Source organism: Roseococcus suduntuyensis, from assembly GCF_014196305.1.
Classification (GTDB): domain Bacteria; phylum Pseudomonadota; class Alphaproteobacteria; order Acetobacterales; family Acetobacteraceae; genus Roseococcus; species Roseococcus suduntuyensis.
Genome location: NZ_JACIDJ010000002.1, coordinates 1 through 224,382, shown reverse-complemented (window position 1 = coordinate 224,382; position 224,382 = coordinate 1). Strand labels below are relative to the sequence as shown.

The 224,382-nt window shown below is 70.3% G+C and carries 205 protein-coding genes and 1 tRNA gene (1 of these 206 only partly in view); 85 read left to right on the top strand and 121 right to left on the bottom strand.

What is annotated here, in order from left to right:
- Positions 1-1,062: the 3' portion of an LLM class flavin-dependent oxidoreductase gene (locus tag GGQ83_RS07510; protein ID WP_184383167.1), read on the top strand. 132 nt of this gene lie to the left of the window's left edge; the window shows 1,062 of its 1,194 coding nt (coding positions 133-1,194); its start codon lies off the left edge, out of view; the stop codon is at positions 1,060-1,062.
- 13 nt (positions 1,063-1,075) lie between these two features.
- Here the strand turns inward: GGQ83_RS07510 and GGQ83_RS07505 are convergent, their stop codons facing one another.
- The 6 genes from GGQ83_RS07505 to glpK all read right to left on the bottom strand — a co-directional run bounded on the left by GGQ83_RS07505 (position 1,076) and on the right by glpK (position 7,903).
- Positions 1,076-2,530 carry a sensor histidine kinase gene (locus tag GGQ83_RS07505; RefSeq protein WP_184383166.1) on the bottom strand — a complete coding sequence of 485 codons (1,455 nt, stop codon included), beginning with the start codon at positions 2,528-2,530 and terminating at the stop codon, positions 1,076-1,078.
- A complete protein-coding gene (locus tag GGQ83_RS07500) occupies positions 2,527-2,814 on the bottom strand; it encodes a circadian clock KaiB family protein (protein ID WP_184383165.1) in 288 nt (95 codons plus the stop codon). Before GGQ83_RS07500 ends, GGQ83_RS07505 begins: the two co-directional genes overlap by 4 nt.
- Positions 2,811-4,505, bottom strand: a complete 1,695-nt coding sequence (gene kaiC, locus GGQ83_RS07495) for a circadian clock protein KaiC (RefSeq protein ID WP_184383164.1) — start codon at positions 4,503-4,505, stop codon at positions 2,811-2,813. The genes GGQ83_RS07500 and kaiC overlap by 4 nt, the downstream gene beginning before the upstream one ends.
- A 172-nt stretch (positions 4,506-4,677) precedes the next feature.
- A complete protein-coding gene (locus GGQ83_RS07490) occupies positions 4,678-4,998 on the bottom strand; it encodes an AtuA-related protein (RefSeq protein ID WP_184383163.1) in 321 nt (106 codons plus the stop codon).
- Positions 4,995-6,461 (bottom strand): acyclic terpene utilization AtuA family protein, encoded by a 1,467-nt coding sequence (locus GGQ83_RS07485; RefSeq protein WP_242534923.1) that lies wholly within the window; start codon positions 6,459-6,461, stop codon positions 4,995-4,997. The genes GGQ83_RS07490 and GGQ83_RS07485 overlap by 4 nt, the downstream gene beginning before the upstream one ends.
- Entirely contained in the window at positions 6,422-7,903 is a 1,482-nt protein-coding gene (gene glpK, locus GGQ83_RS07480) for a glycerol kinase GlpK (protein ID WP_184383162.1), read from the bottom strand. The genes GGQ83_RS07485 and glpK overlap by 40 nt, the downstream gene beginning before the upstream one ends.
- A 138-nt stretch (positions 7,904-8,041) precedes the next feature.
- Here glpK and GGQ83_RS07475 point away from each other — a divergent pair, with 138 nt between their 5' ends.
- Together GGQ83_RS07475 and GGQ83_RS07470 are read left to right on the top strand one after the other, a co-directional pair.
- Complete coding sequence (locus GGQ83_RS07475) at positions 8,042-8,497, top strand: peptidase S1 (RefSeq protein WP_184383161.1); 456 nt, start codon at positions 8,042-8,044, stop codon at positions 8,495-8,497.
- 89 nt (positions 8,498-8,586) lie between these two features.
- On the top strand, positions 8,587-9,759 hold the full coding sequence (locus tag GGQ83_RS07470; RefSeq protein WP_184383636.1) for a M20 aminoacylase family protein: 1,173 nt from the start codon (positions 8,587-8,589) through the stop codon (positions 9,757-9,759).
- Here the strand turns inward: GGQ83_RS07470 and GGQ83_RS07465 are convergent.
- The 5 genes from GGQ83_RS07465 to GGQ83_RS07445 form a co-directional block, all read right to left on the bottom strand.
- Positions 9,756-10,952, bottom strand: coding sequence for a PQQ-dependent sugar dehydrogenase (locus GGQ83_RS07465; protein ID WP_184383160.1), 1,197 nt, complete (start codon positions 10,950-10,952; stop codon positions 9,756-9,758). The two genes, GGQ83_RS07470 and GGQ83_RS07465, sit on opposite strands and share 4 nt — an antisense overlap.
- Before the next feature lie 87 nt (positions 10,953-11,039).
- Entirely contained in the window at positions 11,040-12,230 is a 1,191-nt protein-coding gene (gene metC, locus GGQ83_RS07460) for a cystathionine beta-lyase (RefSeq protein WP_184383159.1), read from the bottom strand.
- Positions 12,230-13,069, bottom strand: coding sequence for a sulfurtransferase (locus GGQ83_RS07455; RefSeq protein ID WP_184383158.1), 840 nt, complete (start codon positions 13,067-13,069; stop codon positions 12,230-12,232). The genes metC and GGQ83_RS07455 overlap by 1 nt, the downstream gene beginning before the upstream one ends.
- A gap of 1 nt (position 13,070) precedes the next feature.
- The gene (locus tag GGQ83_RS07450; protein ID WP_184383157.1) at positions 13,071-13,790 is read right to left on the bottom strand and encodes an alanyl-tRNA editing protein; all 720 of its coding nucleotides are present in this window, start codon (positions 13,788-13,790) and stop codon (positions 13,071-13,073) included.
- The gene (locus tag GGQ83_RS07445; protein ID WP_184383156.1) at positions 13,787-14,431 is read right to left on the bottom strand and encodes an NUDIX domain-containing protein; all 645 of its coding nucleotides are present in this window, start codon (positions 14,429-14,431) and stop codon (positions 13,787-13,789) included. The genes GGQ83_RS07450 and GGQ83_RS07445 overlap by 4 nt, the downstream gene beginning before the upstream one ends.
- Positions 14,432-14,560: 129 nt before the next feature.
- On the opposite strand from GGQ83_RS07445, the gene GGQ83_RS07440 reads away from it, so the two are divergent.
- The 5 genes from GGQ83_RS07440 to GGQ83_RS07420 all read left to right on the top strand — a co-directional run bounded on the left by GGQ83_RS07440 (position 14,561) and on the right by GGQ83_RS07420 (position 19,128).
- Complete coding sequence (locus tag GGQ83_RS07440) at positions 14,561-15,460, top strand: DMT family transporter (RefSeq protein ID WP_184383155.1); 900 nt, start codon at positions 14,561-14,563, stop codon at positions 15,458-15,460.
- Positions 15,457-16,935: an ArnT family glycosyltransferase gene (locus tag GGQ83_RS07435; RefSeq protein WP_184383154.1), complete on the top strand. Its 1,479-nt coding sequence runs from the start codon at positions 15,457-15,459 to the stop codon at positions 16,933-16,935. The genes GGQ83_RS07440 and GGQ83_RS07435 overlap by 4 nt, the downstream gene beginning before the upstream one ends.
- Positions 16,935-17,729: a YdcF family protein gene (locus tag GGQ83_RS07430; protein WP_184383153.1), complete on the top strand. Its 795-nt coding sequence runs from the start codon at positions 16,935-16,937 to the stop codon at positions 17,727-17,729. Before GGQ83_RS07435 ends, GGQ83_RS07430 begins: the two co-directional genes overlap by 1 nt.
- Positions 17,730-17,797: 68 nt before the next feature.
- A complete protein-coding gene (locus tag GGQ83_RS07425; RefSeq protein WP_184383152.1) occupies positions 17,798-18,424 on the top strand; it encodes a MarC family protein in 627 nt (208 codons plus the stop codon).
- Between the two features lie 89 nt (positions 18,425-18,513).
- Positions 18,514-19,128 carry a MarC family protein gene (locus GGQ83_RS07420; protein ID WP_184383151.1) on the top strand — a complete coding sequence of 205 codons (615 nt, stop codon included), beginning with the start codon at positions 18,514-18,516 and terminating at the stop codon, positions 19,126-19,128.
- On the opposite strand, the gene GGQ83_RS07415 is transcribed toward GGQ83_RS07420, so the two are convergent.
- The 8 genes from GGQ83_RS07415 to GGQ83_RS07380 form a co-directional block, all read right to left on the bottom strand.
- The gene (locus GGQ83_RS07415) at positions 19,123-19,998 is read right to left on the bottom strand and encodes a glycosyltransferase family 2 protein (RefSeq protein WP_184383150.1); all 876 of its coding nucleotides are present in this window, start codon (positions 19,996-19,998) and stop codon (positions 19,123-19,125) included. The genes GGQ83_RS07420 and GGQ83_RS07415 overlap by 6 nt on opposite strands.
- On the bottom strand, positions 19,995-20,870 hold the full coding sequence (locus GGQ83_RS07410; RefSeq protein ID WP_184383149.1) for a glycosyltransferase family 2 protein: 876 nt from the start codon (positions 20,868-20,870) through the stop codon (positions 19,995-19,997). Before GGQ83_RS07410 ends, GGQ83_RS07415 begins: the two co-directional genes overlap by 4 nt.
- Positions 20,867-21,970, bottom strand: a complete 1,104-nt coding sequence (locus GGQ83_RS07405; RefSeq protein WP_184383148.1) for a glycosyltransferase — start codon at positions 21,968-21,970, stop codon at positions 20,867-20,869. Before GGQ83_RS07405 ends, GGQ83_RS07410 begins: the two co-directional genes overlap by 4 nt.
- On the bottom strand, positions 21,967-23,019 hold the full coding sequence (locus GGQ83_RS07400; protein ID WP_184383147.1) for a glycosyltransferase family 4 protein: 1,053 nt from the start codon (positions 23,017-23,019) through the stop codon (positions 21,967-21,969). The genes GGQ83_RS07405 and GGQ83_RS07400 overlap by 4 nt, the downstream gene beginning before the upstream one ends.
- Positions 23,016-24,539, bottom strand: a complete 1,524-nt coding sequence (locus tag GGQ83_RS07395) for a flippase (RefSeq protein WP_184383146.1) — start codon at positions 24,537-24,539, stop codon at positions 23,016-23,018. The genes GGQ83_RS07400 and GGQ83_RS07395 overlap by 4 nt, the downstream gene beginning before the upstream one ends.
- A gap of 38 nt (positions 24,540-24,577) precedes the next feature.
- Positions 24,578-25,315: a sugar transferase gene (locus GGQ83_RS07390; protein WP_184383145.1), complete on the bottom strand. Its 738-nt coding sequence runs from the start codon at positions 25,313-25,315 to the stop codon at positions 24,578-24,580.
- 433 nt (positions 25,316-25,748) lie between these two features.
- Positions 25,749-26,756, bottom strand: coding sequence for a glycosyltransferase family 2 protein (locus GGQ83_RS07385; protein ID WP_184383144.1), 1,008 nt, complete (start codon positions 26,754-26,756; stop codon positions 25,749-25,751).
- Positions 26,757-26,803: 47 nt separating this feature from the next.
- Complete coding sequence (locus GGQ83_RS07380; protein ID WP_184383143.1) at positions 26,804-27,694, bottom strand: polysaccharide deacetylase family protein; 891 nt, start codon at positions 27,692-27,694, stop codon at positions 26,804-26,806.
- 80 nt (positions 27,695-27,774) lie between these two features.
- Between GGQ83_RS07380 and GGQ83_RS07375 the strand changes: the two genes are divergently transcribed.
- The 5 genes from GGQ83_RS07375 to GGQ83_RS07355 are packed head-to-tail and all read left to right on the top strand — an operon-like array spanning position 27,775 to position 32,032.
- Positions 27,775-28,710: a dihydrodipicolinate synthase family protein gene (locus tag GGQ83_RS07375; protein ID WP_184383142.1), complete on the top strand. Its 936-nt coding sequence runs from the start codon at positions 27,775-27,777 to the stop codon at positions 28,708-28,710.
- Positions 28,707-29,444, top strand: a complete 738-nt coding sequence (locus tag GGQ83_RS07370) for an SDR family NAD(P)-dependent oxidoreductase (protein WP_184383141.1) — start codon at positions 28,707-28,709, stop codon at positions 29,442-29,444. Before GGQ83_RS07375 ends, GGQ83_RS07370 begins: the two co-directional genes overlap by 4 nt.
- Complete coding sequence (locus tag GGQ83_RS07365; protein WP_184383140.1) at positions 29,441-30,340, top strand: dihydrodipicolinate synthase family protein; 900 nt, start codon at positions 29,441-29,443, stop codon at positions 30,338-30,340. The genes GGQ83_RS07370 and GGQ83_RS07365 overlap by 4 nt, the downstream gene beginning before the upstream one ends.
- A gap of 55 nt (positions 30,341-30,395) precedes the next feature.
- Positions 30,396-30,863 carry a transcription elongation factor GreB gene (greB, locus tag GGQ83_RS07360; protein WP_207017983.1) on the top strand — a complete coding sequence of 156 codons (468 nt, stop codon included), beginning with the start codon at positions 30,396-30,398 and terminating at the stop codon, positions 30,861-30,863.
- On the top strand, positions 30,860-32,032 hold the full coding sequence (locus GGQ83_RS07355) for an MFS transporter (RefSeq protein ID WP_184383138.1): 1,173 nt from the start codon (positions 30,860-30,862) through the stop codon (positions 32,030-32,032). Before greB ends, GGQ83_RS07355 begins: the two co-directional genes overlap by 4 nt.
- Here the strand turns inward: GGQ83_RS07355 and GGQ83_RS07350 are convergent.
- Complete coding sequence (locus GGQ83_RS07350; RefSeq protein ID WP_184383137.1) at positions 31,977-32,819, bottom strand: alpha/beta fold hydrolase; 843 nt, start codon at positions 32,817-32,819, stop codon at positions 31,977-31,979. The two genes, GGQ83_RS07355 and GGQ83_RS07350, sit on opposite strands and share 56 nt — an antisense overlap.
- A complete protein-coding gene (locus GGQ83_RS07345) occupies positions 32,816-33,685 on the bottom strand; it encodes a DMT family transporter (RefSeq protein ID WP_207017985.1) in 870 nt (289 codons plus the stop codon). Before GGQ83_RS07345 ends, GGQ83_RS07350 begins: the two co-directional genes overlap by 4 nt.
- 107 nt (positions 33,686-33,792) lie before the next feature.
- Here GGQ83_RS07345 and GGQ83_RS07340 point away from each other — a divergent pair, with 107 nt between their 5' ends.
- Positions 33,793-36,138: a xanthine dehydrogenase family protein molybdopterin-binding subunit gene (locus tag GGQ83_RS07340; protein WP_184383136.1), complete on the top strand. Its 2,346-nt coding sequence runs from the start codon at positions 33,793-33,795 to the stop codon at positions 36,136-36,138.
- A 27-nt stretch (positions 36,139-36,165) separates the two neighbouring features.
- On the opposite strand, the gene GGQ83_RS07335 is transcribed toward GGQ83_RS07340, so the two are convergent.
- Positions 36,166-37,026, bottom strand: coding sequence for an isocitrate lyase/PEP mutase family protein (locus GGQ83_RS07335; RefSeq protein WP_184383135.1), 861 nt, complete (start codon positions 37,024-37,026; stop codon positions 36,166-36,168).
- Positions 37,027-37,187: 161 nt separating this feature from the next.
- On the opposite strand from GGQ83_RS07335, the gene GGQ83_RS07330 reads away from it, so the two are divergent.
- Positions 37,188-38,291 carry an alpha-hydroxy acid oxidase gene (locus tag GGQ83_RS07330; RefSeq protein WP_184383134.1) on the top strand — a complete coding sequence of 368 codons (1,104 nt, stop codon included), beginning with the start codon at positions 37,188-37,190 and terminating at the stop codon, positions 38,289-38,291.
- A gap of 66 nt (positions 38,292-38,357) precedes the next feature.
- On the opposite strand, the gene GGQ83_RS07325 is transcribed toward GGQ83_RS07330, so the two are convergent.
- The 4 genes from GGQ83_RS07325 to dctP (GGQ83_RS07310) form a co-directional block, all read right to left on the bottom strand.
- Positions 38,358-40,487: an acetate--CoA ligase family protein gene (locus tag GGQ83_RS07325; RefSeq protein WP_184383133.1), complete on the bottom strand. Its 2,130-nt coding sequence runs from the start codon at positions 40,485-40,487 to the stop codon at positions 38,358-38,360.
- 123 nt (positions 40,488-40,610) lie between these two features.
- Positions 40,611-41,897: a TRAP transporter large permease gene (locus tag GGQ83_RS07320; protein ID WP_184383132.1), complete on the bottom strand. Its 1,287-nt coding sequence runs from the start codon at positions 41,895-41,897 to the stop codon at positions 40,611-40,613.
- Positions 41,894-42,373 (bottom strand): TRAP transporter small permease, encoded by a 480-nt coding sequence (locus GGQ83_RS07315; protein ID WP_184383131.1) that lies wholly within the window; start codon positions 42,371-42,373, stop codon positions 41,894-41,896. Before GGQ83_RS07315 ends, GGQ83_RS07320 begins: the two co-directional genes overlap by 4 nt.
- Positions 42,373-43,398 (bottom strand): TRAP transporter substrate-binding protein DctP, encoded by a 1,026-nt coding sequence (gene dctP / locus GGQ83_RS07310; protein WP_184383130.1) that lies wholly within the window; start codon positions 43,396-43,398, stop codon positions 42,373-42,375. The genes GGQ83_RS07315 and dctP (GGQ83_RS07310) overlap by 1 nt, the downstream gene beginning before the upstream one ends.
- Positions 43,399-43,504: 106 nt before the next feature.
- Between dctP (GGQ83_RS07310) and GGQ83_RS07305 the strand changes: the two genes are divergently transcribed.
- Both GGQ83_RS07305 and GGQ83_RS07300 read left to right on the top strand, forming a co-directional pair.
- Positions 43,505-44,194, top strand: coding sequence for an SDR family NAD(P)-dependent oxidoreductase (locus tag GGQ83_RS07305; RefSeq protein WP_242534924.1), 690 nt, complete (start codon positions 43,505-43,507; stop codon positions 44,192-44,194).
- Positions 44,194-45,735, top strand: coding sequence for an acyl-CoA synthetase (locus GGQ83_RS07300; protein WP_184383128.1), 1,542 nt, complete (start codon positions 44,194-44,196; stop codon positions 45,733-45,735). Before GGQ83_RS07305 ends, GGQ83_RS07300 begins: the two co-directional genes overlap by 1 nt.
- Before the next feature lie 12 nt (positions 45,736-45,747).
- Here the strand turns inward: GGQ83_RS07300 and GGQ83_RS07295 are convergent, their stop codons facing one another.
- From GGQ83_RS07295 to GGQ83_RS07270, 6 genes are all read right to left on the bottom strand, one after another.
- On the bottom strand, positions 45,748-46,929 hold the full coding sequence (locus tag GGQ83_RS07295) for a PAS domain-containing sensor histidine kinase (RefSeq protein WP_184383127.1): 1,182 nt from the start codon (positions 46,927-46,929) through the stop codon (positions 45,748-45,750).
- A complete protein-coding gene (locus GGQ83_RS07290; protein ID WP_184383126.1) occupies positions 46,913-47,758 on the bottom strand; it encodes an alpha/beta fold hydrolase in 846 nt (281 codons plus the stop codon). The genes GGQ83_RS07295 and GGQ83_RS07290 overlap by 17 nt, the downstream gene beginning before the upstream one ends.
- 248 nt (positions 47,759-48,006) lie before the next feature.
- Positions 48,007-50,106, bottom strand: a complete 2,100-nt coding sequence (locus tag GGQ83_RS07285) for a hypothetical protein (protein ID WP_184383125.1) — start codon at positions 50,104-50,106, stop codon at positions 48,007-48,009.
- Positions 50,103-52,796: a DUF4159 domain-containing protein gene (locus GGQ83_RS07280; RefSeq protein WP_221223469.1), complete on the bottom strand. Its 2,694-nt coding sequence runs from the start codon at positions 52,794-52,796 to the stop codon at positions 50,103-50,105. The genes GGQ83_RS07285 and GGQ83_RS07280 overlap by 4 nt, the downstream gene beginning before the upstream one ends.
- Positions 52,793-53,665, bottom strand: coding sequence for a DUF58 domain-containing protein (locus GGQ83_RS07275; protein ID WP_242534925.1), 873 nt, complete (start codon positions 53,663-53,665; stop codon positions 52,793-52,795). Before GGQ83_RS07275 ends, GGQ83_RS07280 begins: the two co-directional genes overlap by 4 nt.
- Complete coding sequence (locus GGQ83_RS07270; RefSeq protein WP_184383124.1) at positions 53,658-54,653, bottom strand: AAA family ATPase; 996 nt, start codon at positions 54,651-54,653, stop codon at positions 53,658-53,660. Before GGQ83_RS07270 ends, GGQ83_RS07275 begins: the two co-directional genes overlap by 8 nt.
- Positions 54,654-54,879: 226 nt before the next feature.
- Here GGQ83_RS07270 and GGQ83_RS07265 point away from each other — a divergent pair, with 226 nt between their 5' ends.
- From GGQ83_RS07265 to GGQ83_RS07245, 5 genes are read left to right on the top strand one after another with little or no spacing between them, the layout of a single operon-like run.
- Positions 54,880-55,434 (top strand): DUF1285 domain-containing protein, encoded by a 555-nt coding sequence (locus tag GGQ83_RS07265; protein ID WP_340643614.1) that lies wholly within the window; start codon positions 54,880-54,882, stop codon positions 55,432-55,434.
- On the top strand, positions 55,431-56,018 hold the full coding sequence (locus GGQ83_RS07260; RefSeq protein ID WP_311727518.1) for an NUDIX hydrolase: 588 nt from the start codon (positions 55,431-55,433) through the stop codon (positions 56,016-56,018). The genes GGQ83_RS07265 and GGQ83_RS07260 overlap by 4 nt, the downstream gene beginning before the upstream one ends.
- Before the next feature lie 39 nt (positions 56,019-56,057).
- Positions 56,058-56,309 (top strand): hypothetical protein, encoded by a 252-nt coding sequence (locus GGQ83_RS07255; RefSeq protein ID WP_184383122.1) that lies wholly within the window; start codon positions 56,058-56,060, stop codon positions 56,307-56,309.
- A gap of 4 nt (positions 56,310-56,313) precedes the next feature.
- Positions 56,314-57,483 (top strand): CCA tRNA nucleotidyltransferase, encoded by a 1,170-nt coding sequence (locus tag GGQ83_RS07250; protein WP_311727517.1) that lies wholly within the window; start codon positions 56,314-56,316, stop codon positions 57,481-57,483.
- A gap of 9 nt (positions 57,484-57,492) precedes the next feature.
- Positions 57,493-59,253 carry an ABC transporter ATP-binding protein gene (locus GGQ83_RS07245; RefSeq protein WP_184383120.1) on the top strand — a complete coding sequence of 587 codons (1,761 nt, stop codon included), beginning with the start codon at positions 57,493-57,495 and terminating at the stop codon, positions 59,251-59,253.
- A gap of 57 nt (positions 59,254-59,310) precedes the next feature.
- Here GGQ83_RS07245 and GGQ83_RS07240 read toward each other — a convergent pair whose 3' ends face one another.
- From GGQ83_RS07240 to GGQ83_RS07230, 3 genes are read right to left on the bottom strand one after another with little or no spacing between them, the layout of a single operon-like run.
- The gene (locus GGQ83_RS07240; RefSeq protein ID WP_184383119.1) at positions 59,311-59,652 is read right to left on the bottom strand and encodes a DMT family transporter; all 342 of its coding nucleotides are present in this window, start codon (positions 59,650-59,652) and stop codon (positions 59,311-59,313) included.
- The gene (locus GGQ83_RS07235; RefSeq protein WP_184383118.1) at positions 59,649-60,608 is read right to left on the bottom strand and encodes a glycosyltransferase family 2 protein; all 960 of its coding nucleotides are present in this window, start codon (positions 60,606-60,608) and stop codon (positions 59,649-59,651) included. Before GGQ83_RS07235 ends, GGQ83_RS07240 begins: the two co-directional genes overlap by 4 nt.
- On the bottom strand, positions 60,605-61,348 hold the full coding sequence (locus GGQ83_RS07230; protein ID WP_311727513.1) for a class I SAM-dependent methyltransferase: 744 nt from the start codon (positions 61,346-61,348) through the stop codon (positions 60,605-60,607). Before GGQ83_RS07230 ends, GGQ83_RS07235 begins: the two co-directional genes overlap by 4 nt.
- 188 nt (positions 61,349-61,536) lie before the next feature.
- Here GGQ83_RS07230 and GGQ83_RS07225 point away from each other — a divergent pair, with 188 nt between their 5' ends.
- The 3 genes from GGQ83_RS07225 to GGQ83_RS07215 are packed head-to-tail and all read left to right on the top strand — an operon-like array spanning position 61,537 to position 64,233.
- Positions 61,537-62,478, top strand: a complete 942-nt coding sequence (locus GGQ83_RS07225) for a DMT family transporter (protein WP_242534927.1) — start codon at positions 61,537-61,539, stop codon at positions 62,476-62,478.
- Positions 62,462-63,355 carry a DMT family transporter gene (locus GGQ83_RS07220; protein ID WP_184383117.1) on the top strand — a complete coding sequence of 298 codons (894 nt, stop codon included), beginning with the start codon at positions 62,462-62,464 and terminating at the stop codon, positions 63,353-63,355. The genes GGQ83_RS07225 and GGQ83_RS07220 overlap by 17 nt, the downstream gene beginning before the upstream one ends.
- Positions 63,352-64,233: an MBL fold metallo-hydrolase gene (locus GGQ83_RS07215; protein ID WP_184383116.1), complete on the top strand. Its 882-nt coding sequence runs from the start codon at positions 63,352-63,354 to the stop codon at positions 64,231-64,233. Before GGQ83_RS07220 ends, GGQ83_RS07215 begins: the two co-directional genes overlap by 4 nt.
- On the opposite strand, the gene GGQ83_RS07210 is transcribed toward GGQ83_RS07215, so the two are convergent.
- The 5 genes from GGQ83_RS07210 to GGQ83_RS07195 are packed head-to-tail and all read right to left on the bottom strand — an operon-like array spanning position 64,216 to position 69,807.
- A complete protein-coding gene (locus GGQ83_RS07210) occupies positions 64,216-64,911 on the bottom strand; it encodes an NUDIX hydrolase (protein ID WP_242534928.1) in 696 nt (231 codons plus the stop codon). The genes GGQ83_RS07215 and GGQ83_RS07210 overlap by 18 nt on opposite strands.
- A complete protein-coding gene (locus GGQ83_RS20105; protein WP_242534929.1) occupies positions 64,904-65,716 on the bottom strand; it encodes a nitroreductase family protein in 813 nt (270 codons plus the stop codon). Before GGQ83_RS20105 ends, GGQ83_RS07210 begins: the two co-directional genes overlap by 8 nt.
- 2 nt (positions 65,717-65,718) lie before the next feature.
- Positions 65,719-67,749 carry an acetate--CoA ligase family protein gene (locus GGQ83_RS07205; RefSeq protein ID WP_184383114.1) on the bottom strand — a complete coding sequence of 677 codons (2,031 nt, stop codon included), beginning with the start codon at positions 67,747-67,749 and terminating at the stop codon, positions 65,719-65,721.
- Complete coding sequence (locus GGQ83_RS20290; RefSeq protein WP_184383113.1) at positions 67,746-68,897, bottom strand: acyl-CoA dehydrogenase family protein; 1,152 nt, start codon at positions 68,895-68,897, stop codon at positions 67,746-67,748. Before GGQ83_RS20290 ends, GGQ83_RS07205 begins: the two co-directional genes overlap by 4 nt.
- Before the next feature lies 1 nt (position 68,898).
- Positions 68,899-69,807: an SDR family NAD(P)-dependent oxidoreductase gene (locus tag GGQ83_RS07195; protein ID WP_184383112.1), complete on the bottom strand. Its 909-nt coding sequence runs from the start codon at positions 69,805-69,807 to the stop codon at positions 68,899-68,901.
- A 143-nt stretch (positions 69,808-69,950) separates the two neighbouring features.
- On the opposite strand from GGQ83_RS07195, the gene GGQ83_RS07190 reads away from it, so the two are divergent.
- Complete coding sequence (locus tag GGQ83_RS07190; protein ID WP_184383111.1) at positions 69,951-70,772, top strand: sulfite exporter TauE/SafE family protein; 822 nt, start codon at positions 69,951-69,953, stop codon at positions 70,770-70,772.
- Here GGQ83_RS07190 and GGQ83_RS07185 read toward each other — a convergent pair whose 3' ends face one another.
- The 8 genes from GGQ83_RS07185 to GGQ83_RS07150 are packed head-to-tail and all read right to left on the bottom strand — an operon-like array spanning position 70,773 to position 77,142.
- Positions 70,773-71,141 (bottom strand): HesB/IscA family protein, encoded by a 369-nt coding sequence (locus GGQ83_RS07185; RefSeq protein WP_184383110.1) that lies wholly within the window; start codon positions 71,139-71,141, stop codon positions 70,773-70,775.
- A 16-nt stretch (positions 71,142-71,157) separates the two neighbouring features.
- Complete coding sequence (locus GGQ83_RS07180) at positions 71,158-71,538, bottom strand: SUF system Fe-S cluster assembly protein (RefSeq protein WP_184383109.1); 381 nt, start codon at positions 71,536-71,538, stop codon at positions 71,158-71,160.
- Positions 71,510-71,977 (bottom strand): Fe-S cluster assembly sulfur transfer protein SufU, encoded by a 468-nt coding sequence (gene sufU / locus GGQ83_RS07175; protein WP_184383108.1) that lies wholly within the window; start codon positions 71,975-71,977, stop codon positions 71,510-71,512. The genes GGQ83_RS07180 and sufU overlap by 29 nt, the downstream gene beginning before the upstream one ends.
- Entirely contained in the window at positions 71,974-73,218 is a 1,245-nt protein-coding gene (locus tag GGQ83_RS07170; RefSeq protein ID WP_184383107.1) for an aminotransferase class V-fold PLP-dependent enzyme, read from the bottom strand. The genes sufU and GGQ83_RS07170 overlap by 4 nt, the downstream gene beginning before the upstream one ends.
- Positions 73,218-74,492 (bottom strand): Fe-S cluster assembly protein SufD, encoded by a 1,275-nt coding sequence (gene sufD / locus GGQ83_RS07165; RefSeq protein ID WP_184383106.1) that lies wholly within the window; start codon positions 74,490-74,492, stop codon positions 73,218-73,220. The genes GGQ83_RS07170 and sufD overlap by 1 nt, the downstream gene beginning before the upstream one ends.
- The gene (gene sufC / locus GGQ83_RS07160; protein ID WP_184383105.1) at positions 74,489-75,229 is read right to left on the bottom strand and encodes a Fe-S cluster assembly ATPase SufC; all 741 of its coding nucleotides are present in this window, start codon (positions 75,227-75,229) and stop codon (positions 74,489-74,491) included. Before sufC ends, sufD begins: the two co-directional genes overlap by 4 nt.
- Before the next feature lie 2 nt (positions 75,230-75,231).
- Positions 75,232-76,686: a Fe-S cluster assembly protein SufB gene (gene sufB, locus GGQ83_RS07155; protein WP_184383104.1), complete on the bottom strand. Its 1,455-nt coding sequence runs from the start codon at positions 76,684-76,686 to the stop codon at positions 75,232-75,234.
- Between the two features lie 9 nt (positions 76,687-76,695).
- On the bottom strand, positions 76,696-77,142 hold the full coding sequence (locus GGQ83_RS07150) for an SUF system Fe-S cluster assembly regulator (protein ID WP_184383103.1): 447 nt from the start codon (positions 77,140-77,142) through the stop codon (positions 76,696-76,698).
- A 152-nt stretch (positions 77,143-77,294) separates the two neighbouring features.
- Here GGQ83_RS07150 and GGQ83_RS07145 point away from each other — a divergent pair, with 152 nt between their 5' ends.
- The gene (locus tag GGQ83_RS07145; RefSeq protein ID WP_184383102.1) at positions 77,295-78,176 is read left to right on the top strand and encodes an alpha/beta fold hydrolase; all 882 of its coding nucleotides are present in this window, start codon (positions 77,295-77,297) and stop codon (positions 78,174-78,176) included.
- Between the two features lie 238 nt (positions 78,177-78,414).
- Here the strand turns inward: GGQ83_RS07145 and GGQ83_RS07140 are convergent, their stop codons facing one another.
- A complete protein-coding gene (locus GGQ83_RS07140) occupies positions 78,415-79,038 on the bottom strand; it encodes a DsbA family oxidoreductase (RefSeq protein ID WP_184383101.1) in 624 nt (207 codons plus the stop codon).
- Positions 79,039-79,147: 109 nt separating this feature from the next.
- Here GGQ83_RS07140 and GGQ83_RS20285 point away from each other — a divergent pair, with 109 nt between their 5' ends.
- Positions 79,148-80,095: a Gfo/Idh/MocA family protein gene (locus GGQ83_RS20285; RefSeq protein WP_184383100.1), complete on the top strand. Its 948-nt coding sequence runs from the start codon at positions 79,148-79,150 to the stop codon at positions 80,093-80,095.
- 6 nt (positions 80,096-80,101) lie between these two features.
- Here GGQ83_RS20285 and GGQ83_RS07130 read toward each other — a convergent pair whose 3' ends face one another.
- From GGQ83_RS07130 to GGQ83_RS07085, 10 genes are all read right to left on the bottom strand, one after another.
- Positions 80,102-81,760: a Na/Pi cotransporter family protein gene (locus tag GGQ83_RS07130; protein ID WP_184383099.1), complete on the bottom strand. Its 1,659-nt coding sequence runs from the start codon at positions 81,758-81,760 to the stop codon at positions 80,102-80,104.
- A 55-nt stretch (positions 81,761-81,815) separates the two neighbouring features.
- Positions 81,816-82,958, bottom strand: a complete 1,143-nt coding sequence (locus GGQ83_RS07125) for a benzoate/H(+) symporter BenE family transporter (RefSeq protein WP_184383098.1) — start codon at positions 82,956-82,958, stop codon at positions 81,816-81,818.
- Positions 82,958-85,234 (bottom strand): penicillin acylase family protein, encoded by a 2,277-nt coding sequence (locus GGQ83_RS07120; protein WP_184383097.1) that lies wholly within the window; start codon positions 85,232-85,234, stop codon positions 82,958-82,960. Before GGQ83_RS07120 ends, GGQ83_RS07125 begins: the two co-directional genes overlap by 1 nt.
- A 4-nt stretch (positions 85,235-85,238) precedes the next feature.
- The gene (locus GGQ83_RS07115; RefSeq protein WP_184383096.1) at positions 85,239-86,213 is read right to left on the bottom strand and encodes a Bug family tripartite tricarboxylate transporter substrate binding protein; all 975 of its coding nucleotides are present in this window, start codon (positions 86,211-86,213) and stop codon (positions 85,239-85,241) included.
- Positions 86,214-86,217: 4 nt separating this feature from the next.
- On the bottom strand, positions 86,218-86,607 hold the full coding sequence (locus GGQ83_RS07110; RefSeq protein ID WP_184383095.1) for a cupin domain-containing protein: 390 nt from the start codon (positions 86,605-86,607) through the stop codon (positions 86,218-86,220).
- A gap of 55 nt (positions 86,608-86,662) precedes the next feature.
- Positions 86,663-87,871: a M20/M25/M40 family metallo-hydrolase gene (locus tag GGQ83_RS07105; protein WP_184383094.1), complete on the bottom strand. Its 1,209-nt coding sequence runs from the start codon at positions 87,869-87,871 to the stop codon at positions 86,663-86,665.
- Entirely contained in the window at positions 87,868-89,259 is a 1,392-nt protein-coding gene (locus tag GGQ83_RS07100; protein WP_184383093.1) for an amidohydrolase family protein, read from the bottom strand. The genes GGQ83_RS07105 and GGQ83_RS07100 overlap by 4 nt, the downstream gene beginning before the upstream one ends.
- Before the next feature lie 3 nt (positions 89,260-89,262).
- Entirely contained in the window at positions 89,263-90,228 is a 966-nt protein-coding gene (locus GGQ83_RS07095) for a D-2-hydroxyacid dehydrogenase (RefSeq protein WP_184383092.1), read from the bottom strand.
- The gene (locus GGQ83_RS07090) at positions 90,225-91,256 is read right to left on the bottom strand and encodes an alpha/beta hydrolase (RefSeq protein WP_184383091.1); all 1,032 of its coding nucleotides are present in this window, start codon (positions 91,254-91,256) and stop codon (positions 90,225-90,227) included. Before GGQ83_RS07090 ends, GGQ83_RS07095 begins: the two co-directional genes overlap by 4 nt.
- 61 nt (positions 91,257-91,317) lie before the next feature.
- Positions 91,318-92,379 (bottom strand): trypsin-like peptidase domain-containing protein, encoded by a 1,062-nt coding sequence (locus GGQ83_RS07085; RefSeq protein WP_242534930.1) that lies wholly within the window; start codon positions 92,377-92,379, stop codon positions 91,318-91,320.
- Positions 92,380-92,465: 86 nt separating this feature from the next.
- Between GGQ83_RS07085 and GGQ83_RS07080 the strand changes: the two genes are divergently transcribed.
- Genes GGQ83_RS07080 through GGQ83_RS07070 form a run of 3 tightly spaced genes read left to right on the top strand, consistent with a single transcriptional unit; the run spans position 92,466 to position 95,406 of the window.
- Positions 92,466-94,823 (top strand): heavy metal translocating P-type ATPase, encoded by a 2,358-nt coding sequence (locus tag GGQ83_RS07080; RefSeq protein WP_311727497.1) that lies wholly within the window; start codon positions 92,466-92,468, stop codon positions 94,821-94,823.
- Positions 94,820-95,203, top strand: coding sequence for a MerR family transcriptional regulator (locus tag GGQ83_RS07075; protein ID WP_184383089.1), 384 nt, complete (start codon positions 94,820-94,822; stop codon positions 95,201-95,203). The genes GGQ83_RS07080 and GGQ83_RS07075 overlap by 4 nt, the downstream gene beginning before the upstream one ends.
- Positions 95,204-95,205: 2 nt before the next feature.
- Positions 95,206-95,406: a heavy-metal-associated domain-containing protein gene (locus GGQ83_RS07070; protein ID WP_184383088.1), complete on the top strand. Its 201-nt coding sequence runs from the start codon at positions 95,206-95,208 to the stop codon at positions 95,404-95,406.
- Between the two features lie 97 nt (positions 95,407-95,503).
- Here GGQ83_RS07070 and GGQ83_RS07065 read toward each other — a convergent pair whose 3' ends face one another.
- Entirely contained in the window at positions 95,504-97,135 is a 1,632-nt protein-coding gene (locus tag GGQ83_RS07065) for an AMP-binding protein (protein WP_340643612.1), read from the bottom strand.
- A gap of 29 nt (positions 97,136-97,164) precedes the next feature.
- Here GGQ83_RS07065 and GGQ83_RS07060 point away from each other — a divergent pair, with 29 nt between their 5' ends.
- Positions 97,165-97,356, top strand: a complete 192-nt coding sequence (locus GGQ83_RS07060) for a hypothetical protein (RefSeq protein ID WP_184383086.1) — start codon at positions 97,165-97,167, stop codon at positions 97,354-97,356.
- Positions 97,357-97,386: 30 nt separating this feature from the next.
- On the opposite strand, the gene GGQ83_RS07055 is transcribed toward GGQ83_RS07060, so the two are convergent.
- Entirely contained in the window at positions 97,387-98,709 is a 1,323-nt protein-coding gene (locus GGQ83_RS07055; RefSeq protein ID WP_184383085.1) for an aspartate aminotransferase family protein, read from the bottom strand.
- A gap of 128 nt (positions 98,710-98,837) precedes the next feature.
- On the opposite strand from GGQ83_RS07055, the gene GGQ83_RS07050 reads away from it, so the two are divergent.
- Positions 98,838-100,355, top strand: a complete 1,518-nt coding sequence (locus GGQ83_RS07050; RefSeq protein ID WP_184383084.1) for a L,D-transpeptidase family protein — start codon at positions 98,838-98,840, stop codon at positions 100,353-100,355.
- Between the two features lie 2 nt (positions 100,356-100,357).
- Positions 100,358-100,954, top strand: coding sequence for a DUF882 domain-containing protein (locus tag GGQ83_RS07045; RefSeq protein WP_184383083.1), 597 nt, complete (start codon positions 100,358-100,360; stop codon positions 100,952-100,954).
- Here GGQ83_RS07045 and glgX read toward each other — a convergent pair.
- From glgX to GGQ83_RS07015, 6 genes are all read right to left on the bottom strand, one after another.
- The gene (gene glgX / locus GGQ83_RS07040) at positions 100,940-104,881 is read right to left on the bottom strand and encodes a glycogen debranching protein GlgX (protein ID WP_184383082.1); all 3,942 of its coding nucleotides are present in this window, start codon (positions 104,879-104,881) and stop codon (positions 100,940-100,942) included. The genes GGQ83_RS07045 and glgX overlap by 15 nt on opposite strands.
- Positions 104,874-106,301, bottom strand: a complete 1,428-nt coding sequence (gene glgA / locus GGQ83_RS07035) for a glycogen synthase GlgA (RefSeq protein ID WP_184383628.1) — start codon at positions 106,299-106,301, stop codon at positions 104,874-104,876. Before glgA ends, glgX begins: the two co-directional genes overlap by 8 nt.
- Positions 106,302-106,363: 62 nt before the next feature.
- Entirely contained in the window at positions 106,364-107,629 is a 1,266-nt protein-coding gene (gene glgC / locus GGQ83_RS07030; RefSeq protein WP_184383081.1) for a glucose-1-phosphate adenylyltransferase, read from the bottom strand.
- Positions 107,622-109,850, bottom strand: coding sequence for a 1,4-alpha-glucan branching protein GlgB (gene glgB / locus GGQ83_RS07025; protein WP_184383080.1), 2,229 nt, complete (start codon positions 109,848-109,850; stop codon positions 107,622-107,624). Before glgB ends, glgC begins: the two co-directional genes overlap by 8 nt.
- An 11-nt stretch (positions 109,851-109,861) precedes the next feature.
- Positions 109,862-112,324: a glycogen/starch/alpha-glucan phosphorylase gene (locus GGQ83_RS07020; protein ID WP_311727491.1), complete on the bottom strand. Its 2,463-nt coding sequence runs from the start codon at positions 112,322-112,324 to the stop codon at positions 109,862-109,864.
- Positions 112,325-112,405: 81 nt separating this feature from the next.
- A complete protein-coding gene (locus GGQ83_RS07015) occupies positions 112,406-113,326 on the bottom strand; it encodes a PfkB family carbohydrate kinase (protein ID WP_184383078.1) in 921 nt (306 codons plus the stop codon).
- A gap of 118 nt (positions 113,327-113,444) precedes the next feature.
- On the opposite strand from GGQ83_RS07015, the gene GGQ83_RS07010 reads away from it, so the two are divergent.
- Positions 113,445-114,383 (top strand): alpha/beta hydrolase, encoded by a 939-nt coding sequence (locus GGQ83_RS07010; protein WP_184383077.1) that lies wholly within the window; start codon positions 113,445-113,447, stop codon positions 114,381-114,383.
- A gap of 20 nt (positions 114,384-114,403) precedes the next feature.
- Positions 114,404-115,192, top strand: a complete 789-nt coding sequence (locus GGQ83_RS07005) for an SDR family NAD(P)-dependent oxidoreductase (RefSeq protein ID WP_184383076.1) — start codon at positions 114,404-114,406, stop codon at positions 115,190-115,192.
- On the opposite strand, the gene GGQ83_RS07000 is transcribed toward GGQ83_RS07005, so the two are convergent.
- Positions 115,184-115,918 carry a tRNA1(Val) (adenine(37)-N6)-methyltransferase gene (locus tag GGQ83_RS07000; RefSeq protein ID WP_184383075.1) on the bottom strand — a complete coding sequence of 245 codons (735 nt, stop codon included), beginning with the start codon at positions 115,916-115,918 and terminating at the stop codon, positions 115,184-115,186. The two genes, GGQ83_RS07005 and GGQ83_RS07000, sit on opposite strands and share 9 nt — an antisense overlap.
- Positions 115,905-116,102, bottom strand: a complete 198-nt coding sequence (locus GGQ83_RS06995) for a putative signal transducing protein (protein WP_184383681.1) — start codon at positions 116,100-116,102, stop codon at positions 115,905-115,907. The genes GGQ83_RS07000 and GGQ83_RS06995 overlap by 14 nt, the downstream gene beginning before the upstream one ends.
- A 199-nt stretch (positions 116,103-116,301) precedes the next feature.
- Between GGQ83_RS06995 and GGQ83_RS06990 the strand changes: the two genes are divergently transcribed.
- On the top strand, positions 116,302-117,318 hold the full coding sequence (locus tag GGQ83_RS06990) for a polyprenyl synthetase family protein (RefSeq protein WP_311727794.1): 1,017 nt from the start codon (positions 116,302-116,304) through the stop codon (positions 117,316-117,318).
- 225 nt (positions 117,319-117,543) lie between these two features.
- Here GGQ83_RS06990 and GGQ83_RS06985 read toward each other — a convergent pair whose 3' ends face one another.
- Together GGQ83_RS06985 and GGQ83_RS06980 are read right to left on the bottom strand one after the other, a co-directional pair.
- Positions 117,544-118,224 (bottom strand): DJ-1/PfpI family protein, encoded by a 681-nt coding sequence (locus GGQ83_RS06985; protein WP_184383073.1) that lies wholly within the window; start codon positions 118,222-118,224, stop codon positions 117,544-117,546.
- Between the two features lie 66 nt (positions 118,225-118,290).
- Positions 118,291-118,950, bottom strand: coding sequence for a DsbA family oxidoreductase (locus GGQ83_RS06980; protein ID WP_184383072.1), 660 nt, complete (start codon positions 118,948-118,950; stop codon positions 118,291-118,293).
- A gap of 43 nt (positions 118,951-118,993) precedes the next feature.
- On the opposite strand from GGQ83_RS06980, the gene GGQ83_RS06975 reads away from it, so the two are divergent.
- Together GGQ83_RS06975 and GGQ83_RS06970 are read left to right on the top strand one after the other, a co-directional pair.
- Positions 118,994-120,049, top strand: coding sequence for an AI-2E family transporter (locus tag GGQ83_RS06975; protein WP_184383071.1), 1,056 nt, complete (start codon positions 118,994-118,996; stop codon positions 120,047-120,049).
- A gap of 74 nt (positions 120,050-120,123) precedes the next feature.
- Positions 120,124-121,122 (top strand): Bug family tripartite tricarboxylate transporter substrate binding protein, encoded by a 999-nt coding sequence (locus GGQ83_RS06970; RefSeq protein ID WP_184383070.1) that lies wholly within the window; start codon positions 120,124-120,126, stop codon positions 121,120-121,122.
- A gap of 117 nt (positions 121,123-121,239) precedes the next feature.
- Here GGQ83_RS06970 and GGQ83_RS06965 read toward each other — a convergent pair whose 3' ends face one another.
- A complete protein-coding gene (locus GGQ83_RS06965; RefSeq protein WP_184383069.1) occupies positions 121,240-122,424 on the bottom strand; it encodes an acetyl-CoA acetyltransferase in 1,185 nt (394 codons plus the stop codon).
- A gap of 245 nt (positions 122,425-122,669) precedes the next feature.
- Positions 122,670-123,806, bottom strand: coding sequence for a bifunctional 2-C-methyl-D-erythritol 4-phosphate cytidylyltransferase/2-C-methyl-D-erythritol 2,4-cyclodiphosphate synthase (locus tag GGQ83_RS06960; RefSeq protein WP_184383068.1), 1,137 nt, complete (start codon positions 123,804-123,806; stop codon positions 122,670-122,672).
- A gap of 116 nt (positions 123,807-123,922) precedes the next feature.
- Between GGQ83_RS06960 and dusB the strand changes: the two genes are divergently transcribed.
- The 13 genes from dusB to GGQ83_RS06895 all read left to right on the top strand — a co-directional run bounded on the left by dusB (position 123,923) and on the right by GGQ83_RS06895 (position 138,340).
- Positions 123,923-124,984 carry a tRNA dihydrouridine synthase DusB gene (gene dusB, locus GGQ83_RS06955; RefSeq protein ID WP_184383626.1) on the top strand — a complete coding sequence of 354 codons (1,062 nt, stop codon included), beginning with the start codon at positions 123,923-123,925 and terminating at the stop codon, positions 124,982-124,984.
- 17 nt (positions 124,985-125,001) lie between these two features.
- Positions 125,002-126,114 (top strand): two-component system sensor histidine kinase NtrB, encoded by a 1,113-nt coding sequence (locus tag GGQ83_RS06950; protein WP_242534932.1) that lies wholly within the window; start codon positions 125,002-125,004, stop codon positions 126,112-126,114.
- Complete coding sequence (gene ntrC, locus GGQ83_RS06945; RefSeq protein ID WP_184383067.1) at positions 126,111-127,553, top strand: nitrogen regulation protein NR(I); 1,443 nt, start codon at positions 126,111-126,113, stop codon at positions 127,551-127,553. The genes GGQ83_RS06950 and ntrC overlap by 4 nt, the downstream gene beginning before the upstream one ends.
- Positions 127,553-129,850, top strand: a complete 2,298-nt coding sequence (locus GGQ83_RS06940; RefSeq protein WP_184383066.1) for a sensor histidine kinase NtrY-like — start codon at positions 127,553-127,555, stop codon at positions 129,848-129,850. Before ntrC ends, GGQ83_RS06940 begins: the two co-directional genes overlap by 1 nt.
- Positions 129,840-131,234, top strand: a complete 1,395-nt coding sequence (gene ntrX, locus GGQ83_RS06935; RefSeq protein WP_184383065.1) for a nitrogen assimilation response regulator NtrX — start codon at positions 129,840-129,842, stop codon at positions 131,232-131,234. Before GGQ83_RS06940 ends, ntrX begins: the two co-directional genes overlap by 11 nt.
- Before the next feature lie 30 nt (positions 131,235-131,264).
- The gene (locus GGQ83_RS06930; RefSeq protein ID WP_184383064.1) at positions 131,265-132,137 is read left to right on the top strand and encodes a D-amino-acid transaminase; all 873 of its coding nucleotides are present in this window, start codon (positions 131,265-131,267) and stop codon (positions 132,135-132,137) included.
- Complete coding sequence (locus GGQ83_RS06925; protein WP_184383063.1) at positions 132,134-132,805, top strand: HAD family hydrolase; 672 nt, start codon at positions 132,134-132,136, stop codon at positions 132,803-132,805. Before GGQ83_RS06930 ends, GGQ83_RS06925 begins: the two co-directional genes overlap by 4 nt.
- A gap of 46 nt (positions 132,806-132,851) precedes the next feature.
- A complete protein-coding gene (gene hfq / locus GGQ83_RS06920; protein ID WP_184383625.1) occupies positions 132,852-133,178 on the top strand; it encodes an RNA chaperone Hfq in 327 nt (108 codons plus the stop codon).
- Positions 133,179-133,272: 94 nt separating this feature from the next.
- Positions 133,273-134,490, top strand: coding sequence for a GTPase HflX (hflX, locus tag GGQ83_RS06915; protein WP_184383062.1), 1,218 nt, complete (start codon positions 133,273-133,275; stop codon positions 134,488-134,490).
- The gene (locus GGQ83_RS06910; protein WP_184383061.1) at positions 134,487-135,311 is read left to right on the top strand and encodes an inositol monophosphatase family protein; all 825 of its coding nucleotides are present in this window, start codon (positions 134,487-134,489) and stop codon (positions 135,309-135,311) included. The genes hflX and GGQ83_RS06910 overlap by 4 nt, the downstream gene beginning before the upstream one ends.
- Before the next feature lie 122 nt (positions 135,312-135,433).
- Positions 135,434-136,753: a citrate synthase gene (locus GGQ83_RS06905; RefSeq protein ID WP_184383060.1), complete on the top strand. Its 1,320-nt coding sequence runs from the start codon at positions 135,434-135,436 to the stop codon at positions 136,751-136,753.
- Positions 136,754-136,759: 6 nt separating this feature from the next.
- Complete coding sequence (locus tag GGQ83_RS06900) at positions 136,760-137,647, top strand: S-methyl-5'-thioadenosine phosphorylase (protein WP_184383059.1); 888 nt, start codon at positions 136,760-136,762, stop codon at positions 137,645-137,647.
- A 3-nt stretch (positions 137,648-137,650) separates the two neighbouring features.
- Positions 137,651-138,340 (top strand): TIGR04282 family arsenosugar biosynthesis glycosyltransferase, encoded by a 690-nt coding sequence (locus GGQ83_RS06895; RefSeq protein WP_184383058.1) that lies wholly within the window; start codon positions 137,651-137,653, stop codon positions 138,338-138,340.
- Here GGQ83_RS06895 and GGQ83_RS06890 read toward each other — a convergent pair whose 3' ends face one another.
- From GGQ83_RS06890 to dctP (GGQ83_RS06865), 6 genes are all read right to left on the bottom strand, one after another.
- Complete coding sequence (locus GGQ83_RS06890) at positions 138,341-138,508, bottom strand: hypothetical protein (RefSeq protein ID WP_184383057.1); 168 nt, start codon at positions 138,506-138,508, stop codon at positions 138,341-138,343.
- Between the two features lie 71 nt (positions 138,509-138,579).
- Positions 138,580-139,815 carry an ABC transporter substrate-binding protein gene (locus GGQ83_RS06885; protein ID WP_184383056.1) on the bottom strand — a complete coding sequence of 412 codons (1,236 nt, stop codon included), beginning with the start codon at positions 139,813-139,815 and terminating at the stop codon, positions 138,580-138,582.
- Positions 139,816-139,883: 68 nt separating this feature from the next.
- Positions 139,884-141,161, bottom strand: a complete 1,278-nt coding sequence (locus GGQ83_RS06880; protein WP_184383055.1) for a TRAP transporter large permease — start codon at positions 141,159-141,161, stop codon at positions 139,884-139,886.
- Positions 141,158-141,760: a TRAP transporter small permease gene (locus tag GGQ83_RS06875; protein ID WP_242534933.1), complete on the bottom strand. Its 603-nt coding sequence runs from the start codon at positions 141,758-141,760 to the stop codon at positions 141,158-141,160. The genes GGQ83_RS06880 and GGQ83_RS06875 overlap by 4 nt, the downstream gene beginning before the upstream one ends.
- 74 nt (positions 141,761-141,834) lie before the next feature.
- Complete coding sequence (gene dctP / locus GGQ83_RS06870) at positions 141,835-142,800, bottom strand: TRAP transporter substrate-binding protein DctP (protein WP_242534934.1); 966 nt, start codon at positions 142,798-142,800, stop codon at positions 141,835-141,837.
- A gap of 148 nt (positions 142,801-142,948) precedes the next feature.
- Entirely contained in the window at positions 142,949-143,914 is a 966-nt protein-coding gene (gene dctP / locus GGQ83_RS06865) for a TRAP transporter substrate-binding protein DctP (protein WP_242534935.1), read from the bottom strand.
- 165 nt (positions 143,915-144,079) lie between these two features.
- Between dctP (GGQ83_RS06865) and GGQ83_RS06860 the strand changes: the two genes are divergently transcribed.
- Entirely contained in the window at positions 144,080-145,558 is a 1,479-nt protein-coding gene (locus GGQ83_RS06860; RefSeq protein WP_184383052.1) for an N-acyl-D-amino-acid deacylase family protein, read from the top strand.
- Between the two features lie 13 nt (positions 145,559-145,571).
- Entirely contained in the window at positions 145,572-145,997 is a 426-nt protein-coding gene (locus GGQ83_RS06855) for a hypothetical protein (protein ID WP_184383051.1), read from the top strand.
- Here the strand turns inward: GGQ83_RS06855 and queC are convergent.
- The 3 genes from queC to GGQ83_RS06840 are packed head-to-tail and all read right to left on the bottom strand — an operon-like array spanning position 145,963 to position 148,090.
- On the bottom strand, positions 145,963-146,667 hold the full coding sequence (queC, locus tag GGQ83_RS06850; RefSeq protein WP_184383050.1) for a 7-cyano-7-deazaguanine synthase QueC: 705 nt from the start codon (positions 146,665-146,667) through the stop codon (positions 145,963-145,965). The two genes, GGQ83_RS06855 and queC, sit on opposite strands and share 35 nt — an antisense overlap.
- The gene (gene queG, locus GGQ83_RS06845; RefSeq protein WP_184383049.1) at positions 146,664-147,692 is read right to left on the bottom strand and encodes a tRNA epoxyqueuosine(34) reductase QueG; all 1,029 of its coding nucleotides are present in this window, start codon (positions 147,690-147,692) and stop codon (positions 146,664-146,666) included. The genes queC and queG overlap by 4 nt, the downstream gene beginning before the upstream one ends.
- Complete coding sequence (locus GGQ83_RS06840) at positions 147,689-148,090, bottom strand: RidA family protein (protein WP_184383048.1); 402 nt, start codon at positions 148,088-148,090, stop codon at positions 147,689-147,691. The genes queG and GGQ83_RS06840 overlap by 4 nt, the downstream gene beginning before the upstream one ends.
- Positions 148,091-148,190: 100 nt before the next feature.
- On the opposite strand from GGQ83_RS06840, the gene GGQ83_RS06835 reads away from it, so the two are divergent.
- A complete protein-coding gene (locus GGQ83_RS06835; protein WP_184383047.1) occupies positions 148,191-149,417 on the top strand; it encodes a flavin-dependent oxidoreductase in 1,227 nt (408 codons plus the stop codon).
- Positions 149,414-150,163, top strand: a complete 750-nt coding sequence (locus tag GGQ83_RS06830; RefSeq protein WP_184383046.1) for an enoyl-CoA hydratase — start codon at positions 149,414-149,416, stop codon at positions 150,161-150,163. Before GGQ83_RS06835 ends, GGQ83_RS06830 begins: the two co-directional genes overlap by 4 nt.
- A 108-nt stretch (positions 150,164-150,271) precedes the next feature.
- Here GGQ83_RS06830 and GGQ83_RS06825 read toward each other — a convergent pair whose 3' ends face one another.
- Positions 150,272-151,894, bottom strand: coding sequence for a thiamine pyrophosphate-binding protein (locus GGQ83_RS06825; RefSeq protein WP_184383045.1), 1,623 nt, complete (start codon positions 151,892-151,894; stop codon positions 150,272-150,274).
- Positions 151,895-152,052: 158 nt separating this feature from the next.
- Here GGQ83_RS06825 and GGQ83_RS06820 point away from each other — a divergent pair, with 158 nt between their 5' ends.
- Positions 152,053-153,546: a circularly permuted type 2 ATP-grasp protein gene (locus GGQ83_RS06820; protein WP_184383044.1), complete on the top strand. Its 1,494-nt coding sequence runs from the start codon at positions 152,053-152,055 to the stop codon at positions 153,544-153,546.
- Entirely contained in the window at positions 153,540-154,469 is a 930-nt protein-coding gene (locus GGQ83_RS06815) for an alpha-E domain-containing protein (protein WP_184383043.1), read from the top strand. The genes GGQ83_RS06820 and GGQ83_RS06815 overlap by 7 nt, the downstream gene beginning before the upstream one ends.
- Before the next feature lie 13 nt (positions 154,470-154,482).
- Here GGQ83_RS06815 and GGQ83_RS06810 read toward each other — a convergent pair whose 3' ends face one another.
- Positions 154,483-155,229 carry an SDR family NAD(P)-dependent oxidoreductase gene (locus GGQ83_RS06810; protein ID WP_184383042.1) on the bottom strand — a complete coding sequence of 249 codons (747 nt, stop codon included), beginning with the start codon at positions 155,227-155,229 and terminating at the stop codon, positions 154,483-154,485.
- A 69-nt stretch (positions 155,230-155,298) separates the two neighbouring features.
- Positions 155,299-155,772, bottom strand: a complete 474-nt coding sequence (locus tag GGQ83_RS06805; RefSeq protein ID WP_184383041.1) for a hypothetical protein — start codon at positions 155,770-155,772, stop codon at positions 155,299-155,301.
- A gap of 95 nt (positions 155,773-155,867) precedes the next feature.
- Between GGQ83_RS06805 and GGQ83_RS06800 the strand changes: the two genes are divergently transcribed.
- From GGQ83_RS06800 to GGQ83_RS06790, 3 genes are read left to right on the top strand one after another with little or no spacing between them, the layout of a single operon-like run.
- The gene (locus tag GGQ83_RS06800) at positions 155,868-156,452 is read left to right on the top strand and encodes a nitroreductase family protein (protein ID WP_184383040.1); all 585 of its coding nucleotides are present in this window, start codon (positions 155,868-155,870) and stop codon (positions 156,450-156,452) included.
- Positions 156,449-157,402, top strand: a complete 954-nt coding sequence (locus GGQ83_RS06795) for an alpha/beta hydrolase (protein WP_207017990.1) — start codon at positions 156,449-156,451, stop codon at positions 157,400-157,402. The genes GGQ83_RS06800 and GGQ83_RS06795 overlap by 4 nt, the downstream gene beginning before the upstream one ends.
- 13 nt (positions 157,403-157,415) lie before the next feature.
- Positions 157,416-157,745, top strand: a complete 330-nt coding sequence (locus tag GGQ83_RS06790) for an antibiotic biosynthesis monooxygenase family protein (protein ID WP_184383038.1) — start codon at positions 157,416-157,418, stop codon at positions 157,743-157,745.
- Positions 157,746-157,751: 6 nt separating this feature from the next.
- Here the strand turns inward: GGQ83_RS06790 and GGQ83_RS06785 are convergent, their stop codons facing one another.
- Genes GGQ83_RS06785 through GGQ83_RS06755 form a run of 7 tightly spaced genes read right to left on the bottom strand, consistent with a single transcriptional unit; the run spans position 157,752 to position 166,997 of the window.
- A complete protein-coding gene (locus GGQ83_RS06785) occupies positions 157,752-159,617 on the bottom strand; it encodes a hypothetical protein (protein WP_184383037.1) in 1,866 nt (621 codons plus the stop codon).
- A 5-nt stretch (positions 159,618-159,622) separates the two neighbouring features.
- The gene (locus GGQ83_RS06780; RefSeq protein WP_184383036.1) at positions 159,623-160,807 is read right to left on the bottom strand and encodes a hypothetical protein; all 1,185 of its coding nucleotides are present in this window, start codon (positions 160,805-160,807) and stop codon (positions 159,623-159,625) included.
- Entirely contained in the window at positions 160,800-161,468 is a 669-nt protein-coding gene (locus GGQ83_RS06775; protein ID WP_184383035.1) for an ABC transporter ATP-binding protein, read from the bottom strand. Before GGQ83_RS06775 ends, GGQ83_RS06780 begins: the two co-directional genes overlap by 8 nt.
- Entirely contained in the window at positions 161,465-163,087 is a 1,623-nt protein-coding gene (locus GGQ83_RS20280) for an ABC transporter permease (RefSeq protein WP_184383034.1), read from the bottom strand. The genes GGQ83_RS06775 and GGQ83_RS20280 overlap by 4 nt, the downstream gene beginning before the upstream one ends.
- Positions 163,088-163,127: 40 nt before the next feature.
- Positions 163,128-164,624: an FkbM family methyltransferase gene (locus tag GGQ83_RS06765; RefSeq protein ID WP_184383033.1), complete on the bottom strand. Its 1,497-nt coding sequence runs from the start codon at positions 164,622-164,624 to the stop codon at positions 163,128-163,130.
- Positions 164,625-164,674: 50 nt separating this feature from the next.
- The gene (locus GGQ83_RS06760) at positions 164,675-165,646 is read right to left on the bottom strand and encodes a class I SAM-dependent methyltransferase (RefSeq protein WP_184383032.1); all 972 of its coding nucleotides are present in this window, start codon (positions 165,644-165,646) and stop codon (positions 164,675-164,677) included.
- A gap of 16 nt (positions 165,647-165,662) precedes the next feature.
- Entirely contained in the window at positions 165,663-166,997 is a 1,335-nt protein-coding gene (locus GGQ83_RS06755) for a glycosyltransferase family protein (RefSeq protein WP_184383031.1), read from the bottom strand.
- Between the two features lie 315 nt (positions 166,998-167,312).
- On the opposite strand from GGQ83_RS06755, the gene GGQ83_RS06750 reads away from it, so the two are divergent.
- A complete protein-coding gene (locus tag GGQ83_RS06750) occupies positions 167,313-168,569 on the top strand; it encodes a glycosyltransferase family 4 protein (RefSeq protein WP_184383030.1) in 1,257 nt (418 codons plus the stop codon).
- Between the two features lie 304 nt (positions 168,570-168,873).
- Here GGQ83_RS06750 and GGQ83_RS06745 read toward each other — a convergent pair whose 3' ends face one another.
- The 9 genes from GGQ83_RS06745 to pehA all read right to left on the bottom strand — a co-directional run bounded on the left by GGQ83_RS06745 (position 168,874) and on the right by pehA (position 179,992).
- On the bottom strand, positions 168,874-169,836 hold the full coding sequence (locus tag GGQ83_RS06745) for an isocitrate lyase/PEP mutase family protein (protein WP_184383029.1): 963 nt from the start codon (positions 169,834-169,836) through the stop codon (positions 168,874-168,876).
- Positions 169,837-169,949: 113 nt separating this feature from the next.
- Positions 169,950-171,377, bottom strand: a complete 1,428-nt coding sequence (locus GGQ83_RS06740) for an alkaline phosphatase family protein (RefSeq protein ID WP_184383028.1) — start codon at positions 171,375-171,377, stop codon at positions 169,950-169,952.
- Between the two features lie 24 nt (positions 171,378-171,401).
- Entirely contained in the window at positions 171,402-172,280 is an 879-nt protein-coding gene (locus GGQ83_RS06735; RefSeq protein ID WP_207017999.1) for an ABC transporter permease, read from the bottom strand.
- A gap of 3 nt (positions 172,281-172,283) precedes the next feature.
- Positions 172,284-173,219, bottom strand: coding sequence for an ABC transporter permease (locus GGQ83_RS06730; RefSeq protein WP_184383027.1), 936 nt, complete (start codon positions 173,217-173,219; stop codon positions 172,284-172,286).
- Entirely contained in the window at positions 173,220-174,224 is a 1,005-nt protein-coding gene (locus GGQ83_RS06725) for an ABC transporter ATP-binding protein (protein ID WP_184383026.1), read from the bottom strand.
- Positions 174,221-175,201 (bottom strand): ABC transporter ATP-binding protein, encoded by a 981-nt coding sequence (locus GGQ83_RS06720; RefSeq protein ID WP_184383025.1) that lies wholly within the window; start codon positions 175,199-175,201, stop codon positions 174,221-174,223. The genes GGQ83_RS06725 and GGQ83_RS06720 overlap by 4 nt, the downstream gene beginning before the upstream one ends.
- Positions 175,198-176,796 carry an ABC transporter substrate-binding protein gene (locus GGQ83_RS06715; protein WP_184383024.1) on the bottom strand — a complete coding sequence of 533 codons (1,599 nt, stop codon included), beginning with the start codon at positions 176,794-176,796 and terminating at the stop codon, positions 175,198-175,200. The genes GGQ83_RS06720 and GGQ83_RS06715 overlap by 4 nt, the downstream gene beginning before the upstream one ends.
- A 2-nt stretch (positions 176,797-176,798) precedes the next feature.
- Positions 176,799-178,409, bottom strand: a complete 1,611-nt coding sequence (locus GGQ83_RS06710; protein ID WP_184383023.1) for an ABC transporter substrate-binding protein — start codon at positions 178,407-178,409, stop codon at positions 176,799-176,801.
- A gap of 17 nt (positions 178,410-178,426) precedes the next feature.
- On the bottom strand, positions 178,427-179,992 hold the full coding sequence (pehA, locus tag GGQ83_RS06705) for a phosphoric/sulfuric ester hydrolase PehA (protein WP_184383022.1): 1,566 nt from the start codon (positions 179,990-179,992) through the stop codon (positions 178,427-178,429).
- 414 nt (positions 179,993-180,406) lie between these two features.
- Here pehA and GGQ83_RS06700 point away from each other — a divergent pair, with 414 nt between their 5' ends.
- The 6 genes from GGQ83_RS06700 (at position 180,407) to GGQ83_RS06675 (ending at position 187,063) form a co-directional block, all read left to right on the top strand.
- Complete coding sequence (locus GGQ83_RS06700; RefSeq protein WP_207018001.1) at positions 180,407-181,552, top strand: alpha/beta hydrolase family protein; 1,146 nt, start codon at positions 180,407-180,409, stop codon at positions 181,550-181,552.
- A 168-nt stretch (positions 181,553-181,720) separates the two neighbouring features.
- A complete protein-coding gene (locus GGQ83_RS06695) occupies positions 181,721-182,692 on the top strand; it encodes an ABC transporter ATP-binding protein (RefSeq protein ID WP_184383020.1) in 972 nt (323 codons plus the stop codon).
- Positions 182,689-183,726: an ABC transporter ATP-binding protein gene (locus tag GGQ83_RS06690; protein ID WP_184383019.1), complete on the top strand. Its 1,038-nt coding sequence runs from the start codon at positions 182,689-182,691 to the stop codon at positions 183,724-183,726. The genes GGQ83_RS06695 and GGQ83_RS06690 overlap by 4 nt, the downstream gene beginning before the upstream one ends.
- Positions 183,723-185,249, top strand: coding sequence for an ABC transporter substrate-binding protein (locus tag GGQ83_RS06685; RefSeq protein WP_184383018.1), 1,527 nt, complete (start codon positions 183,723-183,725; stop codon positions 185,247-185,249). The genes GGQ83_RS06690 and GGQ83_RS06685 overlap by 4 nt, the downstream gene beginning before the upstream one ends.
- Positions 185,250-185,252: 3 nt before the next feature.
- Positions 185,253-186,200 (top strand): ABC transporter permease, encoded by a 948-nt coding sequence (locus tag GGQ83_RS06680; protein ID WP_184383017.1) that lies wholly within the window; start codon positions 185,253-185,255, stop codon positions 186,198-186,200.
- Positions 186,197-187,063, top strand: a complete 867-nt coding sequence (locus GGQ83_RS06675; RefSeq protein ID WP_184383016.1) for an ABC transporter permease — start codon at positions 186,197-186,199, stop codon at positions 187,061-187,063. Before GGQ83_RS06680 ends, GGQ83_RS06675 begins: the two co-directional genes overlap by 4 nt.
- 5 nt (positions 187,064-187,068) lie before the next feature.
- Here GGQ83_RS06675 and GGQ83_RS20275 read toward each other — a convergent pair whose 3' ends face one another.
- From GGQ83_RS20275 to rlmB, 7 genes are all read right to left on the bottom strand, one after another.
- Positions 187,069-188,715: a dipeptide ABC transporter ATP-binding protein gene (locus tag GGQ83_RS20275; RefSeq protein WP_184383015.1), complete on the bottom strand. Its 1,647-nt coding sequence runs from the start codon at positions 188,713-188,715 to the stop codon at positions 187,069-187,071.
- Positions 188,712-189,557, bottom strand: a complete 846-nt coding sequence (locus GGQ83_RS06665) for an ABC transporter permease (RefSeq protein ID WP_184383014.1) — start codon at positions 189,555-189,557, stop codon at positions 188,712-188,714. The genes GGQ83_RS20275 and GGQ83_RS06665 overlap by 4 nt, the downstream gene beginning before the upstream one ends.
- Positions 189,554-190,615: an ABC transporter permease gene (locus GGQ83_RS06660; RefSeq protein ID WP_311727461.1), complete on the bottom strand. Its 1,062-nt coding sequence runs from the start codon at positions 190,613-190,615 to the stop codon at positions 189,554-189,556. Before GGQ83_RS06660 ends, GGQ83_RS06665 begins: the two co-directional genes overlap by 4 nt.
- Complete coding sequence (locus tag GGQ83_RS06655; RefSeq protein WP_184383013.1) at positions 190,608-192,215, bottom strand: ABC transporter substrate-binding protein; 1,608 nt, start codon at positions 192,213-192,215, stop codon at positions 190,608-190,610. The genes GGQ83_RS06660 and GGQ83_RS06655 overlap by 8 nt, the downstream gene beginning before the upstream one ends.
- A 99-nt stretch (positions 192,216-192,314) precedes the next feature.
- Positions 192,315-192,542, bottom strand: a complete 228-nt coding sequence (locus tag GGQ83_RS06650) for a hypothetical protein (RefSeq protein WP_184383012.1) — start codon at positions 192,540-192,542, stop codon at positions 192,315-192,317.
- Positions 192,543-192,648: 106 nt separating this feature from the next.
- Complete coding sequence (locus GGQ83_RS06645) at positions 192,649-193,413, bottom strand: 2-keto-4-pentenoate hydratase (RefSeq protein WP_184383011.1); 765 nt, start codon at positions 193,411-193,413, stop codon at positions 192,649-192,651.
- Between the two features lie 4 nt (positions 193,414-193,417).
- Entirely contained in the window at positions 193,418-194,206 is a 789-nt protein-coding gene (gene rlmB / locus GGQ83_RS06640) for a 23S rRNA (guanosine(2251)-2'-O)-methyltransferase RlmB (protein ID WP_184383010.1), read from the bottom strand.
- 67 nt (positions 194,207-194,273) lie between these two features.
- Between rlmB and GGQ83_RS06635 the strand changes: the two genes are divergently transcribed.
- Together GGQ83_RS06635 and GGQ83_RS06630 are read left to right on the top strand one after the other, a co-directional pair.
- Positions 194,274-194,345, top strand: a tRNA-Thr gene (locus tag GGQ83_RS06635).
- Positions 194,346-194,460: 115 nt separating this feature from the next.
- Positions 194,461-195,021: an EF-hand domain-containing protein gene (locus GGQ83_RS06630; RefSeq protein ID WP_184383009.1), complete on the top strand. Its 561-nt coding sequence runs from the start codon at positions 194,461-194,463 to the stop codon at positions 195,019-195,021.
- 5 nt (positions 195,022-195,026) lie between these two features.
- On the opposite strand, the gene GGQ83_RS06625 is transcribed toward GGQ83_RS06630, so the two are convergent.
- From GGQ83_RS06625 to phnG, 8 genes are read right to left on the bottom strand one after another with little or no spacing between them, the layout of a single operon-like run.
- A complete protein-coding gene (locus GGQ83_RS06625) occupies positions 195,027-195,704 on the bottom strand; it encodes a DUF1045 domain-containing protein (protein ID WP_184383621.1) in 678 nt (225 codons plus the stop codon).
- Positions 195,705-195,706: 2 nt separating this feature from the next.
- Positions 195,707-196,870: an alpha-D-ribose 1-methylphosphonate 5-triphosphate diphosphatase gene (locus GGQ83_RS06620; RefSeq protein ID WP_184383008.1), complete on the bottom strand. Its 1,164-nt coding sequence runs from the start codon at positions 196,868-196,870 to the stop codon at positions 195,707-195,709.
- Between the two features lie 37 nt (positions 196,871-196,907).
- Positions 196,908-197,609 (bottom strand): phosphonate C-P lyase system protein PhnL, encoded by a 702-nt coding sequence (gene phnL / locus GGQ83_RS06615; RefSeq protein WP_184383007.1) that lies wholly within the window; start codon positions 197,607-197,609, stop codon positions 196,908-196,910.
- A complete protein-coding gene (phnK, locus tag GGQ83_RS06610) occupies positions 197,606-198,376 on the bottom strand; it encodes a phosphonate C-P lyase system protein PhnK (RefSeq protein ID WP_184383006.1) in 771 nt (256 codons plus the stop codon). The genes phnL and phnK overlap by 4 nt, the downstream gene beginning before the upstream one ends.
- Positions 198,373-199,233, bottom strand: a complete 861-nt coding sequence (locus GGQ83_RS06605) for an alpha-D-ribose 1-methylphosphonate 5-phosphate C-P-lyase PhnJ (protein WP_184383005.1) — start codon at positions 199,231-199,233, stop codon at positions 198,373-198,375. The genes phnK and GGQ83_RS06605 overlap by 4 nt, the downstream gene beginning before the upstream one ends.
- Before the next feature lie 14 nt (positions 199,234-199,247).
- Positions 199,248-200,345: a carbon-phosphorus lyase complex subunit PhnI gene (locus GGQ83_RS06600; RefSeq protein WP_184383004.1), complete on the bottom strand. Its 1,098-nt coding sequence runs from the start codon at positions 200,343-200,345 to the stop codon at positions 199,248-199,250.
- Entirely contained in the window at positions 200,345-200,917 is a 573-nt protein-coding gene (gene phnH, locus GGQ83_RS06595) for a phosphonate C-P lyase system protein PhnH (protein WP_184383003.1), read from the bottom strand. Before phnH ends, GGQ83_RS06600 begins: the two co-directional genes overlap by 1 nt.
- A gap of 10 nt (positions 200,918-200,927) precedes the next feature.
- Complete coding sequence (phnG, locus tag GGQ83_RS06590; protein WP_242534937.1) at positions 200,928-201,362, bottom strand: phosphonate C-P lyase system protein PhnG; 435 nt, start codon at positions 201,360-201,362, stop codon at positions 200,928-200,930.
- 79 nt (positions 201,363-201,441) lie between these two features.
- On the opposite strand from phnG, the gene phnF reads away from it, so the two are divergent.
- Both phnF and GGQ83_RS06580 read left to right on the top strand, forming a co-directional pair.
- Positions 201,442-202,179: a phosphonate metabolism transcriptional regulator PhnF gene (phnF, locus tag GGQ83_RS06585; protein WP_184383002.1), complete on the top strand. Its 738-nt coding sequence runs from the start codon at positions 201,442-201,444 to the stop codon at positions 202,177-202,179.
- Positions 202,176-203,300: an alpha-D-ribose 1-methylphosphonate 5-triphosphate diphosphatase gene (locus GGQ83_RS06580; protein WP_184383001.1), complete on the top strand. Its 1,125-nt coding sequence runs from the start codon at positions 202,176-202,178 to the stop codon at positions 203,298-203,300. The genes phnF and GGQ83_RS06580 overlap by 4 nt, the downstream gene beginning before the upstream one ends.
- Positions 203,301-203,304: 4 nt before the next feature.
- Here the strand turns inward: GGQ83_RS06580 and GGQ83_RS06575 are convergent, their stop codons facing one another.
- The 5 genes from GGQ83_RS06575 to GGQ83_RS06555 form a co-directional block, all read right to left on the bottom strand.
- Positions 203,305-204,510, bottom strand: a complete 1,206-nt coding sequence (locus GGQ83_RS06575) for a glycosyltransferase family 2 protein (RefSeq protein ID WP_184383000.1) — start codon at positions 204,508-204,510, stop codon at positions 203,305-203,307.
- A 134-nt stretch (positions 204,511-204,644) separates the two neighbouring features.
- Positions 204,645-205,634: a KpsF/GutQ family sugar-phosphate isomerase gene (locus GGQ83_RS06570; RefSeq protein ID WP_184382999.1), complete on the bottom strand. Its 990-nt coding sequence runs from the start codon at positions 205,632-205,634 to the stop codon at positions 204,645-204,647.
- Entirely contained in the window at positions 205,631-206,368 is a 738-nt protein-coding gene (locus GGQ83_RS06565; protein ID WP_184382998.1) for a 3-deoxy-manno-octulosonate cytidylyltransferase, read from the bottom strand. Before GGQ83_RS06565 ends, GGQ83_RS06570 begins: the two co-directional genes overlap by 4 nt.
- A complete protein-coding gene (kdsA, locus tag GGQ83_RS06560; protein WP_184382997.1) occupies positions 206,365-207,201 on the bottom strand; it encodes a 3-deoxy-8-phosphooctulonate synthase in 837 nt (278 codons plus the stop codon). Before kdsA ends, GGQ83_RS06565 begins: the two co-directional genes overlap by 4 nt.
- A 144-nt stretch (positions 207,202-207,345) precedes the next feature.
- Positions 207,346-208,665, bottom strand: coding sequence for a UDP-glucose dehydrogenase family protein (locus GGQ83_RS06555; protein ID WP_184382996.1), 1,320 nt, complete (start codon positions 208,663-208,665; stop codon positions 207,346-207,348).
- A 204-nt stretch (positions 208,666-208,869) separates the two neighbouring features.
- Here GGQ83_RS06555 and GGQ83_RS06550 point away from each other — a divergent pair, with 204 nt between their 5' ends.
- The 13 genes from GGQ83_RS06550 (at position 208,870) to GGQ83_RS06490 (ending at position 224,133) form a co-directional block, all read left to right on the top strand.
- Positions 208,870-209,868, top strand: a complete 999-nt coding sequence (locus GGQ83_RS06550) for an NAD-dependent epimerase/dehydratase family protein (protein WP_184382995.1) — start codon at positions 208,870-208,872, stop codon at positions 209,866-209,868.
- Between the two features lie 60 nt (positions 209,869-209,928).
- On the top strand, positions 209,929-210,849 hold the full coding sequence (gene cysD, locus GGQ83_RS06545) for a sulfate adenylyltransferase subunit CysD (RefSeq protein WP_184382994.1): 921 nt from the start codon (positions 209,929-209,931) through the stop codon (positions 210,847-210,849).
- Between the two features lies 1 nt (position 210,850).
- Entirely contained in the window at positions 210,851-212,710 is a 1,860-nt protein-coding gene (cysN, locus tag GGQ83_RS06540; protein WP_184382993.1) for a sulfate adenylyltransferase subunit CysN, read from the top strand.
- Positions 212,711-212,959: 249 nt separating this feature from the next.
- The gene (locus tag GGQ83_RS06535; protein WP_184382992.1) at positions 212,960-214,429 is read left to right on the top strand and encodes a hypothetical protein; all 1,470 of its coding nucleotides are present in this window, start codon (positions 212,960-212,962) and stop codon (positions 214,427-214,429) included.
- 161 nt (positions 214,430-214,590) lie between these two features.
- Positions 214,591-214,689 (top strand): helix-turn-helix domain-containing protein, encoded by a 99-nt coding sequence (locus tag GGQ83_RS20390; RefSeq protein ID WP_207018003.1) that lies wholly within the window; start codon positions 214,591-214,593, stop codon positions 214,687-214,689.
- Positions 214,690-214,714: 25 nt separating this feature from the next.
- Complete coding sequence (locus GGQ83_RS06525; protein WP_184382991.1) at positions 214,715-216,418, top strand: DUF1800 family protein; 1,704 nt, start codon at positions 214,715-214,717, stop codon at positions 216,416-216,418.
- A complete protein-coding gene (locus GGQ83_RS06520; RefSeq protein WP_184382990.1) occupies positions 216,415-217,611 on the top strand; it encodes a DUF1501 domain-containing protein in 1,197 nt (398 codons plus the stop codon). The genes GGQ83_RS06525 and GGQ83_RS06520 overlap by 4 nt, the downstream gene beginning before the upstream one ends.
- Before the next feature lie 64 nt (positions 217,612-217,675).
- Positions 217,676-218,851 (top strand): hypothetical protein, encoded by a 1,176-nt coding sequence (locus tag GGQ83_RS06515; protein ID WP_184382989.1) that lies wholly within the window; start codon positions 217,676-217,678, stop codon positions 218,849-218,851.
- Positions 218,848-219,942: a hypothetical protein gene (locus tag GGQ83_RS06510; RefSeq protein WP_184382988.1), complete on the top strand. Its 1,095-nt coding sequence runs from the start codon at positions 218,848-218,850 to the stop codon at positions 219,940-219,942. Before GGQ83_RS06515 ends, GGQ83_RS06510 begins: the two co-directional genes overlap by 4 nt.
- A 276-nt stretch (positions 219,943-220,218) precedes the next feature.
- On the top strand, positions 220,219-221,082 hold the full coding sequence (locus GGQ83_RS06505) for a hypothetical protein (RefSeq protein WP_184382987.1): 864 nt from the start codon (positions 220,219-220,221) through the stop codon (positions 221,080-221,082).
- 73 nt (positions 221,083-221,155) lie between these two features.
- Complete coding sequence (locus tag GGQ83_RS06500) at positions 221,156-222,724, top strand: beta/alpha barrel domain-containing protein (RefSeq protein WP_184382986.1); 1,569 nt, start codon at positions 221,156-221,158, stop codon at positions 222,722-222,724.
- 6 nt (positions 222,725-222,730) lie between these two features.
- Complete coding sequence (locus tag GGQ83_RS06495) at positions 222,731-223,444, top strand: HAD family hydrolase (RefSeq protein ID WP_184382985.1); 714 nt, start codon at positions 222,731-222,733, stop codon at positions 223,442-223,444.
- Positions 223,438-224,133, top strand: coding sequence for an acylneuraminate cytidylyltransferase family protein (locus GGQ83_RS06490; protein ID WP_184382984.1), 696 nt, complete (start codon positions 223,438-223,440; stop codon positions 224,131-224,133). Before GGQ83_RS06495 ends, GGQ83_RS06490 begins: the two co-directional genes overlap by 7 nt.
- Positions 224,134-224,382 lie beyond the last annotated feature (249 nt).

Genomic DNA, 224,382 nt, shown 5'->3' with positions numbered 1-224,382 from the left:
TGGGTGGGCGAGCATCACTCCGCCGGCTGGGAAACCATCGCGAGCCCGGAACTGATGATCGCGGCCGCGGCCGAACGCACCAAGCACATCCGCCTCGGCTCCGGCGTCACCTCGCTGCCCTACCACCACCCCTTCCTGGTGGCGCAGCGCTTCGTCCAACTCGACCACATGACGCGCGGCCGCACCATGCTGGGCTGCGGGCCGGGCGCGCTGGTCAGCGACGCCTACATGATGGGCATCGAGGCGAAGACGCAGCGGCCGCGCATGGAGGAATCGCTCGCCGCCATCATGGCGCTGCTGGCCTGCGAGGGGCCGGTCACCATGAAGACCGACTGGTTCGAGCTGCGCGAGGCCAGGCTGCACCTCGCACCCTACACCTCCCCGCGCTTTCCCATCGCGGTCGCCTCCTCCACCACGCCCGCCGGCGCGCTGGCGGCGGCGAAGCATGGCCTGGGCCTGATCTCATTGGGCGCCGGGCTGCCCGGCGGCCCGCAGAAGCTGGCCGAGCAGTGGCGCATGGCCGAGGCCGAGGCCGCGAAGCATGGCCAGACAATGGACCGCCGCAACTGGCGCCTCGTGGTCAACATGCACTGCGCCGATGACGACGAGCGCGCCTTCGCCGATGTGCGGGTCGGCGAACGCCTGGAGACCGAGACCTATTTCGGCGAGACCCTCGGCCGCCCGCCCACGCGCAGCGAGGACCCGCTGCGTGACGGGCTGAAGGCCGGCACCACACTGGTGGGCTCGCCCGACACCGTGGCCCAGGGCATCCAGCGCCTGCTCGACTTCAGCGATGGCGGGGCAGGGACCATCCTGTTCCGCGCCCATGAATGGGCCGACCGGCGCCAGACCCTGCACAGCTTCGAGCTGTTCGCCCGCTGGGTCATGCCGCGCTTCCAGGGATCGCTGCGCATGCCCGCCGAGAGCCGGCAATGGTGCACCGACAACCGCGAGGGCATCTTCGCGCCCAACCTCCAGGCGCTGAAGCAGGCCTTCGTGGATGCGGGGCAGTCGGTGCCGGAGATGGACCGTCTCAAGCTGCGGGAGCGATCGCCGGGCTGAACGCCCGCCCGCCCTATTCGTGCAGATCCTCGAGCGGCAGGGAGATACGGCAGACCAGCCCCTCCGGGGCGAAATCCACCTCCGCCCCGCCCGAGGGCGTATATTGCAGGCTGCGCGTGATCACCGTCTGGCCGAAGCCCCGGTGGGTGGGCGGCGTGACGGGCGGGCCGCCGCTTTCGCGCCACTCCACGATGAAGCGCTCCTCCTCCGCCCGGCCGCGGACGGAAAGCTTCCCCCCGGGCACCGACAGGGAGCCATACTTCGTGGCATTGGTGGCGAGTTCGTGAATGACCAGGCCGAGCGCGATGGCCGCGCGCGGCGCCAGTGACTTGCCGAGGTCCTGGATGGTGAAGCGCCCCGCCGCGCCCGCCGTGTAGGGCGCCAGCTCGCTGCGGACCACATCGCCGATGGTGAGGTTGGTCCAGGAATTCTCGGCCAGCAGGCTGTGCGTCGCGGCCAAGGCATGGATGCGACCGGTGAAGGCCTGCTGGAAGCCCTCCAGCGTGTCCTCGTGGTGCAGCGTGCGGCTCGCGATGGAGAGCACCAGGGCCAGGGTGTTCTTCACCCGGTGGTCCAGCTCGCGCATCATCAGCAATTGCTGCTTTTCGGCGGCCTTGCGCTGCGACAGGTCCACCATGGTGATGACGCAGCCATTGATCATGTCATGGCCCACCTGCAGGGGGGCCGCGCTGACCAGGTAGTCCTTCACCTTCGGTGCCTTGGGCGCATGCGCCTCCACCCCCTGCACCGAGGCGCCGTCCACCACCATCCGCACGATGTCCTCGGCCTGGAGCAGGCCGGTGGCATCGGGGAAGATGAGGGGAATGGCGTCCGCGAAGGGCAGGCCCAGAAGATCGCCGCCGAAGGAGAGCTCGGCCGCCGCATTGGCGTGGGTGATCACGCCCTCGCGGTCGCAGACGACCACCGCCTCGTTGGCGGAGGCGATCACCGCATGCGCCGCGCGCTCGCTCTGCTCGGCCGCTTCCGCGCGCACGCGCTCGGACACGTCGGTGAAGGTGATGGCGAAGCCATGGGTGGTGGAGAGGCGCAGGGGCGTGGCGGTCAGGATGTAGTGGACCTGCTCGCCCAGCCGGTCGAAGCCCACCTCCTCCGAGGCCACGCCGAGGGCGGCGCGCGGCATGATCCGCTCCACCGCCGCGGCCACCTCTTCGGGCGCGATGTCGGTGAAGCGGCTGCCTTGCACGGAATTCTGTGTGAAGCCCAGGACCGAGGTCAGCCGCGCATTGGCGTAGAGGATGCGCCCCGTGCCGTCGATGGCGGCGGCACCCACATGCATCGCCTCCATGAAGACGTGATAGGCCTCGGCACCGCCACCGATGTCGAAGACCTGCGAGACGTTCTGCTGTTCCACCACCAGCGCGTCCACATCCCCGTCGCGGATGGCACGCAGGGTCTCTTCCGCCTCGGCGAGGCGCCGGCGAAGCTCGGCCACTTCGTCGAGGTTCATTCGCCCTGCACCTTCAGCGCCACCAGCACCTTCTCCACGTCGGAGAGGTCGCCGATCACCTTGCGGATGGGCACCGGCAATTCCCGCACCAGGGTCGGGATGGCGACGATGCTGTGCTCCTTCGCGAGCTTCGGGTTCTGCCGCAGGTCAATGACCTCGATCTCGTATTGTCCGGCCAGGGGGCCCGCCACGATCGCCTTGAGGTTGGCGATGGCCGCGATGGATTTCGGGGTCTGGCCGGCCACGTAGAGGGTCAGCTTCCTGGGTTGCGGCGTGTCGTTCATGTCGTCTTCCCGTCGCCGCGGCGACTCATCTGCATGACGGCGGCATCATCCGCCGCCCGTCGCTGGTATTCGGTCTCGGCGGAAGCGGCGCTCGCCATCTCCGCCTCATATCCCGCAAGCTCGGCCTGCAGGGCCTCGATCTGCGCGGCCGCCTTGCGGCGGCGGATGTCGATCTGGATGCGCGCGCGCTCCAACTGAGCCGCACGCTCGGCCGCGGCGCGGCGCGTGCGTGCCTCTTCGGCACGGCGCGTGGAGCCGGTGACGGCGCCGCCCTCGCCCAGATAGGGTGGCAGCAGCTGGATGCCCTGGTCGTTCATCACGAATTCGCGCACCTGGTTCGAATGCGCGGTTCCCCGCGCCTTGAGCAGATAGAGTTCCCGGTTGAACTCCCCACCGACCTCTCGGTTGAGCATCAGCACCCAGCCATCCATCAGGGAGGACAGCCCGACATCCGTGGCGTAGTCGCCGCCCTGGGTGTGCATCAGGTGGGTGAAGACGCCGGTGATGCCGCTGCTCTTGAGGAAGTCCACCATCCGCAGGAGCATGGACTGCACCTCCAACGGGTCGCCGCTTTCCATGAAGGCGGAGATGGGGTCCAGCACCACCAGCTGCGGCCGGAATTTCTGCACCTCGCGCAGCATGATCGCGAGGTGCATCTCCAGGCTGTAGAAGGTGGGCCGCGCGGAGATGAAGCGGATGAGGCCCTGTGCGAGGAAGGGCTCCAGGTCGAGCCCGATGGAGCGCATGTTGCGGACGATCTGCCGCTCCGCCTCCTCGAAGGAGAAGTAGATCGCGCGTTCGCCGCGCGCGGCGGCGGCATGCAGGAAGCTGGCCGCCAGGGAGGATTTCCCCGCCCCCGCCACGCCCGAGACCAGGATGGAGGAGGCGCGGTGGAACCCCCCGCCCTGGATCATCGCATCCAGGTCCACGACGCCCGAGGCGATCCGTTCCTCGAAGACCTGGTGGTTCAGGCCAAGGGAGCCGACCGGCAGCACCGAGAACCCGTCGCGGTCGATCAGGAAGGGGTATTCATTCGTCCCATGCGCGGTGCCGCGATACTTCACGATCCGCATGCGCCGTGTGGAGATCTGGTTGTGCACGCGATGGTCCAGCAGGATCACGCAATCCGAGACGTATTCCTCCAGCCCCTGCCGCGTCAGCGTGCCATCGCCGCGCTCGGCGGTGATGACGGTGGTCAGCCCGCGGTCCTTCAGCCAGTCGAACAGGCGCCGCAGCTCCGCCCGCAGCACCGCCTGGTTCGTGAAGGCGGAAAACAGGCTCTCGATGGTGTCGAGGACGACACGCCTGGCCCCCACCGCGTCAATGGCCAGCTCCAGCCGCAGGAAGAGGCCTTCGAGATCATAGTCGCCGATTTCCGCGAGCTCCGCGGGGTTGATGGCGATGTGCTCCATCGCCAGCTTTTCCTCGGCGATGAGGCGGTCCATGTCGAAGCCCAGCGAGGCCACGTTGGCGATGATGTCGGCCGGCCGTTCCTCGAAGGAGACGAAGACGCCGGGCTCATCGTAGTCGCGCGCGCCATGCACCAGGAAGGTGGTGGCGAAGAGCGTCTTGCCGCAGCCGGCGGAGCCGCAGACGATGGAGGGGCGACCCGTCGGCAGGCCGCCCAGGGTCAGGTCGTCAAATCCCTCGATGCCCGTCAGGGATTTGGGAAGGCTGGGCGGGGCGTGCATCAAGATTTCCATCCGTGATGGAGCATTGAACAAGGGCCGTGCGGGCGCGGTCGGGCCACGGGAAGGGCGGCCTGGGCGGGGCCATCGCCCCACTCGCAATCTCGCAGGGCGGCCTCTTGCCGCAACCTCATGGCGGGATTGGGGCGGGCCCGGGATGGCAGGCCCGGCCGCTTCATGCCGGAAGGCGAATGGTCAGCTCCAGCAGGCGGAAGCTGTGCGTCTTGCCGTGGCCGTCGAGGTTCAGGCTGCCATTGACGCCGCCCTCCAGCACCTCCTCCACCACGAAGTTGAAGGCGTGCAGGTTGGGCAGGTCATGGCGCGTGCAGTGGGTGGCCCCGCGGTGGCGGAACAGGTCCAGCACGCGCGCCTCCGTCACCTGCGCCGCGATCAGCTCGTAATGCGCGGGGTCGTAGGGGATCAGCGACATGTTCAGCCGGTTGCCCTTGTCGCCCGCGCGGCTGTGCGCGAGCGCGTGCAGCGCAACCTCCTTCATGCCGCGATCTCCCTTGCCGCCATGTCGCGGGCCGTGAGCGTGGTGACACGGGTGGGCACGCGCTCCCGCAGGACGAGGTGGCTGCGGGTGAGGATGCGCGGCGTCACGCGCCACCTGGCGCCGCCGGTGCCGGCGGTGCCGCAGCAGAGCATGGCCAGCACTTCGCGCGCGGCCTGGTCGGCGTCGTCACGGGTGCGCGCCTCGACGGCCAGGCGAATGCGGATGTCCTGCGGTTCGGGGCCGTTGTAGCCGCGCCAGAGGCTGCCCCCGTCATCATCATGCACGGAGGCGACGCCGATCAGGTCCACCCGCGCCCGCACATCGAGGCCACGCCGCTTCATCCGTTCCAGCAGCACATCGGCCGTGGCACGGGCGCGGGCCAGCGCGTTGGGTCCGGCGACCGAGACCTCGCCCTCGCCCAGCCAACTTCCCTCGAAGCTCGCCGTCACTTTCAGCGTGTCGGGGCGGGGCGCGCCGCGCAGCCCATGGACCGCCACACGGTCCGGCCCCACCTGTTCGAGACGGCATTGCGTGATGTCCAGCACCACGTCGGGGGTGATATAGTGGGCCGGGTCGTGCAGTTCATAGAGCAGCTGCTCCTTCACCGTGCGAAGGTCCACGATGCCGCCCGTGCCCTCGGGCTTGGTGATGACGAGGCCACCGCCCTCCGTCACCTCCGCGATGGGAAAGCCGATATTGGCGGGGTCGGGGATGTCCTTGAAGCCCGGGTCCCAGAAGACCCCGCCCGTGACCTGGCTGCCGCATTCCAGCAGATGGCCGGTGGCCGCACCCAGGGCCAGGCGCTCCCAATCATCGAAGCGCCAGCCGAAATGGTGGGCGAGGGGGGCGATGGCCAGCGCCGGGTCGCTGGTGCGCCCGGCCACGACCACATCGGCGCCCTGGGCCAGCGCCTCCACCAGCGGCTCGGCGCCGATATAGGCGTTGGCGGCGATGAGCGACCAGGCACCCATGTCCAGCCCGGCATCGGCCTCGTGCACGGGCAGTTGGCCGCCGGCGACCAGCGGCGTCACGTCATCGCCCTCCACAAGCCCGATCCGCAAATCAGGCAGCCCCTTGGCCAGGGCGAGCCTTGCCACCGCCAGAGCGGCGGCGGGCGGGTTGGCGGCCCCCCAATTGCCCAGCAGCGGGATGCGATGGGCATGGGCGTCCACCAGGATGGGGTCCAGCAGCCGCTCCAGCATGGGCTCGTAGCCGCGGGCGGGGTTGGCGCGCTTCTCGAGATGGGCGAGTGCCACCGTCCGTTCGCCCAGCGTCTCGAAGAACATGGCGGACGGGCCGCCGCGCGCGATCAGGCTGCGCAGCACGGGGATGGGGGCGTCCACGCGGTCGCCCGAAAAGCCCGCGCCATTGCCGAGGTGGAAGGTGTTCATCAGGCGCAGTTCGGCACCGCCCGCGCGCGCGGTCAACCGGCCGAGCGCACCCGCCGCACCGCGTCCTGCCATTCGGCATGGCGCCGGCTGGCCTCCTCGCGCGCCATGCCGGGCTGGAAGCGGCGGTCGAGCCGCCAATGGGTGGCGGCACCGCCGGGCGGGGCCAGCAACCCGGCCTGCACCCCGGCCAGATAGGCGGCGCCCAGCGCGGTGGTCTCCTGCACCACGGGCCGGTCCACCGGGGCGCCCAGGATGTCGGCCAGGAATTGCATGGTCCAGTCGCTGGCCGCCATGCCGCCATCCACGCGCAGCACTGTGCGGCCCATCTCGGGCCAGTCGCGACGCATGGCGTCCAGCAAGTCGGCGGTTTGCAGGGCCACGGATTCCAGGGCGGCACGGCAGATCTCGGCGCGGCCCGAGGCGCGGGTCAGCCCCAGGATGGCACCCCGCGCCGCCGCGTCCCACCAGGGGGCGCCGAGGCCCGTGAAGGCGGGCACCAGCGTCACGCGCTCGGCCGGGTTGGCCTGGGCGGCGAATTCGCCCGCCTCCCGAGCCTCGCGGATGATGCCGAGGCCATCGCGCAGCCATTGCACGGCGGCCCCGGCCACGAAGATGGAGCCCTCCAGCGCGTAGTGCCGCCTGCCACCGAGCTGCCAGGCGATGGTGGTCAGCAGCCGGTTCGTCGAGGGCACCGGCGCCTCGCCCGTCACCAGCAGGGCGAAGCAGCCCGTGCCATAGGTGGACTTGATCATCCCCGGTGCGAAGCAGGCCTGGCCCAGCGTGGCCGCCTGCTGGTCCCCCGCCATGCCGAGGATGGGAATGGAGCCGCCCAGCAGCGTGGTCTCGCCGAAGGGGGCGGCGTTGTCGCGCACCTCCGGCAGCAGGGCAGCGGGAATGCGGAACAGCTCCAGCAGCTCCGTGTCCCAGGTGCCCGTGCGGATGTCCAGCAACAGGGTGCGCGCGGCGTTGCTCGCGTCGGTGGCGTGGACGCGGCCTTCGGTCAGGCGGAACAGCAGCCAGGAATCGATGGTGCCGAAGCAGAGCTCGCCGCGCTCCGCGGCCGCCCGGGCGCCCGCGATATTGTCCAGCATCCAGCCGAGCTTGGTGGCCGCGAAATAGGGGTCCAGCAGCAGGCCCGTGCGGGCGGTGACAAGCGCCTCATGGCCCGCCGCGCGCAGCGCCTCGCAGGTGGGGGCGGTGCGGCGGTCTTGCCAGACGATGGCGCGGCCGACCGGTCGGCCCGTCCGCCGCTCCCACAGCACCGTGGTCTCGCGCTGGTTGGTGATGCCGATTCCCGCGACGTTGGCGGCTGTGCCGCCCGCGCGCGCCAGCGCCTCGCGCAGCACGGCCAGGCTGTGGGTGAAGATCTCCTCCGCGTCGTGCTCCACCCAGCCGGGGGTGGGAAAGTGCTGCGGCAGGGGAATTTGGGCCGTGGCGCGGGGCTCCAGCGCCGAGTCGAACGCGATGGCGCGGGTGGAGGTGGTGCCCTGGTCGAGCGCGAGCAGAAGCGTCATGGCGCCAAGTATGCGCCCCTCGCGTCCAGGCGGAAGCCCCGGTCCGGGGGTCACCTTGCCGTGTCATGAGACAGCACGCTATGGTTGCAACCCCGGAAACACCAGACAGAAGGCTATGCGCCAATGCGCGTTTCTCACATGGTCCTGGGCGCTGCCGCCCTGGGCGTCGCCGCACTTGCCGCCCCCGTCCTGGCGCAGAACTTCAACCTGCCTCCTGCCTTCGGCACGCTGAACCTGACGGCCGGCTTCATGCCCGACCCGCAACATGTCGATTTGGTGGCGGGCGGCAACATCCCGGCCGGCCGCCTCGGGCGCGATTGCGCGGGCAGCATCGCCGATGCTCCGGACGTGCGGCTGAACTACACGGCGGGTGGCTTCCCGCTTTACATCTTCGCCAATTCCAGCCGCGACACGACGCTGGTGGTGAACCTGCCGGACGGGTCCTGGGTCTGCAACGATGACTTCATCGGCCTCGACCCCGGCATCGTGCTGCAGCGCCCCGCCTCGGGCCAGTACGACATCTGGGTCGGCGTCTTCGAGGGCGGCACGGCGCCCGCGCGCCTGGGCGTTTCGGAAATCCCGCCCCGGCGCTGAGCCCGCCAGGGGAGTGACGAATAGGGGGCGCCGGGCGATGCTCGGCGCCCCTTCTCATGTCCCCCTTCCTTGTGTCCGAGGTGCCGCCCATGCCCATCATCAACCGCATCGCCGATTTCCACGCCGAGATGACCGCCTGGCGGCAGGACATCCACGCCCACCCCGAACTGAGCTACGAGGAGCACCGCACCAGCGAGATCGTGGCCACCAAGCTCGCGGAATGGGGCATCGAGGTGCATCGCGGCCTGGGTGCGACGGGTGTCGTGGGCGTTCTGCGCAGCGGCAGCGGCGGGCGCGCCATCGGGTTGCGCGCCGACATGGACGCCCTGCCCATGCCGGAGGAGACGGGGCTGCCCTATGCCTCGACCGCGCCCGGCAAGATGCACGCCTGCGGCCATGACGGGCACACGACCATGCTGCTGGGCGCGGCCAAGTATCTCGCGGAGACGCGCAATTTCGACGGCACCGTGGTCTTCATCTTCCAGCCGGCGGAAGAGGGTGGGGCAGGGGCCAAGCGCATGCTGGACGATGGCCTGCTGGACCGCTTCCCCTTCGACACCGTCTATGGCGTCCACAACGCCTCCAACCTGCCGCTGGGCGAGGCGGCGGTGGTGGCCGGCCCCGTGCTGGCCGCGGCGGACGGCGTGACGATCCATGTGCGCGGGCGGGGCGGCCACGCCGCGCGGCCGCATATCGGCATTGATCCGGTGCTGGTGGGGGCGCAGATCGTGGTGAACCTGCAGGCCCTGGTGGCGCGCCGCGTGGACCCGCTGGACAGCGCGGTGATCAGCCTCTGCCAGTTCCACGCCGGCACCGCCAGCAACGTCATCCCGGACACGGCCGAAATCCGTGGCACCGTGCGCACGCTGAAGGCCGAGACGCGGGCGGAGATGGAGCGCCTCATCACCCAGATCGCGACCGGGGTGGGGGCCATGCACGATGCCGAGGTGACGGTCACCTACCGCCGCGGCTACCCGCCCACCGTGAACCACGCGAACGAGGCCGAACGCGCGGCCAAGGCCGTGGGCCAGGTGCTGGGCGGCGAGCGCGTCATCCGCAACCGCCCGCCCGCCATGGGTGCGGAGGATTTCGCCTATTTCCTGCTGGAGCGCCCCGGCTGCTTCGTCCATCTCGGCCAGCGCGATGGGGAGCGCGGCAAGCGCCCCGCCCACACCACCACCTACGACTTCAACGACGACCTGCTGCCGATCGGGGCGAGCTTCTTCTCGCGCCTGGTGGAGCAGGAACTGCCGCGGGGTTAGCCCCGCGACACGCGCAGAACCTCGCCATCCTCGTGCTCGGTCAGCAGCCAGACCGAGCCGTCGCGATGGACGCGCACGTCCCGGATGCGGCGGTCGAGGTCCCGCAGCATCCATTCCTCGCCGACGACCCGTCCATTCGCCATGCGGGTCCGAACCAGGGCGCGGGCCGCGAGGCCGCCATGCAAAAGCGCCCCGCGCCATTCGGGGAACATGTCGCCGCGATACACCACCAACCCCGACGGGCCCACGGTGCGCTCGAAGATGTGGAAGGCGCTCTCCATGCCCTCGCGGCGCGTGCCTTCGCCCAGCGGCGCGCCGGAATAGTCTCGCCCGCCCGTGAGATAGGGCCATCCATAGTTCCGACCGGCCCGGATGAGATGGATCTCATCGCCCCGCAGCGGCCCGTGGTCATTGACCCAGAGCTGGTGCGATTCCGGGTCGAAGGCCATGCCCTGCACGTTCCGCAGGCCGATGGCGTAGATGTGATGGTCCTTGTCGGATTCATTGAGGAAGGGGTTGCCGGGCGCCGGCTTGCCATCGGTGGTCATGCGGATGATGGAGCCCGCATGGTCCTTCGCGTCCTGGGCGCGGTTCATGTTCCGCCGGTCGCCGATGGAGAGCAGCAGGCTGCCGTCGCGCGGGTCGAAGGCGAGGCGCCCGCCGAAATGCAGGCCGCTGCCATCGGGGTTGTTCATCATGAAGATGTTCCGCGCATCCTCAAGGCGCGGGTTGTCGCCCTCGGTCAGACGCGCGCGCGTGACGGCGGTGCCCGCACCCTGTTCCGTCCAGCGCGAATGGCTGAGGAAGATGGTGCGGTTCTGGTTGAAGTCCGGGTGCAGGGCGATGTCGAACATCCCGCCCTGGCTGCGATCGGTGGGACCCGGATAGCGATAGACCTCGGGCGCGCCTTCCAGCGGATCGGAGAGCGAACCGCCACGCCGGCCCATGCGCAGCGCGCCCGAGTTGCGTTCCGTCACCAGGAAGCGGTCGCCCTCCAGGAAGGCGAGGCCCCAGGGGTGCTCCACTTGGGCGATACGCTCCACCTGGACCTCGCCCACCTCCGTGCGGAGCGTGCGGCGTTCGGCACGGGCCGATGGGGCGAGGAACGCGGCCATCAGCCCCCCTCCGAGCAGCGCGCGGCCCAGCGGGCGGCGGGCGATGGGAAGGGTCGTGCGGGCGTTCGAATGGCGCATGCGGCGGCCTCCTTCGCGAAGGGTTAAGCCGCGGTAACGCCACCTCCAGGAATGGGTTGCGCCCGGGCGGGACCCAGGCGCCGCTTCTCAACCCAGCGCGTGCAGGCCCTGCGCCAGGTCCGCCTTCAGGTCGGCTACGTCCTCCAGGCCGATATGGATCCGCACCGTCTGCCCGCCGAAATCGCCGGTGCCGGCGCTGCGGGTGATGAAGCCGGTGGTGGGGATGGCCAGGCTCTCATACCCGCCCCAGCTCGCGCCGATCCCGAACAGGGACAGCCCGTCCACGAAGCGCATCATGTCCTCATGGGAATAGCGCGCATCCAGCACGATGCCGAAGAGCGAGCAGGCCCCGGTGAAGTCCCGCATGAACAGCGCGTGCTGCGGGTGCGAGGGGAGCGCGGGGTGCAGCACCTTCTGGATCTGCGGCTGCTGCTCCAGCCAGGAGGCGATCTCCAGCGCCGCCGCCGCCTGGGTCTTGAGCCGCACTGCCATGGTCCGCACGCCGCGCAGGGCCAGCCAGCAATCGTCGGGGCTCGCGTAATGGCCCATGGCGGAGGCGGCGGAGCGCACCGCGACATGGTCCTCCTCGGTGTTGACCGTGACGCTGCCCAGCAGGATGTCGCTGTGCCCGCCCACATACTTGGTCAGCGCCTGGATGGAGACATCCACCCCATGCGCGAAGGGCTGGAAGGTGTGGATGCCCCAGGTGTTGTCCATCATCACCTTCGCACCCGCCGCGTGGGCGGCGCGGGAGATGGCCGGGATGTCCTGCACCTCGAAGGTGTGGCTGCCGGGGCTTTCCGTATAGACCACCTTGGTGTTGGGGCGGATGAGGGCGCGCATGCCCGCCTCGTCCACGCAAGGATCGTAGAAGGTCGTCTCGATGCCCCAGCCCTTCATGAGGCCGGTGGCGAGGTTGCGCGCTGGGCCATAGACGCTGTCGGGCATCAGGCAATGGTCGCCCGCCTTGAGATAGGCCAGCAGCGGAACGGCCACGGCGGCGAGGCCCGTGCCCACGATGGTGCAGCGGCTGCCGCCCTCGATCTCCGCGATCACGTCTTCCAGCGCGTAGTGGGTGGGGCCCCCCTGCGTGCCATAGGTCATGTGCTGGTCGTAGCGCTTGGCCGCGGCCGCCATGCGCGAGGCCGCATCGGGGAACAGCACGGTGGAGCCGCGGTGCACCGCCGGGTTCACGAAGCCATGGATGCGCACGCCCGCGCGCCCGGCATGGCTCATGCGGGTGGAGAAGCCGTGGCGGCGGCGATGGTCGTCGGGCATCAGGAAGAGACCTTTTCTGTTTCGGGACGGCTGGCCCATTCGGTCCAGGAGCCGTCATAGACGGCGGGTTCGGGCAGGCCCGCGCGCACGGCGCCGAGCGCCAGCACGCAGGCGGTGACGCCGGTGCCGCAGCTCGTCACCAGGGGCTTGCCGCCATCGGCGCCGGCGGCGGCGAAGCGGGCCCGCAACGCGTCGGGCGGCAGCATCGTGCCATCGGCGGCGAGCAGCTCGTTGAAGGGCAGGTTGGCCGCGCCCGGCATGTGGCCGGAGGGCAGGCCCGCGCGGGGCTCGGGCGCGGTGCCGGCGAAGCGGCCGGCGGCGCGGGCATCCAGCACCAGCGCCGAGCCATCTTCGAGCAGACGCTTCACATCGCCGATGCCGGCCACGCGGCGAGCCATGAAGTCGGCCACATAGGTGGCGGGGGCGGGCGTGGCGGGGGCGCCGGAGGCGGTGGCACGGCCCTCGCGCAGCCATTTGGGCAGGCCGCCATCCAGCACCGCCACCTTGTCGTGGCCGAAGAGGCGCATCAGCCACCAGCCGCGCGGCGAGGACTGCATCCCCTTCTGGTCGTAGAACACCACGCGCGCGGCGCGGGTGACACCCATGGCACCCAGCAGCTTCTCGAAGCGGGCGGCGGTCGGGATCATGTGCGGCAGCGGGTTCTCGGTGTCCGCCACCTCGTCCATGTCAAAGAAATGGGCGCCGGGGATATGGGCTTCCGCGAACTTGGTGCGGCCGTCGAAGGGCTCGTTCGGCAGGTATTTCGTGATGTCGAAGACCACCAGGTCCGGCTGGCCCAGATGGGCCGCCAGCCATTCCATGTTGACGATCGCGTCCATGTCAGTTCTCCACCAGGGCGAGGCTGATGCGTCGGTTCTGCCGGCCCTTGTTTTCCAGTTTCAGGACTTCGAGGCGCCCGATCTCGGCCGTGTTCCGCACATGCGTGCCCCCGCAGGGCTGGAGGTCCACCGGTGCCGCCTGGGGGCCGATCCGCACGAGGCGGATGCGCCCCGCCCCGCGCGGCGGCTGGACCGAAAGGGTGCGGACCAGGCCTGGATTGGCCGCCAGCTCCTCTTCCGTGATCCATTCCTCGGAGATGGCATGGTCCTCGGCCACCAGGGCGTTCAGCCGCTCGGTCAGCCACTCCTTCGTGGGCGGCTCGGCCAGGTCGAAGTCGAGGCGGGATTTTTCCGCACCCACCTGGCCGCCGGTGACGCCGGCGCCCGGGATCAGGCTGCACAGCAGGTGCATGGCGCTGTGCATCCGCATGTGCCGGTGCCGGCGCGGCCAGTCCAGCACCAGCGTGACCTGGGTGCCGGGGGCGGGCAGGGGGGCGCCGTCGGCCAGCTTGTGCAAGATGGCGCCGCCCTCGCCCTTCACGGCTTCCGTGATGGCGGCATCGCCTCCATCCCAGCACAGCTTGCCGCTGTCGCCCGGCTGGCCGCCGGCGCGGGGGTAGAAGATGCTGCGGTCCAGCACCAAGCCTTCCGGCCCGGCTGAGACGACGCGCGCCGCCGCCTCCTGGGCATAGGCGTTGTGGCGGAACAGGGCTTCGGTCATGCGGTGGTCCAGTCCTGGCGCAGCCGCGCGCGGTGCTGGCGCAGCCAGTGCAGGCACAGCGCGGCGGTGGCGTTGGTGATGGTGTTGGCGTCCAGCCGGGCCAGCGCCTCCTCGGCGGTCAGCACCAGCAGGCGGATGTCCTCGCCCTCGGCCGCCAGCCCATGCGTGGCGCCCGCGCCAGGCTCGGGCAGGCGGGCGCGGCCGCAATAGAGGTGCATCATCTCGTCGCAGCCGCCCTGCATCAGGAAATAGCGGCCGATCTTCTCGATGCGGTCGGGGTCGAGGCCCGCCTCCTCCTGGGTTTCGCGCCGGGCGGCCTCGGCCGGGTCCTCGCCCGCCTCCAGCAGACCGGCCACGCATTCCGTCTCGATCGGCGGATAGCCCGCGGCCAGGATGGGCAGGCGGAACTGCTCGATCAGCGCGACCCGGTCCGCCCAGGGGTCATAGGGCAGCAGGGCCACACCCTGGCCGCGCCGCCACAACTCCCAGATCAATTCGCGCGAGGGCGTGCCATCGAAGCGCGTATAGGTGAACACCACCCGTTGCAGCGGGAAGCGCCCCGACCAGACAAGCTCATCCGTGCGGACATCGAGGCCGGGATGGGCGGGAATGGGCGGGGCCTTGGGCGGTCGGGCGGTCATGCGGCGCAAAGCCTAGATCACTTCGGCGGGCGCCGAAATGCGGCGGGTGCGGAAATGCGGGCGCGCACCACGGCTTCGCCCGAATCGGGGCCTATCCAAACCGTCCCGCCAGGTTCACACCCGAAAGCCATGACGCCCGATCCCTCCCTCGCGCTCCGCGCCGCGCGCCGCCGCGCCATCATGGCCATCCTGGCCGCGGCGCTGCTCTTCGCCGTGGCGGCGGCCTTCGTGAAGACGCTGGGCGGCACCATTCCGCTGGCGCAACTCGTGCTCTTCCGCAGCCTTTTCGCCCTGCCGGTGTTGCTGCCCATGTTGCCGGCGGCGGGCGGGTGGAAGGTGCTCCGCACGCGCCACCCCTTCGGCCATGCCGCGCGTGTCTTCTGGGGGCTGCTCGGCATGATCACCGCCTTCTATGGCTACACCACCTTGCCGCTCGCCAATGTCACGGCGCTGGGCTTCACCATGCCTTTGTTTCTCACGCTGCTGGCCGTGCCACTGCTGGGTGAGCGCGTGGGCTGGCGGCGGGGCCTTGCCGTGCTGGTGGGGTTCCTGGGCGTTCTGTTCATGGTCAGCCCCGGCGACACCGACGCCGCCGACCTCTGGCCCAGCCTGGTCGTGCTGTTCGGCGCCTTCGCCTGGGCCATGGCCATGATCAGCATCCGCCGGTTGGGTGAGAAGGGGGAGCCGGGTGTGGCCATCGTGCTGTGGTTCGCCATTGGCTGTTCCATCCTGGCGCTGGCCGCCAGCATTCCGGTCTGGGTCTGGCCCAGCGCGACCCAATGGGCGTTCCTGCTGGGCATCGGCATCGCGTCCGCCTTCGCGCAGCTGCTGATGACCGAGGCCTACCGCAAGGGCGAACCCACCCTGGTCGCCCCCTTCGAATATTCCGGCATCGTCTGGACCACCCTGCTCGGCGCCGTCATCTGGGCCGAGGCGCCCGATGGCTGGGACGCGGTTGGCATCCTGATCCTGGTGGGTTCGGGCCTCTACATCTGGCGGCGCGAAGTCCAGTTGGGGATCAAGCGATGAGCCGCCGCCTCGCATGGGTCCTGGCGCTGCTGGCCATCCCGCCGCTGGTGCTGGGGCTGCGCTGGTTCTCCTTCCTGCCCTCCGTGATGGACTGGGACGAGAGCCTGTATCTCCTGCAGGCGCGGGAATGGGCGCGGGGCGTCTGGCCGCTTTCGGGCGTGTGGGACATGCACCCGGTGGGCGCGCCGGCCATGATCCTGTTCGCCTTCACGATCCTGGGCGAGAGCATCACCACCGTCCGCCTACTGGGCGCCATCTGCGTCATGGCCACCTGCTACGCGCTGATCGCCCTGGTGCGCGCGGCCGGCGGGCCGCGCGCGCTCGGGCTGGGGGCGGCCCTTCTCTATGCGGGCCACAGCGTGCTGGTGGGCGGGCTGACCACCAACACCGAGATCCTCTTCGCGCCCATGGTCGTGGCCGCTCTCGCGCTGGCCTTGTGGCGGGGGCCGGAATGGCCGCGGCTGCTGGGGATGGGGGTGCTGATCGGCCTTGCACTCACCATCAAGCCGGTGGTGACGCCCGAGGGCTGCCTCGCCTTCGCGCTGCTGGCCTGGCCCACCCTCCAGGCGCGGCGCTGGGGGCGGCTCTTCGCCATGGCGGGCGCCTATCTCGTCCTCTGCCTGCTGCCCACGCTGCTGGTGGCGGGCGCCTATGCCCTGCGCGGCGAATTCGCCGACTGGCTGGAAAGTTCCATCCTCGCGCCCTTCCAGTATGCGTCCGAAGGCGCACCGGCCGAGGTGGTGCGCCACCGCGTCAGCCTGATCCTGCTGGAGATGCATTGGCTCTTCGTGCTGCCCATCCCGGCCCTGCTGCTGCTGCGCCACCTCTCCCCCGTGCTGCGGCACCTGACCTTGTTCGGCCTCGCCTGGCTCGCGGTCGCGGTGCTGGCGGTGGCGGTGCCGGGCCACTACTTCGACCACTACTTCCTGATCCTGCTGCCGCCGCTCGTGCTGCTCTCGGCGGTCGGCATCTTCGGCGCCGCGGCCTATGCGGCGCCGGTGCGGGGGCAATGGCTGGCGGGCGGCGTGGTGGTGGCCATGGTGCTGAACCCCTTCCTCGTGGACCTGAGGAAGCGGATCATGCCGGGCTTCCACCTGGGCCAGCCCGATGCCCCCACGCGGATCGCGGACGCCATCCGCGCCGAGATGCGCCCCGGCGACGTGGTCTTCGTCGCCAACTCCCAGCCGGTGATCTATTTCCTGACGGGTTCGCCCCTGCCCACGCGCTTTCCCTTCCCGGCCCACCTGACCGGGCCTTTCGGGGATCTGGTGGGGGTGAACATGGACGCCGAGCTGGCCCGCGTGCTGGCCTCCCGCCCGCGCTTCATCGTGCAGGACATCCAGCACTGGTATGGCGTGCGCCCGGAGGCGCGGGCCTTGATCGCGGCCTCGCTCGATGCGGAGTATGAGCCCATGGCCCCCTTCAGCAACCCGCAAGGCCCGGTCATGATCCATCGCCTGCGGGAGGGCGATTGATGGAAGACTTCCTCTTCACCGTCTCGAAGCTGTTCTGGCTCTTCGCGCGGCCCAACACCTTCGCCCTGTTCCTGGTCTGCCTGGGGGTCGGGTTGCTCATCGCCCGGCGGCGCTTCGGGCGTTGGCCGGCCCTGCTGGGCCTTGGCTGGTATGTCGCGGTGTTGCTGACGCCGCTCGCCGCCTGGATCACCCTGCCGCTGGAAAACCGTTTCCCCCGCCCCGAATTGCCCACGCGGGTGGATGGCGTGGTCATCCTGGGCGGCGCGGTGGAACAGGCGCTGACCGAGGCGCGCGGTATTCCCGCACTCAATGGCGCGGCCGAACGCATGACCGAGGCCGTGGCGCTCGCCCGGCTGCGGCCCGAGGCGCGCATCGTCTTCACCGGCGGCTCGGCCGCCCTCGCCCCCGGGCAGATGAGCGAGGCCGATGTGGCGCGCGCCCTCTTCGCCTCGCTCGGCCTGGAGGGGGAGCGCGTGATCTTCGAGGGCCGTTCGCGCAACACCTGGGAAAATGCCGAACTCACCCACGCCCAGGTGAACCCCACCCCGGGCGAGACCTGGCTGCTGGTCACCTCGGCCAGCCACATGCCGCGCTCCATGGGCACCTTCCGCCGGGCGGGGTGGGACATCACCGCCTGGCCCGTGAATTATTCCACCCGTCCGGGTGGGGCGGGCTGGTTCGACCCGCCCTTTTCCTTCCGCCTGGGCCAGGCCGAATGGGCCGCGCGCGAATATGTGGGCCTGCTGGCCTATTGGCTGCTGGGGCGCACCAGCGCGTTGTTTCCGGCGCCCTGAACAACTCCAGGTGACGGCGGGCAGCCGAGCGTCCATGCTGGCTTCCGCGTCAGCATGAGGCCGGACTGATGTTCCATCCCTTCGTCACCGACTTCTTCAGCGATTTCGTCACGCTGCTGGTCGTGCTGAACCCGGTGGCGAAACTGCCCATCTTCCTCGCCCAGACCGCGGCGCTGGACAGCAAGACGCGCAACCGCGTGGCGATGTGGGCCATCGTCATCTCCTTCGGCGTGCTGATGTTCTTCCTGGTGGCGGGGCAGTTCCTGTTGCAGGGCCTGGGGGTGGGGCTGACGGCCTTCCGCATGGCGGGCTCCCTGGTGCTGCTGCTCTTCGCCCTGTCCATGATCTTCGACAACGCGCACCCGCCGCCACCGGGTGCCACCGACACGACACCCCTGGAACGCGCGATCTTCCCCATCGCCATGCCCGCCCTCGCGGGCCCGGGGACCATGCTGACGATCGTGGTGCTGACCGACAATGACCGCTTCGACTGGGTTCACCAGGTGGACACCGCCATGGCCCTGGTCCTGGCACTGGCGATCTGCTTCATCGTGATGCGCTTCGCGACGCTGCTGGTGCAGGTGCTGCGCCGCGCCGGCATCAGCATCCTCTCGCGCGTCATGGGGCTGATCCTGGCCGCGCTGGCGGTGGAGGGCATGCTGGCCTCGACCCGCAGCTTCATCCACAGCCTGTGATTTGAGAGGCCTGGGCTGCCAACGAATCGGCTCGTTTTGTGTTCTACTGGTGAAATGTGCCCCGCTATGCAATTCGCCCCAGGCTGCTGATGACGACCAACTTCCTCACGGACTTCATCACCCTGCTCGTCGTGCTGAACCCGCTGGGCAAGCTGCCGATCTTCCTGGCCACGACGGTGGGGCTGGAGCGCGCGGTGCGAAACCGCGTGGCCTTCCATGCCGTGCTGATCTCCTTCGGCATCCTGATCTTCTTCCTGGTGGCGGGGCAGGTGCTGTTGCAGGCGCTGGGCGTGGGGCTGAACACCTTCCGGCTGGCGGGTTCGCTGGTGCTGCTGCTCTTTGCCCTGTCCATGATCTTCGACACGGTGCAGACACCGCCGCCCACCCAGCCCGATGTCTCGCCGACCGAGCGCGCGGTGTTTCCGCTGGCCATGCCCTCCATCGCCGGGCCGGGCACGATGCTGACCGTGGTGGTGCTGACCGACAAGGACCGCTTCCACTGGGCCGAGCAGGGCAGCACCGCGCTGGCGCTGATCCTGGTCCTGGCGCTGGTCTATCTGGTGATGCGCTTCGCCACGCCGCTGGTGCAGTTCCTGCGGCGGGCGGGCATCAGCATCCTCTCGCGCGTCATGGGGCTGATCCTGGCGGCGGTGGCGATGGAGGGGATGGTCGTCTCCGTCCTCGCCATCCTGCGCCAGCTATAGTTCCAGGATACGCTCCGGCGCGGCGCGGCCGCGCAGCAGGTCCCATACGCCGCGCATGTTCCCGCGGAAGCGGCCCCAGCGGTCCACCTCGGGCTCCGGCCGCGCGCTGCGGAGCAGGTTGATCAGGCAATGCCGCGCCGCCGAGGGGATGGCGTGGTTCCAGGGAAAGCTGCCCTTCCGCGCCAAATAGATGGGGTTCACCACCTGGCTGTACCCCAGCCGCACCCCGGGCACGCGCCCCGATTTGGCGCCCAGATGCACCCCCCTGGCGCCAGACAGGCGCAGGATGGTCCCATGCGGCAGCAGCCGGCGCGTGAGGTCGATGTCCTCATACCAGGCATAAAGCGGCAGGCGTTCGTCGAAGCGCAGCCCGTGTTCGCGCATGGGGGCGAGCCGCACCGCCATGTTGCAGCCATAGCCGTTGAAATGCGGCTGCACGGCGAGGGCATCATCGGGCGGCGTGTCGGCCGCCAGGATGGCCCGGCCCTCCGCCACGGTGAGGCCCGGCCCCTTGGCGCCATCGGCGATGACGGTGCCGGTCGCGACCGCGCAGCCCGGATTCGCCGCCATCACCCCCTCCAGCACCGCGAGCCATTCGGGCGCGGGCAGGAAGTCATCGTCGAGATAGAGCAGCAGGTCGCAATCCGGCACCGCATCCAGGATGCGGTTGCGCTGGCGCGGCAGGCCGCCGGGGTTCTGCGCCAGGAACTCCACGCCGGGGAAGCGGGTGGGCAGATCCCCCACATCCTCGGGGGTGACGTGGCAGACCAGCACGCGGTCGGGCGCGCGGGTCTGATGGTCCAGTTCGGCCAGCACCTCGCCCAGGATGGCAGGGCGGCCGCGCGTCGCGATACCGATCGCGATCTTCACGGTGTGGGTTCCATGGGCGCGGGCTCCAGCGAGGCAGGCCAGGGCAGGGGCCGGGCCAGCATGCCCTGGGCGCGGCCGAGCAGGCTCGCCATGTAGTAGCGCGCGTGCAGAAGGCGCCCGCGCGCCAGCGACACCAGCGCACCGCCCAGCGGCCGGTAGAGGAAGGCGGCCCGCACCGGCAGCGGCACCGGATGGCGCCGCAGCGCGAAGCCAAGGCCGAGGCCGTAGCGCTGTGCCCGCGCCACCGCCTCGGGCGACAGGCGCTTGTCGGGATGGATCACGCGCAGATCGAGATCGTAGCGGGCCTCCATGCCCGCGGCCAGGGCGCGGCAGACCAGGTCATTGCCCTCCGCGCTGCCGAAGCGGGCGCCGGGACCCATGGATTCGTCGAAGCCGCCCAGGCGAAGGGCGGCGTCGCGCCGGAGCCAGAGGTTGAACTCGATCACGCTGGTCCAGACATTGGCGAGCGTGATGGGCCCCGCCCTGTCATTCCAGCGGCCGGAGCCGAGCCTACCCTCCGGCGCCCCCGCCGGCCCGGTCAGGGCGGCCAACGCCGGGTCCATGTCGAAAGCGGCTCGCACGCGGGCCAGGGTGCCGGGCGGCATCAGGCAGTCATCATCGGGGAAGACCACGAGGTCGCCCCGCGCATGGCGCAGCCCGAGGTTGCGCCCCGCATTGGCGTGCGGACGGGGGGCACGAAGGTGGCGCAGCGGCAGTCGCGACGCCCATTCGGCCACCAGCGGACCCAACCGCGCATCCTGGTTCTGGTCCACCAGGATCACCTCGAAGGTGACCTCCTGCACGGCCAGGCTGTCGAACAGCGCGCCGATCTCCTCCACCCGCCCCAGCGTGGCCACCACCAGCGAGATCATGCCAGCGCCCCCGCCACGGCCGCGCGCAGCCCCGCGCGGAATTGCGGGATGCCGAAGCGCTCGGCATTGGCGCGGCAGGCCTGGGGCGTGAAGCGGGCCTCCTCGGCCACGAAGGCGCGGATGGCGGCGATGAGGCTTTCCGCCGTTTGCTCCGCGAAGGTGCGGCCGGTGGCCTCGGTCACGATGTCGCGCGCGCCGCCACGGCCGAAGACGATCAGCGGCGCGCCGCAGGCCTGGGCCTCGACCATGCCGATGCCGAAATCCTCCTCGGCGGGGAAGACGAAGGCGCTGGCGGATTGCAGCAGGGAGATCAGCTCCGCCTGGGGCACGCGGCCGCGGATGGCGATGTTGGGCGCACCCGCCGCCGCGGCGCGCACCAGCGGCGCCGATGGCCCATCACCCGCGATGACGAGCTGAAATTCCGGCATGGCGCGGAAGGCCTCCGCCACCAGTTCGATGCGCTTGTAGGCCACCTGCCGCCCGGCCACGACGAAATGCGGGCGGGGGCCGGTGGCCAGCGGAAAGCCCTCGATGTCCACCGGCGGATGCAGGACCTGCGCCTCCCGCCGCCAGACCTTCGCGATGCGCTGCCGGATGTAGCTGGAATTGGCGAGGATCAGGTCCGGGCGTGCCGCGCTCGCCTGGTCCCACATCCGCATCCGGTGCAGCAGCCAGCGCGTGTAGACGGACTTCACCCCGCGCGTCAGGCCCGATTGCTCCAGGTATTGCCCCTGCAAGTCCCAGGCATAGCGCATGGGCGAGTGCACATAGCTGACATGGGTGGTGCCCGGCCCCGTGATCACGCCCTTGGCGACCGCGTGGGAGGAGGACAGCACCAGGTCATAGCCGCGCAGGTCGAACTGCTCGACGGCGAGGGGCATGAGTTGGAGGTAGTTGCGGAAGCGCTTCCGTGCGAGCGGCATGCGCTGAAGAAAGCTGGTGCGCGGGGTCTTGCCTTGCAGGAAGCCGCGTTCGCCCTCGGGCAGGAAATCCACCAGGGCGAAGAGGTCGGCCTCGGGGTAGCAGGCGATCATCTGCTCCAGCACGCGCTCGCTGCCGGCGTAGTTGTCCAGCCATTCGTGGATGATGGCGGTCTTCATGTGGTGACGAACCCCAGCAGCCGACGTGCGGCCGCTTCCCAGGAAAAATCCGCGGCACGCGCGCGGCCGGCGGCGATGAAGGACTGGCGCCGCGTGGCGTCGGTGGCGAGGGTGGCGATGGCTTCACCCAAAGCGTCCGGCGTGTCGGGGTCGAACCAGAGGGCCGCCTCGCCGCAGACCTCCGGCACCGCGCCCGCGCGGGCGGCGATGACGGGGCAGCCGCACCACATGGCCTCCAGCGGCGGCAGGCCGAAGCCCTCGTAGCGCGAGGGGAAGAGCAGGGTCAGCGCGTTCTCATACAGCGCGCGCAATTCGGCATCGGAGACACGGCCCAGAGCGCGCACCTCGCCGCCGGCATCGGCCTCGCCGGTGCGGAAGACGGCGGCGTCCTTGGCGCCGGCCACGGCCAGAACGAGGCCCTGTGCCGCCATGGCGCGGCGCACGATGCCGAGGTTCTTGTGCGCGGCCCCCGTGCCGATGACGAGCGCGTAGCGGCCCGGTTCCAGCCCATGCCGGGTCAGCACGCCGGTGTCCGCGGCCTCGCGGAGGATATGTTCGCCTCCCTCCAGCGTGACGCCGATGTCCGCGCGCGGAATGTCCAGCGCCGCCGCGATCCGCCCTGCCGAGAATTCCGACACGCTGAGGATACGCGCCCCGCGCCGCGCCAGCCCGCGCTGCATGACGCGATACCAGAGGCGGAACTTCCACCCATAGCTCTCGGGCGTGTCGAAGACGCCGGCGTCATGGATCACCACCGCCTGGCGCCGCCCGGCCAGCAGGGGGCCGGTGTTGCCCAGGTTCAGCAGCAGGCCTTCGGCGGCACGGGGCAGGGCCCATTGTTCCCAGGCTTGTCCGCCGCGGCTGCCGGCGGTGCGGGGCGCCAGATGCCGGAAGGCCTCCAGCCCACTCGCCCCGGGCGGGGCCAGCAGCGTCATCGGCGGGGCTTCGCCACGCGCGGCCAGGGCATCGAGGGCGGCCGTGATCTCGCGCGCATAGCGCTGCACGCCGGTCAGGCCTTGGGTGAGGAAACGTCCGTTCAGCGTGATCATGGGCGGAGCACCTGTCGCACCGCCCAGGGACGGCGCAGAAGGGGGGCGAGGGCGCGGCGCTCCTCGGCCGGCAGGCGCGCGACGGCCAGCGCCAGTGCAACGGCGAAGCCCAACCCCGCCACCAGGGCGGACCACGGCCCCTCGGGCGTCAGCGCGGTGGCGGCCAGCGCGACCGCGGCCGCCACCAGGGCCGGCAGCAGCGCGCGGGGTGCCTTGGCGGCGGCCGGGTAGAGCCGGGCCGCGAAGAACAGCTTGCCCCCCGCATCGGCCGCGGCCCGCAGCGCCCAGGCCAGCGCCGCGCCCTGGATGCCGAAGGCCAGCAGCAGCGCGGCGGAGAGCGGCAGGAAGACCACGATCTGCGCCAGCATGAACTTGGCTGTCACGTCCGGTCTTCCGATCGCGTCCAGCAGCGCCCCGGGGGCGTAGGCGAGGCAGGAGAAGAAGATGCCGCCCGCCAGGATACGCAGCACCATGGCACTCTCCGCCGCGAAGCCCGCGCCGAGCCAGAGCCGCAGGGCCGTTTCGGCGAAGCCGGCCAGGATCAGGCAGGGCGGCAGGGTCAGCAGCATGATCATCAGCGCGCCGCGCCGCAGCAGGCCGGCCGTGGCCTCAGGCAGCAGCCGGAAGGCAGAGGCCATGGCCGGCAACAATGCCTGCGCCACCGCCACGGGGATGATCCACATGCGCAGGACAAGGTCGAGCGGCGTCGCGTAATAGGCCACCGCCGCCAGCGTCAGCACCGCGCCCACCAGGAAGCGGTCGGCATAGATCAGCGCCTGGTTCATCATGGAGGAGGCGGTCATCCAGCCGCCGATCCGCAGCAGCGGCAGCACCAGCAAGGGCGAGCCGAGGGAGAGGCGCGGCAGCAGCCCCCGGCACAGCCACGCATAGGAAAGCGTGTTGGCCAAGCGGCAGGCCACCAGCGCCAGCATCACGCCGACGAGGCTCTGCCACACCATCAGCACCAGCACCGGCCCCAGGTAATACATCGCCGCCACGGGAATGGTGACGAGGTTGGCCGCCCGGAAGCGCTGGTGCGCCGCCAGCACGCCCCAGAGCGCCGCATTCACCACCACGAGGGGCGCGGCCACTGCCAGAATGCGGAAGGCGGCCAGCGCCTCGGCCTGCAGGGATTCGGGCACGTTCAGCGCGGAGCCCATCAGCCATGGCAGGGCGGCCCAGAGGGCGGCGGCCCCAAGGGCCGCGAAGCCCGCCAGCGCCGCCATGGCGGTGCCGACCAGCCGGCCCGTCTCGGCCTCTTCATGGGGGCTGTCGGCCGTCATGCGTTCGGAGAGCGCCCGGGTCAGGGCCGGGCCCACGCCCAGGTCGAAGATGCCGAAGACGCCGACCAGCGCGAGGGCCAGGGTAAACAGGCCCCAGCGTTCCAGCCCCATCTGGCCCACCAGCACGGGCGTGAGCACCAGGGCCAGCAGAAGGGGAAGGCCGCGGCCCAGCCCGTTCCAGACCATGCCGGACAAAAGCCGGCCCGCCCCGGCGCGGTCGCGCGCGGTGTCACTCATCACACTGGAACCCGGAGGTGGCGGGGGTGAAGCTTAGCTCAGCAGGCGCCGCGGCGCGACAGCACGGCGAGCGGGGTCCGCAACAGGATGCGGATGTCATTCCACAGCGAGGGGCTGGCCACATAGGCCACGTCCAGCGCCACGCGCTGCGCGTAGCTGGTGTCCGACCGGCCAGAGACCTGCCACAGGCCCGTGATACCGGGGCGCACGCTGATGTAGTGCGCGGCGGCCGCGCCGTAGAACTGGTCCAGCTCCGACTGGATGACGGGGCGGGGGCCCACCAGGCTCATCTCGCCGCGCAGCACGTTGAGGAGCTGGGGCAGCTCGTCGAGCGAGGTGGCGCGGAGGAAGCGGCCGACGGCCGTCACGCGCGGGTCCTGGCGCAGCTTTCGGGTGGCGTCCCATTCGGCCCGCGCCTCGGGGTCGCTGGCCAGCAGGGCGTCGAGCCGCGCCTGGCTGTCCACCACCATGGAGCGGAACTTGAGGCAGCCAAAACCCTCGCCACCCCGGCCCACGCGGCGGTGGGCATAGAAGGCGGGTCCGCCATCGCCGCGCACCAGCCAAGCCAGCACGAGCATGAGGGGGGCGAGCAGCAGCAGCAGCGTCCCCGCGCCCAGGACGTCGAGCGTGCGCTTGAGAAAGGGGCGCGCCCCGCTGCGCCAGGCGGCATGCGGGGGGGCCAGCACCATGGAGGGTGCAGAATAGCCGGCGCCCATCACGCTCTCGCGCGAGGAGGGGTCGCGTTGCAGGGACGAGAATGCGTCCAGGCCGGGCATATCGAACCTTCCGTAACTGGGCCGGGGGTGGCCCGTCAGGGTTGCCGTGGCGGTGGAAGGGACCGTCCCTTCCTGACCACGCTGCCGTTATCCGGTTGATCGCAGGCGGCTTTTGGACCCGCCCAAGGCAATATTGTGGCGCGTTCGAAATCCATGCCCAGGGCGCCAAAGAAGCCCGAGAGGCTTCCGGATCAGTCCATTGCGGATTGATATTTCACAGCAGCGGCGTCCCCGAATTCACTGATTGGAAAGGTTTCGCAGGCGTGCTTCGAGGAGGCACTGGCGGGACGCTGAGCCGCGTGCGGCATGGCTGATCTGTCCCAGGTGAAGGTCAACCATGCGGCACGGCGTTGCGCCCGGCGAAAATCTGAAATTGCAAGCGCGACATCGGGACGCAATCAAGGCAGCGCCGCCACAATTGCGGCGCGCCGTCTCAGCCCGCCTGCTGTCCCGCGAGGGGGCGCTCCGTCGGCACCATGCCGGAGCGCAGATGGCGCTCCACGATGTAGAGGGGCCGGCGTTTCGTCTCGTTGAAGATGCGGCCGAGATATTCGCCGATGATGCCCAGCATCATCATCTGCACGCCGCCCATGAACAGCACCACGGCCATCAGGCTTGGATAGCCCGCCACCTCGTTGCCGAAGACCAGCGTGCGGACCAGGAGCTGCACGATGTAGAGCCCCGCCAGCACCGCCACCGCCAGCCCCACATAGGAGGCAAGCTTGAGCGGCCCGAGGGTGAAGCTGGTGATGCCTTCCAGCGAGAGGTTCCACAGCTTCCACCAGTTCCATTTGGTGGTGCCCGCCGCGCGAGGCGCGCGGGCGTAGGGCACAGCCACGGCGGGGAAACCCACCCAGGCGAAGAGGCCCTTCATGAAGCGGTGCTGCTCCCGCAACTGCAGCAGCGCGTCCAGCGCGCGGCGGGACATGAAGCGGAAATCGCCGGTGTCGGGGGGCAGGGCCACGCGGCCGCCGACCCGCTGCATCAGGCGGTAGAAGCCGGCGGCGGTGGCCCGCTTCAGCCAGCCCTCGCCATGGCGGGCGCTGCGCTGGGCATAGGCCACGTCGAAGCCGCGGCGCCAGGCGGCCAGAAGTTCCGGGATGACCTCGGGCGGGTCCTGGAGGTCGGCGTCGATCACGACCACGCCCTCGTTGCCGCGCGCGTGGTCGAGCCCCGCGGTCAGCGCGATCTCCTTGCCGAAATTGCGCGAGAGGTTGACCACGGCCACGCGCGGGTCGGTCGCGGCCAGGTCCAGCATCAGCCCGAGCGTGGCATCGCGCGAGCCGTCATTCACATAGACCACCTCCCAGGGCAGGTCCTGGGCGGACAGCACGGCGCCGAGGCGGCGGTGGAATTCGGGCAGCACCTCCTGCTCATTGTAGCAGGGCACCACCACGGACAGCGCCGGGCGCGGGGGGTCCAGGGGCAGGGCGTCGGGCATGGTGGCAAGCCTCGCCGCCCTTCATGGTTTTTCCGCGGCAGAAACCGTTACCCGTTGTTCGCGCGGGCCAGCCAATGCGCCGCGATGTCCCGCCGCCGCGCCACCCAGATGCCGGGGGTGCGCGCCACATGGGCCAGCACCGCCTCCAGCCCCGCCATGCGCCCGGGCCGGCCGATGATGCGCAGATGCAGGCCGATGGAGAGCATCTTGGGCGCCCGCGCGCCCTCGGCCAGCAGCCAGTCCACGGCGCCGATGCAGTACCGGGAAAAGTCCTCGGCCTGGACGAAGCCGCCGCCGGGCGAGAAGCGCATGTCATTGGTGTCGAAGGCATAGGGCAGGATGACGTGGCCGGGCGCGTGAAGGCGCGGCAGGTCGTCGTCATAGGCGTCGCTGTCGTAGAGGAAGCCCCCCTCCTCGCGCAGCAGCCGCCGCGTGTTGGGGGAGGAGGCCGAGCGCGTGTGCCAGCCCACCGGCCGTTCCCCGGTCGCGTCGCGGATGGCGCCGACGGTGGCGGCGATGACCTCGCGCTCGGTCGCTTCGTCCATGTTGGCGTGGCTTTCCCAGCGCCAGCCATGGGCGCTGATCTCATGCCCGGCCGCGTGCGGGGCGGCGGCCAGATGCGGGTTCGCGGCCACGGCGCGGCCGCAGGAGGAGAAGGTCGCCTTCACCCCATGCCGGTCGAAGGCATCCAGGATTCGCCAGAGCCCCGCCCGCGCGCCGTAGGCGTAGTGGGTCTCCATGCAGGGGTCGGGCACGCCCACCACCTCCTCGCGGATTTCGTGCACGCTTTCATTGCGCGCATCGCCGCTGGCGAGGCTGAGCTCCGCCCCTTCCTCCACATTCACCACGAAGGAGAGGGCAAGCCGCGCGCCGCCCGGCCATTTCGGGTCGGGGGAGTGGTTCGCATGGCCGACAAGATCACGGCTTGTCGGGGGCATTCCGCCAGGCAGGGGCATGGGACATCCTTCGCAGGGGAGACGGACGGGTTTAGGTTCGCGCACAGAACAGGAGAAGTCCCATGCTCACCGCCCAGGCCCAAGGCGTCTGCGTCATTTGCCCCACCCCCTTCCTGCCGGATGGCACGCTGGACGAACGCAGCGCCGCCAGCATGACCGAGGCCTATGTGGCCGCCGGCGCCACGGGCCTCACCATCCTGGGCATCATGGGCGAGGCGCCCAAGCTGGATGCGGAGGAATCGCTGCGGCTGGTGCGCATCGTGCTGAAGCATGCGGCGGGCTTGCCGGTGATCGTGGGCGTCTCGGCGCCGGGCTACGCGCCCATGCGCGCGCTGGCGCGGGGCTCCATGGACGCGGGGGCGGCCGGCGTGATGATCGCGCCCCCCATGGGCCTGCGCGGCGATGAGGCCATCATCTCCTGGATGCAGGGCGCCTCCGAAGCCGTCGCCCCCGCGCCCTGGTGCCTGCAGGATTTCCCGCAGCTCACCAATGTGCTGATGACGGCCAAGATGATCGCCACCCTGGCGAAGGCGGACCCGCGCCTCGTCATGCTCAAGGCCGAGGATTGGCCGGGCCTCGACAAGATCAGCGCGCTGGTTTCCATGATGAAGGCGGGCGAGATGCCCCGCATCGCCATCTATGGCGGCAATGGCGGCCAATACCTGCCCGAGGAAACCCTGCGCGGCGCCGATGGCATGATGACCGGCTACGCCTTCCCCGAGATGCTGGTGCGGGTGCGCAACCTGCTGCTGGACGGCAAGCGCGACGAGGCCATGGACGCCTTCGAGGCGCACCTGCCGCTGATCCGCACCGAGTTGCAGCCCGGCCTCGGCCTTGCCGTGCGGAAATACATCCTGGCGCGGCGTGGCATCATCGCGCACCCGACCGTGCGCGCGCCGGGGCCGAAGCTCTCCGACGCCACGCGGGCGGAGGTGGACTACCAGCTGGCGCGCCTCGCGCGGCGCGATCCCACCGCGCTGAAGCTCGCCGCCGAATGAGCGAGCTGGCCGGGCGCATCGCCCTCGTGACGGGCGCGCAGCAGGGCATCGGCGCTGCCATCGCCCGCGCGCTGGCCGCGGCGGGGGCCGATGTGGCGGTGAACTGGCTCGATGCCGAGCCGCTGGACCTCGCCGCCGAAATCCGTGCCATGGGGCGGCGCTGCGCGCTGCTCCAGGGCAGCGTGGCGACCGTGCCGGAGGTGCGGGCGCTGCATGCGGCGGCCGTGGAGGCGCTGGGTGTGCCGGACATCCTGGTGAACAATGCCGGCATCTTCCCGCGCTGCGATTTTCTTCGGTTGGAAGAGGATGAGTGGGATGCCGTGCTGGGCATCAACCTGAAGGCCGGGGCGTTCCTGACCCAGGCCTTCGCCCGCGCGCTGGCGGGGCGGCCGGGGGCGGTGGTGAACCTCTCCTCCTCGGCCGTGCGGGGTGATCCGCGCGGAGTGCATTACACCGCCAGCAAGAACGGCGTTGTGGGGCTGACGCGGGCCACGGCGCTGGCGCTGGCGCCCGCCATCCGCGTGAACGCCATCGCGCCGGGGCTCACCGACACCGCCCAGCCGCGCTTCGGCATGACGGAGGCCGAGATCGCGGAGCGCAGCGCCACCTTCCCTGTGGGCCGCATCGGCCGCCCGGAGGAGATCGCGGAGCTGGCGGTCTTCCTGGCCAGCCCGAAGGCGGGCTTCATCACCGGGCAGGTCTATCACATCAACGGGGGCATGTACCTCGCATGAGCCGCTTTGCCGGGGTCTTCCCCTATCTGGTCTCGCCCATCGGCGCCGATGGCGCGGTGATGGAGGCCCCGCTGCGCGAACTGGTCGAGCACCTGATCGGTGCCGGCGTGCATGGGCTGACGCCGCTCGGCTCCACAGGCGAGTTTGCCTATCTCGGTCACGCCCAGCGGCACGAGATCGTCCGCATCGTGGTGGAGCAGGCGCGCGGCCGGGTGCCGGTGGTGGCAGGGGTTGCGGCCACCACCACGGCCGATGCGGTGGCCCAGGCGCGCGACTACGAAAGGCTGGGCGCGGACGGTATCCTGGGCGTGATGGAGGCCTATTTCCCCATCCCGGAAGCGGGCGTGGTCAGCTATTTCACCGCGCTGGCCGACGCCACCGGGCTGCCCCTCGTTCTCTATACCAACCCGAATTTCCAGCGCAGCGACCTCTCGCTGCCGGCCATCACGAAGCTCTCCCACCATCCGCGCATCGTGGCCATCAAGGATGCCAGCACGAACACGGGCCGGCTGCTCTCCATCATGAATGCGGTGGAAGGGCGGATGGACGTGTTCAGCGCCTCGGCCCACATCCCGGCCGCGGTGATGCTGATCGGCGGCGTGGGCTGGATGGCGGGCCCGGCCTGCGTGATCCCGCGCGAGAGCGTGCGCCTCTACGAACTCTGCCGCGCCGGCAACTGGGCCGAGGCCTTGCCGCTGCAACGCCGCCTCTGGCGCTTCAACGAGCTGTTCGCCCAATACGCCCTGGCCGCCTGCATCAAGGGTGCGTTGCAAATCCAGGGCTTCGCGGTGGGTGACCCGCTGCCGCCCCAGGCCCCGCTGAGCGAGGCCGGCCGCGCCGCCGTGGCCGAGGCACTGTCTTCCCTTGGGTCTTCCCTCGGGTCCTCCCTTGGCTGACGAGGACGAAGACGAGGAAGGCCCGCCCGGCCTTCCCCCCGGCACCCCCTTTTACATGACGCCCGCGGGCCACGCGGCGCTGACGCGCGAACTGCATGAGCTGTGGCATGGGGAACGCCCCAAGGTGGTCGAGGTCGTCTCCTGGGCCGCGGGCCTGGGCGACCGCAGCGAGAACGCCGACTACCAGTATGGCAAGCGCCGCCTGCGCCAGATCGACAGCCGCGTGCGCTTCCTCCGCCGTCGGCTGGAGCGCGCCGAGGTGGTGGATGCCGCGAAACAGACACGGCGCGACAAGATCTTCTTCGGCGCCACCGTCACCTATGCCCGGATGGACGACAGCGAGGTGACGGTCACCATCGTGGGCATGGAGGAGGCGGATGCGACGCAGGGCCGAATCTCCTGGGTTTCGCCCGTGGCGCGTGCCCTGTTGGGCAAGACGGTGGGCGATGTCGTCAAGCTCCGCACCCCCGCTGGCCCCGAGGAGATCGAGGTGGTCGCCATCGCCTACCCTGCCGCGCCATGAGCAAGGCTTTCGTCATCGCCATCCTGGGCACCACCCAGACGCTCGCCTGGGCCGGCAGCTACTACATCCCGGCCATCCTGGCGGGGCGGATGGCGGATGAGCTGGGGGTGAACGCCTCCACCATCTTTGTCGCCTTCTCCTGCGCCCTGCTGCTGACGGCCTTCCTGGGGCCGCGCGTGGGCCGGGCCATTGACCAGCATGGCGGGCGCGCGGTGCTGATGGCTGCCAACCTGGTGCTCGCCACGGGGCTTGGGGTGCTGGCCATGGCGCAGGGGCCGGTGCTGATGTTCCTGGGCTTCGCCGTGCTGGGCATCGGCATGGCGATGGGCCTCTATGATGCGGGCTTCGCCGCGTTGGCGCGTATCTATGGGCGCGATGCGCGGGGGGCCATCACGGGCATCACCCTGATCGCGGGCTTCGCGAGCACGGTGGGCTGGCCCGTCACGGCCTGGATGCAGGCGGAATTCGGCTGGCGCGGCGCCTGCGCGGGATGGGCGCTGGTCATGCTGCTGCTGGCCCTGCCGCTCAACGCGCTGCTGCCGCGTGGCACGGTGCGCGCGCCCGAGGCGCAGCCCGCGCCCCCCCCCGACGCCGAGACGGCGCGCCGCACCCGCCGCGCGGCTTGGCTGATGGCCTTCATCTTCGTCTCGGGCGGGTTTTCCGCGTCAGCGCTGGCCGCGCATCTGCCGGGGCTGCTGGTGGCGGCGGGTGCCACGCCCGCCGCCGCCATCGCCGCCGGCGCGCTGATGGGGCCGGCCCAGGTGGCCGCGCGGGTTTTCGAATTCACGCTGCTGCGGCGGGCGCACCCGCTGCTCTCGGCGCGGATCGCGCTGACCACGCATCCGCTGGGCGCCGTGCTGCTGCTGATCTTCGGCGGGCCGCTGGCCGCGCCCTTCGTGCTGCTGCACGGGGCGGGGAACGGCATCCAGACCATCGTGCGCGGCACATTGCCGCTCGCGATCTTCGGGGCGGCCGGCTATGGCGCGCGGCAGGGGCTGGTGGTGGCGCCGGCCCGCTTCATGGGGGCGCTGGCGCCGGCGCTGTTCGGCTTCGTGGTCGAGGGCTATGGCGCCCATGCGCTGTGGCTGACCATCGCCCTGTCGGTGATGGCCTTCATTGCGCTGTTCTTCCTTCACGTCGCGCCAGAATCGAAAGAAGTGCGGCGTTGAATTCTTCCGCCGCCTCATAGGCCACCCAATGGCCGGCGGCGGGGATGACGGCCTCGAGCATGGAGGGGTCCCGCGCGCGGATCACGTCCAGCCTGGCGGCCACGTTCGGGTAAGCCACCGCGTCGAACTCGCCCCAGATGCCGTTGAGCGGCGCGCTCACCCGCTCCAGCGCATCCTTCAGGGATGTGCCCGAGGCGAAGCCCCGGCTGCGGAGGCGGGCGTGGTTGGTGTGCCAGTCCTGGATGGCGAGCGCGGTGGCGTCGATCTTCGCCGGGTCATGGAACATGAGGCGCTTCAGGTTCTCGCGGTTGGCCTCGACCCGCGCCACGCCCTGCTTGTCCCGCACCTTCAGCAATTCCAGCGGCGGGCGCGCGAGGCCGAGCGAGGCCGCCCCCACCAGCGTCAGCGTGCGGATATGCTCCCCCTCCAGCGCCGCCAGCTGCCCGCTGACATTGGCGCCGAAGGAAAAGCCCGTCAGGTGGTAGCGCCGCTCGGGCCCCAGCAACTGCGCCAGCCCATCGCGCAGCGGCAGCGCGGCCGATTGCGGCGTGGCCTCGCCGGGGGGCATGGCGCTCTCGCCCAGTCCCGGGATGTCGGCCGCCAGCACGCGGTAGTGGCGCGAGAGCGGCCCCACATTGCGCGCCCAATGCCGCCAGCTGCCCGAGCCGCCATGCAGCAGCACCAGCGGCGTGCCCTCGCCCCAGCTGCGCCAGACCACATGGCCATCGCCGCAGGGGGTTTCGTGGCGGATCGCGGCGCGGTCGAGTTCGATGATGTCGGGCGTCATGCGGGGGTACTCCGTCCGCGCCGCGCCTCGACGCGCGCGATCCAGCTGGTGGAGAGGAAGATCACGGCGGCACCGGCCAGCGTGGTCGTGGTCGGAATTTCCGAGAAGGCCAGGTAGCCGAGGCATGCGGCCCAGATCAGGTCCAGGAACTTCACCGGCTGCGCGGCGGAGATGTCGGCGATGCGATAGGCCATGGTCAGCATCCAGTGGCCCAGGCTGCCCAGGGCGCCGCAGAGCAGCACGATGCCCCATTGCGCGAGGCTCGGCCATTCCCAGAGCCACAGCGCCACGGGCAACGTGAACACGGCCACCGTCAGCGACTGCCAGGCGACGATCACCTGGGGCGTGTCATGCCGCGTCAGCGCCTTGGCGATGAGGAAGGACGCGGCAAACAGGGGTGCGGAGGCCAGCATCAGCAGGGCATGGTGCCCGCCCGTGCCGGTGAAGCTGGGTGCGACCACCACCAGCACCCCCAGGAAGCCCAGCAGGGCGGCCGCCCAGCGCTGCCAGAACATGCGCTCCTTCAGGAACAACACCGCGCCCAGCATGATGAAGATGGGCCCGGTGAAGCCGATGGCGGTCAGCGTCGCGAAGGGGATGTGCGGCAGGGCCGAGAACCAGAAGAACAGCGCCGCCGTATGCGCCACCCCTCGCCAGAGCTGCCCCGCCATGGCCCGCGGCACATAGGCGGCGAGGCCCGCCTGGATGATCCAGGGGATCATCACCACCAGCCCCGCGCCGTAGCGCAGGAACTGCACCTGGAAGGGGGGAAGCTCGCTCGCCAGCACGCGAAGGTTCAGGTTCAGCAGGGCGAAGGTGAAGCCCGCCCCCGCCGCCAGGATCATGCCGTTGAGGGTGGGCGTCATGCGGGAAGGGGCGGCGGAACCATGGTGTTGAGCGTGGCGCGACGGGCGGCCTTGCGGAAGCCCCCGTGGTGCCTACCATCTGTGTGACCCTTGCATGGATGACAGCGATGCCGGACACCAACCTGCCCTTCGACCCGACGCGCCTGAAATTCGGCATCGGCCAGCCCGTGCCGCGGCAGGAAGACCCGAAGCTGCTTCAAGGGCAGGGGCGCTACACCGATGACGTGGCGCTGCCGGGCCAGCTTTACGCCTGGGTGTTCCGCAGCCCCTATGCGCATGCCAAGGTGCTTTCGCTGGATGTGAGTGCCGCGCGCGAGGCGCCGGGCGTGCAGGCCGTGATCACGGCCGAAGACCTTGCGGACTACGGCGCCATGACCTGCGCCATGCCGCTGAAGAATGCCGATGGCTCGCCCTTGCGGACCACCCACCGGCCCGCGCTGGCCTCCGACCGGCTGCGCTTCGTGGGCGACCCCATCGCGGTGGTGGTGGCCGAGACCCGGGCCCAGGCGCGCGATGCCTCCGAGCTGATCATGCTGGACGTGGACATGCTGCCGGCGGTGACGGAGGCCTCGGCCGCCGCCGCGCCGGATGCGCCCCTGCTCTACGACGACATCCCCGGCAACAGCGTATTGGACTTCGCCTTCGGCGATGCCGCCAAGGTGGCCGAGGCCTTCGCCGCCGCCGCGCATGTGCAGAAGCTCTCCATCCGCAACAGCCGCATCGTGGTGGCGGCGATGGAGCCGCGCAGCGCCATCGGCGAATATGATGCCAATGAGGGCCGCTTCATCCTGCATGTGGGCTGCCAGGGCGTCTTCGGACTGCGCAACCAGTTGGCCGATGACATCCTGAAGCTGCCGCGCGAGAAGGTGCGCGTGCTGACGGGCAATGTGGGCGGCAGCTTCGGTATGAAGGCCAATGCCTATCCTGAATACCTGCCGCTGCTGCACGCCGCGAAGCAGCTGGGCCGGCCGGTGAAGTGGACCGATGACCGCAGCGGCGCCTTCCAGTCCGACCAGCATGGCCGCGACCACGAGGTGGTGGCGGAGCTGGCGCTGGACGCGGAGGGCAGGTTCCTGGCCGTGCGGCTGACCAGCTACGCGAATATGGGCGCCTATCTCTCGACCGTGGCCCCGCTGATGGGCACGGGCAACTTCGTGAAGAACGTGCAGTCCAACTACACCATGCCGCTGATCGAGGTGCGGACGAAGAGCCTGCTGACCAACACCACCCCCGTCTCGGCCTATCGCGGCGCGGGGCGGCCCGAGGGCAACTACTTCATGGAACGGCTGATCGAGGAGGCCGCGCGCGAGATGGGCAAGGACGCCGTCGCGATCCGCCGCCTGAACCACATCCGTCCCGACCAGTTCCCCTACGCCGCGCCCACCGGCAGCGTCTATGACGGGGGCGAGTTCTCCGCGATCCTGGAGGACGCGCTGCGCGCCGCCGACCACGCCAATTTCGAGACCCGTCGCGCCGAATCCAAGGCGCGCGGCAAGCTGCGTGGCATCGGCGTGGGCAATTTCCTTGAATGCACGGCGCCACCCATGAAGGAGCAGGGCGGCATCCGCTTCGAGAAGGATGGCACCGTCACCATCATCACCGGCACGCTGGACTATGGGCAGGGCCATTGGTCGGCCTTCGCCCAGGTGCTGCACCAGAAGCTGGGCGTGCCCTTTGAGGCCATCCGTCTCAAGCAGGGCGACAGCGACGAGTTGGTGGCGGGCGGCGGCACGGGCGGGTCCAAGTCGCTGATGGCCTCGGGCGCCGCCATCGTCGAGGCCTCGGCGCTGGTCGTGGAGAAGGGGCGCGTCGCCGCCGCGCATGTGCTGGAAACGGCGCCGGCCGATATCGAGTTCGAATGGGGCCGCTTCGTGGTGGCCGGCACCGACCGCGCCATCGGCATCATGGAACTGGCCGAAAAGCTGCGCGAAAGCCACAGCCTGCCCAGCGAGGTGCCGTCCAGCCTGGACGTGACGCATGTCTTCGACCAGGCGCCCCAGGCCTACCCGAACGGCTGCCATGTCTGCGAGCTGGAGGTGGACCCCGACACCGGCCACGTCACCTTCCTAAACTATGTGGCGGTGAACGACTTCGGCGTGATCGTGAACCCGCTGCTGGTGGCGGGCCAGGCGCATGGCGGCATCGTCCAGGGCATCGGCCAGGCGCTGCATGAGCGCGTGGCCTATAGCGAGGAAGGCCAGCTTCTCTCGGCCAGCTTCATGGATTACGGACTGCCGCGCGCCGATGACCTGCCGGCCTTCCAGCTTTCCTCGCGCGAGGTGCCCTGCACCACCAACCCGCTGGGCGCCAAGGGCTGCGGCGAGGCGGGCTGCGCCGGCAGCCTGCCGGCCGTGATGAACGCGCTGGTGGAGGCGCTGCGGCCCGTGGGGGTGAACCACCTGGACATGCCCGCCACGCCGGAGGTGATCTGGCGGGCCATCCACAAGGTGTAGCCGCGCGGCCGGCTCACGCGCCGGGCATCAGCCGAGGAAGCGCCGCGCCTTCTCGGCGTAGTCCGCCTCGCGCATCGCTGCCTCGCGCAGTGTCTTGGGCGCCGTGCCGCCCACCTGCGCGGGCGGTGTCCCTTCGCGCAGCGCCTTCAGCGTGGCGTGGATGGCCTGGATCGCCGCCTGGAAGGGCAGATGCCCCTGCAATGCGATCCGCACGCCGCGGCTGGCCAGGTAGTTTCGGTCGCTGATCTCGTCCGACAGCGTGCCCAGAACCAGCGGCAGCTTCGCCTCGGCCGCCAGCGCGTCCAGCTCCGCGCGCTTGGTCACACCCGTGAGGAAGATGCCATCCGTGCCCGTGTGGTTGTAGGCGCGCACCCGCGCCAGCGCATCTTCCAGCCCTGTGATGGAAACGGCCCCCGTCCGCGCGAAGATGACGAGCGAGGCATCATCACGCGCCGCCACCGCCGCGCGCATCTTGGCCACACCCTCGTCGAGGGGAATCAGCACGGGCTTCTCCGTACCGAAGGGGCGGGGCAGGGCGGTGTCCTCGATGGAGAGCGCGGCGACCCCCGCCACTTCCAGCTCCTCCACCGTGCGCATCACGTTCAGCGCGTTGCCGTAGCCATGGTCCGCATCCACCACCAGCGGCAGGCGGTTGGCCGCGCGGTTGATGCGCCGCGCCTGTTCCGCGAATTCGGTCAGCGTCAGCAGGATGATGTCGGGCGCGCCCAGCACGGCGAGGCTGCCCGTGCTGCCGGCGAACATGCCGAGTTCATAGCCCAGATCCTCGGCGATCCGCGCCGCCACCGGCTCATGCACCGAGGCGGGGTGGACGCAGTCATGCCCCTCCAGCACAGCCCTCGCCGCCGCGCGCCGCTCACTCCACCGCATCGCATGTCTCCTGACCTTGTTCGGACATAGTGCGCCGCCCAGAGCAGATCGCACATGGCTGGAATCAGCCATTGCATGAATCTGCCCGCAGTGATGCGGCCAGAGCGGTTTTCACTCCTGTGAAAACCGCTCTAGCCTCGCCTGGAAACGGGAGGTGCTCCATGAGCGAGAGGCTGAATTCCAACGAATTGGATGGCGGCAGGTATCTGGTCCTGCATGAGTTCGTGAAGGCGGCGAAGCAGAAGCTTAACGCGAACATCTGGGACTACCTGATCGGCGGCACCGAAACGGAGACCACGCTGGCCCGCAACCGCATGGCCATTGACACGGTGGCGCTTCGGCCGCGCGTGCTCAACGATGTTTCGAAGGTGGACACGGGCGTGGATTTCTTCGGCCACCGGATTCGCCTGCCGGTCTTCCTCGCCCCCGTGGGCTCGCTGGAAAGCTTCGAACCCGGCGGCGGCGCCAGCGTGGCGAAGGGCGCCGGCGATTACGGTGTGCCCTACATGCTCAGCAGCGTGAGCAAGCCCGGCATGGAGGAGACGGCCGCCGCCGGGCGCGGCCCGCGCGTCTTCCAGCTCTATGTCCGTGGCGGCGATGACTTCGTGGACGACCACGCGAAGCGGGCCATCGCCGCCGGCTACGACGCCTTCTGCATGACGGTGGACACCGCCCATTACAGCCGCCGCGAACGCGACATGGCCAAGCGCTTCGTGAAGACCTGGCGCGCGGCCAACACCGGCATGGACCACCAGGCGGCGCTGTCCTGGCGCGAGGTCGCGCGCTTCAAGGAGAAGCACAGGATCCCGCTGATCCTGAAGGGCATCGGCACCGGCGAGGACGCGGCCATCGCCTGCGAGCATGGGGTGGACGTGATCTACGTCTCGAACCATGGCGGGCGGCAGCTGGATGGCGGGCGCGGCTCGCTCGACATCCTGCCCGAGGTGGTGGAGGCCGTGGCCGGCCGCGCCAAGATCATGGTGGATGGCAGCTTCAGCCGCGGCACCGACCTGGTGAAGGCCGTGGCGCTGGGTGCCGACTGGGTGGGGCTGGGGCGCCTCTACCTCTACGGGCTGGCGGCGGAGGGCGCCTCGGGCGTGGCCCGTGTGCTGGAAATCCTGGAGGACGAGACCACCAAGGCGCTGGGTCTGACCGGCGTCAACAGCTTCGGCGAATTGACGCGCAAGCATGTGCATATCGGCGCGCCGCCGGTGGTGTTCCCGAACGTCCACAGTGCCTTCCCGCTGCTGCGCGAAGGGTACTGAAACCTTGCTGCGCGGCTGATTCACGGCCCCGGTGAAACCCACCGGGGCCGATCAGACGCGATGGCTTCAGCCGTTCAGCTTCATCAACCCGTCCACCGCCACGCAGCCATCCGGGCGGCAGACCAGCGGGTTGATCTCGGCTTCCTCCAGCCGATCTCCGGCCGCGGCGGCGAAGGCCGAGAAGCGGGCGATGGCGTCGGCCACCGCCTGCACATCCACCTTCGCCGCGCCACGGAACCCGTCCAGCAACGGCCAGGCCTTGAGCCGCTTGAGCATGGCCAGTGCCCCCTCGGGCGAGACGGGCGCCACTTCCAGCGCCACATCCTTCCACAGCTCGGCCTGCACGCCGCCCAGGCCCACCAGCACCATCACGCCGAACTGCGGGTCACGCCGTGCGCCGAGGATGAGCTCGACGCCCCGCGCCTCCATCCGCTGCACCAGCACGCCATCCACGCGCGCGCCCGGCGCATGCTTCGCCGCACCCTCCTTGATGCGCGCGAAGGCCGCGGTGACGGCGCCGGCGTCGCCCAGGTTCAGTTGGACGCCACCCACCTCGGTCTTGTGGGCGATGTCGGGGCTGTCCACCTTCAGCACCACCGGATAGCCGAGGCTCTGCGCGGCTGTCGCGGCGTCCTCGGCGTTGGCGGCGCGCAATTCGCGCACCACGGGCAGGCCTGCCTCGGCGAAGGCGGTCTTGGCGGCGGCCTCCATCAGCGTCTGTTCGCCGGCCGGCAGCTTCGCGGCGGCGGCGCTGGCAGCGGCATCAGGCGTCGCGGGCGCGGGCTTCGGGTCATGGTGGTGGAACCACAGCCTGAGCGCATTCATCATCCGCCGCATCGAGCGGAAGAGCACCAGGTTGGGCGAGACATCCGCGGCCTCGGCGCCCGGCCCCTCCAGGCTTTCAGGCACCCAGGCGATGCAGATGGGCTTGCCGGTCGCGGCCGCCATCGGCTCCATCGTCTTCATCCGGGCCGGCGTCGCCCCGGGGGCGGGGTTGTGATAGACCACGGGGAAGACGACGGTGGCGTACTGGTCGTCGTTCAGCATCGCCAGCATGCAATCCTCGAAATATTTGGGATTGGTGGCGACCTGCGCGGTCATGTCGCAGGGGTTCCGGGGGCTGCCGAAGTCGGGCAGCGTGGCGCGGAAGATGGCCTCGGTCTGCGGCGCCGGCTGGGGCAAGGCGAGGCCCGCGAACTCGGCATGGTCGGCGGCCATGATGCCGGCGCCGCCCGAGGGAGTCAGGATGCCCACGCCGCGCGCCTTGGGCGCGCCGGCCTTGGCGAAGAAGCCCGCTGTCTCCAGCAGCGCGTCGAAATCCTCGACCTCCAGCATGCCGGCGCGCTCGAAGCCGGCACTCCAGGCGGCCGTGCTGCCGGCCAGGCTGCCCGTGTGCGACATGGCGGCCTTCGCGCCGATCTCGCCGCGACCGAGCTTCAGCACCACGATGGGCTTGCCGGCCTGGCGCGCCAACTCGCCCAGTTCGAACAGGCGCCGCGCATCGCGCAGCCCTTCCACCGCCAGCGCGATGGAGCGGCATTCGGGCATGGACAGCTGGAAGGCCACGAGGTCGCACACATCGAGGTCGGTGGCATTGCCGGCGGTGGCCATGTGGCACATCGCGAAGCCGCGCTCGGCCGCCTGCATCAGCGCATAGCCGAGCGCGCCCGACTGGCTGACCACGCCGACACCGCCCGCGGGCGCCGTCATCTTGAAGTAGTCGGGCATGAAGGTGGCGCCCGCGCGCTGCGTGTGGTCGCAGAAGCCCAGGCAATTGGCGCCGAGCAGCGGGAAACCCAGGGCGCGCGCGGTGTCGCGCAGCTCCTGTTCCTCGACCGCGCGCTCGGGCAGGTCCGTCTCGCCATAGCCGGAGGCGTAGAGCACCGCACCGCCGCCGCCCTTCTTCGCCAGCGCCTGCACGGCGGCCATCACGCCGGTGCGGGGGAGGGCGATGACGGCCGAATCGGGTGCGCCCGGAAGCTCGTTCACCGAGGCGTAGCAGGGGCGGCCATGCAGCTCCTGCCCCGCGTATTTCGGGTTCACGCACCACACCGGCCCGTCGAAATTCGCCATGTTCTGCACGGTGCGCGCGCCGAAGCCCGTGGCCTCGCCGGAAACGCCGATCACGGCCAGGCTGCGGGGGGCGAGAAGGCGCTTCAGACTGCGCGGGTCGCGCAGGGCTTCGGTGGCCGGCATTGCGGTTTCCTCAACTGCTGTTGCCCGTATTCCGAAGCGAAATCATGCGCTCGGCAACCCCCCGGCGCGCCTGTCGAGCGGCCGTTTCACGCCTTGGGCGATTCCGCCTAGGGCGACCCGTCGCTAAAGCATTCCCATGCTGCGCGGCAGCCACAGCGCGATGCCCGGCAGCGCGATGACCAGCGCCAGCGCCGCCAGCATGGCCAGCACCATCCAGCTCACCCAAGGGATGGTGGTCTGCATGGAGACGCCCGCGATGCGGCAGCTCACCATCATGTTCACCGCCATGGGCGGCGTGAACTGCCCGATCGCGATCTTCATGGTGAGGATGACGCCGAACCAGGTGGGGTCCCAGCCGAAATGTTGCGCGATGGGCAGCAGCAGCGGCAGCAGGATGAGGAAGATGGAAATCCCGTCCAGGAACATCCCCACCACGATCACCAGCACCACCAGCAGCGCGAGCGTGCCGTATTCGCCCAGGCCCAGCCCCAGGATGGCCCCCACCACCGGCTGCACCATGCCGAGGGTGGAGGTGGCCCAGGCGAAGACCGTGGCCAGCGCCACCACCATCAGGATGACGGCGGAGATCTCGCCCGCCTCCACCAGGATTTCGTAGAGGTCGCGCAGCGTGAGGCTGCGATAGATCACGAAGCCCACGAACAGCCCGTAGAACACGGCCATGACCGCGGCCTCGGTCGGCGTGAAGGCGCCGATGCGCATGCCGCCCAGGATGACCACGGGCGCCATCAGCCCCCAGAAGGCCTCGCGGAAGGCGCGCCACACGGAAAGCCCGCCCCGGTCGGGATTGCGCCCGCCGAAGTCGCGCCACCAGGAGATCAGCAGGATGGGCACCAGGATTGCGACGCCCGCCAGAAGGCCGGGAAACAGCCCCGCCATGAAGATGGCCGGCACCGAGACGCCCGGCACCATCACCGCATAGATGATGAAGGCGATGGAGGGCGGGATCAGGATGTCCACCGCCGCCGCCGCCCCCACCACGCTCGCGATGAAGGGGCGCGGATAGCCGTCGCGCACCATGCCATCGGTCATCACCTTGCCCACCGCCGCCGCCGTGGCGGGGCCGGAGCCCGAGATGCCCCCCATCACCATCGCCACCAGCACCGAGACGGACGCGAGTGCCCCGCGCCCCGCCCCCACCAGCGTGGTGGCGAAGCGCACCAGCCGCAGCGCCACCCCCGCGCGGTCGAAGACGCAGCCCACCAGGATGAACATGGGCAGGGCGATCAGCGGGTATTTCGCGATGCCGGCATAGACGTTGGTGGGCATGGCCATCATCGCCTGGTCGGACAGCACGATGGCGGCGGCGCCGGCGAGGCCCAAGGCCACCCCGATCGGCACGCCCCCCAGCAGCATGACCAGGAAGGCCGCGAAGAGAATGCCGCCCGTCACGCCGCCTCACCCCGCAGCAGCCGCCAGATGCGCCCGGCCGCGCGCCCCATCACCAGCAGCGACAGCAGCGGCAGCCACACCGAATACAGCCATTGCGGATGTCCGAGCCCGGGCGAGAGCGCCTCGAAGCGATACTCGTCCCAGGCCATCAGCCCGCCATACCAGGCGAGCAGCGCGAAGCAGAAGAACAGCAGCGCCATGCCCGTGACCTCGGCCCAGCGCTGTCCGCGCGGCGAGAGCTTGCCCGTCAGCCAGTCAATGCGGATGTGCCGGCCGGTGGCGGTGGCCAGCGCCGTGCCCACCAGTGCCACGATCACGATCAGCGCCACCGAATATTCCTCGGTGAAGGCGAGCGAGACGTCGGTCAGATAGCGCGTGACCACATTGGCCAGCGTGATCAGCGCCATGGCCCCCATGCCCGCCGCCAGCAGCACCCGCTCCAGCGAGAGCGGCAGGCGGGTGCGCGGTTCCTCCATCAGGACAGCGCGCGGATGGCGGCCTCGGCCTTCTGCACCAGCCCGGTGCCGATGCGGCTGGCCCAGCGCTCATGCACAGGCCGCAGCGCCTGGGCGAAGGCGCGCTTCTCCTCCGCGCTCAGCACCGTCACCTCCACGTTGCGGCGGCGCAACTCCTGGAGTGCGGCGTCATCCGTGCCCGGAATGCCCAAGCCCGCGCGCGCCAGGCGGATGTTGTTCGCCGCCGCCTCCCGCGCGCAGTCGCGCAACAGCGCCTGATCCTCGGCGTTGAAGCTGTTCCAGACGGATTTGGAGACGCCGAAGATCAGCGCGTCGTTCACGTAGTTCCAGATGGTCATGTGGCGCTGCGCCAGCGTGTCCATGCGGAAGGCGAGGAAGAGGTTGACCGGGTTCTCCTGCCCATCCACCGCGCCGGAACTCAGCGCGGGCTGGAGGTCCGCGAAGGACATCTGCAGCGGGTTGGCGCCCATCCCTGTGAAGATGTCGTTGAAGATGGCGCCGGCGGCGAAGCGGATCTTCAAACCGCGCAGATCGGCCGGCGTGCGGATGGCGCGGCGCGAATTGCTGATCTCGCGGAAGCCGTTCTCGCCGAAAGCCAGGCCCACCACGTCGCGCCCATCCATCACCTGCATGATGTCGCGGCCCACCTCGCCATTGATCAGCGCGTCGAAGGCGCGGTGGTCGGGCATCAGGAAGGGAAGCTGGAAGACGCCCGCCTCGCGCACCTGGGGGGCGATGTTGATGGTGCTGAACACGCACATGTCGATCACGCCCTGGCGCATGGCCAGCAATTCGCGCGTCTGGTCCCCGCCCACGAGCTGGCTGCCGGGATAGACGCGGACATTGATGCGCCCGCCGCTGCGCTGCGTCACCAGTTCGGCCCACTGGAAGGCGCCCTCGGCGAAGGGGATGGGCCGGTTGCCCACCACCGAGAGCTTATATTCGGGCCGGTAGGTCTGCGCCGTGGCGATGGCGGGGGCGGCCAAGCCGGCCGAGGCCAGCAGCAGGCTGCGACGTGTGGTCATTCGGGCGGTCCCTCCAGGACGAGTGCGGCTTGCGCCGTCTGTGTCCCCGCAGAATGATGAACCCAAGGGCGCCCGGCAAGCGCCCATGTATGGGAAGGGATGGATCATGGCGGGTCTGGTCGCGGTGACGGGTGGCGCCTCGGGCATCGGGGCGGCGGTGGCGGAGGCGGTGCGGGAAGCGGGCGGTCAGTCCGCCGTGGCCGACCTGAACGCAGGCGCGAGGGCAACCCGCCTGGACGTGACCGATGACGCCGCGGTCGCCGCCTGGATGGAAGGGCTCGCGGGGCTCACGGGCCTCGTCTGCGCCGCCGGCATCTCGGCCAATACGCCAAGCCTAACGGCAGCCCCCGCAAGCTTCCGGCGCGTGTTGGAGGTGAACGTCACGGGCAGCTTCCTTGCGGCCCAGGCGGCGGCGCGGCGGATGGAGAAGGGGGGCTCCATCGTCTTCATCGCCTCGGTCTCGGGGTTGGTCGGCATGGCGGACCGCGTGGCCTATTCGGCCTCCAAGGCCGCCGTCATCAACATGGCGGCCGCCATGGCGGTGGACCTGGCCCCACGCGGCATCCGGGTGAACGCCATCTGCCCCGGCCCCGTCGAGACGCCCATGGTGCGCGAACTGCACGACGCTGCGACCCGAGCGGCCTGGCACGCCCGTGTGCCGCTGCGCCGCTATGCCGAACCAGGCGAGATCGCGCAGATGGCCCTCTTCCTGCTCGACCCCGCGCGCAGCGGCTATGTCACGGGCCAGGCCATCGCGGTGGATGGGGGCTTCTCCACGGCGGGGCTGATGCCGTGATGCTCGCGGCCAATCTGGGGCGGCTGCTGACCTGGACGGCGCGGCGTCTGCCGGCCGCACCCGCGCTGCGTTGGCGTGACCAAGTCTGGTCCTGGGCGGAAATGGACGGGCGCGTGGATCGCCTGGCAGCCGCCCTGCGCGGCCTTGGCGTGGCACCCGGCGACCGCGTGCTGGTCCATTCGCGCAATTCCAACGTGATGTTCGAGACGGTCTGGGCCTGCTGGAAGGCCGGCGCCGTCTTCGTCCCCACCAATGTCCGCCTGACGCCGGCCGAGGCCGCCTATCTCGGTGCCGCTTCGGGCGCGGTGGCCATGCTGCGGGACCACGGCTTCGCGGCACATGCCGATGCGGTGCGCGAAGCCAGCCCCGCCTGCCGCCTGGTGCTGGCCGTGGGCGATGCGCGGGCGGATGAGCACGAGGTGGAGGCGCTGATCGCCGCCACCCCACGCCCGGCCGCCGACCATGAGGCCGATGTGGACGCTGGCCATCCCGCCTGGTTCTTCTTCACCTCGGGCACCACCGGAAGGCCAAAGGCCGCGGTGTTGACCCATGGGCAGATGGGCTTCGTGGTGAACAACCACCTGGCCGACCTGATGCCCGGCCTGACCGAGCGGGATGTCTCGCTGGTGGTGGCGCCACTGAGCCATGGCGCGGGCATCCATGCGCTGGCGCAGGTGGCTCGCGGCGCCTGTTCCATCCTGCTGCCCGGCGAGCGGATGGACGCGGGCGAGGCCTGGCGGCTCATCGCGGAACACCGCGTCACCAACATGTTCACCGTGCCCACCATCCTGAACATGCTGGCCGCACACCCGGACGCGGCGCCGCACGCGCTGCGCCACGTCATCTACGCGGGTGCACCCATGTATCGCGCCGACCAGAAGCGCGCTCTGGAGCGGCTGGGCCCCTGCCTCGTGCAGTATTTCGGCATGGGCGAGGTGACGGGCAACATCACCGTGCTGCGCCCGGACCAGCACAGCCTCGATGATGCCGACCCGCGCGCGGGAAGCTGTGGCGTGCCGCGCACGGGGATGGACCTCGCGGTCGTGAACGCCCAAGGGTGGCGCCTGCCGCCGGGCGGGACGGGCGAGATCTGCGTGCGCGGCCCCGCCGTTTTCGCGGGCTATCACGACAACCCAGAGGCCAACGCGGCGGCCTTCCTTGATGGCTGGTTCCACACCGGCGACCTGGGGCACCTCGACGCCCAGGGCTTCCTTTTCATCACCGGCCGGGCGTCCGACATGTTCATCTCGGGCGGATCCAACGTCTATCCGCGCGAGGTGGAGGAGGCGCTGCTGACCCACCCCGATGTGCTGGAATGCGCCGTGGTGGGCGTGCCCGACGCGAAATGGGGCGAGGTGGGCGTGGCCTGCGTGGTGCCGCGCGGCGCGGCACCCGACCCGGCGGCGTTGCTGGCCCATCTCGCGCCCCTGCTGGCGCGCTACAAGCATCCGCACCGCTTCGTCTTCTGGGAGGAATTGCCGAAATCCGCCTATGGGAAGGTGCCGAAGTCGTTGCTACGGGCGAGGCTTGTGGGGGAATAGGCTCTCAGCCCTCTACGAAAGGAGCATTTCCTCCGCGGGCAGGTCGGGCGCGGCAAAGTGCAGGCAGATCACGCTCTCGCCCGCCGGCTCGGCGCGCAGCCGTATCGAGCCGCCGGCAAGCCGCAGCACCCGCTCGGCAAAGGCCATGCCGAGGCCCGCGCCCTCCAGGCCGCGATGCAGCACTTCCGGCGCCTCCAGTGGCGCGAGCAGGGCATGCAGCGCCTGTTCCGATTGCGACAGCGCGCTGCCCCCGAAGGTGATCGTCCCGCCGCCATCATGCGCCTCGATCCCGACCAGCAGCGTCGTCTCCGCCACGGCGCGCTGCGCGATGTCGCGGATGACGCCGCCCACCGCCTCGGCCGCGGCCTCGTTGGCGGTCACCATGGGGTCTTCCGGCCCATCGGACAGGCGCAGCGTCACGGCACGGCCGCCCAGCACCTCGCTGGCGATGCCCACGCCGCCCTGGACAAGTTCCCGCAGCCGCCGGGTGCGAAGCACGGGCGCGCGCCCCAGCGCATCGAGCCCGCCATAGCGTGTCGCATCCTCCAGCAGCCAGACCAGATGCCGCGCGGCCCCGCTCACTTCCGCCAGGTATTCGGCGCGCATGTCCTCATTGGGTACCAGGCCCGGCGTGGTCAGCAACTCCGCATAGCCGATGATCACATGGATGGGGCTGCGGAATTCATGGTTCATCGCCGAAAGGAAGCGGGACTTCGCCTCGCTGGCGGCATCGGCCAGGGCTCGCGCGCGGCGTGCCTCGGCCGCCGCCTGCTCCGCCTCCTCGCGCGCCGTCCACAACTCCCGCTCATAGCGCTGATAGGTCGTCGCGTCGAAGACGCTGGTCCGCACCCAGGGCGCGCCACCCCGCGCGTCCCGTTTCAGCCGCGAGGTCACCAGCACCGGCAGGCGGGTTCCGTCGGCGCGCAGCATCTCGAGCGCGATGCCGCCCGCCTGGCCGCTCAGCCGCAGCATCACCTTGTGCCGCGCCTCGTGCAGCATGCGCGCGGGCAGGGTGAGCAGGTCCTGGAAGCGCCGCGTCCCGACCACCGCCTCCGGCGTCACCCCCAGCCAATCCGCCAGGGTCCGGTTGATCCGGACGATCACGCCATCGGCCTCGCGATAGGAGACGTAGCCGCAGGGCGCGTCCTCGTAGAGTTCTTCGCTGCTCTCGGTGAATTCAGGATGCTCCGGCATGGGCGTCCACGGATGGCAGGCCCCGCACGAAGTCGAGGATGGCCGCCGCGGTCTCGCCGGGCGCGCTCAGATGCGGGCAATGGCCGGTTGCCTTCAGCAGCACGTAGCGGCTGTCGGGCACCTGGCGATGGACATATTCGCCCACACGCACCGGCGCGATGATGTCTTCCGAACATTGCAGCACCAGAACCGGCACGCGGATGCGGGGCAGGGCCGGGCGCAGGTCGGTGCTGAAGGTGAGGCGCGCGAAGCGCCGGGCCATGCGGCTGTCCATCCGGCAGACGCTGGCCGCCAGCTCCTCCGCCAATTCCGGTTGGTCCCCATTGGCCATGATGAGGGGCGACATGGTCGCCGCCCAGCCGGCCTGGTCGACCTCCAGCAGCGCGAGGAGGCTTTCGATGTCCTCGGCCGTGAAGCCGCCATCATAGGGGCCGTCCTTCATGTAGAAGGGCGAGGGGCCGACCATGGCCAGGCCGTGGAAGGCCGCGGGCGCGCGGATGGCGGCGAGCGCGCCGATCATCGCGCTGACCGAATGCCCGACCAGCACGACGGGTTCCGGTCCCAGCGCCGCGCGGATGTCCAGCAGGTCGTCCACATAGCCGTTGAGCGTGGAATATCGCTCCTCGTCATAGGCCGCCTGGGAGCCGCCACAGCCCACGAGGTCAAAGGTGGCCGTCCGGTAGTGCGGGCTGAAACGGGAGGTGATGTGCCGCCACATGCCATGGTCGCAGCCATAGCCATGGGCGAAGAGCAGGGTGGGCCGACCCGTGCCGGCAAGTTCGACATTGTGCCGCGCCAATACTGCCGGCGCGTCTTCCTTTACGGACATCCAGCGGAAGCTCCTTACGCCGGACTTTCGGGGATGGTCTGGCGAACTTCGTGATGGTTAACTGAAAAAAATGTAATGATTAATGGCTTCACCATGATAGACCTGATGGCGGGAACAGGAAAGCAAGGGCACCACCACGCACCTCGTGCAGCTTGTCCTGTATTTGTATTCCCACCAACTTGCTGCTGTGCGGCCGTATCTATGCGTAACTCCAGGATACGGTGCCAAAATTCGCCCTGTCCGCACCGCTACCGTGCCTCCCGCCGCCACCCCATCACCGCCACCCCCAGCAACAGCGCCAGCGCCAGCCAGGGCGGCAGCAGCGGCATGGCGGCGATGCCCGTCACCGTGTGGTCCTCGCGCTGGCGCAAGCCGATCCAGCCGGACCCCGCCGCATCCCGACTGGCCGCCACCCGGCGGATGTCCGGAATGGCCGGCCCGCCGCCCACATAGCGCGCGGCCCCGCCGGTGGCCGAGACCACGGGCCGCATCAGCGCCGGCTCGGCGCGCAGATCGGCGAATTCCGGCGGGTTGGCGGGCATGGCGGCGGCGAAGGCCTGGCGCCGTCCGTCACTGACCTGCCACAGCCCGGGCTGGTCGGCCGGGGCCTCGCCCATGGCGCGGCCGCTGCCCGCATCGCCCGAGAGGGTGAGGCGGCGGGTCGTGCCGTCCGGGGCGGTGATCGTCACCTCGGGCGGCGCCGTCCCCTCCACGCTGCGGCGCTGGACCAGGAGGCGGCCTTCCTCGATGCGGGCGGTCAGCGCCTCCTCCTCCAGCTCCGGCTCGCGCATCAGCCAATGGGCCACGCGGCGCAGCAATTCCTGCTGCGGCCCGCCGCCATCATAGCCGCGCGACCAGAGCCAGATGTGGTCCGACAGCATCAGCGCCACGCGCCCCTGGCCCACCCGGTCCAGCACCAGCAGGGGCGCGCCCTGGGCGCCCTCCATCACGGTGGTGCCGGCCCGCGCCTCGGTGCGGATGGTGCGATACCAGCGGCCCCAGGCGGCCTCAGTGCCCTCGTCGGGGTTGGCGCCGGTCAGCCCCTCGGTCACGGGATGGCGCGCGCCGGGGGGCGTCACGCGTGGGCGGAAGGGCTGCTCCGAGATGGCCTGGGCCGGGCTGAGCGGCCGCGCCGGCAGCACCGCGCCCAAGGGCGTGTTGGCGAGGCTGGTGCCGCCCACATATTCGGGCCCCACCGACAGCAGCAGCGCGCCCCCCTGGCGCACATACTCCGCGATGTTGCGCATGTAGCTGGGCGGCAGGATGCCGCGATTGGCGAAGCGGTCGAAGATGACCAGGTCGAATTCGCGCAGCTTCACCTGGAACAGCTCGCGCACCGGGAAGGCGATCAGCGCCAACTCGTTCAGCGGCGTCAGGTCATCCTTCTCGGGCGGGCGGAGGATGGTGAAATGCACCAGGTCCACGCCCGGATCGGCCTTCAGCAGACGCCGCCAGGTGCGCTGGCCGGCATGGGGCTCGCCGCTCACCAGCAGCACGCGAAGCCGGTCGCGCACGCCATTGATGGTGACGACGACGCGGTTGTTCACGTCGCTCACCTCATCGGGCCTCGCCTCGGCCATGATGTCGATGACCGAGGGGCCGGCGCGCTCGATGGGCAGCGAGATGCGGTGCTCCTGCCCCACGGGCACGCTCTGCGTCACCGGGGCCTCGCCGTCGCGCCGGAGCGTGATGCGCGCGCTGCCCTCGGGGCGCGGGTCGCCGAGGTCCTCCACGATGAGGCGCAGTTCCACCTCGCGGCCCACGATGCCGAAGCCCGGCGCCTCGATCAGGCGGATTCGGCGGTCCACCTCGCCCGCGCGGCCGGGCATCAGGACATGGACCGGGACGCCATCACCGGCCGACCAGTTGGCCTCGGTGGGCGCATCGTGCACCTGCCCGTCCGAGAGCATGATGACGCCCGCGAGCCGGGCCGCGGGCACATCGGCCAGCGCCCGGTCCAGCGCCGCGAAGCCGCGCGTGCCCTGGGTGCCGCCCTCCTCGATCTCGGCCACCCGCAGCTCCACGTCGCGCAGCCGGGCGATGCGCGCCTCGATTGCGGCGCGCGCGGTCTCCAGCGCGTCGGGCCGCCCGCGCACCGCCGCCATGCTGGCCGAACGGTCCAGCAGCAGCAGGGCGATGTCGGGCCGCGTCTCGCGCGTCTGCTCCACGAGGCGCGGCCCCGAGAGGGCCGCGATCAACAGCGCGAAGGCCGCGGCCCGCCACCACACGCCACGTGCCCCGCGCCAGAAGGCCGGCACCAGCACCAGCAGGGCGAGTGCGGCCAGCGCCCCGATCAGCCAGAGCGGCAGGACGGGGGCGAGGTCGAAGGTCAGCGCGGTACCCGTCAATTGCCGAGCCTTTCCAGGATGGCGGGCACATGGACCTGGTCGCCCTTGTAGTTGCCCGTCAGCGCGTAGATCACGAGGTTGGCCCCGAACCGGTAGGCCAGGGTGCGCTGCCGCGCGCCCCCCGGCACGGCCGCATGGATGTTCTGCCCGCCCGCATCCACCGCCCAGGCGCCGGCCCAGTCATGCCCGCCGATCACCACGGGACTCACGCTGTCATTGGCGCGGTCCTGCTCGCGGCTGACCCAGACGGTGCCGCCGGTGAAGCGGCCGGGCAGGTCGGCCAGCAGATAGAAGGCGCGGCGCAGCACATGGTCTTCCGGCACCGGGGCCAGCGGCGGGATGGCGAGGCCCTGCGTGACGCGCCGCAGCGCCGCCCGCGCGCCAGGGGCGAAGCCTTCGCCCGACCCCTCGTCGCGCGTGTCGAAGAGGATGATGCCGCCCTGGCGCATGAAGGTGTTCAGCGCCTCGATGGCGGTGGCGTCGAGCGCCGCGGCATCCGGCCGCACGGTGAAATAGAGCAGGGGGAAGAAGCTGAGGTCGTCGCGCCCCGGCACCACGCCCACCGGCTCGGCCAGGGCGGCGGCGGTGCGGCGGTTCACGAAATCCGACAGGCCGGCGAGACCTTGGTGCATGATCTGGTCCGTGCCCGCATCGCCGGTGACGACATAGGCCAGGCGCGTGACCAGCGCGTGCTGGCCCTCCTCGGTCGGCTGGGCCTGGCCGGCGCCGGGCAGCAGCAGCGCCAGCGCGAGCCCCGCCGCCCGCACGGGCCCCAGCAGCCCGCGCAGCCGCAGCGAGGCCAGCAGGTCCACCATCAGCAGCACCAGCGCCGCGGCGAGCAGCCATGGGCCGAGATCCTGCTCGGGCGGAATGCCCGCGATGGAGCGCAACGAGGTGCCGGCCGGTGGCGCGGCATGCAGCACGGGGGCGGGCAGGGTGGCGCCGAGGTTCAGCGCGCGGCGGAACCCTTCAGGCCCCTGGGTGCCATACCAGCCGGGCGGGTGCCGGGCGGAGGGCATGGGGTCCTCGCCGGGGGCGAGAGGCTGGGCGCCGGGGGGCGGGGCGGCGAGGCGCCCGAAACCGTCCAGCGCCTCCAACGGCGCCAGCATGCCCTCGCCCTCCTGCCCGGAGACGCCGGCCGAAAGCGCCACCAGCCGCCGCAGCATCTGCACGAAGAGGCCCGAGAGCGGCAGGTCTGACCATTCGGCGGTGGCGGTGACGTGGAACAGCACGATGCGCCCCTCGCCGCGCGATTCCGCCGTGACCAGCGGCGTGCCATCCGCCAGCCGCGCCCAGATGCGCTCGGCGAGCCGCGCCGAGGGCTCGGCCAGGACCTGGCGCGAGATGCTGACCTCGGCCGGCACGGGCAGGCCGGCGAAGGGCGAGCCTTCCGGGAAGGCGGCCAGGCGCTGTGGTTGTTCCCAGGACAGGGCGCCGCCCAATTGCCGCTCGGCGCGCAGTGGCACGGGCAGCAGCGGGTCCGGACGTTCGGCCAGCCGCGCCCCGGCGAAGCGGATCAGCGTGCCGCCCTCGTTCACGAAGCGCGTCAGCGCATCCAGCTCGGCGCCCGGTGCGATGGGGCGATCGGCCAGGATCAGCACGGAGAGGGGGCGGGCCAGCAGGCGCTCAGCCGTGTCGCGGCGCAGTTCGGCATAAGGAGCGAGGGCGCGTTCCAGGTAGAAGAGATCGCCGATCAAGGGTGTGTCGGCCGTCTCCTCCGCGCCGGGCAGCAAGCCCACGGGGCGGCGGCGGAAGCGTTCGTCCAGCAGGACCACGGCACCCGGCCCCGCTTCGCCCGTCAGGTCCAGGCGGAAGACGCGGTTGCGGATTTCGGTGGGCAGTTCCAGCACGGCCTCGCCCTCGGTGGCGCCGGCGGCGAGGCGGAACTCGGCCTGGGCCAGGGCGCGCCCGTCCTGGCCGCGGGCGATGACCTGTGCCTCGCTGGGCGCGCCCACGGGGGATTGGCGCAGGGTGACGCGCAGGCTGTCGCCCTCGGTGCGGGGCGGGCTGAGCAGGCGCACGGGCCGTCCATCGGCGCGGGCCAGGGTCAGGGGGCCGAGGGTGGCGAGGCGCGCCATCAGCGCGTCGGCAGCCGGGTTTGCGCGGTGGGACAGCCCGTCGGACAGATAGATCGGCGTCACCGCCCCCGGCGCCTGGGCGCGCCAGGCATCGAGCGCGGCCAGCGCCGCCGCCCGGTCCGGCGCCCAGGCGCGCGGCCGCAGCGCGGCAAGGCGTGGCGCCAAATCTTCGGCCGGCATGGGGCCGATCACGCGCGGCGGCTGCGCGCCCTCGCCGGGGGTGGTGGCGAGCAGGGCGGTGGGCCTTCCCTCGCGCCCCGCCCGGTCCAGCTCGGATTGCGCGATGGCGATGCGCAGCGGCCAGTCGGGGCCCGACGCCCAGCCGTCATCCACCACCAGCAGCAGCGTGCCGGTGCCCTGCGCCGCCCCGCCCGGCCCCCAGACCGGCCGCGCAAGGCCAAGAATGAGCAGCGCGGCGGCCAGCAGTCGCAGCAGCAGCACCCACCAGGGGGTGCGGGCGGGCGTTTCCTCGGTCAGCGGGAGGTCGCGAAGCAGGAGGGCGGCGGGGAAGGCCTGCCGGCGCGGCTGCGGCGGTGTCACGCGCAGCAGCCACCACAATATCGGCAGGGCGGGCAGGGCCAGCAGCAGCCAGGGCGCGGCGAAGCTGATCATGGCGCGGACCCCATGGCCTGCCACAGCGCCAGCAGCGCCGCCTGGGGCGGGTGGTCGGTGCGGTGGGTGAGGAACCCCCAATCCGCGGCACGCGCCATGGCGGCCAGCGCGGCACGGTGGGCGGCGAGGCGTTCGGCGTAGAGGACGCGCACCGTCTCCACGCGCGGGACCACCAGCGGCGCCTCACCCTCCAGCCCCTCGAAGACCACGCGGCCGTGATAGGGCAGGGTCTCCTCGGCGGGGTCCAGCACCTGCACCATCTGCCCGCGCAAGGGCCGGGCGGCGAAGGAGGAGAGTGTCGCCTGCACCTGCGGCAGCGGCTGCAGGAAGTCACTGAACATGACGAGGCGCGCATGGCGCGGCAGGGTCGCGTCGGCCTCGGGCGCGCCGACGCCTGGGCGCAGCAGCGCCGCCGCCAGGGCGGGCAGCGCGGCCCTTCCCATGAAGGCACGGCCCTGGCCGGGCAGCAGCCGCACCCGCTCGCCGCCGCGCAGCAGCAGCGAAGCGAGCGCCAGCAGCAGCAGATCCGCGCGATGCGCCTTGGGGTGCAGCCGCTTGTCGGAGCGCCATTCCATCGAGGCCGTGGGGTCGCGCCAGAGCAGCACCGTCTGCGCGGCCTCCCACTCCGTCTCGCGCACATAGAGCCGGTCTGAGCGCGCACTCTGCCGCCAATCCACGCGCGAGGCCGCATCACCCGCCGTATAGGGGCGGAACTGCCAGAAGGCATCGCCATGGCCGGCACGGCGACGTCCGTGGACACCCTGCATCACGGTGCTGGCCACGCGGTCGGCCTCGACCACCAACGCGGGCAGGCGGGCGGCCGCCGCCTCGGCGGCGGCGGCGGAGAGGCGGGGCGCCGCCTCAGCCAATGGAGGCCTTCAGGGCGCCGATGACCTCGGAAAGCTTCACGCCATCGGCCCGCGCCGAGAAGGAGAGCGCCATGCGGTGCCGCAGCACGGGTTCGGCCAGCGCCAGCACATCCTCCACGCTGGGCGAGAGGCGGCCATCCAGCACGGCGCGCGCGCGCGTCGCCAGCATCAGCGCCTGTGCGGCGCGGGGGCCGGGCCCCCAGGCCAGGTTCTCGCGCACCTCGCGCAGCCCGTCCTCGCTGGGGCGGGCGCCGCGCACCAGTTTCAGGATGGCGTCCACCACCTGCTCGCCCACCGGAATGCGGCGGATGAGGGCTTGGGCGGCCACCAGCTCGGCCCCGGTCAGCACCGGCTGGGCCTTGTCTTCCGCCGCACCGGTGGTGGCGAGCAGCATGGCGCGTTCGGCGGCCTCGTCGGGGTAGACGACCTCCACCTCCAGCAGGAAGCGGTCGAGCTGCGCCTCGGGCAGGGGATAGGTGCCCTCTTGCTCGATCGGGTTCTGGGTGGCCAGCACATGGAAGGGTTCGGGCAGCGGCAGCACGCGGCCGCCGATCGCGACCTTCCGCTCCTGCATGGCCTGCAGCAGGGCGGATTGCGTGCGCGGGCTGGCGCGGTTGATCTCGTCCGCCATGAGAAGCTGGCAGAAGATGGGGCCGGGCAGGAAGCGGAAGGCGCGGCGCCCTTCGGCATCCTCTTCCAGCACCTCGCTGCCCAGGATGTCGGCGGGCATGAGGTCAGGGGTGAACTGCACCCGCCGCTCGCCCAGGCCCATGACGGTGCCCAGCGTCTCGACGAGCTTCGTCTTGCCGAGTCCCGGCACGCCCACCAGCAGCACATGCCCGCCCGAGAGAAGGGTGATCAGCGTCTGCTCGACCACATCCTCCTGCCCGAAGATGACCCGGCCCACGGATTCCCGGGCCTTTTGCAGCCGGGCGCCGAGGGCTTCGATCTCGGCCAGCAGGGAATCTGCGTCGGACACTTCACCCATGCGGTTACGGTTCCCATATTGCTGTTCAGGAGAGATTGGGGGCGCGGTGCCTTGGCGCCACCCCTTTTCCCTTCCTTCGCGACGATGACCACTCATGCTTTGCACGTCAGGGAAGCCTATGCCGCCGGAACGTCGGAACAAAGCTCCGAATGGAGGCACACGGGAGGGAACGGTTCCGGAATGGGCCCGTGGACCGACCCAGTGCAAACCCTCCCAGGGCGCGACGCTGACGGGCGCGGGAAGCCCGCCACCCCGCCCCAAGCATGATTGCGGCGACCTGGACATGCGGATCGCCCGCGACGGGACCTGGTTCTACAAGGGCAGTCCCATCGGCCGTAAGGAACTGGTCTGCCTCTTCGCCTCGGTGCTCAAGCGTGAACCCGATGGCTCCTATCTCCTCGAAACCCCGGTCGAACGCGGCCGCATCACCGTCGAGGACGCCCCCTTCGTCGCCGTCGAGATGGTCTGGCGCCATTGCGATTGCGGCACCGGCCTCGCCCCCCAGCAATGCCTCACCTTCCGCACCAATTGCGACGAGGTGGTGACCGCGGGCCGCAAGCACCCCATCCGCATCCAGCTCGACCGCCGCACGCGCGAACCCCGCCCCTACGTCACCATCCGCCCGGGGCTGGAGGCCAAGATCAACCGCGCCGTGTTCTATGAGATGGTGGCGCTGGCCGTGACCGAGCGCATGGACGGGCGCGAGATCATGGGCGTCTGGAGCGAAGGGGTCTTCTTCCCCATTGACGAGGTCACCGCCCTCGACATGGCCGCGGAGTGAGCCCAGGCGAACTGCGCGACCGCCTCGCCCGTCCCCGAGTGTTCGAGGCGGCGCCCGCCATCCCCGCCATGGAAGAGCCCGGCCCCGCCACGCGGCTTTGCGCCGTGCTGGTGCCGCTGGTGCTGCATGACCACGGCCCTTCCGTGCTGCTGACGCGTCGGGCGGCGCATCTCTCCTCCCATCCCGGCCAGGTGAGCTTTCCCGGCGGCCGCATCGAGCCCGGCGAGACGCCCGAGCAGGCCGCCCTGCGCGAGGCGATGGAGGAGGTGGGGCTCGACCCCCGCTGGCCCGAGCTGACGGGCCGCATGCCCGTGCAGCGCACCCTCACGGGGTTCGAGATCACCCCGGTCATTGGCCTGCTGCGGCCGGGCTTCTCCCTCCAGCCCGATCCGGGCGAGGTGGCGCTGGCCTTCGAATTGCCGCTGGCCACCGTGCTCGACCCCAACGCCCCGCGCCGCGAACGCGCGGAATGGAAAGGACAGTTGCGCGAATACTGGGTCTGGCCACATGAGCAGGAGTTCATCTGGGGCGCCACCGCAACCATACTCGTTGAGCTCGCGCGGGGCTTGAGGGGGCAGGGCTGAGCGCCGCCCGCGCGTCATTATCTCCAGGGGTTTCCATTCATGGGCGTCGTTTTCGGACTGATCCTTTTCCTGCTGCCCTTCGGCATCTACGCGCTCTGGTGGTACCTCGCGGGGCAGCAGGAGGGCATCACCCCGCCGCCCTTGGTGCTGGGGCTGGCGGGCATCGCGGTGGTGATGACGGTGGGGCTTGCCTTCTATTATGGCCTGTCGCGCAGCATTGACCGCGACGAGGATTACGTGCCCGCCCGCATCGAGGGCAGCACCCCGCCCCCGGTGCAGCGCCAGCGCTGAGCCCGTGCCTGCCCCCGCCTTCCTGGCCGACCCCGCGCCGCGCGCCATCTTCGCGGCCCTGCCGGGGGCGCGCGCGGTGGGCGGCTGCGTGCGCGACCATCTGGCCGGGCTGCCGGTGCATGACATCGACATGGCCGCGCCCTTCCCGCCGGAGGAGATTGCCCGCCGCCTCGCCGCCGCGGGCTTGCGCGTCTTCGAGACGGGGCTCGCGCATGGCACCGTCACCGCCGTCCTGGACCGCGCGCCCATCGAGGTGACCTCGCTGCGGCGCGATGTCGTGACCGATGGCCGCCACGCCGAGGTGGCCTGGACCACCGACTGGGATGAGGACGCGGCCCGGCGTGACTTCACCATCAACGCCATGTCCGTGGAGGGCGATGGCACGCTGCACGACCCCTTCGGCGGCGTGGCCGACCTCGCCGCGCGGCGGGTGCGCTTCGTGGGCGATGCGGCCACGCGGCTGGCGGAGGACTACCTCCGCGCGCTGCGCTTCTTCCGCTTCCAGGCGCGCTATGGCGGCGAGGTGCCCGATGCGGAGGCGCTGGCCGCCATCCGCGCCGCCGTGCCGGGACTGGCCCGCCTTTCGGCCGAACGGGTCTGGAGCGAGATCAAGCGCCTGCTGGCCGCGCCCGACCCGCGCGCGGCCCTCACGCTGATGGCGGAAAGCGGCGTGCTGCCTGCCATCCTGCCCGAGGCCGGCGCGCCCGCGCGGCTCGATGCCGCCGTGGCGCGGGGCGAGGGTGATGTGCTGCTGCGCCTGGCCCTGCTGCTGCCAGTGGGCACGGACATCGCGGCCCTGGCGCGCCGGCTGAAATTCTCGGGCGAGGAGGCGGCGCGGCTGCGCGCCCTGCACGCCATCGGGACGGTGCCCGCCGACCCCACCGACCCCCGCGCCTGCCGGCGCTTCGCGGCCGAGGTGACGGCGCGCGGCCATGCCCGACCCGGTGAGGTGGCCCTGGTGGCCGCCGCGCAGGGGCGCGATGAGCTTTCCCCCCTGTTCGACCTCGGCCCGGGGCCGGACTTCCCGCTCCAGGGGCGGGACGCCCTGGCCTTGGGCGTGCCGCCCGGTCCGCGCGTGGGCGCCCTTCTGGCCACGACCCGCGCCTGGTGGCTGGAAGGCGGCGCCGAGGCCGGGCGCGAGGCTTGCCTGGACCACCTGCGCGGCTTGCTTTAGCCGGGGGCCATGCCTGCAACCCCCTTGGCCGAAACCGCCTCGCTGCCCCTCATCCGTCGCCTCTGGCGCGAACACCTGGTCCATGAGCGGCGGCGCTTCTTCCTGGCCATGCTGTTCACCCTGGGGCTGGCGGCGAGCACGGCGATCTATCCCATCATCATCCAGCAGGCCTTTGACCTGTTCACCGCGGGGCGGACCGAGGCGCTGGTCTGGCTGCCCCTGGTCATCATCCTGGCCACCTCGCTACGCGCGGCCTTCATGTATCTCCAGCAGGTCAACCTGCACGGGGCGGCGCTGGGCACCATCGAGCACATTCAGAACGGGCTGTTCGGCGCGCTGACCCGCGCGGACTACGCCACCATCGCCGCCGAGGCCCCGGCGCGCCAGGCCATGCGCTTCACCACCGACGCCGCCGCCATCCGCGAGGCCATCGCGCGCAGCCTGAACGGGGCGGGGGATGCGCTGACCATTGTGGGGCTGGTGGCCTCGATGCTGTGGCTCGATTGGCAATTGGCGCTGATGGCGGCGCTTCTTTATCCCATCGCGGCCTGGCCCATCGCGGTCATCGGCAAGCGGGTGCGGCGGGCGGCGCGGGGCATGCAGGACCGGGCGGGCGACACCTCCGCCCTGCTGAACGAGAGTTTCGCGGCCGCCCGCGTGGTCCGCACCTACCGGCTGGAGGCGCAGGAGGAGGGCCGGGCCCGCCAGGCCTTCGCCGCCCTGCGCGAGAGCCTGCTGCGGATCGTTCGCGCCCGCGCACGGGTGGACCCCATCCTGGAGGTGCTGGGCGGGCTGACCGTGGCGCTCGTGCTGCTGGTGGTGGGTTGGCGGGTGACGACGGGTCAGGGAACCATCGGCGAGTTCACGGGCTTCGTGGCGGCGGTGCTGATCGCGGCGCGGCCGGTGCGCGCCCTGGGCAGCCTGAACGCCGCGCTTCAGGAGGGGTTGGCCGGGCTGAACCGCGTCTTCGGCGTGATGGACACGCCGCGCCGCGTGACCGACGCCCTTGCCGCGCAACCGCTGCCCGCCGGCCGCGGGGCGCTGCGCTTCGAGGGGGTGGGCTTCCACTACCCGGGCAGCGAGATCCCGGCCATCGAGCGGCTCGATTTCGTGGCGGAGCCTGGGCAGACGGTGGCGCTGGTCGGGCCGTCCGGGGCGGGGAAGTCCACCGCCATCGCCCTGCTGCCGCGGCTGCATGACGCGACGGCCGGGCGCATCCTGCTGGATGGCGCGGATGTGCGGGAGGTGACGCTGGCCTCGCTGCGCGACGCCATCGCCTTCGTGGGGCAGGAGGCGGTGATCTTCGACGACACGGCCCTGGCCAACATCGCCTGCGGTCGTCCTGGCGCCACCCGCGCGGAGGTCGAGGAAGCCGCCCGCGCCGCCCAGGCCCATGCCTTCCTGGAAGCGCTGCCGCAAGGCTACGACACGGTGCTGGGGCCGGGCGGGGGCAGGCTCTCGGGCGGGCAGCGCCAGCGCGTGAGCCTCGCCCGCGCCCTGCTGCGCGACCCGCGCGTGCTGCTGCTGGACGAGGCCACCAGCGCACTGGACGCAGAGAACGAGGCCGCGGTGCAGGAGGCCCTGGCCCGGCTGCGCCAGGGGCGGACCACTCTGGTGATCGCGCACCGGCTGGCCACCGTGCAGAACGCAGATCGCATCGTCGTCGTGGACCAGGGGCGTGATGTGGAACAGGGCACCCATGCGGAGCTGATGGCGGCGGGCGGGCTCTATGCCCGGCTGGTGCGGACCCAGGCCTTCACGGCCGAATGAACCCAGGCGCCCGGCCGATTCACGGCGTCGGCAGAACGCCGCCGCCGATCGGACGCGTCACGCCGTCGCCAGCAGCACCACCCCTGTCGCGATGAGGAAGACGGCGGCCAGCTTCTGCGCCCCCAGCGGTTCCTGGAAGAAATACCAGCCGATGGCGGCGATCACGACATAGCTCGCCGCCGTGCACGGCAGCGCCACGCTCATCGGGATGCGGCGCAGCGCCAGGATGTAGAGCAGGGCGCCGGCGCCATAGAAGCCGATGCCCAGGATGGTCTGCCAGCGCAGCAATTGCAGAAGGAAGGACATCTGCGCCGCCGCGTCGGCGCCCGCCTTCAACAACACCTGCCCCACCAGCGAGGAGGTGATGGCCGCGGCCAGGGCCGCCCAGTAGATGCTCATTCGGCGCGAACCGGCGCGCGTGCCTGGATGACCTCGCGCACCACCCCCTGCGGCTTGCCATTGGCCGAGAGGAAGGCCCGGCCGACATATTCGCCGAGCAGACCCAGCATCATGAACTGTGCGCCGGAAACGAGCAGGATGAGCACCATGGTCGAGGCCCAGCCGGAGGGCGTGTAGAAGAACAGGGCCTCGATCACCACCACCAGCGCCAGCAGGAAGCCCAGCGCGCCCATGGCGACACCCGCCATGGTGGCGAAGCGCAGCGGCAGGATGGAGAAGTTGGTGGCGAGGTTCAGCCAGAGCCGGATCAGGCGGCGCATGGTGTAGTTGGACCGGCCCTCGGCGCGCGGGTAATGCGCCACCTCGATGGAGGCGATGCGCTGCGTCACCTGCATTATGAGGCCGTCAATGTAGGGGTAGGGGCCGGTGTATTTCACGACCTCCTGCGCCACCAGGGCGCTCATGCAGCGGAAGGAGGAGAGGTAGAGGCCCTTGGGCTTGTCCAGCAGCGAATCCGCGACCTTGTTGGCGAACTTGGAACCCAGGTTGCGCCAGCCCTCATGCTCCTTCTTGGCGTAGCGCGTGTACACCACGTCCCAGCCGCCCAGTCGCGCGTGGTCGTAGAGGCGGATCACCTCCTCCGGCGGGTTCTGGAGGTCGTCATCCATGTTGATGATGTAGGCGCCGCGGGCATGGCGCAGCCCGGTCAGCACCGCGTTGTGCTCGCCGAAATTGCGCGCGTGCTCGATGTAGGTCAGCGGCACGGTGGCCGTCTCGGCCAGGCGCCGGCACACATCGCCGCTGTCATCGGGGCTGCCATCATTCACCAGGACGATCTCGATGCCGCCCGCGGGCTTCAGGGCGGAGAGGGCCTCCACCAGCTTCCCCACCGTGGCGGCGCCACGATAGACGGGAACGACGATGGAAAGCCCCACGGGGTATTGGGTCTCGGTCATGAAACGGGTCCGGGCTTGCGGGCTGTGGCGAGGATGGACCCCCCGGCGGGAAAGCGCAGACCCGCGCGAAGCATCGCGGATTCCAACGCGCAGATGCCGTGGAGGCTGCGATCGAGCCAGGGGGGAAAGGGCTTCACGTCGGAGGCGGCGTGGTCGTCGCGCTTCACCAGGCGCCGTTGCAGCAACATCAGCGGCAGCAGCAGGCTGTTCCAGTGGCGGGGTGAAATCTCGGCGAGGCCGGCGGCGGCGAGCTTGCCCGCCACCTCGCCCCGCGCATAGCGGCGCGCATTGTGGACCCGCGCGTCATGTGCCGAGCGGAGCCATCCATGCGCGGGAAGGTTCAGAACCAACAGGCCGCCTGGCCGAAGCACGCGGGCGAACTCGGCCAGGGCCGTGCTTTCGTCCACGGCCGCATGGGAGAGCACGTCCAGACTCACCACCGCATCGAAGCTGGCATCGGGGAAGGGCAGGGCGTTGACCGTGCCGGCTGCGACCGCGGCACCGGCCTTGGTGGCGGCGCGGCGGGCGGCGTCGGGAGCGTATTCCACGCCGAAGAGGGGCGCGCCCGGGCGGGCGGCGCGCAGCCTGGCCAGCAGGCCGCCGGTGCCGCAGCCGGCGTCCAGGATGCGCGCATCGGCGGGCAGCGCCGCCAGCGCGGCCAGGGCATGGCCGTGCAGGCTGCGATACCACCACATGCGGTCCTCGACCGCATCCATCAGCGCGTATTCGGTTTGCTCCACCTTGCCCTTCTGTGCCCTGATCGTGGCGAACACCAGCCCCCATGATGGCGGGGGCAGGGCGGCGTCTGTCACTGATGGACAGCGGGCGGCTCAGGGGCGAAGACTGCACCGGACGTGCGGGACGGAGAAGATGGCGCTGCGACAGAAGGGGGCCCGGGTCCCGAAGCGCGTCATACGGGACGCCGCACTTGCGTAACGATCCCATTCCGGGCCGTTCCACCAGCGGCGAGGCCGCGGTGCGCGGCATCGCGCTGGCGGCGCTGGGCTACTTCATCATCACCGGGGCCGATGCGGCGGTGAAATACGCCCTGCCCGAGGTCGGCGTGGCCGGCGCCATGCTCTGGCGCGGGGTGGTGGGGGCGCTGGCCGTCGCTGTCATCGCGCGCGGGCGTGGGCTTTGGCCGCGCAACACGCGCCTGGTGCTGGGGCGGTCCTTTCTGCACTGCTCGGTCTCGGCGCTGTGGTATGTGGTGTGGCTGGCGGGGCTGGGCCTCGCGGATTCCTACGCCGTGGCCGCCGCCGCGCCCCTGCTGATGACGCTGCTGGCCATTCCCATGCTGGGCGAGGCGGTGGGCTGGCGGCGCTGGATCTCCTGCCTGCTGGGTTTCTCGGGCGTGCTGTTCATGCTCCAGCCCGGCGGCGACCTGTGGCGGTGGGAGGTGGCGCTTCTGCTGGTCGCGGTGGTGGGGGTCGCGGTCAGTCGCATCTGGACCCGGACGCTGGCCAGCACGGATACGGCGGCCACCATCGCCTTGTGGCTGATGCTGATGCACATCCCGCTCGGCCTCGCCCTGCTGCCGGTGACGGCGCTGTGGCCGGAGGGGCGACCGCCCAACCTGTTTCCCTCCTGGCCGATGTTCTTCCTGCTGCTGTTCTTCGGCGTGTCCAATGCCATCGCGCACCTGCTCTTCGCCCGCGCCTTCGCGCTGACGCGGGTGGCCTCGCTCGCGCCGCTGGAATACACCCCGCTGCTCTGGGGCCTGGTGCTGGGCTTCGTGATCTTCGCGGAGGTTCCGGCCTGGACCACCCTGGCGGGCGCCGCCGTGGTCATCGCCGCCGGCATCTACAACCTGCACCGCGAGCGCGTGCGCCGCGCCGAGGAAAGGGCGAGACATGGCGCTGCGTCATGATGCGAGGCGCGGGGCGCTGCTCATGCTGGGGGCCACCGCGCTGTTCACCCTGATGGGGGCGCTGGTGAAGCTGGTGGGCGACCGCATCCACTTCCTGGAGATCATGTTCTTCCGCAGCGTGCTGGCCCTGCCGGTGGTGCTGCTGATCGTGGCGCGGATGGGCCATGGGGTGCGGCTGCGCACCCAGCGCCTGCCGCAGCATGTGGGCCGCGCCCTGACGGGCACCATGGCGATGAGCTGCGCCTTCTTCTCGCTGACCGTGCTGCCGCTGGCCGAGCAGACGGCACTGACCTTCACCACGCCGCTCTTCGTCACCCTGCTGGCCATCCCCTTTCTGGGCGAGCGGGTGGGCATCCATCGGTTCAGCGCCGTGTTGCTGGGCTTCGGCGGCATCCTGGTCATCGCGCTGGGGCAGGGGGCCTTCCAGGGCCGCATCGATCCCTGGATCGCGCTGGGCATGTCCATCGCGGTGATGCATGGCGTCTTCTCGGCCATGACGACGCTGCTGGTGCGCAGCCTGTCCGCCACCGAAAGCTCCACCACCATCGTCATCTGGCAGTCCATTCTCATGACGTGCTTCACCGGGCTCGCCCTGCCCTTCGTCTGGGTGACGCCCACGCCCTGGGAATTCCTGCTGCTGATGGGGGTTGGGCTGGTGGGTGGCATCGCGCAGGTGATGCTGACGGAGGCCTATGCCTCGGCGCAGGTCTCCTCGCTGGGGGCCTATTCCTACACGGGCATCCTCTGGGCGGTGCTGCTGGGCTGGATCTTCTTCGGCGACACACCGGGCATCGCGACCTTCCTGGGCGCCGGATTGATCGTGCTCGCCGCCCTCTACATCATGCAGCGAGAAATGCGCCGAGGAGTGAAGCGTTGAACGTCCCCTTCCTGCGAGACGACCCCCTCGAATACGGTGGGGTGGAACACATCGCCCCCGGCGTGCGGCGGGTGCTGTGCAACAACCCCTCGGCCTTCACCTTCCGCGGCACCAACACCTACCTGATCGGTGGCGGCAAGTCGGTCGCGGTGCTGGACCCGGGGCCGGAGGATGCCGCGCACCTCCAGGCCATCCTGGCCGCCACCAGCGGCGAGACCATCACCCATGTCATCGTCTCCCACACCCACCGGGACCATTCGCCGGGTGCGCGCGCGCTGCAAGCCGCGACGGGCGCGCCGAGCTATGCCCATGGCCCCCACGCCACGCCCCCGCATGATGGGCAGGAGGGCGGAGACCATGCCTTCATGCCCGATGTGCGCGTGCCCGATGGTGGCAGCATCGAGGGCGCGGATTGGCGCCTGACCGCGCTGTTCACGCCCGGTCATTGCGGCAACCATCTTTGCTTTGCCCTCGACGGCACCGGCATCCTGTTCAGCGCCGACCATGTCATGTCCTGGTCCACCAGCGTGGTCAGCCCGCCCGATGGCGACATGCGCGCCTATCGCGACAGCCTGGCGAAGCTGCGCGCGCGCGAGGGGCAGGACCGGCTCTACCTCCCCGGCCATGGCCCGAAGCTGCCCGACCCCATGCCCTTCCTCGATGCGCTGAACCTCCACCGGCAGAAGCGCGAGGCGCGCGTCGTGGCGGCCCTGCGCGAGCACGGCCCGGCGACGGCGGAGACGCTGATCGGCCCCGTCTATGGCCCGCTCGACCCGCGCCTCGTGCGCGCGGCGGGGCGGAGCCTGCTGGCGCAGCTCATCATGCTGGAAGGCGAGGGCGCGGCCATCCGCGAGGGTGAGCTATGGCGCCTCGCTTGAGGGCCATTTGCGTTCCGCGGAAAAGCGGTCGCGGCCCTTGATGGCCATCAGCGCGCGGGCGTCGCGCGCTGGCTGGTCCATGCCGAGCCAGGCCTGGAATTCCTCCAGGATCATGGCCGTGATCCGCATCACGGGCTGGCCCGCGAGGCCGGTGAGCGGGAAGAAGCGCAGCTCCTCCAGCTCACCCGAGCCGCGGAGTTCGCCATGCGCGGCGCTGGCGGGTGCCACCAGGAAGCGTGCATGAAAGCGGATGGGCCGGCCGGCCGGCGTGATGGCGCGGCTGAGATAGTCCATGCAGCTCAGATCAGGCGCGACGCGCCCGCCGCGCATCTCGCCCAGCACCAGCGCGGTTTCCTCGTGCAGCTCGCGGGCGGCGGCCACGGCCAGCGCGCGGGCGAGGCTGGCCTGCGAGGAGAGCCGCAACATGGCGAGCGTGGGCGCGCGCAACTCGCTAAGCGCCGGTGCCTTGTAGTCGGTGCGATCCACCCGCCCGCCGGGAAAGACCAGCACGCCCGGCATGAAGCGCAGCGCGTGGTGGCGGCGGCCCATCAGCACCTCGGGGCCGGAGGGACCGTCGCGCCACAAGACGAGGCTGGCCGCATGGCGGGGATGGACGCGGCGGCGCGTGACGCCCGCCGCATCGGCGCTGCCGGGATTGTCGGCCGTGGGTTCAGTCAAGGGCGAAGCCGCGCGAGCGCAGCCAGGCGCGGAAGCCCGCGCGTTCCGGCACCGAGAGCTGGCGGGCCACGTTCTCGGTCCAGCTGCAGCCCTCCGGCGCCGGGCCGTGGATTTCCGGGTAGCGCGGCTTGGCGCGTTCGCGCCTTGCGTCATAGGCGGAGAGGGCCTGCGCCTCGCCGGACGCATCATAGCGTTCGCGGTGGATGGTGACGGAGGGCGGCAGGCGGGCGGAGGGCTCGTTGCGCGCCTCGGGCACGCCCAGCGTCAGGCCGGCGATGGGGAAGACGCCCTTGGGCAGGCCGAGCAGCGGGCCGACCTTCTCCATGTGGTTCCGCACATAGGAGATGGGGCAGGTGCCCAGGCCCGCCGCATCGGCCGCCGCGATGGTCATGCCCATGGCGAGCGCGGCATCCACCGTCGCGTTCAGCACGGTGTCCAGGTTGTCATTGGCATGTTCGCGTCCCGCGCGCTCGCAGATGTCGCGGCCACGGCGCACATCGGCGCAGAAGACGAGGAAGACCGGCGCCTGCTTGATCCAGGGCATGGTGCCGATCCAGTCCGCGATGGCCGCGATCTTCGCCGCATCGCGCAGCACGACCACTGACCATTGCTGCATGTCGCTCTTGGACGGCGCGGAGGAAGCGGCGGCCAGCACCGTGTCCAGCAGCGAGTCGGGCACGGGTTGGGCCGCGTAGCGGCGCGTCACGCGGCGGTCGAGGATGGCGCCGAGCGCGTCCGGGATGTCGGCCGGGGGATTGAAGGGGAGGTGGCCGTAGCGGGCCTCGATCAGCGTCTTCGGGTCCATGCTTAGCTCCTCACGATCCAGGCATCGGCGACGGTGACGCCACTCTCGTGCACCATCAGCGGATTGATCTCCGCCTCCGCGATGCCGTCCAGCGCGGCCAGGCGGGAGACGGCGACGATGGCCTGCGCCAGCGCCTCCACATCGCCGCGCGGCAAACCACGCCAGCCCTCGATCACGCGCAGCGCCCGCACCTCGGCGATCATGCCGCGCGCCTCGTCGAGGTGCAGCGGTGCCAGGCGGAGCGCCACGTCGCGGTGCAGTTCGGCCAGCACCCCGCCGGCGCCCAGCAGCACCACGGGCCCCACCTCCGGGTCGCGGCGGAAGCCCAGGATGACCTCGGCCAGCCCCTTGGCCATGGGCTGCGCCAGGAAGCCCGTGATCCGCGCCTGCGGTGCCGCCTTCTCCACGCGCGCGCGCATGTTGATCATGGCCGAACGCAGCGCTGCCTCGTCGGCGATGTTGAGCGCGACGCCGCCCACCTCGGTCTTGTGCGCCAGGTCGGGCGAGAGGATCTTCAGCGCCACCGGATAGCGCAGCCCTTCGGGCGGTGTGTCGGTGAAGCGGGCGTATTCGGTGGCGAGACCAAGGGCCGCGAAGACATCGCGCGCATCGGCCTCGTCCGGCCGTTCGGACAATGCCACTTCGGGCGCGGCCATGTGCGGGGCCGCGAGCGGTGCCCGCCAGTCGAGGAAGGCGCGCATCGCGTCCGCGAGGCTTTCCGGCGTGCGGAAGGCAGGAATGCCGGCCTCGGCCAGCAGCCGCAGCGAGGCATCGGCCTGGGGCACGAGAAAGGCGGCCACGGGCTTCGCATCGCCCACCGCGTCCCGCCCGCGCACGATGCCGGCCACGGCATCATGCGGCCGGAACTGCGCGGAGGAGCCGATGACGGGCACCACCACATCCGTGTCCCGCGCGGCGGCGAGCGCCACGATGGCGGCCTCCACCCGGTCGGGCTTGGTGCCGGCCAGCGTCATGTCCAGCAGGCGGCCATGTGGGTGCATGTCCACCGCATGCAGCTTGGCCGTGGCGTGTGCGTCGGGGATGCGCGCCTCGATGCCGGCCACGCCCAGCGCGTCCACCGCCATGGCGCCGCCGCCGCCCGTCGTGGTCATCACCGAGACGGCGCGGTGCGTGGACACATGCGGCTTGCGCCCCAGGACCAGCGCGGGAAGCTCCAGAAAGCTCTCCAGCATGGTGGCGCGCAGGATGCCATGAGCACGGAAGAAGGCCTCGGCCGCCATGTCGCTGCCGGCCAGGGCGCCAGTGTGGCTGGTGGCCAGCTCCGCCCCATAGGGCGAGCGGCCGAGCTTGTAGGCGATGATGGGTTTTCCCGCGCGGTGCGCTTTCCAGGCGGCGTGCGCGTAGTGCTGCGGCTGGCGGATGGCCTCCAGGAAGAGCATCACCCCGTCCACGCCGGGCTCGTCCACCAGCATGGCGGCGATTTCGCCGGCGGTCAGGTCGGCCTCGTTGCCGGTGGCGATGAGGTGCGAGAAGCCCATGCCCCGCGCCGCGCCGCGCCCCATGATGGCGCCGAGCATGGAACCCGACTGGCTGACCAAGGCGAGGCGCCCGGCGGGCAGCGTCTCGGCCTCCAGCGCCGCGTTCACGCTGGCGGCGATGCGGGCGGGGATGTTGATGATGCCCATGGAGTTGGGGCCGAGCAGGCGCAGCCCCGCGGCCTTTGCCGCGTCCAGGCAGCGGTCCTGCAGGGCCTGGCCTTCCGGGCCTGCTTCCGCGAAGCCATCGGCCAGGATGCAGGCCACCTTCGCGCCCTTGGCGGCGACGGCGGCAATCTGCGCTTCCACCTGCTGCGTGCCGAGCAGGATATAGGCGAAGTCGATCTCGCCGGGGATGTCTTCCACGCGCGCGAAGGCGGGTTCGCCTAGGATCTCGCTGGCGCGAGGATTCACTGGGAAAAGCTCGCCCTGATAGCCGTGGCGGCGCAGGTAGATCTGCGCCCGCGCCGTCAGGCGGGCGGGGTCGCCGGAGGCGCCCACCAGCGCGATCCGGCGAGGCTCCAGCAGTTCCTTCACTTCGGGGGCCTTTGGGAAAAGGTCTGCCCGAACACACCCTCGGCGATGCGGTTCTTCATCACCTCCAGGCTGCCGCCCGCGATCATCCAGCCGCGGGTGCGGCGCACGCAGTATTCGATCAGCAAATCCTTCGAATAGCCGGTGCCGCCCATCACCTGCATGGATTCATTGGAGGCCATCCAACCCGCCTGGTTGCAGGCATATTTGGCGATGGCCACCTCCTGCGCGTCCGGAAGGCCGCGCCCCGCATTCACCGCCGCGCGGTAGAGCAGCAGCCGCGCGGCATCGAGCGCCACGCGCATCTCGGCGAACTTCCAGTGCAGGCCCTGGAATTCCATCAGCGGTCGGCCGAACTGCTTGCGCGTCATGGCGTGGTCGCGCGCCGCGGTGAAGCAGTATTCGCCCAGCGCCAGCGCGCGCGTCGTATTGCCCACGCGCTCCACATTGAAGCCGCCGATCTGCTTCTTGAAGCCGCCGGGGCCCAGCAGCACCATCTCAGGCGGGATGTAGACATTGTCGAAGTAGAGGGCGCACCACTCCTCGTCATTCATGTAGAGGCTGGGCTGGCCGAGGCTGAACCCTTCCATGCCGCGCTCGACGAGAACGCTGCCGATGCCACCCACGCCAGGCCCGAAGCGGCAATAGATGACGAAGACATTGGCCTCCGCGCTGTTCGTGGTGAAGACCTTCTGGCCGTTCAGCCGGAAGCCCTCGCCATCAGGCGTGCAATGCGTCTTGAGGTCGGTGAGTGCCGAACCCGCGTCGGGCTCGGTCATGCCCACGGCCGCCACCGCTTCACCGGCCAGCAGGGGCTTGAAGAACCGCTCCTTCTGGTAGGGGCTCGCATATTCCGCGAAGGTGCGGAAGGCGCCGAAATTGCCGGCCTGCAGCACATCCGCGCTGCGCGGGCAGACCTGCGCGATCTGCTCCATGGCGAGCACCGCGTCGAAGACGGTGCCGCCGGCCCCGCCATCCTCCTCGGGCAGCATGATGCCGAACAAGCCTTGTTCGGCCATCAGCTTCGCGACATCCCACGGAAAGCCCACCGTGTGGGCGCGTTCCACCGCGCCCTTGGCGAGGTGGCGCTCGGCGAAGCCGCGCACCACCTCCTGGAAGGCCTTCTGCTCCTCGTTGAGCTCGAAGTTCACGTCACACGGGGTCCCAGCTGAACACGTCGCCCGAGCGCTCCATCGGCACGAAGTTCGCACGGAAGGCGGGCAGCGCGACTTCCGCGATCTTCTCGGGCGTCCAGCCGCTTTCGCTGTGGACCGAGCGGATGGGGCGGTTCTGGCTGAACAGGAACAGTTCATGCATGCGCGGGGCGAAGATCTGGCCCGTCACTTCCTTCGCCGCGTCCGAGGCCAGGAACACCGCCAGCGGCGCGTTCTTCTCCGGGCCCATCCGCATGATGCGCTCCACGCGCGCCTTCTGCTCCGGCGTCTCCGCGGGGATGGAGCTGGTCATGCGCGACCAGGCAAAGGGGGCGAGGCAGTTCGAGCGGACATTGTAGCGCTTCATGTCCAGCGCGATGGACTTCGACAGCGCCACGATGCCGAGCTTGGCCGCCGAATAATTGGCCTGGCCGAAATTGCCGATCAGCCCCGAGGTCGAGGTGATGTGGACGAAGCTGCCGCTTTCCTGCTTGCGGAAATGCTCGGCCGCGGCGCGGCTCATGAAGAAGCTGCCGTTCAGGTGGACGTTGATGACCGACAGCCACTCCTCCGGCGTCATCCGGTGGAAGATCTGGTCGCGCAGGATGCCGGCGTTGTTCACCACGATGTCCACGCGGCCAAAGGCATCAATGGCGGTCTGGACGATCTTCTTCGCGTTCTCCCATTCGGAGACGCTGTCGGTGTTGATGACGGCCTGGCCGCCCTTCTGCTCGATGATGGCCTTGGTCTGCTCGGCCGGGCTGGTCGAGAAGCCCTCGCCGCCCAGCGAGGCGCCGATGTCGTTGATGACGACCTTCGCACCCGCTTCGGCCATGGCGACCGCGATCTCGCGCCCGATACCCCCGCCGGAGCCCGTGACGATCGCAACCTTGTCCTTGAGCATCATATGGCCATTCCTCCTGCCTGTGTTCGCGCGGAGGCTAGAACGCCATGCGCCACGCGGGAAGGTGGGGGCCGCGCCTTGCGCTATGCGACGGGTGTCGGGAAGGTTACAGGACCGGCGCGAACACAACCTGCCGGGGGCGCGCGATGTATGATGTGGGGTGGCTGTTGGCGCTTGCGGCGGCCATGGTGGCGACGGGCGTCGTCTCCGGCACGCTGGCGGGGCTGTTGGGCGTGGGCGGCGGCATCGTCATCGTGCCGCTGCTGTTCAACGTCTTTCCCTTCTTCGACATACCGGACGCCATCCAGATGAAGCTGGCGGTGGGCACCTCGCTCGCCACCATCATCCCCACCTCCATCGTCTCGGCGCGCAAGCACCGCGCCACGGGAGCGATGGACGAGACGCTGCTGCGCTCCATCTGGCTGCCGATGATGCTGGGTGTCGCCATCGGCACGGCACTTGCCGTGCATGTGCGCGGCGAGGGACTGACGGCCGTATTCGCCATGGTTGCCCTGCTGGTGGCACTGAACATGGGCTTCACGGGGGTGGATTTCCGCGTGGCCGACAAGATGCCTGAAGGCCCGCCGCGCGCCGCGCTGGGCATGGGCATCGGCAGCGTGAGCGCGATGATGGGAATTGGCGGCGGCACGCTGGGCGTGCCCATCCTGTCCATGTTCGGCCACCCCATTCGCGCGGCGGTGGCCACTTCCAGCGTCTTCGGCCTGATCATCTCGGTGCCAGCCACCATCGGCTTCATCTGGGGCGGCTGGAATGATCCGAACCTGCCGCCCTGGTCGCTCGGCTATGTCAGCCTGATCGGCTTCGCGCTGATCGTGCCCAGCTCCATCATCGCCACGCCATGGGGCGTGAAGCTGGCCCACACCATCAAGCCGCTGTGGCTGAAGCGGGCCTTCGGGCTGTTCCTGGCGATCACCAGCCTCAGGATGTTCTACAGCCTCTTCACCTGATCAGACGTGGAAGCTCTCGCCGCAGCCGCAGCGGCCCTTCTCGTTCGGGTTCACGAAGACGAAGCCGGCGCTCATCGGCTTCACCTCGTAGTCCATGGTGGTGCCGAGGAGGTAGAGGGTGGCCTTGCGGTCCACCAGGATGGTGATGCCCTTGTCGGTCACGCGCTCATCGCCCGGTCCCTGGCTTTCCACGAAGCTCAGGTCATAGGCCATGCCGGAGCAGCCCTTCGTCTTCACGCCGATGCGCAGCAGCTTGCCGGCTTCCGCCTTGTCGTAGAGGCGGCGCAGGCGCTCGGCAGCCGCCTCCGAGAGGGACATCAGGGGCGGCAATTCCCGCTTCATGCGCGGGGCTTCGGTGGTGGTGCTCATGACGGCACTCCCTTCATCAGAACATGTTCAGCGCGAGGCGCGCATCCTCGCTCATCCGCGACTGGTCCCAGGGCGGGTCCCACACGATCTCGACCTGGCAATCGGTGACGCCGGGCATCTGGCGGATGGCCTCGTCGGCCATGGATGGCAACTCCTGCGCCGAGGGGCAGGAGGGGGTGGTGAGCGTCATCTCCACCTTCACGCGCCCGCCCTCCTCCAGCTCGATCGCGTAGACGAGGCCGAGCTCGTAGATATCCACCGGGATCTCGGGGTCGAAGACGGTCTTCAGCGCCTCGATGACGCCTTCTTCCGTCACGGCCGGCAGGGTTTCGCCCTCCGGGGTCCAGCTTCCGTGGCTGGCGGCCTGGTCATTCACTGCTCGCCTCCTTCGATCCATCCAGCGCGGCGTCGAGCGCGTGCCACGCGAGCGTGGCGCACTTCACCCGGCTGGGAAATTCATGCACGCCCGACAGGGCGGACAGCCGTTCCAACGCCGGTGTGCTGCCATCGCGCACACCGGTTTTCGCCATCTCGCGCAGGCGGGCGGCCATGGCGCGGGCCTCGCCCGTCGTCAGGCCTGGCACCAGCTCCGTCAGCAGCGAGGCGCTGGCCTGGCTGATGGCGCAACCCCGGCCCAGGAAGCTGGCCTTGCTGATATGGCCATCCTCCAGCGCCAGGAACAGCTCCACCCGGTCGCCGCACATCGGGTTGTCGCCGCGGGCGGAGGCGTCGAACACCTCCATCCGGAAATGGTTCCGGGGCTTGCGGCCATGGTCGAGGATGACCTCCTGGTAGAGGTCCCGCAATTCCTCGAACCCGGCCGCCTGCGCCGTCATGCGAAGAACTTCCGCGCGGCGACCAGCGCCTCGGCGAGCGCGTCGATTTCCTCGGGCGTGGTGTAGAGGCCGAAGGAGGCACGGGAGGTGCCACCCTCCAGCCCGAAGCGCGCATGCAGTGGCTCGGCGCAATGGCGCCCGGCCCGCACGCAGATGCCGCGCCGGTCCAGGAAGGTGGACAGGTCATGCGGGTGCGCCACGTCCAGCGAGAAGGCGAAGACGCCGCCCCGGTCCTGCGCCGCGCCCAGCAGCGTCAACCCCGGCACCTGGGCGAGGGTGGCGGAGGCATGCTCGACCAGCGCGCGCTCATGCGCCTCGATGGCCTCCATGCCGATCGCGTTCACGTACTCGATGGCCGCCAGCAGACCCGCCGCTTCGATGATGGCGGGCGTGCCGGGTTCGAATCGCGCGGGCGGCGCGGCCCAGGTGGAGTGTTCGAGCGTGACGGTCTCGATCATGTCGCCGCCGCCCTGGAAGGGGGGCATGGCGTCGAGCAATTCGCGCTTGCCATAGAGCACACCGATCCCCGTGGGCCCGTAGAGCTTGTGGCCGGTGAAGGCGTAGAAATCGGCGTCGATGGCGCGCACATCCACGGCGCGATGCACCGCGGCCTGGCTGCCGTCGAACATCACCCGCGCCCCGGCCTCATGCGCCATCCGCGCGATGCGCGCAGCGGGCGTCACGGTGCCCAGCACGTTGGACATGTGCGTGACGGAAACGAGCCCCACATCGCCCTGCGCGAGGTGCCGGGCGTAGTCGTCCAGGTCCAGTTCCCCCGCATCGGTCACGCGGATGAAGCGCAGCCCGATGCCCAGGCCCGCATCGCGCAGCATCTGCCAGGGCACCAGGTTCGCGTGGTGCTCCATCTCCGAGACCAGCACCACCTGCCCACGCTTCAGCAGCGCGCGGCCGAAGCTGTGGGCGACGAGGTTGAAGGCCTCGGTGGAGTTGCGGGTGAAGACGATTTCCTCGGGCGTCGCAGCACCCAGGAAACGCTGCGCCGCCTCGCGCGCCGCCTCGAAATTGGCGGTGGCGACCTCGCTCAGGTGATAGGCGCCGCGATGGACATTGGCATAGGCCGTCTCCATGCAGCGCGTCATCGCCTCGATCACGGCGCGCGGCTTCTGGGCCGAGGCGCCGCTGTCGAGAAACACCAGTGGCCTGCCGCGCACCTGCGTGCCCAGGATCGGGAAATCCTGGCGAATGCGCGCCACGTCCAGCCGGGCGGGGATGGCGTCCATCACACCGCTTCTTTCTGCCACCAGCCGGAGATGGCCTCGGACAGCGCTTCCTGGGCCAGGGGGTTGGTCACGCCCTCAATGGCCTCGGTCAGGAAGGCCTCAACCAGCATGGCGCGCGCGGTGTCAGCCGGGATGCCGCGGGCACGCAGATAGAAGAGCTGCGCCTCGTCCAGCGCGCCCACCGTGGCGCCATGGCTGCACTTCACGTCGTCGGCGTAGATTTCCAGCTGCGGCTTGGCGTTGATCTCGGCATCGTCCGAGAGCAGCAGCGCCTGGTTCATCTGGTAACCATCGGTGCGCTGCGCCGCCTGGCGCACCAGGATCTTGCCCTGGAAGACGCCGCGCGAACGCCCGGCCAGCACGGTCTTGTAGGTCTGCCGGCTGGCGCAGTCGGGGGCGGCGTGGTCGAGGAAGGTGGTGGTGTCCGCGTGCTGGCCCTCGGCCACCAGCTGCGCGCCATTCATGTGGCAGGCGGCCTTGGGGCCCTGCAGCGCCACATGGATCTCGTTGCGCACCAAGCGCCCGCCGGCATTGAGCGTGAAGTTGTCATAGGTGCCGCCCGCCTGCACCGTGGCCAGCACGGTGGAGAGCTGGAACCCCGCGCGGCCCTCACGCTGGATGCGGATGTGGCTGAGCGTGGCACCCTCCGCCACCGCGATCTCATAGACCGGGTTGTGCAGGTAGGTGGCCTCGGCCTCGCCGATGCTGGTGTCGATCAGCGTGAGCCTGGCGCCCTCGCCGAGGCGGATCAGGTGGCGCGGATGGAAGGCGATGGCGCGGCCGGCATGGGTCGCGAAGGAGAGCAGTTCCATCTCCCCCGCATCCACGCCCGCCGGCACGTCCAGCACCAGCCCATCCTCGAAGAGCATGGTGTTCAGGGCCACGATCGGCAGGGTCTGCGCCAGCGCGCCCAACCGGCCTTGGGTGGCGTCGAGCGCCTCGGCCAGGGGTGCGGCACCCGCCGACAATTGCGACAGCGCGGGCGCGAAGCGGCCATCCACGAAGACGGCGCGATGCGCGGCGCGCGCGGGCGGCAGGGCAGGGGCCTCGTCGGCCAGCGTCAGCGCCTCGGTGAAGCCGAGCTGCGCGAGCACGCCCAGATCCGTGTAGTGCCAGGCCTCGATGCGCCGGCCGGGCAGGCCCTGGGCGCGGAAGCTCTCGGCCGCTTCGGCGCGCAGCTTCGCCACCCAGGGCGTGCGCCCGCCAGGCAGGCGTTCGCGCAGCCCCTCGAAGCGGCCGAGGAAGGCCGCCGCACCGGTCACCATGGTGTTCATGCCGCCACCTTCGCGTAGCCCTCCGCCTCCAGCTCCAGGGCGAGTTCGGGGCCACCGGTCTTCACGATGCGCCCGCCCATCAGCACATGCACGCGGTCGGGCGTGATGTGGTCCAACAGGCGCTGGTAGTGGGTGATGACGAGCGCCGAGAAATCCGGGCCGCGCATGGCGTTCACGCCATCGGCCACGATCTTGAGCGCGTCGATGTCCAGGCCGCTGTCCGTCTCGTCGAGGATGGCGAGCTTGGGCTCCAGCAGCGCCATCTGCAGCACCTCGTTGCGCTTCTTCTCGCCGCCGGAGAAGCCCACGTTCACATTGCGCTTGAGCATGTCCTCGCTCATCTGCAGCGCCTTGATCTTGGCGCGCGAGAGCTTGAGGAACTGCATGGCGTCCACCTCCGCCTCGCCGCGGGCACGACGGAGGGCGTTCAGCGCGGTGCGGAGGAAGTTGGCGTTGCCCACGCCGGGCAGTTCCACCGGATACTGGAAGGCCAGGAAGACGCCGGCGGCCGCGCGTTCCTCAGGCTCCATCGCCAACAGGTCAATGCCGTTGAAGGTGGCGCTGCCGCCCGTGATCTCATAGCCCTCGCGCCCCGAGAGCACATAGGACAGGGTGGACTTGCCCGAGCCGTTCGGGCCCATGATGGCATGCACCTCGCCCGCCGGCACCTCCAGCGTGATGCCCTTCAGGATCTGCTTGCCGTCGATTTCGGCGGTCAGGTTCTCGATCTTCAACATGGTCAGCCAACGCTCCCTTCGAGCGAAATCGCGAGCAGCTTCTGCGCTTCCACCGCGAATTCCATGGGCAGTTCCTTCAGCACCTCGCGGCAGAAGCCGTTCACGATGAGGCCCACCGCCTCTTCCTGGTTCAGCCCGCGGGCACGGCAGTAGAACAGCTGATCCTCGGCGATGCGGCTGGTGGTGGCCTCATGCTCGATCTTCGCCGTGGCGCAGCGGTTCTCGATGTAGGGCACAGTGTGGGCGCCGCACTGGTCGCCGATGAGCAGCGAGTCGCACTGCGTGAAGTTGCGGGCACCCGTCGCCTTGGGGCTGATCTTCACCAGGCCCCGATAGGTGTTCTGCCCGCGCCCCGCGCTGATGCCCTTGGAGACGATGGTGGACTTCGTGTTCTTGCCGATGTGCCACATCTTCGTGCCGGTGTCGGCCTGCTGGCGGTTATTGGTGATGGCGACCGAGTAGAACTCGCCCACGCTGTCATCGCCCTGCAGGATGCAGGAGGGATACTTCCAGGTGATGGCCGAGCCCGTCTCCACCTGCGTCCACGAAATCTTGGACCGCGCGCCACGGCAGGCGCCGCGCTTGGTCACGAAGTTGTAGATGCCGCCCTTGCCCTCGGCGTCGCCGGGGTACCAGTTCTGCACGGTGGAATACTTGATGGTGGCATCGTCCATCGCCACCAGCTCGACCACCGCCGCGTGCATCTGGTTCTCGTCGCGTTGCGGCGCCGTGCAGCCTTCCAGGTAGCTGACATGGCTGCCGGCTTCCGCGATGATCAGCGTGCGCTCGAACTGGCCGGTGTTCTGGGCATTGATGCGGAAATAGGTGGACAGCTCCATCGGGCAGCGCACGCCCTTGGGGATGTAGACGAAGCTGCCATCGGTGAAGACCGCGCTGTTCAGGCAGGCGAAGTAGTTGTCGCCCTGCGGCACCACGCTGCCGAGGTATTGCTTCACCAGCTCCGGGTGCGTGTGCACCGCCTCGCTGATCGAGCAGAAGATGATGCCCTCCTTGCCCAGCCGCTCCTTGTAGGAGGTGGCGACGGAGACGCTGTCGAACACCGCATCCACCGCGATGCCCTGCAACCGCTCCTGCTCGCGCAGCGGGATGCCCAGCTTCTCGTAGGTGCGCAGCAGTTCCGGGTCCACCTCGTCGAGCGACTTCGGCACCACCTTGTTCTTGGGCGCGGCGTAGTAGTAGGCGTCCTGGTAGTCGAACTTGGGGTAGGAGACGGCGGCCCAGTCGGGCTCCTCCATCTTCAGCCACATGGCATAGGCCTTCAGCCGCCATTCCAGCAGCCATTCCGGCTCACCCTTCTTGGCGGAGATGAAGCGGACGATGTCCTCGTTCAGCCCCTTGGGGGCGAACTCCATCTCGATCTTGGTCTCGAAGCCGAACTTGTAGCCGCCTTCCTGGGCGGACTGGACGGTCTCGATGGTCTCTGCGACGGCGGGCATGGGGTGCTCCTACTCGGCAGCCAGGCGGAAATCGGCCTCGGCGGGGGACAACGCGTGCCCCGCCAGCTCGGCCACGGAAATCTTCTCGAGCGCATCGCGGATCGCAGTGTTCACCGGGTCCCAACGGCCGCGCACGGGGCAGAGATGCTCGCTCTCGCAAAGCCCCGACCCGCCATCCACGCAGGCGGTCAGCGCGATGGGGCCGTCGAAGGCCACGATCACTTCGGTCAGCTTGATTTCAGGCAGGGGCTTGGACAGGCGGTAGCCGCCGCGCGCGCCGCGCAGCCCTTCCACCACCCCGGCCTGGGCCAGGGTCTTCAACACCTTGGCCACCGTGGGTTCAGGAAGGCCGGTGCGGTGCGCGAGGCCCGGGGCGCTTTGCAAGGCGGTGGCTTCCTCGCCCATGCGGGCCAGGACCACGACCGCGTAATCCGTCAGTCTGGAGAGCCTGAGCACGGCGGTATCCTTCTGCTCGAGCTTAAATAGGACCAAACCAGTCCCATTTCCAGGGGGGTTCACGCGCAACCCTGCATATTTCATCGGCAGTGTCGCGTCTGGACCTCTCCTTAGGCCCGCCGCATCCTCGCTGGCAACAGCAGGAGAAGCCCATGCCCCATGTCATGACCGATGATGGTGTCGCGCTCCATTACGTCGAGGCCGGAAGCGGCACCCCCATCGTCTTCGTCCATGAATTCGCCGGCGATGCGCGCAGCTGGGAACCGCAGATCCGCTACTTTTCGCGCCGCTACCGCTGCATCGCCTACCACGCGCGCGGCTATCCGCCCTCGGACGTGCCGACCGATCCGCGCGCCTATTCGCAGGACCGCGCCACCGACGACATCGCGGCCGTGATCCAGGGGCTGGGCCTTGGCCCCGCGCATGTGGTGGGCCTCTCCATGGGTGCCTTCGCGGCGCTGCACCTTGGCCTGCGCCACCCGCACCTGGCCCGCAGCCTGACCGCGGCCGGGGTGGGCTATGGCGCCTCGCCCGACAAGCGCGCACAGTTCCAGGCCGAGATCGATGCCTCGGTGGCGAAGCTGCGCGCCGGCGGCATGGCCGAGTTCGGCCGCATCTACGCCCATGGCCCGACGCGCCTCATCTTCGAGGAAAAGGACCCGCGCGGCTTCGCCGAGTTCGAGGCACAGATGTGCGAACATTCCACCGAGGGCTCCGCGCTGACCATGCTGGGCTGCCAGCGCGAACGCCCCTCGCTGTTCGACCTGGAAGCCGGCTTCCGCAGGATGACGGTGCCCACCTTCATCATCGCCGGCGACGAGGACGACCCCACCCTGGAGCCCGCCCTCTACCTCAAGCGCACCATCTCCACCTCGGCGCTGCTGGTCATGCCCAAATGCGGGCATACGATGAACCTGGAAGACCCTGGCGCCTTCAACAGCGCGCTGCAGGACTTCATCACGACCGTGGACGCCAATGCCTGGCGCCCCCGCATCCCCGCCAGCATCAGCGGCGGGATCATCGCGCAGCGGTAGCGAAGGGGGACTGGCACTCGGGGGGACGCCGTCCCCCCGAACCCCCCTGCCAGGGGCCCAGGCCCCTGGGACGCCGTTTCATGGGGTTGGAGAGGGAGGGGCGTCGCGGGTGAGACCTTGTCACGCGCGCACCAGGCCCCTCCCTCTCCAACCCCATCACACTGAGAGGTTTCCAAAGGCCCCCGGCCTTTGGCGGGAGGGTCCGGGAGGGCAGCGCCCTCCCGGGACACAGCGCCCCCTACGCCACCCGCTGGGTGAAGACGTCCGCCATCCGGTCGGCCGGCCAAGCGCCGCTGAACATCACGCGGCCGTCCAGGGCGAAGCTCGGCACGCCGGAGATGCCGATGCGGCGGAATTGGGCGTCTTCGGCGCGGACCTCCGCGTCCTCGGCGCCGGAGGCGAGGAATTCGGCCGCGCCTTCGAGGCCGACGCCCGTGGCCAGGGCGACGAGGGTGGCGTCGTCGCCGATGTCCTGCCCGTCGTGGAAATAGGCCTGGAACAGGGCCTCGACCATGGCGTCCTGGCGCGGCCCGGCCGCCCGGCGGATCAGGCGGTGGGCCTTGATGGTGTTGGGGGTGCGGAGCATGCGGTCATGGCGGAATTCGAGGCCCACGGCGCGCCCGGCCTCGGCCACGCGTGCATCGGCCTCCCGCGAGCGTTCGAGGCTGCCGAACTTGGCCGCGCGGTAGCTGGCGCGCTCGACGCCCTCGAAGGGCATGTCGGGGTTGAGCTGGTAGGGGCGCCAATACACGGCGAACCCCCCGCCGAGCTGGGCCAGCGCGGCTTCCAACTGCCGCTTGCCGATCCAGCACCAGGGGCAGATCGCGTCCGAGATCACGTCGATGCGGCGGGCCTGTTCCATGAAACGCTTCCCCGTTGCGGCGGCGCCCCGATTGCGCCATTGCCGGTCCGTCGTTGTTCTGCGGGCTGGATCGTGCCCGCGCAAGCCGGAATAGGCGAGGATCTCCCCCATGCAGCTTTCCATCATCGGCCTTGGCATCATGGGCGAGCGCCTGTTGCGCGCGGCGCTGGACCATGGCGGCACGCGCGTCGTGGGCGTTTGGGACCCTTCGCCCGCGGCGGCCGCGCGGCTTGCGTCCATCACGGGGGACGTCGCCATGCTGGAGAGCGCGGAGGCGGCGATCGGGGCGGCGGACGCGGTCTATGTCGCCTCGCCGCCCGCCTCGCACATCGCCCTTGGGCAGGCGGTGCTGGGGGCGGGGCGTTCCCTCTTCCTGGAGAAGCCGCTGGCCTCCGACGTGGCGGCGGCGCGCGCCTTCGTGTCGGCGGCTTCGGGGCAGCGGGCGGCGGTGAACTTCCCCATGGCCTCCTCGCCGGCCGTGGCGCAGCTGCGCGCCTGGTTGCCGGAGGTGGGCGAGATCCGGTCCATCTCCATCAAGGTCGCCTTCGCCGCCTGGCCGCGTGCCTGGCAGGCGGCCGCCGCCTCCTGGCTCGCGCTGCGCGCCGAGGGCGGCTTCACGCGCGAAGTGGTCTCGCATTTCCTCTTCCTCGCGCAGCGCCTGGGCGGTGGGCTGCGGCTGGAGCAGGCGCACGCCGAATTCCCCGGCGGCGAGGCCTGCGAGACGGCCATCACCGCGCGCCTGATGGCTGGGGACGTGCCGGTGACGCTGGAAGGTTCGGTCGGCACCGTGGCGGCGGAGGACCACAATCTTTTCGTCGTCACGGGCACCAAGGGTGCGCTGCGCCTGCGCGACTGGTCCTTCGCCGAGCGCCAGGGCGCCGATGGCGGCTGGCACGCGGCACCCGACGCCCTGCCCAACCCGCAGATGCGGCCGCTGACCCTGTCGCGCCAGCTCGACAAGCTGGCCGCGCTGACGCGGGGCGAGGGTGTGGACCTCGCCACGCTGGAGGAGGCGCTGGCGGTGCAGGAGGTGGTGGAGGCGATCCTGGCGGCGTAGCCCGCCTCAATTGCCGGGCAGCAGGCGGCTGGGCAACAGCACGCCATGCTGCTCCAGCACCGGGTGCGCCACGCTGGCCAGATGGGCCGAGACGCGGCGCAGGTCGCGCACGCAGTCCAGCACGAAGCTTGGCGCCGCGCCGCCCGCGCTGGCCGGCGCGCCACCTGCCGCGACCACCCGTGCGGCCGCCGCGCGTTCGGTTTCGCGCAGCCTCTCCTTGGCCGCGACCAGCCGCCGTGCCGCGTCGAGATCATCCGAAAGGAAGACCGTGACCGCCAGCGTCAGTTGCGCGCCCAGCGCGGCATGGACGTTGTCCAGCATGCCCTGGCCCTCGCGCGCCAGTTCCAGCGCCCGGCGCTGGCGCTTGGCGGCGTGCTGCGCCAGGTCGCGCGCCAGCACATCGGCCGCCTGCTCCAGGGCGATCACGAAGCCCTGGATGCGCCGGGCGCGGCCGGCTTCCTCGTCGCTCAGCGCCTCGGCGGGCAGCGCCGCGAGGTAGGCGTGGATGGCGCGGTGCAGCCCGTCCACCGTGTCGTCCATGCGCGCGACGGGTTTTCCTGCCCCCCGGTCCTCGGTGGCGAAGCCATGGGCGGAGGCGGCCAGCATGTCCTTCAGCACATCGGCCACCCGCAGCGCCTCGCGCGTCGCGTGGGCCAGCGCGACGGAGGGGGTGCCGAGCGCCCCGCGGTCGAGGTAGCGGGGTGCCGCGGGGTCGGCCTCGGGCGGGGGCGGGGGCAGCAGCCGCGCCAGCAGCCAGGCTTGCGGGCGCAGCAGGGGCAGCGCCGCCAGCGCCGTCATCAGGTTGAAGGCGAGGTGTGCGTTGGCGACCAGCCGCACCGGGTCGGGGTCCAGCGCCGCCATCAGTGCGGTGAAGCTTGGCAGCAAGGCCAATGCCACGGCGCAGCCCAGGGCCCGGTTCATCAGGTTGCCCAGCGGCAGGCGCAGCCGCGGCGGCCCCCCCGTGCCGCCCTGCGCCTGCAGCAGCGGGTTCAGCGCCGTGCCGAGATTGGCGCCGAGCACCATGGCCACCGCCGCCTCGGGTTGCAGGCTGCCGCCGCCCGCCAGCGCCGCGACGAAGAGCACGCCGGCCACCGAGGAATGCGCCGCCCAGGCCAGGATGGCCGCCATCAGCACCAGGAACAGGGGCATGTCCGCCAGCACCGCCAGCACCTCGCGCAGCCCCGCCGAGCGTTCGACGGGGGCGAGTGTGGCGCCCAGCAGCGCCAGCGCCAGCAGCATCAGCCCCAGCCCGATGGCGACCCGCGCGAGGTCGCGCGTGCGGGTGCGGCCCGCGCGCCGGAAGGCGACGACGCCCGCCAGGATCAGGAGCGGCGACAGCCAGGCCATGTCGAAGGAGAGGGCCTGCACCAGCAGCGCCGTGCCCAGGTTGGCTCCCAGCATGGCCGCCAGCGCCGGCGCCAGGCCCACCAGCCCGGCGGCGGCGAAGGAGCCCACCATCAGCGCGGTGGCGGTGCTGCTTTGCAAGATGGCGGTCACGCCGAGCCCCGCCAGCACCGCCCGCCAGGGCCGGCCCAGCGCGGCGCCCAGGATGGACTGCAGCCGCCCGCCATAGGCGCGCTGGATGCCGGACTGCACCATGTGCAGCCCCCAGAGGAGAAGGGCTGCCTCGCCGGCGAGCTGAAGGAGGAAGCGGAATTCGTTCACGGTGGTGAACGAGGCTTACGCCATTCCGGTTGAAGATGACAGTTTGATGACAGGCTTAATCTCGCGGCCGCAACAGCCACCACAGCGCACCGCCCGCCACCAGCCCCCAGAAGGCAGCGCCCACGCCCCCCACGGTCAACCCCGAGGCGCTGACCACGAAGGTGGTGATGGCCGGCACCCGGGCTGACTCGCGCGCCAGCGCGGTGGCCAGCGCGCCGGCCAGCGAACCCAGCAGGGCCAACCCCGCCACGGCCTGGATGAGCAACGGCGGGGCCGCCGCCACGATCACCGCCGCCATGCCGGACAGCACGGCGAAGCCCAGGTAGCCCCCGCTTGCCACCGCGCCGGCCACCCAGCGGCGACGCGCATCGGGGTGGGATTCCGGCCCCGCGCAGAGGGCAGCCGTGATGGCGGCGAGGTTCACCAGCTGCCCGCCCGCGAAGCCGCCCGCGAAGCTGCCCAGCCCCGTGGCCACGAAGATGGGACGCACCGCCGGCCGATACCCGTTGGCGTGCAGCACCGCGAGGCCCGGCAGGTTCTGTGACGCCATCGTGACCAGGAAGAGCGGCAGCGCGATGCCGGCCAGCGTGCCCCATTCCAGCCGTGGCGCCACGAATTCCAGCACGGGTGGCGTGAAGCCCGAGGCCCCCGGCAGGCCCGGCCCCAGCAGCAGCACCGCCACCGCGACCAGCACCGCGACCGGCACGGCCCAGAGCCGGTTGAGCCGCAGCATCACCGCCCAGGCCAGCACCACCGGCAGGGCGAGCCAGGGGATTTCCCCCACCGCCCGCACCGGCGCGAGGCAGAGGTCCAGCAGCACGCCGGCCAGCATCGCCGCCGCCAGCGGGGCGGGAATGCGCTCCACGGCCTGGGCGAAGGGTCGCCACAGCCCCGCCATCACCACCAGCGCCGAAGCCACCAGGAAGGCGCCCACCGCGGCCGGAAACCCGCCCTCCGGCATGGCCGAGCCCGCCAGCAGCGCCGCCCCCGGCGTGGACCAGGCGATGCTGATGGGCAAGCGCCACCAGACCGAGAAGGCCAGCCCCAGCCCCCCCATCAGCAGGCACAGCACCACCAGGCCGGAGGCCGCCTGGGCCGGCGTCGCCCCCATGGCGGCGAAGCCCGCCAACACGACGGCGAAGGAGGAGGAGAAGCCGACAAAGGAAGCCAGCAGCCCCAGCGTGACCGGTTGCAGCATCAGGGTGTCAGGCGCAGGTGGCCGGTGGTGGTGGTGGGCTCGCGCGTCAGGCGCAGGGTCTCGCCCGCCTGCCAGCGTTCCAGCAGGTCACCCCAATGGCGCGAGAGCGGGTGGCCCGATTGCCCGGTGCCGATGATGACCTCGGTGGCGTCGGCGTCCGACAGGTCCACCGCGATCCGCAACCCCGCGCCATGCACGGCCGCGAAGGGGTCGGACCCGGCCATGCGGAAGCTCTGGCGCTGCACCGTATGGCCATCGCCGCCCACGGGCGCGGCCAGGCCCGTCAGCCGGTTCAGCACGGGCACGAAGCGCAGCAGCGGGTGGTCGAACCGGGCCTGATGCGCTTGGCCCCAGCGCCATTGCGCGGGCTCGGGGCCGAAGCGGGCCACGAGGTCACGCACCGCCTCCGCCATGGCCAGCGCCGCCATGGCCCGGCAATCCCCGCCGCACCACCATTCGCCGCGCGGGTCCGTCAGCAGGAAGCGCAGGAATTCCGCGCTGGTGGGGGCATCGGGCGCGCCCGCCTGGGCCACCGCGAGGCGCGGCATGTGCTGCGAGAAGGCCGCCCAGATCAGCGGTTCCGGCCGGGCAGGGTCCATGTCGCCATCCCAGCCCGCCAGCAGGGCCTGCGCCGCACCTACCGCACCCGAGCCGCGGGGCAGGGTGTTCAGGAAGGGCAGGGCCTCGCGCGCCGGCAGGGAGAGCGTGTCCATCTGTACCGCCGCGAAGCCCGCCAGCGTGAAGCGTGCGCCGGGCGAGAGCAGTTCATGGATGCGGCGGAAGCGCCAGTCGCCATACCAGTCGCGGCCGAGGAAGGCGGGGTGGCCCTCCGGGCTGACGCGGTTGTTGGCGTTGACCAGCAGGCCGCTGCCCGGGCTCTCCACATGCGGCAGCTCGTCGAAGGGGATGAAGCCCTGCCAGGGCGCGGTGCCGGGGAAGGCGCCATCGCCCTCGGTGCGGAGGGGCGTGCGGCCGGTGAGATACATGGCGATGCCGCCATCGCGCGCCGCCACCATCAGGTTCTGCGGCGGCGAGGTGATGCGCGCGGCGGCATCACGTGCGCCGGCGAGGTCCCTGGCCATGGCCAAGCGCCGCAGTCCATCCGCCGCCGTGTCGCCAGGCTCCAGGTTCGCCATTCGCACCGCCAGCACCTGGCCATCGGTGCGCGGCGTCTCGTCCAGGTCGGAGAGCACGGGGCCGTTCCCGGTCTCGCGCACCTCGAAGGTGACGGGTTCGCGCCCGCGCACGCGGATGGTCTCGGTCCGCACCACGCGGGCGGCGGATTCCGGCTCGATATAGACGTCCTGCGTGTCGGAATGGGTGGTGGTGAAGCCCCAGGCGAGGTCGTTCGTGCGGCCGAACACCAGGAAGGGCACGCCGGGCGAGGTGGCGCCGGCGCGCAGGCCGCCATCGGCAAGCTCCACGCGCACCAGGTACCACAGCACGGGCGCGCCATAGCCCAGATGCGGGTCCGCTGCGAGCAAGGGCGCCGTGCCGCCCGCGCGCGGCCCCGCCACCGCCCAGGCATTGGAGGCCGAGTTGGGCAGTGGCGCGTCCTCGCCAAAGACCGGGATCGCGGCCAGCACGCGGTCGAGCTGCGGCAGCGCCGCGAGATCAGGCCGCCCCGCGCTGCCATCCAGCGGCCAGAGGTCCCACAGCCGCTCCGCCGGCAGGAGGGTGGCGAGGCGCGCGCGCTCCATCTCCACGCGGAAATTGTTGGAAAGCCAGAGGCCCATCACCTTGGCCCAGAGCAGGGAATGCCGCGGTTCCCAGGGCTCCGGCGCGCCGAGCAGCAGGAATTCCGGCGCGGCGAAGCGGCCGCGCGCCGCGATCCAGGCGTTCACGCCGGCGGCGTAGGCCTCCAGCATGTGGCGCGTCGCGGGTTCCAGCCCCGCGAGGTCCGCCTCGGCCCGCTGCGCGAGGCCCAGCACGCGCGAGAAGCGGTCGAGCCGCAGCGCGGCGCCACCCGCGATCTCGGAAAGCCGCCCCTCCGCCCCGCGCCGCATCGTCTCCATCTGGAAGAGGCGGTCGCGGGCATGGAGGTAGCCCAGCGCCATGGTCGCGTCGCGCTCGGTGGCGGCACGGATGCGCGGGATGCCATGCGCGTCGAAGCTGACCTCGACCGGCGCGGAAAGGCCGGGCAGGGCGAGGCTTTCGTCACGCGGCGGCAGCGTCCACCAGACGAGGCCCAGCGCCAGCGCCGGCACCGCCAGCACCAGCAGCAACAGGCCCAGCAGCGCGCCGCGCCAGAGGGAAGGGCGGCGGCGCCGCCTCATGGTCTCATTCGGGCTCGATCCCGGCCGAGCGGATCATCTCGCCCCAGGCGGCGATCTGCGCCACGATGAAGCGGCCGAGCTCCTCGGGCGTGGAGGTGAGGCCCTCGAAGCGCGCCTGCGCCAGGCGCTCGCGATACTCGGGCTTGGCGCCCAGCCGCTGCATGGCCGAACCGAGCGTGGCCGTCACCTCGGGCGGCAGGCGGGCGGGGCCCAGCAGGGCCGCCCAACTCAGCATCTCGAAGCCGGTCATGCCGCCTTCGGCGAGCGTGGGCACGTCGGGGGCAAGGCGCGAACGCTGGCTGGAGGTCACGCCCAGCGCGCGCAGCCGTCCTTCGGTGACATGCGCGATGGAGGGGGCGAAATCCACCACCATGCAGTTCACGCGGTTGGTCAGCAGATCGGTCAGCGCGGGCGGCACGGAGCGGTAGGGGACATGCGTCATCTCCACCCCCGCATGCTTGGCCACGGCCGCACCGCCCACGATGCCCGAGCCATTGCCCGAGGCGTAGGTGATGCGCCCCGGATTGGCGCGCACATGGGCGATGAATTCCGACAGGGTGCGGGCCGGGATGTCGGGGTGCACCACCAGCCAGAAGGCGTAGTTGCCCAGGCGCGAGATGGGGGTGAAGTCCGCGATCGGGTCATAGTCCAGCCGGCGCAGCAGCCAGGGATTGGCGGCGTGCGGCGTGTTGGTGGTCACCAAAAGGGTATGCCCGTCAGGCTGGGCGCGGGCCACGGCCATGGCGGCGATGGTGCCATTGGCGCCGGCGCGGTTCTCCACGGTGATGGTGGCGCCATCCATCTCGGCCGAGAGCATCTGGGCCAGGATGCGCGTGACGGCATCCGTGCCCGAGCCGGCACCGAAGGGCACGACCAGCGTGATGGGGCGCGAAGGCCGCCAGCCGCCTTGGGCGATGGCGGGTGCAGACAGCGCAGGCAGGGCGAGCGAGGCGCCCAGCAACGTGCGGCGTTGGAACATGACGTTATCCTCCATGGGTATTCCGGCGGACCACCTTGTCGGGGTTCTCGCCATAGGGTGGTGCGTAGATGACCAGCACGCGCACCGGCGTGTCGCCAATCACCTGGAACAGGTGCTCGGCATCGGCGGGGAAGAAGCAGGCATCGCCCGGCCCCATCTCGCCCTCCTCGCCATTGCAGGCGACGCGGGCGCGGCCTTCCAGCAGGTAGCAGATCTGCTCCAGGCCCGGATGGGCATGCGGCAGGGCCGAGCCGCCGGGTTGCAAGGTGCCGTGCAGCATTTCCACCTGCCGCGCGCCCACCGTCTCGGGGCCGATCAGCCGGTGGTTGACGGTGCCGTGGTGGTTGGCGGGCGAATAGGGCGTGACGTCGCCCATGCGGACGATGAGGGTCATGCCGCCCCCGATCGCCGGAGGGCGCGAGCCTGGAGGCGTGAATCGGTGGCGAACATCATGCCACCTCCATTTCCGCCACCGCCAGGATGGTGGCGAGGCTCGCGCGCATGCCGCGCAGCGATCCCTCGATCTCCACGTCGATCCATTCCTCCAGCGAATGCGCGCGACCCCCGCGCCCGCCGGAGCCGATACGAAGCGCCGGGATGCCCAGGCTCATCGGGATGTTCGCGTCGGTCGAAGACCATTCGAAGGAAGGGCTGTAGCCCTCCGCCGCCACCGCCGCCGCCGCCAGCCGCGCGATAGGCGCGCCATTGGGCGTGTGGCCCGCGGGCCGGTCGCCCACGGGGGTGATCTCCACGCGGATGGTGCCCTCGCGCGCCATGTTCTCGGCAGCGACCGCGCCTTCGACGCCGGCCAGGAAGCCGCGTTCCAGCTTGGCGAGTTCGTCGGCGGAGGCGGAGCGGAGATCCACCTCCATCGTCACCGTCTCCGGGATGGCGTTGATGGAGGTGCCGCCCGAGACCACGCTGACGCAATGCGTCGTGACCGGTTCGCGCGGCACGCGGATGGCGGCCAGGCTGCGTGCGGCCTCGGCCATGGCATACATCGGGTTCACCATGCCGAAGGCGGCATAGCTGTGCCCGCCGGGGCCACGGAAGGTCACCCGGAAGCGGCGCGAGCCGATGCCGCCGGTGACGATGCGCTCCACCTCCGGGCTGTCCACCGTGAGGAATCCGCGGATGCGCTCGCGCCTGGGGTGGGTGGCGAAGAGGTGCCGGATGCCGCGCAGGTCGCCCAGCCCTTCCTCGCCCACATCGCCCACGAACAGGATGTCGTGCCGCGTGCGGATGCCCGCCGCGTCCATGGCGCGCAGGAAGGCGAGGTTCACCGCCAGGCTGCGCGTGTCGTCGCCCACGCCCGGGGCAAACAGCTTCGTGCCCTCGCGCCGCACCCGCACATCGGTGCCGGCGGGGAAGACCGTGTCGAGATGCGCCGCCACCACCAGGATGTCGCCATTTCCGAAGCCGCGGCGCAGGCCCATGACGTTGCCGACCTCGTCCTGCGCCACCTCTTCCAGCCCATGGGCGCGCAGCATGTCGAGATAGGCGGCCGCACGCTTCTCCTCCGCGAAGGGCGGGGCGGGGATCTCCGTCAGCGTGATGATGTCCTGCACCGTGCGGTCATGCTCGGCGCGCAGCACGTCGCAGGCGGCCTGGTAGGCGGCGTGGCCGCGGATGGAGGCGATGGTCTCGTCGGTGGTCACGCGAATTCCCTTTGTGAAGCAAGTGCCGCGGGGATGGCCCCGCGGCGTGCGGCCTCGGCCCAGACGCGCTCGATGGCGGCCGCGCCCCGGCGGATAATGGCGTCCGCATCGCCGCGCACCAGGGCGCCGCCGTGCACCCGGATGTCGCCGGCGGTGACGACGGTATGGACATCGCTGCCGCGCCCATTGGTCAGCAGCGCGCGCAGCGGGTTCCACACCGGCTGGTAGCGCGCGGCGGAGAGGTCGAACATCACCACATCCGCGCGCGAGCCAGGCGTCAGGCGCCCCAGGTCCGGACGCCCCAGCGCGTCGGCGCTGTCGCGCGTCGTGGCCGTCAGCAGCCGTTCGGCGCTGCCGGCACCCGGGTTGGTGGATTGCGTCTTGGCGAGCAGGGCGGCGGCGCGCAGCTCATCCACCATGTCGAGCGTCACGCCATCCGTGCCGATGCCCAGCCGCACGCCGGAATCGAGGAAGCGCGAAATGGGCACCCCCTTGCCGGAACGCGCGAAGCCCAGCGGGCAGCAGGCGATGGTGGCATCGGCGTCCCGCACCATCGCGATCTCCTCGTCGGTGGCGAGGAAACAATGGCCGAGGATCACGCCCGGGCGCAGCAGGCCGCAATCGCGCAGGTGTTCCACGCTGCCCTTGCCATGGGCGGCGCGCACGGCGGCCACCTCCAGCGGGTTCTGCGCGCAATGGACGGAGACGATGGCGCCGAGTTCCCGCGCCGCGCGGTCCACCCGGCGCAGCAGCTCGGGCGAGTTGCTGTCCGGCCCATGCGGCCCGAAGCCCACCGAGGCAAGGCCGTCCGGCCCCTGGTGCCACTTCGCATGCAGCTTCATCACGAAGTCGAAGCTGGCGTCGGAGGCATCTTCACCTTGCCAGACGGGCGTGCCCTCGGGTCCCATGGCGAGGTTGGGCACGGTGAAGGTGTAGGGGCAGGACCAGGTGCGCAGGCCCAGCGCCGTCGCACGCGGCACGAACTCGTGTTGCTGCGGACGCCAGATGTCGAGCATGGCGGTCGTGCCCGTCATCAGGCATTCCAGCAGCGCCATCTCCACCGCGTCGCCGATGGCCTCCGGCTCCATGATCTCGGCCACCAGGTCGCCCAGCGGCATCAGCAGCGAGAAGAGGATGTGCCCAGGCAGGCTGCCCGGCTGGATGTCGTCCGCGAGGCCACGGAACAGCGGCGCCGAGAAGGCGTGGTTGTGCAGGTTGATCAGCCCCGGCGTCAGCAGGCCCTGGGGCAGGGCGATGCGCTCCGCGTCCAGGCTCGGGGCCTCGTTGAGGATGGCCGCGATGCGACCATTCTCGATGACGAAATGCGGGTGCTCCCGCAGCCCGGTCTCGGCGCACCAGGACCAGCGCGGCGAGAGCACCAGCGCCATGGCTCAGGCCACCTGGTTCACGAGCGTCGTCTCGCCGCGCTGGAGGCGGCTGATGTTTTCCATCATCAGGTCCAGCACGTTGATCTCATAGGCGCAGGTCTCGCCGCCGGTGTGCGGCGTCAGGTAGCAATTGGGCAGCGTCCAGAGGGGGGATTCCTCGGGCAGCGGCTCGGCCATCATCACGTCCAGCGCGGCGCCCCGGATGGCGTTGGATTGCAGCGCCGTGATCAGCGCGGGTTCATCCACCACCGCGCCGCGCGCGCAGTTGACGAGGTAGGCGCCGGGCTTCATGGCGGCCAGGGCATCGGCGCCGATCAGGCCGCGCGTGGCGTCCGTCAGCGGGCAGACCAGCACCACGAAATCCGCGCGGGGCAGCAGCGAGGGCAGGGCGGAGGTCGCGTGCACCTCATCGGCGCCCGCCGTGCCGCTGGCCGGATTCTGCCGCACGCCGATGACGTGCATGTCGAAGGCCTTGAGCAGCTTGATCAGCCGCGCGCCGATGCGCCCCGTGCCGACCACGATCGCAGTCTTGCCGGCCAGCTCGTCCTCGCGCTGCGCGAAGTCGCCCTTCATGCCGGAGAAGAACTTCTTGTGCTGGTCGTCGCGCGCGACAAACAGCTTGCGCGTGATGCCCAGCATCAACCCCACCGCGTGCTCGCTGACCGCGTTGGCGTTGGCGCCGGCGGCCGAGGCGAGGCGGATGCCATGCTGCGCGAAAACCGCGCGATCATACTGGTCCGTGCCGGCCGAGAGCGACTGCACGAACTTCAGCCGGGGCGAGAGCGCGGGCAGGGTGTTGCGCCAGAGGCCACTGACCACCAGCACATCCGCCTCGCCGATCCGCGCTTCCAGCTCGGCGAGCGACCGCACCTCGAAATGCGGGAAGGGCGCGCCCCGCTCGGCGAAACGCTCGGCGCAGCGGTAGGCCACATGGGCGAAGCAGATGGTGGGGTTGGTCGGAAATGTCACGCGGATGCCTCTTCGAGAAAGACCTGGACGGCCTGGAACAGAGCGCCCCGGTTGCGCTCCATGAGCATGGTGTGGGTGCCCTCGCCCAGCAGCACCATCCGCCGCCCGGGCGAGGATGTCAGCAACGGCAGAATGGTGAAGGCCATCGAGGGCGGCGTGTCGCGGTCCCATTCGCCCACCACCAGCAGGGTGGGCGCGGTGACGCGGCCGGGCTCCCAGAAGGGGCGGCCCGCCTGCCAGTATTCGCGGCTGTCCTGCAGCACGCCATTGGGCGCGCGAAGCGCGGATGGGGTGCGGCGCAGGCCCTCGGGGTCCGTGGCCCAGGTGACGCCGGCCCAATGTTCGAACCAGCCGCCGGGAATGAGGTTGGCGCGCGCCGCCTGCGGCACGCCGTTCAGCCAGCGTTCGCGCGCCTGCGCCTGGGTGACGAGGCGATAGGCGCCCGGCTGGTCACCGGCCGGGCTCGCGCCCTCGCGCAGCCAGACGGGGGCGTAGAGCACCAGGCGCTCCACCAGCGTGGGGTTGTCGGCGGCGAAGCGGCCCATCAGCGCCGTGCCCCAGGACCAGCCCATGTGGATCAGGCGGGGCACGCCGCGCCGCTCGCGGATGAAGGCGGCGGCGGCGGCGATGTCGGCCACCGCGGTCTCGCCGCGCACCAAGGGCGGGTTGGCTTCGGGCGGCTGGGCCATCTCGGGCGGGCGGGTGCTGCGGCCATAGCCGCGCAGGTCGAGGCACCACACGTCGAAGCCGCGGCCGGCCATGTAGTCCATCCAGGACAGGCCCCCCAGCGGCAGGTCGAAGGAGGTGTGCGCCGGGTAGGTCGCGCCATGCACGAACAGCACGGTGCGGGCGGGCGAGAAGCTGGTGAGGTTCTCCGGCCGCTTGTTGCGCAGGAACAGCTCGATCCCCGCATCGCCGGAGGGGACCATGAACTCCTCGCTCACCAGCGCGGCCTGGGCCGAGGCGGGGCTGGGCAGCAGGAGCGGCGCGGCGAGCATGGGCGCGGCCAGCACGGCACGGCGTTGCATGGAAACCTCCTCGGTTCGTTGGGCCGCAGACTAGCCAAGCCCGCCCGGTTCCGCGAGGGGCCTACCTCTCGCAGCGTATGAAGAGTGTGGAGCGGTGCGCGACATCCCCCACATCGGCCGTGGACAGGTCGCGCCCCCGGCTTTCCGCGAGCAGGGGCGTGATGCCGGCGCGGCGCGCGAATTCCAGCGCGGTGCGCCCCTGCACCGCGAAATTGATGTTCTGCGCGATGTCGCCCGTGCTCTGCGCCAGGCGCTGGGCGTTGAGCTTGGAGACGACGACACCCACCACATGCCCCTGCATGTCCAGCAACGGCCCGCCGGAATTGCCGGGCTGGACCTCCGCGCTGATCTGGAACTGGTTGGGGTTGTCGCGCAGGCCGCGCAGCCCGTTCACCTCGCCACGCGTCAGCTTGGGCTCGGAACTGAGCAGGCCGGCGAGCGGGAAGCCATAGGCCACCACCCCCTCGCCCCGTCGCAGGGCCGGCGCCTCGCGGAAGGGCAGGGCAGGCCCCACCAGCCCGGGCACGTTCAGGATGGCAAGGTCGAGCGCCGCATCGGCCCGCGCCGGCGGGGCGGCGGCCAGCCAATGGCCGGAGGGCGTGTTGAGGATGATGCGGTTGCATCCATCAATCACATGCTGGTTCGTCATCACCCGGCCCTCGGCGATGAGGAAGCCCGAGCCGGTGGAGACGCGCTGGGCGCGGCGGTTGGGCTCGGCGCGCGGCACCTGGGGGCTGGCCGGGCCGGCCATGCGGGGCGCGGGCGGCGGGGCGGCCGCGGCCAGGCGCTGAAGGTCCAGGTTGCGGTTCACGCAGATGTCCTGGTCGCGCAGCACCGCCTCGCGCCCGTCCTGGGCCACGAGTCGCAGGTCGAAGCGGCAGCCGGCATCGGCGCTGGGCGTCACGCGGAAGCCTCCGCCATCGGGCAGGGGCCGGTCGGGACGCAGCAGGTTGGGCCCCCAGTCGCCCGCCCCGCCGCGCGGGCTGCGGACGGCGTGCAGGGCGGTCGCGGGCAGGCCCGAGCGGTTCACCACCCGGAATTCCTGCGGCTGCGCCGCATTCTGGGCGAGTGAGGGGAGGGCGAGGGTCGCCCCCAGCAACAGGGTGGCCATGAATGCGCGCATGCCAGCCATGTGCCGTCCTGCTTGCGCTGGCGCAAGGTCATCATCGCCTTGACCCTGCCATGGTGTCAGGCACCACCTGTTGGAACATGATGGATCACGCCGCCACCCTTCCCCGAACCACCCTCGCCCTTTCGGGGCTGAGCTGCGCCAGCTGCGTGCGCCGCGCGGAGGCCGCGCTGGCCGCCGTGCCCGGCGTGGCCGAGGCGCGGGTGAACCTGGCCGATGAAAGCGCCACCGTCATCGGCACCGCCGACCTGGCGGCGCTGGAGGCCGCGCTGCGCCGTGCCGGCTATGGGCTGCGGGAGCAGGTGCTGGAGCTGGGCATCACGGGCATGAGCTGCGCCTCCTGCGTGGGCCGGGTCGAGCGGGCCTTGCGGGCCGTGCCGGGGGTGATCGAGGCCGGGGTGAACCTCGCCACCGAGCGCGCCACGCTGCGCGTCATGACCGGCACCGAGACGGCGGCGCTGGAGGCGGCCCTCACCCGCGCCGGCTACACCCTGGCCGAGACGGAGCAGCGCCGCACCTTCCCCCGCGAGGATATGGCGCTGGGCGCCGCCTTCCTCCTGGCCCTGCCCTTCATGGCCGGGATGCTGGGCATGGCGCTGGGCCAGGGCATGGCCTGGATGCCGGGCGGCTGGTGGCAGCTGGCGCTGGCCACGCCGCTGCAATTCGGCCTGGGGCTGCGCTTCTACCGGGCGGGCTGGGCCGCGCTGCGGGCCGGCACCGGCAACATGGACCTGCTGGTGGCCATCGGCACCAGCGCGGCCTTCGGGCTCTCGCTCTGGATGCTGCTGCTGGGGCATGACCATCTCTATTTCGAGGCCGCTGCCCTCATCATCTTCTTCGTGCTGCTGGGCAAGCGGCTGGAGGCACGGGCCAAGCGCTCCACCGCCGGCGCCATCCGTGCCCTGCTGGACCTGCGCCCCCGCGCCGCCCGCCGCATCGAGAATGGCGAGGAGCGCGAGGTGCCCGCCGCCCTGCTGCGCGTGGACGACCGCGTGGCGCTGCGCCCCGGCGAGCGCGTGCCAGCCGATGGCGTGATCGAGCGCGGCGAGGCCGGGCTGGACGAGGCCGCCATCACCGGCGAGAGCCGCCCCGTGCCCAAGCATCCGGGCGATGGCCTCATCACCGGGACGGTGGTACTGGACGGGCACCTCACCTTGCGCGTCACGGCCATAGGCGAGGAGACGGTGCTGGCGCGCGTCGCCGCGCTGGTCGCCGCGGCCCAGGCCAGCCGGGCGCCCATCCAGAAGCTGGTGGACCGCGTCTCGGCCGTCTTCGTGCCGGTGGTGATGGGGCTGTCCTTCCTCACGCTGCTGGCCTGGCTGGCGCTCGGCGCGGGGGGCGAGGAGGCTATCCTCCACGCCGTCGCCGTGCTGGTCATCGCCTGCCCCTGCGCGCTGGGCCTCGCGACGCCGGCCGCCATCATGGCGGGCACGGGGGCGGCCGCGCGGGCGGGCATCCTGCTGCGCGATGCCGATGCCATCGAGCGCGGCCACGCCGCGACCCTCGTCGCCTTCGACAAGACGGGCACGCTGACCGAGGGCCGGCCCGTGTTGGCCGCGATCCATGCCGCGGACCCCGAGGCGCTGGCGCTGGCCGCGGCCCTCCAGGCCGGCAGCGAACACCCGCTGGCCCGCGCCGTGCTGGCCGCCCATGGTGGCGCGACCACCCCCGTCGAGGAATTCCGCGCCCTGCCCGGACGAGGCGTGCGCGGCGTGGTGGCTGGCCGCGCCCTGCAACTGGGCGGCCCGCGCCTGCTGGCCGAGAGCGGCGCCGCCGCCGCCTTCACCACCGAGGCCGCCGGGCACGAGGCCGAAGGCCGCACCCTGGCATGGCTGGTCGAGGGTGAGCGCGTGCTTGGCCTGCTGGCCTTCGAGGATGCGGTGAAGCCCGGCGCGGCCGAGGCCGTGGCGCGGCTCGGCGCCATGGGGGTCCGGGTGGCCATGCTCTCCGGTGATTCGCCTGCGGCGGCGCAGGCGGTCGCGTCCCGTCTCGGCATCACCGAGGTCGAGGCCGGGTTGCTGCCCGGCGACAAATCCGCCCGCATCGCGGGCTGGCAGGCCCAGGGGCTCAAGGTCGCGATGGTGGGCGACGGGGTGAATGATGCGCCGGCCCTGGCCGCGGCCGATCTGGGCATCGCCATGGGCAGCGGCACGGATGCGGCCATCGCGGCCGCCGGGGTCACGCTGCTGCGCGGCGACCCCCGCCTCGTGCCCGCCGCGCTGGAGGTGGCGCGCGCCACGCGGCGCAAGATCCGGCAGAACCTGTTCTGGGCCTTCGTCTACAATTCGGCCGGGCTGCCGCTGGCGGCGTTCGGATTTCTGTCGCCCGCATTGGCGGGGGCGGCCATGGCGGCCTCCTCCGTCTCGGTGCTGGGCAATGCGCTGCTGCTCTCCCGCTGGACGTGGAGAGAAGCCAAGGAGAGGGGGACCCTGGAATGAACATCGGCGAGGCGGCGGCCGCGAGCGGCGTCAGCGCCAAAATGATCCGCCACTACGAAACGCTGGGCCTGGTGCGGCCCGAGCGGCGGATGAACAACTACCGCGCCTATTCCGAACAGGATGTGTCGGTGCTGCGCTTCATCCGGCATGCACGGGAGCTGGCCTTCCCGCTTGCGGAGGTGAAGCGGCTGCTGGCGCTGTGGCAGGACAGCGGGCGCAAAAGTGCCGAGGTGCAGCGCATCGCGCTGTCCCATGTCGAGGCGCTGGAGGAGAAGGCGCGCTCGCTCCAGGCCGTCGCGGCCTCGCTGCGGCATCTCGCGCGGGCATGCCAGGGCAATACGCGGCCCGAATGCCCCATCATCGAACATCTGGAGAGCTGAGCATGGCCACCATGGAACTGACGGTGCAGGGCCTGACCTGCGGCCATTGCGTGCGCGCCGTGACCGAGGCCATCCAGGCGCGCGACCCCGCGGCCCAGGTGGCGGTGACGCTGGAGGGCGGGCTTGTGCGCGCCGAGACGGTGCTGGACCGCCTGGCGATGGTCGCCGCCATCGAGGGCGAGGGCTACAAGGTCATCAACTAGAGCGGGATGCGTTGAGGTGGAATCACCGAAAACGCTGAATCCCGTTCTAAACCAAGGTTGGAGCAGGCGGCGTGAACGCATGTGAACGCAGCATGCTCTAGACAGCCCGGGCACGCCCCTCCCAGAAGGGCGCGCGCAGCTTGCGCTTCAGCAGCTTGCCGTTGGGGTCGCGCGGCATGGCCTCCACCGCCTCGTAGCTGCGGGGCACCTTGAACCCGGCCAAAACCCCGCGCAGCCCCTCCTGCAAGGCGGCAGCGTCCAGCGTCGCCCCGGCTTCGAGCTGCACCACGGCGTGCAGCCTCTCCCCATATTCCTCGTCCGGCACGCCGAAGACGGCGCAATCCAGCACGGCCGGCTGGCGCAGCAGCGCGGCCTCGATCTCGGCCGGGTAGATGTTCACGCCGCCCGAGATCACCATGTCCGAGGCGCGGTCGGCCACGTAGAGGTAGCCGTCGGCGTCCAGCCAGCCCATGTCGCCGAGGGTGAAGAGGCCCTCATGCTCCACGGCCGCCCGGGCGCCCGGGTTGTTGTGGTAGGTCCAGTCCGGATAGGCGTGGTTGCGCGCATAGATGCGGCCCACCACGCCGGGCGGGCAGTCACGGCCCTCCTCGTCCAGGATGCGCAGCGTGACATCGGCCACAGGGCGGCCCGCCGTGCCGGGGCGGGCCAGGCTGTCCCCCGCGCGGCAGGCGGTCAGCATGCCGGTCTCCGTGCTGGCATAGGTCTCGGTGATGATGGGGCCAAACCATTCGATCATGGCGCGCTTGACCTCGGGCGCGCAGGGGGCGCCGGTGGAGGCCACGACCTTCAGCGAGGACATGTCGTAGCGCGCCCGCACCTCGGGCGGCAGGCGCAGCAGACGCACATACATCACCGGCACGAGGTAGACGGTGGTGATGCGGTGGCGCGCGATCAGCGCCAGGGTTTCCTCCGCGTCGAAGCGCGGGGCCAGCACCAGCAGTTCGCCGAAGGCCAGGGCGTTCTGCGCGATCACGGTGGGGCCGGCATGGTAGAGCGGTGCGGAGACCAGCACGCGGCTGCCCTCGGCCACCCCCAGTGTCTCCTCCACCACCCGGCGCATCCGCGCCTGGCGGGCCGGCAGTTCACCGAGCGGGATGGGCAGGCGCCGCACGCCCTTGGGCCGGCCCGTGGTGCCGGAGGTGTAGCCCATCTGCCCGCGCGGACTGGCGGGGGGGCCGGCATAGGGGGGCTGGGCGGCGAGCCAGGTCTCATAATCCAGCGCGCCCTCCGCCGTCCCCACCGCCAGGACCGGCAGGTCGGGCGGGAGGATCTCGCGCAGGGCGGGCAGCAGCGCCGCGTCCGCGATCAGCGCCTTGGCGCCGCTGTCGGCCAGGATGAAGGCGATCTCGGGCGGGGTCAGGTGCCAGTTCAGCGCGGCGTAATAGGTGCCGCCGATCCTGCAGGCGAGGATCACATCCGCCCAGACCGGCCCGTTGCGCAGCAGCACCGCCACGGCGTCATTTTCCTTGAGGCCGAGCCCCCGCAACCCCCCGGCCAGCGCGGCCCCGCGCCGGTCCAGCGCCTCGCCCGGGATGCACTGCCGCTCGAAGATCAGGGCGCTGGTCATGGCGGGGCGTCTCCGGGGTGACTTATGATTTATGGCTGGGATGGCGGGGTGTGAGACCGGCCAAGTAACTGACGAAGCAGGCAGAAACACTTCGCCCTTGTCAAGCTTGAGCCTGCCGCGCCACCCTTTGCGTACGCCCATGGCGGCGCGCCACTCCACCCCCGAGGAGCATGGTCATGGTCAAAGGCGACATCGCGGGTCAGGCCACGGAAAAGGCAGCGAAAAAACCTCCACCGGCGCCGCGCGCACTGTCATCCGCCCGTGTGGACGAGGAGGTGCAGGGTGGCGAGTTCTGGGTGCTGATGCGTGCGGCAGGGATCCTGATCGGCCTGGTGGTGGTGGTCGGCTGGATCATCGGTTGATGTGGCAATGATCAACCGAAAGTTGCGACACTAACGCAGCACTTGCCCCCGCGCCGCCAGGAATTCCCGCACCGCCTCGACCAGCGCATCCAGGTCCGCGTCCGACAGCGGCAATGACAGGCTGATCATCCCCCGTCGCGCCACATAGATGCCGGCCGCCAGCATATCCAGGAAGAACAGTTCCCGCCGCTGCTCCTCCTCCGGCGTGGCGGTATAGGGCGCGGTGATGGCGCCGGCGCGGAAATGCACCGTCATCATGCTGCCCGCGCCGGTGAACTGCATGGGCAGGCCGGCCTCGGCGCAGGCGGCGTTGAGGCGCGCGCGCAGGGTCTCGCCGCGGGCGAACAGCGCCTCAGCCGCCTCGCCGGTAAAGATCTCTCCCAGCGCCACCCGCCCCGCCGCCATGGACCAGACATTGTTGTTGAAGGTGCCGGCATGGGGCAGGGCATTGGCGCGATGGCCGTTGAACACGTCCATGATGTCGGCGCGGCCGCCGAAGGCGCCCACATTGAAGCCGCCGGCGATGTATTTGCCCAGCGTGGTCATGTCGGGGGTGATGCCGTGTCGCCCCTGCATGCCGCCGGGCCCATGGCGGCTGGTCATCACCTCGTCGAAGATGAGCACCGCACCCGTCTCCGCGCAGGCCTCGCGCAGCGCGGCCAGGAATTCGCGGCTCGCCGGGATGCAGCCGCCCGAACCCAGCATGGGCTCGACCAGGACGGCCGCCAGCGCATCGCCCGCCGCGCGGATGGCGGCGGCCGCGCCCTCTGGGTCGTTGTAGTCCATGAAGCGCGTGGGCACCGGCAGGTTCACCGGGCTGCGTTCCTTAGCGAAGGTCAGCACGCCGCCGTGATAGGCGCCGCGCGCAACCATCATGTCGGTCCGGCCGGTGAAGGCGCGGGCGGTGGCCAGCGCCATGATGTTGGCCTCGGTGCCCGAATTGGTGAAGCGCACCCGTTCGATCGCGGGGAAGCGGGCGCAGACCAGTCCCGCGAAGGCGGCCTCGTCCCGTCCCGCCGCGGCCAGGTTGATGCCGCGCGCCATGGCGGCCTGGGCGGCGGCGAGGATGCTGCCCTCGCTGTGGCCGAACAGCCCGGCCGTGTATTCGCCCAGGAAGTCCCGGTACTCCAGCCCGTCCGCATCCCACAGCCGCGCACCCTCACCGCGCGCCATGCTGATGGGGAAGGGGGTCCAGAACAGCACCGAGCGCGTGCTGCCCCCGGGCATCACGGCCTGGGCGGCTTGGTGCGCTTCGGCGCTGGCGGGCCGCGCCTTGGCATAGAGGGCGCGGGCCTCGGCCAGGGCGGCGTCGAGGTCGCTGTTGCGGCGTTCGGGGGCGTCGAGCGGGCTCATGGAGGAAGGCTCGCCCGGCGCCGCCCCCCGGTCAACCGGCGAATTTCCTTGGGTGCGCGGGCGCTTGCCGCGTGCGACGGGCAGTCCGCGCTTGGCGGGGGCGGCGGGGGGGGTGTAAGACCACCCGCATGGAACGTCGCCTCTTGCTGGGTGGCCTGGCCGCGCTGATCGCCGGTCCCGCCGCCGCCACCAATCGGCCCGTCATGGCCCCCATTGCGCCGCCCGAGGGCACACGCACGCTCGCCGCCTCGCCCGAGGCGCTGCGCCGGCTGGGCGAGAGGCTGCTCCGCCTCGACGAGGACGGGCTGAACCCCGGCTGGTATGGGCTCGACGCCGTCCGCGCGCAGGACCCCTACGCCGTCGCCAATGCCGCCGCCGGCGCGCTGACCGACCTGGTGCAGGGGCGGGTCACGCAATTGCCGGGCCGTGTGGATCTGCGCCGCAGCGCCGACCCGGCCGCGCTCGCCACCTGGTTCGAACGGATCGCCGCCGCCGAGGAACCCGCCGCCGTCATTGACGCCGCGGCCCACCGGGCGCCGGGCACCCTGCCGCTCAAATCCGCGCTGGCCGCGGCGCGGCTGCGGGCCGAGACGGGCTGGGGCAGCGTGCCGCGCGGCAATGGCCGCGTGCTGGAGACGGGCCGGTCGGACTCGGTCCGGGTGCCCGCCCTGCGCGCCCGCCTCGCCGCGACCGACCCCGTTTTCGCCGCCGATCCGGGCGATGGCGATCTCTTCGATGCGAAGCTCGCCGACGCCGTGCGCCGCTTCCAGGCCCAGGCGGGGCTGGAGGCCGATGGCCGGGTGGGCGGCGGGACCATGGCCGCGCTGAACCGCACCCCGCAGGAGCTTGTGGACCAGCTTCGCGTGGCACTCGACATGCGCCGCGCCGAAGCCCCCGCCCCGCGCGAGCGGCATGTGGACGTGAACATCCCCGATTTCCGTCTTGCCGTGATCGAGGAGGGGCGGACGCTGATGGACATGATCGTGATCGTGGGCCGGGCCGACCGCGCCACGCCCATGATCACGACGCGCCTCACCTCCGTGCAGTTCAACCCGCCCTGGGGCGTGCCCCAGCGCAACGCCTCGCAGGACCTGCTGCCGCGGCTGCGGCGCGACCCCCAGGCGGTGGCGCAGCGAGGCTTCCGCATCTTCCAGCGCGTGGCGGGCGAGACGGTCGAGATCGATCCCATGTCGGTGGACTGGCACGCCATCCGCCCCGACCGCTTCCCCTACTTCATCCGCCAGGATGCGGGGGATGCGAACGCGCTGGGCCGGTTGAAGTTCATCATGCCGAACCGGGACGACATCTTCCTGCACGACACGCCGGACCGTCATCTCTTCCGCATGGCGGACCGCGCCTTCTCCTCGGGCTGCATCCGACTCGAACGCCCGATGGAGCTGTTGCTGCTGCTGCTCTCCGGCAATGGGGGCTGGGACCAGGCGCGGGCCGACCGCGTGCTGGACAGCCGCCAGACCATCGTGATCGCGCTGCGCCGCACCCTGCCCATCCGGCTGCACTACGACACGGTGATGGTGCGGGGAAACGAGGTCCGCATTCGGCAGGACATCTATGGGCTGGATGCCGCCTATGCCCGCGCCATGGCCGCCCCCGTGCGCGAGGGCGTGCCCCTGGCGTCGCGGGGCTGAGCATGCGGCTCTTCGCGCATTCCTGCCCGGCCTGCGAGGGGCTGGAGGGGGTTTCCTGCGAACCCGTGCTGGGTCGCCGGGCCATGCTGGGCGGCGCGATGGCGCTGGCCACCGCGCCGCTGGCCAGCCCGGCCCTGGCCCAGGCGATCGCGGGCGGCACGCGCCGCATCAGCCTGCGCCGCATGCAGACCGGCGAGAGCTTCTCCGGCATCTACTGGCGTGATGGGCATTACGACCGCAACGCGCTGCAACAGCTCGACTGGGTGATGCGTGACCCGGGCGCGCAGGAAGCGACGCCCATGGACCCGCGCCTCTTCGACGTGCTGGTGGGTGTCCAGGGCCGGTTGAATTCCGACGGCACCTGGGAGGTGGTCAGCGGCTACCGCGCGCCCGAGACCAACGCGGCCCGCGCTCGGCAGTCGCGGCGGGTCTCCACCGCCTCGCTGCACATGTCGGGCATGGCGGCGGATTGCCGCCTGCCGGACCGCAACTCGCTCGCCGTGGCGCGTGCCGCGGCCGACATGCAGGTGGGCGGCGTGGGCCTCTATCGCCGCGACGGCTTCGTCCACCTGGATTGCGGGCCCTCACGCCGCTGGTGAGGCGCCCCGCTCCCGCCGCACCGCATCCAGGATGGCGCGGCCGACCGGCGTCGCGGTAAGGCCGGCGGCGTCTTCGGAGAGACGCAGCCGCCAGTTGGGCCGCTGCCGGTCGGTCCCTGGCAGGTTCACCGCCACGCGTTCCCCCGCCAGATCTTCCGCCTGCACAAGCAGGACAGCGCTGGGCGTGGCCGCGACGTGCCCATGGATGGCGGCCGCGATATCGGGCGTGAAGGGGCCGTCGGCCGCGCCTGCGGGCAGGGGGTGGCCGGAGGCGGCCAGGGCGTCCAGCAGTTGCGTGCGCTCGGCGGCGCGCTCGGCGCGGGCCGCGCGGGCGGCGGCGGCGTCGAAGAGACCCAGCGCCTCCCGTTCCCGGATGTCCTCGCCCTCCCACCAGCCGGCCAGCGTCGGCACGTCATGGGTGGCGACGCAGGCCACCGCGGCCTCGGGCCAGCGTGCGGGGGGGGTGAAGCGCTGCCCCTCCCGCTCGAACCACAGCACGCGGTAGGACAGCAGCCCGGCCTCGCCCAGCGCCTCGCGCAGGCCCTCTGGCACGGTGCCGAGATCCTCGCCGACCACGGCGCAGCCCGCACGGTGGCTTTCCAGCCGGATTTCGCCGAGCAACCCCGGCAGGTCCTGCGCCAGGTAGCATCCTTCGGAGGCCGGGGCGCCATCAGGCACCAGGAACAGCCGCTTCAGCCCCAGCACATGGTCGATCCGCAGCGCCGCGGCGTGGCGCATATTGGCGTGGATGAGGTCGGCGAAGCCTGCATGGCCCTCCTCCATCGAGGCCACCGGGTCGGGGGGCGGCACGCCCCAGACCTGGCCATGCGGCCCCAGCGGGTCGGGCGGCGCGCCCATGGAGAAGCCGCGCAGTGTGGGCAGGGCGCGGCACCAGGCCTCGGCCCCATCGGGGGCGGAGCCCACGGCAAGGTCGCGGTAGAGCCCGGCCCCGCCGCGCGCGGCCTCGGCCAATTGGCGGTCGGCAAGGAATTGCAGGAAGGCGTGGAATCCGATGGCATCGGCATGGCGCGCGGCGAAATCGGCCACGCCGCGGTCATGGGCATGGGCGAGGCCCGCGCCCCAGCGCGCCGGGTCGCCATGGCCGTGATGCTCGGCCAGCGCGCCATAGGTGGCGAAATCCTCCAGGGCGCCGCCGCCGGCGCGACGGAATTCCTGGAATTGCGGGTCGGTGGCGCCCCCCCGCGCCCATTCCGCGGCCAGGACGGCGCGCTTGGCGGCCCAGGCGGCGTCGTAATCCACCTGGTGGCTGGCGGCGGGCCAGGCGCGGCCCTGAGCCGAGGGCAGGCGCGCCACGTCGATGAGGAAGGGTTCGAGGAAGCGCCGGTCGCTCGGCTGGTAGGGGCTGGCTCGGGCGCGGTCCATCAGGTGCAGCGCATGCGGCGGCGAGAGGCCGAGCCACAGCGCGCCCTCCACCCCCAGCGCGCGCGCCAGCTCGGCCACGGCGGTGAAGTCGCCCAGCCCCTGGTCCCGTGCGTGGCGCAGCGCATAGATCTGCGCGGTCGCGCCGAAATGCCGGCCGGGTGGGGGCGACACGGCCTGGGCGGGGGCGATGGTCAGGTGGCAGAGCGCCGTGCCGTGCTCCAGCCGGTGGCGGCCGCTGGGCAGGGGTGGCAGGGTGACAACGCCATCCTGAGGCAGCAGGGCCAGTTCGCGCCGCTCCCCGCCTTCCAGGTGCAGCGCCAGCGTCAGGCGGCGCGCCGTGCCCACCTTCAGCCGGGTGGGCTGGCCGGTGACGCCGGCGACATGGGGCGGGAGCAGAGGGGCGGCCATGCGGCGGGCCAGGCTGTCGTGCGCCTGGGCGGCGGTCTCGGCGGGCAGGCCGAGCGCCCCGAGTAGCGCGCGCAGCGTGCCCTCGGGCACCAGATGCCGGCGCCCCTCCACATCATGCCAGATGGGGGCAAGGCCCGCGGCCTCTGCGAGGCGGCCCAGCAGGGCGGGTTCCGGCGCCTCCGCCTGGCGGGCGGGCCGGCTCTCCTCCACCAGCAGCACGACGGAGCGCGGCGCGATGGAGAGCGGCGAAGCGGCGTCCCCGGCGCGCGCGGGTTCCGCGCTGTCGGCCAGCAGGCGCCAGCGATGGCCCCAGCGGGGCAGGGGCAGATGGGCCACGGCCGCGGCCTCGTCGCGGTGCAGGAGCACCACCACGCGGTCACCCTCATGGTGCAGGGCCACCATCAGGCTGCGGGCACGGTCCCAGGCGGCACCCTCCAGGGGCTCGCCCGCGAGCGTCAGCCAGGCCACGTCCCGGAAGCCTTCCTGGGCCTCGCCGGTCAAGGGCGCCGTGGCGTGCAGGGCGGGATGGGCGTGGCGGGCGGCGATGAGGCGCGCGGTGAAGTCGCGCAGCGCGGTGTCGCCCTTCGCCCAGTCCAGCCAGGAGATGTCATTGTCCTGGCAATAGGCGTTGTTGTTGCCCCCCTGGCCGCGGCCCAGCTCATCGCCCATGGCGAGCATGGGCACGCCGCGCGCCAGCAGCAGCGTGGCCAGCAGGGCGCGCGCGTCATTGGCGCGGCGCGCGCGAATGGCGGCGTCGTCGGTCGGGCCTTCCACGCCATGGTTCCAGGAGAGGTTGTCCGCCGTGCCGTCGCGGTTGAACTCGCCATTGGCGAGGTTGTGCCGCCCGGCATGGCTGACCAGGTCGGCCAGGGTGAAGCCGTCATGGGCGGTGACGAAGTTCACGCTGTCGCCCGGCCGGCCGGGCAGCAGGTCGGAGGAACCCGCCAGCCGCGTGGCGAGCCGACCCGTCATGCCCGCATCGCCCCGCCAGAAGCGGCGGACATCGTCGCGGAAGCTGTCATTCCATTCGCCCCATCCGGGGGGAAAGGCGCCCAGGCTGTGGTCCGACATGTCCCAGGGCTCGGCGATGATGCGGCGGGTGCGCAGCACGGGGTCCTGGCGCATGGCGGCCAGCAGGGGGGCGTGGGGATCGAAGCCGTGACCCTCGCGCCGGCCGAGCGTGGTGGCGAGGTCCAGGCGGAACCCGTCCACGCCCGCGCCCTCGGCCCAATGGCGCAGCGCGTCCATGACCAGGCGCAGCGGCCAAGGCCGGTCCAGCGCCAGCACATTGCCGCAGCCCGACTGGTTGGCGCCGGCGCGGTACCAATGTGCCTCGCCCAGGCCGCGCAGGCTGAGGGTGGCGCCCTGCGCGTCGCTTTCGGCCGTGTGGTTGAACACCACGTCCAGGAGCACGCCGATGCCCGCCGCGCGCAGGGCCGAGACGGCGGCGCGCACCTCGGCCATCCCGCCGGGTGCCAGGCGCGGGTCGGGGGCCAGGAAGGCCACGGGGTTGTAGCCCCAGTAATTGGTGAGGCCGAGCGCGGGCAGATGCCGCTCATCCGCCCAGGCCGCGCAGGGCAGGAGTTCCAGATGCGTGACGCCGAGACCCTGCAGATGCGCGATCACGGCGGGGTGGGCCAGCGCCGCGAAGGTGCCGCGGATTTCGGCCGGCACCTCCGGGTGGCGCATGGTCAGGCCGCGGACATGCGCCTCGTAGATCACCTGGGGGCGGGGGGGCAGCGGCGCCCAATCCAGTGGGGGCAGGGGGGCGGTGACGACCGCCTTGGCCATGTGCGGCGCGCTGTCCTCCGCGCTGGGGACGTGGCCTGTGTCGAACTGGCTGGCATGGAAGGGCTGCGGCCGGTCTAGCGCCCGGGCCCAAGGGTCGAGCAGCAGCTTGGCCGGGTTGAAGCGTCCGAGGCTGGCCGGCCCCTCCGCCCGCAGCCCGTAGCGCGCGCCTTCGCCCACATGGGGAATGAGGCCACGGAACACCTCGTCCGCGCCGGGGATGAGCCGATGGCGCGCCACCTCCTCCTCGCCCTCGAAGAGGCACAGCCAGAGGGCGGTGGCACCGGGGGCAGGAATGGCGACGGAAAGCCCCGCGGGGCCGGGGGCCGCGCCGAGGGCCTCAGCCACCGGCGCGCATCTCGTGGAACAATGTGGCATATCTCCGGGCGGAACGTGCCCAGGAGACATCGGTTGCCATGGCGTTGGCGCGCAGCCGCGCCCAGGTCTCGGGCTGGCGGTAGAGGCGGATGGCGCGCTCGATGCTGGCCTGGAGCATGGGGTGGGTGACGGGGGCGAAGTTGAACCCCGTGCCCGCGCCGGCCGCCAGCGCCATTTCGTTCGCGTCCACCACCGTGTCGGCCAGGCCCCCCACGCGCGCCACCAGGGGCAGCGCGCCGTAGCGCAGCGCGCAGAGCTGCCCCAGGCCGCAGGGTTCGAAGCGGGAGGGCAGGATCACGGCATCGGCGCCGCCATAGCAGAGCCGCGCGAAGCCCTCGTCGAAGCCGATGAAGCTGCCCACCCGGCCGGGATTGGCGGCCGTGGCGCCATGCACCCGGTCTTCCAACACCCCGTCGCCGGTGCCCAGCAGCGCGATCTGCGCGCCATTGTCGAGCACGGCGGGCAGGGCCTCCAGCACCAGGTCGATGCCCTTCTGCCAGGTGAGGCGGCCGATGAAGGCGAAGAGCGGAGCGTCGGGGTCGGGGGCGAGGCCCATCCGCGCCTGGAGATGCACCTTGTTGGCGGCGCGCGCCGAGGGGTCCGCCGCATCGTAATGCGCGGGCAGCAGCGGGTCCGTCGCGGGGTTCCATTCGTCGGTGTCGAGCCCGTTCAGGATGCCCTCCAGCGCCCGCGCCCGGCCGCGCAGCAGACCATCCAGGCCCATGCCCCATTCGGGCGTGCGGATTTCGGCGGCATAGCTGGGCGAAACGGTGGTGATGCGGTCGGCGAACCACAGCCCCGCCTTGAGGTAGCCCACCTGCCCGTAATACTCGACGCCGGCGGGGCCGAAGGCGTCCCAGGGCAGGCCCAGCGCGGGAAACAGTTCGGCCGGGAACTGCCCCTGGAAGGCCAGGTTGTGCAGCGTGAAGAGGCTGGGCAGGCGCGGCGCGTCAAAGCGCAGATATGCGGGCGCCAGCCCCGCCTGCCAGTCATGTGCGTGGAGCGCGTCGAAGCCGCCCGTCTGCGCCAGGGTCGCCGCGGCGCGGCTCAGCGCCGCGAAGCGCATCGGGTTGTCCGGCCAGTCCTGCCCCCAGGGGGCGAGATAGGGCGAGCCCGCGCGGGCGAAGAAATGCGGCGCGTCCAGTGCCACCACATGCTGTCCGCCCGGCGTCGCATGGACCAGCCGCGCGGGGCTGCCCAGCAGGTCGGGCAGCGGCTCCACCCGCTGCACGGTGTCGAGGGCCGCCATCACCGCCGGATAGCCGGGCAGCAGCGTCGTGACCTCGACGCCCTCGGGCGCCAGGGCGGCGGGCAGGGCGCCCACCACATCGGCGAGGCCCCCGGTCTTGATCCAGGGAAAGGCTTCGGACGCCACGGCCAGCACGCGCAGCGCGGGGCGGGCGGCGGCGGGCATCGCCTCCTGGTGCATCGCCGAAGGCCTTGGCGGCCAGTTCACTTCAACCGGTCCAGCATGGACTGGGTGATCAGCACCACCCCATTTTCCGAGCGGCGGAAGCGCCGGGCGTCCAGCTCCGGGTCCTCGCCCACCACCAGGCCCTCGGGGATGCGGCAGGAACGGTCCACCACCACGCGGGAGAGGCGCGCCCCACGCCCCACGTCCACCCCCGGCAACACCACCGCCTCATGCAGCCGCGCATAGGAATGGACATGGACATTGGTGAACAGCAAAGACCGCCGCGCCGTGCCGCCCGACATGATGCAGCCGCCCGACACCAGGGAGGAGATGGCCTCGCCCCGCCGCCCTTCCTCGTCATGGACGAACTTGGCGGGGGGCACGACCTCGGCATGCGTCCAGATCGGCCAGTCCTGGTCATAGAGATCGAGCGGGGGGACGATGTCCGTCAGGTCGATGTTCGCCTCCCAATAGGCGTCCACCGTGCCCACGTCGCGCCAGTAGGGCGAGGATTCCCGCACGGACATCACGCAGGACCGCTCGAAGCGGTGCGCCACCGCGTGGCCGTTCTCCACGATCCAGGGGATGATGTCCTTGCCGAAATCATGGCTGGAATCCGGGTTCTCCGCGTCGCGCTTCAGCAGTTGCAGCAGGTAGCGCGTCTCGAAGACGTAGATGCCCATGGAGGCGAGTGCCAGGTCCGGCCGGTCCGGAATGCCGGGCGGGTCCTTGGGCTTCTCCAGGAAGTTCGTGATGCGGGAGCTGCGGTCCACGGCCATGATGCCGAAGCCCGAGGATTGCTCGCGCGGGAAGGCCAGGCAGGAGACGGTGACGTCGGCGCCGCTGTCCACATGCTGCTGGAGCATGCGCTCGTAGTCCATCTTGTAGACGTGGTCGCCCGCCAGGATCACGATGTGTCGCGGCGCGGCGTCCTCGATGATGTCGATGTTCTGGTAGACCGCATCGGCCGTGCCGAGATACCAGCTGTTCTCGCTGACGCGCTGGCTGGCGGGTAGGATGTCGAAGCTCTCGTTGCGCTCGCCGCGGAAGAAGTTCCAGCCGCGCTGCAAATGCCGGATCAGGCTGTGGGCCTTGTATTGCGTCGCCACCGCCACGCGGCGGATGCCGGAGTTCAGTGCGTTGGACAGCGCGAAGTCGATGATGCGCGACTTGCCGCCGAAATAAACGGCGGGCTTGGCGCGGCGGTCCGTCAGTTCCATCAGGCGGGAGCCGCGGCCCCCGGCCAGCACGAAGGCCATGGCGGTTCGGGCCAGGGGCGCGGGCGCCAATTGGCGGTCAGGCATCGTTTTCCTCCGGTGGCGGCCATTCTTCGGGCGCCAGATAGACAACAGCGAGTGGCGGCAGCATGACCCAGGCTGAGGCGGGCTGGCCGAAGGCGGGCATGTCCCGGGCGCGCACCACGCCGAGATTGCCGAGGCCCGAGCCGCCATAGACGGTCGCGTCCGTGTTCAGCAATTCGCGCCAGCGTCCGGCCGCCGGCAGGCCGATCAGATGCGCCTCGCGCGGGGCGGCGGTGAAGTTGCACAGCACGGCCACGGGCGCGCCACCATCACCATCATGGCGCAGCCAGGTGAAGGTGCAATCGGCGCTGTCATCGGCGTCGATCCAGTGGAAGCCCTCGGGCTGCGCATCGGCCGCGTGCAGCGCGGGCAGCGCCTGGTGCAGGGCGTTGAGGTCGCGCACCAGGGTCTGCACGCCGGTGTGGCGCGCGTGCTGCAGCAGCCACCAGTCGAGTTCCCGCGCCTCCGACCATTCGCGCCATTGCGCGATCTCGTTGCCCATGAAGAGCAGCTTCTTGCCCGGGTGGCCCCACATGTAGCCGAGATAGGCGCGCAGATTGGCGAAGCGTTGCCAGTCATCGGCGCCATCGCCGCCCTTGGGCATGCGCCCCAGCAGGGAGCCCTTGCCATGCACCACCTCGTCATGGCTCAGCGGCAGGATGAAGTTCTCGTTGAAGGCGTACATGAGGGAGAAGTTCATCAGCTGGTGGTGCCAGCCGCGATGGATGGGCTCCTTCGCCACATAGCGCAGCGTGTCGTTCATCCAGCCCATATTCCACTTGAAGTCGAAGCCGAGCCCGCCTTCCTCGGCCGGCGCCGTAACGCCGGACCAGTCGGTGGCCTCTTCCGCGATCATCACCGCACCTTGGCCGGCCCGCTTCACCAGCGCGTTGATGTGACGCAGGCAGGCAATGGCGTCGCGGTTGTCATTGCCGCCATCGGGATTGGGCGACCATTCACCGGGCCCGCGCGAATAGTCGAGGTGGATCATGGAGGAGACGGCGTCCACCCGCAGCCCGTCGGCGTGGAAGCGCTCGATCCAGAACATGGCGTTGGAGGCGAGGAAGGCGCGCACCTCGGTGCGCCCATAGTCGTAGATGGCCGTGCCCCAGTCCGGGTGGAAGCCGCGCTGCGGGTCCGGATGCTCGAACAGGGGCGTCCCGTCGAAGCGCGCCAGGCCATGGGCGTCCTGCGGGAAATGCGCCGGCACCCAGTCGAGCAGGACGCCGAGCCCGGCCTCATGCGCCGCATTGATGAAGCGCATCAGGCCGCGTGGCCCGCCCAGCCGCGCCGTCACCGCATGCATGCCCACGGGCTGATAGCCCCAGGAGGCATCGAGCGGATGCTCCATCACCGGCATGAGCTGGATGTGAGTGAAGCCGAGCGAACGGACATAGGGGATGAGGTCGGCCGCCAATTCATCCCAGTTCCAGAACCTCCCATCGGGGTGGCGTTTCCACGACGGGGCGTGAACCTCGTAGACCGACATGGGTTGCGTGCGCGGCGCGGATTTGGCGCGCGCGGACATCCAGGCGGCATCCGTCCATTCGAAGCCGTCCAGATCCGCCACGACCGAGGCATTGGCGGGGCGCATTTCCGCAGCGAAGCCGAAGGGGTCGGCCTTCAGCGGTAGCAGGGTCCCGGCGGGGCCGAGCAGCTCATATTTGTAGACCGTGCCGGGGCCGATGCCGGGCAGGAACAGCTCCCAGATGCCGCTGTCCACGCGCCGGCGCATGGTGTGGCGCCGCCCGTCCCAGAAGTTGAAGTCGCCCACCACCGAGACACGCTTGGCATGCGGCGCCCAGACCGCGAAGCGCGTGCCCACCACGCCCCCATGCGTGCCGGGATGCGCGCCCAGCCGCTCATGCAGCCGATGATGCGTGCCTTCGAGAAGAAGATGGTCGTCAAGTGGACCGAGTGCGGGGCCCAGCGCATAGGCGTCATGGACATCCCGCGCGCCGGCCGGCTCATGGACGCGCAGCCGCGTGCAGGCCTCGCGCCGCACTCCGGGCAGGAAACCCTCGAAGAAACCCTGCTCGCCGCGGGGTGCGAGCGGCCGCGACCCCTGCGGCAGCAGCGCCTCCACGCGCGAGGCGCCGGGGAAGAAGGCGCGCCACACCACCCCGCCCTCGGTCGCGTGCGGGCCCAGCAGGGCGAAGGGGTCGCCATGGGCGGCGGCCAGGAAGGAGGTCAGCTCCGCCTCGCTGGCGCGCCAGTCTTCCATCGCCGCGCCGCTCAATGTTCCACCGGCACGCGCCAGATCTCCTCCGCATATTCGCGGATGGTGCGGTCGGAGGAGAACCAGCCCAGCCGCGCCGTGTTCAGGATGGCCGCGCGCTGCCATTCGGCCTGCTGCGCCCAGAGCATGTCCACCTCGCGCTGCTTGGTGAAGTAGCTGTCAAAATCGGCGGTGACGAGGAAGTGGTCATGGTCGCGCAGGTTCCGCACCATCTCGACATAGCGGCCGCGGTCATCGGGTGAGAGCACGCCGGAACTGAGCTGGTCCATCACCTGCGACAGGCGGAAGGAGGCCTCGATGGCCATCTGCCCGTGCCAGCCTTCCTTGCGGCGGTTCTCCACCTCCGGCGTGGTCAGGCCGAAGATGAACATGTTCTCCGCGCCCACATGCTCCAGCATCTCGACATTGGCGCCGTCCAGCGTGCCGATGGTGAGTGCGCCATTGAGGCCGAGCTTCATGTTGCCGGTGCCCGATGCCTCCATGCCCGCGGTGCTGATCTGCTCCGACAGGTCGGCGGCGGGGATGATCACCTCGGCCAGCGAGACGTTGTAGTTGGGCAGGAACACCACCTTCAGCCGGTCGCGCATCATCGGGTCGCGGTTGACAATGCGCGCCACGTCATGCGCCAGCTTGATGATGAGCTTGGCGCGGTGGTAGCTCGCCGCCGCCTTGCCCGCGAAGATCTTCACGCGCGGCTGCCACTCGCGGTGCGGCTCGGCGCGGATCGCGTCATAGAGCGCGATCGTCTCCAGCACGTTCAGCAATTGCCGCTTGTACTCATGGATGCGCTTGATGTGGATGTCGAACATCGCGGTGGGGTCAACGCGGATGCCCGTGCGCTCCCGGATCACCTGGGCCAGCGCCTGCTTGTTGACCCGTTTCACCTCGGCGAAGCGCTGCTGGAAGGCGGCATCGCCCGCGAGTTTCTCGAGGCCCCGCAGCGCCTCGGGGTCGTCCAGGAAATCAGGCCCGATGCTCTCGACCAGCAGCTCGGTCAGGCAGGGGTTGCACTGCTGCAGCCAGCGCCGGAAGGTCACGCCATTGGTCTTGTTGGTCAGCTTCTGCGGGCTGAGCATGTGGAAGTCACGGAAGACCGTCTGCTTCAGCAGCTCCGAATGCAGGGCCGAGACGCCGTTCACCTTGTGGCTGCCCACGAAGGCCAGGTGCCCCATGCGAACGCGCCGCCCGGACTGCTCCTCGATGAGCGAGAGCGAGGCCAGCAGCCGGTTGTCGCCCGGATAGGCCTCCGAAACTTCGCCCAGATGCACCGCGTTGATCATGTAGATGATCTGCATGTGGCGGGGCAGCAGCTGTTCCATGAGCGCGACGGGCCAGCTCTCCAGCGCCTCGGGCAGCAGGGTGTGGTTGGTGTAGCTGATGCAGCCCTGGGTGACGCGCCAGGCGTCGGCCCATTCCATCCCGTTGTCGTCGAGCAGGATGCGCATCAGCTCCGCCACCACGATGGCGGGATGGGTGTCGTTGAGCTGGATGGCCACGCGGTCGGGCAGGGTGTTGAGGCTGCCATAGACGCGCTGGTGCCGCCGGATCAGATCCTGCAGCGCGGCCGAGGAGAAGAAGAATTCCTGCCGCAGCCGCAATTCCTGCCCCGAGGGGCTGTCATCGGCCGGGTAGAGGATGCGGCTGATGGCCTCGGCGCGCGCGCGTTCGGAGACGGCGCCGATATGATCGCCGCGGTTGAAGGCCTCAAGGCGCAGCACGTCGGGTGCGCGGGCCGACCAAAGGCGCAGCGTGTTCACATGCTTGCCGCGCCAGCCCACGATGGGCGTGTCATAGGCGACCGCCAGCACCGTCTCTGCGGGCTTCCAGACATGGCGGATGCTGCCGTCGCCGCCCTCCACCTCCTCGACGCTGCCGCCGAAGCCGATGGGGTGGGCGATCTCGGGGCGCGCGAATTCCCAGGGGTTGGAGAAGTTCAGCCAATCCTCGGGGAATTCCTCCTGCCAGCCGTCGCGGATGGCCTGCTTGAACAGCCCGTGGTCGTATCGGATGCCATAGCCGAAGGCGGGGATGGAGAGGGAGGCGAGGCTCTCCATGAAGCACGCCGCGAGCCGCCCCAACCCGCCATTTCCGAGAGCGGCATCGGGTTCGCAGGCCTCGATCAAGGCGGGGCTGACATCGAGCGAGACCAGCGCTGCCCGCACATCGGCCATCAGGCCGAAGTTGGACATGTTCTCGCGCAGCAGCCGGCCGATGAGGAATTCGAGTGAGAGGTAGTAGACCTGCTTCTCGCCGGTGTCGTAGGCGGCGCGCATGTCGTTCAGCCAGGGCTGCACCACATGGTCGCGCACGGCCAGCGCGGTGGCCATGAACCAGTCGCGCTCCAGCGCGCCGGCGCGGCTCTTGCCGATGTCAAAGGTCAGCTTGCGCAGGATGGCGTCGCGCATGGCCTCCGCGCCACGGGCGACGGGGGCGGGGCTGTTCGTGTCGGGCGGTGTCACGGAGTGGCGCATCCTCAACTTGGGCGGTGCGATCCTCGCATGGATCGGCGGGGTGCCGGAAGCGTCTTCGGGCCCGCGCGGCTAGCCCTGTTCGGCCAGGAATGCCTCGGTCTCGGCGCGCGCGGCGGTGGTGCCGTCCCGCGCGCGCAGGGCGCCGGCGGCGTTGGCGAAGCGCAGCGCCGCCTCCACCGGCCGGCCCTCGGCGATGGCGAGCGCATAGGCCCCGTGGAACACGTCGCCCGCGCCGGTGGTGTTGGTGGCGGCGACCTGGAAGGCCGGCATCTCGCGCGGCGTGCGCTGGCCGCGCGTCAGCCACAACACGCCCTTCTCGCCGCGCGTGACGGCCGCGACCTCGGTCACGCCCTCGGCCAGCGCGCGGCGCAGGCCGTCGGCGGGGCGGGCGCCGGGGGCAAAGTTCATCAGCCCGGGGACGGAGAAGATGGCATGCCGCGCGCGAGGCACGAGGTCGAGCAGGATGCGCGTCTCGCTGCGCTCGGCGTCCAGCACGCTGGGCAGGTTTGCCGCCTCCGCCGCGGCCAGCGCCGACACCGCCCCTTCGTGCCAGCGCGGGTCACACAGCAACGCGCCCGCTTGGGCCAGGGCATCCAGCGGCAGCCAGGCCGGGTCCACGCTCAGATGCTCGCCGCGATAGCCCAGGATCGCGCGCTCCCCCACCGCATCCACCAGCACGGCCGAGACGGGGCTGACCGCGCCCGGGATGACGCGCACCGCATCGGTGGCGACGCCCTCGGCCGCCAACGCGGCCAGCAGCATGGCCCCGTTCGCGTCATCGCCGAGCCGACCCCAGAAGGCCGCGCGCCCGCCCAGGCGCCGCGCCGCGATGGCGGCATTGGCCGCCATGCCGCCCGCTGTCAGCGCATAGCCGCGCGCGCGGGCCTTGGCCGGCGGCTGGGGCACGTCGTCCACGCGAAAGACATGATCCGCCACGGCGTTGCCGAGGCAGATGACGAGGGGGGAGGGGGTCAGGGAAGGGCCGTCCATGCCCGGCCATCTGGCCTGATCCGGCCCGCGCCGCGCAAGCTTCTCCTTGTTGCGGGCATGTTGCCGGGTGGCCGCGCTTGGCCCAACCTGCTTGCCATCGCATTCGTCAGGAGAGCCCATGGCCGCCCCCCTCCACCCCGATTGCCTCACGCTGCTGGACATGGTGAAGGCCTCGGGCCGTCCCGCCTTCAACCTGATCTCACCCGAGGAGGCGCGTGAACTCTACGCCGCCGGCCGCCCCGTGCTGCAGCCGCCCCCGCCCGAGGTGGCCGAGGCGCGCGACCTCACGCTGCCCGGCGGCAACCGTGCCCGCCTCTACCGCCCGGCCGGCAGTGCGCCGGGCCAGGTGCTCCCCGGGATGCTCTACATGCATGGCGGCGGCTGGGTCTTCGGGGACATCGACACCCATGACCACCTGGCGCGCAGCCTGGCGAACGAGGCGGGCTGCGCCGTGCTCTCGGTGGATTACCGCCTGGCGCCGGAGCACCGCTTCCCCGCCGCCATTGAGGATTGCGCCGCGGCCTTCCGCCACATGGCCGCGAATGCCGCGAGCTATGGCATGGACCCCGCGCGGCTTGCGGTCGGCGGCGACAGCGCGGGTGGCTCCATGGCCGCCGTGCTGGCGCTGATGGCGCGCGATGGCGCGTTGCCGCCGGTGAAGTTCCAGCTGCTGCTCTACCCCGCCACCGACATGGCGATGCGGCACGAAAGCTATGCCCGCTTCACCGGCGGCGTGCCGCTGACCACCGTCATCATGGAGTGGTTCCGCGACCACTACGCGCCCGACCCCACGACGTGGAATGACTGGCGCGCCTCGCCGCTGCGCGCGTCTTCGCTGGCCGGGACCGCGCCCGCCTATGTGCTGACCGTGGCGCATGACCCGCTCTGCGACGAGGGGCGCGACTATGCCGCGCGGCTGGAGCGCGAGGGGGTCCGGGTGCAGCACCTGCACGCGGCCGACATGTTGCACGGCATGCTGACCATGGGCGCCATCATCCGCCCCGCCGCCACCTATATCAGCGGCGCCGCGGCGGCGCTGCGTGACGGGCTGGCCTGACAAGAACAAGGAGGGGAGAGATGCGCTTCAAGGACAAGGTGGCGGTGGTGACGGGGGCGGCCAATGGCCTTGGCCTCGACGCCGCCCAGGGTTTCGCCCGTGAGGGGGCGCGCGTGCTGCTGGTGGACCGTGACCCGCTGGTTCATGACGCCGCCGCCACGCTGCGGGCGGAGGGGCATGACGCGCAATCGCGCATCGCGGACGTCACCCGCGTCGCCGAGGTCGCGGCCTATGTCGCCGCCGCCGTCGAGGCCTGGGGCGGCATCCATTGCTTCTTCAACAATGCCGGCATCGAGGGCCATGTGCGCCCCCTGGTCGAGCAGGAGGAGGAGGTCTTCGACGCCGTCATGGCCGTGAACGTGAAGGGCGTCTTCCTTGGACTGCGCGCGGTCCTGCCCGTGATGCTGCGCCAGGGTTCGGGCGCGGTGGTGAACACGGCCTCCACGGCGGCGCTGGCGGGCTCCGTGGGGCTCGCGCCCTATGTGGGCTCCAAGCATGCGGTGCTGGGCATCACGCGCTCGGTCGCGGGCGAGGTGGCGCGGGCCGGCGTGCGGGTGAACGCCGTCTGCCCCGGCCCCACCGAGACACGCATGATCCATTCGCTGGAAGAGCAGGCCGGGATGCGGGGCGTGAACGACGCGGCCGAACGCTACAAGGCCAACATTCCCACGGGCCGCTATTCCACACCGGCGGAGGTCACGGCGGCCGTGCTCTTCCTGTGTTCGGACGCGGCCTCGGCCATCACGGGCGCGCATCTGCAGGTGGATGGCGGGCGCACGGCCTGCCCGGCGGCCAGCGCGCTACGGTAGCGCGGCACCCCCGCGCAGCACGGCCTCGGCCGCGGGCGTGAAGGAGCCGTCCGCGGCGTGGAGGACAAGGCCGGGCAGCACCTCGTCCGCCCCCCGCCCACCGCGTCGTGCCTGGACCAGCACCCGCTTGGCCGCCACCCCCGTGCGCGGCCAGAGCGGCAGCAGGCGCACCGCGCCGCACCCCACGCCCCGCATCGCCGCCACGGCTGCGGCGAAGCGCCCGGCAGGCAGCACCAGCGTGAGCGTGCCAAGGTGCCGCAACGGCCGCGCCAGCATCGCCACCCAGTCCTCCAGCGCCGCATCCTCATGCGCGGCGTCGCGCCGGCGAGGCTGCGGCGAGGGCGTGCCGCCCGGCCAATAGGGCGGGTTGGCGAAGGCGTGGTCGCAGCGGGGCAGGGCGGGCGGGGTGCGGATGTCGGCGGCATGGATCATCGCCGCCGCGCCATTGGCCTCCGCGTTGCGCCGCGCCAGCGCCGCCATCTCCGCGTCGCGCTCGACGGCCTGCACGGCCACCCCGGGCACCCGGGCCGCGAGGCAGAGGAAGGCCGCCCCGGACCCGCAGCCGGCCTCCAGCACCCTCTCGCCCGGCCGGGCGGGGATGAAGGCGGCCAGCAGCACGGGGTCGAGCGCGGCACGGAACCCCTCGCGTGGCTGGGTCAGCCGCACCCGGCCGCCCAGCAGCGCATCCTCGGTGAAGGCCTCGGCGGGCGGCTCAGACCCCGGCATCGGCCAGGATGCGCCGGGCGCGCGGCCCATCCTCGCGCCGCACGGCGAGGCGCCGGGGAAACATGGCCAACCCCAGCCCCGCCAGGTTCGCGTCGAGCATCACGGGCTCGATGCCGGCATCGCGCAGCAGGGCGGCCAGGAACTGCATGCGCACCGGGTCACCATCCTCCGCCACAACCTCCACGCGCGCCCCCTCCAGCGGTGCCAGGCCCTTGCCAGGCCTTGCCTTGCCGCCATCTTTGCCGGGGCCTATCCTGCGGCGCGGCGCGGAACGGTCAAGCCGTGATGTCCGGTTGAGCGGCCCTGGGCCGGCCGCGTCTTTTCTGACCATTGGCCATCGCGCGGGACATGGCGCGTTTCGGGGGCATGACAGCGTGGGTGGTGTGATCGAGGCGAAGGACCAGGGCGCGGCCGGGCATGGTGAGGACGCGCTGAAGCGCCTCACCGCCCTCGTGGCCGAGGACCTCGCGCAGTGTAATCGTCTCATCGTCGAGCGCATGCACAGCCCGGTGGCCCTCATCCCGCAGCTCGCCGCGCACCTCGTCAGCTCGGGCGGGAAGCGGCTGCGGCCGGTGCTGACGCTCGGCGCCTCGCGCATGTGCGGGTATGAGGGGCCGCGCCATGTGGCGCTCGCCGCCTGCGTGGAGTTCATCCACACCGCGACGCTGCTGCATGACGACGTGGTGGATGAGAGCACGCTGCGCCGCGGCCAGGCCTCTGCCAACGCGCTGTTCGGCAACAAGCCCTCGGTGCTGGTGGGCGACTTCCTCTTCGCCCGCGCCTTCCGCTTGATGGTGGAGGATGGCAACCTGGAGGTGATGCGCATCCTCTCCTCGGCCGCCGCCACGCTGGCGGAGGGCGAGGTGCTGCAGCTTCTCATCCAGAATGACCTGGGCACGACGGAGGCGCAGTATCTCGAAGTGATCGAGGGCAAGACGGCCTCCCTCTTCGCCGCCGCCACACGCCTTGGCGCCGTCGTCGCCGATCGGCCCGAGGCGGAAGCCGAGGCGCTGGATTCCTATGGCCGCAACCTCGGCATCGCCTTCCAACTGGTGGATGACGCCCTCGATTATGCCGCCGAGCAGGAGAAGCTGGGCAAGACCGTCGGCGATGATTTCCGCGAGGGCAAGATCACGCTGCCCGTGCTGGCCGCCTTCCACGCCGGTGAGGCGACCGAGCAGGAATTCTGGCGCCGCACCATCGAGGAACGCCAGCAGGACGACAGCGACTTCGCCGAGGCCCAGCGCCTGATGGCCCGCCACGGTGCCGTCGCCAAGACCATCGCCCGCGCGGAAGCTTATGGCGAGGCCGCCCTGAAGTCCCTGGCCGGCTTCCCCGACAACCCCTTCCGCCACGCGCTGGCCGAGGTGGTGCGGTTCTGCATCGCACGGGCCAGGTGAGGCCCGGCGGGGGCTGCCGCCCCCGGACCCCCGCCAGGGGCCATGGGCCCCTGACCCCGTTCGCTTCAGTGGGTATTCAAAGGGAGGGGCATGTTGTGCCCTGGATGACGCGCGCGCCCGTGACGCCCCTCCCTTTGAATACCCATTAAGTCAAAAGGGTTCCGAGGGCCTGGGCCCTCGGCGGGAGGGGTCCGGGGAGGGCAGCGCCCTCCCCGGGGCGCCACCTCACCCCGTGAGCTGCAGTCCCCGCAACACCGCCTCGCGCGCGGCGACGACGTTCGCGAAGGCGGCGGTGGCCTGGTCGCGCGTCGCGGCGGGGGCGGTGCGGGGGTTGCCGGCCTGGAAGGGCGGGTGGGGGTCGTACTGCATGTAGAGCTGGATGAACTGCGCGACCTCGGGGCCGCGCAGCTTCGCGGCCACGTGCAGGGCGCCGTCGAAGCCCGAGGTGACGCCGGCCGCGGTGACGAACTTGCCGTCCTCGACCACGCGTTCGTCCACGGGGGTGGCGCCCAGCAGGGGCAGCAGATGGTGGCTGGCCCAATGGGTGGTGGCGCGGCGGCCGCGCAGCAGCCCGGTGGCGCCCAGCAGCAGGGAGCCGGTGCAGACGGTGAAGACCAGTTGCGCCCCTTCGGCCTGGCGCTTCAGCCAGTCCAGCAGCCGGGCATCGCGCATGGCGGCGTCCACGCCGAATCCGCCCGGGACGTGCAGCACGTCGAGCTGCGGCGCGTCCTCCAGCACGGCATCGGGGAGGATTCGCAGGCCCTTCATGTCGGTGACGGGGTCGAGGCTGGGCCCATAGAGGCGCCAGGTCGAATCGGGCAGGCGGGACAGGATCTCGTGCGGCCCGGTCAGGTCCACCTGGTCGAGGTCCGGGAAGATCACGCTGCCGATGTTGAGATGCGTCATGGAACGGGCCCCCTTTGTGGTTGTCCGCCATTGTCGGGCTTTCCCGGGCGCCGTCCAGGCCAGCGGTCACGAAGTGGTGAGCGCCACCTCGATGAGGCGTTGCAGCACCTCGCCCTCCTGGGCGCCGGCGATGGCGTGCTGCCCATCCACCAGGAAGCAGGGCACCCCGTTGATTCCCAGGCGATGGGCGCGCAGGTTTTCCAGGTGGACCCATTCGGTCTCGGCGGGGCTGGCCAGGAATTGGCGGGCCTCGGCGGGGTCGAGGCCCTCGGCGGCGGCGAGGGCAGCCAGGACCGCATGCTGGCCGATATCCTGCCCCTCGCTGAAATAGGCCTGGAAGATGCGCTCCACCAACCCGTCCAGCGGCCCCTGGGGCGCGGCCCAGCGCAGCAGCCGGTGGCCGTCCAGGCTGGAGGGGATGCGGCGCATCAGGTCGAAGCGGAAGGCGATGCCCTCGGCCTGGCCCAGCTCGGCGATGGTGCCGTGCAGGCGGCGGGCGCGTTCCTCGCCGCCGAACTTCCGTGTCAGCCAGTCCTGCCGGGGGACGCCGCCGGGGGCGATGTCGGGGTTCAGCAGGAAGGGGCGCCAGAGCAGTTCGGCCTGCAGGTCCGCCCGCTCGGCCAGGACGCGCAGCAGGCGGCGCACGCCCAGATAGCACCAGGGGCAGACGAGATCGAAGACGATCTCGACGGAAAGCCGCGGCCGGGGTGGTGCGAGGACGTTCACCACCCCATTCTACGCAGACCACCGCAAAACGATAGGGTTCCGTATGGAAAGCAAGGACTCAGTGGCCCGGCTGATCGGGCTGCTGGCGGCAGGCCTGCTGGCGCTGGCCTGCTTCCTGGTGCTGCGGCCCTTCGTCTCGGCCCTGCTGGGGGCCGTCATCCTGGTGTTCTGCACCTGGCCCATCTTCCGCTTCCTCACCAACCGGCTGACCCTGCGCCCGGGCTATGCGGCGGCGGTGATGGTGGTTCTGGAATTCCTGCTGCTGGGCCTGCCCCTGCTGCTGGCGACGCCCGTCACGCGAGAGGATGTGGACGGCATCCGCACCTGGATCGAGCGGGTGCTGACCGAGGGGCTGCCGGACCTGTCGGGCGTGCTGCTGCCCATCCCGCTGGTGGGCGGGCCACTGAACAGCTTCTGGGACTCGCTGGCGGGCGACAGTTCGCAGCTCACGGCGCTGGTCGGCCCCTATGCCGGCACCATCGCGCAGCAGGCGCTGGGGCTGCTGCTGCTGCTGCTGTCGGGGCTGGTGGAGGTGCTGGTGGCCATCATCCTCGCCTTCTTCATCTACCGCGACGGGCCGGCCATCGCGGCGCATTGCTACCGTCTGCTGGAGCGGCTGGCCGGTGACCGCGCGCTGCACCTGTGGGAGCTGACGGGCAATGTGACGCGGGGCGTGGTCTATGGGCTGCTGGGCACGGCGCTGGCCCAGGGCTTCCTGACCGCCTTCGGCCTCTGGGTGGCGGGGGTGCCGCAGCCGGTGCTGCTGGGGGTGATCGCGGGGGTGATCTCGATCTTCCCGGTGGGGGCGCCGCTGGTGTGGCTGCCCGCCTCGATCTGGCTCTTCGCGACCGATTCCTGGGGCTGGGGGCTGTTCATGCTGCTCTACGGTGCCCTTGGCATCTCCTCGGTGGACAACGTGATCCGTCCCTGGCTGATCGCCCGCGGGGCGGACCTGCCCCTGCTGCTGACCCTGCTGGGCGCCTTGGGGGGTGTCTTCGCCTTCGGCTTCCTGGGCCTCTTCCTCGGGCCGGTGGTGCTGGCGGTGGGCTATGCGCTGCTGCTGGACTGGGGCGGGGTGAAGCAGTCACCCCCGCCCTGAACAAGGGCTTGCCTTTCGGGCCTTCCTGCCGGACACCCGGAGAAGCCACCCATCCGCAGCCCAGGAGACTTCCCATGAACGCCCCCCGTCGCGCGCTGCTCGGCGCGGCCCTCGCGGCTCCGCTCGCCGCCCCTGGCCTAGCCCGGGCCCAGGCCGCCTGGCCCTCCCGCCCCATCCGCATCATCGTTCCCTTCGCGCCCGGCGGCGCGGTGGACATCACGGGCCGCCTGCTGGCCGAGCGCATGCAGCCGCTGCTGAACGCCACGGTGGTGGTCGAGAACCGCGGCGGCGCCGGCGGCAACCTGGGCGGCGACATGGTCGCGAAGGCCGAGCCCGACGGGCACACCATCCTGCTCGGCACCGCCTCCATGCTGGCGGCGAACAAGTTTCTCTACCGCCGCTCCATGCCCTTCGACCCCATCCGGGACCTCGCCCCCGTGACGCGGGTGGTGACGGGGACGGTGCTGCTGGTGGTCAACGCCCGCCGCCCCTGGCAGAACTTCAATGAACTGGTGGCCGCGGCCCGCGCCAATCCGGGGCGGATCAGCATGGGCTCCTCCGGCACCGGCACGGTCAGCCACCTCACGCTCTCCAGCATCAACCGCGCGGCGGGCATGGACATCACCCATGTGCCCTATCGCGGCGGCGGCCCGGCCATCGTGGACCTCGTGGCGGGCAACATCGACATGATGTTCGACGTGATCCCGGCCCTGATGCCCCATGTGCGCGAAGGCCGCTTCCGCGCGCTGGCCGTGGGCAGCGCCGAGCGCGTGACCTATGTGCCCGAGCTGCGCGACGTGCCCGGCATGGCGGAGCTGCTGCCGCAGGCGGGCATCGACATGCAGTCCTGGTACGCCGTGAACGTGCCGGCGCGCACGCCCGCCCCGGTGATCGCGCGGTTGCACCAGGTCCTCACGCAGATCGCGCGCTCGGACGAGTTCAAGGGCCGGATGGAGCCGCTGGGCTTCACCCCCGTGACCGACGAGAGCCCCGAGGCCTATGGCCGCTACCTCACCGAGCAGGAGCGCGTGTGGCAGGGGCTGGTGGAGGCCTCGGGCGCCACGCTCGACTGACGCGGCGCCGGCCTGGAGCACGCCGCGTTCACGCGGCCTGCTCCAGCCGCTGTTGCGAGCGGGATTCGGCGTTTTCGGTGATCCCGCCTCAACGCATCCCGCCCTGGCGCGGGTGGGTCAGCCCGCCCGCTCCAGGATGCTGACATAGTTGGCGACGGCCGCGCCGCCCATGTTGAACACGCCCGCCACCTCGGCGCGCGGCAACTGCATCTCCCCCGCCTCGCCGCACAGCTGCATGGCGGCGAGCGCGTGCATGGAGACACCCGTGGCGCCGATCGGGTGGCCCTTGGCCTTCAGCCCGCCCGAGCGGTTGACGGGGAGCCTGCCGTCCTTGGCCGTCCAGCCCTCCAGGATGGCGCGGTGGCCCTGGCCCTCGGGCGTCAGCCCCATCGCCTCGTATTCGATGAGCTCGGCGATGGTGAAGCAGTCATGCACCTCGGCGAAGGAAAGGTCCGACAAGCCCATCCCGGCGGCGTCGAAGGCGCGCGCCCAGGCCTCGCGCGGGCCCTCGAAGCGGGTGATGTCGCGGCGCGCGATGGGCAGGAAGTCCTGCACATGGGCGGTGGCGCGGAAGCGGGCGGCGCGGGGGGCGGACTGGGCCACATCGCCCTCCGCGATGATGATGGCGGCCGCGCCGTCGCTCACCAGGCTGCAATCGGTGCGCTTGAGGGGGCGGGCGACGAAGGGGTTCTTTTCGCTCTCGGCGCGGCAGAACTCATACCCCAGGTCCTTGCGCATCTGCGCCCAGGGGTTGTCCACGCCATTCTTGTGATTCTTGGCGGCGATGGCGGCCAAGGCGTCGGACTGGTCGCCATGGCGCTGGAAATAGGCCTCGGCGATCCGGGCGAAGACGCCGGCGAAACCCGCCTCGATGCCGCCCTCGGTCTTGAGGTGACTGGCCGAGAGCAGGATCTCGCCGACCCGGGGGCCGGGGGTTGCAGTCATCTTCTCCACGCCCACGACCAAGGTGATCCGGCCGCGCTTCGCGGCGAGGAAATCGAGCGCGCCATGGATGGCGGCGCTGCCGGTCGCGCAGGCGTTCTCGTAGCGGGTGGCGGGGCGGAAGCGGAGTTCCGGCACGGCTTGGAACACCAGCGAGGCCGGGAATTCCTGCGGTGTGAAGCCGCCATTGAACTGGCCCAGGAAGACCGCGTCCACATCGGCGGGCTCCAGCCCCGCATGCTCGATGGCCTGGCGGGCGACGAGGCCGATCAGCGCCTCGGCATCAGGCGCGTCCTCGATCTTGCCGAAGCGGCTATGGGCCCAGCCGATGATGGCCGCGTCATGGGTGTGTCCGGTCATCGCATCCTCCATGTGTTGTCGGGGAGGATAGCGGGTGCGAGGCGGGCGCGAAATGACGGACGATGGAAAGGTTGAAACTTCGTTGTGATGGCGATTTTGTTAGGCGATGCGTTATCGTAAGGGTCTTGAAGAGGACCAGGATGGTCCCATCTGAGGTAGGTCGGTGGGGCTCTGGCCCTGCCGACAGCTTTGCCTTCCTCAACCTTGCCTTGGCCGCTCCCGAAAGGGGGCGGCCTCTTTTTTGTTCAGGCGGGCACCAGCAGGCTCACGGCCGTCTGCGCCGCGATGCCCTCGCCACGGCCGGTGAAGCCCAGCCGTTCGGTGGTCGTGGCCTTCACGCCGATGCGGCCGATCTCCACGCCCAGCAGCTCCGCCAGCCGCGCGCGCATGGCGGCCGCATGGGGGCCGATCTTGGGCCGCTCGCAGATCAGCGTGACGTCGGCATTGACCAGCATGCCGCCCCGCGCCGCGATCCGCCCCGCGGCATGGACCAGGAACTGCGCGCTGTCGGCGTCCTTCCACTTCATCTGGGAAGGGGGGAAGAAGGTGCCGATATCGCCCTCGGCCAGGGCGCCATAGATGGCGTCGCACAGCGCATGGATGCCCACATCGGCGTCCGAATGGCCATCGAGGCCCAATTCATGCGGCACCACCACCCCGCACAGGACCAGCGGCCGGCCCGGCACCAGGCGATGGACATCAAAGCCCGTCCCCACGCGCGGCAGCATCCGGGCGGTCATGTCGTGTTCCATGCGGGGCAAATCCTCCGGGCGGGTGATCTTGATGTTGCGCTCCGACCCCTCGACCAGGGCCACAGATAGCCCCGTGGCCTCGAGCAGGGCGGCGTCGTCGGTGGCGTCCTGGGTGGCGGCACGGTGGGCGGCCAGGATCGCGGGGAAGCGGAAGGCCTGGGGCGTCTGGGCGCGGAACAGCCCCTCGCGCGGGACGGTGGCCGCGATCACGCCATCCGCGCCGCGCTTGAGCGTATCGGCCACCGGCACGGCCGGGATGGCGCCGGGGTGGTGTTCCAGCGCCGCCAGCAGGGCAGGGATGGTGCCGGGCGGCAAATAGGGCCGCGCGCCGTCATGGATCAGCACCACATCGGGCGCATGCGCGGCCAGCGCTTCCAAACCCGCCCGCACGCTGGCCTGGCGGGTGGCGCCGCCGGCCACGATGGGAAGATGCGGCAGGCCGGCCAGCACGGGGGCGATGGATTCGGCCTCGCCCACGGGTTGCAGCCATGTCATCTGCCCGCCGGCCAGCAGCGCCTCGGCCGCGTGGCGCAGCACGGGCCGCCCGGCCAGGGCCGCGAACTGCTTGGGGACGGGGCCGCCGAAGCGTGAACCCGTCCCGGCGGCCAAGAGGAGAGCGGCGATCTTCATGCCCGCTTCGCTACCCCGCTTTGGGTTCCCTGCAAATGACCGGGGGCAAATCGCCCCGCGACGGTGCAAGGGCGACATGGACGGCGGGCGCGGATTTGCGTATGGCTGCCCAAATGATGAGCAACCCCCTGCCTCAGCCCCTGGCGCCCATCACCCTCGCCCCGGGTGTGTGCATCCAGACGCCCGTCATCCTCGCCCCCATGTCGGGCGTGACGGACCTGCCATTCCGCCGTCTGGCGCGGGCCGAGGGCACGGGGCTCGTGGTGTCGGAGATGATCGCCTCCGCCGCCATGATCCGGGAGAACCGCCAGAGCCTGAAGATGGCCGAGGTTGCCAAGGAGATGGAGGGCTTCGGCGCCCCCAGCTCCGTCCAGCTGGCTGGCTGTGAGCCTACGGTCATGGCCGATGCCGCGCGCCTGGTGGTGGACCGGGGGGCGGCCATCGTGGACATCAATTTCGGTTGCCCGGTGAAGAAGGTGGCGGTGGGGCAGAGCGCGGGTTCGGCCCTGATGCGCGACGAGGTCCGGGCCGCCGCCATCCTGGAGGCCGTGGTCCGTGCCGTCTCCGTGCCCGTCACGCTGAAGATGCGCATGGGCTGGGACCACAACAGCCTGAACGCGCCGCGGCTGGCGCGCATCGCCCAGGAATGCGGCATCCGCCTCGTCACCATCCATGGGCGCACGCGCCAGCAGCTCTACACCGGCACGGCCAACTGGGCCTTCATCGCGCAGGTGAAGGCGGCGGTGGACATCCCCGTCATCGCCAATGGCGACATCCTCACCGTGGATGACGCGGCCGAGGCGCGGCGCCTGTCCGGGGCGGATGGCGTGATGATCGGCCGCGGCTGCTACGGGCGGCCCTGGTTCCCCCGCCAGGTCGCGGCCTTCCTGAACGAGGGGGTTCGCCTGCCCGACCCTACGCTCGCCGAGCAGCACGAGATCCTGCTGCGGCATTACCGCGCCATCCTCTCGCATCATGGCGTGAACACGGGGGTCCGCATGGCGCGCAAGCACATCGCCTGGTATTCGCGCGGCCTGCCCGGCAGCGCCGAGTTCCGGGCCCAGGTGAACCGCGTGGACACGCCGGAGGAGGCCGAGGCGCTGATGGACGGTTTCTACCGCCCCCTGATCGAGCGGGGCGTCGAGGCCTGCCGCGACGCCTTCCGCGAGGCGGCATGAGCAGGCGGCAACTGGCCATGCCACGCACGCGCCCTGGCAGCGACATGCCCGAAGCGGTGAACATCCTCTCCGCCTTGCCCATGCCCGCCGTGGTCCTGGACGGGGAAGACAATTTCCGCTTCGCCAACCCGGCGGCCGAGCTGTTCTTCCAGCACTCCCAGGTCACGCTGGCGAGCCTGCCGCTGGGCGATCTGCTGCCGCCCGACAACCGCCTCTTCGCGTTGCTGCACCAGGTGCGCCGCACGGACAGCCCGGTGGCCGACCACGACCTGACGCTGGAAAGCCCGCGCCTGCACCGTTCCGGCGTCTCGGCCTATGGCGCGCCCATGCCGGACATGCCCGGCGGCGTGGTGCTGATGCTGCAGGATGGCTCGACGGCCGCCATGCTCGACCGGCAGCTGCATTTCCTGGGGGCGGCGCGCGGCGCCACCGCCATGGCGGCGATGCTTGCGCATGAGGTGAAGAACCCGCTCTCCGGCATCCGCGGTGCGGCCCAGCTGCTGGAACAGGGCGCGTCGCAGGGCGATCGGGACCTCTGCATCCTCATCCAGGAGGAGGCGGACCGCATCCGCACCCTGGTGGACCGGATGGAGATGTTCTCCGACCGGCCCATCACGCCGCGCCCCGTGAACATCCATTCCGTGCTGGACCATGTGCGCCGCGTGGCGCAATCGGGCTTCGCCTGCCACCTGCGGATCGCCGAGGAGTACGACCCCTCGCTGCCGCCCGTCTGGGGCGACCGCGACCAGCTCATCCAGATCATGCTGAACCTGGTGAAGAACGCGGCCGAGGCGGTGGACCCGCGCGAGGGCGAGATCCAGCTCGGCACCGCCTACCACCATGGCGTTCGCATCGCCGTGCCCGGCTCCAACGAGCGTGTTCACCTCCCGCTGACCGTCACCGTGCGCGACAATGGCCCGGGCATTCCGGAGCCCCTGCGCGCCACCCTGTTCGAACCCTTCGTCACCACCAAGCGGGGCGGGCAGGGGCTGGGGCTCGCCATCGTCGCCAAGCTCGTCGCCAACCAGGGGGGGCTGATCGAGTGCGACAGCCGCCCCGGCCGCACCACCTTCCGCCTTTCCCTTCCCGCGCCGCCGCCCGGCGAGGACATGACCGAGACCGATGAATGACCGAGACGCGCACCATCCTGATCGCCGATGACGACCGCGCGATCCGCACTGTCTTGTCCCAGGCGCTGTCGCGCGCGGGCTACAATGTGCGCGCCACCTCCTCCGCCGCCACGCTGTGGCGCTGGGTGGAGGATGGGGAAGGGGACCTCGTCATCACCGATGTCGTGATGCCCGACGAGAATGGCCTCGACCTGCTGCCGCGCATGAAGCGCGTGCGGCCCGATCTGCGCGTGGTGGTGATGTCCGCGCAATCCACCTTCACCACGGCGGTGAAGGCGGCCCAGCGCGGCGCCTTCGAATACCTGCCCAAGCCCTTCGACCTGAAGGAATTGCTGGCGGTGGCCGAGCGCGCGTTGGCCCAGCCCGCCACGGCGCTTCCGCCCGATGACGGCCAGGAAGCGGGCGAGCGCCTGCCGCTGGTGGGCCGCTCGCCGGCCATGCAGGAGATCTACCGGACGGTGGCGCGCCTCACCACCGCCGACCTGACCGTCATGGTCACGGGCGAGAGCGGCACGGGCAAGGAACTCATCGCCCGCGCCCTGCACGACTACGGCAAGCGCCGCACCGGCCCCTTCGTGGCCATCAACATGGCCGCCATCCCGCGCGAACTGATCGAGAGCGAACTCTTCGGCCATGAGCGTGGCGCCTTCACCGGTGCGCTGACCCGTGGCATCGGCCGCTTCGAGCAGGCCGCCGGCGGCACGCTGTTCCTCGACGAGATCGGCGACATGCCGCCCGAGGCCCAGACCCGCCTGCTGCGCGTGCTGCAGGAGGGTGAGTTCACCACCGTTGGCGGCCGCAGCCCCGTGAAGGCCAATGTCCGCATCGTGGCCGCCACCCACCGCGACCTGCGCGCCGCCATCCGCGCGGGCCTGTTCCGCGAGGACCTGTTCTACCGCCTGAACGTGGTGCCCATCCGCCTGCCCCCCCTGCGCGAGCGCACCGAGGATATTCCCCTGCTGGCCCGGCATTTCCTGGAGCGCGCCCGCGCCTCCGGCCTGCCCGCCAAGTCGCTGAGCCCCGAGGCGCTGGAACGCCTCAAGCGCCACGCCTGGCCGGGCAATGCGCGCGAGCTGGAAAACCTGATGCGGCGCCTGGCCGCCCTCTACCCGCAGGAAATCATCGGGGAGGAGGCGGTCTCGGCCGAACTCGCCGAAGCCGATGCGCCCACCGATGGCGCGCCGCGCAGCGCCGAGACACTGGAACAGGCGGTCGAGCGCCACCTCAAGCTGTTCATGGCGGCCCACAAGGACGGCATGCCCGTGCGCGACCTGCATGAGCGCGTGATCAGCGAGGTGGAGCGGCCGCTGCTGCGCCTCGCCCTCTCCGCCACCAGGGGCAACCAGATCAAGGCGGCCGCGCTGCTCGGCCTCAACCGCAACACCTTGCGCAAGAAGCTGAAGGACCTCGACCTGCCCGTGGTGCGTGGGCTGACCTGATGGCCGTGGCGGCCCGCCCCCGCGTGCCCCTGCTGCGGCGGCTGGCCGACATGCTGCTGGGGCGCGGCGTGACGCTGGGTCTGGCGCTGGCCGCGCTGGTGATGGGGATCGCGACCTTCGTCGTGCTCTCCGACGGCTCGCCCTTCGGGCCGACCAGCCCAGGGCAGCTCGCGGCCATCTTCCTGGGCAACACCGCGGTCGTGCTGCTGCTGCTGGCCTCGCTGGCGGGGCGGCTCGTGCGCGTCTGGGCCGAGCGCCGGCGCGGCTCGGCCGGGTCGCGGCTGCACACGCGGCTCGTGCTGCTGTTCTCGGTGGTGGCGGTCGTGCCGGCCATGCTGGTGGCCGGCTTCTCGGTCACCTTCTTCAACCTGGGCATCCAGGCCTGGTTCAACGACCGTGTGCGGACGGCGCTGGAAGCCTCGCTCATCGCCTCGCGCGCCTATCTCCAGGAGCACCAGAACGCCATCCGCGCGGATGCGCTGGCCATGGTGAACGACCTCAACCGCGCGGTGGTCCTGCTGCCCGACCAGAACCTCGCCTTCGCGCGCGTGCTGGGCGGGCAGGCCAGTCAGCGCGGCCTGACCGAGGCGGTGATCTTCGAACCGCTGCTGGGGCGCATCGTCGCCCATGCCGGCGTCACCTCCGCCTTCATGCTGGCGCCACCGCCCGGCTGGGCCATCGACATCGCCCGCAATGGCGAGGTGGCGGTGGTCGCGGGCGAGGAGGAGGGGCGGGTGCGCGCGGTTCTCGCGCTGGCGCCGCAGACCGGCCTCATGATGATGATCGGCCGGCCGCTCGATGGCACGGTGTTGGAGCATATCAGCCGCACCGAGGCCGCCGTCACCGCCTACCAGGCGCTGGACCGAAACCGCGACGGCCTGCAGATCACCTTCATCATGATCTTCGCCGCCGGTGCGTTGCTGGTGCTGCTGGCGGCGGTGCTGATCGGCCTTGTGCTGGCCAACCAGCTGGCGCGGCCCATCTCGCGCCTCATCACCGCGGCCGAGCGGGTGCGGGCGGGCGACTTGTCCGTGCGCGTGGAGGAGGGCGATGCGGATGACGAGGTCGGCAGCCTGTCGCGCGCCTTCAACCGCATGACCAACCAGCTCGCCGCCCAGCGCAGCGAGCTGATGGAGGCCTACCGCCAGATCGCCGACCGGCAGAGCTTCACCGAGGCCGTGCTGGGCGGCGTTTCTGCGGGCGTGATCGGCCTCGACGCCGATCTCAGCATCAACCTGCCCAATCGCGGCGCCAGCAAGCTGCTGGGCCTCGACCTGGAGCGCGAGATCGGAAGACGCCTGGCCGAGGTGGTGCCGGAGTTCGCGCCCTTGCTGGCCGGCCCCGCCGGGCGCACGGCGGAAATCAAGCTGGGTTCCCCCTCGGAGCGCCGGACCCTGCTGGCCCGCCTCTCGCCCGAGATGGAGGGGCAGGGCTTCGTCGTCACCTTCGACGACATCTCCGCCCTGCTGACCGCCCAGCGCCAGGCGGCCTGGGCCGATGTGGCGCGGCGCATCGCGCACGAGATCAAGAACCCGCTGACGCCCATCCAGCTCAGCGCCGAGCGCCTCAAGCGCCGCTACCTCAAGCAGATCACGAACGACCCCGAGACCTTCACCGCCTGCACCGACACCATCGTGCGCCAGGTGGGCGACATCGGCCGCATGGTGGACGAGTTCAGCGCCTTCGCCCGCATGCCCCAGCCTGTGATTCGTGAGGAGGAATTGTCGCGCATCGTGGAGGAGGCGCTGGTGCTGCCACGAACCGGAAGCCCGGAAATTGCCTATGAATGGTCCTCGCCCGGCATGCCCGTGCATGTGGCCTGCGACCGGCGGTTGATCCAGCAGGCCCTGGCCAACCTGCTCCAGAACGCGGCCGATTCCATCCGCCTGCGCGCCCAGGCGGAGGCGCCGGCGGATGAGGAGGCGCCCGCCACGCCCTCCCGTTCCATGCCGCTCGGCCATATCCGGGTCAGCCTCGCGCCTGCATCCGGTGGGGCGGGCATGGTCGCGATCCGTGTCGAGGATGACGGCCTCGGCCTGCCCGAAGGCGAGGAGCGCGAGCGCCTGACGGAACCCTACGTCACCCACAAGCCCAAGGGCACCGGCCTTGGTCTTGCCATCGTGAAGAAGATCATGGAGGACCACGGCGGCCGCCTCCTGCTGGGGGATGCGGCGACCGGGCGCGGTGCGCGGGCGGAGCTGTTGCTGCCGCTCCGGCCGGCCGAAAGCAGCCCTGCGGAGGTCCGTGGGGCCGAGGCAGGCGGGGATGTGGTGATGGAGCGCGGCCATGGCGCATGACATCCTGATCGTGGATGACGAGCCGGACATCCGTGCCGTGATCGAGGGGATTCTCTCGGACGAGGGCTATGACACGCGTCAGGCGCACAACAGCGACACGGCCTTGCAGCAGTTCCGCGCGCGCAAGCCCTCGCTCGTGATCCTGGACATCTGGCTGCAGAATTCGCGCCTGGACGGGCTGGGCATCCTGGAGGCGATGCACCGCGAGGAGCCGCAGGTGCCCTGCGTGATGATCTCGGGCCATGGCACCATCGAGACGGCGGTGCAGGCCATCCAGCAGGGCGCCTACGACTTCATCGAGAAGCCCTTCAAGTCCGACCGCCTGCTGCTGATCGTCGAGCGCGCGCTGGAGGCCGCCCGGCTGCGCCGCGAGGTGAACGAGCTGCGCCTGCGCGCCGGCCCCGAGACGGAACTGCTGGGCGTCTCGCCGCACATTGCCCAGCTGCGCGGCGCCATCGACAAGGTGGCGCCCACCAATTCGCGCGTGCTGATCACGGGCCCCGCGGGCTCCGGCAAGGAGGTCGCGGCGCGCATGCTGCACGCCCGCTCCCGCCGCGCGGGCGAGCCCTTCGTGGCGCTGAACTGCGCCACGCTAAACCCGGCCCGCATCGAGGAGGAGCTTTTCGGCGTCGAGGCCCAGGGCGAGGCCCCGCGCCGCATCGGCACGCTGGAACGCGCCCATGGCGGCACCCTGCTGCTGGACGAGGTGGCGGACATGCCGCTGGAGACCCAGGGCAAGATCGTGCGCGCGCTTCAGGAGCAGGGCTTCGAGCGGGTGGGCGGTGCGACGCGCATCAAGGTGGATGCGCGCGTCATCGCCACCACCAACCGCGACCTCCAGGCCGAGATCGCGGGGGGCCGCTTCCGCGAGGATCTGTTCTATCGCCTCTCCGTGGTGCCGCTGCGCGTGCCCGCGTTGCGGGAGCGACGCGAGGACGTGCCGGTGCTGGCGCGTCATTTCGTGGCGCGCTCGGTGGAAGCCTCCGGCCTGCAACCACGTGACCTGGCCGAGGACACCATCGCCGCGCTGCAGACCTATGAATGGCCGGGCAATGTGCGCCAGCTTCGCAACCTGATCGACTGGCTGCTCATCATGGCGCCGGGCGAGGCGCAGGCGCCCATCCGTGCCGAGGCCCTGCCGCCCGAGATCGTATCCGCGGCGCCGGCCATGCTGCGGCTTGATCGTTCCAGCGAGATCATGACCCTGCCGCTGCGCGAGGCGCGGGAGATGTTCGAGCGGCAATACCTCGAAGCGCAGCTGATGCGCTTCGGCGGCAATATCAGCCGCACCGCCAATTTCGTGGGCATGGAGCGCAGCGCGCTGCACCGCAAGCTGAAATTCCTGAACGTCCAGGCGGAGGACAAGGCGGCCGGGACGGCCTAGACTGCCTGCCTCATTTGCGGAAAGCCCTGCATGTCCCGGATTGCCTATGTGAACGGCGCCTATCTGCCGCAGCGCAACGCCAGCGTGAACATTGAGGACCGCGGCTACCAGTTCGGTGACGGCATCTATGAGGTGGTGCATCTGCACGCCAACCGCTTCATCGACGAGGACCGCCACCTGGACCGGCTGGAGCGCAGCCTGAAGGAAATCGCGCTGCCCATGCCGATGCCGCGCGCGGCACTCCGCATGGTGCTGGTGGAGGTGGCGCGCCTCAACCGCGTCACCGAGGGGCTGCTCTACATGCAGGTGACGCGGGGCGTGGCCCGGCGCGACCACGCCTTCCCCACGAAGCCGGTGCCGCCGGCTCTGGTGGTCACCATCCGCCGCATCCCGCCCTATCCGCGCGATATCGCGCGCTGGACCATCAAGGCCATCACCACGCCCGACCTGCGCTGGGCGCGGCGCGACATCAAGAGCGTGAACCTGCTGCCCAATTGCCTGGCCCGCCAGGCGGCGCGCGAGCAGGGCGCGGGTGAGGCCATCCTCTACGACCCCGTGACCGGCATGGTGACCGAGGGGGCCGCCACCACGATCTGGATCGTGGATGCGGAGGGCGTGCTGCGGACCCGCCACCTCGATTCCGTGATCCTGCCCGGCTGCACCCGCGGCGCGCTCATCGCGGAGCTGGAGGCGGCGCGTATCCCCTACAGCCTGGAGGAATTCCACCGCGACGCGCTGGCCACGGCACGCGAGGTGTTCCTCACCTCCGCCACCTCCTTCGTGAAGCCCATCGTGGCCGTGGACGGCGTGGCGGTGGGCGATGGCACGCCGGGGCCGATGACGCGGCGCCTCTTCGACATCTTCGCGCGCCATGTCCACCAGCAGGCGGGCAATGCGGCATGAGGCCGCGCGCGCTGCTGTTCGATTGGGATAACACGCTGGTGGATGGCTGGGCCGCGATCCAATACGCGCTCAACACGACCTTTGCCGCCTTCGGCAAGCCCGCCTGGTCGCGCGAGGAGGTTCTGGCCAATGTCCGCAAATCCCTGCGTGACTCTTTCCCCATCCATTTCGGGGATGAGTGGGAGCGCGCGCGCGGCATCTTCTACGACGCGATCCACGCCACGCACCTCGACGCGGTGCGCCCGCTGCCGGGCACGGCGGTGATGCTGGAAGCGGCCGCATCCTGGCCGCTCGGCGTCGTCTCCAACAAGCAGGGCGCGCTGCTGCGCGAGGAGGCCGCGCATCTCGGTCTTGCCCAACATTTCAAGGTGCTTGTGGGCGCCGGCGACGCGGTGGCGGACAAGCCCAGCGCGGCCCCGCTGCTGATGGCGCTGCGTGCGCTCGACCTGCCGCCAGGTCCCGACATCTGGTATGTGGGCGACACCGCGATCGACATGGAAGCGGCGCGTGCGTCGGGCTGCCGCGCGGTGTTGCTCGGGGATGCGGCACATGACGGCGGCGTCACGCATTGTGCCCCAGATATGGCATTTGCGGATGGCGCTGCGCTGGCCGTGCATCTCTCAGCCCTGGACAAGCCCGCCGCAACCCGCGAGACTCAGCCCGGTTGAGCGACGAGCGGGCCTGCCCGCCATGAAGAAGAGGAAGGAGGCCACCATGGCCGAGAAGTCCCAGAACGTGCAGGACGTGTTCCTGAATCACGTGCGGAAGAGCAAGACGCCGGTGACGGTCTTCCTCGTGAACGGCGTGAAGCTCCAGGGCATCATCACCTGGTTCGACAATTTCTCCGTCCTGTTGCGCCGGGACGGGCACACGCAACTGGTCTACAAGCACGCCATCAGCACCGTGATGCCGGGCGCGCCCATCATGCTGTTCGACCCGCAGGCGGCCGCGCAGGCCGCGCCAGCGGCCGGCGGCGCCGCGCCCGTGCGCGAGACCACATTGACCATGAACCGGGAGCCCGCCACTGCCCGCGACGAGTGAGGAGACCGCGGCGCCACCCACCCGCGCCGCCGTCATCCTGCCCTATGGCCGCACGGCACGCGGCTCCGTCACCGAATTCGCAGCGCCCGGCGCCATGCCGCGCGCGGCGGAGGCGCGCCTTGCGGAGGCCGTGGGCCTCGCCGCCTCCATCGGGGTGATGATCGTCCACCAGGCGATCCATCCGCTGCGCGCCCGCCGGCCCTCCACCCTGCTGGGCGAGGGGCAGGTCGAGATGGTGCGCGCCGCGCTGGAGGAGCAGGAGGCCGGCCTCGTCGTCGTGGACGCCGCACTCACGCCCGTGCAGCAGCGCAACCTGGAACGCGCCTGGAAGGCCAAGGTCATCGACCGCACCGGCCTGATCCTGGAGATCTTCGGCGAGCGCGCCCGCACGCGCGAGGGCAGCTTGCAGGTCGAGCTCGCGCATCTGGAATACCAGCGCACGCGGCTCGTCCGCTCCTGGACCCACCTGGAGCGCCAGCGCGGTGGCTTCGGCTTCCTGGGCGGCCCCGGCGAAAGCCAGATCGAAATCGACCGCCGCCTGATCGGCGAGCGCATCGTGCGCCTCAAGAAGGAGCTGGAGCAGGTGCGCCGCACCCGCGGCCTGCACCGCAAGTCGCGTGAGCGCGTGCCCTATCCGGTCATTGCGCTGGTGGGCTACACCAATGCCGGCAAGTCCACGCTGTTCAATGCGCTGACCGGTGCGGGGGTGATGGCGCAGGACCAGCTCTTCGCCACGCTCGACCCCACCATGCGGCAGATCACGCTGCCTTCGGGACGGCCGGCCATCCTGTCCGACACGGTGGGCTTCATCAGCGAATTGCCCACGCAACTCGTCGAGGCCTTCCGTGCCACGCTGGAGGAGGTCGCCTCGGCCGACATCATCCTGCATGTGCGCGACGTGGCCCACCCCGACAGCGCGGCCCAGCGCGCCGATGTCCATGCCGTGCTGGATGGCATGGCCGGCGGCGAGCACGCGGCCATGGGCACCGACTGGCGCGCGCGAACCATCGAGGTGCTGAACAAGGCCGACCTGCTGGGCGGGCCAGAGGCCGTGGCCGCGCGCATCGAGGGCGGTCTCGCGGTCTCGGCCATGACGGGCGAGGGGCTCGACCAGCTCCGCGCCGCGCTGGACGAGCGGCTGTCGGCCGGCATGGTCACGGCTGAGCTGACCCTGACCTCCGCTGATGGCGCGCGCCTGGCCTGGCTCTACCGCCATGGCGAGGTGCTGGAGCGGGTGGAGGAAGAGGGCGCGGTGCGCCTGACCGTCCGCCTCTCGCCCGCCGACCGCGCGCGTTTCGGGCAGCTTCCATGAGAATTTCCGCGACCGCGGCGCGGGAGGTGGCGCAGCTTCTGCGGGCCGCCGCGCGCGCCGAGATCCTGCCGCGCTTCCGCCGTCTCGCCTCGGGCGATGTGCGGACCAAGTCCGGCCCGCTCGACCTCGTCACCGAGGCCGATGAGGCGGCCGAACGCCATATCGAGGCCGGGCTGCGCCGCCTCTTCCCCGATGCCGTCATCCTGGGCGAGGAGGCCGCGGCCGCCGACCCCACCAAGCTCACCAACATGGCCGAGGCGCGGCTGTGCATCGTGGTGGACCCGGTGGATGGCACGGCCAACTTCGCCGCGGGCGTCCCGCTCTTCGGCGTGATGGCGGCCGCGATCTACCAGGGCGAGACCATCGCCGCCTGGATCCATGACCCCCTGGGCGACGACACGCTGATCGCCCTGCGGGGCGAGGGGGCCTGGGTCGAGGGGCAGGAAGGCCACCTGCATGATTGCCGGGTCTCCGCCCCTGTGCCGCTCGCGCGCATGGTAGGCGCCATTTCCTGGGGCTTCATGCCGCGCGACCGGAAGGCGGCGGTGCTGCCCAAGCTCGCGGGCTTTGCGTCGGTCATGAACTTCCGCTGCGCGGCCCACGAATACCGCCTGGTGAACACGGGCGGCGCGCATGTGCTGGTCTATAACCGCTTGCTTCCCTGGGACCATGCGGCGGGCGTGCTCATCCATGCCGAGGCCGGCGGGTATTCGGCCCAGTTCGACGGCGCGCCCTATTCCCCCCTGCGCCACACCGGCGGGATCATCTGCGCGCCCGATCAGGCTGGTTGGGAAGAAGTCCGGGCCTGGCTCTTGGGCTGATCGCCGGGTGGTGGGCTTTCCACGTTACGGTGATGGACAAGCGCGGCCCAACGCTTATTCTGCGCCGCAACACGGCGCGAGGCGATAGAACCGGCGCCCCTTGTTTTCAGGAAGGTAACAGCATGAGCGGCAGCAACGGCTCCATCACGATCACCCTGGACGGCACCAACCGGAGCACGACGCTGCCCCTGCTGTCCGGCACCGAAGGCCCGGATGTCGCGGACATCCGCAAGCTCTATGCCAATCTTGGCATCTTTACCTTCGACCCCGGCTATGGCGAGACCGCCAGCTGCGAGAGCAAGATCACCTATATCGACGGCGATGCCGGGGTGCTCATGTACCGCGGCTACCCGATCGAGCAGCTTGCCGAGCAGAGCGACTTCACCGAGGTCTGCTACCTGCTGATGAATGGTGACCTGCCGAACGCCAAGGAATTCAAGGAATTCCGCAATGGCGTGACCTACCACACCATGGTCCATGAGCAGATTCGCAACTTCTTCAACGGCTTCCGACGTGACGCGCATCCCATGGCCATCCTCTGCGGGGTGGTGGGCGCGCTGGCCGCCTTCTACCACGACAACCTCGACATCAATGACCCCGAGCAGCGGCGCATCGCGGCCTTCCGCCTGATCGCGAAGGTGCCGACCATCGCGGCCATGGCCTACAAGTATTCGCTCGGCCAGCCCTTCGTGTATCCGAAGAACGCGCTGGCCAATGGCCCGCAGGGCTATGCGCGCAACTTCATCCACATGCTGAAGTCCGTGCCGGCCGAGGAATATGACGTTCCCGACGTGCTGGCCAAGGCGATGGACCGCATCCTGATCCTGCACGCGGACCATGAGCAGAATGCCTCCACCTCCACGGTGCGCCTCGCGGGTTCGACGGGCGCCAACCCCTTCGCCTGCATCGCGGCCGGCATTGCGGCCCTCTGGGGCCCCGCCCATGGCGGCGCCAACGAGGCCGTGCTGAAGATGCTGGCCGAGATCGGCGATGTGAAAAACATCCCGGCCTTCATCGAGGGCGTGAAGGACAAGAACAGCAACGTGAAGCTGATGGGCTTCGGCCACCGGGTCTACAAGAACTTCGACCCGCGCGCGAAGATCATGAAGGAAAGCTGCGACGAGGTGCTCGCGGCCCTCGGCGTCGAGCACGAGCCGCTGCTGGAGATCGCGCGCGAGCTGGAGCGCATCGCGCTCAGCGACGATTACTTCATTTCGCGCAAGCTCTATCCGAACGTGGACTTCTATTCCGGCATCATCCTGAAGGCGATGGACATCCCGACCAGCATGTTCACCGTGATCTTCGCCGTCGCCCGCACGGTGGGCTGGGTGAGCCAGTGGAAGGAGCTGGTGGAGGACCCCGCGCAGCGCATCGGCCGCCCGCGCCAGATCTACACGGGGGCCTCCAAGCGCGACTACAAGCCGCTGTCCGAGCGCGGCTGACCCTCCATGTCCGACCAGTTCCAGCCCGTCATCGGGATCATCGGCGGTTCCGGCATCTATGACATTGACGGGCTGGAGGGGCGCGAGTGGAAGCGCGTCTTCACCCCCTGGGGCGAACCCTCGGACGAGATGCTCTTCGGCACGCTGGGCGGGGTGCGCTGCGTCTTCCTGCCGCGCCACGGCAAGGGCCACCCGCTGCCGCCCTCCGCGCTGAACTACCGCGCGAACATTGATGCGCTGAAGCGGTCGGGTGTCACGGACGTGATCTCCCTCTCGGCCGTCGGTTCGCTCAGGGCGCAACTGCCACCCGGGCATTTCGTCATCGTGGACCAGTTCATCGACCGCACCTTCGCGCGGGAGAAATCCTTCTTCGGGCCGGGCTGTGTCGCGCATGTCAGCGTGGCGCACCCGACCTGTCCGCGCCTGTCCGACGCAGCCGAGGCGGCGGGACAGGAAATCGGCCTGCCGATGACCCGCGGCGCCACCTACCTGGTCATGGAAGGCCCGCAATTCAGCACCAAGGCCGAGAGCGAACTCTACCGCGCCTGGGGCTGCGACGTGATCGGCATGACCAACATGCCCGAGGCCAAGCTCGCACGAGAAGCGGAGCTTTGCTACGCCTCGGTCGCCATGGTGACCGATTTCGACTGCTGGCACCCCGACCATGACCACGTGACGGTGGACCAGGTGGTGAAGGTGCTCCAGGGCAATGCCGAGAAGGCACGCGCCCTGGTCAAGGCGCTGATCCCGCGCATCGGCGCCCCGCGCGGCGCCTGCCCTGCCGGCTGCGACCGCGCACTGGAATATGCGCTGATCACGGCGCCGGAAAAGCGCGACCCGGCACTGCTGGCCAAGCTCGATGCCGTCGCCGGCCGGGTGCTGAACGCGGCCTGACCGATGCAGGCCGCATTCGGGTTGATGTGCAAGGCGCCACGCCCCGGCGTCAGCAAGACGAGGCTCGCCGCGGTGGTGGGCGCGGCGCGCGCGGCGCAACTGGCGCGCGCCTTCCTGCTGGACAGCGCCGACATCCTGCGCTTCCTCGCCCCGCGCTATGCCGCCACGCTCACGGCCTTCCACACGCCCGCCGATGCGGAGCAGGAGATCGCCGCGCTGTTGCCTGGTTGGGCCCTGACGCCACAGCCGGGCGGTGACCTTGGCGCACGGATGGGGGCAGCATTCGACGCCCTGTTCCAGCCCGGCATCGGCTGCGCCCTGCTGACCGGCACGGACGCGCCGACCTTGCCGCCGGCCTTGCTGGAACTGCTGCCCGCCGCGGTCGCGGCCGGTGCGGATGCGGCGCTGATCCCGGCCCTGGATGGCGGCTATTGCGCCATCGCCATGGCGCGTCCGTTGCCCGCGCTGCTGGATGGAATGCCCTGGAGCGCGCCCGGCCTGCTGGACGCCACCCGCGCCCGGGCGGCGGCGGAGGGGCTACGCCTGGACGTGCTCCAGCCCTGGCATGACGTGGACGGCGCCGAGGATCTTGACCTGCTGCGCCTCAGCCTGGCCGCTGCGCAGCCGCCCGGCTGTTCGCCCCTGCCGCCCTATCGCGCCAATCACAGCCGGGTGGCGCTGGAAGCGGCCTGATCAGGCCTTGGCGGCCGCGCGCCGGCTGATGCGGCCTTCCCTCGCCGCACGGCGCAGCGCGCATAGCCCGACCACACCCGCCGTGCCGGCGACGGCACCCAGGGTGAAGGCGCCACGCACCGCCATCTTCGTCAGCACGACCTGCGCGCACAGCAGCTTCAGGACCATCTTCGCCTCCTATCGGATGGCTTTGAGATGGGCCTGAAGCACCAAGCCCGCAAGCGTCAGCCGCGCAGCCGTCAACCCCGGACCAGCGGGCAGCCGCCATCGGCCATGGGGCGGAAGGCCTCCTCGGCCGGCACGGTCGCGCGCAGCTTGTAGAAATCCCACATGCCGCGGCTCTCGGCGGGCGACTTCACCTCGAAGAGATAGGCCGGGTGGATCTTGCGGCCATCCTCGCGCACGCGCCCGGGGCCGAAGGCGTCATCATCGGTCGGCATGCGCTTCATCACGTTGATGACCTCGATGCCCGAGGCCTTGGCGCGCGCGGCGCCCACCTCGGCCACGGCCTTGAGGTAGTGGATGGCGCAGGAATAGGTGCCGGCGTGCTCCTGGCTCGGCATGTTGTCCGGCGTGCGGCGCAGGATGCGTTGCGCGAGGCCCCGCGTGCGGTCGTTCAGGTCGTGGTAGAAGACCTCGCTCATCACCATGCCCTGGGCGGATTCCAGGCCGATGGTGCGGATGTCCTGCACGAACATGATCATCCCGGCCAATTGCTGGCCACGGCGCATCAGCCCGAACTCGTGCGCCTGCTTCACGCAGTTCTGCATGTCGCCGGCGGCCATGGCGAGGCCCACCACCTTCGCGCGGCTGGCCTGCGCCTGGAGCAGGAAGCTGCTGAAATCGGTCGTGCCGGGGAAGGGGTAGCGCGCGCTGCCTGCCACGCGCCCGCCCGCGCGGGTCACGAACTGGGTGGTGTCGCGTTCCAGCTGGTGGCCGAAGGCGTAGTCGGCCGTGATGAAATACCAGCTGTCCCCGCCCGAGCGCACCGTGGCCCCGCCCACCACATTGGCGAACATCCAGGTGTCATAGGTCCAGTGCAGGGTGTGGGTGCTGCACTGCGGGCCGGTCAGCGCGGAGGATGCGGCACCCGAGGCGAGCTGCACCTTGTCCCGCTCCCGCATCAGGTTGGCGACAGCGAGGGCGATGGCGGAGTTGTTCACCTCGCAGATCATGTCCACGCCCTGGGTGTCGATCCAGCGCCGCGCCAGCGCCAGGGCGGCGTCGGGGCGGTTGAGGTGGTCGCCCTGGATCACCTCGACGTTGATGCCCCGCTGCGCCATGCCGAGATCCTCGATGGCCTGCTGCACGGCGGCGACCGAGGTGGGCCCGGAGGTGTCGCGGTAGGGGCCCGAGAAATCGGCCAGCACGCCGATGCGGATGGTGTTGTCGCGGCTCTGGGCGCGGCCCGCGACAGGAAGGGCGGCGACGCCCAGCGCGCCGCCCATTGCGGTGCGGCGGGTGATGCTTGTCATTGTTCGTTTCCTCGGCACTAGTGGCCAAGGGATGCTGCGCGGCGCCGCGACGCCGCGCAAGGGGAGGTTCAGCGAAACACGAGGTGGGGCAGGAACAGCACCAGCGTCGGCACATAGGTGATGACCATGAGGCAGGCGAAGACCACGCCGATGAACACCACAAGGTAGCGCATCATCTGGTCCACTCCGCAGCCCGCCACCTGGGCGGCCGCGAAGAGGTTCACGCCGAAGGGCGGGGTGATCATGCCCAAGGCCAGGTTCACCACCATGATGGTGCCGAAATGCACCGCGTCCACGCCGAGCCGCCCCGCCGCCTCCTGCAGGATGGGGGCGAGCACGATGATGGAGGCCGAGGTCTCCACGAACATCCCCACCAGGAACAGGAACAGGTTCACCACCAGCAGGAACAGCGCCGGGCTGTCGAAGGAGGTGGCGAGCCAGGCCGCCGCCGCGTCCGGCACGCCCTGGCGGTTCAGCAGCCAGGAGAACAGCCCCGCGCAGGCGATGATGAACAGGATCACCGCCGACGTGATGACGCTCTTGCGGAAGATGGGAAACAGGTCCGGCAGGCGGATTTCGCGGTGGATCACCACGCCCACGATGAGCGCGTAGACCACCGCGATGACCGAGGCCTCGGTCGGCGTGGTGATGCCGCCATAGATGCCGCCCAGCACCACCACGGGCATCATCAGCGCCCAGCCGGCCTGGCGCGTGGCGGTCAGGAAAGGCAGGCGGCCCTCGCCATCCTGCTTGCCCCAGCCCTTGATGCGGCACCAGACCAGCACCGTGGCGATGAGAGCGCCCGCGATCAGGATGCCCGGCCCGATGCCCGCGATGAACAACTCCGGGATCGAGGTCTGGGTGGTGACGCCATAGAGGATCATGGGGATGGAGGGCGGGATGACCACGCCCAGCTCCGCAGCCGTGGCCTGGAGTGCGGCCGCGAAGCCCACCGGATAGCCCGCCCGCACCAGCGCCGGGATCATGATGGCGCCGATGGCGAAGGTGGTCGCGACCGAGGAACCGCTGATGGCCGCGAAGATCATGCAGGTGACGACGCAGGTCGCCGGCAACCCGCCCTGGATGCCGCCCACGATGGAGCGCGCGAATTCCACCAGCCGGCGGGAAATGCCGCCCATCTCCATCAGCGCACCCGCCAGGATGAAGAAGGGGATGGCCGCCAGCGGGAACTTGTCCAGCGCCACGAACAGCTGCTGCGCCGCCACGATCATGGGGAAGGAGGTGAAGCCCGCGATCCCCACCACGGCCGAGATGCCGATCGCGATCGCGACCGGCACGGCGGCCGCGAAGAGCACCAGCATCACGGTCAGCATCATGCCGCTCATAGGGCGGTCTCCAGCTCGTCGGTGGGCTTTCGGTCGAGGAAATGGGCGATGGCGCCGATCATGGCGAAGCAGGCCCCGATGGGGATGGCGGCATAGCCCCAGGACATCGAGACCTCGAGCCCAGCCATCTCCTGGAACTTCACCCGTTCGGCCATCATCCAACCGAACCAGAACATGACGCCGAGAAACGAGAGGATGGCGGCCAGCGAGGCCGCCTCTAGCGCGCGCTGCACGGTGCCCCTGCTGAGGCGGCGCGCGACATCAATGGACACCAGCGCCCCGGCGCGCAGCGCCACCGCGACGCCGATGAAGGCGACCCAGACGATGGCGGTGCGGACCAGCGCCTCGGACCAGACCGAGGGGGTCTCGGTCGCGAAGCGCGCCACCACCTGCCAGGCGCCGGCGGCCACGGCCACGGCCATGGCGAGGGTGGCGAGGATGGCCGCGGCCCCGCTGGTGAGGCGATCCACCGCCAGGAAGGTGCGGCGCATCCGTGCCCGCGCGCCCGCCTCGCCCGAGCCGGCCCAGAGGGCCAGCGCCACGGCCAGCACCGTGGCCACCCCCATGATCTGGAGCGGCAGGACATTCATCGCATTCATGAAAAACCCCCGGCGGGCAGACGAAGGGGGCGCGGCGGAACCGCGCCCCCGGACAGTTGAGGCTCAGCCCTGGCTCAGTTCGCGCGCCAGTCGCGGATGCGGCGCAGCAGGGCGGCGTCCAGGCTGCGCTCCCATTCGGCGAAGGCAGGCGCCAGCGCTTCCTGGAAGGCGGCGGTGTTCACGGTCGTGACCACGGTCATGCCGCGGCTGCGCAGCAGTTCCACGCCGTTCGCGTCGTCCTGCGTCACGCGGTCGCGGTTGGCGCGCTGGGCGGCGCGGGCCGCGGTCATGAAATGCTCGCGGTCGGCGGGGGTCATGCGCTGCATGAGGCCTGGGTTACAGATCATGACGGAGGGCGAATAGACGTGGTTCGTCAGCGTCATGTAGCGCTGCACCTGGTTCAGGTTGTTCGCCACGATCACCGAGATCGGGTTTTCCTGCCCATCCACCGTGCCTTGCTGCAGGGCCGGCACCAGCTCGCTGAAGGCCATGGGCGTCGGCAGGGCGCCCAGCACCGTGAAGGCCCGCATATGGACCTGGTTCTCCATGGTGCGGACCTTGAGGCCGCGCAGGTCGGCCGGCAGGTTCACCTCGCGGCGGGAATTCGTCAGGTGGCGGAAGCCGTTCTCCGTCCAGATCACGCCGTGCAGGCCGCGCGCGCTGAAGCGGCCCAGGACCTGCTGGCCGATTTCGCTGTCCAGCACGCCACGGGCATGGGCGGTGTCGCGGAACAGGAAGGGCACGTCGAAGATGCGGACCTCCGGCACGAAGTTGCCGACGGGGCCGGTGGAGGTGAAGGTGCAGTCGATGGTGCCGATCTGCACGCTCTCGACCATCTCGCGCTCATTGTCGTTGCGCTGGGCCACGACGCGATAGCGGCCATTGGTCAGGCGCTCGAACACCTCCTTGATGGCGGCCGGGCCGACGCCGGTGTGGCTGTTGGCCGGCAGGGCGTGCTGGATGGTGATCTGCGTCTGTGCGATGGCGGGGCCGGCCAGGAAGGCGGCGATACCCGCCGCCAGCGCCGAACGTCGGAACATGGACATTTCGTTTTTCTCTCCCTGAGTATCAATTGCATAGGGCATGTTCCGGCCCGGTTGCAATCGGACAATCGGGCGAGGGCTGGGCGATCGAAAAAGGGGTGCCGGTCGCCCGGCACCCCCCCTCGCTTCCCGATGAGGCCGGCGCTCAGTTCGGCTGCCAGTCCCGGATGCGGCGCAGCAGGGCCGCGTTCAGCGTGCGCTCATATTCGGCGAAGGCGGGGGCCAGCGCCTCCTGGAAGGCGGCGGTGTTCACGGTCGTCACCACCGTCATGCCGCGCCGGCGCAGCTCCTCCACGCCCGATTCCTCATCGGCCGTGACGCGGGCGCGGTTGGCGGCGACGCCCGCGCGGGCCGCTTCCTGGAAGGCCGCGCGGTCGGCGGCCGACATGCGGGCCAGCAGCGCCGGGTTGCAGATCAGCACGGCCGGCGAATAGACGTGGCTGGTCAGCGTCAGGAAGCGCTGCACCTGGTTCAGGTTGTTGGCGACGATGACCGGGATGGGGTTTTCCTGCCCGTCCACCGTGCCCTGCTGGAGCGCGGGCACCAGCTCGCTGAAGGCCATCGGCGTGGGCAGCGCGCCCAGCGTGGAGAAGGCGCGCATGTGCACCTGGTTCTCCATGGTCCGCACCTTCAGCCCGCGGATATCGGCGGGGTTGTTCACCTCGCGCCGGGAATTGGTGAGGTGGCGGAAGCCGTTCTCCATCCAGGCCACGCCCGCAAGGCCCCGGGCGTTGAAGCGGCCGAGCAATTCCTGGCCGATGGGTCCGTCCAGCACGCCGCGGGCATGGGCGCTGTCGCGGAACAGGAAGGGCACGTCCAGGTTGCGGGTGTCGGGCACGAAGTTGCCGACGGGGCCGGTGGAGGTGATGACGCACTCGATCGTGCCGATCTGCACGCTCTCGATCGCCTCGCGCTCATTGTCGTTGCGCTGGATGACGACGCGGTAGCGGTTCCCGGCGGCGCGCTCGAAGGCCTCCTTCAGCGCGGTCGCGCCGGCGCCGTAATGGCTGTTCAGCGGCAGCGGGTGCTGGATGGTGATCTGGGTCTGCGCGGCGGCGGGGCCGGCCAGCAGGGCGGTGAGCCCGGCGGCCAGGGCGGTGCGGCGGAACATGGGCATTTCCTGATTTCTCCCTCTTCTGAGGGCATGGATTAAGTAGCATCCGGCACCTTTGCAATCGGCCTGCCAGGTTTGCAATCGGCCTGCCAGGAGGTTGGCGCGGGACGATCCCGGGTTCATCCTGTCAGACGATTCCGCCCTTCACATGAGGTTCCGCCCATGCCCCTGCGCTGTGATCTGGTGATCCGGGACGCCACCGTGCTGGATGGCACCGGCGCCCCCCGCTTCACCGCCGATGTGGCGGTGGAGGGCGACCGTGTGGTGGCCGTGGGCGAACTCGGCTCGGCCTCGGGCCAGGCGGAGCTGGACGCCAAGGGCCTCGCCCTCGCCCCCGGCTTCATTGACGCCCACACCCATGACGACCGCGCCGTGCTCTGCGGCCCCAACTGCCTGCACTGCAAGTCGAGCCAGGGCGTCACCACCGTGGTGGTGGGCAATTGCGGCGTCAGCCTCGCCCCCGCGCGCATGAGCAAGCGCCCGCCGCCGCCGCTGGACCTGCTGGGCGATGAGAGCTGGTTCACGCTGGGCAGCTTCGGCGAATACGCGGAGGCGTTGGCGAAGAACCCGCCCGCCGTGAACACGCTGGCCTTCTGTGGCGCGCAATCGCTGCGCGTGGAGGCGATGGAGGGCGATGTCTACCGCGCCGCCAAGGACCACGAGATCGCCCGCATGCAGGACCGCCTGCGCGAGAGCCTGCGCCAGGGCGCCTGCGGCTTCACCACCGGCCTCTACTACGCCCCCAATGCCCAGGCGACGACCGAGGAATGCATCGCCATCGCCTCCGTGCTGGCCGAGGAAGGCGGCCTCTACGCCACCCATATGCGCGACGAGGCCGACCATGTGCTGGACAGCATCCGCGAGACGCTGCGGGTGGGGCGCGAGGCGGGGCGCGAGGGCGCGCCGCTCGAAGTGGTCATCAGCCACCACAAGTGTTCCATGAGCGAGAATTTCGGCCGTTCGCGCGAGACGCTGGCCCTGATGGACACGCTGGGCCAGGACCAGCCCGTGGCCTATGACGTCTATCCTTATCCTGCGGGCTCCACCGTGCTGATGCCGGACAAGCTTCGCCAGGATGTGAAGGTGCAGATCACGTGGTCGGTGCCGCATCCGGACCAGGCGGGGCGCGACCTGGATGACATCGCGCAGGATTGGGGCATGACGCGGCGCGCGGCGGCCGAGAAGCTGCAGCCCGCCGGCGCCATCAGCTTCATGATGGACGAGGCCGATGTGCAGCGCATCATGGCCCACCCCCGCAGCATGATCGGCAGCGACGGCATCCCGCATGACGAGAAGCCGCACCCGCGCCTCTGGGGCACCTTCCCGCGCGTGCTGGGCCGCTATGTGCGGGACTTGCAGCTGTTCAGCCTGGAGACCGCCATCCACAAGATGACCGGCCGCACCGCGCAGATCTTCGGCATTCCGGACCGCGGCGTGATCCGCGCCGGTGCCTTCGCGGACCTGGTGCTGTTCGACCCGACGCGGGTGCGCGACCACGCGACCTACAAGAACCCGACCGCGCTGTCGGAGGGTGTTGTGAAGGTGTGGTGCAACGGCATCCCCACCTTCAAGGAGGGTGCGGCGACCACCACCGCCGCCGCCGGCCGCTTCCTCGGCAACCCGAGGCGGCTTGCCGCGTGAGGGGCGCCGCCTGATGGGCGTCGAGCCCGAGGTCGCGCGCGGGCGCATGTGGCAGTCCGGTACGCTGCCCAGGGCGGGGGCGATGGCGCTGGTGCTGGCCGCCATGCTGCTGTTCCTGTCCTGGCTCTCGCCAGACCGCGCGCCGCCCACCGATGTGGACCGCTACCTCCGCCGCGGCGAGGTGGCGGGGGCGGAGGCGCTGCGCGCGGACCTGGTGCGGCTTTCCCCGGCGGGCACGGATTCCGGGCCGGCGGTGCAGCACCTCATCTCGCTCGGCTTCAACTGCGTGGCGCCCATCCTGCCCAATGGCAGCTGGACCTGCCTGCACCGCCGCCCGGCGGAAGGGCGGGTGCTGCTCAGCTTCGAGGCGCGTGTCCGCCTGGATCGCGGCAGCACCGCCGAGATCACGACCCGCATCTGGGATGAGCCGATCCGCTGACATAGCCCGCCCAGCCGGCGGCGCGCAGCTCGCAGGCCGGGCATTCGCCGCAGCCATGGCCCCAGGGGTGCAGCACCTCGCGCACGCCCTTGTAGCAGGAATGGCTCTCGCGCCGGATCAGTTCCACCAGCGCTGTGCCGCCCAGGTTTTCCGCGAGCCGCCAGGTGGCCGGCTTGTCGCGCCACATCAGCGGCGTGTGCAGCACGAAGCGGGAGGCCATGCCGAGGTTGATCGCCACCTGCAGCGCCTTGATGGTGTCGTCGCGGCAGTCGGGATAGCCCGAGTAATCCGTCTCGCAGACGCCGGTCACGATGTGGCGCAGGCCGCGCCGCGTGGCCAGCGCGGCGGCGAAGGTCAGGAAGATCAGGTTGCGGCCGGGCACGAAGGTGGTGGGCAGCCCATCCTCGCGCAGCGCGATCTCGGCCTCGCGTGTCAGGGCCGTGTCCGACAGCGCGCCCAGCACGCCAAGGTCCAGCAGATGGTCTTCCCCCAGGCGGGGGCTCGCCATGCCCTCGCGCAACGCGCCGCGGCAGTCGAGTTCGATGCGGTGGCGCTGGCCATAGTCGAAGCCCAGCGTCTCCACATGGGCGAAGCGGTCCAGCGCCCAGGCGAGGCAGGTGGCGCTGTCCTGCCCGCCGGAGAACAGGACAAGTGCTGCATCGTCTCTCATGCGGGAAGCCTTTCCAAAGCCCAGGTGGCGGCCTCGGCCAACACGGGGTCGGGGTCATGCGCCAGGGCCTGGGCGGCCGGTCTTAGCGTCGCGTCGCCGCTGTTGCCGATGGCGATGGCCACGTTGCGCAGGAAGCGGTTGCGGCCGATGCGCTTGATGGGTGAGCCCGCGAAGCGTGCGCGGAAGGCGCCATCGTCCAGGGCCGCGAGTTCAGCCAGCGGCGGCGCCACCTCGCCGCGCGGATGCAGCGTCATCTCGGCGGCGGTGCGGGCGAATTTGTTCCAGGGGCAGGCGGCCAGGCAGTCATCGCAGCCATAGATGCGGTTGCCCATGGCAGCACGGAACTCCTCCGGAATGGGGCCGTGGTGCTCGATGGTGAGGTAGGAGAGGCAGCGCCGCGCATCCAGCACATAGGGCGCGGGAAAAGCGGCCGTCGGGCAGGCGTCCAGGCAGGCGCGGCAGGTGCCGCAATGGTCACGCTCCGGCGCGTCGGGCGGCAGGTCGAGTGTGGTGTAGATCTCGCCCAGGAAAAGCCAGGAGCCCCATTCCCGACTGACCAGGTTGCTGTGCTTGCCCTGCCAGCCCAGCCCCGCCTGCTGCGCCAGCGGCTTTTCCATCACCGGCGCCGTGTCCACGAAGACCTTCAGCGGCTCGCCCTTGAAGCGCCGCGCCATCCATTGCCCCAGCGCCTTGAGGCGCTTCTTCACGACGTCGTGATAGTCGCGCCCCTGGGCGTAGCAGGAGATCGTGGCGCGGGAGGGCTGTGCGAGGCTCGCCAGCGGGTCGTAGTCGGGGCCGTAGTTCTGCCCGAGGCTGATCACGCTCACCGCCTCGGGCCAGAGGGCGCGTGGCTGTGCGCGCTGGTCCACGCGTCGTTCCATCCATTCCATGTCGCCATGGTGTCCGGCGGCGAGGCTGGCATCGAGCCGCGCGCGCGCGGCCTCAGGCAGGTGCGCGCGGGTGAAGCCCACGGCGTCGAAACCGAGCCGCAACGCCTCGGCGCGGATTTCCGCCGCGACGTTCATGGCGGATCGGTGAGGATGGCGGTGGCCTCGATTTCCAGCAGCGCCTCGGGCTCCACCAGCGCCGAGACCTGCACGAAGGTCATGGCGGGGAAATGCGCGCCCATCACCTCGCGCCAGGCATCGCCCAGCGCGGGCAGGTTCGCCTGGTAGTCGCGCAGGCTCAGCACGAACCAGGTCATGCGCGCGATGTCGGGCGCGCCGCCGCCGGCCTCGGCCAGCACGGCGAGGATATTCGACAGGGCCTGGCGCGCCTGGTCCACGAAGTCCGTGGGGAAGCGCCCCTCGCTGTCGCAGCCCACCTGGCCGCCCAGCACCACCAGACGCCCGGCACCGGCCCAGCCATGAGTGTGCCCGCGCGGGCGGGGCCAGCCTTGCGGATGGAGCTTGGTGAGCGGCATGGGTGGGGCTTTCGCAGCGGTGGCGCTTCCTGTCCAGCGTGATCTGTGCGGGGCACGTCCTGCGTGGCATCCTGCGCCGCAAGCATGAGGAGGGGAGGGCATGACGGCACCGGTGCTGATCGCGGGCGGTGGCGTGGGCGGGCTGACGCTGGCACTGTCGCTGCATGAGCGCGACATCCCCTGCGAGGTCTTCGAGGCGGCGCCCGAGGTGAAGCAGCTCGGCGTGGGCATCAACACCCTGCCGCATGCCATCCGGGAACTTTCGGCGCTCGGCCTGCTGGAGGCGCTGGATGCCATCGCCATCCGCACGCGCGAATTGCGCTACCTCGACCGCTTCGGCAACCGCATCTGGACCGAGGCGCGCGGGCTGCATGCGGGGCATGAGGCACCGCAATTCTCCATCCATCGCGGGCGGCTGCACGGCGCGCTGTGGCAGGCGGCGATGGAGCGCCTGGGCCCCGCGCGCATCCACACCAACAAGCGGCTGCAGGGCTACATGCAGGACAGCCGCGCCGTGACGGTGCGCTTCACCGACGGTACCACGCGGCGCGGCAAGGCGCTGGTGGGGGCGGATGGCATCCACTCGGCGCTGCGCGCGCTGATGCACCCGCATGATGGCGGCATCCGCTGGAACGGCATCCAGATGTGGCGCGGCGCGGTGGACTGGCCCGTCTTCGAGGGCGGCGACGTGATGACGGTGGCCGGCGACATGCGCGAGAAGCTGGTGCTCTACCCCATCGCGGCCGGCGCCACGCCGCAAACGCGCCTCACCAACTGGGTGGTCTGCGCCCAGGTCGGCGATGCCACGCAGCCGCCGCCGCGCCGCGAGGACTGGTCGCGCCCCGGCCGGCTGGAGGATGTGCTGCCCCATGTACAGCGCTTCCGCGTGCCCTGGCTGGATGTGGAGGCCCTGGTCCGTGCCACGCCCGAATTCTGGGAATACCCCATGTGCGACCGTGACCCCCTGCCGCACTGGACCGAGGGGCGCGTGACGCTGCTGGGCGATGCCGCGCACCCGATGTATCCGGTCGGCTCCAACGGTGCCTCCCAGGCCATATTGGATGCGCGGTTGTTGGCGCGGCTGCTGGATGGGATGAACGTGACCAAGGCACTCGCCGCCTATGAGGCCGAGCGCCTGCCCGCCACGCGCGACATCGTCCTGGCCAACCGCCGCGGCGGGCCGGAGCGGGTGGTGGACGTGGTCAGCGAACGCGCGCCCGAGGGGTTTTCAGACATCACGCAGGTGATCGCGCAGGACGAACTTGCCGCCATCGCGCGCGGCTATTCCCAGATAACGGGGGCCCAAATGACAGGAGCGCGCCGATGAGCCGCATCGCGATCGAGGAACGTGGCGACATCCGCCACGTCATCGTGGCCAATGACGCCAAGCTGAACACGCTGAACTCGCCGCTGCTGGAGGCGCTGGCCGGTGCCTTCGAGGTAGGGCCCGAGACGCGCGCCGTGGTGCTGGCGGGCGAGGGGCCGCGCGCCTTCATCGGTGGCGCCGACATCCGCGAGATGGGCGCCATCACCACGCCGGAGGGCGGGCGCGCCTTCATCACCCGCGTCCATCGCGTGAGTGCGGCGATCCGCGCCTGCCGCGTGCCGGTCATCGCGCGCATCCAGGGCTGGTGCCTGGGCGCGGGCATGGAGATCGCGGCCGCCTGCGACATGCGCCTGGCTTCCACTGCGGCCAAGTTCGGGATGCCGGAGGTGCGCGTGGGTATCCCGTCGGTGGTCGAGGCCGCGCTGCTGCCCGGCCTCATCGGCTGGGGCCGCACCCGGCGCCTGCTGCTGCTGGCCGAGACCATCGACGCGGCCACCGCAGAAGCCTGGGGTTTCTGCGAGCGCGTGGTGGCGCCCGAAGCTCTGGACGCGGCGCTCACGGAATGGCTGGACCTGCTGCGCGAGGCCGGCCCGCGCGCCATCGCCGACCAGAAGGCGCTGATCCGCGCCTGGGAGGATCTGCCGCTGAGCCAGGCCATCGCCGCCGGCATCCCCGCCTTCGCCCGTGCCTTCGAGACGGACGAGCCGGGGCGGATGATGGGGCAGTTTCTGAGCCGGAAGCGCTGAAGCGCGAACGCCGCAGGGCGCATGCCCGGAGGCGTGAATCGCGCGCGCGACGGGTCGCGATCGCCGCAGGGCGGATGCCCGGAGGCGTGAATCGCGCGCGCGACGATGTCAGCCTCGCAACGCCTTGATCTGCGCCGGGTAGCTGGAGGGGTCGGTCCGCACATCAATCAGGCGCGGGCCCGGCGTTGCCTCGGCCTCCGCCAACGCCGCGCGCAGCCCCGCCGCATCGGCCACGCGCCAGGCGGCACCGCCCATGCCGCGCATCACCTGTGTGAAATCGGCTTCGGGCCAGTCCAGCGCGCCCTCGGGGAGGTCGCGCGTGCCCTTCTTGATGTCGATCAACGAGAGCAGCGCGTCGTTGAACACCACCACCGTCAGGTTCAGCTTCATGGCGGCGGCGGTGGCCAATTCGCCCAGGCACATCATCAGCCCGCCATCGCCCGTGAAGGCCAGTGCGCCGCGCGCCGGGTCATGCCAGGCGGCGGCGATGGCGGCGGGCAGGGCATAGCCCATGGTGGCGAGCCCATTGGAAATCAGCAGGTCCCCCGGCGCGAAGCATTCCCAGAAGGTCGTGCAGGGGAACATATGCGCCCCCGCATCCACCGCGACGCGCGGATGGCCCGACAGCGCCGCCTGGGTGGTGGTCACGATCTCGGACGGCGCCATGCCGCGATTGCCGCCGGCCGTGTTGCGCAACGCATCCGCCCAGGCATCGCGACGCCTTGCCACCTCGCCCGCGGGCCAGGGGCGGGCGGGGCAGGTGCCGGCCAATTCCTCGGCCGCGGCCTCCCAGGCGCCGTGCAGCGCCAGTGCGGGGGGCGTGTAGTCCAGCCGGCGCGGGGCGGTGGCGAAATCGAGCACGGGCGCGGCATAGCGCCAGGCCTGGCCAATGAACTCCACCGGGTCCGCACCCAGCAGGATGATCAGGTCCGCCTCGCGCAGCAGCGGCGCCTCGGCCTCGCCGCCCGTGAACACGCCGCCGAACAGGGGGTGGCGGTCCGGCACCACGCCCTTGGCCTTGTAGGTGACCAGGGCCGGCGCCCCCAGCGCCTCCACCAGGGCGCGGGTCGCGGCGGCGCGGGCGGGAAGGGTGGCCTCCAGCCCGATGATCAGGGCCGGGCGTTGCGCCTGGGCGATCATGCGCCGCGCGGCGGCGATGGTCGCGGCGTCGGGGGGCGGCAGCTCGGGCCAGCGGAATTCCGGCGCGGGCGCGGCCGCGCCGCCCGCCACATCGCCCGGCAGTTCGAGATAGGCGGGGCCGCGCGGGACGGCCAGCGCGGCTTGAAGGGCGGCGTATGTGGCCTCGCCGGCCGGCACCTCCTGCGTGCGCAGCCGCGCGGAGGTGACGGGCGCCATCATCGCCGCCTGGTCGAACCACTGGTGGGTGGTGAAGCGCGCCTCGGCCGCCGGGAAGCCATCGGCGAAGAGGATCACGGGTGCCCGTTCCAGCGCCGCATTGGCCATGGCATTGGCGGCGTTGGACACGCCCGGGCCCCGCGTGGTCAGCAGCCCGACCGGCCGGTGGGTCAGTTCCGCCAGGGCGGCGGCCATGATGCCGGCCCCTCCTTCGGTGCGGGCCAGCATGAAGGGAATGCCCTGGCGCTTTGCGGCGGCGATGAGATCGAGGCTCGATCCACCCCCCGGAACGCCGAAGATGGCCGGCATGCCCGCCGCCGCGCAGCAGGCCATGACGGATTGCGCGCCGGTGAGGCGCTGTGGCGTCTGGTCCATGGATGTCGTTCCCCCCGAGGCGTGTCGCCCATCATACGCCCCGGGCCGCCCCGGCCCAGCCCGGCGCTGCCTGTCCAGACGGCAACTCCGTGCCGCTGCCCCGCTTTTTGCGTCGGGCTGGCTTGCGTCGTGCGCAAGGCCTTGGTCAATTCGGCATTATGAGTCAAAGCCAATCCCAGGGCGCGCCCCGCCCCCTCCCTGTCGCCTTCGACGAGTTGGGCCAAAGGGCCGAAGTGCGGGCCGCCTATGCCGCCGTGGCCGCCTGGCTGGAGCGCACCCCGCCGGCCGAGCTGGAAGCCAAGCGCGCCGAGGCCGAGCTGCTGTTCCGCCGTGTCGGCATCACCTTCGCCGTCTATGGCGAGGGCGGCGACCCGGAACGGCTGATCCCCTTCGACATCATTCCCCGCGTGCTGGCGCGCAGCGAATGGGACCGTCTGAGCGCGGGCCTCTCCCAGCGCGTGCGCGCGCTGAACGCCTTCCTGGCCGATGCCTATGGCAAGCAGGAGATTCTCAAGGCGGGCGTGATCCCGGCAAGCCTCGTCACCGGCAACGAACAGTTCCGGCCCGAGATGCAGGATTTCCAGCCCCCCGGTGGCGTCTATACCCATATCGCGGGCATCGACCTGGTCCGCACCGGGCCGGATCAGTTCTATGTGCTGGAGGACAATGCCCGCACGCCTTCGGGCGTCTCCTACATGTTGGAAAACCGGGAGGCGATGCTGCGCCTCTTCCCGCGTCTGCTGGCGCGCCACCGACTGGCCCCGGTGAACCGCTACCCCGAGGACCTGCTGACCACGCTGAAGGCCGCGGCACCCGACCGCGCGGGGCCGAACCCCACCGTCGTGATCCTGACGCCGGGCGCCTTCAACAGCGCCTATTACGAACACTGCTTCCTGGCCGACGAGATGGGCGTGGAGGTGGTGGAAGGCGCCGACCTCTTCGTGGACGAGAACGTGGTCTTCATGCGGACCACGGCCGGCCCGCGCCGGGTGGATGTGATCTACCGCCGCATCGATGACGACTACCTGGACCCGCGCGCCTTCCGTCCCGATTCCATGCTGGGCGTGCCCGGCCTCATGGCCGCCTATCGCGCGGGCAATGTGGCGCTGTGCAACGCGCCCGGCTGCGGCATCGCGGACGACAAGGCCATCTACCCCTTCGTGCCGCAGATGATCCGCTTCTACCTGGACGAGGAACCCAAGCTGGCCAATGTCCCCACCTATCTCTGCGAGCGCGAGGCCGACCGCGCCTATGTGCTGGACAACCTGGACCAGCTGGTCGTGAAGCTCGCGCAGGGCTCGGGCGGATACGGCATGATGATCGGGCCGCACGCGACGGCGGCCGAGCGCGCGGATTTCGCGGCCCGCATCAAGGCGCGGCCGGCGGACTACATCGCCCAGCCCACGCTCGCGCTCTCCACCGTGCCCACCCTCTGCGCGAATGGGGTGGCGCCGCGGCATGTGGACCTGCGCCCATTCGTGCTCTCCACGAAGGACGAGGTGCGGATCGTCCCCGGCGGGCTGACGCGCGTGGCCCTGCGGGAGGGTTCGCTGGTGGTGAATTCCTCCCAGGGCGGCGGCACCAAGGACACCTGGGTGCTGGACAACGACCCGCAGGAAGGCGGCGCGGCGCACGGAGCCGTGGCATGCTGAGCCGCTCCGCCGACAGTCTCTTCTGGCTGGGCCGCTACACCGAGCGCGCGGCCAATGTGGCGCGCGGCCTGTCCGTGGCGCTTCGCATGGCGGGGCTTTCCGCGCAGCTGGGTGCCGAGGGCGACGAATGGCGCTCCCTGCTGATCGCCACCGGCTGCGAGCCCGCCTTCTTCGAGAAGCACGAGGAGGCCAGCCAAGAGAACGTCGTGGACTTCCTGGTGCGCGACCCGGACAACCCCACCGGCATCATCTCCTGCTTCGCCGCCGCCCGGCACAATGCGCGCAGCGTGCGCACCGCGCTGACGGTGGACATGTGGGGCGCGCTGAATGATTCCTGGAACGCGCTGCGCCACGCCGAATTCCAGGGCGAACGCCTGCCGGGGTTCCTCGAATGGGTGCGGGAACGCGTGTTGCTCTTCAATGGTGCCGCGCATGACACCATGCTGCGCGGAGAGCCGTGGCTCTTCGTGCAACTGGGCACGGCGCTGGAACGCGCGGACAACACGGCGCGGCTGCTGGACGTGAAGCACCACCTGCTGGCGCCCGCGCAGCAAGCGACCGTGGAATACGCGCAGTGGCAGGCCATCCTGCAATCGGTCTCGGCGCTGCGCGCCTATCACTGGGTCTACAAGGACCGGCTGGAGCCCGCCAAGATCGCGGAACTGCTCATCCTGCGGCCCGAACTGCCGCGCAGCCTGACCGCCTGCCATGGCCGCGTGCTGGAGGTGCTCGACCGCATCGCGGCCGGCCAGGCGGGGCGGCGGGGCGAATGCCACCGAATGGCGGGCGAGCTGCATGCGCGGCTGCGCTACGGCCGGATCGAGGAGATCCTCTCGGCCGGGCTGCATGAATATCTGACCGACATGATCATGCGCACGGCCGAGTTGGGGAACGAGATCGAGGCCTTCTACATCAAGGCGTGAAGGCATGGACCCATCAGGTCTGCGCCCCGCCATTCACCTGCAGCATCTGCCCGTTCACATAGGCGCCGCCCGGCGCCACCAGAAGCCGCAGCACGGCGGCCACCTCGGCGGGCGTGCCCTCGCGTCCCACCGGCACCTTCGCCACGGCCGCGGCGCGGTAGGCCGCGCCCTCGCCGGAGGCCGGGTCATCGGCCGCGATCGGGCCAGGGGAGATGGCGTTCACCGTGACGCCGTGCGGCCCGAATTCCTTCGCCAGCGCCTTCGTCAGCCCCCAGACCCCATGCTTGGCCACCGAGACGGGCGCCCGCCCGGCATAGCCATGGATAGCGTTCATGCCGGCGAAGTTCACGATGCGCCCCCAGCCGCGTTCCAGCATGCCGGGCAGGCAGGCGCGCGACAGCCACACCGCCGCATCCATGTCCACGGCGATGACGCGGCGCCATTCCTCCTCGCTCATTTCCAGGAAGGGCTTGGCGGGGCGCAGGGCGGCGTTGTTGACCAGCACATCCACGCCGCCTGACAGCACCATGGCCTCGGCCGCGATGCGCGCGCATTCGGGGGCGCTGCCCACATCGCCCATCACGACCTCGGCGCGCACGCCATGGGCGCGCGCTTCCTCCGCCACGGCCTCACAGGCCGCGCGGTCGCGGGAGCCGTTGATGACCACGTCGAAGCCATCCTGCGCCAGGCCGAGCGCCACGGCCCGGCCGATATTGCGACCGGCGCCGGTGATGAGGGCGGTCTTGCGGGTTCCGGACATTGGCATCCTCCTGATTCCGTTGGGGTGCCATGCAGCCATGGGCAGGCGGCGGGCGCCAGCCCCGGCCTGTCAGTGCATCAGGGCCTGGCGGGCGGGGCCGGGCAGGCGCAGCCCCTGCGCGGCCAGGATGGCGGCGAAGCGCTGCGCGCTGGCCAGCGCCGGCGTCACCTGGCCCGGCGGCAGCCAGTCCGTGAGAATGCGCACCGGCACGAAGGCATCGCCCTGCTGCAAGGCGCCCACCAGGGAGAGCATGTGGACCTCATCCTCGCCAAGCGCGGGGCAGTGGCAGCAGCGCACCTCGATCAGGCGCCTGGCATGGCCGGCCACCACCTCCATCAGCCGGTTGAAACCCTGCGCGCCCTCGCCGGGCACGCCGGCCAGGCGCAGGATCTCGCGCCAGTTCGGGTGTTCGTGGCCGGGCTTGACCAGCGGCGCCACCCAGGCACGCATCGCGCCCACCACCAGCAGGGCGGGGATGTCCAGCGCGTGCACGGGACTGTCGGTGTCGGCATGGCCGTCCGGGCAGGGAGGGATGTGGGACATGCGGCGTTCCTTCAAGCTGTCTCTTTCGGAGCGGCCGGAGCCTATGCTAAATGAGAATGAGTCGCAATTACATTGAAGCCAGCCCGGAGCCCCCCATGCCCGACCACAACCCCCCCAACACGGCGCTGGCCATGCTGCTCGGCCGCGCCTCCGTCTCGCCCTCGCAGCTTCGCCCGCCCGCGCCCGATGCGGCGGCTCTGGAGTTGTCGGTGGCCGCGGCCTTGCGCGCCCCCGACCATGGCGGGCTGCGCCCCTGGCGCTTCCGCATGATCGCGGGTGAGGCGCGGGCCCGTTGGGGCCAGGTGCTGGCGGACTCGCTCGCCCGCCGCGTGCCCGAAACCCCGCCCGAGCGGCTGGAGCTGGAGGCGCGCAAGCCGCTCCGCGCGCCCCTGGTGATCGCCGCGGGGGCCGCGCTGCGGCACAACCACCGCATTCCGCTGTGGGAGCAGGAGGCGACGGCGGCGGCCGGCGTCATGAACCTGATGAACGCGCTGCACGCCCAGGGCTATGGCGCCATCTGGCTCTCCTCCGGCGCGCTGGAGGACACGGTGGTCAAGCATGCCCTGGGCCTGGCCGAGGCCGACCTGCTGCTGGGCTGGATCTATGCGGGCACGCCGGCCGCCCCCGTCGCACCCATGCCGCGCCCGGACCCCTCCGCTTTCTGGTCGGCATGGGAATGAGGCGTCGCATCCTCCGGCGCGCGCTGCCGGCCTTGGGCATGGGCCTGGCGGGCGCCGCCGCCGCTGAACCCTGGCGGCTTGAAGCGCCGGGTGGCGAGCTGCACGGCACCCTGCTGCTGCCGGCGGGCGAGGGGCGGGTGCCTGGCGCGCTGCTGCTGGCCGGCTCCGGCCCCAGCGGGCGGGATGGTGACGCCCCCCAGATGCGCCACGCGGCGCTGCGGCGCCTGGCCGAGGACCTGGCCGTCCAGGGCATCGCGACGCTGCGCGTGGACAAGCGTGGCGTCGGCGAGAGCACCGCCGCGGCCCCGGACGAGGCCGCGCTCAGGCCCGAAACCTATGCACGCGATGCCGGCCTGTGGCTGGCCCGCTTCGCCGCCCATCCGCGGGTGGGCGCCGTCGCGGTCATCGGCCACAGCGAGGGCGGGCTGATCGGCGCGCTGCTGGCCCAGCCCCCGGCGCCGGACGCCATGCGCGGCCTCGTGCTTCTCGCGGCACCGGGGCGCAGGCTGGGCGTGATCCTGCGCGAACAGCTCACGCCCCTGCTGCCCGCGGACACCCTGCCCGTGGCGCTAGGCATCCTCGCCCGGCTGGAGGCGGGCGAGAGCGTGGCCGAGGTGCCGCCCGTGCTCGCGCCGCTGTTCCGGCCCTCGGTCCAGCCCTACCTGCGTGCCGCCCTGGCCCTGGACCCGCCTGAGCTGCTGGCCCGGGTGCAACTCCCCGTGCTGATCGTGCAGGGCGGGCGGGACATCCAGGTGCGGCAGGCGGATGCACACGCGCTGGCGGGGGCTCTTCCCGCCGCGCAAAGTCTGTTCCTGCCCCATATGAACCACGTGCTGCGCGATGCACCGGCCGACCCGGCCGGGCAGCTCGCGCTCTACAATGATGCCGCGGCGCCCCTGGCCCACGGCCTCATCCCGGCCATCGCCGCCTTCCTGCGTGGCCTATCCTGAGGAGAGAGTGACCATGTATGTCGCCTGCAACCGCTTCCGGGTGATCCCGGACCACACCGCCGAGTTCGAGGCCATGTGGCTCAACCGCGAGAGCCACCTGCACGAGGTGGACGGCTTCAGGACCTTCCATTTGCTGCGCGGGCCGGCGGCGGAGGACCATGTGCTCTATTCCTCCTTCACCCTCTGGGCCTCGCGCGAGGCCTTCGAGGGCTGGACGCGCTCGGAGCAGTTCCGCCGCGCCCATGCCGGGGCCGGGGGTTCCAAGCCCACCACCATCGGCCCGCCCCAGTTCGAGGGCTTCGAGGTGCTGCAGACCATCGGAGCCGCGGCGACGGCGGGCTGAGGGCGGTCAGGCCGTCCGCCACCCATAGGTGTCGAAGGCGATGCCGCGCGGGCGGGGATCGTTCGGGTGCGGGACGGTCTCGCCCGTGTCGAGCTCGAGCCGCACGAAGGGACGGCTCGGGCGGCACGGGATGACCAGGCGCTCGGCATGGCCGCGCAACGGCTCGAAGAGGTGCGGAGCGGGTGCGCCATCCACCAGCACCGCGAGGCGCCCCCGCAGCGACGGGTCGGCATAGCCGCGCACCCAGACCAGCAGTTCGATCGGCATGCCGGGCGGCACCGGCATGTAGAGCAGCAGCCGGGGCCCTGGGCCGGACCACAGGGACCGGAAGGGCGTGCCCCCGCCGTCGCGCGGGTGGAAGCCGCGGCCGATGAGCGGGCCGCGCACGCTGAAGCACATCGCCTCGCCGTCGAAGTCACCACGCAGCAGGGCGGTGGTGGCGGCGGCGTCGCGCGCCTCGAAGGCCTCGTCCGTCCAGGCCTGGGCGGTGGCGCGGTGGCGGGCCTCGAAGAGCTCCACGGCACGGGCATGGAGCTGGGCGTCGAAGCGGGTCATCGCCGCCAGCTCCTGCGCGGCCTGACCGGTCTCGATGGCCCGGACGCGGTCCGAGGCGCTGTCGTTCAGCCGGGGGAAGGCCGCGACCGGCGGCAGGCCAAGGTGTTCGGCGATGGCATTGCGCGTCAGGTCCAGCTCCTCGGTGAGGCCCACCACCTCGACGTCTTCCTCAAGGCAGGCCAGCGCGGCGCCCAGCAGCAACGAGGGGTCGGCCGTCTCGCAGAAGGCCTTGTCGAGCCGACTGGAGGCGAGGATCCGCGTCATCGTGTTGTCCACGTAATGCCGGTAGGGGCTGCGCCTGTGCCGCACGAAGAAGTCCTTGAGCGGCAGGCGCCGGGTATCGCTCACCATTTCATGCAGGTCGGCCGGTCCATGGCGCGTGTCCGCGTCATCGAGCCGCCGCCAGTCGGAGATTTGGGACACAAGCCGTGCCATCGGTTCGCGCAGCACGGTCAGTCGCAGCGTGCCGGGGGGGGCATGTGCGATCAGGTTGCGGTGCCCATGCACCACGGCCGCAGACAGGAAAACGGTGCGGGTGCGAAGCAGGGTGTTCTGCATCAACCCGTCCCAGCGCCGCTGGTCACCCGCCAGCATGTCGAGCCAGCTGTTCAGCGAGGTGCCGGCGCATTTCATGATGTGGGCGTGCAGCACGCGCTGCCAGCGGGGGCTGGCCAAGCCGTTGGCCGCCTGGAAAGCGCCGGTCTGCAGCCCCGCCTCGCCGGCCTCGCGCGGGGCGGGCGGGGCCTGCTGGCCCGCTTCCAGCACGGAGGCCACATGGCTGAGGCTGGTCGCCACGGTCAGCGCCGGGGCGGTGGGCAGGGCGCCTTCCAGCATCTCCGCGCGCCCGGGCCCGCCATGGGACGCGATGTGGTCGAGATGCGGGAGGATCAGAGGCGCCTGTGGCAGGTCAGGCAGGGCGCGGCCCAGCGCGACCAGGGCCTCGGCCAGGCCCCGCGCCGCCTCCGGCGTGCCCAGCGCCTCGGCGAGGCGGGCCACCGCGCGGCGCAGCGGCAGGTAGCCATAGAACACCAGGGGCGCGGGCAGCCCAGGGCGATGCGCCGCCAGCAGCGCCAGCCAGTCGCCCAGCGCCGCTTCGCCCGCGGCATCGTCCCCGGCCGCCGCAACCTGGGCGATCACCGGCGCGAGGGCGGAGGCGAGGCCCTCCGCGCCGGCTTCGCGGAGCCGCGCATCCGCCAGCCGCGCCGCCGCCATGAAGCCCGCCATCTCGTGCGGGGGCAGTTCGAGGTCGGCCAGGCCCGCCGCATGGGCGGCGGCCTCGTTGAGCAGCGCCAGATAGGTGGGGCTGTGGGTCTGCACAGGCGTCAGTGCATGTGGTCGCGGACGGTGCGGGCCAGCAGCAGGCCCAGCAGCGCGCCCAGCAGGGCCAGGGCCGCCGCCGTGCCCAGATGCTCCAGCCGGCGCGGATAGGCGGCGGAGCGGGGCAGGGTGGGCCGCACCACCTCGGCCAGGTAGAGCTGCTGGCGGCTCGCATCGCTGCGCGCCCGCTCCAGCGAGCCCAGCAAGGCCTCATAGGATCGCAGGGCGAGCATGGATTCGGTCTCCAGCGTCTCATAGCCGCGCAGCGCACCGGCCAGCGCTTCGGCGTTCTGGCCGGTGGTGCGCTGCGCGATCTCGCGCAATTGCCCCTCCAGCGCGGCGATGCGTTGGCGCAGCTGCACGATGGCGGGCGCGTTGTCGGCGGTGAAGCGGCGCAACTGGGTGAGGCGCGCACGTTCCTGGGTGATCTCGGCCTCCAGCCGGGCGCGCAGCTCGTCGCTCGCCTCGGCGGTGCGGCGGGGGTCCAGCACCTCATTGGTCTCGCGGAAGCGGCGCAGCGCGTCGCGGGCGCGGGCGAGGCGCGTCTCGGCCTCGGCCACCTCCGCCTCCACCGCGTCCAGCAGGCCGCGCCGGGCGGCAAGCGACATGCGGTTCACCAGTTCCTCCGCCAGGGCGCGGGTGGCCTGGGCCAGGGCCAGGGCGTCCTCGGCCGAGAAGGCGCGCGCCTCCACCGCCACGATGCCATTGGTGTGGTCGAAATAGGGACGGAGCTGGCTGGAGAGGTAGCGCCGCAGCCGCTCGGGCGAGGCATTGGCCGGCAGGCGCGCCAGGGGGTCTATGGACGTGTCGCCGAACATCCGCCGCAGGTCGAGCCGCGCCTCCAGCGCCTGCAAGGCGTCATGGCTGCGGAGGAACTGCACCACGGCATTGCTCTCGGTCACGGTGGCGAGCATGGGCGTGCCCATCATGGGCATGGCCCCCTGCACCCGCGGCTGGTCGGCCTGCCGGACGGCGAAGCGGACCTCGCTGACATAGACATCCGACGCCCAGAGGAAGAGGTAGGCGGCATAGGCGACGAAGCCCGCCAGCGCCGCCAGCAGCCACCAGCGCGTGCCGCCACGCTTCCGGGGGCGCCCCAGGGAGGGCACGGCGAGCGGCGGTGGCGCCGCGGGCGCGGGCGGTGCCGCCGCCTCGCGCCGGGCCGGGGTGCGTGCGCGTTCCTCAAGCATGGGAGACCCCCATCAACGCCGCATAGGCGGCCATGGCCTCGTCCACCGTGTCATAGGGGGTGAGGGAACCGCCATCCAGAATGGCGCAGCAATCGCACAGCGCGCGGATGGTGGCGCTGCTGTGCGAGACGAGAATGAGCGAGGAGCGCGTCAGCCGCTCGCGGAAGGCCTGGGAGGACTTGGCGCGGAAGCGCGCATCGCCCACCTCCGTGATCTCGTCCACCAGATAGACGTCGAAATCGATGGCGAGCGACAGCCCGAAGGCGAGCTTGGCGACCATGCCGGAGGAGTAGGTCTCGATCGGCATGTCCAGCCAAGGGCCGAGTTCCGCGAAATCGGCCACGAAGTCCAGCACCTCCCGCGGGGATGCACCGTAGAGGCGGGAGAGGAAGAGCAGGTTCTCCCGCCCCGACAGCCCGCCATGGAAGGTGCCCGAGAAGCCCATGCTGAAGGAGACGCGGCAGCGGCGCTCGATCCGCCCGGCATCGGGCGCCTCGCTGCCCGCGATCAGGCGCAGCAGGGTGGACTTGCCCGCCCCGTTGCCGCCCAGGATGCCGACATTGCGTCCGGGCGGAAAGGCGAGGCTGACATCGCGCAGGATGGGCTTGCGGCTGCCGTCGCGCGCCCGGTAGGCCTTGCTGACGCCGTCCAGCACGATCATGTCGCCCCCCGCAGCCGTCGGTGGAAGGCCGCCACCAGCAGCCCGCCCAGCAGCATGGACGCCAGCGACCAGCGCAGCAGGTAGCCGGTGTCGAGATAGGGCGAGACATACAGCGGATAATAGGCCTGCCGCACCCATTCGAGCGCGTGGAGCAGCGGGTTCCACAGAGCCCATTCGCGGATGCCGGCCGGCATCATGTTCGGGTGGTAGAAGATGCCCGAGATGAAGTAGAGGCCGCGCAGCGAGACGGTCCAGACCCGTTCAGGCAGCTCGCTCAACTCGCTCAGCACCATGTTCGCCAGCGCGATGCCGCTGGCCAGCAGGAACAGCACCACATAGGCCGCGAGCAGCGAGAGCGGATCATCCGGCAGCTGCGCGAAGCCCATGGCGATGAAGGCCGTGAGCGTCACGAGGAAGACCACCACATCGGTGGCCGCGCGCAGCAGTAGGCGCGCGGCCGCGATGTCGCCCAGCGTCACCACCGGCACCGAGAGCAGCACCCGGCTGTCGCGCGCCATGTGCATGCCGCGTTCGGTGACATGGCAGAAGAAGAGGTAGGGCAGCACGCCCGTCATGTAGAAGACGGGCAGGCTGTCGCCGATGGGTGCCCGGCCCCCGCCCATGAGGCCGATGGCGACGAACAGGATGAAGACGTGGGTGATGGGCTCGAACAGGGACCAGGCATAGCCCAGCCGGCTGTGGGTGAACTGCGTCCGCGCCTCGCGCAGCATCAGCGCGTCCACGATGCGCGCGCGCGTCCGCAGCAGCGGGCCCAGTGGCACGCGGGGCGGCGGCGGCAGGCTGGCCGGAAGGCGCGCCCAGGCGGGGGTCTCGCGGCGTGGCGCTTCGACCTGGACGGGCGGCGGCGCGTGCTCGCGGTTGAGCGCCTCGGCGCCGCTGGAGACCAGCACCTCCTCCGCGAAACCCACCTGGTCGGCCGAGAGGGAGGCGGCGCGGCGGCTGGCGGCGATGGCCTCCTCCACCTGGCCCAGCGCCAGATGCGCGGCCGAGGCCATGCGCCAGGCCACGGCATGCTCGGGCGCCAGCCCGATGGCGCGCCCCGCCGCCAGCAGCGCCGCGCCGGGTGCGCCCTGTTGCAGGCGCAGCCCGGCTAGGTGGATGAGATATTCCTCGGCGCGCGGGTCGAGGCGCACCGCCGCCTCCGCCGCCTCCACCGCCTGGCGCTGGCGGCCCAGCACGGACCAGATGCCGCTCAGCACCCGGGCGAAAAGCGGTCCGGTGCCGGCTTCGGGCCAGAGCGGCAGCATGGCCTGCTCGGCCCAATGCGGCTCATCGGCCTGGAGCAGCAGGCAGGCGGCTTCGATGCGCGGGAACTCCGCGCCGGGCGCCTCCGCCATGCGGTCGAGGGCGCCGGCCAGCCGCCCGGCGGGTTCGGCCGGGAAGGGGGCACGCAGCAGCGGCGCCAGCGCCTCGGGTGTCCAGGCCTCGCCTCGCGGCGCGGCCGCGCCCAGCAGCAGCGCGGCAAGACGCAGCGCGGGCCCATCCTCGCCCCGTGCCAGCGCCGCCGTGATGCGCGCGCGCGCCTCCTCCGCGCGGTCCTCACGCACCAGGGATGCGAGTGCCGCGGGGTCGTCCTGGCCAGTGCCGTCGCGGATCACCCGGCCCGTCTCGTGGGGTGGCGTCTCATGGGGCGGCGTCTCACCGGGGGAAGGCCCGCACCAGCCCGCCCGGCTTGCCGTCGAACTGCGCCGACGCCTCGGGGCCATAATCGTGCCAGCCGGGCGGGGCGCCGGGGACGTTGTATTGCACGTGGTAGAGGTCGCGCGGGATGGCGGCGAAGAGGTCGGCCGTGCTCTGGCCGAACTGCGGCAGGAATTGCGGGTGGACCTCGATGAAGATGCGTGGCCGGCATTCGCGCAGCAGCCGCTGCGCGCCCATCAGCGCGCCCGCCTCGGCGCCCTCCACGTCGAGCTTGAGGAAGGAGGGGCGCGCGTCCAGGTAGTCGTCCAGCGGTTCGATCGCGAGCGGGAAGGCGCTGGCGGCGCGGTTGATGGGCTTGTTGCCGCTGGTCATCTGCACTTCCAGCTCGGTCATCACCGTCTCGCGCTTCACGCCCACGCCGGTGCGCGTGGAGGCGAGCCAGGGCGTGTCGTTCAGGATGGCCTGGGCCTCCACCTGCAGATAGTTCTGCGGGAAGGGGTCGAAGGCGATGACGCGGCCGGTGGGGCCGGTGGCCTTGGCGAAGAGCATCGCGATCTCGCCCGCATGGGCGCCGCAGTCGAGAATGGTCTCGCCCGGTCGGGCATAGCCCTCGGTCAGGTAGAAGCCGCCGTGATGCTGCGTGCTCTGCGCATACCAGGAGAGCGAGTTGGGCGTGCCGATCAACATGGGGAAGCGCGGGTCCATCCCGCGCTCCACGAAGCAGGGCTTGAGGAAGCATTGCCCGCCCCGGTAGTCATGCTGCGCCATGGCGGCCTCGGCCATGCGCAGGAATTCGGCCCGCGCCTCGCGCGTCCGGCCGAGATCGGGCGGGCCGGTCAGCGCCGCCAGCTTCTCGTAATACGGGTTGAAACTGTACGGCGCGTAGTCCTGCCCGGCGAAGCCGCGGGCGAAGCGCAGCGTGACCTCGCCCTCGAAGGGCTTGATCACCGCGACCAGCTGCAATGAGGGCGATTGCGGCCGGGCCGCGATGCGCGAGGCCACGGCAAGGTGGCTCACGGCCCGCACCGGCATATGGCCCGCGAAGAGGAAGTCCTGCCCCTCGGCGATGCCCAGCGCCAGCCCCTCCACCACCGCGATGCGCCCGCATTTGAGCGAGAGTGCGGCGATCGTGCCGAAGCGCGGGTCCTCGACCGCCTCGGGCAGGAAGGGCAGGCGCAGGATGAGATGGCCGTTCTTCGTGGCCGTCCCCGTCCGGCGCAGCGTGATGGAGAGGTCCACCACATCGCCCCGCGCGCGCCGCGCGGCCGAGATCGCGTGGAAGGTGACGCTGGCCGAGGGACGCTCCTCCTCGCCCAGCCCGTTCCAGGCGAGTTCCATCAGCAGCGGGTGGCAGCCCGGCTCATGCGTGACACCCGCAAGGTCGAGGCCGCTCGCGCTCACCTCCGGGCCGCTCAGCAGGAAGACGTCGTCATGCCGGACCAGGAAGCGGGCGGCGATGGCCTCCGGCACGCCTTCGGGAAGGGGATGTTCCATGGATTCAGCCTTTCACGCGCGCAGCGGGCGCGGGACGAGAGGGAGGGGCATCAGCGGGCATGGCGGCGATAGACGGCGCAGATATTGCCGGGCGCCTCGGGCTGGTGGAGGAGGTCCACGCATTCGGCCATCTCATTCAACAATTCGCGGGCGGCGGCGGTGGTCTTCCATTGCACGTCGTCGAACAGGATGATGCCGCCCGGCCGCACGCGGCGCCCATAGCGCAGCACATCCTCGGCGGCGGCGAGCCGCGCGTGGGAGCCATCGATGTGCAGGTAGTCGATGCTGGGAAAGAGCGTGGCCACTTCGGTCGAGGGCGCCTCCAGGATGCCCACCTCGCGCACCAGGTCGTGCTCGGCCAGGAAGCGCAGGAAGCCGCGCTTGATCGGCCCGAAATCGAGGCAGGCCCACCAGTCGTCATTGTCCTCCGTGCCGGGGTCGCGCACCGCGAGCGTGCCGGACCAGCCCTCCACGCCCCAGATCCGCCCCTGGCCCAGATGCCGCAGGGCCGCGGCGCAAGGGATGAGGGAGCGCCCGCCATAGACGCCCACCTCGACGCAGGTGAGGGGCCGTTCCTCCAGCACCAGCCGCGCGATGAAGAGGGATTTCTCGCGGTAGCACCAGCCTTCCAGCTGCCTCTCCGCGGCCTCGATGAGGGCCAGCACCGAGGGAGGAACGCCGGCCCGCAGGGCCGGGCCGGTCAACGCCGCGGCGTCGCGCAGGACGGAGGCGGTGTTGCGCAGGAAATCCGCCAGCACGCCCGGCGTGTCTGGCAGCGACGTCCCCCGCGCATGGGCCTGGAAGGCCTCGTGCGCCAGGAGATAGGCGTGGTGGCGCGCCAGCTCCTCGCGCAGGGCGGGCGGCAGCACCGGGGTGGCGCGTGTAAGGGCTTCCGGCAGCGCCTCGACCAGCGAAGCGAGATCCTGGGGGGGCTCGGTGCCCAGCAGTTCCCGCCAATGCTCCGCCAGCTCCCGGGGCAGCGCAGGGATGGCGGCGAGGGGCGCGCTCGCGTCGTCGGTCATGGGCCGCGGCTCCGGCTCAGCGCACGGCCCGCGCCGCGGCGGGGGCCGCGTGCAGGCGGACATACATCTCGGCATTGGTGCGGGTGTTGAAGGGCATCTCGACCCCGCGCCGGTCCCGCGCGGGCTCCGCCATCACGCGCTGGGCGAGTTCGGCGTAGTTGCCGATGTCGAAGAACTCGATCTCGTCCGGGAAATAGCGCGCGAGCTGGAGGAAGGCCCGTGTGCGGCTGGCCACCACGCGACAACCCATGTTGAGCGCCAGCGCGATGGCGCCGCTGCTGGTCTGGCCCACCTCCAGGTAAGGCATGACGACGGTGTCGCAGATGGCCATGGCGCGCGCGAAGCCGGCATCGTCAAGCACGCCCATGAAATGGATACGTGGGCCGAGATCGCCGGGATGCGTCTCCATCACGCGCGCGGCATCGGCCTCCAGCCGCAGCCCGCCCGCGCCCTCCTCCCGCAGAACGTCGAGCACGGAGCGCCCCACCCGACCCTCGCGCAGGATCTGGTCCAGGTAGGGGTCAATGGTGGCGTACCGCTTGATGGCCTGCGGGTGCACGCCGCCGAAGACCAGCAGGTGGTGGTCGGGCGGCAGCAGGCGCAGCGCGCGCACCGCCGTCTCGAACCCCTTGTAGGGCGAGAGGAAGCCGAAGGTGCCGATCAGCTTCGCGTCCGCGGGCAAATGGCGCAGCTGCGGGAAGTCGTGCCGGCGTGCCACGGCGCGGACCGTCTCGCTCTCGCTGGCGCTGACGAAGCTGAGCGGGTGGTGTGAGACGTCGCCAAAGCCCAGCACCTCGCGCAGCAGCCGCGCATCCCGCCGGTTGTGCGCGATGAGGCGCAGCGTCTTGCGCCGTTCGGTGCGCCGCAGCAGCGCATAGGCGCGGCGCGCGAGCAGGTCGTCGCGCAGCCCACCCACCAGCGCCGCCGCCGCGCGGTGCGGCCGCAGCCGCATGAGGGCCGCGCCGGCATCGCCCCAGCGCAGGCCGGTGTTCACCTCCAGCATGGTGTGGAAGGTGATGCTGACCGCCGGCGCGGCGTCGAGCAGCCAGCCCAGCCGGCGCAGGATGCGTTCCGCGGTCAGGCCCAGCGTGCCGTATTCCAGTTGGATGTTCACGAAGTCAAAGGCGGGCAGGGCGCGCGCGATCTCCTGGATGTGACGGTCCGCCTGCTGCCGCACGCGCCGGTGCGGGCTGCGCAGCAGGAACTGGTCGAGGTCGAACACCGTCACGTCCATGTGCGGTGAGAGCTGCTTCTCCAGCGCGCGGGTGTAGCCCGCGATGCCGCAAAGCTCGTCGAAGGTGCTGATGATGGCGAGCCGGGTGCGCCGGGGCGTGATCTGAGGCAGGTCCATCCGTGCACTCCCCGAAGACGATGGCCAGCCATGCTGCCGGACCAAGAAACGCCTGATCTTCCTTGGCTGCAACTTGAACGGGAAAAACCCTTTACGCAAGAGGAAGCGAAACTTAGAGTTCAACATGTCAGGGAGCTGTTCGCTTTTGGGGACGCAGCCGAAAACGCCACAAAAGCGTGTGGGGAGGATAAATTGACCGTCGTGAGCTCCGTTGACGGAATATTAACCGCATTGCCGCAGCAAGTGTCGCTGCTGGCGCCGGAGACATTGCCACCGGTTCCCCGACATCCGGTAAACCCAGGATCGCCACCGGTCGTGTGGCTCGACGTCTCCCGGCTTCTCTGGCGCGTTTTTCGTGGGAATCTCACGGGCATCGACCGGGTCGAACTTGCCTATGCGGAGCATCTGCTGGATGCGGAAGGCGAGGTGGAGACGCATCTCGTGGGCTTCGACTATCGGGGCGGGTTCCGCCTCCTCCCGGGCGCCCAGGCCAGGCGTCTGGTTCGCGCCGTCCGCCCCGCCCTCGCCGCCGGCCGCCTGTCAGAACTGCGCCGCCAGGCTGTTGGGCTGCTGACGGCGGGTGTGACAGGCGTGCTGCCGCATCCTTCGGCCCGGGGGCGGGCTGCCATCTACCTGAACGTCTCGCACCATCCATTGCACCATGGCGGGGCCATCGCACGGTTGCTGCGCCGGACGGGCGCGCGATTCGTGCCCTTGGTGCATGATCTGATCCCGCTGGACTGGCCCGAATTCTCCCCGCCCGCCGAAGTGGCGCGCCATCGCCGCCGCCTGGACACCGTGAACGCCCTCGCCGATGCGGTGCTGACCAATTCCGCTGCCACCGCGGCCGTGCTGCGTCCGCGGCTGCGGCCTGGCCTGCCCGTCGTCGCGGCCCCACTCGGCGTGACGCCGGTCGTGCCCACGTCCGGCGCGGCGGGACTGGCGCAGGGGCGGCCCTATTTCCTGGCGGTCGGCACCATCGAGCCGCGCAAGAACCACCTGCTGCTGCTCCATGCCTGGCGACGCATGGCGGCGACGGCCGGGCGCGGGTCCACGCCGTTGCTGCTGCTGGTGGGGCGGCGCGGCTGGGAGAACGAACAGGTGCTCGATGTGCTGGAACGCGGGCCGCTCGCGGGCCGTGAGGTGCGCGAACTGGGCGGGTTGAACGACGGCGAACTGGCCGGGCTGATGCTGGGCGCGCGCGCCCTCCTGATGCCGAGCTTCACCGAGGGGTTCGGCCTTCCAGTTGCCGAGGCCCTGGCGCAGGGCGTGCCCGTGATCGCGAGCGCCATTCCCGCGCACCGGGAGGTGGGCGCGGGCGTGCCCGAATTTCTCGACCCTGGCGACCTGCCGGCCTGGCAGGCGATGATCGAGAACTACGCCGCCCCCTGCAGCCCCTTCCGCGAGGCGCAGATGCTGCGGCTGCGCGGTTGGTCGGTGCCGCGCTGGGAGACGCATATGCGCACGGCCCTCAACCTCCTGCGCGAGGTGGCCGAGGAAGGGCCGCGACTCTCCGCACCATCGGCGCCGGGCCTGCACTTGCACGGCGTCAGCCAGAGCGGGATGGGTTGAGGTGGCATCACCGAAAACGCTGAATCCCGCTCTCAACAAAGGTTGGAGCGGGATGCGTTGAGGTGGCATCACCGAAAACGCTGAAGCCCGCGCTCAACAAAGGTTGAAGCGGGATGCGTTGAGGTGGCATCACCGAAAACGCTGAAGCCCGCGCTCAACAAAGGTTGAAGCGGGATGCGTTGAGATGGCATCATCGAAAACGCTGAAGCCCGCGCTCAAAAATGGCTAGAACAAGCTGCGTAAACCCATGTGAACGCAGCATATCTTGGACAGGCGCGGCCAACGCCAGCGCACGTGGCTTTGGTCAGGCCTTCGTCTCGGGCATGTGGCCCAGCGTGCCCTCGTATTTCTCCGCGGCCTCCGCGGGCAGGAACTGGCCTTCCAGCTCGCGGATGCGGTCGAACCCCGCGAAGCCGTGCAGATTGCCCATGGGGTGCTGCTTGAAGCGGGCGTCCAGCGCGGCCTCGGCCATGGTGCCGTGCTCGCGGATGCTCATGGCGAAGTCGTGCACGGCCATGATGGTGGTGCGCATCGCGGCACCCGGCAGGATGCAGACGCCAATACCCATGCGCGCCATGTCCGCCTCCGAGAGGCGCGGCGAGATGCCGGTCATGTTGTAGAAGACGGGCCCCTTCACCTCGCGGCCCACCTGCGCCACCTCCTCGACATTGGCGGGGCCTTCCACGAAGGCCATGTCGGCGCCGGCGTCAAGAAAGGCATTGGCGCGCCAGATGGCCTCCTCCAATGAACCTCCATGGGCGCCGCGCGCATCGGTGCGCGCGATCAGCACGAAGTCCGGGTCCAGCGCATCGCGCGTGGTCGCTGCGGCGCGGATCTTCTGGATGGCCTCTTCGCGCGGCAGCACCTCGCGCCCGGCCACATGGCCGCAACGCTTGGGCGCCACCTGGTCTTCGAGATGGATGCCGGCGACGCCCGCGCGCAGGAATTCCTCCACCGTGCGCACCACGTTGATGGCATTGCCATGGCCCGTATCGGCATCGGCGATCACGGGCACGCGCACCGCGCCGGCGATGCACTTCGCGTTGAAGACCATCTCGGTCAGCGTCGCCAGGCCCGCGTCGGGCAGGCCCAGCAGCGAGAGGGAGGTGCCATAGCCCGACATGTAGACGGCCGGGAAACCCGCATGCTCCAGCACACGCGCCGAGAGCGCGTTGTAGCAGCCCGGCACGACGAGCGGCTTGTTGGACTGCATCAGCGCCCGCAGGCACGTGGTGGGGCGTTGGGATTCCGCGGTGCCGAGGCGCATCAGAGGGGCGCCCCTTCACAGGGTTTGCACGGCGCCATGTCACTCTCCCGAACCCGTTGATTGGGCCGGATGGTAGTCACGCGGCGGCCGCGCGAGTCAACCCGGCGCGACCCTCATCCGGCGCGGCGCAGCGCGGTGGGGTAGAGGCGTCCACCTTCCGCGGCGCGCATCGCCTCCAGCACGAAGTTGCCGGGTGCTTCGAGCGTCTCGCGCAGCGGCGGCGCGTCATCGGCGGCGCGGTAGGCGGCGCGCAGCGCGCGCCCCTCCATACCCTCGCCCGCGAGCCCCATGCCGTGCAGCAGGGTGGGCACGATGTCGGTGAGGTCCGCGGGTTCCTCGGCGACAATGCCGGCGCCGAAGGCACCGCCCTGCATCACCAGAACGGTGGCGAGTTCCGCGCGGTGCAGCCCGCCATGCATGCCGCCACCATCGGGCACGTCCGGCGCGTCGAAGGGGGCGCGGCCGGGCAGGCTCCAATGGTCTGGCTCTTCATCGCCCGCGAAGGTGACGACGAGGTCGGCGCTGCGCGCATGCGCGCTGCCGAGCAGCGAAAGCGGCAGGACGCGCCCGGCCGCCAGGATGGCGGGGTCGCGCGCCAGCAGCGGCCCGGCCCAGTTCTGCGTGGCCAGGTAATCCGCGATCTGCGGGGCCAGCGCCGCGTCGCGCAGCCACAGCCCGGGCGCCGAGGCGGGGGCGACCACCACATCCACGTCCGTCCCCATGCCCGTGCCGGCGCGGAAGCCTGCGCGGCACAGTTCCTCGCGCAGGGACATCTTGCCGTGGCCCGTGACATGGCCGTGGTCGGACAGGATGATGAGGCCGATCTCCGCCGCATCGGGCTGCGCGTCCCGCCAGGCGATGATGCGGCCCAGCACGGCATCAGCCGCGCGCAGCGCCGCGAGCGTCGCCTCAGAGCCCAGCCCGGCCCAGTGGAACGCCACGTCCGGTTCGGAGAGCCAGATCAGCGCCACATCCGGCCGATGCCGCGGCAGGACGTGTTCGATCAGCACGCGGCCCGCGAATTCCACCCGCGCGGTGTTGGGCGTGGCGTGCGGGGGCGTGGCGCCCAGGGCGTCGCGCACCTCCGCGGCGGTGGCGCCTTCCGTGTCCTCGACATTCCAGCGAAAGCTGCCCAGGCGCTCCGCCGCCGGGTGCAGCAGGCGCGCGGCGCCCGCCGTGCCGGCGCTGACCAGGGCGAAGGTCTTGCCCTGCCGGGCCAGGCGTTCGCCCAGGCTCGGGCGTTGCAGCGGCGTCTCGCCGCCGGCCGCCATGGCCAGCACATCCTCGACCAGCTTGGTGCGGAGCAGGCGGTCCGGCGCCACGCTGGCGTCGAACAGCGTGTTCGCCACCATGCCATGCCCGCCCGGCCGGCAGCCGGTGATGAGGGAGGGCGTCGCCACCCGCGTCTCGGAGGGGAAGACGCTGCGCGCATTGGCGAAGCGCGTGCCCCTCGCGGCGAGGGCGGCGAGGTGGGGCGTGTTGGTGGCGTTGACCATGTCCGGCCGCAGCCCGTCCAGGGCGACCATGAGGCAGCGTTTCATCTCAGGCGTTCCTCGCGCGTCTTCTCAGCGCAGTGTGGGGTCCAGCCGGTCGCGCAGCCAATCCCCGATCAGGGAGACGGAGAGCGTGGTCAGCACGATCACGACGGCGGGGGCGAGCAGGATCCAGGGCGCGCGCGTCAGGTACTCGCGCCCGAAGCCCACCATGTTGCCGAGCGAGGTGGCCGGCGGCTGCACGCCGAGGCCCAGGAAGGAGAGTCCGCTTTCCAGCAAAATCACTTCCGGGAAGGCGAGCGTCATGGAGACAATCAGCGTGGAGGCGATGTTGGGCAGGATGTGGCGCCCATAGACGCGCAGCGGCCGCGCGCCCAATTGCCGCACCGCCCCCGCATAGCCCTGCGCCGAGGCGGAAATGGCAAGCCCGCGCGCGATGCGCGCATAACGCTCCCACGCGTGCAGCCCCAGCAGCAGGACAAACAGCAGCATGGAGTTGCCGAAGAAGGCGAGAACGGCGAGTGCCAGGATCAGGAAGGGGATGGACGCGGAGAAGTCCACCAGCGCCATGACGAAGTTCTCCACCACCCCGCGGAAATGTGCGGCGAGGAAGCCCAGCGTGGTGCCCAGCACCGCGCCCACGATCGTGGCGCCGAAGGCGATGATGAGGCTGGTGCGGATGGAGTAGATCAGGCGCGAGAGCACGTCGCGCCCCAGCTCGTCCGTGCCGAGCGGGTGCAGCCAATCGCCGCCCATGAAGACGGGTGGGGACAGGCGGTTGCGAAGATCGAGCGCGGTGTAGGCGAAGGGGCTGATGAGGTCCGCCAGCAGCGCCACCACCAGCATCAGCCCGACCCAGATGAGGCCGAACATGACCAGCGGCGGGGGCAGTTCGCGCTTGCGGGCGGGTGGCGCGCCGAGTGCGAGGTCGTTCATGGGGGCTTCGGGCATGGTTCAGGCCTCCGCCTTGCGCGCGCCGCCGCGCAGCCGCGGGTCGAGCACGCCGTAAAGCAGGTCCACCACCAGGTTCGCGGTGATCATGGTCATCGCCACCAGCAGCAGGATGCACTGCACCACCGCGAGGTCGCGGTTGGAGACCGCCGTCACGAGCAGCCGGCCCACGCCTGGCCAGGAGAACACGCTCTCCACCACCACCGCGCCGGCGATGAGGGAACCGAACATGAAGCCGATGATCGTCACGGTCGGGATGGCGGCATTGGGCAGGGCGTGGTTGGCGACAACGCGCCGCCAGGCCACGCCCTTGGCCGAGGCGGTGCGGATATAGGGCTGGCCCAGCACCTCCAGCATCGCGCTGCGGGTGAAGCGGGCCAGCGCGGCCGCTCCGCCGATGCCCAGCGTAATCACGGGCAGGATGGCATGGCGCCAGCTCTCCTGTCCGCCCGAGGGCAACCAGCCCAACTGCACGGCGAACACCAGAACCAGCAGCAGCCCCAGCACGAAGGAAGGGATGGTGAAGCCCGCCACCGCGAACATCATCACCGCCCGGTCCAGCGCCGAGTTGCGATAGAGCGCTGCCAGGATGCCCGCCGGGATGCCCAGCGCCAGCTTGATGACCAACGCCGGCACGGTCAGCGCCAGCGTGGCCGGGATGCGTTCCAGCACCAGCACGATGGCCTCGCGCCCGTCACGCATGGAGCGCCCGAGATCGCCCGAGAAGATGGCGCCGAAATAGGAGATGTATTGCACCCAGATCGGCTCATCGAGACCCCAGGCGGTGCGGAAGGCGTCCACCGCCTCGGGCGGGGCGTCGGCGCCCATGATGATCTGCGCGGGGTCGCCCGAGAGGCGCAACACGACGAAGGCGAAGGTGACGACCATCACGATGGTGATGGCCGCGCGCAGCAGGCGCGTGGCGGTGAAGCGCAGCATTCAGGCGACCCTTTCGAGGGGCTTGGTCCAGGCCTCGGCCGGGAGGTCGTCATCGGCGCGGTGGCAGGCGACGGTGCGGCCATCGCTGGCGCGCGGGGCAAGCTCCGGCACCACCGCGCGGCAGATCTCGGTGGCGAAGGCGCAGCGGGGGTGAAAGGCGCAGCCCGAAGGTCGGTCGGCCGGGTTGGGCGGATCACCCTGCAGCACGATGCGCGGCGCGAATTTCGCCCCCGCCCGCCGCGGCTGCGGAATGGCCGAGACGAGGGCGCGGCTGTAGGGGTGGGCGGGGCGGTGCAGCACGGCATCCGGCTCGCCTTCCTCCACGATGCGGCCGAGATACATCACGGCGACGCGGTGGCTCACCTGGCGCACGGCGCGCAGGTCGTGGCTGATGAACAGCATGCCCACGCCGCGCTCGGCCTGGATGTCGGTGAGCAGGTTCATCACCTGCGCCTGGATGGAAACGTCAAGCGCGCTGATCGGCTCGTCGCAGACCAGGAAGGCCGGGTCGGTGGCCAGCGCGCGGGCCAGCACGGCGCGCTGCCGCTGCCCGCCGGAGAGTTCATGCGGGTAGCGGTCCGCGTGGTCGCGCCGCAGGCCGACGCTTTCCAGCAGGGGAATGACGCGGGTGGTGTCGAGGCCATGGATTTCCAACGGCTCGGCCACCTGCGCGCCGATGGGCAGGCGGCGATCCAGCGCGCCCAGCGGGTCCTGGAACACCATCTGCATGCGGGCGCGGCTGCGGCGCCACTCGGCGGAGTTGGGGCTGGGCATGGGCGCGCCGTCGAAGCGGACCTCGCCGCTGTCGGGCGCTTCAAGCCCGAGCGCGAGCCGCCCCGTGGTGGACTTGCCGCAGCCGGATTCGCCGACAAGGCCCAGCGTGCGCCCACGTTCGATGGTGAGCGAGACATGGTCCACCGCCCGCACCTCGACGCTGCCGCCCAGGATGCCGCGCCGCAGGCGGTAGCTGCGCGAGATCCCCCGCGCCTCCAGCAGCGCGGTCATGCCGGCTGCATCGCGTGCTGGCGGGCGGGCGAGACACGCAGGCAGGCGGCGCGATGCGCCGGGCCCACGGGGATGTCGCCCGGCATTTCGGCCTCGCAGGCGCCCATGCGGGCGGGGCAGCGGGGGGCGAAGGCGCAGCCCTTGGGCATGGCCCAGGGTTCGGGCACGCCGCCGGGAATGGCGGAGAGGCGGCGCCGCGCGCCATCCAGCGGCGGCAGCGCGCCCAGCAGCCCCTGGGCATAGGGGTGGGCCGGGCCGTCGAAGAGGCGCTGCACCGGCGCCTCCTCCACGATGCGGCCGGCATACATCACGGCCACGCGCTCGCAACTGTCGGCCACCACGCCAAGGTCGTGGCTGATCAGCACCAGCGCCATGTTCCGCTCGCGCCGCAGCGCACGCAGCAATTCCAGGATTTGCGCCTGGATGGTGACGTCGAGCGCGGTGGTGGGTTCGTCGGCCACCAGCATCTCGGGGTCGCCCGCGAGCGCCATCGCGATCATCACGCGCTGGTTCTGCCCGCCGGAGAATTCATGCGGGTAGGCGTCCACGCGCCGCGCGGCGTCGGGGATGCCCACCAGGTCCAGCAGGCGCTGCGCCTCGGCCCGCGCCGCTGCACCGGTGATGCCCCGGTGCAGCGCCAGCGCCTCCGTGATCTGCGTGCCGACGCGGTGCACGGGGTTGAGGCTGCTGGCCGGGTCCTGGAAGATCATGGCGACACGGCCGCCGCGCACGCGTTCCAGCGTGCTGGTGGGCGCGCCCAGCAGTTCCTGCCCATCCAGCGTCACGCTGCCGGTGATACGCGCCTTGCCGGGCAGCAGGCCCAGCGCGGCAAGCCAGGTGACGGATTTTCCGCAGCCGGATTCCCCCACCAGCCCCAAGGCCTCGCCGCGGGCGAGGTCGAGGTCAATGCCGCGCAGGGCAGGCTGCCCGTCGAAGCTGACATGCAGGTCGCGGAGCGAAACCAGCGGCGCCGTCATGCCGGGAAGGCCAGGTTGCCGGCGCGGAAGTCGAGTGGCCAGCCGCGCGACGCCTTCCACCGGATGTCGCGCCGCTTGGCCACGAAGGTCGCCGCCGTGTGCAGCACCATGTAGCCGGGGTCCTCGCGCTCGATGATCGCCAGCATGCGCTGGAACACCACGCGGCGACGGGCGCGGTCGGTGCTGCTCTCCAGCTCGTTGGAGAGGCGGTTGAACTCCTCGTTCGTCCATTCGCGGTTGCGCTGGAGCGGCCCGCCGGGGCCCATGGCGCGCGCCAGCGAACCAACAGGGTCGCTGAAGACATGGGTGTTGGACCAGTCGCGCACGCCGCGCGTGGGGCCGGGCTCCTGGATCTGCGACCAGTTCTCCATCATCTGGAGCTGGACGTTCAGCCCGGCCGCGCGCCACATCTCCACCATCACCTGGGCGGTGGCGGTCTGGTTGATGTAGTAGTTGTTCAGGCAGCGATAGGGGATGGGCTCGCCGCGATAGTTGGCCTCGCGCAGCAGGCGCCGCGCCTCGGCCAGGTCGAAGCGGGGGTTGTCCCAGTCGCGCAGATACATGTCGCCGAAGAATTCGAGCTGCATGCCGGGCGGGATCTCGGTGCGCCCGGCCCAGAGCGCCTCCACGATGGTGCGGCGGTCAATGGCGTGCGTCATGGCGCGCCGCACCAGCGGGTTGCGCAGCACCGCGTGGTTCTGGTCGAACACGATCAGGCGGATGTTGTTGATGGGGCTGCCCAGCACCTCGAAGCGGGCATTGCGCTCGACGGCCGCCACCTGGTCGGGTGGGATGTCGGTCGCGAAATCCACCTCACCGGAGACGAGGGCGTTGATGCGCGACGACACCTCCGGCACCTCCAGGACGCGGATGCGCCGCGCCGGCGGGCGGCCGCCCCAGTAGTCGTCATGTGCCTCGAAGGTCAGCGACTGGTCGGGGCGGAACTCCACCACGCGATAAGGGCCGGTGCCCACGGGCTGCCGCGCCCAGGCGAGCCAGTTGCCCGCTGCCTCGAAGGCCGCGCGCGAGAGGATCACGCCCACATTCTGCGCGACGCGCCCCTCGATGGTGACATCGGGCGTGCGGTTGACGAAGCGCACCACGCCCTCGCGCACGATCTCCATGCGCTCCAGGCCGGGAAAGGTGCGGCGTGCGGTCGCGATCACCTCGGGCTGGGGTTCGAGGCCGTCCTGGCCCGCGGTGATGCCGCCACGAACGCGGCCCTCGCCACTGCCGAAGAGGCGCGCGCCGGCGAGTGAGAACTGCACATCCTCGGCCGTCATGGTGCGGCCGTCATGCATCCGCACACCCTGCCGCAGGTCGAACTCGACGGTGCGGTCATCCACGCGGCGCCAGGCGGAGGCGAGCTCGGGCACCTGGCCCATGTCGCCCGTCCAGTTCGTGCCGATCAGGCTCTCGGCGTAGAGGGGCGAGAGGCGGAAGCCCACATTGGACTGCTCCCGCGGCGTCTCCAGCGTGTTGGAGTTGGAGATCTTCTGCACCGCCACCGTCACGGTGGGGCGCTGGTCGGACTGCGCCAGCGCGGGTGCGGCGAGGCCGATTGCGGGCAGCAGGGCAAGGTCGCGGCGGCGCATGCTCAAGCCCCCCAGTTGCCGGGGCGGAAATCCATGGCGAAGGCGGGGCTCGCCTTCCAACGGATGTCGCGGCGCTTCGCGGTGAAGGTCGCGTTCTGGTGCAGCACGGTGAAGGCCGGGTCCTCGCGCTCCGCGATTTCCAGCATGCGGCGGAAGACGGCGCGGCGGCGGGCGCGGTCGGTGCTGGTCTCCAGCTCTCCCGAAAGGCGGTTGAACTCCTCATTCGTCCATTCGCCGACCTGCTGCTGCTGGCCGCGCGGCCCGTGCTGGTTCACCAGCGAAGAGACGGGGTCATTGAAGGGCGCCGAGTTGGACCAGTCGCGGATGGCGCGGGGCGTGCTGCGGTCGAAGATCTGCGCCCAGTTCTCGACGGTCTGGATCTGCACGTTCAGCCCGGCCGCGCGCCACATCTCGACCAGCACCTGCGCGGTGGCGTTCTGGTTGGTGTAGTAGCCGGCCAGCAGGCGGTAGGGGATGGGTTCGCCGCGGTAGTTGGCCTCGCGCAGCAGGCGGCGGGCCTCGGCCAGGTCGAAGCGCGGCACCGACCAGTCCGCATGGAACATGTCCCCGTAGTATTCCCATTGCAGGCCCTTCGGCACGACGGTGCGGCCGGCCCAGAGGCTGTCCACGATGGCCTGGCGGTCGATGCTGTGGGTCAGCGCGCGGCGCACGCGGGCATCGGCCAGCGTCGGGTGGTTCTTGTCGAACACCGTCAGGCGGTGGTTCAGGATGGTGCCGCCCTGCACCTCGAAGGTCCGGTTGCGCTCGATGCCCTGGATCTGGTCGGGCGGGATGTCGCAGGCGAAGTGATACTCGCCGGAGAGCAGGCCGTTGATGCGCGAGGAGACCTCGGGCACTTCCACGAAGCGGATCTGCCGCAACGGCGGGCGTCCGCCCCAGTATTCGTCATGCGCGACCAGCGTCAGCGACACGTCGGGGCGGAACTCCGCCACCTTGTAGGGGCCGGTGGTGATGGGCTTGCGCGCCCAGTCGAGCCAGGTGGCCGCTTCGCTGAAGCCGCGGCGCGAGATGATGTCGCTGCCATAGCGCGCGAGGCGCCCTTCCAGCGTCACGTCGGGCGTGCGGTTGACGATGCGCACGCGGTGCGGGTTCACGATCTCCACGCGCTCCAGCGCGGGCCAGATGCGGCGCGCCACGGCGGGCACCTCCGGCGGCGGCTCGCGCCCGCCGCGGCCGGCGGCGGGGATCTGCTGGAAGAGGGGCGTGTTGCCGCCGGCCTCGCCGCCGAACATGCGCTCGCGGCCGAAGGTGAAGGCCACGTCCTCGGCCGTCATCACGTCGCCATTGTGGAAGCGCACGCCCTCGCGCAGGTCGAGTTCCACCGTGCGGTCGTCAATGCGGCGCCACTCGGTGGCGAGGCCGGGCACGCTTTCCAGGTTGCCCATCCAGTTGCGCCCGATCAGCCCCTCCCAGAGCGAGGAGTAGAAGACACGCTCGCCCACATTGGACTGCTCGCGCAGCACCTCCAGCGTGTTGGAGTTCACGATCTTCTGGACCGCGATGGTGATGGAGGGGCGCTGGTCGGACTGGCCCAGCGCGGGGGTGGCCAGCAGCGCGGGGGGCGCGATCAGCAGCGAACGACGGTTCAGCATGGGTGTGTGTCTCCTGGTCACTGCGCGGCGATGGGCAGCGCGGGGCGGGAAGGGGTGTCGCGTTCCTCGAGGCCCGAGGGCGTGGCGCGGAAATGGGTCAGCGTGCGCTCGGCGTGGCGCATGCGGTGGGAAAGGGCGCGCTGCGCCCAGTCCCGCACCTCGGCCGCGTGTTCGGGCCTGTCGGCGAGGTTCTCGAACATGTGCGGGTCGCGTTCGAGGTCGAAGAAGAGCGGCGGCAGGCCCGAGAAATGCACATACTTCCGCGTGCCGTCCTGGATGGCGCAGAGCGCGCAATCATCCATGGCGAGGCCCAGGGAGGTTTCGGGGCGCGAGTAGAAGACGTCGCGGAAGTCGTATTCGGTGAAGGCGAAGCGGCGCCAATCCGAGGGCGCGCCCGAATGCACCAGCGGCATCAGGTCTTGCCCGTCGCAGGCACGGGGAATGTCGCCGCCCAGTGCCGCGAGGATGGTGGGCATCACGTCCACGCTCTCGGTGAATGCGGCCTCGACCTCGCCCGCGCGGGGGTTGTGGCCGGCATCCTTGATGACGAGCGGGATGCGGAAGCTTTCGTCGTGATAGCCGATCTTGCCCAGCAGCCAGTGGTCGCCCAGCTGCTCGCCATGGTCGGAGGTGAAGATCACCATCGTCTCCTCCCACTGGCCCGTCTCCTGCAGGTGGGCGAAGACCTGGCCCAGGCAGTCGTCGATCTCGGTGATGAGGCCGCAATAGGTGGCGCGCATCTGGCGGATGGCGGCTTCGTCGAGCTGGTTCGCCGCACCCTCCGCGCCACGGAAGAAGGAGCCTTGCGCCACGTGGCGCAGGTAGTGGTCCAGCAGCGGGTGCTGGGCCGCTTCCTCCTGCCAGGTGTCGCGGCGGATGGGGCCGGACATCTCGTCCGAGGAATACATCGCGTTGTAGGGGGCGGGCGCGATAAAGGGCGGGTGCGGGCGGTAGAAGCCCAGGTGCAGGAACCAGGGGCGCTTGCCGCGGCCCTTCAGGTAGGTCAGGGCGCGCTCGGTGAAGTAGGCACTGTCCGACAGCTCGCGCGGGATGCGGCAGGGCAGGGCGGTGACGCCGGGTTCCGCGTCCATGCCCTCGGGCAGCCAGATGTTCTCGCGCGGCTCGGGCAGGGCGTAGCCCTTGTGCGCCAGCCAGCCGAAATACCCGTCCATCGAGGGCTCGAAGGCCCCCACGCTGCGGAACCCGTCCATCAGGTCGCCGAGCGTGGTGAAGCGCGGGTCGCGGGGCCCGGTGGTGCGCGGGTCCGGCGTGGTGGTGGTGTAGCCGATCAGCGCCGGGTCATAGCCGATGAGGCGCAGCGCCTTGCCGAGATTGGCGTGACGCGCATCGAGCGGCACGGTGTTCTGCACCGCGCGATGGTTCATCAGATAGAGGCCCGTCAGCAGTGAGGCGCGGGCCGGGCCGCAGGGCACGGTGTTGGTGACGTGGTTGCGGAAGGTGACACCTTCGCGGCACAGCCGGTCGAGGTTGGGGGTGCGCAGGAAGCCCGCGCCCAGATGCGGGATGAAGTCCGCCCGCCACTGGTCCACCACGATGAGCAACACATTCTTCCGCCGCGCCATGCCTCGTCATTCCCCGCTCGTTGGGGCGGAGGGTTAGCCGCTGCCTGGTCACAGCCACGTGACGAAGCGGGGGAGGTTCCGTGACAATGCGCGCCGGTGCCGCATGCACCCAAAGCGAGGCATGGCGGCGGTTTGGCGCGCGGAGCGACGCATCGGGACGGATGTCAGGGCGCGATGGTCCACGCGAATGTTGCGATGGGACGACGCGACCGTGGCATTGGCGTGACGTGGTCCGCGGGATTGGGGGATGCGGGTTGTCGTGGGTGTATGCTACAGGTTGGCCGCTTGAAATGATCAGGCGGAAGGAAGCGACAAGCTATGCAAGACGAAAATCCCGTCCGGGGTCTGGGCCGCCGTAACATGGCTGCCGCCGCGGCCGCGGGAATGACGCTGGGCGCGATGGCGCTTGCTCCCATGGCCCGTGCCCAGGGCGCCGCCCCCGTCCTGCCGGCCGGCGTGACCGCCACGCAGATCGCACGTTGGGATGTGGCGCGACTCAATCGCATCCTCACCACCGACATGCCGGCCTTCTCGGGCGTGAATGTGGAATATCCCGCGGCCCGCAACGCGGTGCGCCTCTATCGCGTGACCTATCCTTCGGTGGTGCCGGAACTCGGCAACAAGCCCGTGGCGCTGACAGGGCTGGTGGCCATTCCCGAGGTGCCGCAGACCACCTTGCCGCTGGTGTCCTACCAGCACGGCACGGTCTACGGAAAACAGGAGGTGCCCTCCTACCCCGAGAACTCGCCGGAGACGCAGCTGATGATCGCGCTCTTCGCCGGGCAGGGCTACCTGCTGACGGGTGCGGATTATGTCGGCATGGGCGACTCGCGCGAGCCCCAGGGCTACATGGTGAAGGCGAGCCACCAGCAGGCGACTGCGGACATGCTGCCCGCCGCGCGCGCCTTTCTCGCGGCGCAGGGCCTCACGCCCTCGCAGCTCTTTCTCGGCGGGTGGTCGCAGGGCGGCTATGTGACCATGGCCATGCTGGAGCGGCTTGAGGCCATCGGGGTTCCGGTGCGCGCCGCGGCGACGGCCAGCGCCCCGGTGGACCCCTGGGCGGCACTGAACGGCTTCCTGAATTTCCCGCGTCCCAACGACGCCGACTGGGTGGGCACCCTGTTCATCCTGGCGTCCTTCTCCTTCGAGAATTACTATCAGGTGCCGGGCCTCGCGCGGTCCCTGCTGAAGCCCGAGCATTATGACGTGTGCCGCGGCGCCTATGAGGGCCAGGCGGTCGATCCGACCAAGATCCCCACCAAGCTGCGCGACCTGGTGGCCGAGCCCTATTTCGACGCGGCCTTCTTCGCGGGGTCGCCCTTTGGCAGGATGCTCTTCGAGAATCAGGCCTATCGCTGGGTGGTGCGCACGCCCACGCGCAACTACTACGGCGATACCGACGAAGCCATCACGCAGGGCATCGGCCGCCTCGCCATGGTGTTCCAGCAGGCCATGGGCAACGACAAGGTGGAGGCGATCTCGACCGGGCCCACCAGCCACCGGGGCACCTATGCCCGTGGCGCCGCCGAATGGAAGCGCTGGTTCGACAGCCTGGCCTGACGTAGGGCGCCAGTTTCGCCGCGCGGCACGTCGAGGCCGCGCGGCTTGCCAGCCCCGGAACCCTGCGCCATATCTCGTTCTCCGGGAGAAACGCAGGGCACAAGCCCGCGGGAGATTGATATTGCGAGCAAGGCTGTTCTGCGGCACCGCGTCGGGCGGAGCCGGAAGGTGACGCCTGTCCTGGATGTGGCGGGGCTTTCCATCCGCTTTCCCAATGGGTTGAAGGCGGTGGACGGGCTCACGCTCCGCGTGGGCGCGGGGCAGACCCTGGCCGTGGTGGGCGAATCCGGCTGCGGCAAGTCGGCCACCGCGCTCGCCATCATCGGGCTGCTGGCCGAGGGCACGCAGGTGGGGGGCGCGGTGCGTCTCTCCGGCCAGGAATTGCTGGGCCTCGCCCCCGACGAGATGCGCCGTCTGCGCGGCGGCGATGTCGCCATGATCTTCCAGGAGCCCATGACCAGCCTGAACCCCGCCTTCACGGCGGGTGACCAGGTGGCCGAGGCCATCCGCGCGCACCGCGCCATCTCCAAGGCCGACGCCGCGCGTGAGGCGGTGGCCATGCTGGAGCGCGTGCGCATCCCCGATGCCGCCCGCCGCGCCCGGCAATACCCGCATGAAATGAGCGGTGGCATGCGCCAGCGCGTCATGATCGCCATGGCGCTGGCCTGCCGCCCCAAGCTGCTGATCGCGGACGAGCCCACCACCGCGCTGGACGTCACCGTGCAGGCGCAGATCCTGGCGCTGCTGGACGAGCTGAAGCGCGAGACGGGCACGGCCGTGCTGCTCATCACCCACGACCTCGGCGTGGTGGCCGACCATGCGGACCATGTCGCCGTCATGTATGCGGGCCGGGTGGTCGAGCACGCGCCGGCCGCGCAGCTCTTCGCCCGGCCGGAGCATCCCTACACCATCGGCCTGCTGGGGGCCCGGCCCTCGGCGGCGTCGCCCACGGCGCGCCTCGCCTCCATCGAGGGCACAGTGCCCGACCTCCGCACCCCACCGCCGGGCTGCCGCTTCGCGCCGCGCTGCCCCTTCCGCATCGCGCGCTGCGAGGCCGAGGCGCCGGCGCTGACCGCGCTTAGCGCCGAGCATGGCGTGGCCTGCCACCGCGCGCCACTCGAAGCGAGCCTCGCGGCATGAGCGACCTGCTGAGCCTCTCCAACGTCGTGAAGCATTTCCCCGTGCGCGACGGCATGGGCCGTGCCCGCGGCGCGGTCCGCGCGGTGGATGGCGTGACGCTCTCGGTCGCCGCGGGCGAGGTGCTGGCCATCGTGGGCGAGAGCGGCTGCGGCAAGTCCACGCTGGGCCGCGTCATGCTGCGCCTCATCACGCCCGACAGCGGCCAGGTGCGCTTCGCGGGCGAGGACCTGGGCACCCTCTCGCCCCGCGCGTTGCGCGCGCGGCGGCGCGAGATGCAGATCATCTTCCAGGACCCCTTCGGCAGCCTCGACCCGCGCATGACGGTGGAGGCCGCGGTGGCCGAGCCGCTGCGCCTGCACGGCATCGTCCCCCCCGCGCAGGAACGCGCGGAGGTGGCCAGCCTGCTGGAGCGCGTGGGCCTGCGCCCCGAGCACGCGCGCCGTTGGCCGCACGAGTTCAGCGGCGGCCAGCGCCAGCGCATTGCCATCGCGCGCGCGCTGGCCTCGCGCCCGCGCCTCATCATCGGCGATGAGCCCGTCTCGGCGCTGGATGTCTCGGTGCAGGCGCAGGTGGTGAACCTGCTGAGCGACCTGATTCGCGACCTCGGCCTCACCTTCGTGCTGATCAGCCATGACCTCGGCGTGGTGCGCCACCTCGCGAACCGGGTGGCGGTCATGTATCTCGGCCAGATCGTGGAGGAGGGCAGCGTGGCGGAGATCTTCGCCAACCCGCGCCACCCCTATACCCGCGCACTGCTGGCGGCCATTCCGGGCCATGGCGGCGGCGCCCCCATCGCGGGCGATGTGCCGAGCCCCATCGCGCCCCCCTCCGGCTGCCGCTTCCGCACGCGCTGCCCGCATGCCGAGGCGCGTTGCGCGGCGGAAATGCCCGCGCTGGTGGGCGGCGTCGCCTGCCACTTCGCGGACAGCCTGCCGCCCATCCCGCCGCCCGCGCCCCGCATGGCGCCCGATGCGCGGCTCAGGCACCTGCAATCCTTTTTCCAGCCGGCCTCATCACAGGGAGAAACAACATGAGACGCCATTTCGTCGCCGCGGCCATGGCCGTGGGGGTCGCGCTCGGCACCGGGCTCGCGGCCCAGCCTGCCGCCGCCCAGCAGCACCTGCGCATCGCCCTGCGCGAGGACCCGGACATCCTCGACCCGACCCTGGCCCGCACCTATGTCGGGCGCATCGTCTTCGCCTCGCTCTGCGACAAGCTGTTCGACATCAACGAGCAGCTGGAAGTGGTGCCGATGCTCGCCACCGGCTATCGCTGGGAAAACCCCACCACCCTCATCATCACCCTGCGCGAAGGCGTGCGCTTCCATGACGGCGAGCGGATGGACGCCGAGGCGGTGGTCTATTCCCTCAATCGCCACGCCAGCTTCCAGGGCAGCTTCCGCCGCAGCGAGCTGACCGGTATCGAGAAGGTCGAGGCGGTGGACCCCCTGACGGTCCGCATCACGCTGCGCGCGCCCTCCGCCGCCTTCCTCTCCGTGCTGACGGACCGCTCGGGCATGATCCTGAGCCCGCGCGCCGCCGAGGCCGCCGGGCGCGACTTCGGCCTGCGCCCCGTCTGCGCCGGCCCCTTCCGCTTCGTGGAGCGCGTGGCGCAGAGCCGCATCGTGGTGGAGCGCTTCGCCGACTATTGGAACCCGTCCGTCATCCACCTCGACCGCATCACCTACCTGCCCATTCCCGACAACAACGCGCGCATCGCCAACGTCCAGTCGGGCGCCGTGGAGTTCGCCGAGCGGATGGAGCCCGACCATGTCGAGATGGTGGCCCGCAACAACCGCCTGCGCGTGGTGCAGGTGCCCGAGCTCGGCTACCAGGGCATCACCTACAACCTGAACAACGGCCCGCGCGCCCAGACGCCCTTCGGCCAGAACCCCCGCGTGCGCGAGGCCTTCGAACTCGCCATTGACCGCGCGGCCATCAACCAGGTGGTCTATAGCGGCGCCTATACGCCGACCGCCCAGGCCGTGCCGCCGGCCAACCCCTTCCATGTCCGTGACTTCCAGCCGGAGGCGCGCAACGTCGCCCGCGCCCGCCAGCTGCTGCGCGAGGCCGGGGTGCAGACGCCGGTGCGCGTGGAACTCACGGTCCCGAACAACCCCGACCTGCGCCAGGTGGGCGAGGTGATCCAGGCCATGGTGCGCGAGGCGGGCTTCGAGCTGCGCATCAACGCCATGGAATTCGCCTCCTCCCTCCAGGCTAGCACGAGGGGCGAGTTCGAGACCTTCCTGCTCGGCTGGTCGGGCCGCGTGGACCCGGATGGCAACATCTACACCTTCGTCCACAGCCGCGGCCCCGCCAATGACGGGCGCTACAGCAACCCCGAGGCCGACCGCCTTCTGGATGCGGCCCGCGTCGAACTGGACGCCGACCGCCGCCGCGCCCTCTACGCGGAACTGAACCAGGTCTCGCTGCGGCAGGACCGGGCCCGCATGTATCTCTGGCACCGGAAGAACATCTTCATCCATTCCACGCGCCTGCAGGGCTATGTGCCGGTACCGGATGGGATGATCCGGGTCCAGGGCCTCAGGCTGAACTGACCCATGGGCATCTGGCTGCTGCGGCGGGTGGGGCAGATCATCCCCACCCTGCTCATCCTCTCCGTGATGATCTTCGGGCTGCAGCAGCTGATGCCCGGCGACCCCGCGCTCATCCTCGCCGGTGAGGAGCGGGGCGACGAGCAGGTGCTGGCGCAGATCCGCGCCGAGCTGCGCCTCGACCGCTCCCTGCCCGAGCAGTACTGGGCCTGGATCACGCGCGTGATCCAGGGGGATTTCGGCTTCTCCTGGCGCATCCGCGTGCCGGTGTCGGAGCTCATCCTGGAGAAGCTGCCCGTCACCTTCCAGCTCGGCGCGATGGCCTTCATCATCGCGGTGCTGATCGGCGTGCCGCTGGGCATCCTCTCCGCCGTGCGGAAGGACCAGCCGGCCGACTGGGCGGCCAATGGCGCGGCGCTCTTCGGCATTTCCATGCCCAATTTCTGGTTGGGCATCCTGATGATCCTGCTGTTCAGCGTGCAGTTGGGTTGGCTGCCGCCCTCGGGCTATGTGCCGCTGACCGAGGACCCCTGGCAGTCGCTCGCCACCACCATCATGCCGGCCTTCGTCCTCGGCACCGGTGTGGCCGGCGTGCTGATGCGCCACACCCGTGCCGCCATGCTGGGTGCGATGAGCCAGGACTATGTCCGCACCGCCCGCGCCAAGGGCCTGCGCGAGCGCGTGGTGGTGTGGAAGCATGCGCTCCGCAACGCGCTGATTCCGGTGGTGACGCTTGGCACCATCGAGTTCGGCCGCCTGCTCTCGGGCGCGGTCCTGACCGAGCAGATCTTCTCCATCCCGGGCTTCGGCAAGCTGGTGGTGGATGCGGTGTTCAACCGCGACTACCCGGTGGTGCAGGGGGTGGTGCTGGCCACCGCCCTCATCTTCGTCCTGCTGAGCCTGCTAGCGGACATCCTCTACATGGCCATCAACCCGAGGCTGCGCCGCGCATGAGTGCCGTGATCCAGGCGGGCGAAAGCCCCACCCAACGCGCCATCCGCCGCTTCCTGCGGCACCGCCTCGCCATGGCGGGCCTCGTCGTGGTGGTGCTCTTCGTGCTGGTGGCGGCCTTCGCCCCGCTGCTGGCCCCCTATGACCCGAACCAGACCTCCTGGACCGCCATCCGCCGCGCACCCTCCGCCGCGCATTGGTTCGGCACGGATGAGAATGGGCGCGACGTGCTCTCGCGCGTCATATGGGGGGCGCGCGCCTCGCTGATGGCGGGCGTGCTGGCGGTGCTGGGCGCCGTCATCATCGGCGTGCCCATCGGGCTGCTGGCGGGCATGGCGGGCGGCTGGGTGGATGCGGTAATCTCGCGCATCGCGGACGCCATGCTCTCGGTGCCCTTCCTGATCCTCGCCATCGCCCTGGCCGCCTTCCTGGGACCGGCGCTGGAGAACGCGATGCTCGCCATCGCCATCTCGGCCTCGCCGGTCTTCGTGCGGCTGGCGCGCGGCATGGCGCTGGAGGCCATGTCCACCGACTGGGTGGAGGCGGCGCGTGCGCTCGGCAACCCGCCCTGGCGCACGGCCATCGTGCATGTGGCGCCCAACATCGTGCCACCCTTGATGGTGCAGGCGACGCTCTCCATCGCGGAGGCCATCATCGCCGAGGCCTCGCTCTCCTTCCTCGGCCTCGGCATGCAGCCGCCCGATCCGTCCTGGGGCTCCATGCTGAACTCGGCGCAGCGCTTCCTGACGCAGGCGCCTTGGCTCGCCATTTTCCCGGGGCTGGCCATCTTCCTGGTGGTGCTGGCCTTCAACCTGGCGGGCGACGGGCTGCGCGACGCGCTGGACCCGCGGTCGGATCGCAAGTAGCCGGTCTAGGCCGGCTCCCGCATCGCCTCCGGGTCGAAGTGCGGGATGGCGGCCAGCAATTCCCGCGTATAGGCGGCCTGGGGTGCCGCGAAGAGCGCGGCACTCGGCCCCTGTTCCACGATGCGGCCCTGGCGCAGGACGATGGTGCGCTCGCACATCATCCGCACCACGTTGAGGTCGTGGCTGACGAAGAGATAGCCCAGCCCGTCCTCGCGCCGCAGATCGTCCAGCAGCTTCAGGATCACGGCCTGCACCGAGACGTCCAGCGCGGCCGTCGGTTCATCCAGCACCAAGAGGCGCGGGCGCGTGGCGATGGCGCGCGCGATGCCCACCCGCGCCTTCTGCCCGCCCGAGAGCTGGTGCGGGAAGCGGTCCAGCAACTCGCGCGGCAGGCCACAGCGTTCCGCGCACTCCTCCACACGGGCGCGCAGCGCCGCCTCGGACGGCAGCCGGTCCAGCCGGCGCAGCGGGTGGGCGATGCTGTCGAAGGCGCTGAAGCGCGGGTTGAGGCTGTCGGTCGGGTCCTGGAAGACGATCTGGATGTCGCGCCGCTGCGGCGCCTTGTGGAAGTGCCGCGCGGGTGTCGCCGCGATGGATTGGCCGTCGAAAATGATCTCGCCCGCCGTCGCATCAATCAGCCGGCAGATCAGGCGCGAGATGGTGCTCTTGCCCGAGCCGCTTTCGCCCACGAGCCCCAGGCTCTCCCCGGGTTCGAGCGTGAAGGAGACATCATCCACGGCGCGGGTGCGGGCATATTGCTTGAACAGGCCCTGCACTTCCAGCAGCAGTGGCGTTCCGGGGGCGCGGGGCGCGCGTCGGGGCGGTGGCGGGGCATCGCCCTCGACCAGGTCCGCCACGGTGGAGGTGCGGGTGGGCGAGGCCGCGATCAGCCGGCGCGTGTAGGGGTGGTCGGGCGCCTGGAAGAGCCGCGCGGCCGCACCTTCCTCCACCACCAGGCCACGTTCCATCACCGCGACGCGCCGGCAATATTGCGCGGCGAGGCCCAGGTCATGCGTGATGAGGATCATCGCCATGCCGCGCTCGGCCGTGATGCGGGCCAGCAGGTCCATCACCGTCTTTTGCGTGGTGACGTCGAGGCCCGTGGTGGGCTCGTCCGCGATCATCAACGCCGGCTCACACGCGATGGCCATGGCGATCATCACGCGCTGGCACATGCCGCCCGAAAGCTCGTGCGGATAGGCGTCGAGGTTGCCCTTCGGGTCACGGATCAGCACGGCGCGCAGCAGGTCGAGCGCACGCTCACGCGCCTCGCGCGCCGTGATGGCGTTGTGGGCGCGCAGCACGTCCGCGATCTGGCGCCCCACGGTGCGGATGGGGTTCAGCGCCCCGCGCGGGTTCTGAAAGATCATGGACATCGCACTGCCGCGCAGCTCGCGCAGTTCGTGCCGCCCGGCGCGGGTGATGTCGCGGCCGCGGAAGCGTATGCGCCCCTGGGTGATGCTCCCGGCGCGGTCCAGCAGGTGCGTCACCGCATAGGCCGTGACCGACTTGCCCGAGCCGCTTTCGCCCACCACGCCCAGCGTTTCGCCGGGGGCCAGCCGCAGGGAAATGCCGCGCACCGCCTCCACCGGCCCGCGTCGTGTGGAGAAGCGGATGTGAAGGTCCTCGACCTCCAGCAACGGGCCGGTCATGTCCGCATCCGGGGGTCGAGGATGTCGCGCAGCCCGTCGCCCAGCAGGTTGAAGCACAGCACCGAGAGCATCAGCGCCAGCCCTGGAAAAGCCACCAGCCACCAATGGCCGGAGGTGATGAAGCGTGCGCCTTCGGCCACCATGATGCCCCATTCCGGCGTGGGCGGCGTGATGCCGAGCCCGATGAAGGAAAGCCCCGCCGCGTTCAAAATCGCCCAGCCCAGGTTCAGCGAGATCTGCACCGCCATGGCCGGCAGCACATTGGGCAGCAGGAAGCGCAGCACCACCGAAAGGTCGCTGTCGCCCGAGGCGCGCGCGGCCTCCACCCAGCCCAGGTTGCGGCGGACATTCACCTCGGCGCGGGCGAAGCGGATGTAGAAGGGCAGGTTAATGAAGGCGGTGGCGAGGATGATGTTCTCGATGGAGTTGCCGAGTGCGGCCACCAGCGCCATGGCCAGCACGAAGAGCGGGAAGGCCATCAGCACATCCACCAGCCGCCCCACCACGCGGTCCAGCGCGCCGCCGACATAGCCGCAGAAACTTCCCACCACCGCGCCGATGGCGAAGGAGAGGCTGACGGCGGAGAAGGCGATGGCGAGGTCCACCCGCGTGCCATAGAGGATGCGGCTGAACACGTCCCGGCCCAGCTGGTCGGTGCCCGCCCAATGCGCGGCCGAGGGCGGCTGCAAGGCATTGGGCACGTTGGAGGCGATGGGATCGTAGGGCGCCAGCCAGGGGGCGAAGAAGGCCACGAAGAGCAGCAGCGTGGCCCCCGCCGCCGCCGCCGCCGTCACCGGGTTGCCACGCAGCACCCAGCCCACATGCCGCAAGGTGGCGCTCATGCCACCGAGGCCCGCGGGTCGGCCACGCCGTAGAGAATGTCGATCAACAGATTCACCATGACGAAGATGGTCGCCATCAGCAGCACGAAGCCCTGCACCGGCGCGTAGTCCGAGGCCAGCAGCGCATCGAGCGCGTAGGAGGCGACGCCGGGCCAGGAGAAGACCTTCTCCACCAGCACATTGGCGCCCAGCATGGTCGAGAAGACGATGCCCGAGATGGTCAGCACCGGCAGCAGCGCATTCCGCAGCGCATAGACCACGATGATGCGCCAATGCGACAGGCCGAGGGACTTTGCCGTCCGCACGAAGTCACTGCCCAGCACCGCCAGCATGGACGCCCGCGTCATGCGCGCCAGCGGCGCGAGGACGAAGAGCGCCATGGTGGAGGCCGGCAGGATCAACTGCCCCGCCGCGGCCCGCCACCCTTCCCAATCCCGCACCAGCGCGAAGTCAATGAGGAGAAAGCCCGTGATCTCGGGCGGCGTGGCCGCGAAGATGTCGAGCCGCCCGGTCGGGTCCGGCGCCCAGGCCAGCAGGTAGTAGAAGACATAGATCAGCAGCAGGCCCGAGACGAAGGTCGGCACGCAGACGCCCAGCGTGCAGAGGAAGCGCACGACATGGTCCACCAGCGTGCCCGGCCGCAGCGCCGCCACGATGCCGAGCGGGAGTGCGAGGCTCAACGCCAGCAGCAGCGCCGAGAAGGTGAGCTCCAGCGAGGCCGGCAGCCGCTCGACCAGGTCCGTCCGCACGGGCTGCCCCGTGGTCATGGAGTTGCCGAGATTGCCCCGGGTGATGTCCCAGAGGTAGCGCAGCAACTGCTCATGCATCGGCCGGTCCAGGCCCATCTGCTCGCGCACCATGTCGATCTCGGCCTGGCCCGTATTGGCGCCTGCGGCGAAGAACACCGCCGGGTCGCCGGGCAGGACGCGCATCAGCAGGAAGGTGAAGACCAGCACCCCGAACAGCGCCGGCACGGCGGAGAGCAGGCGCATGCCCACCCGCCGCCCCACCGCGCCCCACTTGCCCCCGCGCGGCGCGGGCTGCGCGGCGTCAGACACGCTTGAGGTCGCGGAAATCCGCCTGCCGGTAGAACCAGTAGGTGTAGCCCTCGATGTTGCGCGCCATCACCGCCTCGTGCAGCGGCTGCCAGGCGAGGATGAGCGGCACCTCGGCGGCGAGGATTTCGATCATCCGCTTGCAGGCGGCGTCGTATTTCGCGGCGTCTGTCTCGAACTGCGCCTCGCGCGTGAGGGCGTTGATTTCCTCGTTGTTGAAGCTGGCGAAATTCCAGCGCTGCGGCCGGGTGAAGTAGAGGCGGAAGAAATAGTCCGGCGCCGGTAGCCAGGCGGTACCGCCCTCGGTGTAGAACGGCAGGGTGCGCTCGGCCTGGCCCGTGTTGAACTGGGCGTCCGGCAGCTTGCGGATGTCCACGTTGATGTTGATCCGCGCGAGCGATTCCTTGATCAGCGCCGCCATCGGTTCCGCCCAGGCCGAGACGCCCGTGCCGATGGTGAAGGTGGTCGAGAAGCCGTTTGGATGCCCCGATTCGCGCAGCAATTCGCGCGCGCGTTCCAGGTTGCTGTGCAGCGGCATGGGCTGCGGGAAGTCGGAATTCGGCGGCGTGGTGGTCCAGTCCGCGCCGAACAGCGCGCGGCCGCGGCTGAACAGCGCGGCCTGGAACATGTCCTGGTAGGGCAGGGCGGCGGCGATGGCCTGGCGCACCTTCACATCGTCGAAGGGCGCCATGGTGTTGTTCATGGAGATGTGCGTGAAGCCGTTGGTCTGCGGCACCGAGACCACCTTCACCCGCCCGCGCTGCGCCAGCGCCGCCACGTCGCTCGGCTGCAGATCAATGGAGAGGTCGGCGTCGCCCCGCTCCACCAGGTTCGCGCGCGTCGCCACCTCGGGCACGGTCTGCACGATGACGCGGCGGAAGCCCGGCTGCTCGCCGCCCCGCCAGTTGTCGTTGCGGCGCAGGATGGTCTGGGTGCCCGGCCGGTGCTGCTCCACGATATAGGCGCCGCCGGCGGCCGAATTGTCCTTCAGCCAGTTCAGCGCCCAGGGGTCGTCCGTGGTGGCGTGGCGCTTGGCCAGCGTGCTGTTGATCATGATGGCGTAGGGCACGCACATGTTGGACAGCGCGAGGCGGTCCGGCCGCTCCACCATCATCTCCACCACGCGCGGCCCGGCGATGCGGAACTGGTCGGGGCTGGTGATGGAGCCCGTGGACATCTGCGGCGGCGCCAGCGACCGTGCGGAGACGGCGCGGTCCAGCGACCACTTCACATCCTCGGCGGTGACGGGCGTGCCGTCATGCCAGGTGGCGCCCTGGCGGATGTGGAAGGTGAAGGTGCGGCCATCGGGGCTGCGGTCAATGCGCTCGGCCAGCTCGCCGCGGATGTCGTTGTGGTCGAAGACCCAGTTGTCGCCCAGCCGCTTGCGGCCGAAGGCGGCCAGGCGGTCATAGACGTTCATGCTGAGGCCGAAGCTCTCGCGCGTGGAACCGGGCACGCTCGGATCGAGCGAGTTGACGGTGTTGCCCGTCACATAGCGCAGCGTCTCGGCGCGCGTCTGGGCGGAAGCCTCGCCCGCGGGCAAGGTCGCGCCCATGGCCAGACCACCCGCGGCGGCGAGGCCCTGTCTCCGATTGAATTCCATGCTCGTCCACCTCCGGTGCGTGGCCGGTGCGTGGCGTCGAACTCCCGGTGATGAGGTTAGGCCAGGGCCGGGCGGCAGCACAAGCGAGCGGTGGACCCTTCAGGCGTGCCCGACCGGTCCCAGGCTGTCGGTGCTGGTGGCCCGCACCACGGAGGCGAAGAGGCGCAGCGCATCCGGTCCGCCGCGGTCCTGCAACATGCCGCCCTCCATCTCGAAGGCCAGGAGTTCGGCATGTTCGGCGAGGGTTTCCGCGGCGCGACGCAGGGCTTCGCGCGCGAGGACGAGCTGGAGTTCGTCGGGCAAATGCTTCCAGTCCGGCGAAGACATGGGGGGCTATTCCTGCTGCCCGCCCTTCTGGCGGCTGGTCACTCGGGCCGGTTCGGCTCCTCGCCACCACATCCCATGCCGGGCGTTAACGCCGGGTAAACGCGCCTCAGGTGAAGCGCAGCGTCACCCGGCCCAGCAGGTCGAACTCCACCTCCACCGCGCAGGGTCCGTCCAACCAGATCGGCGGAGTCACGGAGCCCAGCCAGACCACCTGCCCCGCCTTCAGCCCCCCGAATTCCCGCGCGGCGCCCGAGCCCGCGAGCCAGGCCAGCGCCTCCAGCGGATGGCCCAGCAGGTCCCGCCCGAAGCCCGACCCGCGCACCTGGCCGTCCACGCGCAGCTCGCCCCGCGCGGCTCCCAGGTCCAGCGCGCGCCAATCCGCCACCGGCGCGCCCAGCACGCCCGAGGCATGGAAGACCTGGTCCGCGATCAGCGTGGGCGTGCCGAGCTGCCCCAGGTCGCCATAGCGCTTTTCCACGATCTCGATGGCGGCGAAGACCTCGGCCACCGCCTCGGCCGCGGCCTCGCGGGTGGTGGGGCGGGCGGGCATGTCGCGGCCGAGTCGCACCGCCACCTCGCACTCCACGCCGGCATTGAGGAAATCGACATAGGCGACGCTCAGGCCATCGGCATTGATGGAGCTGGCCGGCACGAAGCCCGCCGCCGGCCCGCCCAGGCCCAGGATCTCCTGCATCTGCCGCGTCGTGGCGCCGATCTTGAAGCCCGCGGGCGGGATGGCGCCCTGCGCCTCCGCCACGCGCCGCTGCACGGCATAGCCCTCGGCCTCCGTGCGGGGGGCGGCGCTGCCCAACGGGGCCAGCACCCGCTTGGCGCGCCAAGCGTCGAGGATCATGTCGGCCGCATCACTCATTCGGTCATTCCCTCACCAGTTCATACAGCGCCACGGCCGCGGCGGCCGAGACGTTCAGGCTTTCCATCGCTGGCATGATGGGCAGGCGGACGAGTTCGTCGCAATTCTCGCGCGTCAGCCGGCGCAGCCCCTCGCCCTCGGCGCCCAGCACCAGGGCCACGCGCCGCCCCTGCAATCCCGACTGCGCGAGGGTGACGGGCCCCGCCGCCTCCAGCCCCACCACCCAGAGCCCGGCCTTCTTCAAGGCCTGCAGGGCGCGGGAGAGGTTCACCTCGCGCAGGATGGGCACGACCTCCAGCGCGCCCGAGGCGGCGCGGGCGAGCGAGCCGGTCTCCTGTGGGGCATGGCGGTCCTGCATCACCACCGCCGCCGCGCCGAAGGCGGCGGCGGAACGGAGGATGGCGCCGACATTGCGCGGGTCCGTCACCTGGTCCAGCACCAGCACCGGGCCGGTGGAGCCTTCCAGCACCTTCTCCAACAACAGCTCGGGCAGCGGCTCGACCAGCAGGGCGGCGCCCTGGTGGACGGATTCGGGCGGCAGCAGGGCCGCCAGCCGGTCCCGTTCCACCAGTTCGGGGGTGATGCGCCAGGGGTTGGGCACACGCTCGGCCAGCTCGCGCTCGGCCTCGCGCGTCACCAGCAGGCGGCGCAGGCGGCGGGCGGGGTTGGCCAGCGCGGCCGCGACCGGGTGCAGGCCGTGCAGCCAGACGCCATCCGCACTCCCCCTGGGGCTCTCGGCCGGGCGGTGGGAGGCGGGGCCGCGGGCGCGCGGCGAAGGACGGTTGGGGCGCATGGCCCCATGAAGCCCGCCCGTCGCCTGCTGACAACCCATGGCCCCCTGCCGTAGAAGGACGCGCCTGGCCGGGTTAGCTCAGCGGTAGAGCAACCGCCTTGTAAGCGGTAGGTCGTCGGTTCAATCCCGACACCCGGCAGGGCCGGTCACATTTCATCACCTCCCGGGGCCCGCTTCGCCATGCGGCTGTTACAAGCGGGGCGCATGGTCCCCTCATCGGACGGAACATTCCGCCCGGCATTGAGGAGACCACCATGGCCAAGTTTCGCATTCCCTCCCTGTTCGGTGCCGCCATCCTGGGCGCCGGCCTGCTCGCGGGCGGCGTCGCCTTCGCCCAGCCTGGCCCCGGCGCCGGTCCGGGCGGTGGCCCCGGCGCCCGCATGTTCCAGCAGCTCGACACCAACAATGACGGCCGCATCACCTGGGACGAGGCCTGGGGCGTGGTCACCCAGCGCTTCCAGGCGGCCGATGCCGACCGCAGCGGCGGGCTGACGCCGGAGGAGTTCGCCAACATGTATCCGCAGCGCGAAGGCCGCCAGCAGCGCGAAGGCCGCGCCCAGCCGACCGGCCGTCACGCCGAGCGGATGCAGCAGCACCGCGCGGCGATGTTCCGCGGCCTCGACGCCAACCGCGACGGCGTCGTGACCCTGGAGGAGATGCGCGCCCCCGCCGAGATGCGCTTCCGCATGGCGGACGCGAATGGCGACGGCGCCATCACCCGTGACGAGCTGCCCCAGCGGCGCGCGCGTGGCGAAGGCCGCGGCCCCGGGCAGCCCGGCCAGCCGGGTGCGCCGGCCGCCCCCGCCACGCGGTAAGGCGGCTACCCGCCGAGCGCCAGGCGCTCGGCGATCAGGAAGGGGGCGCCGGGGCCGGCCTGGGTGAACAGGCAGACCTCGCGCACCCGCCGCGCCCGGCCGGTCCCCATTTCGAACACTGAGGCGAAATGCGCCTCGGCCGCCGGGCGCACCCATGCCGCTTCCTCGGGCGTCAGGCGGCGCGTCAGCGTGACGTGGAACTGCCAATCTTCTTCGAGATAGGGATAGCCCCAGCGCGCGAGCATCGCCTCCTGCCGGGGCGAGAGGTTGGCCTTGCGGCGCCGGGCCAGCTCCTGCTCGGTGGGGGGCGCGCGATGGGCGTCCAGCGCGGCCACCGCGCCATCCGTCAGCGCGCGCAGCGCCGGGCAGGGGGCGGTTTCGCGCAGCGCGAGGAACCCCTTCAGGTCCATCACCGCCAGTGGCGGCAGGTCGAAGGGCGCCGTGCGCGCCGCGAAGGCGGCCGCATCCTCGCGAAGCGCGGCGTAGGAAGTTGCGATGCGGAAGGGCGGCTTCAGCGTCGCGTGCAGGCCATAGCCCCGCGCATCGGCGGTGAGGGCGGGCAGGTCGGGCACGGGGGGCTGCGTCAGGGTGGCGCCCGTCTCGGCGTCACGGCCGAGCCAGGCGCTGCCGGCGGCGTGCAGCGGATCATCCACCTCGGGCGCCCAGTAGAGGGCGGCGCGCATCGTCACGCCACCCGCTCCCCGCCGCGCCACACCGCGCGGATGACGGGAATGCCCTGGTGCGGCAGGACGCGCACGATGTCGGCACGCTGCCCGATCGCCAGCCGCCCGCGATCCTGCAGGCGGCACATGTCGGCCGCGTTGGCCGTGATGGTGGCGATGGCGGCGGGCAGGCCCGTCACCTCCGCCATGGCGAAGGCGGCCTCGATCAGCGCGGGCGGCACATAGTCGCTGGCCAGCACGTCCACGGCACCCGCGCGCACCAGATCCATTGCCGCCACATTGCCGGAATGGCTGCCGCCGCGGACGATGTTGGGCGCGCCGGCGATGACGGCGACGCCAAGCCGCGCCGCTTCGCGCGCGGCCTCCATCGTCACCGGGAATTCGCTGACCATGATGCCGTCGGCCGCGTTGCGCGCGACTTCGGCGGGCACCTCGTCGTCATGGCTGGCCAGCGGCACGTCGCGGCCGGCGAAGCGGTCCAGCACCATGCGGCGTTGCGGTTCGCGCAGGCGGGCACGCTGTTCCAGCAGTTCCGCGATGCGCGTCTCGATCTGCGCCTCGGTCATCCGCGTGGTCTTGAGCCGCATGGCGCGATAGCGCACCAGGTCCCGGTACTGGCCGACACCCGGCGAATGATCCATCAGGCTGACCATGGCCACCAGCGGGTGTTCCGCGACGGGGTCGAGCAGCGTGGGCATGTCGGCCGCCGGCAATTCGCAGCGAAGGTGCAGCAGGTGCTCCACCTTCAGCACGCCCTCGGCGGTCAGCGCGGTGATGTCGCGCACGCCGTCCTCGAAGGTCTTGCCGCGCTCCACGTCGAAGCCGAGGTCGCCCAGGCAGAGCGCGTCCAGCACTGTGGTGACACCCGCCACTGCGCATTGCGCGTCGTGGCTGAGGAAGGCCGAGCGCGAGGGCCAGCGCGCATTGCTGCGCGGCATCACCTGGCGCTCCAGGTTGTCGGTGTGGACATCCACCACGCCCGGCATCAGCACCTCGCCGCCGCAATCCACCGCCGAGGGGTGATGGGCGCGGCCGGGCTGCACATCGGCGATGACGCCATCGCGCAGCACCAGCGTGCCGTCCAGCTCCTGGTCGGGCAGGATGAGGCGCGCATGGGTCAGGATGGTCTCGCGCGCGGCGGGGGCGCGGTGAAGGATGGCGCTCATCGGGCCTCGCTGTGGGGTGTGTGGGGGATGTGGGCGCTCATGCCGCGTCTTCTAGCGGCCGCACCTCATGCAGGCGATCCGCGACGCGGGCGCGCACCTCGCTGTCATGGAAAATTCCCAGAATGGCCGCCCCCCGCGCCTTGGCCTCCGCGATCAGTGCGATCACCACCTCGCGGTTGGCGGGGTCGAGGCTGGCCGTGGGTTCGTCCAGTAGCATCAGCGGGTAATGGGCCACGAAGCCGCGGGCGATGTTCACCCGCTGCTGCTCGCCGCCCGAGAAGGTGGCGGGCGGCAGACCATGCAGGCGTTCGGGCAGGTTGAGCCGGGCCAGCAGGGCGGCGGCCTGCGCTTCCGCCTCGGCGCGCGGCACGCCACGGGCGCGCAGCGGCTCGGCCACCACCTCCAGCGCCGGCACGCGCGGGATCACGCGCAGGAATTGCGAGACATGGCCGAGGCTTTCCGCGCGAATTTCCCGCATCAGCCGCGCATCGGCGGCGGCCAGGTCCACCATGGCGTCGCGATGCCGCAGGCGGATATGGCCCGAATCGGCGCCGTAATTGCCGGCGATGCAGCGCATCAGCGTGGATTTCCCCGCGCCCGAGGGCCCGGTCAGCGCCACGCATTCGCCCGCGTGCAGCACCAGCGCCGCATCCTCCAGCACGGGAAAGCTCACGCCGCCGCGCAGGTGCAGGGTGAAGCGTTTGGACAGCGCCGCCACCTCCAATGCCAGCGCGCTCATGCCGCCAGCACCGAGGCGACGAGAAGCTGGGTGTAGGGGTGCCGCGGGTCGTCCAGCACGCGGTCGGCAAGCCCTTCCTCCACGATCCGTCCGTGGCGCATCACCACGATGCGGTGCGCGAGCAGCCGGGCGGCGGCGATGTCATGCGTCACGAACAGCACGGCGAGGCCAAGCTCCGCCACCAGTGACCGGATCAGGTCCAGCAGCCGCGCCTGCACGCTGACATCGAGCCCGCCCGTGGGTTCGTCCATGAAGACCAGGCGCGGGCGCGTGACGAGGCAGCGCGCGATCTGCAGGCGCTGCTGCATGCCGCCCGAGAAGTTGCGCGGCGCCTCGTCCATGCGCGCCGGGTCCATTTCCACGCGGGACATCCATTCGGCCGCGGCCGCGCGGATGTTGCCGTAGTGGCGCCCGCCCGCCGCCATCAGCCGTTCGCCGATGTTGCCGCCGGCGGAGACGCCCATGCGCAGCCCGTCTCGGGCGTTCTGGTGGACGAAGCCCCAGTCGCGGCGCATGAGCGTGCGGCGCTCGGCCTCGCGCAGGGCGTGGACGTCCTGCGCCGCGCCCTCGGCGTCGTGGTAGAGCACGCGCCCGGCCTGGGGTTCCATCAGCCCCGCCAGCACGCGCAGCAGGGTGGACTTGCCCGAGCCGCTCTCGCCCACGATGGCCACCACCTCGCCGGGCCAGAGGGAGAGGGAGACATCATCCAGCGCCCGCACCGCGCCGAAGCGCAGCGCGAGGTCCTGGCCTTCCAAGATCGGGCTCATTCCGCGGCCTTCCGCGCCATCTGGTTCTCGGCGCAATGGTCGGTGTCGGAGCAGACGAACATGCGCCCGCCCCGGTCATCGGTGACGATCTCGTCCAGGTAGCTGGTGGTGCTGCCGCAGGCCGCGCAGGCGTGCGGCGCGCGGACGGGGCGGAAAGGGTGGTCGTCGAAGTCGAGGCTGACCACGCTGGTGTATGGCGGCACCGCGTAGATCTTCTTCTCGCGCCCCGCGCCGAACAGCATCAGCGCCGGTGACATGTGCAGCTTCGGGTTGTCGAAGCCTGGAATGGGCGAGGGCGACATGAGGTAGCGGTGGTTCACCATGACCGGATGGCTGTAGGAGGACCCGCCCTCGCCCTGCCGCGCGATGTCCTCGTAGAGCTTCACCTGCGCCAGGCTATAGTCGCCAAGGGCATGCAGGCGGCGGGTTTCCGCGAGGCGCGGTTCCAGCTTGAACAGCGGCTCCGGCATCGGTACCTGGAACACCATGACCTGCCCCTCGGTCAGCGGCCGTTCGGGGATGCGGTGGCGGGTCTGGATGATGGTCGCCTCGGCCGTGCGCGTCGTGGTGCGCACGCCGGCCACGCGGTGGAAGAAGCGGCGGATGGAGACGGCATTGGTCGTGTCATCCGCGCCCTGGTCGATCACCTTCAGCGTGTCGTCGGGGCCGAGGATGCTGGCCGTGACCTGGATGCCGCCCGTGCCCCAGCCATACGGCAGCGGCATCTCGCGTGCGCCGAAGGGGATCTGGTGGCCCGGGATGGCGATGGCCTTCAGCAGCGTACGACGGATCATGCGCTTCGTGGCTTCGTCCAGGTAGGCGAAGTTGTAGCCGGGGTCGGTGTCTGGGGCTTGCATGTGTGCGCTGGCCGTCATTCCGCGGCCTCCGCCACGCCATTCCGCGCCGCTTCCCAGCGCGCGCGGATGCTGCGCAGCTTCTCCAGCTCGCTCTGGAAATCCACGTGATGCGGCAGCTTGAGATGTTCCACGAAGCCCGTCGCCTCCACATTGTCCGCGTGCAGCAGCACGAATTCGTGGTCCTGGGCGGGGGCCGTCACCTCTTCGCCCAGGTCGCGCGCCATCAGGGCGCGGTCCACCAGCGCCATGGCCATCGCCTTGCGTTCGCTGTGGCCGAGCGAGAGTCCGTAGCCGCGGGTGAATTGCGGCGGCGTGTCGGCCTGGCCCGCGAACTGGTTCACCATCTGGCATTCGGTGACGGTGATCTCGCCCAGGCTGATGGGAAAGCCAAGCTCAGGGGGTGTGATCAGCACCTCCACCTCGCCCATGCGCAGCTCGGCCACGAAGGGATGGGCGTTGCCGTAGCCGCGCTGGGTCGAATAGCCGAGGCCCAGCAGGAAGCCCTCATCGCCGCGCGCGAGCGATTGCAGGCGCAGCGCGCGCGGGGCGGGGAAGGGCAGGGGGTCGCGCGTCAGGTCGGGCGGCGGGGCATCGTCGCCGGGTGGTTCGCGGCGCATCAGTCCCTCCTGCGCCAGGATGTCACTGACGCGCGGCATGGGCGCGCCCGTGGCTTCGGACTCTTCGGGGGGCGTTGGCGCCTCCCCTTCCGCCAGCAGCGCGAAGTCCAGCAGGCGGTGGGTGTAGTCGAAGGTCGGGCCCAGAACCTGACCGCCCGGCATGTCCTTGTAGGTGGCGCTGATGCGCCGGCGCACGCGCATGGCCCCCGTGTCCACCGGCTCGGCCGCCGGGAAGCGCGTCAGGGTGTTGCGGTAGGCACGCAGCAGGAAGGCGGCCTCGATCAGGTCGCCGCGCGCCTGCTTGATGGCCAGTGCCGCCAGTTCGCGGTCATGGCAGCTGCCTTCCGCCATCACGCGGTCCACCGCCAGGCCCAGTTGTTCCGCCACCTGCGCCGCCGAAAGCTCCGGCAGGGCGGTGTCGCCGCGCCGCTGTTCGGCCAGCCAGGCATGGGCGGCGGCGATGGCCGCATCGCCCCCCTTCACCGCGACATACATCAGCCACCCTCCCTGAGCGCCACGCTGCGCGGCAATGCGGCCAACCGTCCTCCCGCGCAGAGCACCACATCCACCCCGCGCGGGAAGCGCGCCGCATTGGCGCGCCACTGCGCGGGGAAATCACCAGGCACGCCCATGACGGCCAGGTGATGCTCGCGCTCGATGCCCGGCCCCGTCAGGCGCCAGCCCGACCCCTCCGCCAGCCCCGTGACCTGGCGGATGAGCGTGGCACCGTCCTGCGGCGTCTCGTCCTCGCCCGCGTGCAGCGTGGCCAGTGCGGGCATGGTGGCCCCGGTGTTCAGCAGCAGCATGGCGGAAGCCGGCTCCGCCACCAGCGGTGCCCCGGTGTGGAAGGTGATCCAGGCGCGGGCCTCCTCGCCCGCATCGGTCCAGAGCGGCGTCTCGGCATCGGCCAGCGTCAGGATCGTGGCGGCGGCAGCGGCCTCCAGCCCGGCGGGAAGTTCGGGCGGCGGGATGACCTGCTGGACACGGCCCGGCCGCGCCATGGCCTGCATGAGCGCGCGAAACCCGGCCTGGGCGTCCAGCACGGGGTCGGTGAAGCCCGTCTTCATCGCTCGCTCCTCATCGCATGGCCGCCAGTGTGGCGAAGCGCACCTCGGTCGCGGCGGTGCGGCGGGCGTCGCGGGCGGTGGCGGCGCGCTGGGCCTCGGCGAGCGGCGTCACCACCCGCTCCAGCCATTCGGCCCGCCTTGCCTCGCCCTGCAACAGCGCGTCCAGCACGGCGGCCCATTCGGCGGCGCGCTTGCTGCGACCCAGCCGCCAGCCATGGCCGAGCGTGCCATCCTCCAGCGCCACGGTGCAGCGCGCGACGGTTGCCTCGCTCAGGTTGAAGACGGCGCCGTCGCCCCCGGCGCGGCCGCGCAGCATGGTCAGCCCGACCTCCGGGCCGCGCACGCGGCGATGCGGGGGCAGGGGCGGGGCGCCGGCGAGGGTGGCCTCGATCTCGGCTTCGGTGGCGCGGGCCAGAACGGCCATCCAGGAGGGGCGGTCCATCATTGGTCTAGACAGCTACACATCTTTCGGGCAGGGTCAATGCCAATGACGCCGCGCAGACATCCATGGGCTTGAAGCTTCCGTGACACCTGATCCCTATCCCCTTCAGCGCGGCGCCGGGCTCGCGCTGTGGCGGCAGATCGCGGCCAGCCTCGAAGCCACCATCCGCAACGGCACTCACCGGCCTGGCGCGCGCCTGCCCACCGAGGCCGAGCTCTCCACCCGCTTCGCGGTGAACCGCCACACCATCCGCCGCGCCATGGAGGAACTGGAGGGCAGGGGCCTCGTCCGCATCGAGCAGGGGCGCGGCAGCTTCGTGGCCGAGGATGTGCTGGACTACCCGCTCGGCCCCCGCACCCGCTTCAGCGAGATCATCCGCGCGCAGAACCGCGAACCCGCGGGCCGTGTGCTGCGCATGGCCGAGGTGCCGCCCGAGGCGCGAATCGCGGAACTGCTGGGCCTGCGCCGCGGCCGCACCGTGTTGCAGGTGGAGCGCCTGGCGCTGGCAGATGGAAGGCCGCTGGCCATCGGCCTGCACCACTTCCCCGCCCAGCGCTTCCCGCAGATGGCGGCCCTGCTGCGCGAGGATGCCTCCATCACCCGCGCGCTGGCCGCCTGCGGCGTGCCCGACTACCGCCGCAAATCCACCCGCATCACCGCCCGCATGCCCACCGCCGAGGAGGCCGCCCTGCTCCAGCAATCCCGTGCCCGCCCGCTGCTGGTCAGCGAGGCGCTCAACATCGACAGCGAGGGCGAGCCCGTGGACGCCACCATCACCCGCTATGCCGCCGGCCGCGCGCAACTGGTGGTCGAGCCATGAGCTGGCGCATCACGGGCGGCCAGGTGCTGCGCGAGGGCCGGCTTGTGCCCGGCGAAGTGCATCTCGCGGGCGGCGTCATCGCCGAGGGTGGCGCGGGGCGGGGCTTCGACGCCACGGGCCTCTGCGTCATGCCGGGGCTGGTGGACATCCATGGTGACGCGCATGAACGCGCGATCCAGCCGCGCCCCGGCGTGGCCTTCCCCATGGATTTCGCGCTGCGCGATGCCGCCGCGCAATGCCTGGCCTCGGGCATCACCACGGCCTGCCTGGGCGTAACCTTGTCCTGGGAGCCGGGGCTGCGCTCGGTCGAGACGTTTCGGGCCACCCTCGACGCCCTGGCCGCGCCACCGCCGGGCAGCGATCTGCGCGTGCATCTCCGCTTCGAGGCCGACAACCTGGATGCCGAGCCCGACGCGCTCGCCGCCATCGCCGCTGGCCGCGTGCATGTGCTGGGCTTCAACGACCACACGCCCAGCATCGTGAAGAAGCTCTCCAACCCCAAGGAGCTGGGCAAATACGCCGGCCGCGCGGGCGTGGGCGAGGCGGAGTTCGAGGCGCTGGCGCTGCGCGCCAAGTCCCGCCGTGGCGAGGTGCCCGAAAGCCGCGCCCGCATGGCCGCCGCCTCCCGCGCGGCGGGCGTGCCCATGCTGAGCCATGACGACGCCACGCTGGATCAGCGCGCGCGCTTCCGCGCCCTGGGCGCCGATATCTGCGAATTCCCCATGGCCGAGGCCGTCGCCGAAGACGCGCGCGCCCATGCCGAGCCCGTGGTGATGGGCGCGCCCAACGTGGTGCGCGGCGGCAGCCACCTGGGCTGGGCAAGCGCCGCACCGCTGGCCGAGCGCGGCCTCGTGACCGTGCTGGCCTCCGACTATCACTGGCCGGCGCTGCTGGCGGCCCCTTTCCGCATGGCCGCGCGGGGGGCGATGACGTTGGCCCAGGCCTGGGCGCTGGTGTCGGAGAATCCTGCCCGCGCGCTGGGTTTGAACGACCGCGGACGGATTGCGCCCGGGCTGCGCGGCGACCTGGCGCTCGTCACGCCGGAGGGTTCGCTCGCGGCTGTCTTCCTGGGCGGCGAACCCGCCTGGATCGGGCCATCCGCCGCCGCCCGCTTCGGCTGAGAGCTCAGCGCCGCGCGGGCTGCGCCATTTCGATGATGCTGGCAAGCGACGCCGTGAAGGCCAGCTGGATCCCCGCCACCAGCACCGTCATCGAGGCGAGGAAGAGGCGGGGGGAACGTGGATCCTCCAGGGGTCCAAGGCCGCGCCCCACCCAATCGGTCAGCGTATCGGCCATGCCGGCGCCGCCCAGCAGCACCAGGATCGCGGCCAGGATCAGCCCGCGCTCGAAGTTCAGCAGACCGAGCAACCGCGCATCCAGGCCGGTGGGTGGCGGCAGGTAGCCGCGCCGCACGCCGACCTGCTTCGAGATCACGGCGAAGGTCACCACCTGCAGCCCCACCAGCACGGCAAGACACCCCGCCATGAAGGAGTGCATGTCAAAGGTGACGCCCGCGACCCTCAGCGGCCCGGGGAAGAGCAGTCCCGAAACCAGCGCGCCCAGCCCCAGCAGGACCAGCCCCGGATAGAGGAACAGCCAGCGCGGCGAATAGAACAGCAGGAAGCGCAGGTGCCGCCAGCCATCGCGCCAGGTGCGCAGGTGCGGCGGACGGGACCGGCCATCGGGGCGCAGCCGCGTGGGCACCTCCACGATGCGATAGCGGGCGAGGGCGGCGCGGACCACCATTTCGGAGGCGAATTCCATCCCCGGCGTGGTCAGGCCCAGTTCCATGATGCGCGCGCGGGAGAAGCCGCGCAGCCCGCAATGGAAGTCGCCCGCCGGCACGCGGAACAGCAGCCGGCCGATGAAGCTCAGCACCGGGTTGCCCAGATAGCGGTGCAGGAAGGGCATGGCGCCCTTCTCGATGCCGCCCCGGAAGCGGTTGCCCATGACGAGGTCGGCGCCCGCGCGCAACTCGGCCACGAAGCCTTCCAGGTTCGCGAAGTCATAGGAATTGTCGCTGTCGCCCATGATCACGAAGCGGCCCCGCGCCGCCGCGATGCCTCCGCGCAGCGCCGCGCCATAGCCGCGCTCCGTGATGGGGACCACGCGCGCCCCCAGACGCTGCGCGATCTCCTGCGAGCCATCGGTGCTGCCATTGTCGGCTATCAGAACCTCGCCCGCGATGCCGCTGCGCGCGAGGAAATCCTGTGCCTCGCGGATGCACAGCGCCAGCGTCTCCGCCTCGTTGAGGCAGGGCATGAGGATGGTCAGTTCCAGACCGTGGGCCTGGGTGTCGGCGCCTGGAGGGGCGTGCGGGGCGATATCCATCCAACCCCATATGGGGCTTTCAGGATGTTAATGGGAGGGCCGGCGAGAGCGGGATGCGTTGAGGTGGAATCACCGAAAACGCTCAATCCCGCTCTCAACAAGGGTTGGAACAGGCTGCGTGAACGCCGCTTGCCCTACACAACACCCGCGCGCAGCAGGTCATGCAGGTGCAGGATGCCCACGGGGCGGCGCTGGTCCATCACGAACATGGAGGTGATGGCCCGTGTGTTCATCAGCGTCACCAGCTCCGGCGCCAGTGAATCCAGCCGCGCGATGGTGGGTGTCGCCGTCATCACCTCCGTTACCTTGCGGTCCACGAACCCTTGGTTGAAGGCGCGGCGGATGTCGCCATCGGTGATGACGCCGAGCAATTCCCCCTGCGCCCCCACCACGCCGCCGATGCCAGAGCGGCGCGATGTCATGGCGACGATCGCCTCCGACAGCATCGCCTCCGGGCCAAGCAGCGGCAGGTTGTCGCCGCTTTGCATCAGGTCCGCCGCGCGCAGCAACTGCGCGCCGAGCTTGCCACCAGGATGAAAGACCCGGAAATCGGAGGCCGAGAAGCCTCGCGCCTCCAGGAGGCACATGGCGAAGGCATCGCCCAGCGCCATCTGCATGGTGGTGCTGGTGGTGGGGGCGAGGCCGTTCGGGCAGGCCTCGGCCGAGGCGGGCAGGATCAGCAGGTAGTCCGCCGCACTGCCCAGCTGGCTTTCGGCGCGCGAGGTGATGCCGATGAGCGAGACGTCGAAGCGCCGCGCATATGCGATGATGGTCGCCAGCTCCGGCGTGTCGCCCGACCAGGAGAGGGCCAGGACCACATCCTCGGGCACGATCATGCCGAGGTCGCCGTGGCTCGCCTCGCCCGGATGGACATAGAGGGCCGCTGTGCCGGTGGAGGCCAGCGTCGCCGCGATCTTGCGCGCCACATGGCCGGACTTGCCCATGCCGGTGACCACGCAGCGCCCCTTGCGGCGCAGCATCATCTGCACGGCGGCGACGAGGCGCGCGCCCAGCTCGTCTTCCAGCGCCGCGCGCAGGGCGTTCAGCCCCGCGGCCTCCAGCTCGATGGTGCGAAGGGCGCTGTCCCGCAGTCGCTGGCCGATGGGGGTGTCGAGCGGGCTCATGCGCGGGCCTCCCACAGGACGCGGGCGCGTGCCAGGTCCTCGGGCGTGTCCACGCCGAGGGGGATGTCGTCCACCACCGCCGCATCCACCCGCATGCCATTCTCCAGCGCGCGGAGCTGTTCCAGCTTCTCGCGCTGTTCGAGGGGCGAGGGCGGCAGGGCGACGAAACGCGCCAGCGCATCCCGCCGCCAGGCATAGAGGCCGATATGGTGCCACAGCGGGCCCTCGCCCCAGGGGGCGGTGGCGCGGGTGAAGTAGAGGCAGCGGAAGCGGCCGGGCGCGTGCTCGGTGCCCACCATCTTCACGACGGAGGAAGCGGTCCGCTCCTCCTCGCGCGTGATGGGGGCGACCAGCGTGCCGAGGGCCACCTCGGGCGGGTCCATCACCTCCAGCACCGCGCGGATGGCGCGAGGGGCGATCAGCGGCAGGTCGCCCTGCACGTTCACGATCAGGTCGTGGTGGCCCTCGGGATCGAGCTGCGTAACGGCCTCATGGATGCGGTCGCTGCCCGAGGGGTGGTGGGCCGCCGTCATTTGCGCCTTGCCGCCGGCGGCGCGCACCACATCCGCCACCTCAGCGCTGTCGGTCGCGACCACCACGGGCCCGAGATCGGCCTCCTGGGCGCGGTGCAGCACCTGCACGATCATGGGCAGGCCGCCGATCTCGGCGAGCGGCTTGCCGGGCAGGCGGGTGGCCTGCATGCGCGCGGGAATCAGGACAAGGGGACGGCTCACGCGGCCCAGCCCTTCACCACGGCATCGAGCGCCTGGAGGCGGGTGATGAGCGCCTCGAATTGCGCGAGCGGGACCATGTTGGGGCCGTCGGAGGGCGCGCGGTCGGGGTCCTCATGGGTCTCGATGAAGAGGCCGGCCACGCCCACCGCCACCGCCGCGCGCGACAGCGTCTCCACGAACTGCCGCTGACCGCCCGAGGCGCCGCCCTGGCCGCCTGGCTGCTGCACCGAATGGGTGGCGTCGAAGATCACGGGCAGCCCCGTCTCCTCCGCCATCACGGGCAGGCCTCGCATGTCCGAGACCAGGGTGTTGTAACCGAAGGAGGTGCCGCGCTCGGTCAGCAGCACGCGGGGGTTGCCGGCGCCGGTGATCTTGGCCGCGACGTGCTTCATGTCCCAGGGGGCGAGGAACTGGCCCTTTTTCACATTCACCGCGCGGCCCGTGGCGGCGGCGGCCAGCAGAAGGTCGGTCTGGCGGCAGAGGAAGGCCGGGATCTGCAGCACATCCACCACCGGGGCCACGGCCGCGCAATGGGCGGCTTCGTGCACGTCGGTCAGGCAGGGCAGGCCCAGGCGGTCGCGGATTTCGGCGAAGACGGGCAGGGCGGCTTCCAGCCCCACGCCGCGTGCCGCCTGGCCGGAGGTCCGGTTGGCCTTGTCGAAGCTGGTCTTGTAGATCAGCCCGATGCCGCGCCGGGCGGCGATGTCCTTCAGCGCCGCCGCCATTTCCAGCGCATGTTCCCGGCTTTCCATCTGGCAGGGCCCGGCGATGAGCGCGATGGGCAGATGCGAGGCGAAGGCCACCTGGCCAATGGTGATGGGAGAGGCGGGCATCAGGGCAGTTCCGATCCTGGCAGGCTTTGCCGCGGCGGGGCGGCAAAGCCGCTACATAGGACAGCGGGGCTGCCTGGGCTACCGCCCCCCTCGCCGCGACGCCTGAGGGGCGGGAGGCGATGCCGCTGACCTGGCGGCCGAAGCTCAGGGCCGCCCGATCGAATGGTAGGTGAAGCCCGCCTCGCGCATGGCTGGTGGATCATAGACATTGCGCAGGTCCAGCAGCAGGTCCCCGCGCATCATGTTGCGCAGCTTGGTGGGGGCGATGTTGCGGTATTCGTTCCACTCGGTCAGCAACACGACGGCATCCGCCCCCTGGGCCGCGTTCAGCGCGCCCGAGGTGTATTCCACCGTGGCCGGCAGCAGGCGGCGCGCGGCATCCATGCCCTCCGGATCATGCGCGCGGATATGGGCGCCGGCGGCCACGAGACGCGGGATGATCTCAAGCGAGGGAGCATCGCGCATGTCGTCCGTCTCGGGCTTGAAGGTCAGGCCCAGGATGGCGATGACCTTGCCGTCCACATCGCCGCCACAGGCGCGGATGACGCGGTCGGCCATCGCCATCTTGCGCGAATCATTCACCGCGATGGTCGTCTCGATCAGGCGCAGCGGCGTGCCGAAATCCTGCGCCGACCGCGCGAAGGCGAGCGTGTCCTTGGGAAAGCAGGAGCCGCCATAGCCCGGCCCCGCATGCAGGAACTTCCGCCCGATTCGGCCATCGAGGCCGATGCCGCGCGCCACATCGTGCACATCGCCGCCCGCCGCCTCGCACAGATCCGCCACCTCGTTGATGAAGCTGATCTTCATCGCGAGAAAGGCATTGGCCGCGTATTTGATGATCTCGGCCGTCTCGAGGCGCGTGGCCACCATGGGCGTCTCGATGAGGAAGAGCGGGCGGTAGAGGCGCCGCAGCACCGCCTCGGCCCGCGCCCCCGCCTCGCCATCCTCCACGCCGATCACGACGCGGTCGGGGCGCATGAAGTCGCCGATGGCCGCACCCTCGCGCAGGAATTCGGGATTGGAGGCGACGGCGATGTCGAGGTCGGGCCGCACCGCCTGGACGCGCCGCTTCACCTCGCGCCCCGTGCCCACCGGCACGGTGGACTTCGTCACCAGCACCAGCGGCTTGGTGGCGGTGCGGGCCACCTCCTCGGCGGCCGCGAAGACGTAGGTGAGGTCGGCATGGCCATCCCCACGGCGGGTGGGCGTGCCAACGGCGAGGAAGACGGCCTCCGCCCCCTGCATGGCCGCGGCCAGGTCCTGGGTAAAGGAGAGGCGGCCCTCGCGCACATTGTCCGTGACCAGGGCTTCGAGCCCGGGCTCGTAGATGGGCATGCGGCCCTCGCGCAGCATGCTGATCCGCCCGGCATCGGTGTCCACCAGCGTGACTTCCGTGCCGAACTCGGCAAAGCAGGCCGCCGACACGAGACCGACATAGCCGGCACCGAGGATCGCGATACGCATATCTTAACCTTTCGGTCACTCAATATTTGCAGGCGGGAAAGCAGAGCGGGCAATGGCATCGCCACAAGCCCCATTATCGGAAGTTGCGTATATTGCACAACACTTGGCCGCCCGGCAGAAATCAGCCCGTTCCGTTGGGGGGGCATTCCGGTGGGGGGGCGTCCCGTTGGGGGCTGGCATGGTTGGCGGCGCAGGGAGTGGGTCATGGGCAGGGTTCTCGTCACGGGTGCGGCCGGGTTCATCGGGGCGCATCTCTGCCAGGCGCTGCTGGCACGGGGCGAGACGGTGCTCGGCCTCGACAATTTCAACGCCTATTACGACCCGGCGCTGAAGCAGGCGCGCCTCGCGGCGCTGACCGGCCAAGCGCCGGCGGAGCAATTCCAGATGGCGCGGCTGGACCTCGCCGATCATGAGGCGGTGCTGGCGCTGCTGCGCGCCAACCCCGACATCGACCGCGTGGCCCATCTGGGCGCCCAGGCGGGCGTGCGCTGGTCGCTGGAGGCGCCCTTCGCCTACACCGCCTCCAACGTCACGGGGCACCTGTCGGTGCTGGAGGCGGTGCGCCGGGCGGAAGGGCGAATCCGCCATGTCGTCTATGCGTCCACCAGCTCGGTCTATGGCAGCCGCACCGATGGCGCCTTCCGCGAGACGGACCGCGTGGACCGCCCCGCCTCCCTCTACGCCGCGACCAAGCTGGCCGATGAGGTCATGAGCAGCGCCTATGCCGACCTGTTCGGCCTGTCGCTCACGGGTTTGCGCTTCTTCACCGTTTATGGCCCCTGGGGGCGGCCGGACATGGCCTATTGGCTGTTCACCGAGGCCATGCTGGCGGGTCGGCCCATTCAGCTCTTCAATGAGGGGCGGATGCTGCGCGACTTCACCTATGTGGACGATATCGTCCAGGGCGTGATGGCCGCGCTGGACAACCCGGCGCCGGGCGGTGGGCACCGGCTCTACAACATCGGCAACAACCGGCCGGAACAGCTGCTCGACCTCGTCGCCATCCTGGAGGAATTGCTGGGCGTGCAGGCAACGCGGGTGCTCAAGCCCATGCAGCCGGGCGACGTGCCCGCCACCTTCGCCGACATCTCCGCGATGCGGCAGGATTTCGGTTGGGCCCCCACGACCGATCTTCGCACCGGGCTGACGCGCTTCGTCACCTGGTGGCGTGCTTATTTCGGCGATGGTCCCGGAAAGGCTTGATCATCACCATGATCTGAAAGACGACCTTCCGGGACTGCCGCGATCCACGAGGACAACTTCATGCAACCCGTCCAGACCCAAAGCCTGAGCCCTCATCTGCGGCGGCTGGAGGCCGAGGGGATCGCCATCATCCGGGAGACGGTTGCCAGTTTCCGCAACCCCGTCCTGCTTTACTCAATCGGCAAGGACAGCTCGGTCGTGCTGCACCTGGCCATGAAGGCGTTCGCGCCTGGCCGCATTCCCTTCCCGCTGCTGCACATCGCGACCGGCTGGGATTTCCGCGACATGCTGGAGTTCCGCGACCGCCGCGCGGCGCAGCTCGGTGCCCGTTTGATCGTGCACACCAACCCTGACGGCCTCGCAAGCGGCATCGGTCCGCTGACCCATGGCAGCCAGGTCCACATGGATGTCATGGGCACCCAGGCGCTGAGACAGGCGCTGGACATCGGCGGCTATGACGCGGCCCTGGGCGGCGCGCGGCGCGACGAGGAGAAGGCCCGCGCGAAGGAGCGCGTCTTCTCCCACCGCGCGCCGGGCCATGTCTGGGAACCGCGCGGCCAGCGGCCGGAGCTCTGGGGTCTCTACAACACGCGCATCGCACCGGGTGAGACCATGCGCGTCTTCCCCATCTCGAACTGGACCGAATTCGACGTGTGGGACTACATCGCGGCCGAACAAATCCCCGTCGTGCCCCTCTATTTCGCGGCCGAGCGGCCCATGCTGCGCCGCAGCGGCGCGCTGATCATGCGCGATGACGATCGCATGCCGCTGAACGAAGGCGAACAGATCGAGCGGATGTGGGTGCGCTTCCGCACCATGGGCGACTGGCCACTGACCGGCGCGCATGAAAGCCGCGCCCAGACGATGGAGGAGGTGTTGCAGGAACTCCGCCTCTCGCGCGTCTCCGAACGCCACGGCCGCCTGATCGACAACGACCAGGAAGCCTCGATGGAACGCAAGAAGCGCGAGGGATATTTCTGAGATGGACGGCAGCACCATGTCGCGCGGCCTGCTGCGCGTTCTCACCTGCGGCTCGGTGGATGACGGCAAGTCCACGCTGATCGGCCGGCTTCTCCATGACAGCCAGATGATCATGGACGACACGCTCGCCGCCATCACCCGCGACAGCCGCAAGCACGGCACGGTGGGGGAGGAGGTGGACCTCGCCCTTCTCGTGGACGGGCTGGAGGCGGAGCGGCAGCAGGGCATCACCATCGACGTCGCCTACCGCTTCTTCACCACGCCGCGCCGCAGTTTCATCGTGGCCGACTGCCCGGGCCATGAGCAGTACACCCGCAACATGGCGACGGGCGCGTCGAACAGCGAACTCGCCATCATCCTGGTGGACGCGCGCAAAGGGCTGCTGACCCAGACGCGCCGACATTCCTACATCTGTTCGCTGCTGGGCATCCGCCACGTCGTGCTGGCGGTGAACAAGGTGGACCTGGTGAATTTCGACCAGCAGGTGTTCGACCGCATCGTGGGCGAATACGCGACCTTCGCCGCCGGCCTGGGCTTCCACACCATGGTGCCCATCCCGGTCTCGGGCCGCTTCGGCGACAATGTGAGCACCCGCTCGGGCAACACGCCCTGGTATCGCGGCGAGACGCTGCTGGAGCACCTGGAGAGCGTGGGCGTGGAGGAGGAACTCACGCAGATTCCCTTCCGCTTCCCGGTGCAGTGGGTGAACCGCCCCAACCAGGATTTCCGCGGTTTCTCCGGCACGGTGGCCAGCGGCGCCGTGGCGGTGGGCGAGAACATCGTGGTCGCGGCCTCGGGTGTGACCAGCCATGTGACGCGCATCCTGGGCCCGGCGGGCGACCAGAAGCGCGCGGTGGCGGGCGAAGCCGTCACCATCTGCCTCGCCGACGAGGTGGACGTAGCGCGCGGCGACGTGCTCGCCCCCATCGCGGACCGGCCCGCCGTGGCCGACCAGCTCGCCGCGCACCTGCTCTGGATGGACGAGGAGCCGATGCTTCCCGGCCGCCAGTACATGATGCGCATCGGCAATGTCTGGACCTCGGCCTCGGTCACTTCCATCAAGCACCGGGTGGACGTGACGACGCTGGACCACCAGTCGGCCACGCGGCTGTCGCTGAACGAGATCGGGCTGTGCAACCTCAGCACGGCGCAGCGCGTGGCGATGGATCCCTACGCGCGGAACCGACTGACCGGCGCCTTCATCCTGGTGGACCGTTTCACCAATCGTACGTCCGGCTGCGGGATGATCAATTTCGCGCTGCGCCGCGCGACCAATGTCCACCATGAGCACTTTCTGGTGGACAAGGCGGCGCGCGCCACGGCGCTGCACCAGAAGCCCATGCTGCTATGGTTCACGGGGCTCTCCGGCTCGGGCAAGTCCACGGTGGCGAAGCTGGTCGAGCAGGCGTTGCACCGTGCCGGGCGCCACACCTATTCCCTGGACGGCGACAACCTGCGCCATGGGTTGAACCGCGACCTTGGCTTCACCGACCAGGACCGTGTGGAGAACATCCGCCGCGTGGGTGAAGTCGCTAAGCTGATGGTGGATGCGGGGCTGATCGTGCTGGCCTCCTTCATCTCGCCCTTCCGCGCGGAGCGGCAGATGGTGCGCGAGATGCTGGGCGAGGGCGAGTTCCTCGAGGTCTTCGTGGACACGCCGATCGAGATCTGCATGCAGCGCGACGTGAAGGGGCTGTATGCCAAGGCCAGGCGCGGCGAGATCGCCAACTTCACCGGCGTGACCAGCCGCTATGAGCCGCCGGGGGCGGCGGACATCGTGCTCGACGGCGGCAGCTCCCAGCCGGAGGCCTTGGCGCAGCAGGTACTGGAGGTGGTGAACCGGCGCTTGGCGGCGGGGTGAGCGGATACGGGCCTGCCATCATAGAGATGTGCACCAGCCCCGTCTCGGTGGCCACTTTTAATAGGCTGAAGCGCCAGGAGGTGAGCATGATGGAGAATGCGAGACGGCGCTGGCTGTGGCTGGTCGAAATTACTTACGCCTGAACCCGGAAGGGTTTTCAATGCGTGACTTATTTTGATTCTTAGTGTCAGGCGCAGCCCCTTGCTCTCATTGTATGCCCTTGCTTTGAGGCCTCTGTTAAGTTATAAAATGAAGCATTCTCTGCGTGCTGAATACAAAATAGTACAATGTTCGATTTTTATTAAAAAGTGGAAAATTTCTATCTTTTTTATGTCAATTATTATCACATATTATATAAAATTAAATAATAGATCAACGATTGTCTTCATTCATTTAACGACAGGGATTTTTATAATGGATATTCGTGCTGCGCGTGTAATTGGCCCGCTGTCTGTCGGCAATGATGGACATATTTGGAAAAAAGCGATCAAAAATTTTGCCTCATTGAGAAGTCATCCTATTGCTGCATTGAGGGGGGAGACGCCTAGTGTAGAATGTCCAATTTCGGGTGAGCCTCTGATGCTAAAAGGCGGAATACCGTATGCACGCGCTCGAGAGATGGCATATTTTTATGTTGGATCAAATAAATGTATCGCAATTGCGTTCCGCGGCTTGGTCAGGTACGTCGTTTATCCAGATCTATCGATCATTATAAACATAACAAAAAATACGAATAGTAATAATTCTTCACTTGAGCCATTTTTTCTTTTTATTGAAAATAACTATAAAAAAATCGACATATATTTTGAAGAAATAGGCACAAAAAATCTTTCGCGCGCTATTGTGTTGGGGGATTACCGGCCTCTTCACTATCTTTCTCAAGCAATAAGCGCGATACGCGACATTATTATGCCAAATATAATGTGTTTTAAAGAACTTAATAATGAATTCGTCATTTTGCGAGATTACTGCTTTATTGATCCGATTGAATTTTTTCCCGCGATAAAAGAAGAAAAAAATACTATTATAGATAGTAAAAATGCAACAGATTTCTTTTTTGATCAAAAAATCTTTGGGATACGCTTTAACCGTCTTGGGGCCGAGAATAATTTTGACGCTGTGCGCTCTCTACTGCCCATTAATTATACAAAGAAACCTGATATTCTTGGTTTGTGGATTAATCTTGATATCGAAAAGCAGCGTTTCATAAATCAGGCAAGTGAAATTGCCTCGGTCATCAAGCTCGGCACTCAGGTTGCTGAGCTTGAGGGATTAAAGCTACACATATTCTGGGATGGATGGACAGTAATACGCGGTAATATTTCATCTCATGATGAAAAAATTATTGATGCAGCAAAGGACGAAATTCAGAAAATTTCCTTTTTTTCTGCATGTAGTTTCGAGGAAACTTTTATGTTTAGTTTTGACTTACTTAAGAAAATTGAAATCGCATCAACAGCACGACTTGCTTGCGCGTCATATGGAACAGCATCTACATATTCAAGTATTTTGGCCTCTGTGCCGACAGTAAGTTACGGGGCGGAGGAATTTGTGAGATCTGGTATATTTATTGATAATAAAACGTCTTTGGTCATTTCTGCCCCAACGGAGGATCCGAACGTTAAGATTGATCGTCAGAAATTTAAGTTAGGAGCAGGAGATGTTGTTCGTATGATTGGTCCAGATTTTCGTCCCCTAGTAGATACCGTAAAAATATAAAATAAATTTATTGACTTCGATTATACATTTTTCACCTTTGGAGCCAGCTATGTTTTGCTGTAATCGGGATTCCGAAACAGGTTGGGACTTGATTCAGGCTCTGGGCTGGGCGATGGAGGCCAGTTCTGATGCAAACTTAATCTGGAGATCTGCGTGAGCGCGTGGTGCATCGCGCCGAGGCAGGCGAGACGATCCGCGAGATTGCATCGGCTCTGAGGATCAGCCCCTCCTGCGTGTCGAAGTGGCGCAAGCGAGTATGAGATGGGATCGCTGGAGCTTGACTAGGTGGGCGGACACAAGTCGCTCAAGCTGGCGAGTGCGCATGCCGCGTGGCTGAGGGCACGGGTCGCCGAATTCCTGTTCGCCACGCCCGGCCTGACAGCAGAGTTGGCGGCGCGAGGCCTCAAGATCGACCGGCTTGCGGCGTGGGTATTCCTGCACGCTGAGGGGCTAAGCTTCAAAAAAACGGTACTGCCCGTCGAGCAGTCGCGCCCTGACATCGCTTTCAAGCGCGTACGCTGGCAGGCCCACCAGGGCAAGATCGACGCACACCGGCTGGTCTTCATCAATGAAACCATTCCAGCTTGTCATGCATGTGTGCCGCATCCATATATGAATAGAGCATTTAGGAAGCATGGGTTGGAACCTCGCTCCCGCCACGTTGTCACGGAGGCCCGTTTCGGGCTGGGGCTGTCGCCGCGTGAAGCACTGTCTGCCCACAGCGCGCAGCGCAGCACGCCGCAAGACTGGACGCGGCGGATGGCAGATCCGCTGCCTCCGGGAACACCCAACGCAGTTGAGGGGCTGGATCACTTCCTGCGGCGCCGCACGTCGGTGATCGCCGCGCGCGCCCGAGGTGGGCGGCCTGGGGAGGGTCGGGACTGGCTGACGCCAGGCGAGGTGGCCGAGCAAGTCCTCAAGGCACGGCTGGACGCCGCGTCAACCACGCAGTCAGGCTTCGCCGAGCGGTTGGTCTGGTTCTGGAATGATCACTTCACCGCCAGCGCCGCCATCGTCTTCGTGGCCTACTTCCTTCCCGACCGCGAGCAGGTGGTCATCCGCCCGGGGCTGCGGGGCTCGTTTGCCAGTTTGCTCAAGGGTGCGGTGTTGCACCCGTCCATGATCTTCTACCTCGATCAGCGTCGGTCGCTGGGCCCGAACTCCGAATTGGGAGCGCGCGCCCGCGGACGCCTCGGCCTGAATGAAAACCTCGCGCGCGAAATCCTCGAACTGCACACGTTGGGTGCCGACGGTGGGTACACTCAGGAGGATGTGTCGGAATTTGCGATGGCCTTGACCGGCTGGTCCATGGACATCGGCCCCCAATCCCGCACCGGTCAGCGTCTCGGCTTCTTCCCGGAGCGGCAGGAGCCAGGGCCGCGCCGCGTTCTGGGGCGCGTCTACACGCAGACGGGGCCTGATCTTGCCCTCGCCATCCTGGACGACCTTGCCCACCATCCCGCCACTGCCAGAAACGTCACGCGCCGCATGGTCCGGCACTTTGTCGGGCATGGCTTGCCAGGGCTGGAAGCGCGGCTCGAGACGACGTTCCTCCGCACGCAAGGGGATCTGGGCGCCGTGACCCGCGCGCTGGTCGAGGATGTGGAGGCATGGGGCCCGCCGCGCAAAGTGCGCTCCCCCATGGAGTTCCTCTTCGCCACCGCGCGGCTGCTCGGCGGCTTGCCTGCGGCTGTGAACCCCACCGGTGCCTTGAGGGCCATGGGCCAACCCTTCTGGTCACCGTCCTCGCCCAAGGGCTGGCCCCTGGAGGACGAGGCCTGGGCCGCGCCCGACGCCATCAAGACGCGGCTCGACTGGGCGAAGGAGGTGGCGGCACAAGTGCCGCCTACGCTGGACCCCGTGGCCCTGCTCGACGCCACCTACGGCTCCGCCGCCAGCCCTGAGACCCGCCGCGCCGTGGCCCGCGCCGCCGATCGTCGGCAGGGCCTCGCCCTACTGCTCCTCTCACCGGAGTTCCAGCGCCGATGATGCATCCCATTGCCCGCCGCACTGCCCTCGCGGGGCTGGGCTCGCTCTTCGCCTGGGGCTTCGCACCCCGCCTCGCCACCGCCGCGGCCGGTGACCCGCGGCTGCTCGTCATCCTGTTGCGCGGCGGGCTGGACGGGATCTCCATGATCCAGCCGGTGGGTGATCCCGCCTTCGCCGCCCTGCGCGGCGCCGATGCCGGCCAGGCCGTGCCGCTGGACGGTCTCTTCGCGCTGCACCAGGGCATGCCCAACCTGCTCGCGCTGTTCCGCGCGGGGCAGGCGCTGCCGATCCACGCCGTTCATACCCCCTATCGCGAGCGGTCGCATTTCGACGGGCAGGATGTGCTGGAAACCGGCCTGCCCCGGGTGACGGCCGGCGCGCGCACCGGCTGGCTGAACCGCGCCCTGGCCGAGATCCCGCGCGGGGCGCGCCTTCCGGCGCCCCGGGGCCTCGCGGTCTCGCCCGTCGTGCCCGTCATCATGCAGGGGCCGGCGGCGGTGGAGACCTGGCAGCCCCAGGCCTTCCGCTATGCCGATGAGGACTTGGTGGCCCGCCTTCTGGACCTCTACGAAGCACGCGACCCTGGCCTCGCGGCCGCCTTGCGCGCAGGCGCCGATCTGGACCGCGCCATGCAGGAGGTGCCGGCCGGCCAGCCAGGGACGACCCGCGTTCCCGGGCGCCCCGACTTTGTCACGGAAGCCGCAGGGGCGGCGCGCATCATGGCTCTGCCGGATGGGCCACGCGTGGCCGCGCTGGGGCTGACCGGCTGGGACACGCATGCGGGGCAGGGGACGGCGCGTGGCAACCTGGCCAACCGTCTCGGCGCGCTGGACGATGCCATCGGCGCCATCCATACCGGCCTGGGGCCGGTCTGGGGCGATACGGTCGTGGTGATCGTGACGGAATTCGGCCGCACGGTGAGGATGAACGGCAGCGCTGGCACCGACCACGGGATGGCGACCTGTACCCTGCTGCTGGGCGGCCGGGTCGCGGGCGGGCGGGTCCTGGCCGACTGGCCTGGGCTGGCTCCGCACCTGCTCCACGAGGGGCGGGACCTTCGCCCCACGGCCGACCTGCGTGGCGTCCTCGCGGGTGTCCTGGCCGACCAGCTCGGGTTGCCGGGTGCCGCATTGGCGCGGGCCTTCCCGGATGCCGCCGGGACCTCGCCCTGGCGGGGATTGATTCGTACCTGAATTGGGGTGAGGGGTTACCGTCAAGTGCTTTACGCAGGTGGGGTAAATGCCTAATAGCGAAATCATGTCCCGGGAGGAAACGAACCTGCGGCCTGATCAACAGCCGGACCTTGATGCGCTCAGTGTCAACGTCAAAGTGCACGCCGAATATGTCGAAGGTGAAGATCGCATTGCCTTTCTAGTCGAGGTGACAGACGTGCCGCCCTCTCTGTTGGGGGTGCGGATGCGGCTGGCCTTGGGGCCTGTGACGGTGATGACATTCACCCCGCCCGCCAGGCCCACCACATATCCGCTGCGCTTCGGGCCGACCCGTCTGGACCATGCAAGCGTGGTGTTGCTGACCTCGCACGGCCTGACCCTTCGGCCCGACGACGCACCGGTTGAGACGGCCGTCACGGTGTGTCACGGCACGGGCGAAGTGATGGAGGCGATGACCCTCCCGGACGAAGACGCCTTTTTCGAGCGCATCCAATTGCACCACAGCCGCTTTCGGGACCCACGGCTGCTGGTGCTGGGGGCCCGGGCATCGTTTCCTCACCTGACATCGTTCGAGGCGCGCTGCGCCGCCCTGACCGTGGTGGCCCATCGCCTGCTCGAGGCCAACCCGGCCGAGCCGCCCTCCAACTTCGCGTCCGCGTTGGCCGACTGGGTGATGGCCGAAGGCGACATGCTGGCGAAGGAAGGCGCGGCGCGGCTCGCGCAGACGCAACAGGCGGCCTGGAGTGACGTCCGCTGGACCGTTTCCCTCGCCACCGTTTGCGCTCTGCTAAGCCTTCGTCGGGACGATATCGAGGGCGCACATCGCCATTTCGGGATCGCAGCCGACCAGACGCACCATGTTTCCGTTGCCCCCGTGAGCGCCTTGAACCTTGTGAACGCGTGTCTGTTCAAGGGCCTCATGCTGGCCATGGACGGTCGGATGGATGACGCGAGGGAGCATCTGGAACGGGGCGTAAAGGCCTTCCCCCCCTGCGTGGCGGCGCAGGATGTGATGTTGAACGTATGGGTGATCGGCGACCTGATCAACGTCGCGCACGCGTCACGCCTTTGTTTCATCGCACTGGCTCGCTGCGGTTTGTTGCCGGTAGGTGACGTGCCCAAGGTCAACGAAAATTCCAAACTGGAGCTTGGCAGCGCGAAGTCTCCGGTGGCGCGCATCCTGGCTGCGGGCCACGCACGGCGTCTCGCGGAATTCGTCGTTTCCGTCTCCGGGGTGTCGCCGAAAGTCCTTGTCTCGTGATCTCCAGCATTCCCTCCTCCATCGAGGTCACCGCCGTGCTGGATGAAGCCGCCCGCACCGTGACCTTTTCACTGCAGCCAGGACTGCGCCTGCCGGGAAAGTCCTCACGGCAATGGGTGGTCTCGTTGGGCGGGAGGGTGCTCGCGCGCTTCCCGGCGGACATGCTGACACCGGTCAGCGCTGTCATGCCGCTGGCGGAGCTGTATGAAACCGCCCACGGCCTTCTGGAAATTCATGACGACCAGGGCAAGGACGTCTCGGACTGGGTGCAGCTGCGGGGTGAAGGCGAGTTGTTCGCCGCCTTGCGCATCGGCAGCGCGGAGGAGTTCTTCACGCGGCTGCAGCAGCACCACACCCGCTTTCGCTCTCTCTTTCTGCTGGAACTCGGCGCCCGCCTGGCCTTCGGGTCGGCCTGGGCGGACTACCGGGTGCGCGCCAGCGCGCTGACCATCATCGCACACCGCTACCTGGAGCGCCTGCCAGGCCGCTTCACGGCCCAGGACGAGGGGCGGCTGGACTGGCTGATGGATGCCGCGGAGAAGCTCTTGCCGGAGGGCGAGGCGGCGCTGCTCAATGGACCGTTGGACTGGGAGATCGCCCGGTGGACCACCTCCCTCGCCACGGTTTGCGGCTACATCGCCTTGATCCGCCAGCAGCCGGATCGCGCACGGGAGTTCTTCGCCGTGCATGGCCGGCAGACCGGCACGGTGGAAATCGCGCGGGTCAGTGCCCTGAACCTCGTCGTCGGCTGCTTCATGCATGGCCTGCTCTCGCACCTGGCGGGCCGGACGGAGGAGGCGCGGCGCAGCCTCATACTGGGCCTTGAGACCGTGAAGCCCTCTGTCCAGGCGCAGGACCTGTTGGAAAACGTCTGGGTCATTGGCGACCTGATGAACGTCATGGGTGTGGGGCGCCAATGCTTCATCGCCCTGGTAAAGCTGCGCCTGCTGCACACCGACCCCAGGCAACCGGTGCTCGACGCGGAAGCCTCCATCGAGCCTTCGGCTGTGACGGGGCCCTTGCAGAAGCTTCTTGATGGCGGATACGTGCCTGAATTGGAAGCCCATCTCCTCCGTTATCGGTCCGCCTGACGGATTTTTTTGCACTGCAGCACAAGGCGATTGACCAGGGGTCTGTTCACCTTGATGATCATGCAATGATCTTCGGGCTGCATGGCATGTCGAATATAGTGAACCGGGCACGCGGGGCGTGAACGTTGCTGCATCGTCACCCGCGGGGCCACCCGCGGGAATGCCTGCGATGCAAGAGCATCCCTCCCGTTCATGGGCATTTTTCCCATGAGTTCGGCACGCCGACGCCCGCCACGGTCGCATCGTTCCACCCCACGTCATCCGGAGACCACAGCCATGATCCTAGGCGCCATCGAAGAAGTGGAGCCCAACGCTGTCGCGGGTTGGATCTACGTTCGTAACGCGGATTTGCGCGATGCCACCGTGCTGGCCTTCCTGGACCGGCAATGCGTGGGCTCGGGCCGCGTGGGCCTGTTCCGCGAGGACCTGCAGGCCGCGGGGCTGGGTGATGGCCATCTGGGCTTCCGCTTCGGCATCACGCTGCCGCGGCCGGCCGATGCGCTGCGCGTGACCGTGAGGCTGGAAGGGTGCGAGGCCGTGCTGCTGCAGGCCGACGCGCATGTCGGCAGCCGGCTCACGCCGCGTCCCGCTTCGGCGTTCATCGCGGGCGTCATGCCGCCCGAGCCGGTGCGCGCCTGGCGTCACAATCGTGGCTGGCTTGATACCGGTACCGCCGACCTTCTCGCGACGCTGGAAGACTTCGGTGCCGTCACCCTTCCGATCGACGCCAGCCGTCAGGCCCCGGCGGACGCGGCACGCCACCTGTTCGAGGCGGTGACGCTGGCGCCTGTCGAGATCGCGACTGTGGATCTCGGGCCCATCAAGGGCATGCGGGCCCGCCTGCTGGACCCCGCCGCGCCATGGGCGAACACGGGCCTGTTCGTACTCTCGGCCGAGCGACGGCTGACGTTGCGGGTCGTGGAGATGGCCGGTTGCTCGCCCGAGACGTTGCTGGAGGAAGCCGACCTCTCAGGTGCACTCGATTATCCGTTGGACCAGCGCAGCATGCTGGCGGTGCGGCGTTGGGTGCACTTCGCACCCGGCCGCGTGGCCGGCGAAGGCAAGTTGCTGCTGCATTATCCGGTGGCCGCGGGCCAGCCCGTCGATATGGCACAGACCGGGGCTACGGTGCCGGCCTGACAAGGTGGGCCGCTTGTGGCTCGCCGGGGATTCAAGGTAGCGTAGAGAACATTGGAAGAAGGAAATCGTGGCGATGGTCGAGCTCCTGGATTGCACCCTCCGCGATGGTGGCTATTACACGGCTTGGGACTTCGAGCCCGGTCTTGTGCGCACCTATCTCGCCGCGATGGCCAAACTGCCGATTCGTCATATTGAACTCGGCTATGTGAACGACCCCACGCCCGGCTATGCGGGCGAATTCTTCTTCCTTTCCCCCGAGCGGCTGCGCCAGGCGCGCGCCGCACTGCGTCCCGACCAATCCCTTGTTGTGATGATCGACGGCAAGGGCACGACGCCCGAGCGCATGGCGCCGCTGTTCGGCCACCTGGTCGGGCTCGTGGACATGGTGCGGATCACCGTATCGCCCGACAAGCTGGACCACGGCATCGCCCTGGCGCGCGCCATCAAGGCGACCGGGATGAAGGCCGGCTTCAACGTCATGTACCTGTCCACCTTCCAGACGCAGCTTTCGAAGATCTCCGCGGCGTTCGAGGTGCCTGAGGTGTTCGACAGCATCGCCCTGGTGGACAGCTATGGCGGCTGCACCCCGGAACGCGTGGAAAGCCTGTTCCGCGAGATGCGCGCCGCGCTGCCTGACAAGACCATCGGTTTCCACGGCCATGACAACATGTGCCTTGCCATGGCGAACTCCATCGCCGCGATCGAGGGCGGCGCCGACGTGGTGGATGGCACGCTGATCGGCATGGGCCGTGGCGCGGGCAACCTGCGCCTGGAGGCGATGCTGGCCTACCTGGACGGCCGCCCGGGCAACATGCCTGTTGATTACGAGGCGCTCTCCTCCGTGGTGGAGCCTTTTGACGCGCTTCAGCGTGAATATGGCTGGGGCACCAATCTCCCCTACATGATCAGCGGCGTGAACAACCTGCCGCAGCGCGACGTGATGGATTGGATCGGCAAGAAGCGCTACTCGGTGCTTTCCATCATCCAGGCCCTGCAGCGCCAGGCGGCGAGCGAGACCGACAGCCGCGCCTATCCCTCGCTGCAGCCGCTGGCCAATTCGGCCCGCCCCGTGGTGGTCGTGGGCGGTGGCGCCTCGGTTCGGCGCCACGCCGATGCGATCGCCCGCTTCGTGGACCGCAGCGGCGCGCTGGTGCTGTTCTCCTCCTCGCGGCACATCGACCTGTGTGACCAGCTGGGCGGCGAGCAGCTGCTGTGCTTGCCGGGCCATGACGCCATGCGCGTCGAGGTGACGGACAATCTCGGTCGCATGACGGCCGCCGTCGTACCCACGCCGCCGCGAGTGGATGGCTGCGTGCCCGCCGGCTTCCCGCTCGATGTGCAGCAGGCCGCGCAGCTCACCGCCGCCGGAACCGGCGACACGATCGGTCCCGTCTCGGATGTCAGCCCGTTGGACCTGGCGCTGGGCGCGGTTGTGGCCCTCGCCACGAAGGACTGCCTGTTGGTCGGCTTCGATGGCTACGAAACCGCCAGCACCGCCGAGCAGAGCCTGGCGCGCGAGGTGCAGAGCATGCTTGACGTCTTCCGTCAGAAGCACCCCGGCACGCGGCTGCGCAGCCTGACGCCGACCTTCTACGACATCGAGGCCTTCTCCGTGTACGCCGAGCTGGCTTCGCTCAGCTGACCACTGATGATCGAAGACGGCGAGGTCCAGGCAGTCGTCTTTGACTGCGACGGTGTGTTGCTCGACTCGAACGAGATGAAGGTGGCCTGCTTCCGCGACGCCGTGGAGGCGGCCGGCTTCTCACCGGGCGATGTCGAGCGCTTCAGCACCTTCCAGCGTGCCAATTTCGGGACCTCGCGTTTTCGGCTTTTCGAGGCTCTGTTGGGTTGGGATCTGGAGCGGCGCCCACTGGTGGATCGTGACGGTCTGGTCGCGCTCTATGCGGAGCGGTTGCGCCACCTGTATGTCGCGGCTGCCGCCACCCCTGACATGCGGGCGGTCGTGGGTCAGCTGGCCGCGAAGCTTCCCACCTACGTGGTCTCCGGCTCAGATGAGGCGGAACTGCGCGATGTGCTGGCCACGCGGGGCGACGCGGCAATGTTCCGCCTGATCCTCGGCTCCCCGCGTACCAAGGTCGAGAACCTGCTCACACTCTTCGCCCGGCCCGAACTGGTGGATCTGCCACGCTCCGCCATCACCTTCGTTGGCGATGCCGAGGCGGATTGGAAGGCAGCGCGCGAGACCGGATGCCGCTTCGTCTATATGGACCGCTTCTCGACGGTCCAGGCCCGGATGCGCGCGCTCGCCATCGAGGAGGGCTTCCCCGTGATCGAAGACCTGCGCGGCTTGCCCGCCGCGCTGGGCATGACGCAACCTGAGGATGGTTCACCCGCATGCTGACGGCCTTTCTTCCCTGCCGCGCCGGCAGCCAGAGGGTTCCCCACAAGAACACTCGCACCTTTGGCGGTGACACGACTGGGCTGCTCGGCATCAAGCTGCGGCAGCTTCTGGCAGTGCCGGAGCTGGATCGCATCCTGCTCTCCACCAATGATCCCGAGGTGATCGCCTTGGCGGAGCCCTTCCTGGCCGCCAACCCCGGCCGGATGGTGCTGGACCGCCGGCCGGATCATCTCTGCTCCTCCGCCACTTCGACCGACGAGGTCATCGCCTATTTGCCGACGGTGATCGCCGAGGGCGATGTGCTCTGGACCCATGTCACTTCCCCCTTCCTTGGCAGCACCGACTACTCGGAGGCGATCCGCCTCTACCGTGAGGCACGGGCAGCCGGCACGCATGACAGCCTGATGGGCGTGCTGGAACTTCGCACCTTCATCTGGACACAGGACGGGGCGCTGAACTACGACCGCAATGTCGAGAAATGGCCGCGCACCCAGACGCTGCCGGTCTACTACGAGGTGAACTCCTCGGTCTTTCTGGCGCCGCGCGCTACCTATGTCGAAACGGGCGACCGGATCGGCCGGACGCCGCTGCTGTGGTCGGTGTCAAAGGATCGATCCTTCGACGTGGACTGGGAGGAGGACTTCGTGTTGGCTTCGGACATCTGGCAGCTTCGCCACGCCCCGCGCTGATCTGCCGCGGGGTAACTACCCATTCCCGACCTGTCAGTCAAAATGCGTCCGCCCTGTTCAAGGCAGAGCTTGCCTCATAAGGCCTCGCATCGGAACTGGAATTGATCAGGTGTGGAGCGCAGAGCGCGTTGCGTTCATGCAGCCTGCTCCAGCTTGGAGTGGCCCCCATCAAACCGGACACATGGCCTGTTGGTTGGACTGCTGCTGGATGAACTCACGCGGGGACTGGAAACGCAATCCGCTGTGGGG

Excerpts from the sequence above, each read along its gene's own strand:
- GGQ83_RS07505 (WP_184383166.1), bottom strand. The coding sequence starts at position 2,530 with ATGAACCTCGACGAAGTGGCCGAGCTTCGCCGGCGCCTCGCCGAGGCG.
- GGQ83_RS07500 (WP_184383165.1), bottom strand. The coding sequence starts at position 2,814 with ATGAACGACACGCCGCAACCCAGGAAGCTGACCCTCTACGTGGCCGGC.
- kaiC (WP_184383164.1), bottom strand. The coding sequence starts at position 4,505 with ATGCACGCCCCGCCCAGCCTTCCCAAATCCCTGACGGGCATCGAGGGA.
- GGQ83_RS07490 (WP_184383163.1), bottom strand. The coding sequence starts at position 4,998 with ATGAAGGAGGTTGCGCTGCACGCGCTCGCGCACAGCCGCGCGGGCGAC.
- GGQ83_RS07485 (WP_242534923.1), bottom strand. The coding sequence starts at position 6,461 with ATGGCAGGACGCGGTGCGGCGGGTGCGCTCGGCCGGTTGACCGCGCGC.
- glpK (WP_184383162.1), bottom strand. The coding sequence starts at position 7,903 with ATGACGCTTCTGCTCGCGCTCGACCAGGGCACCACCTCCACCCGCGCC.
- GGQ83_RS07475 (WP_184383161.1), top strand. The coding sequence starts at position 8,042 with ATGGTCCTGGGCGCTGCCGCCCTGGGCGTCGCCGCACTTGCCGCCCCC.
- GGQ83_RS07470 (WP_184383636.1), top strand. The coding sequence starts at position 8,587 with ATGCCCATCATCAACCGCATCGCCGATTTCCACGCCGAGATGACCGCC.
- GGQ83_RS07465 (WP_184383160.1), bottom strand. The coding sequence starts at position 10,952 with ATGCGCCATTCGAACGCCCGCACGACCCTTCCCATCGCCCGCCGCCCG.
- metC (WP_184383159.1), bottom strand. The coding sequence starts at position 12,230 with ATGCCCGACGACCATCGCCGCCGCCACGGCTTCTCCACCCGCATGAGC.
- GGQ83_RS07455 (WP_184383158.1), bottom strand. The coding sequence starts at position 13,069 with ATGGACGCGATCGTCAACATGGAATGGCTGGCGGCCCATCTGGGCCAG.
- GGQ83_RS07450 (WP_184383157.1), bottom strand. The coding sequence starts at position 13,790 with ATGACCGAAGCCCTGTTCCGCCACAACGCCTATGCCCAGGAGGCGGCG.
- GGQ83_RS07445 (WP_184383156.1), bottom strand. The coding sequence starts at position 14,431 with ATGACCGCCCGACCGCCCAAGGCCCCGCCCATTCCCGCCCATCCCGGC.
- GGQ83_RS07440 (WP_184383155.1), top strand. The coding sequence starts at position 14,561 with ATGACGCCCGATCCCTCCCTCGCGCTCCGCGCCGCGCGCCGCCGCGCC.
- GGQ83_RS07435 (WP_184383154.1), top strand. The coding sequence starts at position 15,457 with ATGAGCCGCCGCCTCGCATGGGTCCTGGCGCTGCTGGCCATCCCGCCG.
- GGQ83_RS07430 (WP_184383153.1), top strand. The coding sequence starts at position 16,935 with ATGGAAGACTTCCTCTTCACCGTCTCGAAGCTGTTCTGGCTCTTCGCG.
- GGQ83_RS07425 (WP_184383152.1), top strand. The coding sequence starts at position 17,798 with ATGTTCCATCCCTTCGTCACCGACTTCTTCAGCGATTTCGTCACGCTG.
- GGQ83_RS07420 (WP_184383151.1), top strand. The coding sequence starts at position 18,514 with ATGACGACCAACTTCCTCACGGACTTCATCACCCTGCTCGTCGTGCTG.
- GGQ83_RS07410 (WP_184383149.1), bottom strand. The coding sequence starts at position 20,870 with ATGATCTCGCTGGTGGTGGCCACGCTGGGGCGGGTGGAGGAGATCGGC.
- GGQ83_RS07405 (WP_184383148.1), bottom strand. The coding sequence starts at position 21,970 with ATGAAGACCGCCATCATCCACGAATGGCTGGACAACTACGCCGGCAGC.
- GGQ83_RS07400 (WP_184383147.1), bottom strand. The coding sequence starts at position 23,019 with ATGATCACGCTGAACGGACGTTTCCTCACCCAAGGCCTGACCGGCGTG.
- GGQ83_RS07395 (WP_184383146.1), bottom strand. The coding sequence starts at position 24,539 with ATGAGTGACACCGCGCGCGACCGCGCCGGGGCGGGCCGGCTTTTGTCC.
- GGQ83_RS07390 (WP_184383145.1), bottom strand. The coding sequence starts at position 25,315 with ATGCCCGGCCTGGACGCATTCTCGTCCCTGCAACGCGACCCCTCCTCG.
- GGQ83_RS07385 (WP_184383144.1), bottom strand. The coding sequence starts at position 26,756 with ATGCCCGACGCCCTGCCCCTGGACCCCCCGCGCCCGGCGCTGTCCGTG.
- GGQ83_RS07380 (WP_184383143.1), bottom strand. The coding sequence starts at position 27,694 with ATGCCCCCGACAAGCCGTGATCTTGTCGGCCATGCGAACCACTCCCCC.
- GGQ83_RS07375 (WP_184383142.1), top strand. The coding sequence starts at position 27,775 with ATGCTCACCGCCCAGGCCCAAGGCGTCTGCGTCATTTGCCCCACCCCC.
- GGQ83_RS07370 (WP_184383141.1), top strand. The coding sequence starts at position 28,707 with ATGAGCGAGCTGGCCGGGCGCATCGCCCTCGTGACGGGCGCGCAGCAG.
- GGQ83_RS07365 (WP_184383140.1), top strand. The coding sequence starts at position 29,441 with ATGAGCCGCTTTGCCGGGGTCTTCCCCTATCTGGTCTCGCCCATCGGC.
- greB (WP_207017983.1), top strand. The coding sequence starts at position 30,396 with ATGACGCCCGCGGGCCACGCGGCGCTGACGCGCGAACTGCATGAGCTG.
- GGQ83_RS07355 (WP_184383138.1), top strand. The coding sequence starts at position 30,860 with ATGAGCAAGGCTTTCGTCATCGCCATCCTGGGCACCACCCAGACGCTC.
- GGQ83_RS07350 (WP_184383137.1), bottom strand. The coding sequence starts at position 32,819 with ATGACGCCCGACATCATCGAACTCGACCGCGCCGCGATCCGCCACGAA.
- GGQ83_RS07345 (WP_207017985.1), bottom strand. The coding sequence starts at position 33,685 with ATGACGCCCACCCTCAACGGCATGATCCTGGCGGCGGGGGCGGGCTTC.
- GGQ83_RS07340 (WP_184383136.1), top strand. The coding sequence starts at position 33,793 with ATGCCGGACACCAACCTGCCCTTCGACCCGACGCGCCTGAAATTCGGC.
- GGQ83_RS07335 (WP_184383135.1), bottom strand. The coding sequence starts at position 37,026 with ATGCGGTGGAGTGAGCGGCGCGCGGCGGCGAGGGCTGTGCTGGAGGGG.
- GGQ83_RS07330 (WP_184383134.1), top strand. The coding sequence starts at position 37,188 with ATGAGCGAGAGGCTGAATTCCAACGAATTGGATGGCGGCAGGTATCTG.
- GGQ83_RS07325 (WP_184383133.1), bottom strand. The coding sequence starts at position 40,487 with ATGCCGGCCACCGAAGCCCTGCGCGACCCGCGCAGTCTGAAGCGCCTT.
- GGQ83_RS07315 (WP_184383131.1), bottom strand. The coding sequence starts at position 42,373 with ATGGAGGAACCGCGCACCCGCCTGCCGCTCTCGCTGGAGCGGGTGCTG.
- dctP (WP_184383130.1), bottom strand. The coding sequence starts at position 43,398 with ATGACCACACGTCGCAGCCTGCTGCTGGCCTCGGCCGGCTTGGCCGCC.
- GGQ83_RS07305 (WP_242534924.1), top strand. The coding sequence starts at position 43,505 with ATGGCGGGTCTGGTCGCGGTGACGGGTGGCGCCTCGGGCATCGGGGCG.
- GGQ83_RS07300 (WP_184383128.1), top strand. The coding sequence starts at position 44,194 with ATGCTCGCGGCCAATCTGGGGCGGCTGCTGACCTGGACGGCGCGGCGT.
- GGQ83_RS07295 (WP_184383127.1), bottom strand. The coding sequence starts at position 46,929 with ATGCCGGAGCATCCTGAATTCACCGAGAGCAGCGAAGAACTCTACGAG.
- GGQ83_RS07290 (WP_184383126.1), bottom strand. The coding sequence starts at position 47,758 with ATGTCCGTAAAGGAAGACGCGCCGGCAGTATTGGCGCGGCACAATGTC.
- GGQ83_RS07280 (WP_221223469.1), bottom strand. The coding sequence starts at position 52,796 with ATGATCAGCTTCGCCGCGCCCTGGCTGCTGCTGGCCCTGCCCGCCCTG.
- GGQ83_RS07270 (WP_184383124.1), bottom strand. The coding sequence starts at position 54,653 with ATGGGTGAAGTGTCCGACGCAGATTCCCTGCTGGCCGAGATCGAAGCC.
- GGQ83_RS07255 (WP_184383122.1), top strand. The coding sequence starts at position 56,058 with ATGGGCGTCGTTTTCGGACTGATCCTTTTCCTGCTGCCCTTCGGCATC.
- GGQ83_RS07245 (WP_184383120.1), top strand. The coding sequence starts at position 57,493 with ATGCCTGCAACCCCCTTGGCCGAAACCGCCTCGCTGCCCCTCATCCGT.
- GGQ83_RS07240 (WP_184383119.1), bottom strand. The coding sequence starts at position 59,652 with ATGAGCATCTACTGGGCGGCCCTGGCCGCGGCCATCACCTCCTCGCTG.
- GGQ83_RS07235 (WP_184383118.1), bottom strand. The coding sequence starts at position 60,608 with ATGACCGAGACCCAATACCCCGTGGGGCTTTCCATCGTCGTTCCCGTC.
- GGQ83_RS07220 (WP_184383117.1), top strand. The coding sequence starts at position 62,462 with ATGGCGCTGCGTCATGATGCGAGGCGCGGGGCGCTGCTCATGCTGGGG.
- GGQ83_RS20105 (WP_242534929.1), bottom strand. The coding sequence starts at position 65,716 with ATGGACCCGAAGACGCTGATCGAGGCCCGCTACGGCCACCTCCCCTTC.
- GGQ83_RS07195 (WP_184383112.1), bottom strand. The coding sequence starts at position 69,807 with ATGATGCTCAAGGACAAGGTTGCGATCGTCACGGGCTCCGGCGGGGGT.
- GGQ83_RS07190 (WP_184383111.1), top strand. The coding sequence starts at position 69,951 with ATGTATGATGTGGGGTGGCTGTTGGCGCTTGCGGCGGCCATGGTGGCG.
- GGQ83_RS07185 (WP_184383110.1), bottom strand. The coding sequence starts at position 71,141 with ATGAGCACCACCACCGAAGCCCCGCGCATGAAGCGGGAATTGCCGCCC.
- GGQ83_RS07180 (WP_184383109.1), bottom strand. The coding sequence starts at position 71,538 with ATGGATCGAAGGAGGCGAGCAGTGAATGACCAGGCCGCCAGCCACGGA.
- sufU (WP_184383108.1), bottom strand. The coding sequence starts at position 71,977 with ATGACGGCGCAGGCGGCCGGGTTCGAGGAATTGCGGGACCTCTACCAG.
- GGQ83_RS07170 (WP_184383107.1), bottom strand. The coding sequence starts at position 73,218 with ATGGACGCCATCCCCGCCCGGCTGGACGTGGCGCGCATTCGCCAGGAT.
- sufD (WP_184383106.1), bottom strand. The coding sequence starts at position 74,492 with ATGAACACCATGGTGACCGGTGCGGCGGCCTTCCTCGGCCGCTTCGAG.
- sufC (WP_184383105.1), bottom strand. The coding sequence starts at position 75,229 with ATGTTGAAGATCGAGAACCTGACCGCCGAAATCGACGGCAAGCAGATC.
- sufB (WP_184383104.1), bottom strand. The coding sequence starts at position 76,686 with ATGCCCGCCGTCGCAGAGACCATCGAGACCGTCCAGTCCGCCCAGGAA.
- GGQ83_RS07145 (WP_184383102.1), top strand. The coding sequence starts at position 77,295 with ATGCCCCATGTCATGACCGATGATGGTGTCGCGCTCCATTACGTCGAG.
- GGQ83_RS07140 (WP_184383101.1), bottom strand. The coding sequence starts at position 79,038 with ATGGAACAGGCCCGCCGCATCGACGTGATCTCGGACGCGATCTGCCCC.
- GGQ83_RS20285 (WP_184383100.1), top strand. The coding sequence starts at position 79,148 with ATGCAGCTTTCCATCATCGGCCTTGGCATCATGGGCGAGCGCCTGTTG.
- GGQ83_RS07125 (WP_184383098.1), bottom strand. The coding sequence starts at position 82,958 with ATGCTGCAACCGGTCACGCTGGGGCTGCTGGCTTCCTTTGTCGGCTTC.
- GGQ83_RS07120 (WP_184383097.1), bottom strand. The coding sequence starts at position 85,234 with ATGAGGCGGCGCCGCCGCCCTTCCCTCTGGCGCGGCGCGCTGCTGGGC.
- GGQ83_RS07115 (WP_184383096.1), bottom strand. The coding sequence starts at position 86,213 with ATGTTCCAACGCCGCACGTTGCTGGGCGCCTCGCTCGCCCTGCCTGCG.
- GGQ83_RS07110 (WP_184383095.1), bottom strand. The coding sequence starts at position 86,607 with ATGACCCTCATCGTCCGCATGGGCGACGTCACGCCCTATTCGCCCGCC.
- GGQ83_RS07100 (WP_184383093.1), bottom strand. The coding sequence starts at position 89,259 with ATGGCGCTGGTGCTCTCGCCGCGCTGGTCCTGGTGCGCCGAGACCGGG.
- GGQ83_RS07090 (WP_184383091.1), bottom strand. The coding sequence starts at position 91,256 with ATGCAACGCCGTGCCGTGCTGGCCGCGCCCATGCTCGCCGCGCCGCTC.
- GGQ83_RS07085 (WP_242534930.1), bottom strand. The coding sequence starts at position 92,379 with ATGCGCGCATTCATGGCCACCCTGTTGCTGGGGGCGACCCTCGCCCTC.
- GGQ83_RS07080 (WP_311727497.1), top strand. The coding sequence starts at position 92,466 with ATGATGGATCACGCCGCCACCCTTCCCCGAACCACCCTCGCCCTTTCG.
- GGQ83_RS07075 (WP_184383089.1), top strand. The coding sequence starts at position 94,820 with ATGAACATCGGCGAGGCGGCGGCCGCGAGCGGCGTCAGCGCCAAAATG.
- GGQ83_RS07070 (WP_184383088.1), top strand. The coding sequence starts at position 95,206 with ATGGCCACCATGGAACTGACGGTGCAGGGCCTGACCTGCGGCCATTGC.
- GGQ83_RS07065 (WP_340643612.1), bottom strand. The coding sequence starts at position 97,135 with ATGGGCGTACGCAAAGGGTGGCGCGGCAGGCTCAAGCTTGACAAGGGC.
- GGQ83_RS07060 (WP_184383086.1), top strand. The coding sequence starts at position 97,165 with ATGGTCATGGTCAAAGGCGACATCGCGGGTCAGGCCACGGAAAAGGCA.
- GGQ83_RS07055 (WP_184383085.1), bottom strand. The coding sequence starts at position 98,709 with ATGAGCCCGCTCGACGCCCCCGAACGCCGCAACAGCGACCTCGACGCC.
- GGQ83_RS07050 (WP_184383084.1), top strand. The coding sequence starts at position 98,838 with ATGGAACGTCGCCTCTTGCTGGGTGGCCTGGCCGCGCTGATCGCCGGT.
- GGQ83_RS07045 (WP_184383083.1), top strand. The coding sequence starts at position 100,358 with ATGCGGCTCTTCGCGCATTCCTGCCCGGCCTGCGAGGGGCTGGAGGGG.
- glgC (WP_184383081.1), bottom strand. The coding sequence starts at position 107,629 with ATGCCTGACCGCCAATTGGCGCCCGCGCCCCTGGCCCGAACCGCCATG.
- glgB (WP_184383080.1), bottom strand. The coding sequence starts at position 109,850 with ATGGAAGACTGGCGCGCCAGCGAGGCGGAGCTGACCTCCTTCCTGGCC.
- GGQ83_RS07015 (WP_184383078.1), bottom strand. The coding sequence starts at position 113,326 with ATGGACGGCCCTTCCCTGACCCCCTCCCCCCTCGTCATCTGCCTCGGC.
- GGQ83_RS07010 (WP_184383077.1), top strand. The coding sequence starts at position 113,445 with ATGGCCGCCCCCCTCCACCCCGATTGCCTCACGCTGCTGGACATGGTG.
- GGQ83_RS07005 (WP_184383076.1), top strand. The coding sequence starts at position 114,404 with ATGCGCTTCAAGGACAAGGTGGCGGTGGTGACGGGGGCGGCCAATGGC.
- GGQ83_RS07000 (WP_184383075.1), bottom strand. The coding sequence starts at position 115,918 with ATGCCGGGGTCTGAGCCGCCCGCCGAGGCCTTCACCGAGGATGCGCTG.
- GGQ83_RS06985 (WP_184383073.1), bottom strand. The coding sequence starts at position 118,224 with ATGACGCATCTCAACATCGGCAGCGTGATCTTCCCGGACCTCGACCAG.
- GGQ83_RS06975 (WP_184383071.1), top strand. The coding sequence starts at position 118,994 with ATGGAAAGCAAGGACTCAGTGGCCCGGCTGATCGGGCTGCTGGCGGCA.
- GGQ83_RS06970 (WP_184383070.1), top strand. The coding sequence starts at position 120,124 with ATGAACGCCCCCCGTCGCGCGCTGCTCGGCGCGGCCCTCGCGGCTCCG.
- GGQ83_RS06965 (WP_184383069.1), bottom strand. The coding sequence starts at position 122,424 with ATGACCGGACACACCCATGACGCGGCCATCATCGGCTGGGCCCATAGC.
- GGQ83_RS06960 (WP_184383068.1), bottom strand. The coding sequence starts at position 123,806 with ATGAAGATCGCCGCTCTCCTCTTGGCCGCCGGGACGGGTTCACGCTTC.
- dusB (WP_184383626.1), top strand. The coding sequence starts at position 123,923 with ATGAGCAACCCCCTGCCTCAGCCCCTGGCGCCCATCACCCTCGCCCCG.
- GGQ83_RS06950 (WP_242534932.1), top strand. The coding sequence starts at position 125,002 with ATGCCACGCACGCGCCCTGGCAGCGACATGCCCGAAGCGGTGAACATC.
- ntrC (WP_184383067.1), top strand. The coding sequence starts at position 126,111 with ATGACCGAGACGCGCACCATCCTGATCGCCGATGACGACCGCGCGATC.
- GGQ83_RS06940 (WP_184383066.1), top strand. The coding sequence starts at position 127,553 with ATGGCCGTGGCGGCCCGCCCCCGCGTGCCCCTGCTGCGGCGGCTGGCC.
- ntrX (WP_184383065.1), top strand. The coding sequence starts at position 129,840 with ATGGCGCATGACATCCTGATCGTGGATGACGAGCCGGACATCCGTGCC.
- GGQ83_RS06930 (WP_184383064.1), top strand. The coding sequence starts at position 131,265 with ATGTCCCGGATTGCCTATGTGAACGGCGCCTATCTGCCGCAGCGCAAC.
- GGQ83_RS06925 (WP_184383063.1), top strand. The coding sequence starts at position 132,134 with ATGAGGCCGCGCGCGCTGCTGTTCGATTGGGATAACACGCTGGTGGAT.
- hfq (WP_184383625.1), top strand. The coding sequence starts at position 132,852 with ATGGCCGAGAAGTCCCAGAACGTGCAGGACGTGTTCCTGAATCACGTG.
- hflX (WP_184383062.1), top strand. The coding sequence starts at position 133,273 with ATGCCGCGCGCGGCGGAGGCGCGCCTTGCGGAGGCCGTGGGCCTCGCC.
- GGQ83_RS06910 (WP_184383061.1), top strand. The coding sequence starts at position 134,487 with ATGAGAATTTCCGCGACCGCGGCGCGGGAGGTGGCGCAGCTTCTGCGG.
- GGQ83_RS06905 (WP_184383060.1), top strand. The coding sequence starts at position 135,434 with ATGAGCGGCAGCAACGGCTCCATCACGATCACCCTGGACGGCACCAAC.
- GGQ83_RS06900 (WP_184383059.1), top strand. The coding sequence starts at position 136,760 with ATGTCCGACCAGTTCCAGCCCGTCATCGGGATCATCGGCGGTTCCGGC.
- GGQ83_RS06895 (WP_184383058.1), top strand. The coding sequence starts at position 137,651 with ATGCAGGCCGCATTCGGGTTGATGTGCAAGGCGCCACGCCCCGGCGTC.
- GGQ83_RS06890 (WP_184383057.1), bottom strand. The coding sequence starts at position 138,508 with ATGGTCCTGAAGCTGCTGTGCGCGCAGGTCGTGCTGACGAAGATGGCG.
- GGQ83_RS06885 (WP_184383056.1), bottom strand. The coding sequence starts at position 139,815 with ATGACAAGCATCACCCGCCGCACCGCAATGGGCGGCGCGCTGGGCGTC.
- GGQ83_RS06880 (WP_184383055.1), bottom strand. The coding sequence starts at position 141,161 with ATGAGCGGCATGATGCTGACCGTGATGCTGGTGCTCTTCGCGGCCGCC.
- GGQ83_RS06875 (WP_242534933.1), bottom strand. The coding sequence starts at position 141,760 with ATGAATGCGATGAATGTCCTGCCGCTCCAGATCATGGGGGTGGCCACG.
- dctP (WP_242534934.1), bottom strand. The coding sequence starts at position 142,800 with ATGTTCCGACGTTCGGCGCTGGCGGCGGGTATCGCCGCCTTCCTGGCC.
- dctP (WP_242534935.1), bottom strand. The coding sequence starts at position 143,914 with ATGTTCCGCCGCACCGCCCTGGCCGCCGGGCTCACCGCCCTGCTGGCC.
- GGQ83_RS06860 (WP_184383052.1), top strand. The coding sequence starts at position 144,080 with ATGCCCCTGCGCTGTGATCTGGTGATCCGGGACGCCACCGTGCTGGAT.
- GGQ83_RS06855 (WP_184383051.1), top strand. The coding sequence starts at position 145,572 with ATGGGCGTCGAGCCCGAGGTCGCGCGCGGGCGCATGTGGCAGTCCGGT.
- queC (WP_184383050.1), bottom strand. The coding sequence starts at position 146,667 with ATGAGAGACGATGCAGCACTTGTCCTGTTCTCCGGCGGGCAGGACAGC.
- queG (WP_184383049.1), bottom strand. The coding sequence starts at position 147,692 with ATGAACGTCGCGGCGGAAATCCGCGCCGAGGCGTTGCGGCTCGGTTTC.
- GGQ83_RS06840 (WP_184383048.1), bottom strand. The coding sequence starts at position 148,090 with ATGCCGCTCACCAAGCTCCATCCGCAAGGCTGGCCCCGCCCGCGCGGG.
- GGQ83_RS06835 (WP_184383047.1), top strand. The coding sequence starts at position 148,191 with ATGACGGCACCGGTGCTGATCGCGGGCGGTGGCGTGGGCGGGCTGACG.
- GGQ83_RS06830 (WP_184383046.1), top strand. The coding sequence starts at position 149,414 with ATGAGCCGCATCGCGATCGAGGAACGTGGCGACATCCGCCACGTCATC.
- GGQ83_RS06825 (WP_184383045.1), bottom strand. The coding sequence starts at position 151,894 with ATGGACCAGACGCCACAGCGCCTCACCGGCGCGCAATCCGTCATGGCC.
- GGQ83_RS06820 (WP_184383044.1), top strand. The coding sequence starts at position 152,053 with ATGAGTCAAAGCCAATCCCAGGGCGCGCCCCGCCCCCTCCCTGTCGCC.
- GGQ83_RS06815 (WP_184383043.1), top strand. The coding sequence starts at position 153,540 with ATGCTGAGCCGCTCCGCCGACAGTCTCTTCTGGCTGGGCCGCTACACC.
- GGQ83_RS06810 (WP_184383042.1), bottom strand. The coding sequence starts at position 155,229 with ATGTCCGGAACCCGCAAGACCGCCCTCATCACCGGCGCCGGTCGCAAT.
- GGQ83_RS06805 (WP_184383041.1), bottom strand. The coding sequence starts at position 155,772 with ATGTCCCACATCCCTCCCTGCCCGGACGGCCATGCCGACACCGACAGT.
- GGQ83_RS06800 (WP_184383040.1), top strand. The coding sequence starts at position 155,868 with ATGCCCGACCACAACCCCCCCAACACGGCGCTGGCCATGCTGCTCGGC.
- GGQ83_RS06795 (WP_207017990.1), top strand. The coding sequence starts at position 156,449 with ATGAGGCGTCGCATCCTCCGGCGCGCGCTGCCGGCCTTGGGCATGGGC.
- GGQ83_RS06790 (WP_184383038.1), top strand. The coding sequence starts at position 157,416 with ATGTATGTCGCCTGCAACCGCTTCCGGGTGATCCCGGACCACACCGCC.
- GGQ83_RS06780 (WP_184383036.1), bottom strand. The coding sequence starts at position 160,807 with ATGCTTGAGGAACGCGCACGCACCCCGGCCCGGCGCGAGGCGGCGGCA.
- GGQ83_RS06775 (WP_184383035.1), bottom strand. The coding sequence starts at position 161,468 with ATGATCGTGCTGGACGGCGTCAGCAAGGCCTACCGGGCGCGCGACGGC.
- GGQ83_RS06765 (WP_184383033.1), bottom strand. The coding sequence starts at position 164,624 with ATGGAACATCCCCTTCCCGAAGGCGTGCCGGAGGCCATCGCCGCCCGC.
- GGQ83_RS06760 (WP_184383032.1), bottom strand. The coding sequence starts at position 165,646 with ATGACCGACGACGCGAGCGCGCCCCTCGCCGCCATCCCTGCGCTGCCC.
- GGQ83_RS06755 (WP_184383031.1), bottom strand. The coding sequence starts at position 166,997 with ATGGACCTGCCTCAGATCACGCCCCGGCGCACCCGGCTCGCCATCATC.
- GGQ83_RS06745 (WP_184383029.1), bottom strand. The coding sequence starts at position 169,836 with ATGCGCCTCGGCACCGCGGAATCCCAACGCCCCACCACGTGCCTGCGG.
- GGQ83_RS06740 (WP_184383028.1), bottom strand. The coding sequence starts at position 171,377 with ATGAAACGCTGCCTCATGGTCGCCCTGGACGGGCTGCGGCCGGACATG.
- GGQ83_RS06735 (WP_207017999.1), bottom strand. The coding sequence starts at position 172,280 with ATGCCCGAAGCCCCCATGAACGACCTCGCACTCGGCGCGCCACCCGCC.
- GGQ83_RS06730 (WP_184383027.1), bottom strand. The coding sequence starts at position 173,219 with ATGCTGCGCTTCACCGCCACGCGCCTGCTGCGCGCGGCCATCACCATC.
- GGQ83_RS06725 (WP_184383026.1), bottom strand. The coding sequence starts at position 174,224 with ATGACCGCGCTGCTGGAGGCGCGGGGGATCTCGCGCAGCTACCGCCTG.
- GGQ83_RS06720 (WP_184383025.1), bottom strand. The coding sequence starts at position 175,201 with ATGACGGCGCCGCTGGTTTCGCTCCGCGACCTGCATGTCAGCTTCGAC.
- GGQ83_RS06715 (WP_184383024.1), bottom strand. The coding sequence starts at position 176,796 with ATGCGCCGCCGCGACCTTGCCCTGCTGCCCGCAATCGGCCTCGCCGCA.
- GGQ83_RS06710 (WP_184383023.1), bottom strand. The coding sequence starts at position 178,409 with ATGCTGAACCGTCGTTCGCTGCTGATCGCGCCCCCCGCGCTGCTGGCC.
- pehA (WP_184383022.1), bottom strand. The coding sequence starts at position 179,992 with ATGGCGCGGCGGAAGAATGTGTTGCTCATCGTGGTGGACCAGTGGCGG.
- GGQ83_RS06700 (WP_207018001.1), top strand. The coding sequence starts at position 180,407 with ATGGCCCGTGCCCAGGGCGCCGCCCCCGTCCTGCCGGCCGGCGTGACC.
- GGQ83_RS06690 (WP_184383019.1), top strand. The coding sequence starts at position 182,689 with ATGAGCGACCTGCTGAGCCTCTCCAACGTCGTGAAGCATTTCCCCGTG.
- GGQ83_RS06685 (WP_184383018.1), top strand. The coding sequence starts at position 183,723 with ATGAGACGCCATTTCGTCGCCGCGGCCATGGCCGTGGGGGTCGCGCTC.
- GGQ83_RS06680 (WP_184383017.1), top strand. The coding sequence starts at position 185,253 with ATGGGCATCTGGCTGCTGCGGCGGGTGGGGCAGATCATCCCCACCCTG.
- GGQ83_RS06675 (WP_184383016.1), top strand. The coding sequence starts at position 186,197 with ATGAGTGCCGTGATCCAGGCGGGCGAAAGCCCCACCCAACGCGCCATC.
- GGQ83_RS20275 (WP_184383015.1), bottom strand. The coding sequence starts at position 188,715 with ATGACCGGCCCGTTGCTGGAGGTCGAGGACCTTCACATCCGCTTCTCC.
- GGQ83_RS06665 (WP_184383014.1), bottom strand. The coding sequence starts at position 189,557 with ATGAGCGCCACCTTGCGGCATGTGGGCTGGGTGCTGCGTGGCAACCCG.
- GGQ83_RS06655 (WP_184383013.1), bottom strand. The coding sequence starts at position 192,215 with ATGGAATTCAATCGGAGACAGGGCCTCGCCGCCGCGGGTGGTCTGGCC.
- GGQ83_RS06650 (WP_184383012.1), bottom strand. The coding sequence starts at position 192,542 with ATGTCTTCGCCGGACTGGAAGCATTTGCCCGACGAACTCCAGCTCGTC.
- GGQ83_RS06645 (WP_184383011.1), bottom strand. The coding sequence starts at position 193,413 with ATGAGTGATGCGGCCGACATGATCCTCGACGCTTGGCGCGCCAAGCGG.
- rlmB (WP_184383010.1), bottom strand. The coding sequence starts at position 194,206 with ATGCGCCCCAACCGTCCTTCGCCGCGCGCCCGCGGCCCCGCCTCCCAC.
- GGQ83_RS06630 (WP_184383009.1), top strand. The coding sequence starts at position 194,461 with ATGGCCAAGTTTCGCATTCCCTCCCTGTTCGGTGCCGCCATCCTGGGC.
- GGQ83_RS06625 (WP_184383621.1), bottom strand. The coding sequence starts at position 195,704 with ATGCGCGCCGCCCTCTACTGGGCGCCCGAGGTGGATGATCCGCTGCAC.
- GGQ83_RS06620 (WP_184383008.1), bottom strand. The coding sequence starts at position 196,870 with ATGAGCGCCATCCTTCACCGCGCCCCCGCCGCGCGCGAGACCATCCTG.
- phnL (WP_184383007.1), bottom strand. The coding sequence starts at position 197,609 with ATGAGCGCGCTGGCATTGGAGGTGGCGGCGCTGTCCAAACGCTTCACC.
- phnK (WP_184383006.1), bottom strand. The coding sequence starts at position 198,376 with ATGAGCCCGATCTTGGAAGGCCAGGACCTCGCGCTGCGCTTCGGCGCG.
- GGQ83_RS06605 (WP_184383005.1), bottom strand. The coding sequence starts at position 199,233 with ATGCAAGCCCCAGACACCGACCCCGGCTACAACTTCGCCTACCTGGAC.
- GGQ83_RS06600 (WP_184383004.1), bottom strand. The coding sequence starts at position 200,345 with ATGTATGTCGCGGTGAAGGGGGGCGATGCGGCCATCGCCGCCGCCCAT.
- phnH (WP_184383003.1), bottom strand. The coding sequence starts at position 200,917 with ATGAAGACGGGCTTCACCGACCCCGTGCTGGACGCCCAGGCCGGGTTT.
- phnG (WP_242534937.1), bottom strand. The coding sequence starts at position 201,362 with ATGATGGACCGCCCCTCCTGGATGGCCGTTCTGGCCCGCGCCACCGAA.
- GGQ83_RS06580 (WP_184383001.1), top strand. The coding sequence starts at position 202,176 with ATGAGCTGGCGCATCACGGGCGGCCAGGTGCTGCGCGAGGGCCGGCTT.
- GGQ83_RS06575 (WP_184383000.1), bottom strand. The coding sequence starts at position 204,510 with ATGGATATCGCCCCGCACGCCCCTCCAGGCGCCGACACCCAGGCCCAC.
- GGQ83_RS06570 (WP_184382999.1), bottom strand. The coding sequence starts at position 205,634 with ATGAGCCCGCTCGACACCCCCATCGGCCAGCGACTGCGGGACAGCGCC.
- kdsA (WP_184382997.1), bottom strand. The coding sequence starts at position 207,201 with ATGCCCGCCTCTCCCATCACCATTGGCCAGGTGGCCTTCGCCTCGCAT.
- GGQ83_RS06555 (WP_184382996.1), bottom strand. The coding sequence starts at position 208,665 with ATGCGTATCGCGATCCTCGGTGCCGGCTATGTCGGTCTCGTGTCGGCG.
- GGQ83_RS06550 (WP_184382995.1), top strand. The coding sequence starts at position 208,870 with ATGGGCAGGGTTCTCGTCACGGGTGCGGCCGGGTTCATCGGGGCGCAT.
- cysD (WP_184382994.1), top strand. The coding sequence starts at position 209,929 with ATGCAACCCGTCCAGACCCAAAGCCTGAGCCCTCATCTGCGGCGGCTG.
- cysN (WP_184382993.1), top strand. The coding sequence starts at position 210,851 with ATGGACGGCAGCACCATGTCGCGCGGCCTGCTGCGCGTTCTCACCTGC.
- GGQ83_RS06535 (WP_184382992.1), top strand. The coding sequence starts at position 212,960 with ATGAAGCATTCTCTGCGTGCTGAATACAAAATAGTACAATGTTCGATT.
- GGQ83_RS06520 (WP_184382990.1), top strand. The coding sequence starts at position 216,415 with ATGATGCATCCCATTGCCCGCCGCACTGCCCTCGCGGGGCTGGGCTCG.
- GGQ83_RS06515 (WP_184382989.1), top strand. The coding sequence starts at position 217,676 with ATGTCCCGGGAGGAAACGAACCTGCGGCCTGATCAACAGCCGGACCTT.
- GGQ83_RS06505 (WP_184382987.1), top strand. The coding sequence starts at position 220,219 with ATGATCCTAGGCGCCATCGAAGAAGTGGAGCCCAACGCTGTCGCGGGT.
- GGQ83_RS06500 (WP_184382986.1), top strand. The coding sequence starts at position 221,156 with ATGGTCGAGCTCCTGGATTGCACCCTCCGCGATGGTGGCTATTACACG.
- GGQ83_RS06495 (WP_184382985.1), top strand. The coding sequence starts at position 222,731 with ATGATCGAAGACGGCGAGGTCCAGGCAGTCGTCTTTGACTGCGACGGT.
- GGQ83_RS06490 (WP_184382984.1), top strand. The coding sequence starts at position 223,438 with ATGCTGACGGCCTTTCTTCCCTGCCGCGCCGGCAGCCAGAGGGTTCCC.